Source organism: Agromyces cucurbitae (assembly GCF_058349945.1).
Genome location: NZ_JBYRES010000001.1, coordinates 109,223 through 320,063 on the forward strand (window position 1 = coordinate 109,223; position 210,841 = coordinate 320,063).

A 210,841-nucleotide genomic window follows, 5' to 3' on the forward strand; every position below is an offset into this window, starting at 1 on the left:
TAGGTTCCCCATCTTCGGCGGCGACCCCGCGCGCCGCATCGCCGAGGCCGACTCGGTCGCCGTGATCGGGCTCGGCCGGTTCGGCAGCGCCCTCGCCCTCGAGCTCATGGCGGGCGGCACCGAGGTGCTCGGCATCGACGTCGACGAAGACCTCGTGCAGGCCCACAACGGCGAGCTCACGCAGGTCGTGCGCGCCGACTCGACCAAGGCCGAGGCGCTGCGGCAGCTCGCGATCGACGAGTTCGATCGCGTCGTCGTCGCGATCGGCGGAGACGTGTCGGCGTCGATCCTGACGTGCTCGGTGCTGCTCAGCATGCAGATCCCGGTGATCTGGGCCAAGGCGGTCGACGACCAGCACGGCCTCATCCTCGAGCAGCTCGGCATCCACCACGTCATCTACCCCGAGAAGGACATGGGCCGCCGGGTGGCGCACCTCGTGCGCGGCGCCGCGCTCGACTACATCGAGGTCGCACCCGGGTACGCGCTCGTGAAGACCGCCGCCCCGTCGATGCTCCACGGCAAGCGACTCGGCGACACCGGCGTGCGCGCGAGCCACGGCATCACGATCGCCGCCTTCCAGCACGGCGACGAGGCCTGGCGCAACGCCGACAACGCGACGACCCTGCACGCCGGCGACACGATCCTCGTCGTCGGGCCCACAGCCAACGCGGAGGCCTTCGCCCAGCTGCGCTGAGGCGCGGAGCGCGACGTTCCGGGGGTGCTCTTCCGTCAGCCGGACGGCGTGTCGGACGCCGCACAGTCGGGAATGCACCCCCGCAACGGACGGGCGCGGCCGGTGAGGCCGGCGTCGCTATGCCGAGGGCGCGCTCGAGGGGGTCGGCTCCGGCGTCTCGACCGGCTCGTCGGTCTCCGCATCCGGCTGCTCGAGCGCGGCGATCGCCTCACTGAACGCGGCGATCGTCGCGGCGTCCACGGCACCGGTCGCCGCGACCCCCAGATCGGTCTGCAGCGCCTTCACGGCGTCGGTCAGCGCGTCGGTCCACACGCCGTCGACGGGGCCGTCCCAGTAGCCGGCGAGCTTCAGCGTCTGCTGCACCGCCGCGGTCGAGGCGATCGAGCCCTCGGCCGCCGCCTCGCCCTTCGCCGTGAGCTCGGCCTCCAGCGCCGCTGCGGTCGCCCGGTCGACCGTGCCCGTGACCGGCAGGTCGTTCGCCCGCTGAAGGTCCTCGACGGCCTGCACGGTCAGCGGGCCGACGATGCCGTCGACGGTGCCGGTGTAGTAGCCGGCGGCCGCGAGGTCCTGTTGCAGTGCCAGCACGTACGCACTCACCGCGGCCTGTGCCTCGACCTGCTGGTCGTCGGTGAGACACCCGGCGTCGGCGAACAGGGCGAGCCACGCCCACTCGAGCGCGACCACCGCGGCGTTGAACTGCTCGGATGCCTCGGCGAGCGGCGTCTCGTCGGTGAGGGAGGCCTGTGCGTCGGCGAAGTCGGCCTCGGCCTGCTCGACCCGGTCGACGGCCTCGGTCGCCACGGCGGGTGTGCTGGTCGGCACCGGCGTCGCCGCCGCACTCGGGCTGCCGGTCGAACCGGCCTCGACCGTCGCGAGCACGGCCTGGGCGTCGGCGAGGTCCTGCTGCGCATCGGCGAGCGCCCGCTGGGCCTCGACCGCAGCCTCTGCGCCGGCGAACGCGTCGTCGCGCGGCTCGGCCACGTCGGCGCCCGCCGACCGCACGTCGCCCACGGTCGGGGCGGTCGACCGCAGCACGTCGCCGTACTGGTCGAGCGCCGCGATGTAGCTCTTGCTCGCCTCGCAGAACGCTGCCGACGCGTCACCGAAGTCGGCCTCGGCCTGCGTCAGCGCCTTCTCCTTGGCGGCGACCTGCGCCTGCGCCCGGTCGAGATCGCTCAATTCGCCCGAACAGGCGGTGAGGCCCGCCGCGGCGACCCCGATCCACGCCACGGCGGCCAGGAGACGCACCCGCGTCGTCGTGCGATCGGTCTTCATGCGCGGCTCCCTGCTCGGTCGTGACGGGTTCGGCCCAGCCTCGCACCGCTGCGTTCGCCGCCGCCTCATGCCATGCACGTGAAATCCGCTCGCGGCACCGCCCGCCCGCCCGGGCCGCCGCGACCACGGCACACCGTTCCGGGGTGCATTCCCGACGAAACCGCCGGCGACACGCCGCGAGCTCGTCGGGAATGCACCCCCGCAGCGGGCCGCGCGGCACGCACCCGCGGCCGCACGTCCCTGCGCGGCATCCCACCCCTCGAAAAGAAATCACGGAAAAGTTGGTATTCGGTGTTGCTAAGTACCGGTACTCAGTGTTACTCTCTAGCGGTACCTAGCAAGACTGATTACCAGCAACACTGAATAGCAAGAAGGGGGTGGCCCGATGGGCAAGCAGATGACCGAGATGCTGAAGGGCACGCTCGAGGGCATCGTGCTCGCGATCCTCGCCACGGCACCGGCCTACGGCTACGAGATCACGGCGCGACTGCGCGAGCACGGCTTCACCGACATCGCCGAGGGCACCATCTACGCCCTCCTCGTGCGGGTCGAGCAGCGCGGGCTCGTCGACGTCGAGAAGGTGCCCTCCGAGAAGGGCCCGCCGCGCAAGGTGTTCACGCTCAACGAGCGTGGCCGCGGCGAACTCGACGAGTTCTGGGGAACGTGGAGCTTCCTGGCCGAACGCATCGAACAGCTCCGCACCGACATCGAGATCGACAAGGAGAACTGACCATGGCTGCCAAGTGGATCGAGGCCCTCACGGGCTCGCTCGAGCAGAAGAAGCAGTACAAGCAGGCGAAGGCGCGCATCGACGGCCTCCCCGCACCCTACGCCGCGGCGGCCGGAGCCGTGCAGCGGTACCTCCTGTACTCGGGCGACGTCACCGACGGCGACACCATGGTGCAGATGATCGTCGACCTCGCCGACCTGTTCGAGCGGGCCGCGATCGACGGCACCCCCGTCGCCGACGTGGTCGGCGACGACCCGGTCGAGTTCACCGAGACGTTCGCCCAGTCATACGGCGGCAAGCGGTGGATCGACAAGGAGCGCGCTCGCCTCAACACGGCGATCGACGACGCGAAGAAGGAGCAGTCATGACCACCGTCACCGAACCCGCCATCCGGGTGCAGGGCGTCGAGAAGTCCTTCAAGGACCTGCACGTCCTCACGGGCGTCGACTTCGACGTCGAGCGCGGCAGCATCTTCGCCCTGCTCGGCTCGAACGGCGCCGGCAAGACCACCCTGGTGCGCATCCTCTCGACCCTCCTGAAGGCCGACGCGGGCGCCGCGACGGTCGGCGGGCGGGATGTCGCGACCGACGCCGCCGGCGTCCGCGAGGCGATCAGCCTGACCGGCCAGTTCGCAGCGGTCGACGAGGTGCTCACGGGCCGCGAGAACCTCGTGCTCGTCGCGAAGCTGCGTCACCAGAAGCAGCCCGGCAAGATCGCCGACGACCTGCTCGAGCGGTTCTCGCTCACCGAGGCCGGCGGCCGCCGGGCGGGCACCTACTCGGGCGGCATGCGCCGCCGGCTCGACATCGCGATGAGCCTGATCGGCGCCCCGTCGATCATCTTCCTCGACGAGCCGACCACCGGGCTCGACCCGCAGGCCCGCATCGAGGTGTGGCAGACCGTCAAGCAGCTCGCCGACGGCGGCACCACGGTGCTGCTCACGACGCAGTACCTCGACGAGGCCGAGCAGCTCGCCGACCGCATCGCGATCCTGCACAAGGGCACCATCATCCAGAACGGCACGCTCGACGAGCTCAAGCGGCTGCTGCCCGCGGCCAAGGTCGAGTACGTCGAGAAGCAGCCCTCGCTCGAAGACGTCTTCCTCGCCCTCGTCGGCGAGACGGGCGACGAGTCGGGCGACGAGAACGAAACCCAGAAGGAGGCAGCACGATGACCACCCACGCCATCAGCGACACCGCCGTGCTCACCGGCCGCTCGCTGCGCCACATCCTCCGCAGCCCCGACACGATCATCACGACCGCGGTCACCCCGATCGCCCTCATGCTGCTGTTCGTGTACGTGCTCGGCGGAGCCATCAACACCGGGTCGAACGAGTCGTACATCGACTACATGCTGCCCGGCATCCTGCTCATCACGATCGCGTCGGGCGTCGCGTACACCTCGTACCGGCTGTTCCTCGACCTGCAGGGCGGCATCTTCGACCGCTTCCAGTCGATGCCGATCGCCCGCTCGAGCGTGCTGTGGGGTCACGTGCTGACCTCGCTCGTCTCGAACCTGGTGTCGGTTGCGATCGTCACGGGCGTCGCGCTCATCATGGGCTTCCGCACGGGGGCCGACCTCTGGGCATGGCTCGCGGTCGTGGGCATCCTCGTGCTGTTCACGCTCGCCCTGACCTGGCTCGCGGTGATCGCGGGGCTCTCGGCGAAGACGGTCGACGGCGCGAGCGCCTTCGCCTACCCGCTGATCTTCCTCCCGTTCATCAGCTCGGCGTTCGTGCCGACCGACTCGATGCCCGGGCCCGTGGCCTGGTTCGCCGAGAACCAGCCGGTCACCTCGATCGTCGACACGACGCGGGCCCTGTTCAGCGGCCAGCCCGTCGGCAGCGACATCTGGGTCGCACTGGCCTGGCTCGTCGGCATCATCGTCATCGGCTACATCGGGGCGCTGGCGGCCTACCGCCGCAAGCTCAGCTGACGACCGGATGCCGCGGCGGTTGCGCCGCGGCATCCCCCGTCTCGCACATCGAGGAGGAACGACATGAACTTCTGGGACACCATCACCGGCAACGACCTGCGCCGGGAGATGAAGGCGTTCGACGCCCGCGCCGAGGCGCTGCCGGCCGACTTCCGCGCGGCATTCGAGGAGATCAAGCTCCAGCTGTGGGGCTACTCCGACTTCACGGGCCGCAACCTGATGCCGATCCTCGACGGCGCCCTCGGGCTCCTCGAGGAGACGGCGTCCGAAGGACAGGGCATCGACGAGGTGCTCGGCGACGACATCCCCGGGTTCTGCCAGGCGCTCGCCGGCGGCGAGGGGGCGAAGGGCTTCCGCGACAAATGGCGCGAACAGCTCAACCGCAACGTCGCGAAGAAGCTCGCACGACTGGGAGGCTGACCATGGGAATCCACGACATCATCGAGGGCAAGCGCGAGTGGCGGGCCCACCTGGCCCGGGTGCGGGCCCTGCCGAAGGACTACCAGGTGGTCTACGGCGAGATCCAGAAGTACTACCTCAAGATCGGGCCCGTCGGACTCGAGGACGGCACGCTGCTCACGGGAATCGTCGACTTCTTCGAAGACGGCGCGGCGCAGGGCAAGGGCGCGATCGAGCTCATCGGCGACGACGTCGCGGCGTTCGCCGACGACCTCGTGAAGGACACGCCCACGTACGCCGACCGCTACCAGGAGTCGATCGCGGCGAAGGCGCGCGACGCCGGCGAGTGAAGGGCACGACGACGGGGACGCACCATTCGGTGCGTCCCCGTCGTCGTGTCGCGACCGCTCACCCCTGGCCGTCCCGACCGTCCTCGGACCCCCGCCCGAGCACGCGTCTCATCCCGCCATCGACTGCAGTCTCGTGCGGATCTCCTCGCTCGTGTGCGTCTCCTGGTCGAGGTTCGCCTGCAGCAGCGCGGCGGCCTCGGAGGCGCCCATCGCCGTGACCGGCGCGAGCAGGGCTTCATACGCGGAGATCTCGTAGTGCTCGTTGCCGAGCGCGCTCGCGAGCGCCGCCCGGTCGCGCAGCTTCGGCGCACTCCGCTCGAGCAGCGACGCCGCCTGCCGGCTGATGCCCTTCGTGCTCGGCGACGGCGCCGTCGACTCGCGCAGCTCGAGCAGGCGGAAGACCTCCTGCAGGTTCGCGAGCTGCTCGCGCGTCTCGTCGGCATGGTGACGGAAGAGCTTCTTGACCTCGGCGCTCTTCGCCGCCGTGGCCAGCTCACCGAGCGCCGCGAGGGAGTCGTTCTCCATCGTGAGCGCCGTGCGCAGCTGGAAGTGCAGCAGGTCGCCAGGGCTCTCGAGGCTCTGCTTGACCATGATGCGACCTCAGTCGCGGTCGGTGAAGACGTCCTTGGCGCGCTCGCCCGCGTCCTTCACCTCGTCGCCGGCCTGCTTCATGTCGGCCTTCGCCTCGTCGACGTGGCCCTCGGCCTCCATCTCCTCGTTGCCGGTCACCTTGCCGACGCCCTGCTTGATCTTGGCGCCCGCCTCTTCGGCCTGGTGCTTGGCCTTGTCTCCGATTCCCATCGTCCTCGCCCTCCTTGTTCGAGTCCCGGATGCCGAACCCGGCACCGCGCCGTTTCGGGTCGGCACGGCTGCCGGGTGCAGCACCTGCCTTCCACGCTCGCACCGGCCCCATGGCCCCTCAAGGGATTGACAGCCCATGCACGATGTGCCGACGCGGGCGCGCGCGAGGCGCGGAAACCGGACACGAGGGGCAGGGCTGCGCTCACGGCTCCGCGGCGAGGTCGGCGCGGCCCGGCCCCTCGAGCCGACGGCCGTCGGCGGCGAACCGCGTGCCGTGCAACGGGCAGTCCCACGTGCACTCCTCGTCGTTCCAGGCGACGATGCCGCCGAGGTGGGTGCACACCGCGGTGACCCGGCGCGTGACCCCGTCGACCGTGCTGACGGCGACGGGCGGCACACCGCGGTCGACCCGCCCGCGCCCCTCGGCGGGCGGCTCCGCCTCGGCACCGACGGCGGCCCGCGCCACGCCGCCGAGCAGCTGCCCCACCGCGGCGGCGTTGCGGGCGACGGCGGCCGCGGCATCCGACACGGTGCCCGGCCGGTCGTAGAGCCGGGCCGCCCAGTCGGGGCGGGCGCCCTTCAGCTCCTGTGCGATCGCGATGCCCGAGGCCGCCCCGGCAGCGAGGCCCCATTTGCCGAAGCCGCTCGCGAACCACGGGCCGTCCGTGCCGAGCCTTCCCGCGTACGGTGCGCCGTCGAGCGAGTCGTAGTCCTGCGCCGCCCATCGATGCACGAGCGTCGCGCCGGGAAACCGCTCGCCCACCCAGCGGTGCAGTTCACCCGCTCGCTCGGCCGTCGAGGACACCCGGCCGACCGCGTCGTCGTTGCCCGCGACGATCAGGTACTCCTCGCCGCCACGACGGGCCGGCCGCAGCGAACGGGTCTCGCCGTCGATCGAGAGGTGCATGCCCTCGATCCGACGGCTCCCGGTGCGGAACGCCGCGACGTGCGACCGCGAGGGCGACGTGCGGGCGAACGTGAGTCCGCGATCGATGATGGGCGCTCCCGTCGCGAGCACGAGCTCCTCCGCATGGAGAGTGCCCTGCTCGGTCTCGACCTCGTGGCCCGCGGCCGCCGAGCGCACCTCGAGCACGCGGCATCCGGCCACGACGGGGATGCCCGCCAGTCGTGCGATGGTCACGAGCCGGCGCACGAGCACCATCGGGTCGAGCATGAACTGCCCGTCGAGCGCGATCGCCTCGCGCGCGCCCACCGGCGACTCGGCCGGCGCCGCCCACCGCACCCCGAGGTCGAGCGCTCGCGCGACGGCGTGCTCGGCCTCGAGCCGCTCGACGCCCGCAGCCGTCGTCGCGAAGCTGTAGGCGGTCGCCTGCTCGTAGCCCTCGTCGTGACCCGAGAGCAGCGCCCTGAGCCAGGAGGCCCCGGTCCGGCAGGCTTCGAGATACGCGGCGGCGACGTCGAGCGAGTTGCGGTCTCGCACGGTCGAGAGCCTCGCGCCCTGCAGCAGGGTCACCTTGCCGGTCGAGCCGCCGGTCGTGAGCGCGCCCGGGTCGCCCGCGTCGATCACCGTCACGCGTCGCCCGGCATGGGCGAGCTGCACGGCGACGGTCAGGCCGACGAGTCCGGCGCCGACGACGAGCACGTCGTGCGACGCATCGGCCGGCAACCGGTCGAGGGCGCCGGCGTCGGTGCCTTGCCGCCAGAGCGATCCCATACCCTCATCGTCGCGACCCGGTCACACCGGTGCGAGGGCTTGACACCCGCCTCGCGCGGAGGATTCCGGCCCCGGGGGCGCGAAGTCAACCCCCTGCCGCACGAGGCCGCGCGTCCCTACCGTGGAACCGTCGCGACCCGACCGGCCGCGACCCGACCGAACGGGGTCCGACCCAGCGGCCCCGGCGCTCCCCGAAGGAGGGATTCCCCGATGAACATCCTCTTGATCGTCATCGTCGCCATCGCCATCATCCTCGCCATCACCGGCGGGCTCGTGCAGTCGCTGAACTTCCTGCTGTGGGTCGGACTCGTGCTGCTCGCGATCGCGGTGATCGCATGGCTGATCCGGGCGATCGCCGGCCGCAACAGCAGCGTCTGACGACGACCGCGGCATCGGCCGACGCTCGACGCGTCGGCCGATGCACGACCGTTCCCGAGGGGCCCGGCCCGAGGCATCCCCCGCCTATTCGGGCTCCTCGAGGAACGGCTCGTGGCGGTACGACCCCGCGTCGAGGATCGCGACCGTCGCCTCGGGCACCTCGACGAAGACGCCCGGCACGTCGGTGAGCGGCTCCGACACGATGACCCGCGCCGTCTTGCCGAACCCTCGCAGCTGCTCCGAGTCGGGGTACATCTGCTGGAGGCTCGTCATGTCGATCGAGTGGAACAGCGTACGGGTGCGGCCGGCGCTCGAGTAGCGGAACGCCCATACGGTCGCCCCGTCGGACACCGCGACGGTGCCCTGCATCGGGAACTCGACGCCGTGCGCGTGCCCGACCTCCTCGACCTTGCGGATCGCCTTCGTCATGCCGGCCACCGGATCGTCGCGCAGGCCCAGCGTGAGGGCGAGGTTGAAGAGCACCTCGCTGTCGGTCGTGCCCTTGATGAGCGGGAAGAACGACTCGTCGACGGCGAGCATGAGGTCGCGGCGCACGCCCTCGAACCCGCCGAGGCCGCCGTTGTGCATGAAGAGCCAGTTCTCGTGCCGGAAGGGGTGGCAGTTCGTCTGCTGGATCGGGGGGCCGGCGGCGGCTCGCACATGCGCGAAGAAGAGCGGGCTCTCGATCGCGCGCGTCAGCTCGCGCAGGTTCTCGTCGTGCCATGCCGGCTCGATGCTGTGGAACAGCCACGGCTCGGTGCCGGACTTCGAGCCGTCGGGATACCACCCGACGCCGAAGCCGTCGCCGTTCACCGTCTCGGCGCCGAGCGGCGAGTTCAGCGACTGGGCGACGAGCGAGTTCTCGGTGTCGAGGATCAGCCGCGCCGGCTGGATCGGCTCCCCCGAGTAGGCCAGCCAACGGCACATGAGCCCACACCTCCCATGACGGTTACGGACGCCACGGAGCCGACGATACGCCCGATCGAGCCGGCGCGACAGGGTCTCAGTCGGCGGCGGGCTGCTCGCGCGGGCAGGCGGCGAGCTTCGTCATCTTCTCGGTCGCCTGGTCGTACGACCACGGCAGCTCGACGAACGGCTGCTCGCGGTCGGCCGTCGCGGTCGCCTTCGACCCGGCCGAGGCGAGCGCGAATGCGGCCTCGCGCACGAATTCACTGCCGGACGTCGAGTTGTTGAGCGCGATCACCACGGTGAGCCCGGTCTCGGGATCGGTGAAGGCCGCCGTGAGCGCACCGGCCGTCTCCCCGGCGGTACCGCGCAGCGGGCCGTACTCCGAGCCGCCGAGCCCGTACGAGTACCAGCCGGGCGCGTCGCCGCCGACCGGATCGGTCGTCCACTGCGTGCGTGCACCGTGCTCGCCGAGCAGCGCCCCCGTCGCGAACGCCTCGCTCAGGCGACGGGTGTCGTCGAGGTCGGACACCGCACCCGCAGCCGCCGCACCCATCGAGCTCGACTGCGACGAGTCGTCGTGCACCGAGTCGCAGACGGCCTTGCCGCCGCTCGTCTCCGAGGCGTACCCGCCCAGCAGGCCGGCGTGCCCTGAGCGCTCGGGCGCCGGCAGCTCGGTGTCGTCGAGGCCGAGCGGCGTGAAGACGTACCGATCGGCGAGCTCCGACCAGGTGTCGCCGGTCGCCTCCTCGAGCGCCCGCGAGAGCAGCAGCACGCCCGTGCGCGAGTACGCGTACTCGTCGCCCGGCTGGCCGGTGCGCTTCGCCGCGAGCCCCGACGCGAGCAGTTCGTTCGGCGACCAGATGCGCTCGGGGTTCTGGATGAACTGGGCCTCGAGGCCCGGGTAGTAGTCGCCGAGGCCCGAGGTGTTGCGGCAGAGCTGCTCGAGGGTGATGCCCTCGAGGCCCGGCACCCGGTCGACGTACTCCGCGACCGGATCGTCGAGCGACACCGTGCCCGTCTCGGCCAATCGCATGAGTACCGTGCAGGTGATCTCGCTCGTCACCGTCGCGAGGCGAAAACCGGTGTCGGCGGTTACGGGTCGCGCCTTCTCGGTGAAGTCGACGTTGCCCGATGCGCCGGTCCACGAACCGGCCCACGGCGCCCACACCCCCGCCACGCCCCCGCTCGAGCCGCTCAGCGCGACCGCCTGGTCGAGCGTGGCCTGCAGCTTCTCGACGAGCGCATCGTCGTACTGCGCGTCGACCGGCTCGAACCGGCTCGACGGGTCGACGCTGCCGCCGGTGCACCCCGAGAGGGTCAGCGCCGCGACGAGCGTCGCGACGGAGGCCGCGACGGCTCTCGCCACTCGCCGCCTGCCCCCGAGTCGGTCAGCCACCGTGCCCCCTCAAGCCGTGTGTCCGCAGAAATTGTAACCCGCCGAGGCGGTGGCACCCGGTTGGACGGGCGCCGTACGAGCGGCGCGTGCACCCCTCGTACTGGTGTATGTCCGGATCGGCCCGAAAGGTTCCCGAACGGCCGCGACTCAGCGAGCGGCCGTGCCGATCTCGCGCGCGGCGCCCGCCATGAACCGCTCGACGTTGCGGTCGACGATGATGTCGCTCGGCCGCAGCGGCCGCTGCAGGTAGAGCCCGTCGAGCGCCGTGAGCCGGCTGAGCGCGACGTAGGTCTGCCCGGGGCTGAACACACGGGGGCCGAGGTCGACGATCGCCGTGTCGTAGCTCGCGCCCTGCGACTTGTGGATCGTGACCGCCCACGCGAGCCGCAGCGGGAACTGCGTGAACTCGGCGACGATCTCCTTCTCGAGCTTCTTGCGCACCGGGTCCCAGCTGTAGCGGTACTTCTCCCAGGTGACGGGCTCGACCTCGTGCTCCTCGCCGTCGATCTCGACGCGCACCTCGCGCTTCAGCGAGGTGATGGTGCCGATCGTGCCGTTCACCCAGCGCTGCCCCTCGGGGCCGACGGCGGTGTCGTTGCGCAGGAACATGACCTGCGCGCCGACCTTGAGCTCGAGCCGCTCGTCGGCCGGGAAGGCGCGCCCGCCGAAGTCGCCGTTCACCTCGGCCTCGTTCGCCTGCGACGTGCCGGGCAGCCGGTGCAGCGCCGTCGCGTTGATGCGGTTCACGGTGCTGTTCGTCGTCGCGAGGGTGATCGCGCCCTGCTCGGGCAGCGGGCGGCGCGCACCGACGCCGTTGAGCACGCCCGCCATCTCGGCGGTCACCCGTCCGTGCCGCACCGCGTTGAGCAGCTGCTTGAACTCGTCGTCGTGCTGCCGATGGATCTCGCCGAGCTCGAAGATCTTGAGGTCGGCCTCGTGCCACACCTTCGCGTCGAAGAACCACATCGAGTCGTAGGTGTCGGCGAAGTAGGCCCGCTCGTCGCCGTCGCCCGGTACGGGCGCGAGCTGGTACGGGTCGCCGAACAGCACGACCTGCGCGCCGCCGAACGGCTCGAGGGGGCGCTGCCGCGCCTGCCGCAGCGAGCGGTCCATCGCGTCCATGAGGTCGGCGTTGACCATCGACACCTCGTCGACGACGAGCGTGTCCATCGCGTTGAGGATCTTGCGCACCGTGTCGTTCTGGTCGATGTCGTGGTCGGCGATGACGCCGATCGGCAGCCGGAACAGCGAGTGGATCGTCTGCCCGCCGACGTTGAGCGCCGCGACCCCGGTCGGTGCGCAGATCACGATCTGCTTCTTCGTGTGCCAGTTGAGGTGGTTCAGCAGCGTCGACTTGCCCGTGCCGGCGCGCCCCGTCACGAAGACGTGCTCGCGGGTGTCCTCGATCGCCTGGAACACCGCGGCCTGTTCGCGGGAGAGGGTCACGTTCTGCACGGCGGGTCTTTCGATGAGGGGCGGATGCCTCGGGGTCGACGCCGCGCGCGGCGGGCGGCGGCGCTCCCACTGTAACCACTGCGGAGATCCTCAGGTTCGCCGCGCGCCCGACCCTAGACTGGGCGCGTGGGGAATGCGGGCGGTGAGCGGACGCGCGTCTCGCCGCGCGCGGTCATCGCCTGGGCGGGTCTCGCCGTGCTGCTCGGCGGCACCTTCCTCGCCGCGCTCGGCGGCCTCAACCAGTCGCTGTACGGCGCATCGAGCTTCGTCGAGCGCTATCTCGAGGCCATCGCCGACGACGACATCGGCACGGCCGCCGCGACCCCCGGCGTCGCGCTCGACGCGGCCGAGCTCGAGGAGCTCGGCCTGCCCGCCGACATCTCGACGGCGATGCTGCGGTCGGGCGTGGTCGAGTCGGGCCCCGAAGACGTCTCGATCGTGAGCGACATCGCCAACCCCGACGGCACCCACTCGGTGACCGCGAGCTACCGGCTCGATACCGAGATCGCCGAGTCGACCTTCGAAGTGCGCCCGATCGACCCGCTCTACGGCCTGCTCAACCGCTGGGAGTTCGCCGACAGCCCGCTCGCGGTCATCGAGGTGACCGCGGCCCACAACCCGCTGTTCACGGTCGGCACGCTCACGCTCGACGCCCGCGCGACCAAGCCGCCCGAGGAGCTCGCGAGCTTCACCCAGGTCACGCCGTACCTCGCGATCGCGCCGGCGGTGTACCAGTTCCACTACGAGTCGACCCTGCTCGCGGCAGCGCCCGTCGTCGTGCCGGTCGACGCGGGCGAGCAGGTGAGCGTCGAGGTCGACGCCCAGCCGACCGCCGCGTTCGTCGAGCGCGTGCAGACGAAGGTCGACGAGTACCTCGCCGCCTGCGCCGCGCAGCACGTGCTGCAGCCGGCCGACTGCCCGTTCGGCATCGAGATCGACGACCGCGTCACGAGCGAGCCGCAGTGGAGCATCGTGTCGACGCCGCAGGTCACCCTCACCGCGGGCGAGACGTCGTTCGACATGCCGCCCACCGAGGGCGTGGCGCACATCTCGGTCGAGGTGCAGGACCTGTTCGACGGGCACTACTACACCCTCGAAGAGGACCGCCCGTTCAACCTCGCGCTCTCGGCGACGATCCGCCCCGACGGGTCGATCGCGATCCAGCTCAAGTAGTCCCCAGGCCGGTTGAGTAGCGCCGACGCGGAGCGGCGACGCGTATCGGAACCACCCCCGCGGTCGTGGTCTCGATACGCTCCTCCGTCGCTACTCGACCGACGAACTCTTGTCGTGCTCGGCGATGGCCGCGAGCCGCGCGTTGTAGGCCTCGAGCTCGGCGTCGCCCGTGCGGTCGGCGTGCCGGTCGCGGCGCTTCGACTCCTTCTCGTCGCTGCGCGACCACTGGAACGCGACCGTGATCGCGAGCGCGACGGTGGGGATCTCGCCGATCGACCAGGCGATGCCGCCGCCGAGCTGCTGGTCGGCGAGCGCGTCGGTGCCCCAGCCCATCGCCCCGTACCAGTCGGCGAGCATGAGCCCCGTGCCCGTCATGATCGCGAGACCGAAGAACGCGTGGAACGCCATCGTGCCGAGCAGCAGCAGCAGCCGGAACGGGTAGGGCAGGCGGTACGGCACCGGATCGATGCCGATGAGCGACTGCACGAACAGGTACCCGGTGATGAGGAAGTGCGCGACCATCCACTCGTGCCCGATGTGGTCGAGCATCGTCCAGCGGAACAGCGGCGAGTAGTAGAACACCCAGAGCGACCCCGCGAAGAGCACGGCCGCGACGATCGGGTTCGCGATGATCGACGCGAACCTCGAGTGCACGGCGAGCAGGATCCACTCGCGCCCGCCGCGCGAGCCGTCCTTGCGCGGACGGATCGCCCGGGCGGCGAGCGTCACGGGCGCGCCCGGCACGAGCAGCACGGGAACGGCCATCGTCAGGGCCATGTGGCCGAGCATATGCGCCGAGAACAGGTACTGCTCGTAGACGTTGATGCCGCCGTTCGTGACGTAGGCGAGCAGCAGCAGGCCCGAGACCCAGAGCACGGCACGGTAGACGGGCCACTTGTCGCCGCGCCTGCGCAGCCGGAAGACCCCGGCCAGGTAGAAGAAGATGCCGAACCCGCACGCGAGCAGCCAGATGAGGTCGGGGTTCCACTCGGTGACGTAGCGGAACGTCTCGGGCCACGGCGGCAGCGGCGTGCCGGTGAGGATCTCGGCGGGGGTGCGGGCGAGTTCGCCGGCCTCCTCCGACACCGGCGTCGCGGTGCGCGCGAGGGCCGCCGCCACGCCCGACGCGATGCCCATGAACGCGAGCTCCGCGACGACGAGCCACCAGAAGTTCCTCGCGCCCCCCGCTGGTCGAGGAGCGCCCGGCGAAGGAGGACGCGTCTCGAGACCGCCCCGCGACATCCTCCGGATCAGGAACCGGCGGTACATCGCACCGAAGCATCCGAGTGCGATGAGCACGGCGACCTTCGCGATGACGAGCACGCCGTACTGCGTCGCGAGCTGGTCCCAGGTGCCGATGCGCAGCGCCGCGCTCGCGTAGCCCGAGATCGCGACGACGATGAAGCAGATGAGCGCGACCGTCGAGTACCGGGCCAGCACGACGGGCAGTCGCTTCGGTCCGAGCTCGCGCCTGAGCAGCACGAGCGTCACGAGGCCGCCGAGCCACATCGCGACGAACACGAGGTGCAGTCCGAGGCTCGTGACGGCGGCCGCGTGGCCGGCCGCGCCGGCCGCGTGCCCCTGCTGCGCCATGGGCACGAGCGAGGCGACCGCGAGCACGGTCACGAAGACGAGCGCGGTGTGGTTGCGCACCGCGAAGCACAGCACCGTGACGGTCGCGGCGACGAGGGTCGTGATGAGCCACGACTGGCCGAGCTCGATCGTCGTCACGAACTGGCCGAGCTTCTGGCCGAAGGCGTCGCTGAGGTCGAACGGCACCGCCGTGACGAGTACGAACGTGAAGAGCCCGGTGGCCGCGCTCGCGACGGTCATCACGGCGGCCGACGCGGCGGCGACGTCGAGTGCGAGGTCGAACTCGCGACGCTTCGGGCTGAGCGCCCACACCGCCAGCACGAGCGCGCCGATCATGCCCGCGGCGCCGAGGTTCACGAAGAGCTTCGCGACGGGCACGCCGTAGCGGGCGACGGGCCCCGGATCCTGGATCAGTTGTTCGTCGGCGCCGCCGCCGTACGCGAGGGCGACGAACGTCGCGACGAGGGCGACGGCGGTGAGCACGGCAGGGCCGAGCACGCGGACGGAGCGGGGCACCGAACCAGCCTAGACGGCGATGACTGGATGCCCCGTGGGTGCGCCCGCCCCGATGCATCCGCCCGCCCACGACGACGGAGGGGCGCACGGCTTCTCGCCGTGCGCCCCTCCGTGAAGCAGCTGGTTACTTGGCAGCAGCCTTGAGCTTCGAACCGGCCGAGACCTTGACCGAGTAGCCGGCCGGGATCTCGATGGTCGCGCCCGTCTGCGGGTTGCGGCCGGTGCGCGCAGCGCGGTGCGTGCGCTCGACGGCGAGCCAGCCCGGGATGGAGACCTTGGTGCCCGAGCCCACGGAGTCGGCGAGCGCGTCGAACAGACCGCCGAGCACGGCGTCGACGGTGGCCTGGCTCTGGCCGGTCGACGCAGCGATCTTCGCGACGAGCTCGGTCTTGTTCAGCGACTTGTCAGCCATTGAATGTCCTCCTCGGACGTTCGCTGTATGCAACAGCATTGAGTTGAAATACTCGGGAACGATCGTTCAACCGCCCCCGTGGCCAACCGGCCGCCTCGAATGTAACAGAAAACCCCGGAAACACGCGGATTTCCGGGGTTTTCGGAGCCATCGGGCCCGGCGTGTCATGCGCCGGGCCCATCGGCTACTTCAGGAACTTGAACTTCGCCGTGTGCGTCGTGCCGTCGTCGAGCTGCAGCGCGAACGTGCCGCACTTGCCGGCCCACGCCTTGTCCGTCTTCCAGACGTACACGTACTGCCCGGCCACGGGGTCGTAGCTCAGGCTGCTCGCGCCCGCCGTGACAGTCGTCTCGATCACGTCGGTCTCGACGCCCGTCGCGCAGGCGGTGAACAGGAGCTTCGGGGAGCCGGCCGCGATGATGTCGAGCCCCTGGTCGCCGCCGAGGCTGAACTTCATCGGCACCGCGCTTCCCGCCTTCACGGAATTGACCACGCCGTCCATGTCGACCGGCCGGAAGAAGCCGTCGAAGTCGTAGATCACCGAGTAGTCGCACGAGACCTCGACCGAACGGTTGCCGGCATTGTCGACGGCCGTGCCCTCGGCGGCGACGGCGGTCTTCGCGCCGACGCTCGTGGTGTCGAGCGCGATCGACCCGCTCTCGGAGCCCGCGGCGACACCCGAGCCGCCCACCTCATCGGTCGCCGTCCACGTCGCCTCCGCGACGGACCCGAGGATGACGGGGCCGACCGGGCACACGAGCGTCACCACCGGCGGCGTCACGTCGACGACCGTGTAGGTGCAGGAGGCCTCGGCCGACGGGTTGCCCGCGTTGTCGAGCGCCGTGCCCTCCGGGGCGACGGCGACGAGGTCGACGCCGAGCGCGGACGTGTCGAGCAGGATCTGCCCGCTCTCGTACCCGGCGGCCACGCCGGAGCCGCCGTCCTCGTCGGTCGCGGTCCAGGTCGCGTACGCCTCCTCGCCCTGCGGGATCGGGTCGGTCGGGCACACGACGGTCACAACGGGCCCCGTCGTGTCGGCGGGGGTCTCGACGTCGCAGTCCACGACGGTCCAGCTGAGCGACACGGTCGCGTCGCGGTTCTTCGTGTCCCCGGTGAGCACCTTGCCGGTCGCCCGGTAGCTCACCGTGCCGCTGCCGGGGCCATCGGTACTGCCGGCCGTGACCGTGATGGTAGAGCTGGTCTGTGCGCTGTCGACGGTCGAGTTCTTGTCGAGGTCGGCCCAGCCGTCGGGCAGGGTGATGGTCGTCGGCGAGGGCTGCGTCGCTGAGACGTTCGACTGGGCGATTCGCGAGAAGCCCACGTCGGAGCCGCTCTGGAAGATCGTGGCGTCGCCGTTGCCGCCGCGATCGAGGTTCAGTTCGACGACGACGTCCTCGGTCGTGTTGCACTCGAGCTCTCCGAGGTCGATCTCGGGCGTCGAGACGACCAGGTCGTCGCTCGTGGTCCACTCGATGTCGTCGGCATAGGCGATCGCGCCCCCTCCGAGCACGAGCGCGGCGACCGCGGCCACCCCGGCGATCGATCTGCTCCAACCACTCCAGCGCTTCATCGAGCCACCCCTCCACTTTCGGCGGACGCATGCGCACGCATGCTCCTGCAAGTCCGTCAACGGTAGGGGTGAACCGGGCCGGCCGGGCAGGCCCCCGTGGTGGTGGCACCCGCACGGGGAATCCCCCGTTCCACCTCGTCGATGTACCCCGGTGCGAGCTTCAGAGACGCGAAGAGGGGCGCCCCGGAGAATCCGGAGCGCCCCTCTTCGTGAAGCGTGAAGCGTGAAGCGTGGAGCTACAGCTGCTTACCAGCTCGACTTGGTGATGCCGGGCAGCTCGCCACGGTGCGCCATGTCGCGGAAGCGGACACGCGAGATGCCGAACTTCGAGAGGTTGCCGCGGGGGCGACCGTCGATGGCGTCGCGCGAACGCACGCGCACCGGCGAGGCGTTGCGGGGAAGCTTCTGCAGGCCGACGCGGGCGGCCTCGCGGCTCTCGTCGGTGCCGTTCGGGTCGATGAGCGCCTTCTTCAGCTCGAGGCGCTTCGCCGCGTAGCGGTCGACGATCACCTTGCGCTGCTCGTTGCGCGCGATCTTGCTCTTCTTGGCCATGTCTTAGCGCTCCTCTCGGAAGTCGACGTGCTTGCGCACCACGGGGTCGTACTTCTTGAGCACGAGGCGGTCGGGGTTGTTGCGACGGTTCTTGCGGGTCACGTAGGTGTACCCGGTGCCGGCCGTCGAACGGAGCTTGATGATGGGACGGATGTCCTGCTGCTTCGCCATTAGAACTTCACCCCACGAGCCTGCATGTCACGAACGACGGCCTCGATGCCACGGGCGTCGATGACCTTGATGCCCTTGGCGGACACGTTGATCGTGATGTTCCGACGAAGCGACGGCACGTAGTACGTCTTCTTCTGCACGTTCGGGTCGAAGCGGCGCTTCGTCCGGCGGTGCGAGTGCGAGATGTTGTGTCCGAAGCCGGGAACGGCTCCGGTCACCTGGCACACTGCTGCCATTGGTCTTTCCTCCAATACCGAGGGGCGGATGCCCCTCCCAAGGTCTCTTGTCTGCTGACGCTCACACGCCGAACCGCGCGATTTCTCGCGATGATCGGGGTGGGATTGTCGCGGTCTGGGCAGTGGAAGTACCCAGCCAACGAGCCAGCTTACCAGACGGCCCGGTCGCGGCCGAAATCCGGCGGCCGGATGCCTCCGCGCCGGCGCCGCGTCGGACGTCGGCGTGGCGGCATCCCGAGCCGGATCAGGAGCCCGCGGCCGACGCCCGCTCCTCGCGGAGCACCGTGCGCCGCGACAGCACCGCCGCGACGAAGAAGCAGAGCGCGCCGATGACGGTGCCGAGGTTGGTCCAGAACAGGCTCACGAGGTCGCCGGTCGTCGGGACGACGTATGCGGCGACCGCCGAGACGCCGAAAGCGATCGAGCCGAGCATGTTGAGGCCGGTGCCGTGCCAGGTGCGGGCGTCGCGGTCCCACAGCTGCCCGCGGTCCCTCGTGGCGACGACGGCGAGGCCGCTCGACACGAGGAACGCGATCGAGCCGAGCATGTCGGGCCGCCAGCCGACGCCGACCGCGTCGGGCTGCTGCACGGCCGCGACGAGCGCCTGCCCCGTGCTCACGTTGAAGAAGAGCGTGCCGACGAACTGGATGGCCGCGGCGAACCAGTCGGCGCGGTCGGCGGCGTTCATGCCCCTTCGGGGCGGGCGACGGCCGCTGAGGCTCAGCTGGATGAACCCCGCCGTCGTGAACAGCAGCGAGCCGATGAAGAAGGTGACCGCGACGCCGACATCGCCCGCCCACTCGGCGTAGGCGGGCCAGGGACCGACGAAGAAGCAGATCGAGCCGAGCGCGAACCCCCATGCCTCGCGACGCAGGCGGCGGTCGGAGGGCGGCGCGTGCCGCTCCGGCGATGGCGTGTCGCGTGGCATGCCCTCATCTTGGCGCATGCGCGCCCCCGCCGGGGCGGCCGGGCCGCTACTTCGCATCGCCGGGCGACGCGGTCTCGACCACGAGGCCGAGGTCGCGCATCTCGCGCACCGACTTGCCCGCGAGCTTGCGGCCGAGCAGCGGTCGCCCGTTGCTGTGCTGGTAGACGCCCGCGGGCTCCTTCGCGAGCGGCTCCTCCCAGCCGCGGTAGAGGGCGATCACCCGCACGGTGAAGCCGATGACGAACGCGATGCCGGTGCTCACCCAGACGTTCAGGCCGAAGGCGTCGCAGACGATCCAGACGAGGCCGGTGAGCACCGCGATGCCGACGAACCACTCCCCGCGGATGAACTGCTTCGGCGGCACGCCGCTCGTGACGTCGATGAAGTAGCGGCCCGCCGTCGGGCCGACCACGGCGAGCGCGAGCGCCCCGAGGACGGGCAGCCCGGCCTCGACCGCCTTCTGCGCGCCCACGATCGCGTACCAGGGCAGCGAGAAGGAGGTCATGAACTGGAACAGCCCCTCGCGGAAGAGCTGCCCGCCCTTGAAGGCGATCGCGTAGCCGAGGAGCCCCGCGGCGAGGCAGAGCAGGATGTAGGCCGGGTTGGTGAGCGCCGACGGGACGTCGCCGAGGAGGACGTCGCGCGCGACGCCGCCGCCGATGCCGCCGACGAGCGCCATGAGCAGGATGCCGACGATGGTGTAGTTGCGATAGTGGTCGGGCCGGCGGGCGAGCAGCGCGCCGTTGAGGGCATTGGTGGTCGCCGCGATGAGGTCGATCGTCGTGAAGCTCCCCGTCCAGGTGAAGTCGCCGAACGTGATGGGAGTGGCGCTCAACTCGATGAGCATGACGGCCCTTTCTGTTGCTGCATGGAGTTCGTGATGGGTGGTGCCGGACGGCCCACGGGAAGCACCCGTGGGCCGTCCGTCGGGAGGCGCTCAGCCGGTCGTCGCCGGATCGCCCGGCGGGGCCGGCGACGCGGCCGGTGCAGCCGGTGCCGCCTCGTCCTCCTCGTGGGTGCCGCGCATCGCCTTCTCCGCGTCGGACCGCAGGTCCCAACTGGGGCGCCGGAACGCGTAGAAGAGCAGCGGCGGGAGGCCGAGCAGCAGGATGACGCCGAGCACCACGAGGGCGTACATGCCGGCCGACATCGAGTCGAAGCCGTCGGGCGGGATGAACGCGAGGCAGAACGCGGCGAGGCATCCGAGGAAGCCGACGCCGGCGATGAAGCCCATCGCGGGCACTCGGTACGTGCGCTTGACGTTCGGCTCCTTGCGGCGCAGCCGGATGGCGGCCGCGAACATCATCATGTACATGACGAGGTAGAGCGCCGCCGCCATGTCGACGAGGGCGATGAACGCCGAGTTCACGTTCGGGATGAAGATGAACATCGCCGCGAGCAGCGTGACGATCGTGCCCTGCAGCATGAGGATGCCCGACTGCACGCCCTCCTTGTTGCGCTTCTGGAGTCCGCGCGGCAGCAGGCCCGACTCGGCCGCGGCCAAGAGGCCCTTCGAGGGGCCGGCGATCCAGGTGAGCACCGAGGCGAGCGCGCCCGCCGCGATGAGCGCCGAGATGATCGGCGTCGCCCACGACATGCCGAACGTGTCGAAGTACTGCTGGAAGGCGAGCATGATGCCGTTCGTGAGCCCGAGGTCCTTGTTCGGCACGGCGATCGCGATCGCGATGGTCGGCAGGATGAACACCGCGAGGATGAGCACCGAGGCGAGCAGGATCGACTTGGGGTAGCCGCTGCCCGGGTTCTTCATCTGGTTCACGTGCACGGCGTTCACCTCCATGCCCGCGTAGGCGAGGATGTTCGAGACGATCAGCACGATCGACGCGATGCCCGTGAACGGCGGGATCATGTTCGCCGCGCCGAGCGGCACCTCGCTCGGTTCGCCCGTGCCCAGCCAGATGAAGCCGAAGACGATGAGCAGCCCCGCCGGGAAGAGCGTGCCGAGGATGCCGCCCCACGATCCGAGCTTCGCGAACAGGTTGCCGCCGCGCAGCGCGATGAGCGTCGAGCCCCAGTAGAGCACGAGGATGATGATCGCCGTGTAGAGGCCCGAGTTCGCGAGCGACGGGTCCATGAACACGAACGCGATCGCCGCCGCGATGAAGGCGATCTGCGTCGGGTACCAGACGACGTTCTGGATCCACTGCAGCCAGACGGCGGTGAAGCCCCAGCGGTTGCCGAAGGCCTCGCGCACCCAGACGTACACGCCGCCCTTCCACCCCGTCGCGAGCTCGGCCGCGACGAGCGCGGTCGGGATGAGGAAGAAGATCGCCGGAATGATGTAGAGCGTCACGCTGCCGAGCCCGTAGACCGCCATCGCCGGCAGCGAGCGCAGGCTCGCGACGACGACGACGGTGAGCAGGGCGAGCTGGCCGGCCCCGAGGTAGGCGGTGTGCGCCGTCTTCGGCGCCAGCGGGTGGTTCTTCCCGAGCCGTGGCGACTCGGTCGCCTGCTTCGTCATCTCACTCGCCTCCTAGTGGTGGAACGCGGGACGGTTGCCCTCGACGGGCATCGGCGACTCGAGCTGGTCGAGGTAGGCGGTCTCGGCCTGGATGTCGCGGAGCAGGTCCGCCGCGAGGTCCATGCTGAGCCCGTTGCGCACGACGATGCGCTGCACCGTGCGGTCGGCCATGTTGTCGGGCAGCGGGTACGCGGGCACGAGCCACCCCTTCTGCCGCAGGCGGTCCTGCAGGTGGTACAGGTTCCAGTTGTCGGTGTGCCCCGGCTTCAACCGCCAGGCGAAGACCGGGATGTCGGTGCCGTCGCTGATCAGCTCGAAGGCGCCGATCTCGGCGATGCCCTTGGAGAGGTACACCGCGACGTCCTGCGAGGCCTGCTGCACCGCGGCGTAGCCCTTCACGCCGAGCCGGAGGAACAGGAAGTACTGCAGCAGCACCTGCGCACCCGGGCGTGAGAAGTTGAGCGCGAGCGTCGGCATCGATCCGCCGAGGTAGCTCACCCGGAAGATGAGGTCGTCGGGCAGCACGTCGGCGGTGCGCCAGACGACCCAGCCGAGACCCGGGTAGACGAGCCCGTACTTGTGACCCGAGGTGTTGATCGAGTGCACGCGCGGCAGCCGGAAGTCCCATTCGAGGTCGGGCTGGATGAACGGCGCGATCATCGCACCCGAGGCGCCGTCGACGTGGATCGGGATGTCGAGTCCGGTCTTCTCCTGCAGCGCGTCGAGCGCCTCGGAGATCTGCTTGACCGGCTCGTACGCACCCGTGTACGTGACGCCCATGATCACGACGACGCCGATGGTGTTCTCGTCGATGTACTCCTCGAGCTGTGCACCGTCGAGCATCGGGTACTCGTCGCTCACCGGCACGTAGCGCGGCTCGACGTCGAAGTAGTTGCAGAACTTCTCCCAGCAGACCTGCACGGCGCTCGACATGACGAAGTTCGGCTTCGAGGCGTCCTTGCCGGCGGCCCGGCGGGCCTGCTGCCAGCGGCGCTTCATCGCGAGGCCGCCGAGCATGGCGGCCTCGGAGGAGCCGATCGTCGAGGTGCCGATCGTGCCGTCGGGGTCGGGCGAGTGCCACAGGTCGGCGAGCATGCGCCAGCACTTCTCCTCGATCGCCGCCGTCTGCGGGTACTCGTCCTTGTCGATCATGTTCTTGTCGAAGGCCTCGGTGTAGAGCGCCTTGGCCTCGTCGTCCATCCACGTCGTCACGAAGGTCGCCAGATTGAGCCTCGCGTTGCCGTCGAGCATGACCTCGTCGCGGATGATCTGGTACGCGGTCTGCGGCAGCGACTCGTTCTCGGGGATGCGGTGCCCCGTGGTGACCGTCGCCTCCCCCGGTCGCGCGAACCTCGGCGTGTATTCGTTGTCGAGCTGCTCGGTCATCGTCATCCCTCCGTGCGTTGCCGGGCGCGATGTCGGCGCGACATCGCGGAGCGCGATCGGGAGGAGCCGTTCCCCCGAACGTCGCATCCGCTCGCGATGCTATTCCTCGACGGGTGGCGACCGTGTCACGCAGATCGCATGAACCGCGCGCCGTGCATGACCCTCGTTCGGGGGGTGCCCGTCCCCCGAACGGCGAGCTCGCCGCCCTCGGGCGAGCATGGGGAGTGCTGCCCATTCAGTCGATTCGGCCGAACGGTTAGCCTCGTTGAAGTCCCCCGATCGGGGCTGACGAAGGTTTCTACGGATGGGGTTGATGATGGCTGATTTCAAGGCGTCGTACGGTGAGATGGAGTCGATGGCGGGCCGTCTCGACACGGGTCGTGAGGAGATCGGCGACGTGCTGCGTCGCCTGAAGGACGACGTCGACCGTCTGCTCGGTGACGACTTCAAGACGCAGCACGCGTCGGGCAAGTTCGGTGAGGGGTACACCGAGCTGACCACGGGTCTGGAGAAGGCGATCGAGGGCATCAGCGACATGGGCGAGTCCCTGCGCAAGATGATGCAGGCCATCAAGGACACCGACCAGGCCCTCGCCGGCAACTAGTCCCCACGCAGCCGAAGGCCGCGCCGCCCACCGATCCCGGTTCCGGCGGCGCGGCCTCGATCTTCGACCAGCTGACGATCTTCCACCAGGGGGTGCGGAATGCCCGACGTGTATCTGAACATGCAGGAGCTCGACGCGGTGCTCTCGGGGCTCAAGACCTCGATCACCGAGTTCGACGAGGCCGGCGACGTGTCGAACGGCATCCAGGACGCGATCGGTCGTCCCGACGGGCGCGGCTCGCTGCGCTCGCGCGTCGACGACTTCGAGTCGGACTGGAACCACACGCGCGACGAGCTGAAGTCGAGCCTGGACGAGATCCGCCAGCACCTGCAGGACATCATCGACGGCTGGAAGGACTGGGACGAGGAGGCGGCCGCCGCGCTGCAGTCCAACGGTCCCGACAACGACCCGGCCGCCCACCAGCCGCGATAGGAGCCGACGATGACGCTCATCTCCCCCCAGCACCACGTGCTCCGCCGTCTCGAGGGCCGCCCCGACGACATCGAGCAGTACGGACGCGACCTCGAATCGGCGGCGGCGGTCATGACGACGACGGCGAACCAGCTCAAGAAGATCAGCGAGGGCACCCGCGACATCGCGATCGCCGTGTCGGTCGACAAGATCCGCGAGAAGGCGGGCGACACCTACCCCGACCTCGAGAAGGCGTCGACCAGGTACCACGACACCGGCGCCGTCCTCATCAGGTACGGCGGCGCGCTCCGCACCGCGCAGAACACGATCCACCCGCTCATCGACGACATCCAGACCGCGCACGGCGACGTCGACGACGCCCGCGAGACCGAGCGCGACGCCCGCCGCAAGGTGCGCGACAACGGGATCACGATGCCGTGGGAGGACGAGGTCAGCGACCAGCAGAAGCACGCCGACCAGGCGACGCTCGACGGCGCCGAGGGTGCGACCGGTCGGGCGGAGGCCCATCTCGAGCAGCTCTGGGGCCAGTTCGACCGCGCCTTCTCGACGTGGTCCGATGCCTACGACGACGCGGTCGACGGCATCGAGGACGCCTTCGACGCGGCCGACAACAACGACGCCTGGGGTGAGGACCTGCTGCCGATCCTCGGCTGGATCGCCGTCGGGCTCGCCGTCGTCGCGCTGTTCGTGACCGGGCCGATCGCGCTCGCGATCGCCGCCATCGGCGCCGTCGTCGCGGCGGTGATGCTCACGATCAACCTCCTCAAGTTCGCGAAGGGCCGAGGCAACTGGCTCGATCTCACGATGTCGATCGTCGGGCTCATCCCGTTCGCGCGACCCCTGATCCAGGGCGCCCGCGCCGGGCTCGCCGGACTCCGCGGAACCACGGCGCTGTTCAGCGCCGGTCGCGGCATCCTGCGCACCTCGATCCGCGCCGGCCTGCCGCGCTGGGGCATCACGCCGCTCTCGGGCGGCCCCTTCCGCATGCTCGCCCAGGGCACCGGCAACCTCTTCAAGGGCGTCGGCAACGGGGTCATGAACCTCGGTGCGAGGCTTCGGTACGGTGGACTGATGACCGAGTTCCGCCTGAAGGACCTGTTCGTCACACGTCCCGTGATGAACCTGCTCCGCGGCGGACACAACTCGGTGACGAGCTTCTCGAACTTCCTGCTCTCGGGCGGTGGTCGCGGCACGGCGGCGGCGCAGGCCTGGGCGGCGTCCCGCGAGGTCAGCTCGGCGGCACCGTCGGCATTCTCCGCCATCGCCAACAAGTTCGAGTCGGCCGGCACCTGGCTCGCGAACTCCGACTTCATGGGCTCGGCGGTCAACTCCGACTACGCCGACCTGCGCGGGATCTTCGCGCAGTGAAGCGTCGCTCCGGATCCCCGTTCGACTACGACGTCGGCGACAAGGCCGATCAACGTCGTGAAGGCCGGGTGACCCGTGCGGTCCTTCCGACGACGCTGGGGCTCGTCGGCTACGGGGTGGTCATCGCCGTCACGGTGCTCAACCTGCTGGTCTCGGGCATCCCGAACCTCGCCACCGGCACCACGGCGTGGGACTCGGACCAGCCCTTCCCACTCATCATGGTGCCGTCATGGCTCATCCTCGCGCTGTCGTGCCTCCCGCTGCTGACGACCGCGCTCATCTGGCGCAACGTCGACGAGCGGCACGGTCCGCTGCTGTCGAACCTGCTCACCTTCTTCTGCACGGCCTACTTGCTGCTCCCGCTGCTCCTCGCCGGCACCTATGCGGAGCCGAGCCCCTTCGCGAACGGCGACCGTACATACGGCTGGCACTGGATCGGCACAGTGCTCGTGCTCGCCGCGATCGTCGCGATGATCGTGCGACGGGTCACCCTGCGCAAGACGGCCGTGCCCCAACGCGAGTTCGATTCGTTCGAGGAGGAGGAGATCGCCCTCCGACGCAAGGCGCGGACGAACCGCAAGATCCGCGAGACGCTCGACGAGCGTCTCGCCGAGCTCCATGCGCGCGAGGCGGCGGCGAAGGCGGCCGCCGAGGGCGTTATCGGGCCGACCCCGTCGGGCACGACCGATCGGAGCACCGATGGCTGACGCCGCGACCGCACCCCGCGGCATCGGGTTCTCGATGCTGTTCCCCCCGGGCTGGCGCGAGTTCCGCGCCGACGCCGCCGGCGAGGCCGAGCTCACCGAGCTCGCGACCGCGGCCGCCCGCGAGGCGGGTCGAGCCGACGTCGTGCTCGCCATCCGCCAGTACGTGCACCGCATGTTCGACGGGCTCCGGCGGCGCAGGGCGATCGGCGTGCACCTGCCCGTCGAGACCCTCGCGGGCGGCGCGCTTCCGGTGTCGCTGACCGTCGTACCGGTGCGCGTCGCGGCGGGTTCGACGCTCGCGCGGACGGTCGGCACGATCTCGGGCGGCAACCCGGTCGAGGAGCTGCCGGTCGACGACACGACCTGGTTCCGCTGGGAGGAGCGCAGCGACGAGCTCGACGGCGACCGCGACGCGATCTCGACGTCGCTGCACTACGTGCTCCCGCGTCCCGGCGGCGACGGCGAGGCCGGCCTGCAGCTCATCTACGCGCTCGTGGCCCTCGCCGAGGACCGCGGCAGCGACGAGACCCGCGCGCTCGAGTCCCTCGGGCACGGCATCATCGGCACCTTCCAGTGGGGGCGTGCGCAGTGATCGACTACGTGATCGAGCTCGACGACGACCTCTGGATCGGCATCCCGCCCGGATTCCCCTATGGGCAGTGGGACGACGCGGCCTCGTGGGCCGCCGACCTCGCCGCCGCGGCGGTTCCCGACGACGCCGAACGGCGCGAGCGGTTCGAGACGGCCGCCCTCGGCGTGGCGGGCGTCCACCCGCCGGGCGTCGACCACGTGCTGTGGTTCGCCCCGGCCGACGGCAGCACGATGGGCATCGCGTTCCTCACGGTCGCCGACGCCGCGGGCGAGACGGTCGACCTCGAGGCGCTCGCGCGGCACGAGCTCGACTCGCAGACGCCGCCGCAGCTGACGCGGCATCCCTCGCAGGTGTTCGGCACGGTCGTGCAGTCGGCGACGACGATCCGGCTCGCCGACGTCGCCGACGGCGTCGCGGACGGCGATGCCGGCCATGCCGATCCCGAGGCCGGACGCGTGTCCGGCGTCGCCGGCAGCATCCGCACCGTCGCCGCGGCCCGCGACGCGGTCTTCATGCTCAACGCCGTCGACGAGGACCTGGCGACGCTCGGCCTCATGCAGCCCGAGATGGTCGACCTCTTCGAGCGGATCCGCCTGCTCGACGGACCCGACGAGATCGCGGGCGCGGTGCGACGCCTCAGGGGCGACGCCTGAGCGCACGGTTCCGCACGCAGGCGCATCGACGGCGGGTGACGGAAGGCCGCGAGCCGTCCGTCACCCGCCGTGGTCAGGTCAGCAGCGGTGGACGCACCTAGTCGGTGAGCCCGTCGACGTAGTCGCGGTTGTCGTCGATCCACTGCTCGACGACGGGGCCGTAGTCGTCGGAGTCGGACTCGTTGAACATCGCGTTCTCGAGTGAGAACAGCAGCTCGCTGTCCATCTCGAAGTCCTCGAGCCAGCCGCGGAGCGTCGGGAACGACTCCGCGAAGCTCTTGCCGCCGAACGCGTGGATGCCCTCGGCGTCACCGAGTGCGCCCTCGGGGTCGTCGAGGTCCTTGATCGGGAACGCGTCGTACGCCCAGTGCGGGCGCCAGAGCGTGACGGCGATGTTCTCCCCCGCCTTCGTCGCGGCCGTGAGCTCGGCGAGCATCGCGGGTGTCGAGCTCGTGAGGTACTCCATCTTCTCGAGGCCGTACGCCGGGATCACCTCGTCTTCGGTCACCCGGTTGAGTCCCGAGCCGGGCTCGATGCCCACGAGGCGGTTGCCGAACAGGTCGGCCTTCGCGGCGAGCTCGTCGAGCGAGTCGACCGGGGCGTCCTCGTTGACCGCGATCGTGAGCTTCGCGTCCTCGTTCCAGGCGCCCAGGTCGACGAGGTCGTCGCCGTACTGCTCGATGTAGTCGGCGTGGGTGATCGGCAGCCAGGTGTCGAGGGTCACGTCGTAGTCGTCGGTCGTGAGGCCCGAGTAGACGGGCGCGGGGTCGGCGTACTCGAGGGTCACGTCGTACCCCTGCTCGGTGAGCACGGCCTTCCACAGCTCGCTCGCGGCGATGCCCTCGTCCCAGCCGTTGAACACGGCGATCGTGACGTCCTTGCGGTCGCCGTTGTCGAGCGTCTCCGCCGCGGCGCCGCCGGCGCAGCCGCTGAGTGCGAGCGCGGAGACCGCGCCGAGTGCGAGTGCTCCGGTGAGCATGCGCTTCTTCATGTGATTCCTTTCCTCCCGCGCGCAGGGTCGCGGGCGTTGGGGTGAGGTCCGTGGTCGGCACGGTCGGTCGAGTAGCGCCCGACGGAGGAGGGCGCGTATCGAGGCCACCGCGCCGGTGCTTCAGGCGGTCGGGGCGGATGCCTCGGGGCGGTCGCCGGCCGCGACGGGCTCGGGTCGCGCGTCGTCGGCACCGGCTTCGCCGGTTGCGGTGGACGCCGCCGCCGAGGCATCCCCCCGCGACCGGCGACGAGGCCGCGGCGCACCGAGCGCACCCGTGATGCGGTCGAGGATGATCGCGAGGATCACGACCGAGACGCCCGCCTCGAAACCGAGGCCCACGTCGATGCGGGTGAGCGACTGCACGACGTCGCCGCCGAGGCCGCCCGCGCCGACCATGCCCGCGATGACGACCATCGACAGCGAGAGCATGATGACCTGGTTGACACCGGCCATGATGCTCGGCATCGCGAGCGGCAGCTGGATCTGGCGCAGGATGCGCCACGGCGACGACCCGAACGCCTGGCCCGCCTCGACGACCTCGCGGTCGACCCCGCGGATGCCGAGCTCGGTGAGGCGCACGCCCGGGGCCATGGCGAAGATGATCGTCGCCACGATGCCCGGCACGACGCCGACGCGGAAGAGGATGAGCGCCGGGATCAGGTAGACCATCGCCGGCATCGTCTGCATGAAGTCGAGGATCGGACGGATGACGCGGGATGCGGCGTCGGAACGGGCCGCGAGCACGCCCACCGGCACGGCCACGACGACCGCGATGGCACTCGCGACGAGCACGAGCGCGAGCGTCGCCATGGCGTTGTCCCACTGGTCGACCCCGACGATCACGAGGAGGCCGATCGCCGAGCCGACGGCGAGCCTCCAGCCCCGCGCGTACCAGGCGAGCGCGACGATCGCGGCGATGACGACCCAGAACGGCGGCGCCTGCAGCACGAGCTCGACGAGGTCGTAGAACCCCGCGAAGACGTCGCGGACGACGCGGAAGAACCCGCCGAACACGTCGGTCACGAAGCCGATGAACGCGGCGACCCATTCGCCGAGCGGAAGGCGGAACTCGTTCATGCCGGGCTCCTCTCCCCCGTCGCCGCGACGGGCACGGCATCGGCCACCGCCGCATCGACGCCGGCGGTGCGGTGCAGCGTCTCGGTGATCACGTCGATCGGGATCGTCACCGGGGTCTCGATGATGGCCTGCTCGGCGGTGTCGGTGCTCACGTTGCCGAGCGCCGCGAGCAGGGTCACGCGCGGCACCGCGCCGAGCAGGCGCCCCTCGCCGTCGACGACCGCGAGCGGCAGCTGGCTCTCGACCGCGCTGCCGAGCAGCTCTGCGAGATGCTCGTCGACGCCGACGACGGGATGGTCGTCGCTGATGGCGACGCTGAGGTCGCGTTCGCCGCGCTGCACGAGTCGCAGCACGTCGCGGTCGTGCGCGACGCCGAGCAGGCGCCGGCCGTTGCCGACGACGAAGACCATCGACGTCTGCAGGTCGCGCATGGTGCGCAGGGCCGCACGCGGCCCCGCGGAGGCGGTCGCGACGGCGCGCGGCGCCTCCATGACGTTGCCCGCCGTGAGCACCCGGGCGCGGTCGACGTCCTGCACGAACTGCGCGACGTAGTCGTCGGCCGGGTCGGTGAGGATCTCCTCGGCGGTGCCGATCTGCACGACGCGCCCGTCGCGCATCATCGCGATGCGGTCACCGAGGAACATCGCCTCGTTGAGGTCGTGCGTGATGAAGACGATGGTCTTGCCGAGCTCCTGCTGCAGCTCGACGAGCTGCTCCTGCATCTCGCGCCGGATGAGCGGGTCGAGCGCCGAGAAGGCCTCGTCCATGAGCAGGATGTCGGTGTCGGCGGCGAGGGCGCGAGCGAGGCCGACGCGCTGCTGCATGCCGCCCGAGAGCTCGGCGGGCAGCTTCTCGCCCCAACCGCCGAGTCCGACGCGCTCGAGGATGCGCTCGGCGCGGGCGCGCCGCTCGGGCGCCGGGACCCCCTGGATCTCGAGCCCGTACGCGGCGTTCTCGAGCACCGTGCGGTGCGGCAGGAGGGCGAAGTGCTGGAAGACCATCGAGACGCGACGGCGGCGCACCGCGCGCAGTCGCTTCGGCGCGACGCCGGTGATCTCCTCCCCCATCACCGTGACCGAGCCGCCGGTCGGCTCGACGAGCCCGTTGAGCATGCGGATGAGCGTGGACTTGCCGGAGCCCGAGAGCCCCATGACGACGAAGATCTCGCCGCGGCGCACCTCGAAGTCCGCGTCGATGACGGCGGCGGTGCCGAGCTCGGCCAGCTCGTCGCGGCCGGCCCCCTGCTGCAGTCGTTGCAGGGCCTCGCGCGGCTTCCGGCCGAAGAACTTGGTCAGGTGGCGCACTTCGAGTGCGGATGTGTCGGACATGCAGGGCTCCCCGAGGGCGCGCCGAACACCGCGAACGCGGGGCGTCTCGCGGTCGGATCCGGGCGCGCCGGACTCTTGGGTTGCGGCCGGGTTGACGGTGAGTCGGATGCCCCGTGCTCAAGCCCGGCGCGTGGTGCGTTCGTCGGGCGAATCAGGGCCGTCCAGCATCCGGCCATCGGGGCCGGATGCCTCACCGCGCAACCATACGCTCCGACGATTCCCGTTGAGGAATATCTGAGCGCGGACTGGGCGGATCGGTCGTGCAGGACCGTTCTCCACCGTAACGAGGTTCCAGCCGGAACCCAAACTCAGTTCGGCTTTAGTGCGCTTGACCTGCGGTTTCGCCGATGTCGCGGTGCAGGTCGCACTGGGCTACGCGCCGTCGGCAGCCAGCTCGGTGCAGTTCGCGCAGAGGCCGAAGACGTCGACGACGTGCGCCGCCTGCGTGAACCCGTGCTCGGCCGCGATGCCCTTCGCCCAGGCCTCGACCTCGGTGGCTTCGATCTCGACGGTCAGTCCGCAGTTGCGGCAGATCAGGTGATGATGGTGGCCCGTCGTCGAGCAGGCGCGGTACAGCGCCTCGCCTTCGGGCGACTGCAGCGAGTCGGCCTCGCCGCTCGATGCGAGGTCGCCGAGTGCGCGATAGACGGTCGCGAGTCCGATCGGCGAACCGCTCGCGTGCAGCGCCGAGTGCAGCGCCTGGGCACTGATGAATCCCTCGGTCGTGTCGAGCGCCTCGCGCACGGCCTCGCGCTGCCAGGTGTTGCGTTTCATCATGCGATCCGTGCGCCTTCCGCGGTCTCGACGGGGATGTCGGCCCGCTTCCACGGTAGCGCGCGCAGCTTGGAGATCCCCAGTGCGAGCAGGAAGAAGGCGGTCGCGGAGAGGGCGATCGCCGGACCCGCGGCGACCGCGAACGCCCGCGAGACGAGGACGCCGATGACGCCCGATGCGGCGCCGATGACGGGCGCGGTGAACAGCACCCCGCGGAAGGTGCCCACGACGAGCCGCGCCGCCGCGGCCGGCGCCGCGATGAGCGCGATCGCGAGGATGGCCCCGACCGCCGGGAGCGAGCTCACGACCGATGCGGCCGTGAGCGCGAGCACGACGAGCTCGATCGGCCATTCGCGGTACCCGGCAGCGCGGAACCCCGCCGGATCGAACGTCGAGAACGCGATCTCCTTGCCGATCACCGCGACGACGGCGATCGCGACGACGGCGACGCATGCCGCAAGAAGAATGTCTCCGTCGCTGACCGTCAGAATCGACCCGACGAGCAGGCTCTCGGCGCGCACCGGAAGCCCGGGGATGAGCGCCTGCAGCAGCGCGCCCGCCGCGAAACCACCGGTGAGCACGATGCCCGCGGCCACCTGGGCGCCCTGGCGGCGCACCCGCGCGATGCCCGCCATCACCAGGACGAGAACGACCGACGCGGCGGCCGCGCCCGCCGGCACGCTCACGCCCAGCGCCGCCGCGGCGACCGCGCCGGGATAGGTGCCGTGCGTGAGCGCCTGCGCGAAGAAGGTTCGCTTGCGGAGCACGACGAGGGCGCCCACGAAGCCGGCGCCGACGCCGATCACGATGGCCGCGAGGAGCGCCCGCTCGAAGTAGCCCATCAGCGGCCCTCCCCGGCTGCGGCGCCCGCCGCACGTTGCGTCGATCGAGGAGCGCCCGACGAGCCTCCCACCCGTCGAGGAGCGCCCGACGAGCCCCCCGCCGGTTGAGGAGCGCCCGACGAGCGAGGACGCGTCTCGAAACCCGCCGCACCCGCTCCCCTCCCCCGCACCCGCTTCGCAAGACCGAACACCCCGAGCACGAGCGCGTACCCGAGCACGAACACCGCGACGATGGTCGATCCGGCCGGCACGTCGACGCCGGCTCCGACCGATACCGCGAAGCCGGTCGCGAGGCCCAGCCAGGCGCCGAGCGCCGCGAAGCCCGCCGCCACCGGGAACAGCCACCAGAGACGCCGCGTCACGAGCCTGGCCACGGCGCCGGGCACGATCAGCAGCGCGAGCACGAGCAGCGTGCCCACGGTGCTCGCCGCCGCGACGACGACGAGCGCGATCGACGCGTTGAGCACGAGGTCGAGCACGAGGGCCGAGTCTCCCGCGGCACGACTCCCCCGCGCGTCGAACGCACGGAACAGCTGCTGCTTGAGCGTGACGACGACCGCGAGGAGGGCGATCCCGCTCACCACCACGAGCGGAATCACCTGGTCGGGCGGGATCGTGAGCACCCGGCCGAACAGCAGCGCCTCGAGTTCGCCCGCGTAGTCGTCGCTCTTCGAGACCACGATGACGCCGACGCTGAACGCCGCGGTCAGCACGATCGCGATCGCGGCGTCGGAGGTGATGCCGGCCCGGTCGAGCCAGGTGAGTGCGACGGCGCCCACCAGCGCGGCCACGGCCGCACCCGGGATGAGGCCGCTCGCGCCGCCGATCGCGAGCCCGATGGCGAGCCCGGGAAAGACCGCGTGCGTGAGCCCGTCGCTGATGAACTCGAGGCCGCGCAGGTTGACGAGCACGCCGACGACGCCCGCGACGACCGCGAGGACGAGCATGACCACGAGCGCTCGCGCCATGAAGGGGAGGGTGAACGCCGAGAACAGTGCGTCGACGGCCGTCATCGAGCGCCGTCCGCCGCGACGCGGGGGATGTATGCCGAGCGCTGCATCAGTGTCCCTCGTGGCCCGGCACGACGAGCGTGTGCTCGTCGATCTCGACCTCGACGCCCTCGAAGCACTCCTGCACGTTGCCGAGCGTGAGCACGTCGTCGACGGCTCCGTACGCGAGCTGCCGGCCGTTGACGAGCAGCACCGAGTCGCAGACGAGGCGTGCGAGCTCGAGGTCGTGCGTCGAGACGAGCACCGCGACGCCGTCGCGCTTGAGCTGCCTGAGCGTCTCGACGAGCGCGTCGCGGTTCGCCTGGTCGAGCCCGTTGAACGGTTCGTCGAGCAGCAGCAGCGCGGGCTCGGATGCGAGGGCGCGCGCGAGCAGGCCGCGCTGCCGCTGCCCGCCCGACAGCTCGCCGAACGGCCGCTTCGCGAGCTGCTCGAGGCCGACCCGCTCGAGCGCGTGCGCGACGGCCGCACGGTCGCGGCGGCCCGGCCAGCGCAGGAGTCCGAGAGCGCGGTATCTGCCCTGCATGACGACCTGCTCGACGGTGATCGGGAAGTCGGGATCGAGGTCGGCCGACTGCGGCAGGAACGCAACCATGCCGTTGCGGGAATGCGATGGGCGCCCCGGCGCCGCGACGCCGCCCAGCTCGAGCACCCCGGCGGTGCGCGGAACGAGCCCGAGGATGCCCTTCAGCAGGGTGGACTTGCCGGCGCCGTTCGGCCCGATGAGCGCGAGCGCCTCGCCGCGGGCGATCTCGAGGTCGAGCCCGGCGACGCCGGCGCCGCCGGGATGCGTGAAGGCCGCGTCGGTGAGCCGCAGCACGGGGGAGTCGGTCATGCCCGCCATGCCGTCATCCTGCCAGCACCGACGGAAGCGGGGAAGGCTCGACGCCCCACGACTCGAGGATCAGGCTGGCGTTGTGCACCTGGCTGCCGATGTACGTCTCGCCCTCGGTGCCGACCGCCCCGAGGGAGTCGCCGTAGAGCGCGTCGGGCCCCGAGTAGACCTTCGCGCCGGACTCCTCGCCGATGGTCTCGGCGGCCTTCGGCGAGATCGACGCCTCCGAGAACACGGCCTTCACGCCCGTGCTGTGGATCTTCGCGACGAGGTCGTCGATCTCGGCGGCACTCGGCTCGGCGTTGTCGTCGAAGCTCGGGATGATGCTGCCGACGAACGTGATGTCGTACGCGTCGACGAAGTAGGTGAAGGCGTCGTGGTTCGTCACGAGCAGCCGGTCTCCGGCCGGCACGCGGTCGACGTTCTCGCCGATCCACTCGTCGAGCGCCTCGAGCTCGGCGAGGTAGACGGCCTCGTTCGCCTCGAGCGCATCGGCGTCGACGCCCTCGACGGTCGCGAGGCCAGTCGCGATGTTCTCGACCATGTGCTCGGCGAGGTCGGGGTCGGTCCAGATGTGCGGGTTGCCACCGTCGTGACCGTGGTCGTCGTGCCCCGCGTCAGCCTCGCCCTCGCCCTCGTGCTCATCCTCATGATCGTGGTCGTCGGTACCGTACAGCTCGATGCCCGTGCTCGCGTCGATGAGCACCCCGTCGAAGCCCGACGCGCTGATCGCGTCGTCGAGCCAGCTCTCGAGCCCCGCGCCGTTGACGACGAGCGCATCGGCGTCGCTCAGGGCGAGCAGCTGCGCGGCGGAGGGGTCGAAGCCGTGCGCGCTCTGGCCGGGGGCGAGGAGCTGGGTGACGGCCGTGCCGTCGCCGACGAGCTCGCGCGTGAAGTCGCCGACCTGGGTCGTGGTCGCCACGATCTGCGGGCCGTCGTCGGCCGCACCGGATGCCCCGGGCCCCGCGCAGCCCGCGAGCACGAGCGCCGCCGTGGTGGCGAGCGCGGCGGCTCCCGCGAGGGCGAAGGGACGACCGGATCGGGGGAGCGAGCGCATGCGACGACTCTACGCGTTATTGATAATGATTGTCAAAACCATCTGGAACCGTCACATGTGGACAACCCGTGGCGCCCGTCGGCGGGTCGTGCGAGAGTGAAGTACGTGCACCCGACGACGACGCCCTCGATCACCCTGCTTCCGTTCACCGTCGCCGACGCCGAGCGAGTGCTCGCCGGTGCGGTCGATCCGCACGACGGGTGGGAGGGCGGGTACGCCTTCACCGACGAGCCCGAGCTCCTCGCGGAGTACGTGGGGGCGGCTCGCGAGAGCGGCGACCCTGCACCGTTCGGTCCGTATCTCGTGCACCGCGGCGAAGACGGCCCGGCCATCGGGGGAGTGAACCTCTTCGGGCCGCCCGACGCCGACGGGGCGGTCGAGTTCGTGTTCGGCCTCGTGCCCGCCGTGCGCGGTCAGGGCCTGGCGCTGCACACCGTCGAGGCGGCGGTCGAGCTCGCGAGGTCGGTCGGCGCCCGCATCGTTCGCGCCGGGGCCGAGATCTCGAACCTGCCCGCCCGCCGCACCCTCGAGCGCGCGGGCTTCGCCGAGGCCGCTCGCGAGGCCGACGCGATCACCTACGAGATCCGCCTGTAGTCCTGCTGCGCGCACAGCGAATGTTCCGAGGGTGCTTCGCGCAGCTCCGGCGGAGGTTCGGGCCGAATCCTGCGAAATTGCACCCTCGCAACGCGCCCGACGCGCGGCGGCACCGGCGCTACTCGAGCAGCAGCGCCGGCTCCTCGATGATCGATGCGACGTCGGCGACGAAGCGCGAGATGACGTCGCCGTCGACGACCCGGTGGTCGAATGAGCCGCCGATCGTCGTGACGTAGCGCGGGCGCACCTCGCCGTCGACGACCCACGGCTTCTGCTTGATCGTGCCGAGCGCGACGATGCCGACCTCGCCGGGGTTCAGGATGGGCGTGCCGGTGTCCATGCCGAACACGCCGATGTTCGTGATCGTGATCGTGCCGCCCTGCATCTCGGCCGGCGACGTCTTGCCCTCGCGCGCCGTGAGGGTGAGCTGCTCGAGCGCGGTGGCGAGCTCGACCATCGACATCGCCTGCGCCTCCTTCACGTTCGGCACGATGAGCCCGCGGGGCGTCGCGGCCGCGATGCCGAGGTTCACGAAGTGCTTCACGATGATCTCGTCGTCGGTCCACTGCGCGTTGACCGTGGGGTTGCGGCGCACCGCCCAGATGATGGCCTTCGCCATGATGAGCAGCGGCGAGATCTTGATGCCCGCGTAGTCGGGAGAGGCCTTCAGTCGCTTGAGGTACTCCATCGTGCGGGTCGCGTCGACGTCGACGAACACCGAGACGTGCGGCGCCGAGAACGCGCTCTGCACCATCGCGCCCGCGATCGCCTTGCGCACGCCCTTCACGGGAATGCGGGTCTCGCGGTCGGCCGGCGCCTCGGGCGTCTGGATGTTGCGGAAGACGCTCGCCTGGCTCGCCTCACGGATGACGTCGTCGCGGGTGATGTCGCCGATCGGCCCCGTGGGCGCGACGCGGGAGAGGTCGACGCCCAGGTCTTTCGCGAGCTTGCGGATCGGCGGCTTCGCGATGACGGGCACGTGCGCCTCGGGCTTCGCCTCGGCACGGGCGGCGGGGGCGGGATGCGCCGCGGTCGGCGCCGCAGCGGGAGCGGGCGCCGGTGCGACCGGGGGCGCCGGTGCCGCCGCGGCCGGGGCGGGGTGCGCCGCGAGGTTCACGTGGGCGCCGTTCGGTGCGGGGTGGCGACGACGTCGAGTGGCCGTCGGCCCCGACGAGCCGTGCCCGACGAGCACGGCTCCGCTGCCCTCGTCGGCCGTCGCGGCGGGCGCCGCCGGTGCGGCCGCGGGGGCGTCGGCGACGGAGGGAGCGCCGGCCTCGGGCGCGGCGGCGGCCGGCCCCGAGGCATCCGTCTGGATCACGAGGATGGGCGTGCCGACGTCGACGGTCGTGCCCTCGTCGACGAGCAGCTCGGAGACGACGCCCTCGAACGCGCTCGGCAGCTCGACGAGCGACTTCGCGGTCTCGATCTCGACGAAGACCTGGTCGAGCGCGATCCGGTCGCCGGGCGCGACGCGCCACTGCACGATCTCGGCCTCGGTGAGGCCCTCGCCGACATCGGGAAGTGGGAATCGGATCTCGCTCATCTGTCTTACCCTCGCAGTCGAGTCATGCCGTCGGCGTCATACGTTCCGCGGGTCAGTACGCCAGGGCGCGATCCACGGCTTCGAGCACCCGGTCGGGGCTCGGCAGGTATTCGGTCTCGAGCGCGGCCGGCGGGAACGGCGCGTCGAAGCCCGAGACCCGCAGCACCGGAGCCTCGAGCGAGTAGAACGCTCGCTCGGCGACGGTCGCGGCGATCTCGGAGCCGACCGACACGTTGCCGTACGCCTCCTGGGCGACGACGAGGCGCCCGGTGCGATGCACCGAGTCGAGCAGGGGCCCGTAGTCGATGGGGGAGAGGCTGCGCAGGTCGACGACCTCGAGACTCGTGCCCTCTTCTGCGGCGATGTCGGCCGCCTGCAGCAGGGTCGAGACCATGGCGCCGTGGCCGACGACGGTGACGTCGGTGCCCTGGCGCACCACGCGGCTCGCGTGCAGCGGCAGGCCCGAGTGGTCGAGGTCGACGGGGCCCTTCGGCCAGTACCGGCTCTTCGGCTCGAAGAACAGCACGGGGTCGCTCGACTCGATCGCCTCGCGGATCATCCAGTACGCGTCGTGCGGGCTCGACGGGCTCACCACGCGCAGGCCGGGGGTGTGCGCGAAGTAGGCCTCGGGGCTCTCCTGATGGTGTTCGATCGAGCCGATGTGGCCGCCGTAGGGCACGCGGATCACGACGGGCATCGACACGCGGCCCTCGTGGCGCAGGGTCTGCCGGGCGAGCTGCGTCGTGATCTGGTCGAACGCGGGGAAGATGAAGCCGTCGAACTGGATCTCGCAGACCGGACGGTAGCCGCGCATCGCGAGGCCGATCGCCGTGCCGACGATTCCCGACTCGGCGAGCGGCGTGTCGAGCACGCGCTTCTCGCCGAACTCGGCCGAGAGACCCTCGGTGACGCGGAACACGCCGCCGAGCGGGCCGATGTCCTCGCCCATGAGCAGCACCTTCTCGTCGGCGCGCATGGCGTCGGCGAGGCCGGCGTTGATGGCCTTCGCCATCGACATGGTGTGCACGCCGCGCACGGCCTCCGCACCGGGTCGAGCAGGCGCAGGCGTCTCGAACCCGGTGGGGGATGCCTCGGCCGTCGTGTCGCTCACGCGAACCTCCTCGTCGATGCCGGTCATGCCTCGCCCCCCTCGAACGACGTCTCGAAGTCGTCGAGCCAGGCGAGCTGCTCGGCCATGAGCGGGTGCGGCTCGCTGTAGACGTGGCTGAAGATCGTCTCGCGCGTCGGCGCCTCGAGCTCGAGCGTGCGGCGACGCACGTCGGCGGAGAGATCGGCGGCCTCCAGGTCGACCTCGTCGAAGAACGCGGCAGAGGCGCCGCGGCTCTCGAGCCACGTGCGATAGCGAACGATCGGATCGCGCTCGGCCCAGTAGGCGACCTCGTCGTCGGTGCGGTACTTCGTGGGGTCGTCGGCGGTCGTGTGCGCGCCCATGCGGTACGTGAGCGCCTCGATGAAGCTCGGCCCCTGGCCCGCGCGCGCCTCCTCGAGCGACTGCCGCGTGACGGCGTAGCTGACGAGCACGTCGTTGCCGTCGATGCGCACGCTCGGCATGCCGAAGCCGGCGCCGCGCAGCGACAGCGGGCTGCGCGACTGCCGCGAGACCGGCACCGAGATCGCCCACTGGTTGTTCTGCACGAAGAAGACCTGCGGGGTCTGGTAGCTCGCGGCGAAGACGAGCGCCTCGCTCGCGTCGCCCTGCGAGGTCGACCCGTCGCCGTAGTAGACGAGCACGGCGGCATCGGTCGCGGGGTCGCCCGTCGCCGTCGCGCCGTCGAACTGCAGGCCCATCGCGTAGCCCGTCGCGTGCAGCGTCTGCGACGCGAGCACGAGCGTGTAGAGGTGGAAGTTGCCGCTCTCCTCGGGATTCCAGCCGCCCTGGGTCACGCCGCGCAGCAGCGACAGGATGCCGACGGGGTCGAGCCCGCGGATCATGCCGACGATGTGCTCGCGATACGAGGGGAACAGGTGGTCCTGCGGGCGGGCGGCGTGCGCCGACCCGACCTGCGCCGCCTCCTGGCCGTGGCTCGGCACCCACAGCGCGAGCTGGCCCTGCCGCTGCAGGTTCGCGCCCGTGAGGTCGAGGCGGCGGGAGACCGCCATGTCGCGGTAGAAGCGTTGCAGCGTCGCATCGTCGAGCGCCTCGACGAGGGGCAGGTACGGCTCGGCCTCGGGGGTCGGCTGCAGCCGACCCTCTGGGGTCAGGAGCTGGACCGTCGGCGCGGTGAAATCTCTCTCGCGGGCTGCCACCGTTCCACGCTACCCGCTATGCGGGACGCCCTTCTTGTGACGTCGGTACAAGCTCACTGAGAATCGTGAGGAGGGTTTCGACAGACTCCTCTTCGCCGATCGAGACCCTGATGCCGTCGCCGACGAACGCGCGCGTCACGAGTCCGGCGTCGAACAGGCGGTCGGCGACCTCGGTCGTGGCGTCGCCGGTCGGCAGCCAGACGAAGTTGCCCTGCGCCTGCGGGATCGGCCAGCCCTGCGCGATGAGGGCGGCGCGCACGCCGTCGCGGCGAGCGGCGATCACTGCGACGCGGTCGAGCAGCTCGGCCTCGGCGGCCGGCTCGAGCGACGCGATCGCGGCCTCGGACGAGGCGGCGGTCACGCTGAGGGGGATGACCGTCGCACGCGCCGCGTCGAGGATCGGCACCGGTCCGATCGCGTAGCCGACCCGGAGGCCCGCGAGGCCGTAGGCCTTCGAGAAGGTACGGAGGATCACGAGGTTCGGGTAGCGCCCCAGCAGGGTTCGGCCGTCGACGGCTTCGCCGACCGAGGCGGATGCCTCGTCGGGGTCGCCGCCGCGGTCGACGAACTCGATGTACGCCTCGTCGAGCAGCACGAGCAGGTCGGCGGGCACCTTCGCCATGAACGCCTCGAACTCGGCCGCCGTCACGATGACGCCGGTCGGGTTGTTCGGCGAGCACACGATCGCGACTCGCGTGCGGTCGTTGATCGCGGCGGCCATGGCGTCGAGGTCGTGGCCGTGGTCGGGCCGGTTGGGCACCGGGACGCTCGTGGCGCCCGAGACGGTGACGAGGCCGGGATACGCCTCGAACGAGCGCCACGAGTACACGACCTCGTCGCCCGGGGCGGCGGCGGCCTGGATGAACGCGGCGAGCAGGGCGACCGACCCGGCGCCGACGAGCACCTCGTCGGCGGTCACGCCGAACCGTTCGGCGAGGCGTTCGCGCAGCCTCAGCGCCGTGGCGTCGGGGTAGCGGTTGACCGTCGCACCCGTGGCGGCGACCGCCGCGGCGACCGACGGCAGCGGATCGAACGGGTTCTCGTTGCTCGACAGCTTGAAGCCGTCGGCGGGGGCCGGACGGCCCTGACGGTACGGGGGGAGGGCTGCGATCTCGGGGCGCAGGCGAACGCCTGCGCGCGAAAGCTCCGGTGCGGTCACGCGTTCCACCGTACCCCTTCGCCCGCGCCGGCCCCTTCGCCGGTCAAGCCCTTCGCCCGCTGCGTCGGTTCTGACAGAGTGGAGGCATGCGCTTCATCGTCAAGGTCATCGTCATCGCCTTCGCGCTCTGGCTGACGACGCTCATCGTGTCGGGCGTGAACGTCGTGCCGTACGACGACACCGACCTCGCGAACGTGCTCACCTACCTGCTCGTCGCGCTCATCTTCGGCCTGGTCAATGCGATCGTGGGCACCTTCATCAGGGTCGTCGCCTTTCCGATCTACGTGATCACGCTGGGGCTCATCTCGTTCATCGTGAACGGCCTGCTGCTGCTCATCGTCGACTGGATCAGCGACCTCATGGGCTTCGGGCTCGTGGTCGACAGCTTCTGGTGGGGCGTACTCGGCGCCCTCGTGCTCGGCCTCATCAGCTGGCTGATCGGGCTCGTCGTGCGGCCGTCGCGCGACTGACCCGCCCGTCACCTCCGCCGCGCGATCCACTCGCTCACGGCCCCCTCGCTCCCGCCCGCGACGGCGAGCAGCTGGCGGAACTCGACGAGTCGCGGATCGTCGGACTCGTCCATGAGGGCGGCCGTCTGCCGGTAGCGCTCGAGCGCGTGCGCGGGCAGGGTCTCGTCGCCGTACGACCTCGCGGGCTCGAGCGCGTCGCGCGAGACGACGATGCGATCGGGAGAGGGGTGTCCGGAGCCGCCGAGCGCCGGCACGAGATCTTCGGTGTGCGCGACGACGACGTCGGGCACACCGGGCCTGGTGGGGGCGGAGGCGTTCGGTCCGCCGAGGTCGAGCGCGCCGATCACGCCGAGGCCGGGGTCGCTCGCGAGCTTCGCCGCGATGATGCCGCCGCCCGAGTGGCCCGCGACGAGCACCGGGTCGCCCGGTGCGATGCCGGCCGCCGCCATCGCCGCGCGCACCGCGCGCTCGCCCGCGCCGGAGGCCGCACCGGCTCGTCGCAGCTCGTCGACGGGGGAGTCGTCGGCGATGCCGTGCACGTTGCTCACCATGTCGAACGGCTGCTCGCCGGCGACGACCGCCAGGTCGACCGTGCCGCTCACGTAGACGATCCAGCGTGCGTCGCCCGGGTCGCCGTAGCGTTCGATGCGGATCTGCGGCCCCCCGCCGCCCGGGATGCGTGCTGCGAGGTCGCCGAAGCCGGCGGGCGCCAGAACGGTGCGTTGGGGCCCTTCGGCCGGATGGCCGCCCGGCGGCTGCCCATCGCCCGCGCGGTCGGAGCGGTCGGCGCGCCGCACGCTCACCGCCCGATCGACGAGCGCCGGCGAGCGCAGGAGGGCCGCGAGCGCGAGCGCGACCGAGGCGCTCTCGGGTGCACCGATCCGCGATCCGAGCGCTGCCGCGGGTGCGCCGCTGCCGGGCACCGGCAGCGCACCGAGCGCGAACTCGTCGACCGAGTCGACGGCGGCGCGCACGGCCCGCACGAACAGCGGGTCGGACAGCAGCGCACGATTGGCGGCGAGCCACTCGTTCAACGGGGTCGAGCCGAGCACCTGCTCGGCCGCGGCATTCGCACCGGCGGCGAGGGCCGCGCCCGCGGCGAGCGCGAACCCCGCCGGTGAGAAGGCGAGCCGCCCGAGCGCGAACCCGACGAGCCCGCCGCCGATGCGCCACGCGCCCTCGACGAACTGCTCGGCGAGCCCGTAGCGCTCGGCGCTCGCGACGAGTGCGCCGCGCAGCTCATCGCCCTCGCCCCGGCACCGGGCGAGCGAGCGTTCGACCTGCCGCGTCGCGGATGCGGGTCGCGGTGCCGACCAGAGCGATCCCCGATCGATGCCGAGCGCCTCGAGCTCCGCGGCGAGCGCGGAGGCCTCGCTGGACGCTGCGTCGAGCGCGGTCGCGGCGGCGCCGAGGCGGGCGGCGTCGGCGAACAGCTCGTCGGTCGCGACGGCGGTCGATCCTCCGCCCGAGATCGTGATGGAGTCGCTCACGCCGCCCCCTGCCGCTCGTCGGCGGCGCGCAGCATTCGCTCCTGTTCGGCGAGGGCGACCGCACGGGCCGCCTCCGCGGCGGCGAGTGCCGCGCGCTCCTCCGCCTCGAAGGCCGCGACGGCGTCGCCCAGTCGCCGGATGCTCTCGTCGAGGTCTGCGACGGCCTGGTCGAGCAGGTGCACGCAGCCGAGCGCCTCCGATCGGAGCGCGTGCAGCCGTGCCGCGTAGCGGTCGGCCGCCTGCGAGCGCCACTCGCCCCCGTCGGGCGGCAGCATCGCCGCGGCGTGCCCGATCGCCGTGCGAAGCGGCGCGAACCGTGCGCGGAGCCCGACCGCCCGATCGAGCTCCTCGCGGGTGGTCGCGCCGCCCATGAGCGCCGCGAGCAGTCGTTGGTCTGAGGCATCCATGTCGGCCAGCCTGCCGCGGCGAGGGGGCCCGAGCCGCGGGGCGGACGAAGCGGTGCGCGAACTGCCGCGACCGGTTCCTGTGGAGGACGGGTCGGGCGCCTGCCGTCACTCCGCGAGCACCTGCTCGAGGGCGAACCGGCCGAGCCTCGCGATCGGGCCGTCGCCGCCGGTGCCGTCGCCGTCGACGCGGCCGCCGCCGTTCGCGAGCTCGTCGACGACCGCGGTGCCCCACACGAGCGCCCACCCGCGGGCGCGGGTCCAGATCGCCTCGTCGACGGCTCGTCGCCGTTCGATCTCGGCGCGGAAGCCGGCTCGCCCGGCGGCGTCGAACGTCAGCCATGCGGTCGCGAGATCGGTCGCGGGATCACCGGCGGTGAGGTCGCCGAAGTCGACCACCGCGGCAAGGCGGCCGGCCGCGGCATCCACGCCGTGGCCGGGGCCCGCGCCGCCCTCGGGAGCGAGCACGAGGTTGCCCGCGTGGAGGTCGCCGTGCACCCAGAGCGGCGGCCCCGCCCACGCGGGCGCGGCGAGCGCGTCGCGCCACAGCCCGCGCAGCGCCGCGACGTCGAGACCGCTGCCGCTGCCCGCGCCGCGGTCGGCGAACCGATCGAGCCGACCGCGCACCGCCTCGTCGCGCGCGGCGAGCGGCACGCCGCGGTACGGGTTGCGCGGTGCGCCGGCCGGTGCGGGCAGGGCCAGCGCGTCGACGAAGGCGGCGAGCGCGGCGGCGAACCCGGTACGGGTCGCCGGCGGCGTCTCCGCGGCCATGACGCCGTCGAACCACGGCACGATGCTCCACGGCGCGGCGTAGCCGAGCTCGGGCGCGGGCCGGCCGACGCGCACCGGGGTCGGTACGGGCACGGGCAGCCGCGGTGCGAGCTCGGGCAGCCAGCGCTGCTCGTGCGCGATGAGCGGCACGGCGACCAGGCGACGGGGCAGCCGCACCGCGAGGTCGTCGCCGAGCCGGAAGACCGCGTTGTCCCAGCCGTTCGCGACGAGTTCGACGGGGCCCGCGAGGTCGGGATGCTGGCGCTGCACGAGCCGCGCCGCGAGCGTCTCGTCGACGTCGAAGTCGGGCGCCGGGGCATCCGTCATGTTCTCTTCCGACCCATTCCTGAAAAGGGCATTCTCCTCCACAATGGAACCCATGAGCGCGGAGCCCGCGGGGGAGGCCGCGCAGCCCTTCCGGGTGTCCTTCGTGTGCACCGGCAACATCTGCCGCTCGCCGATGGCCGAGGTGGTGCTGCGTGCGCAGGCCGAGCGCGCCGGGCTCTCGTCGCAGATCGCGATCGAGTCGGCGGCGACCGGCGACTGGCACGTCGGCGAGCCCGCCGACCAGCGCACGATCGATGCGCTCGCGCGTGCCGGCTACGACGGCACCCACCACCGCGCCCGGCAGTTCGACGCGGGCGACTTCCCGCAGCTCGACCTCGTCGTCGCGTTCGACCGCGGGCAGGCGCGCATCCTGCGCAACTGGGCGGCCGGCCCGGTCGAGGAGCACAAGGTGCGGCTGCTGCTCGAGTTCGAGCCCTCTCTCGTCGAGCAGCAGGACGTGCCCGACCCCTATTACTCCGACGATGCGATGTTCGATCGGGTCCTTGAGATGATTGAACGGTCGACCACGGCGCTCTTCCGGCAACTCGCGCCGGCTCTCAGACAAGGAATCCGATGACTTCGCTGCCTCCCCAGCCGCTCAGCCCCCTCGACGGACGCTACCGCTCGGCGGTCGGCGAACTCGGCGAGCACCTCTCCGAGGCGGGCCTCAACCGTGCGCGCGTGCACGTCGAGGTCGAGTGGCTCATCGCCCAGACCGACCGCGGCTTCTTCGGCTCGCAGCCGCTGAGCGACCACCAGAAGGCGGCGCTGCGCCAGGTCGTCGCCGACTTCGGCCAGCCCGACATCGACGAGCTCGCGGGGCTCGAGGCGACGACCCGCCACGACGTGAAGGCCGTCGAGTACTACGTGCGCCGCCGTCTCTCGGACCTCGGCCTCGACGCGATCGCCGAGCTCACCCACTTCGCGTGCACGTCGGAGGACATCAACAACCTCTCGTACGCGATCACCGTGCGCGACGCCGTGCAGCAGGTCTGGCTGCCGAAGTACCGCGCGGTCATCGAGACCTTGCGGGCGCTCGCGATCGAGCACCGGGATGCCTCGATGCTGAGTCGCACGCACGGCCAGCCCGCGACCCCCTCGACGATGGGCAAGGAGCTCGCGGTCTTCGTGCACCGCCTCTCGCGCATCGCCGCCCAGGTCGAGGCGACGGAGTACCTCGGCAAGTTCTCGGGGGCGACGGGCACGTTCTCGGCGCACGTCGTCGCCGCGCCCGACGTCGCGTGGCCGACCGTCTCGCAGGAGTTCGTCGAGTCGCTCGGGCTCACCTGGAACCCGCTCACGACGCAGATCGAGTCGCACGACTGGCAGGCCGAGCTCTACGGCAAGGTGTCGCACGCCAACCGCGTGCTGCACAACCTCGCGACCGACATCTGGACCTACATCTCGCTCGGCTACTTCCGGCAGATCCCCGCAGCCGGTGCGACGGGCTCGTCGACGATGCCCCACAAGGTCAACCCGATCCGCTTCGAGAACGCCGAGGCGAACCTCGAGCTCAGCTCGGCCGTGCTCGACTCGCTCGCGGCGACCCTCGTGACCTCGCGCCTGCAGCGCGACCTGACCGACTCGTCGGCCCAGCGCAACATCGGGGTCGGCTTCGGGCACTCGATGCTCGCGCTCGACAACATCCAGCGCGGCCTCGGCGAGATCGACCTCGACCGCGAGCTGCTGCTCGCCGACCTCGACGGCAACTGGGAGGTGCTCGGCGAGGCGATCCAGACCGTCATCCGTGCCGAGGTCGTCGCGGGCCGCTCGACGATCAGCGACCCGTACGCCCTGCTCAAGGAGCTCACCCGCGGCAAGCGCGTCGGCGCGGCCGACCTCGCCGCGTTCGTCGACGGGCTCGAGATCGGCGACGAGGCGAAGCAGCGCCTGATGGCGCTGACGCCCGCGTCGTACGTCGGCATCGCCGACGAGCTGGTCGACCGGCTGCCGTAGGGGGCGCTCCCGCCGGATTTCGGCCCGAGGCGCTGCAAGATCGCGAAACTCGCGACCCTCGCCAACGGAAGCCGCGAACGACCCGATCGGGCTCGTCGGGCTCTGGCGGGTCTCGGGCGCCCTGGGCGAGGGCGTCGACACATGGCTGCGGCTCGGTGGCGGACAGTTATCGCTCTGGCGCGAGTGCGGCATGCTCGGCGGAGGGTGGCGAGCGGGTGGTCACGCCTTCGTTGCGAAGGTCTTCGAAGCGAGCCAGGGCTGCGCGAGCGACTCATTCGACAAGGTCGCGTGGCTCGACGCGACGACGTCGTACCGCCCCACCGACGACGGCTGGGAACTCGTCGACGCCGATGGCGACACGACCGCCTCGCTCTCGATCGACGGGGCACCCGAGCCGATCGAGACCGCCGATGAGTCGTTCGCGCAACCGCCGGTCGTCGATGACGCGATTCGTGCCGCGGTCGCTCCACCCATTCCCCTGCCGGGCTCGCTCGCTCCGGCAACCGCCGACGAGCTCGTGGGGCGGTGGGTGCCCGCCGAAGGCTCGTTCCAGTCCGACCCGCATGCGCTCTTCGCGGCGTCCGGTACCTGGTCGGGCAGCGACGGGTGCAACGGCAACGGCGGCCGCTGGCTGCTCGACGGAGACGGCGTGCTGCTCACAACCTCGGGCCCCTCGACGCTCATCGGCTGCGACGGCGCACCGGTGCCACTCTGGGTCGGCGGGGCGAGCCTCGCCGGGTTCGACGACACGCAGCTCGTGCTGCTCGACCACGACGGCGAGGAGCTCGGGCGCCTCGAGCGCGCCGGGGGCTGAGCGAGCGCGCGGGAACGCGCTTAGTGCGCGGGCCCCTTCGGCCCGTCGCCGGCGGAGTCGTCGCCCTCGCCGAGCTCGGCCTGCTCCTCGGCGTTCGGTTTGATCGCCATCTGCAGGAGCGCGAGCACGACGAGCACGACGATGAACACGCCGCCGGTGCCGACGAGTGCGATGGTCCAGTCGCGGGTCGTGAACAGCGCGATGAGGCCGACGAAGATCGCGGCGATCGCCGCACCCCCGACGTACTCGACGGGGCGCAGGCGGTCGCTCCGGCTCGGCTTGAACTCTCCGGACGGGTGGGTCACGACTGCTGCTCCGATCCTGTCGAGGGTGCGCCCTCGGTGGTCTGGTTCGCGGCCCACTTCAGCGAGAGGCCGCCGATGACGAGGAAGACGCCGACGATCACGAGGTACCCGCCGAGCAGGCCGACCGCGGTGACGTCGTCGGGCGGCAGCAGCAGGAACACGATCGCGAGCACCGCGGTGAACCCGCCGACGGCGATCCAGTCGCGGGCGACGGGTGAACGGCCGCGCGTGCGCAGGCCCGCGTAGAGCTCGACGAAGCCGGTGACGGCCGCCCAGACGCTCACGAGGTACAGCAGGAAGGGCAGGCCGCCCGGCACGGTCAGGGCGAGCAGGCCGGCGACGACGGTGACGACGGCGTTGATCGCGAAGAGCGAGCGGATGCCTCGGCCATCGAGCAGCCGCAGGCTGAGCGCCCCGACGACGAGGCCGGAGACGACCGCCCAGGTGCCGAACACGACGAGGCCGAAGTCGGCCGAGTGGTTCTGCGAGAAGGTGATGACGGCGGCGGGGACGATCGCGAGAAGTCCGCGCACGACCGGGACGACCCAGTAGTGGGGGCGCTCCGGGGCTGCATCGCGGGCGGTGGCCACGGCGACCTCTTTCACATCGGAGGGGAGTACCGATCTATCCTACGTGGGCGCGGCTGAGCGCGTGCCCGGGGCGATCGCAGACGCGGCCGCCCCACTAGGCTTGACGCATGAGCCGGGTCCTCTTCATGTGCGGCCCGGCGGGCTCCGGCAAGTCCACGATCGCCCGGCGGTTCGAGTCCGAAGGCATGGTCCGACTCTCGTTCGACGTCGAGGCATGGCGACGGGGCATCCGCAGCATGCCGCTCGCGCCCGACGTGCACGCCGAGATCGAGTCCGAACTGCAGTCCCGACTTCAGCGCGCGATCGAGCAGGGACGTGACGTCGTGCTCGACTTCTCGTTCTGGTCGCGTCAGGACCGCGATCGGTACCGGGCGCTCGTGCGAAGCGAGGGAATCGAGCCGGAGACCGTGTACGTGGCGGCACCTCGCGACGTCGTCGTGCGACGCGTGCTGGCGCGCGGTGCAGAGCACGCCGACGATTTCCCGCTCGACGAGGCGCTGGCCGGCGCGTATTTCGACGCTTTCGAGCCGCCGACCGCCGATGAGGGACCGCTCACGGTCGTCAGCCCGGACGACGACCGGCGGTGAACCCGGCCTGAGACGACGGATGCCCCGCGCCGACGTGCGGCACGGGGCATCCGTTCGTTCACGGCTACAGCGCCCGCAGGATGTCCTCCACGCGCTGCTTCGCGTCGCCGAACAGCATCTGCGCGTTGTCGCGGTAGAACAGCGGGTTGGCGACGCCGGCGTAGCCGGCCGACATCGAGCGCTTGAAGACGACGACGTTCTTCGCCTCCCACACCCGCAGCACCGGCATGCCCGCGATCGGGCTGCCCGGGTCCTCCGCTGCGGCCGGGTTGACGGTGTCGTTGGCGCCGATGACGAGCACGACGTCGGTCGCGGCGATGTCGTCGTTGATCTCGTCCATCTCCTCGACGATGTCGTACGGCACCTTCGCCTCGGCGAGCAGCACGTTCATGTGCCCGGGCAGTCGGCCGGCGACCGGGTGGATGCCGAAGCGCACCTCGACGCCGCGCTCGCGCAGCCGGCTCGTCAGCTCCGCGACCGGGTACTGCGCCTGGGCGACGGCCATGCCGTAGCCGGGGGTGATGATCACGGTCTGCGCATCGGTCAGGAGTGCCGCGACGGCCTCGGCGTCGACCTCGCGGGTCTCGCCCTCGACCTCGCCGCTCGACGACGGCGCCGCGATGCCGAAGCCGCCCGCGATGACCGAGATGAACGAGCGGTTCATCGCCTTGCACATGATGTACGACAGGTACGCACCCGACGAGCCGACGAGCGCACCGGTGACGATGAGCAGGTCGTTGTTGAGCAGGAAGCCCGCGGCCGCGGCCGCCCAACCCGAGTAGCTGTTGAGCATCGAGATGACGACGGGCATGTCGCCGCCGCCGATCGAGGCGACGAGGTGCCAGCCGAGCGCGAGGGCGAGCACGGTCACGACGACGAGCAGCCACAGCTCGGGCGTGATGACGTACCAGACCGTGAGCACGACGAACGCGACGAGCGCGCCGAGGTTGAGCGCGTTCTTGCCGGGCAGCATGAGCGGCGCCGACTTCATGCGGGCCGACAGCTTGAGGAACGCGACGATCGACCCGGTGAAGGTCACGGCGCCGATGAAGACGCCGATGAAGACCTCGGCGTGGTGGATGTCGAGCAGGGCGCCGGTCATGCCGGTCTCGTCGAGCGCGCCGTTCCAGCCGACGAGCACCGCGGCGAGGCCGACGAAGCTGTGCAGGAGGGCGATGAGCTCGGGCATGCCGGTCATCGCGACGCGGCGCGCCCGCCAGAGGCCGATCGCGGCGCCGACGATCACGGCGACGACGAGCAGGATCAGCCCGGTCGTCACGGCGGGCGTGCCCCACGCGCCGGCGAAGGTCACCCACACGGTCGCGACGAGCGCGATCGCCATGCCGGCGATGCCGTAGCCGACACCGGCCTTCGAGGTCTCGTGCTTGCTGAGCCCCGCGAGGCTCATGATGAACAGCAGGGCCGCGACGATGTAGGCGGCTCCGGCGATCGACGCCGGGGTCAGCAGGGTCGTGGTCTCAGGCACGGTCGGCTCCAGTCTTCACCGCGGGGGCGACGGTCGCGGCGGCTGCGGCGGCGCCCGCGGCGGGCGCAGCGGGCGCCGCGCCCTTCGCGAACATCGCGAGCATGCGTCGGGTCACGGCGAAGCCGCCGAAGATGTTGATGCTGGCGAGCAGCACGGCGATACCGGCCAGGATCTGCACGACCGGCTGGTCGCTCGTGATCTGGACCATGGCGCCGACGATGATGATGCCCGAGATCGCGTTCGTCACGCTCATGAGCGGCGTGTGCAGCGCGTGCGCCACCTTGCCGATGACGTAGAACCCGATGACCACCGCGAGCACGAGCACCGTGAAGTGCTGCGGCAGGGGCGCGGGCGCGACGGCGTTCACGAGGAAGAGCGCGGCGATGCCGACGGCGATGAGCGCGACCTTCCTTCCCGCCGACATGGGCTGCTTCTTGGTCGTGGATGCCTCGGCCGAGGCATCCGGCTTCGGTGATGCCGCGGCGGGCGCGGCGGAGACCTGCACGGGCGGCGGCGGCCAGGTGACCGCGCCGTCCTTCGCGACCGTGACCGACCGCTGCACGATGTCGTCGAAGTCGAGCGCGGGCTCGCCGTCCTTGCCGGGGGTGATGAGCTTCAGCAGGTTGACGACGTTCGTGCCGTAGAGCTGCGACGCCTGCGTGGGCAGGCGCGACGCGAGGTCGGTGTAGCCGAGGATGATGACGCCGTTCGGCGTGACGACGCGCTCGCCCGCGACGGAGCCCTCGACGTTGCCGCCCATGCCCGCCGCCATGTCGACGATGACGCTGCCCGACTTCATGCTCGCGACGTCGGCCGCGGTGATGAGCCGCGGCGCCGCCCGCCCCGGGATGAGTGCGGTCGTGATGATGATGTCGACGTCGGCGGCCTGCTCGGAGTAGATCTCGGCGGCGCGGCGGTCGTACGCCTCGCTCGTCGCCTTCGCGTAGCCGTCGGTCGACTGCTCGACGGCGACCTCGACCTTGAGGTACTCGCCGCCGATCGACTTCACCTGGTCGGCGACCTCGGGGCGCGGGTCGGTCGCGCGCACGATGGCACCGAGGCTGGATGCCGCGCCGATCGCCGCGAGACCGGCGACGCCGGCGCCCGCGACGAGGACCTTCGCCGGCGGGACCTTGCCCGCGGCGGTGACCTGGCCCGTGAAGAACCGGCCGAACTCGTGCGCGGCTTCGACGACGGCGCGGTAGCCCGCGATGTTCGCCATCGAGCTCAGCACGTCCATCGACTGCGCGCGCGAGATGCGCGGCACCGCGTCCATCGCGAGCGCGGTGACGCCCCGCTCGGCGAGCGCCTCGAGCAGCTCGGGCTTGAACGCCGGGGCGAGCAGCCCCACGATCGTGGTCCCGGGCTGCAGGGCCGCGATCTCGGCGTCGGTCGGCGCGTTGACCTTGAGCACGACGCCGCTCGCGAGCACCTCCTCGGCGGCGGCGATCCTGGCCCCCGCCCCGATGTAGGCCTCGTCGGGGAACGCGGAGGCGGCGCCCGCGCCGGCCTCGACGACCACCTCGTAGCCGAGCGAGATCAGCTGCTTCACGGTCGCCGGCGTCGCGGCGACCCTGGTCTCGGGCGGTTGCTCGGTGACGACCCCGATGCGCGTCATGCGGTGCTCCTTCTCGTCTTCCTCGTCGAGGCGCCCGCCGGGTGCGGGCGTCTCAGCGCGCGTCACCTTCGACGCTGGACGGGCGAACCCGCTGCGGCGACGGTGCTGCATGCCGAGCACCCACTGTAGGGCACACGACTTCCTTAATGCGAAAGTTACGTTCCGTTATGCGGAAGTGCGCGTGTCTGTGACCCGTACGGTGGGGCTCGGCATCAGCGTAGACGCGCATCAGGTCGTCGACGAAGACTTTTCCGCCGGAATCCGCCGAAGGATCTGCGGATCTTTCGCCGGGCGGAAATCCGAGCAGGTGGCGCGCGCTACTCGATCGCGTCGTCGGCGCGCTCGCGCACGACCGTGCCGTCGCGCTCGGGGATGAGCTTGAAGTCCGTCAGCAGCTCGCCCACCTGGGTGCCGTCGAGCCGCGTGAACAGCCGCTCGCGCAGGAACTTCGGGCCCGGCAGCCCGACCTCCGCGCCGTCGCGCAGCCGGCTCGTCGCCTTGAGCAGGTGCCGCACGTCGTAGGTCGAGCCGAACACCTCGGGGACGCCGCGGTCGATGCCGAGCAGCCGGTAGGCGGCCTCCATGCCCGTGCGCACCGAGTACTCGGTCGTGAAGATGCAGTCGCGGGTGGTCTCGGCGAACTGGCCGATGAACGCGAAGTTCTGCGCCCCGGCGGGCACCACGTCGGGGCGGTCGCCCGCCTTGCGCGGCATGAAGAAGCTCGTGACGTAGGGCATCATCACGGGCACGGCCGTCGCCGCGTTCGCGGCCAACTCATCGATCTGGTCCACGGGCACGCCGAGGTGGTAGAGCCACTCGCGGGTGATCTCCTCGCCCGTCGACTCCTGCAGGGTCTTGCCCGTGTAGTCGCCCGGCACGTCGACGAAGAGCCCGTACACCCACACGACGATCTGGTCGGCGGGCTGCTGTGTGAAGTGCGGCTGGCGGTTCACCGTCCAGCTCATGAGCCAGGCCGAGTCGCGGGCGGTGACGATGCCGCCCGTGACCACCCTGCCGCTGAACGGGTCGCGCTGCGCGATCTTCTCGATGTACGCGGGGATGCGGGCATCGAGCGTCGTGACGGTGGCCGACTCCCACTTCGTCTTCTGGATGTCGCCGCAGAAGACCTCGGGCCGCCCGAACGAGGGATGCTTCGCCGCGATGTTCTGCCAGAGCGCCCACCCCGCCGCGGGCGACTCGTCGAGCTTCGCGGGCGTGTGCTGGTCGCCCTCGTCGGAGTTCTCGGTGAGGCCGCCGATGGTCGCGAGCACGAGGTCATCGGGTCCGAGGTCGACGCCGCCCTCGACGCCGCCCTGCACCCAGTGGATGCGCGTCGCCCGCTTCGTGGCATCCGATCCCTGCCCGTCGCCCCCCTCGAACGCGAAGTCGATGTCGGTCACCTGGGTGTCGAAGTGGAACGTGACGCCCTGGTCGAGGAGCCACTTGTACATCGGCAGTACGAGCGACTCGTACTGGTTGTACTTCGTGAACTTCAGCGCCGACAGGTCGGGCAGGCCCCCGATGTGGTGCACGAATCGGTGGATGTAGAGCTTCATCTCGAGGGCGGAGTGCCACTCCTCGAAGGCGAACATCGTGCGCCAGTACAGCCAGAAGTTGCTCTCGAGGAAGTCCTTCGAGAACACCTCGTCGATGCGCTTGTCCTCCATCTCCTCCCGCGTCGCCATGAACACCTTCACGATGTCCTTCTGCGCGGCGTCGTTGAGGCCGAAGAGCTTGTTCGTGTGCGCGTCCTGCCCCTGCTGCTCGGTGACGCGGCAGAGCGAGAAGTTCGGGTCGTCCTTGTTGAGCCAGTAGAACTCGTCGAGCACGCTCGCGCCCTCGATCTCGAGCGAGGGCACGGTGCGGAACGCGTCCCACAGGCACTCCATGTGGTCCTCCATCTCGCGGCCGCCGCGGATGACGAAGCCCTTCTCGGGGCGCTTGATGCCGTCGAGGGCACCGCCCGGCAGCGGCAGTCGCTCGAGGATCGTGATGCGATCGCCCGACATCTGCCCGTCGCGGATCATGAAGAGCGCCGACGACATCGACGCGAGCCCCGCGCCGACGAACCACGCCGACTTGCCGTCGACCCCCTCGGGCTTGCGCGGACGCGCGAACGCCTCGTAGTTGCCGCTGCTGTAGTACATGCTTCCCCCTTCGTCGCGCCGCGACGATGCGCAGCGCACCGCTTCCGACGCTACCGCCCGACCTCTCCGCTGCACCCGCACGAATGTGCAGATCCGGATGCGGGGAGGTGAACGCCGGCCGAACATGGGGAGGTTCTCCCGATGTTCCGCGACCCCCTCGAATCCGACCATTGACTCGTCCGGCGACCGCCGGGCGCACTCAGAAGGAACGGAATCATGAAGACATTCATCATCGAACGCGAGGTCCCCGGTGCGTCGCTCCTCAGCCACGCGGAGCTGAAGCAGATCTCGGAGGTGTCGAACGCCGCCGTCGCGTCGCTCGGCGTCGAGTACGAGTGGGTCACCACCTACGTCGCCGGCGACAAGATGTACTGCGTCCACCGCACCGACGACGCCGAGACGGTGCGCGAGCACGCCCGGCGCGGCGGGTTCCCCGCGAACCTCGTCGCGGAGGTCGTCGCCGAGTTCGGCCCGCAGACGGCCGCCGAGGCGGCGTGATCGCCATGGACGCCGCAACGAGCCCTGTCTCGGTCTTCGCATCGGGCGCCGCCGCGGCCGAGCACGTCGACGCGCTGCGCAACCGCCTGCTCGCCCGGCTCGCCGCGACCGCCGGCGCGATGGTCGCGTTCGCCCGCCAACGGCGACGACGTGAGCCGCTCACGCACGAGTCGGTCGGGCTCGACCTCGAGAACCGGCGCATCGCGCGCGAGCTGCACGCGCAGTCGCAGGGCGGTGCCGCCGCAGCCCGGGTCGTCTGACCCGATCGCGGCGCATGCTCGAAACCGCCCGCCCGCAACAGCCCCATGGCACGTACGCTGCTGTCATGGGGCTGTTCGAGCGCGAGCCCGAGCTCGCGACGCTCCGCGCCGAGCTGCGACGCATCGACGAGGCCGGCCGTGTCGTCACGGTGACCGGCGATGCCGGCGCGGGCAAGACGAGCCTGATCCGCGCAGCGACCGACGACGTGCCCACGGCCTCCGGGCCGCGCCTGCTGCGCGGACTGTGCGACCCGCTGAGCACCCCGCGCCCGCTCGGCCCCATCGCCGACGCGCTCGGCGAGCTCGATGCCGCCCGGGTGCGCGGCGGCTCGCCCGTCGCCGGGCTCCCCGGCGGAGCATCCCCGGTCGACGGCGAAGCCGACTTCGTCGCGGCCGTCGCCGACCGCCCGACCGTGCTCGTGATCGAGGACGCGCAGTGGATCGACGCCGCCTCGGTCGAGATGCTGCGCTATCTCGTGCGCCGCATCGACGCGCTCCCGGTGCTCCTCGTCGTCAGCTATCGCGACACCGTCGTCGGCGTCGGGCACCCGCTGCTGCCGCTGCTCGGCGACATCGCGAGGCTCGACACCTCGGCCACGATCGCCGTGCGGCCCCTCTCGCCCGCTTCGGTCGCAGCCGTGCTCGACGGCACGGGGGTCGACCCCGTGCACGCTCACGAGCTGACGGGCGGCAACCCCTTCTACCTCGGAGAGATCGCCCGGCATCCCGACCAGCGGCTGCCCTCGACGATCCGCGACGCGGTGCTCGCGTCGACGACCGCGCTCGACTCCGGCGACCTCGAGACGCTGCAGCTCGTCGCGACCGCGCCCGACGCCCTCGACGACCGGCTGCTGCCGGGGCTCGGCATCGACCTGCCCCGGCTGCGACGGCTCGAGGCGACCGGCCTCATCGTGCGGGCGCGACGCGGCATCGCGTTCCGCCACGAGCTCGCCCGGCTCGCGGTGCTCGACTCGGCGGGCCCGGGCGGTGCGAGCCTGCTGCACCGGCGACTGCTCGAGGCGCTCGAGGCGCTCGGCTCGAACGACTACGCCGTGCTCACCCACCACGCCGAAGCCGCGGGCGACGACGCCCGCACCCGCCGGTACGCCGCCCTCGCCGCCGACGTCGCGACCCGCACGGGCTCGCACACCGAGGCGGTCGCGTTCCTCGAGCTCGCGCTCGCGCACCTGGGCGGCGCCGACGACGATCTGCGCGAGCGCGCCGAGATGCTCGAGCTGCTCAGCACCGAGCAGTACATGGTGTCGCGCCTGCCCGAGTCGATCGCGTCGATCGACCAGGCGCTGCGGCTGCGCGAACGGCTCGGCGACCGCGACGGCGCCGCGGCCGCCCACGACCGCCGAGCGGTCGTCGAGTACTACTCGGCGCGCCGCCGTGCGGCCGAGCATCACGCCGAACTCGCGGTGGCCGAGGCCGACGGCTCGATGAACGGTGCCTCCGCCCGAGCCACCCTGGCCTACCTCGCCTACCGCCGCCACGACCTCGCGGCGGCGCGGGCGATCCTGCTCGATGCCGAGCACGTGGTCGAGGCCGGGCAGGATCCCCACGAGCGAGGCATGGACGGCGTTCCGCACGACGATCCCGCCGCCATCCGCTTCGCGATCACCGAGGCGGCCGCCGACCTCGTCGAGGGCGAGCCGTCGGGCCGTCCGCGGCTGCTGCTGCGCGCCGCGCAGGCACTCGACCGCTCGCTCGACGAGGTCGGCACGACCGCCTTCTCGAACCTCGCCGCGATCGACATCGAGCACCGCCGCTTCCGCGAGGCCGAGGACGTGCTGGCCCGGTCGATCCCGCTGACCATCGAGCGCGACATCCCCATCTGCTACCAGTGGCAGACGGGCATGCGCGCCCGCCTCCACCTGCTGCGCGGGCACTGGGCCGCGTCCGCCGAAGATGCCGCGACCATCCTCGACGCCGGCAGCGCGCCGCTCGCGTCGGTGTGGCCGAACCTCGTGCTCGCGCTCGTCGCGCTGCGCACGGGCGGCGACGATCCGACGGTCGCCGAGCACCTCGACGCCGCGTGGGCGCTCGCCCTCGAGCTCGGCGAGTCGCTCATGATCCTCGGCACGCTCGCGGCGATCGCCGAACGCAGCTGGACGAGCGGCGTCGACGACCACCGGCTCGCCGAGTCGGCTGCCCGGCTCGACGACGCCGCCGCACTGCCCGGCATGGAGTGGGCGATCGGCGAGCTCGCGGTCTGGCTCGCCCGGATCGGCCGCGCCGTCGACCCCCGAGCGCTCGGCCGCATCGCCGAACCCCACCGCCTCGAGCTCGCCGGGCGGCACGACGCCGCCGCCGCCGCCTGGCTCGCGCTCGGCTCGCCCTTCGAGGCATCCCTGTCGCACCTGCACGGCGACGACGACGGCTCGGCGATCGCGGCGCTCGTGCGGCTCGAGGAGATGGGGCTGGATGCCTCGGCCGCCCGCGCCCGCGGCCTGCTCGCCGATCGGGGCGTACGCGGGCTGCCGCCCGCCCGGCGTGCGAGCACACGGTCGAACCCGTCGGGGCTCACGAACCGGCAGCTCGACGTCGCCCGCCTCGTCGCGAAGGGGCTCACGAACGCGGAGCTCGCGACGAGCCTGTACATCTCACCGAAGACCGCCGACCACCACGTCTCCGCGATCCTCGCGAAGCTCGGCCTGTCGAGCCGGCGCGAGATCGGTCGTCGGGCGGCCGAGTTCGGCATCGACTGACCGCGGCCGCCCTCATCGTAATCAGCCCTGAGGTTTCGTCTCGCGCGGGGCCGACCGCTTCGCGCGCCGCCGGGCCGCCATTCGCCGCAGCGAGATGTCCTCGGCCCTCCGCATCATCTCGGGCTCGAGCCGCACGTATCCGGCGCTGTGCACGCCGATGGCGACCGCGCCGCTCACGACGATGACGACCCCCGCGATCCAGCTGATCTGCCAGAACGCCGCCACCGTGCCGATGCACGCCGCGCCCATCGCGACCGCGCGTGCGACGCCGACGCCGGCGGAGCGGCTCGCACGGTGGCGATACGCCTCCTGGCTGGCGAGCAGCATGAGCATCGCGAGCAGGGGGATCGCCACGGCGAACGCGACGACGGCGATCAGTCCCGCGAGAGGGGGATCGCCTGCGGCGAGGTACGGCTGCACGAGCACGACGCCGAGGCCGATCAGGCCGCCGTAGATGAGGGTGTTCTGCCTGATCCACTCGTCGGCGAGTCCGGGCTCCTTGAGGAGCTCCCCGGTGATCTCCTCGTCTTCGCTGAGGCCCTGCGCGCTTCGCGCGAGCGCGGGCTCGGGCGCGGGCTCACCGACGGGCCCGGCCTCGGTCTCGGCCTCCATCGAGGGTTCGGGCTCGCCCGAAGGCTCGTGTGCGGTCATCGCCGTCAGTCTCGCACCGATGCCCTCGATCACGCCATCGTCCGATGATCGATCAGTGCGTTCTAGTATCGGACGCATGGCGCCAGACACGACGGCGAACCAGGCGGGTTCGCAGACCCTCAGCCGAGGCATCCGGATCCTCGAGATCCTCGCCGACGCCGATCGCACGCTCTCGATCGACGAGGTCGCCGCCGAACTCGGCGTGCACCGCTCGGTCGCGTACCGCCTGCTGCGCACGCTCGAGCACCACGGGCTCGCGACGCGCGATGCCGCGGGGCGCATCGGCCTCGGCGCAGGTCTCGCCGCCCTGGCCGCGGGCGTCCAGCGCGACCTGCAGCAGCTCGCCCTGCCCGAGCTCGCCGAGGTCGCCGAGGAGCTCGGCATGACGTGCCTGCTCGCCGTGCTGCTCGACGGCGACGAGGCGGTGACCCTCGTGAGCGCGTCGCCCAGGCGCACGGCCGCCGTGTCGTACCGGCCTGGTCATCGGCACCCGATCACGCGCGGCGGTCCGGGCAAGGCGATCCTCATGGGACTGCCCGAGTCGCGCTGGCCCGCCGACGTGCCCGAGCCCTTGCGGGCCGAGATCGCCGAGAGCCGCGACCGTGGATACACCGTGAGCCACGACGAGGTCGTGCCGTCGCTGCGCTCCGTCGCGGTGCCGCTCACCCTGCCGGGTCAGCCGCCCGCCGCGATCGCGGTGATCCACGTGTCGTTCCCGAGACCCGAGGCCGAGCTCGCCGAGCGGCTGCTCGTCGCCGCGGCGAACCTGCGCCGCGCATCGGGCGCCTGACGCGCGAGCAGCGGGATCCCCCTCACCGAGCGTGCACTCGTCGCCCATTGCAGGGCGAGGACTGCACTTTCGTCACCGGCTCGTCGAATCTGATCCTCTGCGCGAACGCCGAGAGTGCACTTCTCGCCCGACATCAGGGCGAGAAGTGCACTCTCGATGGGAATGGCTCAGCGCTGCGGCAGCATCTGACCCGCGAAGAACTCGCCGAGCTCGGCCGTCGCGGTGAGCGGCAGCACGTGCGCGACGTACCCGTCGGGGCGCACGACGACGACCGCGCCGTCGCGCGAGATGCCGCGCTCCTCGAAGATGTCGGTCGGGCACCAGACGCTCGGGCCGGCGGCGAACACCTTCTCCCAGTCCATGAGCGCGAGCGGCCCGGTCTTCGGCCGGAACACTTCGGGCGCACGCGTGATGTCGAGGTCGACGTGCGACTGCTGGTAGATCACCTTCACGTCGAACACGGCGTCGACGTCGCCGCCGGCGGGCGTGAAGCGCACGAGGGGCGACTCGGGCGACGCCATCCACTCGGCCCAGTCGGCGAGGGCGGATGCCTCGCCCGCGGCCGGCGCGTCGGCGAAGGCGTAGACACGCCAACGGCCGTCGGCCTTGGCGTGGTGCCCGAGGTGCACGACGTTGCCGTCGCACACGAACGAGACCTGCGACGACTTGAAGCGCTTGCCGATCGGGAACCCGCTCGCGAGGTCCTGATGCGACGCGTCACCCGTGATCATCGAGGGCGCGTACTGCGTCATGAACCCCGACGGGAACTCCGCGGTGCCGAGGTAGAACGTCGCGAGCTCCTGCGGGTCGCTGATCTCCTCGGGCTTGCGCGCCATGAGCGACGACCACTCGCGGTCGAAGTCGATGAGCTGCTGCGCGACGGGCTGCCGCTCGGCCGAGTAGGTCGAGAGCAGCGACGCGGGCGCCCGGCCGGTGACGACCGAGCCGAGCTTCCAGCCGAGGTTGAAGCCGTCCTGCATCGAGACGTTCATGCCCTGCCCGGCCTTCGCGCTGTGCGTATGGCAGGCATCGCCCGTGAGGAAGACCCGCGGCGAGGCATCCCCTTCGTCGGCACGGTCGTCGAAGTGGTCGGTCACCCGGTGACCGACCTCGTAGACGCTGAACCAGGCGACCTCGCGCACGTCGAGCGTGTAGGGGTGCAGGATGTCGTTGGCCTTCGCGATGATGGCCTCGATCGGCGTCTTGCGCACCTCGTGGTCGTCGTCCTCGGCCACGGCCCCGAGGTCGATGTACATGCGGCTGAGGTACCCGCCCTCACGCGGGATGTGCAGGATGTTGCCGGCCTCGGAGTTGATCGCGCACTTCGTGCGCCAGTCCGGGAAGTCGGTGTTGACGACCACGTCCATGACGCCCCACGCGTGCGCCGAGATGCCGCCGACGTGCTTGCGGCCGATCGCCTCGCGCACGCCGCTGCGTGCGCCGTCGCAGCCCGCGACGTACTTGGCCCGCACGGTGCGCTCCTCGCCGGCGCGCTCGCCCGCCGTGTAGCGCACGCGCACCTCGACGGGGTAGCCCGACGCCGCGCCCTCGCTGCCGTCTTCGTGCACCGTGAGCCCGACGAACTCGACGCCGTAGTCGGGCACGATGCGACCCGGGCCGTGCGCGGCCGCCTCGGCGAAGTAGTCGAGGACGCGCGCCTGGTTCACGATGAGGTGCGGGAATTCGCTGATCTTGTAGCCGTAGTCCTCGGTGCGCGAGGTGCGGATGATGTTCTGCGGGTCGGCGGGGTCGGGGCCCCAGAAGTTCATCCAGCCGATGTTGTAGGCCTCGGCGATGATGCGCTCGGCGAAGCCGAACGCCTGGAACGTCTCGACACTGCGCGGCTGGATGCCGTCGGCCTGCCCGAGCACGAGCCGTCCGTCGCGGCGCTCGATGATGCGGGTGACCACGTCGGGGTACTGCGAGAGCTGCGCCGAGAGCAGCATGCCGGCGGGGCCGGAGCCGACGATGAGCACGTCCATCTCGTCGGGCAGTTCCTCGGGCCGGTCGAGGCCGACGCCGGCGGCGGGCAGCACCCGGGGGTCTCCGGACACGTAGCCGTGGTGGTGGAACTGCACGGTGGGCTCCTCACATCGTCGTGACGAGGCACCGGTGCTCAGGTGATGGATGCCTCGTGCTGTTCGATAATCGAACGTGCTATTCGTTTATCGCGCGAGGTAATGGTAAATCGTGGCATGGTGCAGCGCAAGCCGCGGCGTCGCGGCTCGTATTCGGCTGTCGTCAGTTGCCGCGCGTGTACCGGCTCGCGCCGATGATCATCGCGAGCGCGGCGCCGATCGCCGAGACGAGCGGCACCGCCGCCACCGCCAGCGCGATCGTGTTCGGGCGGAATCTCAAACCGTCGGCACCGCCGATGTACGCGCCGATCGGCAGGGCGTAGCCGCCGCCTCCGCCGCCGCTGCCCTCGCCCCGCCCGCCCGGGGTCTTCTCCGTCTCCGGCATGTCGCCGGACCCTTCGCCGCCGCCGAAGCCGAAGGCGACGAGCGCGACGGGAACGATCTCGTGTCCGTCGATCGTCGATTTCTCGCCGTACGCCACCTTCGCGCCCCACGCAGGCACCGATTCCGCCAGGTTCTCGATGAGCTTCGCCATGGGCTCGACGCTACGCGCGTCGCCGGTGCCCGGCTAGACCCCGTCGCGACGCCGCGACGGTCGCGCGGCGACGAGCAGCCGCACCGCGATCGCGAGCTGCACGATCACCGCGACCACGGCGATCGTCGGCGCGACCTCCGCCGCGGGGAAGGGCGGCAGCGCCGGCAGCGACGCGTACCGCTGCGTGAGGGTCGCCGCCGGGTCGTCGGGGGCGACGAAGAAGTACAGGGTGAACCACGTGATCGCGGGCAGCACGAGCGTGGCGAGCCATCGATCGGCCTCGCCCCAGCGCGATGAGCGCAGCACGACGACCGCGGCAGCGAGCCAGGCGGCGAGCCCGATGACGGCGAGCACGCACCCGAGCAGGTCGCCCGCGCTCATCGCGACGACACCCGGTGCGGCCGCTGCGCCGACCACCGAGCAGGCGGCGGTGATGATCGGCAGCTGCGCCACGGCCGGAGCCGCCGTCGGGCCGGAGGCCCCACCCGGATGCGGGGCCGCGGGCACGAAGCGGGCGGCGACCCAGCCCGCGGCGAAGAGCACGAGCGGCAGCACCCATCTCGCGAGCGGATCGAGGAGTGCGGCCGGGTCGCGGAGTTCGGGGGGCAGCGACCGGCACGACGCGCCTCGGCAGAGCTCGATCACGGGTACGTCCGCGATCACGTTCCGCACGACGAGCGCGACCGCGAAGCCGATGAGCACGAACACGGCGACGGCGATCGCGCGTTCAGCCGTGCTCCAGCCGTTCGAGGCGATGACGACCGCGAGGCCGGCAGCGAGCACCACCGTGGCGAGCGATGCGGTGACCGGCAGCGCCGCCCAGTCGCCGGCGACGAGCGCCGGCACGACGACCACGAGCAGCGCGAGCGGTACCGCGGCGGTGGCGACCGCAGCGGCGATCGGCCGATCGAGCATCGCGAGGCGTCCACCACGAGGCATCCGCCCCGGATCGGCGCGCGGGACGCGCAGCACGCGGTCGCCGTCGGGACGCCGAAGACGCAGAACCAGGTAGACGGTGACGACGGGTGCCGCGAGAACCGCAACCGACCAGCCGATCGGCATTCCGAGCTGCAGCAGCGGCAGGCCGAAGACGATCACGGCCGGGTTGAAGACCGTCGCGACGATCTTGTCGCCGACGCGCCAGCGCGGGCTCGACCACACGAGCACGACCGCGATGAGCACGAGCACCGGCGAGACGAAGATGCCCGTGAGGTAGCATGCGAGGGTCAGCGCCGCGGCCGGCGTCGAGCCGAGCAAGCGCGTGAACACCGATCGGTCGGACTCGCCCTGCTTGCCGGTCGTGCCTGGTGCGCCCGGCGCCGCGACACCGGCAACGCCGTGCCCGGCGGCCGACTCAGAGCCCGCAACGGATTCGCTCGCCGGCTCGACCGCTGCCGCGATCACCGCAGGGTCACCGAGTTCGCTGATGGCCGCCTCGACGTCGAACGGCTCGCCGCTGCGAGCCGCCTCGGCCGCGGCATCCCGGAGATGCTCGGCGATGTCGGCGGTGACGTCGTCGGCCTGTGCGGGATCGACCGCGGCGACGGTTCGGCGCACCTCGTCGAGGTAGGCCTCGACCCGGGCATCGGTGTGCGGTGCGTTCACTGGCGGTTCCTCTCAGACTGCTCGAAGGACTCGGCGGGCCCGGTCGGCTCGGCCTGCCCGCTCGACGCATCCGCAGGCGGGGCGAGTGCCTCGTCGACCGACGCGGTGAGCGCGATCCAGTCGGCCTCGAACGCGGCGACCGCGTCTCTGCCGGCGGGCGTCAGCCGGTAGTAGCGACGCGGCGGACCCGAGGTCGACTCGCGCCACTGGGTCTCGACGAGCCCCGCCTCGCGCAGCCGCGCGAGCAACGGGTACAGCGAGCCCTCGCTCGCCAGCAGCCCGAGCTCGTGCAACCGCTTCGCCAGGTCCCGTCCGTAGATGTCGCCGTGTCCGATCACGGCGAGCGCGCAGCCCTCGAGCACCCCCTTGCGGAGGTTCGCCTGGGTGCGGGCATCCGGTTGCATGCGTCGCACGGTAGCAGTCGACGCAAGGTACCGGCAAGAGCTGCCCGTCGCGACGCGCGTCAGTTTCGGTCAGCACTCGGCGTGAGATCGGAATCGGGGTCGACCTCGCCCGCCATGATTGCGGCGGGTGCAGGATCCGGCTGCCGGGTCGGGATCGACCCGATCACGACCGCTTGCTCAGCACGACGCCCACGAAGCCGAACATCGAGCCGAACACGACGGCCGCCCCGGCGCGCATCTTACGAGGCACAGCGCGATCGGCGAGCCCACGGTCACCGAAGCCCATCACGAGCACGCCCCACCCGGCCTCGGCGCCTGCGCCGCGAAACATCTACGTCCCGAGCGCGTGTCAGTCGTCGAAGACGTTCCAGCAGATGCCGCTGCGACGAGCCTGGTCCTCGAGCACGAGCTCGCGGATCTCGGCCGGCAACTGCGCCCGCTGCCAGTCTCGCTCGGCGAGCCTGGCCCGCTCCGCGGCATCCGGACCGTCACTGCCGGCCGCCACAGCGGCAGCGGCCGCCGCCGCTGCCGCTCGGATGGCGTAGGCAGCCGCCCCGAGCTCGTGCTCGGCGACGTGCGCGACGACCACAGCTTGGCCGACCGACATCGCCGCGTACTTCACGGGGTCGGGCTGGCCGCGGCCGGCAGCATTGGCGAACCAGGCTGCGCGGTGCGCCTCCCTCATGCGAACCTCGCCGCGCACCCAGCCGCGGGCGACCTCGAGCACCTCGCGGGGCCGGGGATCGTCGGGCTCGGCCGCTTCGAACAGGGGCAGCACGTGCTCGGAGCAGGCGATCGCCCACACCGCGAGCAGGCGGTGGTGGTCGTCGGTCAGCGTTCCGCCGCGACGGATCGTGATCAGCCGCGGATCGCGCTCTTTCGGAAGGATCGGCACCCTGCCATTCCTACCATCGCGGCGACCGCGCCCGGGCTCAGGCGCCGTGCAGCTCGCCGAGCAGCTTCTCGACGCGACGGGCGCGGGTGTCTGCGCCCTTGGCCTGGTCGATCACGCGCGCGTGCTGCCGACGCTGACTCGGGGTGAGGGCGTCGAACGCGCCGCGAGCCGCCGGGTCGGCCTCGAGCGCGGCCGTGAGCTCGGCCGGCTCATAGACGGTGATCGGCTGGTCGTCGAGCGCGAGGTCGATCGTGACCTCGTCGCCGACCTCGGCTCCAGTGGCGGCGCGGTTCGCGTCGCTGAAGCCGATCAGGTTGCGCCCGAGCATGATCGCGATGCGCGTGCGCCAGGTGTGCCCGTTGATCGTGACCACGACCCTCGGCCGCTTGCCGCCGCCGAGCGCCTCGACGACCTCGGGCGGCACCTCGAGGCCGCGCATCTTCTCGTGCGGTTCGACGGTCGACGTGAAACGGATGGCCATGCGGCCATCCTGCCGCAGGCGGGTCGCGCTTCGCGGTCGTTTCAGGCGCTCACCGGCATTCGGTGAGCTTCGCGACCCCGCTGCTCAGCACCCCGGTTCCGCCGAGCAGGGTGAGTCGAGCGATCTGTCGGTATCGGAGACCTTCGATCGTCCAACCGTTGATGCATCGGGCATCGCTGAGGTAGAGCGGCGCGTTCTCCTTCGCGGCCAGCGGACCCCCGGCGAGCGCATCCGCGAATCCGCCTGCCGTCGCGAGGTATCCGGTGTCGGTCTCGTCGAAGATCGCGTCGTTGACTGCGTTGGCGGTGGAGATTCGGTCCCACCCGGCGAGTCGCGTCACGTGCGCGTCGCCCAGCAGGGCGTTCAGGCCCGACTCGAGGGACGCACCGACGGCGCCGGTGCCGCCCGCGATGTAGACGTCCGTGATGCCGAGCGCGCCGATCGTCGCTTTCGTCGCACTCTGGAGTCCGCGCTGGCCGTCGACGAGAAGGACTGGTGCGTCGAGATGACCGGCCGCGGGTCCCGCGGCGAGCGCATCCGGGTACGTCCTGCCGGTCGCGACGATCGCGTAGCGGCTGCCCTCCTCCGCGAAGGCGCCGCGCACGATCAGGTCGGCGGTCTCGTATCGACTCGCACCTCCGAGTCGTCGGAGAGCGGCGTCGGACGGCACCAGCTTCGCGACCGCGCTCCGCACCGCATCCGAGACCACCGCACGCCCGCCGGCGAAGACCACGCGGCGAGGACGGATGCGTCGCAGCTCTGCCGCGATCTCAGCGGGCACCGATGCCTGTGAGACCGGCAGGATGACTCCGCCGGCGCGCATCGCGGCCGGGCCGGCCGCAAGCGCATCCGGGAAGTCGAACGCGTTCGTGACGTAGACGACCGGAGCCCGCTGCCCGTCGGGGATGACTCGCTTCGAAATCGCGACCGCCGTCGCGAACCTGTCGTCGCCGGCGATCCGCCCGACCGTGAATGACGGCGAAGGCAGCACGATCGTGCCCAGGTTCCGCCGCTCACCGAATCCGAGCGTGACCTCGGTGGCATCGTCGAAGAAGCGCGCTCCGCGGTAGTACGTAGCGCCGCTATACGGAGAGTCGTCGTCCCAGAACTTGAAGACATAGGTACCCGGCGAAAGCCAGCCGTAGAACTCGCCGTCGTCGGTGGTCTCGAGCCGATCCAAGACCGGCAGCGGCGTGAAGTCGCCTGTCGGCGTCTTCCGCCAGACAGCAACTTGTCCGTCGACGAGCGGGAAGACCCTTCCGTCCGACGCCCTCACTCCGAGCACGCCCGAGTACTTTGCCGGATCGTCCACGACGATTTCGATGCCCGACCGGGACTCATCCTTGGCCAGCTCGATCACACGTGCGGATTCGAGGTCACCCCCGCCCCAGAAGGTCTCCACCCCGGAATACCCGACCGCGAGCTTGTACCGGCCGGCGCCGAGGCAGTCGATGAAGAAGACCTCGCCGTTGCTGCCGCACCATCCAGTGGGCTCGATCCAGTCCGCCGCGGTCGCAGACCATTTGTAGAGGCGCAAGAAGTCCGGGGTCATCGGAGCGACACCGGAGGCCGTTCGCAATGAGACCGTCCCCGCGATCGAGGCACGAGCTGCCGTGAGGACGACGTCCCTGGTGGCCCCCTGGGGTGGCACGACGACATCCGGAACCGTGAGCGGACGATGCGCGCCCGTCGTGTCGGTGAATGTGAGGTCGTACGTGCCGGGAAGCAGCCGCAGGGAGTACGGGCCGGTCACGTCGTACGTGCTGGGAACGGTCGTCGTGTCGACCCGGTCGTGCATCCACGCGTCGAGCTCCGCATCACCGCTGGTGGCGCTCACACGGATGTCCGCGCGCGAGGAGTACGGCACGTCGCGGCCCGTGATGGCACCACTCAGCGCGACCGTGGCCGAGAGTCGCACGCCCAGATCGACCGTTCCGCCTTCGGTGACCTCGATGAAGGCCCGTTCGGCAGCCCGCCGGGTGTCTCCCCACCACTCCCCGACATGTCCCCAGTCGTGCACGTCGAACTTGACCGAGTACCGCCCGGCCGGAACCCCGGTGATCTCGAACGCTCCGTAACCGGCTGGGTCGAGATCCTTCGTGAGGGCGGGGGTCTTGAGCTCGGTGCCGCGGTAGAGCGAGACGGTGATGTTCGTCTCATCACGGATGAGAAGCCCGCCGGCCGGGTCGCTGATCGTGCCGCGAACGGTGCCCGTGGACTCCGCGGCAGCGGCTGGCACGGCGATGCCGAGCACGAGCGGAAGCGCGCAGATCGCGGCAAGCAGGGAACGGCTGATGGAACGCGACATCGGGCTCGCTTCGGGGGACGGGACCTGGAGAGTGACGCAACCCTATCAGCGCCCTGACCTGGTGCAGGGCTGCGTCTGTCGACGGGATGCCTGTGCGGCATCCCGATCGTCGCGCCTAGGCTCAAGAGAGTGAGCGATGAAGTGCGCAACCTCAGGGCGGCCCTCGCCGCCGTGCCCGAGCCGTGGCAGCCGCACCGGCTGACGAGCGTGAACGACTACGACGTGAAGGTCGTGAAACTGCTCGGGGAGTTCGTCTGGCACAGCCACCCCGAGACCGACGAACTGTTCCTGGTGCTCAGCGGCGAGCTCACCATCCAACTGCGCGATCGCGATGTCGTGCTCGGCCCCGACGACGTGTTCGTCGTGCCGAAGGGCGTGGAGCACTGCCCGCGCGCCGACACCGAGGTGCATGCCGTGCTCTTCGAGCCGCGTGGCACCGTCAACACGGGCGATGCGGGCGGAGAGCGGACCTCGCCGCTGCGCGAGCTCGACTGACGGGCGTCGGGCAGTCCGGCCGTGGTGGCGTAATGGAATGCGGCCGGTCCGGGTACTCAATCCGGACCGGCCGCACCGATCAGTTCAGCCGCCCCGCTCGGGTCAGCGGGTCTCAGTGGTGAGGCATCCGCGGCGAAGAGGTGGCATCGAAGGGAGTCGGCGCCACCGCCGTGCGTCATGCCTCTGCGGCCCCGACACCGGTGTCGCGGCGTCGCTCCCGGGCTGGCGCCCAACCGGCCCGGACGGCGGATTCAACATACCTCATGATTCCGTTGAGCGGAATAGGGATTCCGAATCTCAGTTTCGGCGCCGCGTGAGATGGATCGTGACCGAGTCGCCGTCGGACTTGCCGATGCGCTTGCGGATCGCTGCGGACACCGGCAGCTTGTGCGTGCCGTCGCCGAGCGCCATGAATGCGCCCTCGAACGGTTCGCCGTCGATCGTGCCCGCGACCTTCACGAGGCCTCGCGTGCCGAAGATCGTCGCCGAGTCGGGCAATTGGGCGCACGTCCAGGTGTCGCCCTCGCGCACCTTGCCGAGGGTCGAGATGAAGGTGATGTCGAGCGGTCCGCTCGTGTCGGTCATTTCGGTGCTCCGATCAGATGAAGGCGCCGACGAGGGTACCGATGATGACGAGCTTCAGCAGCCAGTCGGTGAAGTGGACGAGGGCCACGGGGATCGGGGTGTTCTCGTGGACCACCGAGCCGAGCAGCAGCACGGCCGGGAGGGAGGCGAGCGCCAGCCCGAGCAGTGCGCCGGCCGCGGTGCCGTGCCAGCCGCCGGCGGCCATCAGCCCGAGCACCAACAAGGACACGACGAGGCTGCGGAAGACGACGAGCAGCATCTGGATGACGACCGGGACGCCCGGCCGCGCGGTGCTGTGGGCGGCGATGAGGCGCGAGACGGGCGGAAGTGCGTAGAGCACGGCGCTCGCGACGAACGAGATGATCGTCGCGAGCGCGACGCCGACGATGGCCATGGACTCCCGCCTTTCAGTACCGGTGAGTACTGATTACGGTACGCCCGATCTTTTAGTCCTGTCAAGTACTAAACTGCGCTCATGTCGGCTCCCACTCCTGCCCGCGGTCGACCGCCCGGACTGACCGGCACCGCGCTCCTCGCCGAGGCGCGCGCGGTGTTCCTGCAGCGCGGCTACGCCGCCACGACGATGAGCGAGGTCGCCGCGCGGGCGCGCATCTCGAAGAGTTCGCTCTACCGGGATCACCCGTCGAAGTCCGCGCTCTATCGCGCCGTCGTCACCGACTGGGCGGCGGCCGGCCGCGACGCGATGCGGCCCGCCCTCGACCGGCTCGCGCGGTCTCGCAACCTGGAGCAGGGCCTCGTCGAACTCGGCGACGCGCTCCTCCGCGGCGTGCTCTCGCCGCCCGTCGTCGCGATGCGTCGCCTCGTCATCAACGAGGCGGCAGAACAACCCGAGGTCGCGGCGAGGTATCTCGAAGAGAGCTGGCAGCGCAACATCACCGCCCTCGCGGAGACGTTCGACGAGCTGCGCCGAGCCGGCGAGCTCACCGTCGACGACCCGACCGCGGCGGCCGAGGAGTTCACCTGGCTCATCGTCGGCGCCCCGCTGAACGCCGCGCTGCTCGGCGTCGATGCCGCACCTGCGGCCGATGCCTCGTCGAGGGCCGTGGCGCTGTTCCTCGCACGGTACGGCGGTCGAAGCTGAGTACGGGTTGCACCCGGTCCGGCGAGCCGATCAGGATTCGAGAAGCGCCGCCGTGCTCGATTCCGTAGCGTGAAGGCAGATCGAGAACAGACATTGCGAATCGAGAAGGAGCACTCCCGTGGCTACGAAGACCGAAGGCCTGTCCGCCGACGAACGCGCCGCCGTCAAGCAGCGCGCCGCAGAACTGCGGGCCGAGGCGAAGGCCGGCAAGACCCGCGAGGCCGGCGAGACCCGCGAGGCCGGCGAGAAGGCCATCCGCGAGGCGATCGACGCACTGCCCGACGACGACCGGGCCATCGCCGAGGGCATCGACCGCATCGTGAAGGAGGTCGCTCCGCACCTGGTGCCGAAGACCTGGTACGGCTTCCCGTCGTACGCCGACGCGAACGGCAAGATCGTCGTCTTCTTCAAGCCCGCGTCGAAGTTCGAATCGCGATACGCGACGCTCGGCTTCGAGGAGGCCGCCCAGCTCGACGACGGCGACATCTGGGTGACGTCGTTCGCACTGCTCGCCCTCACGCCCGAGACCGAGAAGCGCGTCGCCGAGCACATCCGCAAGGCCGCCGGCTGAGCGGTCGCCCCGTCAACACGACGGGGCACGCGCGCGAGCTACACCTGCACCATGTCGGCGAAGCGCGAGAAGTGCCCGTGGAACGCGACCGTGATCGTTCGGGTCGGACCGTTGCGGTGCTTGGCCACGATCAGGTCGGCCTCGCCGGCACGGGGGCTGTCGCGCTCGTACGCGGCCTCGCGGTGCAGCAGGATGACCATGTCGGCGTCCTGCTCGATCGAGCCCGACTCGCGCAGGTCGCTGATGGCGGGCATCTTGTCGGCGCGCTGCTCGGGGCCACGGTTCAGCTGCGACAGTGCGATGACCGGTACCTGCAGCTCTTTCGCGAGCAGCTTCAGCGCACGCGAGAACTCCGACACCTCTTGCTGGCGGCTCTCGACGCGCTTGCCGCTCGTCATGAGCTGCAGGTAGTCGATGACCACCATCTTGAGGCCGACGCGCTGCTTGAGCCGGCGGCACTTCGCGCGGATCTCGACGAGCGTCATGTTGGGGGAGTCGTCGATGTAGAGCGGCGCGTCGTTGATGCGCCCGCGGGTCGAGGCGATGGTCGTCCAGTCGCGCGAGTCGACGGTGCCCTTGCGCATGTTCTGCAGCGGCACGGATGCCTCGGCCGAGAGCAGGCGCATCGCGATCTCGCTCTTGCCCATCTCGAGGGAGAAGAACACGGCGGGCAGGTCGTTCGTGATCGCGGCCGCGCGCGCGAAGTCGAGGGCGAGCGTCGACTTGCCCATCGCGGGACGCGCGGCGACGATGATCATCTGCCCGGGGTGGAAGCCGTTGGTCAGGTCGTCGAGGTCGGCGAACCCGGTCGGAACACCGACCATCTTGCCGTCGGTGTGCTTCGCGGCCTCGATCTCGTCGATGGCGACGCCGATCGCGTCGGACAGGGGCACGTAGTCTTCGGTCTCGACCGAGCCCGTCACCGAGTAGATCTCGGCCTGGGCGTTGTTGACGAGGTCGACGACCTCGCCCTCGCCCTGGTACCCCATCTGCACGATGCGCGTGCCGGCCTCGACGAGGCGGCGCAGCAGTGCCCGCTCGGCGACGATCGATGCGTAGAAGCCGGCGTTCGCCGCGGTCGGCACGAGGCTCGTGAGCGTGTGCAGGTACTCGACGCCGCCGGCGCGCTGCAGGTCGCCGGTCTTCGTGAGCTCGTCGGTGACGGCGATGACGTCGGTCGGCTCGCCGTGCGAGTACAGGGTCAGCAGGGCGTTGAAGATGACCTCGTGCTTCGGCACGTAGAAGTCGACGCCGCGAATGGTCTCGATGACGTCGGCGACCGCGTCTTTCGAGAGCATCATTCCGCCGAGCGCGCTCTGCTCGGCGAGCAGGTCGTGCGGCGGAACGCGTTCGCCGCGGGGAGCACCTTCGTCGACCGGTTCGGCGAGTCCGATGTGCGCGATCGACAACTCCATGACCTCCGATTCAGACCCCTGTGGCGGGCGTGCGACCCGCGCCCGTGATTCAGTCTCGCCGGAGCCGCCGACATGCCTGCCGGCGGTGCTCTCGGACCTCGGGGGGACTCACTGATCGAGGGACGCTGCTTCACGATATGGAAGCCTCGTCCACAGCACAAGCCAGCCTGTGGATAACTCTGGGGACAATCTGGGCGAAACGCCGATCAACATGTGCACTCCACCTGTGGACAACTGTGGAAATCTTGTGAATTACACGAGTTGAATTCTGGATTCATCAGGGATTCTCGGATTCCACACCTGTGGGGGAAAACTTCTTGGAAAGATCTCCACACCCCGTTCTCCACCTGTGCACAACCATCACAGGAAACCCGCAAGTGGGGTTGCGGGCGACGGCCCCGCGGGTGTAGAAAACGCGGCTTCGCGGAGCGCCGGGGGACCGCTCCCACGGGGGACGGATCCGTACCCCGATCGGGCACCTGCGACCGGGGTACGGCGCGGGTGGCGGCATCCCGAACATGACGAAGCGGCGGCCGGGAGCCGAAGCCCCCGACCGCCGCTCGCGATCGTGTGCGAAGTTACTTCGCGGCGACCACCTGGAGGGTGATCGTGGCGGTGAGCTCGTCGTGCAGACGAACCGTCGCCTCGTGGTCGCCGACCGACTTGATCGGCGACGGGATCTGGATCTTGCGCTTGTCGACCGAGCCGAGGCCGGCGGCCTCGACCGCAGCCGCGACATCCGAGGTCTTGACCGAGCCGAACAGGCGGCCGCCGAGGCCGGCCTTGACGGCCAGCTTGACCTTGCCCTCTTCGAGCTTGGCCTTGAGGGCCTGCGCGTCCTCGAGCGAGTGCAGCTCGCGAGCGGCACGGGCCGCCTTGATCTGCTCGACCTGCTTCTCGCCACCGCGGGTCCACGGCGTGGCGAAGCCCTGGGGAACCAGGTAGTTGCGCGCGTAGCCGTTCTTGACCTCGACGACGTCGCCGGCCGTACCGAGGCCGGAGACCTCGTGCGTGAGAATAACCTTTGCCATTGTCGTGCTCCTTAGCGGCCGGAGCCCGAGTAGGGCAGGAGGGCCATCTCGCGCGCGTTCTTCACGGCGCGGGCGATGAGGCGCTGCTCCTGCACGGAGACACCGGTGATGCGACGGGCACGGATCTTGCCGCGCTCCGAGATGAACTTGCGAAGGGTGGCGACATCCTTGTAGTCGATGACGCCGACCTTGATGGACTTCGCGGGGGCGGCGTTCTTCGCGCCCTTGCCGCCGCGAGGCTTGCGGCGGTCGCCGCTGCTCTTTCCAGCCATTTCTGATCCTGTCTAGGTGTTGCGGGTGTCGGTGCGCGGCCCGGCCGCGACACTCACCCGCGTGAGTATTAGAAGGGCGTCTCGTCGCCGTAGTTGGTGCCGGGGGTGTTCCACACGTCGCCGCCGCCCTGCTGGGCGGGCGCCGAGGGAGCCCACGCGTCGTCGGACTGGCCGCCCCCGAAGGAGCCGCCGCCGACCGCACCGCGGTTCGACTGCGCACGAGTGACCTGGGCGGTCGCGTACCGGAGCGAGGGGCCGATCTCGTCGACCTCCAGCTCGATGGTGGTGCGCTTCTCGCCTTCCTTCGTCTCGTAGGAACGCTGCTTGAGACGCCCGGAAGCGATGACCCGCGAACCCTTGGTGAGCGATCCGGCGACGTGCTCGGCGAATTCACGCCAGCAGCTCGCGCGCAGGAACAGCGCTTCACCGTCCTTCCACTCGTTCGCCTGACGGTCGAACGTACGGGGAGTGGAGGCGATGGTGAAGTTGGCAACCGCCAGCCCGTTCTGCGTGTAGCGCAGCTCGGGATCTGCAGTGAGGTTGCCCACCACGGTGATGATGGTCTCGCCGGCCATGGGGACTAGGCGTCCTTCTTCGCAGCGGCGGCGGCCTTCTTGGCGGCCTTCGCCTCCTGCGCCTTGGCGTGCGCGGCGACCTGGGCGATCGCCTCTTCGGCGCGGAGCACCTTCGTGCGCATGACGGCCTCGCTGAGGTTCAGCTGGCGGTCGAGCTCGTTGGTGGTCGCCGACTCGGCGGTGAAGTCGACGACGGCGTAGATGCCCTCGGACTTCTTGTTGATCTCGTAAGCCAGGCGACGACGTCCCCAGATGTCGACCTTGTCGACGGTGCCGCCATCGTTACGGATGACGTTGAGGAACTTGTCAAGGCTGGGAGCAACGGTGCGCTCGTCGATCTCGGGATCGAGGATGACCATCAGCTCGTACTGGTGCATGACTAACCCACCTCCTTCGGACTCAGCGGCTACAGGATCTCTGCAGCAGGAGGGTTGTGCATACGTCGCACCGAGGAGGCCTCGCAATCGAGGCGCACGGGCAACCTGTCCATGGTAACGGATGCCTCGCGCCCGCGCCATTCGGCCGCCGGCGCCGCGCTCCCGCTCCCGCTCCCGCTCCCGCTCCCGCTCCCGCGAGTGTTTCCGCTCCCGCTCCCGCTCCCGCGAGTGTTTCCGTTTCGACCGAGTGCCGTCGCGAGCTCGATACATCTCGGTCGAAACGGAAACACTCGCCGCATACGGGTTGGTGCTCATCTCCGACCGCGAACAGGGCGCAACCCCGCGCGGCGGAGCTCGGCGTCGAGCAGCGGGGGCCGTAATGCCGCAACCCAGTCCCAGCGGGCTCCGAGGGGACGGTGGTGACGCACGCGGTTCTCCCGCTCCTTCTCGAGCAGCACGGCCTCGGCCGTCGTACGCCCGTTCAGGTACTCGGGCCGAAGGTACTTGCCGAGTCCGTCGAACTCCCCGAACACCCCGAACTCCGGCCAGTCGAAATCGACGATGTCGCGGCCGCGGCCATCGCGTGGGAACGCGACCTGCAACTCAGGTGCGGGGTACCCGAGCAGGTGCATGTTCGCGCGGCTGATCGATTCGCCCGGCGATCCCGACCGGCCGTCGCCGAACTCCACGACGGCGCGCGCCGATCGGACCCCGCGCCTCCCCGAAAGCGCTTCGACGGCCCCGAACAGCTCCTCGCGCGAGACGCCGACGAGCGACCGATGCTGGGGATGCCGTGACCCCGCATCGAGCGCGACGTCGACGACTGCGACCGCCGCGGCGAACGGCAGCGACCGCACGAGGTCGATGACGGTTCGTCGGAAGCTCGTCACCCGGAACCCGCTGTGCTCGACGATCTCGTCATCGGCGACGGGTTCGTGGTGCCAGACGACGCCGTTCTTGGTGCGAACACCCGAGCGCGCCGGTGCGACGAGATGAACGGAGTCGCGATGGGGTCCGATGATCGGGAGGCCCCACACCACTCCGGCCGACACGTTGCAGAGCACCGCGTCGATTCGCCGTGTCTCGAGCACCGCCCTGAGCCTCAGCAGGTGACGCTCGTCATGGCCCGCCGAAGCCCACGCCTCCGAGCTCACGAAGACCCCGCGGCGAAGGCGAGTGAGTTCTCGGGAGCTTGCCCGCGGGTCGCGCCCTTCGAGCGCCAGCGCCCGCGTCGTGATGAGGTCGGTCGCGCGCCTGCCCGTCGAGTCCACGCGGCAACGCTGGCACGCAGCGCGCCCGTTTCCCGCGGTGGGTCAGATCCCGTGGATCATCCCGCCGAGACATCCCCTGTGGAGGACGAGTGGGACGTCTGCTCGCCCGCCCCCGGCTGTTGCCGTTCCGGCCGAGCGTTGCCGATCGCTCGGCCACGCTCGGTCGAAACGGTCACAGTCGTCGCGCAGGGCGCTGGGCGCGCCGGCGCGAGCAGGGCGCAGGGCGCCGGGCGCCGGGCGCGCGCCGGGCGCACTAGGCGCCGCGCGCCGCCCACCAGGCGAGCAGGCGCTCGCGCGCGGCATCCTCGCCGATCGGTCCCTCGTCGAGGCGCACGTCGAGCAGGTACTTGTAGGCCTCGCCGACGACGGGGCCAGGCCTGATGCCGAGCGCGGCCATGATCTGCTGCCCGTCGAGCTCGGGGCGCACGGCGGCGAGCTCCTCTTCCTCGGCGAGCCTCGCGATGCGCTCCTCGAGGTCGTCGTAGGCGAACGCGAGCTGGTCGGCCTTGCGGCGGTTGCGCGTCGTCACGTCGGCGCGCGAGAGGATGTGCAGCCGTTCGAGCTGGTCGGCGGTGCCGGCGTCGCGCACGTAGCGGCGCACGGCCGAGTCCGACCACGAGGCATCCGCATAGCCGAAGAATCGCAGGTGCAGCTCGACGAGCCGGGCGACGGCGGCCACGGTGTCGTTGTCGTACCGCAGGGCCCGCAGCCGCTTCTTCACGAGCTTCGCGCCGACCACGTCGTGGTGGTGGAAGCTCACCGCTCCGCCCGACTCGTAACGCCGGGTCGCGGGCTTGCCGACGTCGTGCAGCAGCGCGGCGAGCCGCACCACGAGGTCGGGGGAGTCGAGCACGCCGCGCTCGATCTCGTAGTCGATCGCCTGATCGAGCACGGTCAGGCTGTGCTCGTAGACGTCCTTGTGGCGGTGGTGCTCGTCGCGCTCGAGGCGCAGGGCGGGCACCTCGGGCAGGACCCGTTCGGCGATGCCGGTGTCGACGAGCAGGCGGATGCCTCGGGCCGGCGACCTCGTCGAAAGCAGCTTCGACAGCTCGTCGCGGACGCGTTCGGCCGAGATGCGGTCGATCTCGGGCGCGAGCGCCGACATCGCGGCGAGCGTGCCGGCCTCGACCTCGAACTCGAGCTGGGCGGCGAAGCGAGCGGCCCGCATCATGCGCAGCGGGTCGTCGCCGAACGACTGCTCGGGCGGCGACGGCGTGCGCAGCACCCCGGCGAGCAGGTCCTCGATGCCGCCCGACGGGTCGACGAGCTCGAGCTGCGGCAGCCGAAGCGCCATGGAGTTGACCGTGAAGTCGCGCCGGGTGAGGTCGCCCTCGAGCGAGTCCCCGAAGACCACCTCGGGCTTGCGCGACGCCCCGTCGTACGAGTCGGCGCGGTAGGTGGTGATCTCGACGGTCTCGCCCGCGATGCGCGCGCCGATGGTGCCGAACTGGCGGCCGATGTCCCAGTGCGCGTCGGCGATGGGCTTCACGATTGCGAGGATCTCGTCGGGATTCGCGTCGGTCGTGAAGTCGAGGTCGTTCGTCGACCGGCCGAGGAACGCGTCGCGCACGGGACCGCCGACGAGGGCGAGTTCGCGCCCGGCCGCCGCGAAGGCCTCGGCGAGGGGAGCGACGGTCGGCGAAGCCGCCTGCTCGGCCAGACGGTCGAGGGCTGCCGCGACACTCTGCATGCCCCCTATGTTAAGCGGGCGCGGCGAACCGCCCCGGCGACCCCCGATTCCGAGCGGACGCCCGGCGCCCGACCCGTAGAATCGCCTGCATGGCAGCCGACTCGACCCCTGCGCGCGCGCGCGGCGATCGGCATTCCCGCGAATCGGCGGGGGCTGCGATGCCCGAGAGCGGCAACCCCATCTCGAAGCGGCGCGGCGCGGCGATCTGCATCGCGGCCGCGGCCATCGCGGCCGTCGCGGCGCCGTTCGGTGCCCTCGCCGCCTCAGGCGCAGCCTCCTCGGCGACCGGGTCCTCGGTCGCGGGGCAGGCCGAGACCAGCTCGGCGGGCGCGGGCGTCGCCGCACAGGTCGCCTCGGCCGACGAAGCAGGCGTCCGGCTGCACATCGCGCCAGCGACGTCGACGACGATCGATCCGCGCGCACCCCTGACCGTGCAGGTCGAGATCGACAACGCGACCGCCGAGGAGCTGGCGCGCGGCACGGTCGTGCTGACCCGCGCCGAGGCGCCGATCGACGACGCCGACGAGCTCGACGCCTGGCTCGGCACGGGCGAGGCTCAGGCCGGCTCGGTGCAGCTCGGCTCGACCGAGTCGCGCGCGACGGCGGCCGGCGCGTCGTCGATGGTCTCGTTCACGGTGCCCTCGAGCGCGCTCGGCGACCTCGGCGCACCGGTCATCGGGCTGGGTGTCTCGCTCGTCGTCGACGGCTCGACGGTCGCGACGGGTTCCGACGCCTTCGCGACTCCCGCCGGCACCGCCGGGCCGAAGACGACCGTCTCGTTCATCTATCCGCTCACGGTGCCCGAGCAGACCACTGGCATGATCGACGCCGCGACGCTCGAGGAGTGGACGGCGCCGCTCGGCCTCCTCGACCGCCAGCTCGACGCGGTCGCCGACAAGCCGGTCGCGATCGGCATCGACCCCCGCATCATCGCCTCGATCCGTGCGCTCGGCAGTTCAGCACCCGAGTCGGCGACGGCCTGGCTGGAGCGGCTCGGCGCCGTCACCAACGAGATATTCCCGCTCGCGTATGCCGACGCCGACGTCGCGCTGCAGGCGCAGCTGGGTCTGACGACGATGCTGGAGCCGACCAGCTTCAGCGATGTGCTCGACCCGGCCGACTTCGCGACACCGGTCGCGCCGGAACCCGGCGGCGACGGCAGCGAGGGCGACGGCAGCGGCGGCGGCAGCGACGGCGGCGACGGCCAGGCGCCGGTCGACGAGCCGACCCCGTCGACCGACGCCACGGTGCCCGCCACGGTCGCACCGACGCCCGGTGCGACCGAGACGCCCGCCGAGTCGCCCAGCCCCACGCCCGCCGAGTCGCCCAGCCCCACGCCCACCGAGACCGCCCCGGCCCCCGGTGAGCTCCCGACGACCGAGGCACTGCTCGCCTGGCCGTACACCCGCAACGACCTCGCCTGGCCGGCTGACGACACCGTCGCAGCCGGCGACCTCGAGCACCTCGACGCCGCAGGACTCACGACGGCCATCCTCGCCCCGGGCAACGTCGCACCGGCAGCGACCCGGGTCTCGGCGACCGCCTCGATCGACGGTTCGACCGCCCTCGTCGCCGATGGGCGGCTCAACGCCCCGCTGCGCGAGGCGTCGGAGGCCGAGAGCGAGACCGAGTGGCGCTCGGCGACGGGCAACCTGCTCGCGGAGTTCGCCATCGCACCGTCGACCGGTCAGCCGGCGCTGCTCGCGACGTTCGATCGCGACGCGGGCGAGCACTCGGTCCGCATCGCGGCGACGCTCGACCAGCTCACCAGGGACCCCGCCGTGCAGCCGACGGGCCTGGCGGGTGCGATCGGCGCACCGCCGGTCGCGCGCGTGCTCGTCGACGAGCCCGAGGATGCGCAGCGCGTGGCGACGACCCAGCGCATGCTCGATCTCGAGGCCGAGACCGGCGAGTTCGCAACCGTGCTCGACGACCCGCGCCTGCTCACCGGCCCCGTGCGTCGCGACCTGCTGGCCCTGCTCGACGTCGCGTGGCTGGCCGATCCCACGGCGTGGGACGCCGCCGCCGCGCAATGGCTCGCCGACCGTCGGGCGACGCTCGCGGGCGTCTCGGTGGTGCCCTCGTCGAGCGTCAACATCTTCGCGCGCGAGACGCCGCTGCCGATCACGGTGCTGAACGCCCTGCCGTATCCGGTCACCGTCGTCGTGTCGGCCGATCCCTCGAACGGCCGCCTGGTCGTCGAGGAGAGCGTCACCGAGACGATCCCCGCCGAGTCGCGCAGCACGGTCAACGTGCCGATCGCGGCCGGCGTCGGCCGCGGCGAGGTGACGATCGCGATCTCGCTCGCCTCGCCCACCGGCGTCGCGATCGGACGCACGGTCTTCATCAGCGGCAACGTGCAGGCCGACTGGGAGGGTCTCGGCGCCGTCATCCTCGCCACCGCGGTCGTGCTCTTCTTCGGCTTCGGCATCTGGCGCAACATCCGGCGTCGCCGCAAGCAGCGGGCCGCGGAGGCGGCTGACGCGGCAGTGGCGCCGACACCGGTCGAGCCGGTTATCGACGACGCGCCGGTGGCCGGCGACGGCACGGATGCCCCGGCCGATACCGCCACGAACGACGACGAGCCCGACCCGTCGGAGCATGCCGACCCCGACCCCACCCCCGACCAGGAGGACCCGAAGCGTGACTGACGACCGAATCGGCCGCGCGAGTCTCTTCCTCGCCTCGGGAACGCTCGTCTCGCGCATCCTCGGATTCGTCAAGGCGATCGTGCTCGCGGGCACGATCGGCGTCGTCGGCTCCGTCAGCGCCGACGCGTTCGCCGTCGCCAACGGACTGCCGAACACCGTCTACGTGATCGTCGCGGGCGGTGTGCTGAGTGCGGTGCTCGTGCCGCAGATCGTCCGGGCCTCGGCGCACGCCGACGGGGGCAGCGGCTACATCAACAAGCTCCTCACCCTGGCCATGGTGATCCTGCTCGGCGCCACGATCGTCGCGACGGCACTCGCCCCGCTGCTCACCACGCTCTACGCCGGCACCAACGAGACGATGCTGCCCCTCGCGATCGCCTTCGCCTGGTGGTGCATGCCGCAGATCTTCTTCTACGGCCTCTACACGCTGCTGGGCGAGGTGCTGAACGCACGGCGCAGCTTCGGCCCGTTCACCTGGGTCCCGGTGCTGAACAACATCGTCGCCATCGCCGGCCTCCTCGTCTTCGGGCTCGTGTTCGGCTTCGACCCCGACGGACAGCGCGAGGTCGCCGACTGGACCGGCGGCATGGTCGCCCTCCTGGCCGGGTCGGCGACCCTCGGCATCGCCGTGCAGGCGCTCGTGCTGTTCTGGTTCTGGCGTCGGGTCGGCCTGCGCTTCCGCCCCGACTTCGCCTGGCGCGGCGCGGGCCTCCGCACCGCGGGCAAGCTCGCCGGCTGGACCTTCGGCATGCTCCTGCTCACGACGTTCGCCGGCATCGTGCAGTCCCGGGTGCTCTCCATCGCGTCGGGCTACGGCGCCTCGGTCGCGGCCGTCGACACCGCGTGGCTCGTGTTCATGCTGCCGCACTCGGTCATCACGGTCTCGATCGCGACCGCCTACTTCACGCGCATGAGCGAGCACGCCGCGCGCGACGACCTCGGCGAGGTGCGCTCCGACCTCTCGAGCGCGATCCGCGGCGTCCTGGTCATCCTCATGCTCGCGGCGGCGGGGCTCATGGTCGTCGCCTACCCGTTCGGCGCGGTGTTCCAGACCGGCCTCGCCGCGGCATCCGCGATCGGCAACATCCTCATCGCCTTCGCCCTCGGGCTCGTGCCCTTCAGCCTGCTGTTCGTCGTGCAGCGCACGTTCTACGCGCTCAACGACACCAAGACCCCCTTCTTCTTCACGCTGTTCCAGGTGGTCGTGTTCACGATCGCCGCGTTCGCCTGCCTCGCCCTGCCGCTCGCCTGGATCGGCGTCGGCGTCGCGCTCGCGACCACGGTGGCGGTCATCGCGCAGTTCACCCTGGCGACGCTGCTGCTGCGCCGTCGGCTGTCGCGCCTCGACGGCCGGCGCATCGGCGTGGCGCTCCTGCGCTCGCTGCTCGCACTCGTCCTCCCGGTCATCGCGGGCCTCGCGCTGCTCGTCGCACTCGGCGGAACCACCGAAGGCGGTTTCGCCGTCTCCGGACGGCTCGGTGCGATCGTCTCGATGGTCGTCATCGGCGTCGTGATGTCCGCACTCTACTTCGGCGGCCTCTGGCTCCTGCGCTCGCCCGAGTTCCGCGGGTTCGCGGAGCCGGCCCTCGCCCGCCTCCGCCGCCGCTGAGCGGCCCCCGCTTCCGCGACGCCGAGCGACGCTCCGCGGCATCCCGTCATGAAGGCGGTGCGAACAGGCCGGCGGAATACCCGCCGCCTAGACTGTGTTGACCATGGCGTGACATCCGGATGCCTCGGATGCCACTTGCACGAGAGGGAGCACCCGTTGCGCGACATCATCATCATCGGTTCGGGCCCGGCCGGGTTCACCGCCGCGATCTACGCGGCCCGCGCGCAGCTGAAACCCCTGCTCATCGCGAGCTCCGTCGAGATCGGCGGCGAGCTCATGAACACGACCGAGGTCGAGAACTACCCGGGCTTCCCCGAGGGCATCATGGGCCCCGACCTGATGACGGCGTTCCAGCAGCAGGCCGAGCGCTTCGGCACCGAGGTCGTGTACGACGACGTCGTCGAGCTCGAGCTCGAAGGGCCCGTCAAGCGCGTCAAGCTCGGCAACGGCGGCGTCGAAGAGGCGCGCACGATCATCTACGCCACGGGCTCGGCGTACCGCAAGCTCGGCCTGCCCGAAGAAGACGTGCTCTCCGGCCACGGCCTGTCGTGGTGCGCGACGTGCGACGGCTTCTTCTTCCGCCAGAAGACGATCGCGGTCGTCGGCGGCGGCGACTCGGCCATGGAGGAGGCGACGTTCCTCACCCGCTTCGCCGACAAGGTCTACGTGATCCACCGCCGCGATTCGCTCAAGGCGTCGAAGATCATGCAGCAGCGCGCCTTCGACAACGAGAAGATCGAGTTCGTCTGGAACGCCGAGGTCGCCCGCCTGCTCGGTGAAACCGCCGTGACCGGTGTGACCCTGCGCGACACCGAGACCGGCGCGGAGCGCGACCTTCCGCTCGACGGCCTGTTCGTCGCGATCGGCAACGACCCCCGCACGCACCTCGTGCACGGCAAGCTCGACCTGACCCCCGAGGGCACCGTCGCGGTCGCCGGACGCAGCTCCAAGACCAGCATCGAGGGCGTGTTCGCCGCCGGCGACGTCATCGACCCGCACTACCGCCAGGCGATCACCGCCGCCGGTTCGGGTGCGGCCGCCGCGCTCGACGCCGAGCACTACCTCGCCTCGATCGGCAACGAGAACGCGGCCGAGGCCGTGCTCGAGAGCGAGTTCGCCGTCGTCGACTGACACGAGGCATTCCAGCGACACCGGATCATCCGGTTTCACGACGTTTCAACCAAGGAGAACGCAATGAGCGCACGCGCTGTGACCGAGGACACCTTCGAGCAGGAGGTCCTCAAGAACGACAAGCCGGTGATCGTCGACTTCTGGGCCGAGTGGTGCGGACCGTGCCGCGCGGTGAGCCCGATCCTCGACCAGATCGCCACCGAGCACGCCGACAAGATCGACATCGTCAAGCTCAACGTCGACGAGCACCCGAGCCTCGCCATGAAGTACCAGATCACCGCGATCCCCGCGTTCAAGGTGTTCAAGGGCGGAGAGGTCGTGCAGAGCTTCGTGGGCGCCAAGCCCAAGCCCGCCCTCGAGGCCGACCTCGCCGCCTACATCTCGTAGTCGGCGGTCGCCTCGTTCGCAAGACCCGTCCGGCTCCCAGCCGGGCGGGTTTTTCGTCGCCTCGGGGATGTCTCGTGGCGCGCGCCCGCCCGGCCGCGTCACACTTCCGGCCCCCGTCATGACGCCGGTTCACCGGCAACTAGCATTGAACTCCCGAGCAGAACGGATATCGCAGTGACCTCTGACGGCGTCCCCCAGCGGACCGGCAACAATCTCGACCCCTGGTACGCGAACTACGCCGAGCGAGCCGCCGGGTTCGCCGCCTCAGAAGTCCGAGCCCTCTTCGCCGTCGCCTCCCGGCCCGAGGTCGTGTCGCTCGCCGGCGGCATGCCGTTCGTCTCGGCCCTGCCGCAAGACCTCATCACCACGTCGATGGAGAAGGTCATGCGCGAGCAGGGCCCCGTCGCCCTGCAGTACGGCGGGGGCGCAGGCATCCCCGCGCTCCGCGAGCAGATCCTCGACGTCATGGCGCTCGAGGGCATCGGGGCAACCGTCGACGACGTGGTCACCTCGACCGGCTCGCAGCAGGCGCTCGACTTCGTCGCGAAGCTGTTCCTCGACCCCGGCGACGTCGTGCTCGCCGAGGCCCCGTCGTACGTCGGGGCGATGGGCGTGTTCCGCTCGTACCAGGCGTCGGTCGTGCACGTCGCGATGGATGAGCACGGCCTCATCCCCGAGGCGCTGCGCCAGACGATCGCGCACCTGCGCGGGCAGGGCCGGCGCATCAAGTTCCTGTACACGATCCCGAACTTCCACAACCCCGCCGGCGTCACGCTCTCTGCGTCGCGCCGTCCCGAGATCCTCGAGATCTGCCGCGCGAACGAGATCCTCATCCTCGAGGACAACCCCTACGGGCTGCTCCACTTCGACGAGCCGGCACCGAACGCGCTGCGATCGCTCGATCCCGACGGCGTCATCTACCTGGGTTCGTTCTCCAAGACGCTCGCGCCGGGCTTCCGCGTCGGCTGGGCACTCGCTCCGCACGCGATCCGCGAGAAGCTCATCCTCGCCGCCGAGTCGGCAGTGCTCTCGCCGTCGTCGTTCAGCCAGCTCGTCGTCTCCGAGTACCTGGCCACGGCCGACTGGCGCGCGCAGATCGACACGTTCCGCGGCGTCTACCGCGAACGCAAAGACGCGATGATCGAGGCGCTGGGGGAGTACCTTCCGCAACTGTCGTGGACGAACCCGAACGGCGGGTTCTACGTCTGGGTCACGATGCCCGACATGCTCGACTCGAAGCAGATGCTGCCGCGCGCCGTGAAGGAACTGGTCGCGTATACGCCCGGAACGGCATTCTTCGCCGACGGCCGAGGCCGGCACGCGATGCGGCTCTCGTTCTGCTACCCGACCCCCGACGCGATCCGCCTCGGCATCCGCCGTCTCGCGACCGTCGTCAACGGCGAGCTCGACCTGCTCGACACGTTCGCCGGCACCGGCACCCTGCAGCTGCCGCCGACCCCCGGCGTCGAGCAGGCGCCGCCCTCCGACCTCAAGTAGTTCAGCAAGCATCCACCGCCTGTCGGCTCGAGCACTGGAGAAATACCCGATCATGAGCGAATTCGCCGGTCTGAACGTCGTCGTCCTCGCGGGCGGCATCTCGCACGAGCGCGACGTCTCGCTGCGCTCGGGTCGCCGAGTCGCCGACGCGCTCACGGCGGCAGGCCACCGTGTGGTGCTGCGCGACCCCGACGCCGGGCTGCTTCCCCACCTCGCCGCCGAGCGACCCGATGTCGTATTCCCGGCTCTGCATGGGTCGAGCGGCGAAGACGGTTCGCTGCTCGAGTTGCTCGCCGCGATCGGGGTTCCGACCGTCGGCTCGAGCGGCGCGGCGGCACGTCGCGCCTGGTCGAAGCCGATCGCGAGTTCCCTCGTCGCCGACGCCGGCCTCGCGGTACCCGAGTCGATCGTGCTCTCGCACGAGGCGTTCCGCGAGCTCGGGGCGGCCAGCGTGCTGAAGGTCGTGCGCGAGAAGCTCGAGGGAGATCTCGTCGTGAAGCCCGCGTCCGGTGGATCGGCCCAGGGCGTCTCGATCGTGGACCATGCCGACGGACTCGCCCGGGCGATGGTCGAGGCGTTCACGTACGACGATGTCGCCGTCGTCGAACGTCGCATCATCGGCACCGAGATCGCGGTCACCGTCGTCGACGCCGGCGACGGCCCGAGCACGCTTCCCGCCGTCGAGATCGAGCCGACCGCGGGCGTCTACGGATTCGACGCTCGCTACAACGCGGGGGAGACCACGTTCTACGCACCGTCGCGGTTGGGTGACGCAGAACTCGCGACCGCAGCCGCCGCGGCGATCACCGCGCACTCGACGCTCGGCCTGCGCGATCTCTCGAGGGTCGACTTCATCGTGGATGCCTCGGGCACGCCGTGGTTCCTCGAGGCGAACGTGCTGCCCGGGCTGACCGAGACGTCGCTCGTGCCGCTCGCGATCGAGGCGTCGGGTTCGACGGCGTCCGAGCTGTACAGCCGACTCGTGCTGGCTGCCCACGCTCGGTAGACCGACGACCGAGGGCCCGCGTCGAACGAGCGGGCCCTCGAAATCGGGTGATTTCAGTTCGTCAGGAGCGATTCTCCCGACGATTCGCGATCAGACGCCTTCGAGTTCCTCGCCGAGCTCCGTGAGGATGCGCCGAAGGTCTTGAACGGTGGCGAAATCAATGCTGATCTGGCCTTTTCGCGCCCCGAGGGCGATCTTGACGCGCGTGTTCAGGCGATCTCCCATTCGCGTCGCCAGGTCGTCGAGGAAGTCCTGCCGCTTGCCGGCCGACGGCTTGGTGCGAGCAGCCGACTTCGGCTCCTTCGAGGCGATCGACTCGGCCGCGCGCACCGAGAGCTCCTCGTTGACGATCTTGTCGGCGAATCGCTGCATCTCCTCGCTGTCACCGACCGAGAGGATCGCGCGCGCGTGACCCGCGCTCAGCACGCCCGCGGCGACGCGAACCTGCACCGGCTCGGGCAGCTTGAGCAGACGGAGGGTGTTCGAGATCTGGGGTCGCGATCGTCCGATTCGGTTCGCGAGCTCCTCCTGCGTGATGCCGAAGTCGGCGAGCAGCTGCTGGTAGGCGGATGCCTCTTCGAGCGGGTTGAGCTGCGACCGGTGCAGGTTCTCGAGCAGCGCATCGCGCAGCATGTCCTCGTTCGCCGTGTCCTTGATGACGGCGGGAATGGTGTCGAGCCCGGCGGCCTTCGTCGCCCGCAGTCGACGCTCACCCATGACGAGTTCGTACTTGCCGTCCTGGTCGGGGTGGGGGCGTACGACGATCGGCTGCAGCACACCGAACTCGCGCACGCTGTGCACCAGCTCGGCGAGGTCCTCGGGGTCGAAGACGCTGCGGGGCTGCACCGCGTTGGGCACGATGTCGTTCGGGTCGAGTCGGGCGAGTCGGGCGCCCGGCACCGCGATGAGGTCTTCGGCGGCCGCGGCCTGCTCGACCGCCGCGACCGCGGTTGCCGGCGTCGAGTCCGCGTCGGGGAAGAAGACGTCGACGGGTCGATTCGCTCGCGAGGAGTCGTCGACCGTGGGGATGAGTGCGCCGATTCCTCGGCCGAGTCCGGTTCGCTTGCTTGCCATCAGTTCGACTCCTCGGCTTTCGCAGCGCCGCGTCGGGCGATCTCGGCCGCTGCCTCTCGATACGACAGCGATCCGCTCGACCCGTAGTCGTAGCTGATCACGCTCTGTCCATAGCTGGGTGCCTCAGAGACACGCACGGATCGCGGAATGATCGTGTCGAGCGTCTGGGCGGGGAAGTGCTCGCGAACCTCCTGCGCCACCTGCTGCGCGAGGTTCGTGCGGGAGTCGTACATCGTGAGCAGGATCGTCGAGAGTCGCAGCTCGGGGTTCAAGTGCTTCTCGATGAGCTCGATGTTGCTGAGCAGCTGCGAGAGGCCCTCGAGGGCGTAGTACTCGCACTGGATCGGGATGAGCACCTCGCGGGCGGCGACGAACGCATTGATCGTGAGGAGGCCGAGTGACGGCGGGCAGTCGATGAAGACGTAGTGGTACGGCTCGTCCATCGAGGCAAGGTGCGCGTCGAGCGCCCGCCGCAGCCGCTGCTCGCGCGCGACGAGCGAGACGAGTTCGATCTCGGCGCCCGCCAGGTGGATGGTCGCCGGCACGCAGTCGAGAGCCTCGTGCTCGGTCGACGGTTGGATGACCTCCGCGAGCGCGAGGTCGGAGACGAGCACCTCGTACACGCTCTTCTGCTCGGAGCGATGGTCGACCCCGAGCGCCGTCGACGCGTTGCCCTGGGGATCGAGGTCGATGACGAGCACCCGAGCACCGGAGCGGGCGAGCGCGGCGGCGAGGTTGACCGCAGTGGTGGTCTTGCCGACGCCGCCTTTCTGGTTCGAGATCGTCAGCACGCGAGTCTTCGCCGGCTTGGGCAGCACGGCCTCCTCGAGCGCGATGCGCCGGCGTGTTTCGTCGGCAAGTTCGTAAGCCAGGGGAGTTCCTCCGTGATCGAGCGACGTTTCACGTGAAACATCGGGGGTGGTGTTCGTCTGCGAGGCGGGCTCGGCCACGCCCGATACGGATGCTCGGGCGGTGTCGGTTGCCTCGGTCGATGGCCGCGGTGACGAGGGCGCAGGCCCATCGTATTCAGCAGTCGACGGCTCGTGAGGCAGCGACGCCTCGGGTGCGTGAACCGCCTCGGGTGCATGCGGGGGCTGCGGTACGGCCGGCTGAGCAGCGGCGCTCGGAGGAATCGCACCGGAATCCGAGGGCATGCCTTCGGATGTCGCCGAGGCGTCGAGCGCACCGCTCACATCGGCTTCGGGCGCCGCGGACGCGGGGAGATCCACTGCCGCAGGGAGAGTGGCCGGCTCGAACTCGGTCGAGGTCGGGATCGCTTCCGGTGCTGCGATCGTCGGTGCGGCCTGGTCGACGGAGGCGACCGGTGACGCCTCCGAATCGCGTTCCGCGGCCGGGGCGGGCGCGGGCGGGGCGGGCGCGGACGGGGCGGGCGCGGCCGGGGCCGGGGCCGGGGCCGGGGCCGAGGCCGAGGCCGAGGCCGAGGCCGGGGCCGAGGCCGATCGATCATCGATCTTCACCGCCGGTTGCAGTGCGGTCGCCGTGTCGACCGCAGCATCGCCGACGATCTCGCGGATCAGGTCTTCGAGCAGGCGATCGGGACCGTGGTCGACCTCGAGCGGGTGCGGGACAGGGGCGACGACGCGTTCGGCCTCGTCGGTGAGCGCGGCTGCGGTTGCGGCATCCCAGTCGAATGCTCCCGTCGCGGCGGCACCGGCCGACGATGGCGTGGCGGCGAGCCCAGCGGCGTTCGCTTCGATCGGCGGATCGGTGACCGGCGGCGCAGGCACGCCGATCGGTGCGTCGCCGGCCGCAGTCTGCGTCGGCTTCGGATCGGAACTGACGGGCGCGGTCGCCACCTCGGGCTGCTGCTCAACCGGCGCCTCGACCGGCGCCTCGACCTGTGGTTCGCTCTGCTGGGAGCGTCGACGATGGAACCATCCTCGTCCCCCACCAGGCGTCATACCGTCGTCTCCCAACCACTGCCATCCGTCGGGTGACAATGCACCACGACCCGAGAGACAAGCTTAACCGTCGGCGCCGACGAGCGCCCGCTTGAATCGGGTTCTCGGACCGGTTCGATCGTGCGGCTGCCATGTTTCACGTGAAACACGAACGTCAACAGCTGCCGGCACGCGGGCTGCGGGATGGGGAGCCGCCTCGTCGCCGGCGAGCTCGGCGGTCCGCTCCGACGTGTTTCACGTGAAACGAAACGATGGCGACCTTCAGGACATCCTTTCCCAGGTGTTCGGCCAAGCGCGCTTTCCGCTTCCGACGTTGCCGCATTCGAGCCTGGTTGCTCGGGTCACTCGCCCTTCCGGTGGAATGTGCGTCGTGGACCGCTTCGCACGTCGGGCACTCGAGTCGCAGGGGTGTGGCGACGTGGTGGCAGCGGGGCTGTCAGCTTGGGCGAGTCTGATCGGCACTCGACGGCGTACGGAGGGTTTCACGTGAAACATCCGTCGCGGTCGACCAGCTCGCCGCAACTGGAGATGGCGAGCGTGCCCCGACCTGGCCCCGCACGACGAGGGCCGGTGGCATCTCGCTACGCCGCCCTTGGCGTTTCACGTGAAACGCCAACGGCCCGATCTTCGGGAGTGACGGAGGTGCGTTTGTCGCGTGGTTCCGCGGGGGACTGCGCGGGGCGTCTGCGTGACAGACTCGGTCGCGCCGCTGCCAGAGCGAGCCGATCCCCTCAGGCAGCTGTGTCCGGTAACGCGGGCCGCGTGATCGCAGATCGGCCGGCCGCGTTCTGTTCCTCACTCCCCGCTTCTGCCCGTCAACGGTGCACCTGGCGATCGGATCGACAGCGTGGATCCAGCGTTCGCAGTACACGGGCCGTGGCCGGTACCGTCGCGTCGGCACGTCGATGACGTGTGTCGGGTGGTCGCCCGGAGCGCCAGCTCGCACGGTGATCACTCGAACCGCTACACGGACCACACACACCCGATGCCCGTCGCACGCAGGAAGTGACCAACGCTCGAGCTGCATCCGCACGCGGCGGCGCGCGCGCGCACAAAATCCGAGCGACGCCTGTTCGAGTCGAGGCCGATGAGTCGGGGCCCGAACCGGCCGCCCGGCGCTCGAAGTCACCGCGGAAACGCCGGCGATGAGCTCCCTGCGCGTAGTCAAGCCACGGTCGCCCGCGAGGAACGTGCACCGCGCCACCCTTCGCCCCCTCCACCAGGCGCAGTGCAGGCCCCATGGCGCGATCGCCGTTCCACGCTCCGCGGCCCGGCACACAACGCGATCGTCCGCCCAACGGGGGATGGCTGGCAGCTCATCCGGTGTGGCTGTCGACTTCTGATAGCCGGCCACACGTCATCGTCGATCCGACGGGATGTCCGGGTGCCGTCTCGTATCGACGCGCTGCACGTCGCACGCAGGGCGACTACGGCCCCACGCGCACTCCGAGCTCTACCCGCGCGGATCCAACGGACGGCTGCGTCAACTCCACGGTCATCTCGCACCCACGCGCGGCGGCCCGAACCCTCGACCCTGCCGGCTCCGCTCGGCTCTCAGCGATCCCGGGGTGGTCGACGTGTTTCACGTGAAACACGTGCGCGAGGGCTGGTCACCTGGATGCACCTGGATGACGGCGACTTCCGCCGAGGGGCAGGTCGATCACCCCGTCGGTCATCTCGAACGTTCCACGGCTCGCTCGCAAGCAGCGCCCGGGTCGTGCGGTCCCACGCCGGCCCGTCTGTCTCATGACGCCCGTATCCAGCAGCTCGTCGGCGGGACGGTGACCGATCGCTGGACTCGTGCAGCGCGTCTTGTTCGCGCCACGGCGCAGATGCTGCCCGAATCACACGAGTTCGCATCGACGTGAAGTCTGCCGGCACATCCACGCTACCGATCGCCGACGCACGTGGGAGCATCGCGTCTGGCTGACAGCGCTCCGCACCAGAAGAACACACTGCCCCGACCGCCGAGTCGGCCCCTCGGATGATCACCGAGCGTTCGCGGCAGCGCGGATTCCCGGAAGGAGGTGCCGCACAAGCATGTGGGGAAGCGTCCTCGAGACCGATCCGGTCCGGGTCGCCCGGCGCGGAGACCGGCGACAGCCGTCGACGCGACGTGCGCCATGCAGAACGTGCAAGCCGCTGATGGGAACAAGGACCGTACCTGACCGGCGATCGGAGGCTGCAGTGCAACAGGCCACCGCCGAGAACGACGGGTACTTTCGTCCCGCCGGCGCGAGGCGCAACTCATCCGACACCGTGCACCGCTTCCGTTCATCCAGCCATCCATGACGAACACCCCGCCCGTCGACGGGTGTCTCCTGACGCCGCGGCCTGCCGGCCCAGCCGGCCGACGCGATGATGGCCCGTGGCGGGGGAGTGCACCACCTCTCCAGATCGACCATGCGACCGGCCTCGACGTCCGCACCGAACCGACGGCATCATCACCGAGTTCAGCAACCGCGCCGACGCCCACACCGCCGCCGCACCACGTCGACCAGGGCTGACCTCGAGCCGAGCGACGTGCCTGCGGCGGCCCACCCGCCGGCCACGGCCGACCCAGCAGGGCGCGACCGAGAGCCCTCGGCCCCGCAGGCGACTGCCGCGGGCTCCTTCCGAAACAGCACGGTCGATCACGCGTCACCGTCGCCGACGCAGAACAACACTCCCGCCAGCGGTCGCCGACCTCTCCGAGACACGACGCGGTCGCCGGTCCCTCAGCCGGTGTCCTCCGAGCGCGGCCGTTTCACGTGAAACATTGCTCGGCGCAACGGCGCAACTGCAGGCGCGGAACTCATGCGTCTGCAACGCATCTCGCACCATCGGTCCGATCGGCCGGGTCGACCGACGAGACCATCCGCGACCCTGATCGACAATCGGGCGACATCACCCCGCGTACGGAGTGACCGAGATTCGACGGGTCAGTCGACCGTCGCGCGGAACACGCGGGTCAGTTCCGACTCGGGCACGATGCCCTCGCCGAGCACGAGCACCTCGACGTCACTCAGGCCGAACTTGCGGATCACCTTCTCGGCCTTGCCGATCTCGGCCTCGACGCTCGCACCCTTCATGAGCACGAGCTCACCACCGGGCCGCACCAGGGGAGCGGTCACGGGGATGAGGGTGCGCAGCGCGCTCACGGCGCGGGCGGTGACCTGATCCAGTGATTCGAAGAGCTTCGACTCCTCGGCGCGCGCGCGAACCACGCTGACGTTCGAGAGCTCGAGTTCAGAAGCCTGGCGCTCGAGCCAGGCGACGCGTCGTTCCATCGGCTCGATGAGCACGAAGTCCACGTCGGGCCGGATGATCGCAAGCACGAGGCCCGGCAGGCCGGCACCCGAGCCCACGTCGCCCGCCCTGCCGGGCCGCAGCAGCGGAGCCACCAGTGCACTGTTCAGGATGTGTCGCGTCCACAGGCGGGGGAGTTCGAGCGGGCCGATCAGACCCAGCTCTTCGCCGTGCTCGGCAAGAGCAGTCGTGAAGGCGCGGCCCTTCTCCAGGTGCGCGCCGAAGAGCTGAGCTGCGCCGGCCGGTTCGGGTTCGAGTCCGTCGATCGTCATCGTTTCACGTGAAACGTCGGTCAGCGTCGTGTCAGCCGACGCGGGTGATGACGGTGTGCCGGTCGGCGCCTTCGCCGCGCGACTCCGAGTGGAAGCCCTGCTCGGCGACGAGGTCGTGCACGAGCTTGCGCTCGTACGACGACATCGGGGGGAGCGCCGCCTCCGCGGCCCCGCCCTCGATGCGTTCGACCGCGCGCGACACGAGGGTCGCGAGCTCATCGCGACGCGCGTCGCGCGAGCCGCCGATGTCGAGGATGAGGCGCGAGAACGCACCGGTCTTCGTCTGCACGGCGAGGCGGGTCAGCTCCTGCAGGGCGCTCACGGTCTCGGGCTTCGAGAGCAGGCTCAGGTTCGCACCCTCACCGGCGTTCACCGAGATGTACGCGCGGCCATTGCGCGCGTCGATGTCGATGTCGCCATCGAGGTCGGTGATGTCGAGCAGCTCCTCGATGTAGTCGGCTGCGATGTCGCCCTCTTCTTCGAGCTGGGCGGTCGAGCGCTGGTCGGCCTCGTGCTGCACGTCGGTCATCGTTCTACTTTCCCTGCTTCTTCGCGCGCGACTTGCTCATCGGCTGCTGGCGCTGCGTCTTCTTCTCTTCGACGACGATCGTCGTCGCGTCGCCCTGGTCTTCGACCACGAGCTTGCCCTTCTTGGCGAGGCGCGCCTCGCGGGCCTTCGCCGCCTCGCTGCCGGGCGTCGGCATGTTGCGGATGACCACGAACTGCTGGCCCATGGTCCAGAAGTTCGAGACGAGCCAGTAGAACATGACGCCGAGCGGGAAGGCGACACCCGAGAACGCGAACACGAGGGGGAGCAGGTAGAGGAGGATGCGCTGCTGACGGAACATGGGGCTCGCCTTGGTCTCGGGCGACATGTTCTTCGAGACGATCTGCAGCTGCGTGATGAACTGCGAGGCGGTCATGAGCACGATCATCGCGAGGGCGATGATCATCGTGTTGACGCTGAACGGCTCACCCGCGATCATCAGGTTCCACTGCTGGATGAACGTCGAGTTCAGGGGCGCACCGAGGAACTCGGAGTTGGCGAACGAGTTCGCGAGCTCCTGCGTGAGCAGGCCGACGCCGGCCTTGTCGTGCTGCGCGTCGTTGAGCACCGAGAACAGGGCGAAGAAGATCGGCATCTGCAGCAGCAGCGGCAGGCACGACGAGAGCGGGTTGGTGCCCGTCTTCTTGTAGAGCTCCATGGTCTCGCGCGACATCGCCTCGCGCGAGAGCTGGTCCTTCTTGCCCTTGTACTTGTCCTGGATCTTCTTGAGCTGCGGCGCCACCTCGAGCATGCGGCGCTGGCTCTTGATCTGGCGCACGAAGATCGGGATGAGCGCGGCACGGACGACGAGCACGAGGCCGACGATCGAGAGCACCCAGGTGACGCCCGCGTTCGGGTCCATCCCGAGGAAGTCCCAGAAGGAGTGGAAGGCGACGAGGATCAGCTCGACGGCCCACTTGATGGGCCAGAGAACCAGGCTGATGAGATCCATGGGCGGCGGTCAGTCCTTTCGGGACGGGCTGGGGGAGGAGATCATGACGGCTGCGGCGGGCGGCACCCGCTGCGCCGTGAATTCGAAGGATGCCTCGTGGCCGGCGTGCGACCCGTCATGGACGTGAGGGGCGGGTGCCGAGGCATCCGTGCTGACGTACGCGGCCGGGAGCACCCAGCCGAAGCGGGTCACGCGGTACCGGTCGTGGCGGGCCGCTCGCACGTCGTCGATGCCGCCGGGCGACCAGGGGTTGCAGCGCAGGATGCGCCACGCGGTGAGCAGCGAGCCGATGAGGAGCCCGCGCTGCTGCACGGACCCGAGGCCGTAGGCCGAGCATGAGGGGTAGTAGCGGCAGACGTCGCCGTAGAGCGGCGAGATCACTGCGCGGTACCCGCGGATGAGCAGCACCCCGAGGTTGCGCGGGATGAGTACGACGAAAAGGGCGAGGTCACGCATGCGACCCGCCCTGTTGCTGTTTCGTCGACGCCGTACGCGCCCTGCGCTTCTCGACGGCCCGGACCACGTCCGCCCTGAGCGCCGCCCAATCGGCGTCGGCCGCAGAGGGAAGCGCTCGGACCACGACGTCGGTGCCCGCGAAGCCGTCGCCGAGCACCTCGTAACACGCGGCCTTGAGGCGACGGCGCACGAGGTTGCGGCGCACGGCGCCGCCGACCTTCTTCGAGACGATGAAGCCGAAGCGCGCGTCGGTGCCCGACTCCCGTGAGCGCATGTAGCTCACGGTGTGGGCACCGGCGACCTTCGCACCGCGGCGCACGATGACTCGGTAGTCGTCGGCGCTCGTGATGCGATTGGCTTTGGCGAGCACCGAGGAATTACGCGGACAGCTCGGTGCGACCCTTGGCGCGGCGTGCCGACAGGATGGCACGACCCGCGCGGGTGCGCATGCGAAGGCGGAAGCCGTGCTTCTTGGCGCGACGACGGTTGTTCGGCTGGAACGTACGCTTGCTCATTCTTCTTCTCCGGCTGTCGGATCTCCTCGCCGGGAAGTGGCTGCGACACGTGCTGCAGCGCGGCGGCGGGAAAACTGGGTGCCCGAAAGGGCTGGGGTCAACTGATTAAAACTACGGCCTCGACGGCCCGCGGTCAAACCGAGGGCCGCGAACCAGGGCGCAATTCGAACCCCACAGTATCGCCCGAACCTCGATACCTCCTGTGGAACGACACGCCCGCGTTGTCGAATCCTCCTTCCGGCATTTGTCGGGGGCGGCTTCCTCGGATAGCGTTTGACACCAGTTATCCCCAGCTTCGTGCGCGGAATCCCGGGCGAGTTCCCGAATCTCCCCACAGGCGGTGGAGAACGTTGTGAACACTCGCCTCGCGCCGCTCGGCTCGTCGATGGGGGATCGATGAGCGGCACACGAGAGCTACCGAACTTGATTGCGGGGAACGATGACCGAACAGCCCATCTCAGAGACGTGGGCGACGATCCTCGATCGACTGTCTGACGACGACGCGATCACCCCGATGCTGCAGGGCTTCCTGAACCTGGTCGAACCCAAGGGCATCGCAGCCGGCACCTTCTACCTCGAGGTGCCGAACGACTTCACCGCGAGCATGCTCAACCAGCGCATGCGGGTCTCCCTCCTGTCGGCGATGAGCGCCGTCGAGGCGCCGTCGCCCGTGACCTCCTTCTACGTCGTCGTGAACCCCGAGCTCGAAGAGGTCCGCGCGGCCGCCGAGCAGCAGGTCGGCTACGCGACCGAGCCCGACCCCGTCGAACTGCCGGCGTCGCCGCAGTCGGTCTTCGAGAACACGAGCCCGGTCTCGCCGCGCGACACCCGGCTCAACCCGAAGTACTCGTTCGACAGCTTCGTCATCGGCCAGTCGAACCGGTTCGCCCACGCCGCCGCGGTCGCCGTGGCCGAGGCGCCGGCAAAGGCCTACAACCCCCTCTTCATCTACGGCGACTCGGGCCTCGGCAAGACGCACCTCCTGCACGCCATCGGCCACTACGCGATGAGCCTCTACCCGGGTATCCGGGTGCGGTACGTCTCGTCCGAGGAGTTCACCAACGACTTCATCAACTCGATCGCGAACAACCGCGGCTCGCTCTTCCAGCAGCGGTACCGCAACATCGACATCCTGCTGATCGACGACATCCAGTTCCTGCAGGGCAAGGCGGAGACGCAGGAGGCGTTCTTCCACACCTTCAACCAGCTGCACGACCACAACAAGCAGGTCGTGATCACGAGCGACGTGCCGCCGAAGCACCTGACGGGCTTCGAGGACCGCATGCGCAGCCGGTTCGAGTGGGGCCTCATCACCGACGTGCAGGCGCCCGACCTCGAGACCCGCATCGCGATCCTCCGCAAGAAGGCGCAGTCCGACCGGCTCCAGGTTCCCGACGACATCCTCGAGTACATGGCGTCGAAGGTCTCGTCGAACATCCGCGAGCTCGAGGGCACGCTCATCCGCGTAACCGCGTTCGCGAGCCTCAACCGCACGCCGGTCGACATGCCGCTCGTGCAGACGGTGCTGAAAGACCTCATCACGGATGACTCGGACAACGTCGTGGCTCCGGTCGACATCATCACGGCGACGGCGGAGTACTTCAAGCTCACGGTCGACGACCTCTACGGCTCGAGCCGCTCGCAGGCCGTCGCGACGGCTCGGCAGATCGCGATGTACCTCTGCCGCGAGCTGACGAACCTGTCGCTGCCGAAGATCGGGCAGCTGTTCGGCAACCGCGACCACACCACCGTGATGTACGCGAACAAGAAGATCTCGGAGCTCATGAAGGAGCGCCGCTCGATCTACAACCAGGTCACCGAGCTGACCGCACGCATCAAGCAGACGACGCGCTACCGCTGAGTCGCCTGCGCGGGTTGAGGAGGGAGCGCAGCGACCGTCTCGAAAACCGCGTTCCAGCCATCCGGGTTTCGAGACGCTCCTCCGTCGTTCCTCAACCCGCTCGAGTGAGCTCTGCACACCCGCTGCAGACCCATCTCCGAACGGTTCCCACAGTTGTGGAGAACCTGTGGATTGTTAACGAGCAACCGCGACGCGACTGTTGACACCGTTCTGCGCCCTGTGCAGAACACCGTTCGGCGATCGACGCCGGCTCGAGGCATCCGCCGACGATTCCACACGGTGTGCACAGACGAGAACCGCCTCGATCGGCATGGTTCCGCGGGTCTCCGAACACCATCCACAGTTTCCACAACGGTTAACACCGTTAAGAGAGAGTTGATTAAGGGTCGATTCCCACAACCTCGACGTCGGCGAGCGTCGAACGAGCGGCCGAGCGCGTCGATTCGAAACGCTGCACGGGGTCGCCCGTTCGCGTCAGCACGCTCGATTCACCGTCGCCGCGAACGGCTCTGCGGATAGCATGGGAGCCACCAAGCGACATCCACGACGGGAGAACCGTGAAGTTCCAGGTCAATCGCGACGTCTTCAGTGAGGCCGTTTCCTTCGCCGTCAAGCTGCTGCCGCAGCGGACCACGCTGCCGATCCTCTCGGGCGTGCTGATCCAGGCGAACGCCGACGGCCTCGTGCTCTCCTCCTTCGACTACGAGGTGTCCTCGCAGACCGAGATCCAGGCCGACGTCGAAGAGCCCGGCACCGTGCTCGTCTCCGGCCGGCTCCTCGCCGAGATCGCCGGCCGCCTGCCGAACGCGCCCGTGCGCGTCGCGACCGAAGAGAGCCGCATCTCGGTGAGCTGCGGCTCCGCGAGCTTCACCCTGCTGTCGATGCCGGTCGAGGAGTACCCGTCGATTCCCGAGATCGGCGAGCAGTCCGGCCTCGTCCCCGCCGAGGAGTTCGCGTCGGCCGTCGCGCAGGTCGCCGTCGCGGCGTCGCGCGACGACGTCACACCCGTCATCACGGGCGTGCAGCTCGAGGTTCGCGAGAACAGCCTCGGGCTCGTCGCCACCGACCGGTACCGCGTCGCCGTGCGCGAGATCGACTGGGACGGCGGTACCGTCGTCAGCGGCGACGGCGAGCCCGTCACCGCCCTGGTCCCCGCGCGCACCCTGCAGGAGGTCGGCAAGACGTTCGGCCACTCGGGCAACATCTCCGTCGCGATCACGAGTCGCGACGATCGAGAGCTCATCGCCTTCAGCGCCGACAAGAAGACCGTCACGTCGCTGCTCATCAAGGGCAACTTCCCGCCCGTGCGTCGGCTCTTCCCCGACACGGTCGACAACTACGCCGTCATGAACACGGCCGACCTCATCGAGGCGACCCGTCGTGTCGCCCTCGTGCTCGAGCGCGAGGCCGCGCTGCGGTACAGCTTCTCGGCCGACGGGCTCACGCTCGAGGCGATCGGCTCCGAGCAGGCGCAGGCATCCGAGTCGATCGACGCGATCCTCACGGGCGACGACACGGTCGTGTCGCTCAAGCCCCAGTTCCTGCTCGACGGCCTCGGGGCCGTGCACTCCGAGTTCGTGCGCATCTCGTTCACGAAGACCGAGAACCCCAATAAGCCGGGCCCCGTGCTCATCACGAGCCAGACGTCGCGCGAGCAGGCCGGCTCCGACAGCTACCGCTACCTGCTGCAGCCCAACCTGCTGCTGCGCTGAGCCGGCGCCAGCCCGCTGGTCGAGGAGCGCCCGACGGCGGAGGACGCGTCTCGAAACCTGGTGATCCCGGTCTCCGAACGTCGCTCGCCGGGTTTCGAGGCGCGTCGCCGCTCCGCGTCGCCGCTCGTCAACCAGCGGGTGGTCGTGTCGGCGGCCGCGGGTAGCGTTGTCGTGGTCGATCGAGAGGAGTGGTGCCCGTGCACGTCGCACGCCTCTCACTGACCGACTACCGCAACTACGCCAGAGCCGAGCTCGAGCTCGGTCCCGGCGCGACGGTGCTCGTCGGTCGCAACGGCCAGGGCAAGACCAACCTCGTCGAGTCGATCGGCTACCTCGCGACCCTCGGTTCGCACCGGGTCTCGAGCGACCAGGCGCTCATCCGGGCCGGCGCCGACGCGGCGATCGTGCGAGCGCAGCTCGCCCACGGCGACCGGCGCGTGCTCGTCGAGCTGCAGCTCAACCGTCAGGGCGCCAACCGGGCGCAGCTCAACCGGTCGCCGGTCAAGACCCGCGAACTGCCGCGCTACGCGCACAGCGTGCTGTTCGCGCCAGAAGACCTCGCGATCGTCCGCGGCGAGCCGGGGGTGCGCCGCCGCATGCTCGACGAACTGCTCGTGCAGCGATCGCCGCGCCTCGCCGGTGTCATGGCCGACTACGACCGCGTGCTCAAGCAGCGCAACTCCCTGCTCAAGAGCGCTCGCGCCCGCGGACTCGCGGCCGACAAGCTCACGACCCTCGACATCTGGGACGAACGGCTCGTCGCGCTCGGCACCGAGCTCATCGACCAGCGGCTCGAGCTCGTCGACGAGCTGGGCGAACCCGTCGCCGCGGCCTACCGATCGATCGTCGACGCCGACCACCGCCCCGAGCTGCGTGCGGTGCTGTCGATCGACGGCGCCGATGTCGACGGCGACGGGGCGGGCGGGGGTTCCGAACCGGCGACGACGCCCGCTCGGCCCGCTGAAGTGAGCACCACCGCCGAACGTTTCGCCGGCGCGCTGCGGGCGCTGCGCGGCAAAGAGCTCGAGCGCGGCATCACGCTCGTCGGCCCGCACCGCGACGACGTGCTGCTGCTGCTCAACGGCCTGCCGGCGAAGGGGTACGCGAGCCACGGCGAGTCGTGGTCGTTCGCCCTCGCGATCAGGCTCGCCTCGGCCGAGCTGCTGCGCCGCGACTCGGCGACGGGTGATCCGGTGCTCGTGCTCGACGACGTGTTCGCCGAGCTCGACCGCCTGCGCCGGGAACGCCTGGCGCAGGCGATCGGCGGTTTCGAGCAGGTGCTCGTCACCGCGGCCGTGCTCGAAGACGTGCCGTCACCGCTCACGGCGCGTATCGTGCACATCGACGCGGGCCGCATCGTCGACAACGACAACGACAACGACGTCGACAACGACGTCCACGACGACCGCGACGACGCGTCGCCCGTCGCGACCGAGCTCGACGAGGAGGAGTCCGACCGATGACCGACGTGTCCGAGTCCGTGCGCGTCTACCGGCACTTCCGCGAGGTCTTCGGCGGCGAGCCGCGAGTGCGGCCCGGCCGGGTCAGGGTGCGCACGCGCGACGAGTCGGGCAGCCAGCCCTTCGCACCCGGCCGCGACCCGAAGCCGCTCGCCGCGACGCTCGACGGGCTGAGCTCGCAGCTCGGCTGGACGGGCCCGCTGTCGCAGCACGACGTGCTCGCGTCGTGGGCCGAGATCGTGGGCGACGAGACCGCGCGGCACGCCGAGGCGATCGCGATCGAGGGCGGCGTGCTGCAGGTCAAGTGCGAGTCGACCGCCTGGGCGACCCAGCTGCGGCTCATGCGCACGCAGCTCGTGACCGAGATCGTCTCGAGGTTCCCCGCGGCGGGCGTCGAGACCATCCGCTTTCAGGGGCCCGACGCCCCCACCTGGAAAAAGGGTCCCAGATCGGTTCCAGGGCGCGGTCCTCGCGATACCTACGGCTGACGAGACGAAAACGGTCGCTCGACCCGAGTTATCCCCTGAGAGGGCCCGTCGGCGGCCGGACGCAAGGGTCCGTTTGATAGGATCGACTGTCGCCAGAACGACGGTTTGGAGCCCGATTCACCCATGACAGCGGAACCGACGAAGGCCCAGAGTGCGCCCGAATACGGCGCAGACGCGATCCAGGTTCTCGAGGGCCTCGAAGCGGTACGCAAGCGGCCCGGCATGTACATCGGATCGACCGGGCCCCGAGGGCTCCACCACCTCGTCTACGAGATCGTCGACAACTCCGTCGACGAGGCGCTCGCGGGGTACGCCTCGCAGATCGACGTCACGATCCTCGCCGACGGTGCGGTGCGCGTCGTCGACAACGGCCGCGGCATCCCCGTCGGCATCCACAAGACCGAGGGCAAGTCGACCGTCGAGGTCGTGCACACCGTGCTGCACGCCGGCGGCAAGTTCGGCGGCGGCGGCTACGCCGTCTCGGGCGGCCTGCACGGCGTCGGCGCCTCGGTCGTGAACGCGCTGTCGACCCGGTTCGAGGTCGAGGTGCGCCGCGAGGGGCACGTGTGGCGGCAGGCGTACGAGATCGGCGTGCCGCTGGCCCCGCTCTCGCAAGACGAGGCGAGCGACGAGACGGGCACGACGACCACCTTCTGGGCGAGCCCCGACATCTTCGAGACCGTCGAGTACGAGTACGAGACACTCCGCACGCGCTTCCAGCAGATGGCGTTCCTCAACAAGGGCCTGCGCATCACGCTGACCGACCTGCGCGCCGGCCACGATGTCGTCGACCCCGACGACACGCCCGAGGTCGAGGCGGATGCCGCGTCGTCGGGTCCCCGCACCGACACGTTCCTCTACGAGCGCGGCCTGAGCGACTACGTCGAGTACCTCAACAAGTCGAAGCGGGCCGAACTCGTCAACGACGAGATCATCTCCTTCGAGGCGGAGGACACCGAGCGCAACATCGCGCTCGAGGTCGCGATGCAGTGGACGACGGCGTACACCGAGTCGGTGCACACGTACGCGAACACGATCAACACGCACGAGGGCGGCACCCACGAAGAGGGCTTCCGCGCGGCACTGACGACGCTCGTGAACCGCTACGCCCGTGAGAAGAGCATCCTCAAGGAGAAGGACGACAACCTCTCCGGCGACGACGTGCGCGAGGGCCTCACGGCGGTCATCTCGGTCAAGCTCTCCGAGCCGCAGTTCGAGGGCCAGACCAAGACGAAGCTCGGCAACACCGAGGCGAAGTCGTTCGTGCAGAAGGTCACGGCCGACCAGCTCGGCGACTGGTTCGAGCGCAACCCCACGCAGGCGCGCGACATCATCCGCAAGGCGATCCAGGCGGCGACCGCCCGCATCGCCGCGCGCAAGGCGCGGGAGGCGACCCGTCGCAAGGGCCTGCTCGAGTCGGGCGGCATGCCCGGCAAGCTCAAGGACTGCTCGTCGAAGGATCCGTCGATCTCCGAGATCTTCATCGTCGAGGGCGACTCGGCCGGCGGCTCCGCCGTGCAGGGTCGCAACCCCGAGACGCAGGCGATCCTGCCGCTGCGCGGCAAGATCCTCAACGTCGAGAAGGCCCGCCTCGACCGTGCCCTCGCGAACAACGAGGTGCAGGCGATGATCACGGCGTTCGGCGCCGGCATCGGCGAGGACTTCAACACCGAGAAGGCCAGGTACCACAAGATCGTGCTCATGGCCGACGCCGACGTCGACGGCCAGCACATCACGACCCTGCTGCTCACGCTGCTGTTCCGCTACATGCGCCCGCTCATCGAGCTCGGCTACGTGTACCTCGCACAGCCGCCGCTGTACCGGCTCAAGTGGTCGAACGCCGAGCACCAGTTCGTCTACTCCGACCGCGAGCGCGACGCGCTGCTCGTCGACGGGCAGGCGAAGGGATGGCGCATCCCGAAGGACAACGGCATCCAGCGGTACAAGGGCCTCGGCGAGATGAGCTACCAGGAGCTCTGGGAGACCACGATGAACCCCGAGACCCGCACGCTGCTGCAGGTCACCATGGACGACGCGGCCGCCGCCGACGAGATCTTCTCGACCCTGATGGGCGAAGACGTCGAGAGCCGCCGCAACTTCATCCAGAAGAACGCGAAGGACGTGCGTTTCCTTGACATCTGATGTGATCGAACCCGGCGCCGACAACGGCGAGGGCCCCGGCATCCACGGCAAGATCGACCAGGTCGACCTGCAGCTCGAGATGCAGCGGTCGTACCTCGACTACGCCATGAGCGTCATCGTCGGCCGTGCGCTGCCCGACGTGCGCGACGGACTGAAGCCCGTGCATCGCCGCGTGATCTACGCGATGTACGACGGCGGCTACCGTCCTGACAAGGCGTTCTCGAAGTGCGCACGTGTCGTCGGCGACGTCATGGGCCAGTTCCACCCGCACGGCGACACCGCGATCTACGACGCACTCGTCCGCCTCGTGCAGCCGTGGAGCCTGCGCTACCCGCTCGCGCTCGGCCAGGGCAACTTCGGCTCGCCCGGCAACGACGGCGCGGCCGCCCCCCGGTACACCGAGACGAAGATGGCTCCGCTCGCGCTCGAGATGGTGCGCGACATCGACAAGGAGACCGTCGACTTCCAGGACAACTACGACGGCCGCACGCAGGAGCCCTCGATCCTGCCGGCCCGGTTCCCGAACCTGCTCGTCAACGGCTCCGTCGGCATCGCCGTCGGCATGGCGACGAACATCCCGCCGCACAACCTCCGCGAGGTGGCCGACGGCGCCCAGTGGTACCTCGAACACCCCGAGGCATCCCGCGAGGAGCTGCAGGAGGCGCTGCTGCAGCGCATCAAGGGACCCGACTTCCCGACGGGCGCCCAGATCCTCGGCGTGAAGGGCATCACCGACGCCTACCGCACGGGTCGCGGCTCGATCACGATGCGTGCGGTCGTCGAGGTGGAGGAGATCCACGGTCGGACGTGTCTCGTCGTCACCGAGCTGCCGTACCAGGTCAACCCCGACAACCTCGCCATCAAGATCGCCGACCTCGTGAAGGACGGCAAGATCTCGGGCATCGCCGACATCCGCGACGAGACCTCGGGCCGCACCGGCCAGCGCCTCGTGATCGTGCTCAAGCGCGACGCGGTGGCGAAGGTCGTGCTCAACAACCTGTACAAGCACACCCAGCTGCAGGAGAACTTCGGCGCGAACATGCTCGCGATCGTCGACGGCGTGCCTCGCACGCTCTCGATCGACGGGTTCGTCGCGCACTGGGTCGACCACCAGATCGAGGTCATCGTCCGCCGCACGCAGTACCTGCTGCGCGAGGCCGAGGCGCGCATGCACATCCTGCGCGGGTACCTCAAGGCGCTCGATGCCCTCGACGAGGTCATCGCCCTCATCCGCGCGTCGGCCACGGTCGACGTCGCGCGCGACGGTCTGAAGGACCTGCTCGACATCGACGACCTGCAGGCCGACGCGATCCTCGCGATGCAGCTGCGCCGGCTCGCCGCCCTCGAGCGCCAGAAGATCATCGACGAGGCGAACGAGCTCGAGGCGAAGATCGCCGACTACAACGACATCCTCGCGACGCCGTCGCGCCAGCGCACGATCGTCTCCGAGGAGCTCGCCGAGATCGTCGAGAAGTACGGCGACGAGCGCCGCACGCACATCGTGCCCGGCTTCGACGGCGACATGTCGGTCGAGGACCTCATCCCCGAAGAGGAGATGGTGGTCACGGTCACCCGCGGCGGCTACGTCAAGCGCACGCGCAGCGACAACTACCGCTCGCAGCACCGCGGCGGCAAGGGCGTGAAGGGCGCGCAGCTGCGCGCCGACGATGTGGTCGACCACTTCTTCGTCACGACGACCCACCACTGGCTGCTGTTCTTCACGAACATGGGCCGGGTCTACCGGGCGAAGGCGTACGAGATCCAGGAGGCCGGCCGCGACGCGAAGGGCCAGCACGTCGCCAACCTGCTCGAGATGCAGCCCGATGAGGAGATCGCCGAGATCCTCGACATCCGCGACTACGAGGCCGCGAAGTATCTCGTGCTCGCGACCCGCGGCGGACTCGTCAAGAAGACCGACCTCACGGCCTACGACACGAACCGCTCGCGCGGCGTCATCGCGATCAACCTGCGCGACGGCGACGAGCTCGTCTCGGCGATGCTCGCCGACGAGCACGACGAGATCCTGCTCGTCTCGAAGAAGGGCATGTCGCTCCGCTTCGAGGCCACCGACGAGGCACTGCGCCCGATGGGCCGCTCCACCTCCGGCGTGAAGGGCATGGCCTTCCGCGAGGGTGACGCGCTGCTCGCCGCGAACGTCGTGCCCGGCTCCGGGGCGGATTCCGGTGAAGAGGCTGAGAATGCGGTGGATGCCGCGGCCGAGGTCGTGGATGCGCAGTACGTGTTCGTCGTCACCGAGGGCGGCTACGCGAAGCGCACGGCGGTCAGCCAGTATCGCCTGCAGAACCGCGGCGGCCTGGGCATCAAGGTCGCCAAGCTGAGCGAAGACCGCGGCGACCTCGCCGGCGCCCTCATCGTCGGGTCCGACGACGAGGTGCTGGTGGTTCTTGCCAGCGGCAAGGTGGTACGCTCCGATGTCGCCGAGGTCCCGGCCAAGGGCAGGGATACGATGGGCGTCGTCTTCGCGAAGTTCGCCGAGGACGACAAGATCATCGCCATCGCGAAGAATTCCGAACGGAATCTCGTGGAGGAGGCCGCCGAATCCGAGGCGGCAGAACCCGCGGGAGAGGAGTAATCGTCTATGAGTAGCGTCGCCGAGAAGCTGGCCCGCAAGTCGAGCAAGCGCCCCCCGGCCAAGCAGGTGCGCCTGCGGCTCGTCTACATCGACTTCTGGTCGGCGGTGAAGCTGTCGTTCCTCGTGGCGGTCTGCCTCGCGGTGGTGTCGATCGTGGCGACGTTCCTCATCTGGACGGTGCTCAACTCGACCGACGTCTTCGACAAGCTCAACGAGCTCGTGAAAGACGTGGCGGGCACGGGCGGCGACCTGTCGTCGGTGCTGTCGCTCGGCAACGTCATGGGCTTCGCGATCGTGGCGTCGCTCCTCAACCTCGTCGTGACGACGGCGCTCGGCGCGATCCTCGCCGTGCTGTACAACCTGAGCGTCAAGATCACGGGCGGAATCCTCGTCGGATTCACGAACAACTAGGTCGTTTCGGCTCGATTCGGACTTTCGCCCGGAGTCGGGTAGTCTGTCCTTCGGCCGAAATTCGGGGATATAGCTCAGGCGGTTAGAGCGCTTCGCTGATAACGAAGAGGTCCGAGGTTCAAGTCCTCGTATCCCCACTCCAAAACTCCACATCGCAGGTGCCCCTCGGGCACCTGCCGAGGGGCCTTAGCTCAGTTGGTAGAGCGCCTGCTTTGCAAGCAGGATGTCAGGAGTTCGATTCTCCTAGGCTCCACCCTCATTTCGTGCGAAGCGCGTGATCTTCTCGCTCGGTCGGACGGGTCCCCGTCCGCTAATCTTGAGCCATACGCACCGGCGATCCTGGCGCGTCTCGATCACAGCGAAAGGCGACCACGATGGACATGTGGACGAACTTCTGGAACATCTTCAGCGGCCTCTTCGGGGTCTTCGTCTTCATCGCGTACCTCGTGGTGCTCTTCACGATCGTGCTCGACCTGTTCCGCGACCCGAAGCTCGCCGGCTGGGCGAAGGCGATCTGGTTGATCTTCCTCGTCTTCGTGCCGTTCCTCACGGCGCTCGTGTACGTCATCGCCCGAGGCAAGGGGCTCGCCGAGCGCGAGCGGGCGAAGCGCCGCATCGAGCAGGAGTACATCGACGACCGCGGCAACGTCTCGCAGGCGAGCGTGACCCCCGAGGTCGCGAAGGCCCAGGCCCTCGGCGGCGACCCGTCGCTGAGCGCGTCGTCGTACGACACCGTGCAGAACGACTCGATGATCCAGAGCTGATCCCGGCTCGACGCCGGAGTGCGCGGGTAGGGTGACGGGATGGATATCCGCATCGCCGCGTACGGCGTGATCATCCGCGACGGCGAGATCCTGCTGTCGCACTGGAACGAGCACGGCCGGTCCGGCTGGACGCTGCCGGGCGGCGGCATCGAGGGCGATGAGCATCCGACGGCGGCCGCGCGTCGCGAGATCGCGGAGGAGACCGGGTACGAGGCATCCGTCGATCGCCTGCTCGGCATCGACACGATGGTCATCCCCGCGGCCAAACGCCACACCGGGGCGGTGCCGCTCTACGCGATGCGCGTGATCTACCGGGCGAGCGTCGTGGGCGGCGAGCTCCGCAGCGAGGTCGGCGGCTCGAGCGACGAGGCACGATGGGTCCCGCTCGGCGAGGTCTCGGGGCTCAAGCGGGTGAGCCTCGTCGACATCGCGCTCCGGCTGAACGATGCCGAACCGGCCGACGGCGTGCCGCCGGCCGGTTCACGGGGCTCGCTCGCCTGATCAGTTCGTCTGCGCGAGCATCCAGCCGTAGATGTCGTCGCCTTCGCTGCCGCTGTACGCCTGGTCCCAGCCGGCGTGGTCGAGTCCTGGGTAGACCGTGAGTTTCGCCCGTTCGGGGTCGACGCCGGCGCACGCCTGCAGCCCGGTCATGGGCTCGACGCTGCCGCGCGGGTCGACGATGTCGTCGACCTCGCCGTGGAACGCCCAGATGCCGACCGCATCGAGCCCGCACGCGGCGGTCGCCCAGGCGGGCCGGCCCTCGCCGGCGACCGGTACGGCCGCCGCGACCTGCTCGTGGCCGTACTTCGCGAGGTACTCCCAGACCCCGAAGCCGCCGCAGGAGAGCCCCGTGACGTACACCCGCGTCGGGTCGACGTGGTAGTTCGCGACGGCGTACGCGATGAAGTCGTGCAGTTCGTCGGGCGTGGTGCACGCGGTCGGTGCGGCGTGGTCCTCGTCGTGCTGCCATTGCATCACGCACGAGCCCGGCCACGGGTCGCTGTCCGAACAGGGAGCCGCCGAGCCGCCATCGATGTGCTGGGTCGCGAGCACCACGAGGGGGCGGTCGGCCGGCCAGCCGCCGACGGCGATGAAGCGCGGGATGCCGGTGCCGTAGAGGTTGCCGAGCTGCTCGGCCGAACCGTCGCCGTTCTCGCCGTAGCCGTTCGCGGCGATGAGCAGCGGACTGCCTGCGCCGTTCGGGCTGTAGTCCGGCGGCAGGTACTCGACGTAGCCCATGCCGGCATCGGTGGTGCCGAGCGGGTGCTCGGTGAGCCGCGTCGCCGAGTCGGTGCCCACGAGCGGGGCGACGATCGCGCACAGGTCCTCGAAGAATCCGGGATGCGGCGCGGCGACGCGCGCATCCAGGAACTCGAAACCGTCGGGCGGCTCGAGGATGTACGAGAACCGGATTCCGCCGCGGTCGCGCGAGACGACCGTGCCGCTCGAGTCGGTGACGACCAGCGGCTGACCGGCCTCCTGCGAGGCGGCGAGGTAGCGTCCGTCGCCGATGCTCTTCGCCGGCAGATTCACGAAGGCCTCGTTCACGGTGAGGTCGAACCATTCGCCATCGGCGTTGGTCCACCGTTCGCTGAGACGCAGCCTCGAGGTCGCGTAGATGAAGTCGGTGCGGCTGTCGAGGCGTTCGACGACGCTGCCGGTGAGCGAGCCCGCGACCTCCATCGGATAGCCGCAGTCCCAGTTCACGTACTCGTAGGAGTCGGCGACGGGATAGCGGTCGGTCGTGCTCCGTGCTTCGGCGGGTGCGCCGACGGCCAGCAGCGCCGCGGCGAGTCCCGCGACGGCGATGCCGGTCAGCGCGCCGCGGGTGATGCGGCGGCCAGAAGGTGGTCGAGACGTCGGTCGCATGGTCGGCTCCGTTCCGCGCGGTCCGCTGGCCGCGGGCCCATGGCACGGAGGCTACGCGCGTCGTACTGGTGCCGTGCCCCCAGTCCGGGAGGGCGCGGGGGTCAGGCGGCGCGGGGCGCCGGCACGACGTCGACGTTCCGACCGAGGTCGAACCGCCGGCGACGTGCCGGCGCCGCGGGAGCCGTGAGCGCTGTCGAGGCATCCCGGGCGGGGGAGTGGGCGAGGGGGGACGGCGCCGCCGCGATGGCGGCGGCGCCGTCGGTGGGGGTGATCATCGTGCTGGACATGCGAGGTGTCCGATCACAGGTGGTGGGCGACGAGGGCGACGCGCTGGACGTCGCCGCCGCGGACCCGGTGCGCGAGGCGGGTGTTCTGCTGACGCAGGAGCACGGCCTCGTGCGAGAGACGCTCGCTCTGGCGGCGGCTCCACGCGATGAGCGCGAGTCCGGCGCGGAGGGCGATGCGCTCGTTGAGTCGTTGCGCCTGGGCGCGAACGTCGGTGGCCTGTCGCTGCGACTGGCCGAGGGCGAGAGAACTGGTGTTCACGGTGTGTCCTTCATTCAAGGGTGGTGTTGGATGGTGCACCGGTCGGTGCGGAGTGCATCGCCACGGTCGCGGCGACGACATCGAGGGGGTGATGCGGCGATGCGGACGTCTGGTCCGGTCGCCGGGTGAGTCGCGGCGGAGCCGCTGGCCGACTGGGCGGAAGCACGGCATCCGATCGTCTGCTCCGACGGAGGGTCGGGTGTGACGGATGCTGCGGCGATGCCGCGGCTTGCACCTCGAAGGTGGCTGGGCGTCAGCGGATCAGAGCGATCGGCGAAGCCCGGGGCGGAGAACTAGCAGGCCGGAGCGGTGAGGAGGATCACCGAGCGGCCGGCGGTGAATGCTGGCGTGAAGATGTACTTCATCATTGGGATCAACTCCTCTCTTCGTCTCCGGCGCGTTTCGCACCGGAATCAGACACTAGCGGGGAACTCACGCCGACCGCAAGGCGATTTCTCAGATTTCTTCGAAATCAGTGCAGGCCCTGAGGGGAGCGGTGTCAGGAGCGGGCTTCGACGGTGCGTTCGGCCGACTGGATGACGGCCTCGACGCCGAGCATGAACAGCTCGCGATCCTCGAGGTCGAGCAGCCGCGTGTTGATCGAGGTGATCAGCGGGTAACGACGCGGATCCGCCAGGAGCGGCCCGTCGAACCAGGGGCTCGGTTCGTCGTCGGTGATGCCGTGTTCGCGCTGCTCGCCGCGGGCGCGCGCGATACCGGCGGCGCTCGAGAGCACGTGCGAGGCGAGCAGGGCGTAGTGGCGCACGAGGTCGTCGCCGCTCAGGCCGGCGATCGTGAAGCAGTCGAGCATGAGCTCGATCGCGTCGAGCTCGCCGGTGCCGTGGGTCGTGAGCACGGTCGCCTCGACGCCGATCGGCGGGTGCTTCGAGTACTGGTCGAGCGTCGCGGCGGCCATCTGGCGAAGGCGCCCGCGCCAGTCGTCACGGTCGGCGGTGACCGACTCGACGCTGCGCCGTGTCAACTCGTCGAGCAGGGCCTGCATCAACTGGTCCTTGTTGCGGAAGTGCCGGTAGATGGCCGTCGGGTCGGCGCCGAGGTGGGCGCCGAGCTCGCGCACCGAGAGCGAGGTCGACGCGGTGGCGGCGAGCTCGAGGCCCGCGGCGATGATCGATTCGCGATCGAGGCGGGTCTTGCCCGTCGAGCCCGAGGGTTCGCGACGTCGTGCGGTGCTCGTCGGCATCGGATCTCCCTTCGGCTGCTGCGCCCCTGTTCATGCTGCCACGCCCGCGACCCCTGTGTCGCGAAGACCTCGCGAGCGTGGCAGCCCCGACAGCATAACAATCAGGTCAAGGGCGCTGTCAACAGTGTTGACAGCGCGAGTTTCACCGGGCTATCGTCACCTCGTCCGACGCATTCGATGAGGAACGAGGGGCGAAGTGCCTGTTGCCGACGTACTGTTCACCGGGGGATCCGTCTTCACCGGCACGGGAGAGCCGCTCCGCGGTCACGCCGTCGCCGTGACCGGCGATCGCGTCACCGCGATCGTCCCCGAGACCGAGGCATCCGCCCTCGTCGGCGACGCGACGCGCATCGTCGAGCTCGACGGCGCACTGCTCAGCCCCGGATTCCAGGACGCGCACATCCACCCCGTCGGCGGCGGCGTCGAGCTGCTCCAGTGCAACCTCACCGAGGCCGAGAGCGCCGACGAGGCGGTCGCGTCCGTCGCCGCCTATGCCGCCGCGAACCCCGGCGAGCCGTGGATCCTCGGCGGCGGCTGGTCGATGGACCACTTCCCGGGCGGTGCCCCCGTGCGCGGCCTGCTCGATGCGATCCTGCCCGACCGCCCCGTACTGCTCATGAGCCGCGACCACCACAGTGCGTGGGCGAACACGAAGGCCATCGAGCTCGCCGGCCTCGAGGCATCCACCCCCGACCCGGCCGACGGCCGGATCGAGCGCGAGGCCGACGGCGCACCAGCCGGCACGTTCCACGAGGGCGCGATGGAGTTCTTCGCCGAGGTGCGGCCGGCACCGAGCGCCGAGCTCGTCTACCGCGGCCTGCTGCGGGCGCAGGAGGAGCTGATCGCGCTCGGCATCACGGGCTGGCAGGACGCGATGGTCGCGGGCGGGGCCGCCGGCGTCCCCGACGGGCTCGCCGCCTACCGGCGGGCGCTCGACGAGGGCGTGCTCGAGGTGCACGTGGTCGGTGCCCAGTGGTGGGAGCGCGACGGCGGCCTCGAGCAGGTCGCCGAGATGGTGCGCCGCCGAGAGGAGATCGACGCCCTCGGCCGGCCCGAGCGGCTCTCGCTCGGCACCACGAAGATCATGGTCGACGGCGTCGCCGAGAACCAGACCGCCGCGATGCTCACGCCCTACCGCGACGGCCACGGCCACGACACGCACAACCACGGCATCTCGTTCGTCGATCCCGCGCTGCTGCGCGAGGCCGTCGCGGCACTGGATGCGCAGGGCCAGCAGGTGCACTTCCACGCCCTCGGAGACCGCGCCGTGCGCGAGGCGCTCGATGCCGTCGCCGCCGCCCGTGCCGCGAACGGGCCGAGCGACGCCCGCCACCACCTCGCGCACCTGCAGGTCGTCGCCGAGGCCGAGACGCCCCGCTTCGCGGAGCTCGACGCCGTCGCGAACCTGCAGATGCTGTGGGCGACGCACGAGGACCAGATCGACGACCTCACCCTGCCGTTCCTGCAGGACGGCCAGGAGGCGCGCCAGTACCCCTTCGGCGACCTCGTGCGCGACGGCGCCCGCCTCGCCGCCGGCAGCGACTGGCCGGTCTCGTCGGCCGATCCCATGGCCGCGATCCACATCGCGGTGACCCGCGTCGCACCCGGCGTCGACGCGCAACCGCTCGGCGGTGCCCACCAGCGCCTCGACCTCGCGACGGCGATGGCCGCCTACACCTCGGGCACCGCCTACGTGAACCACCGCGAACACGACACCGGGTACGTCCGCGAGGGCTACCTCGCGAACCTCGTCGTGCTCGAACCAGATCCCTTCACCGTTCCCGCCGAGGAGCTGCACCGCACGACGGTGGCCTCGACGTGGATCGAGGGCGAGCCGGTCTACACCCGATCGACCGACGCCCTGCCGCGCACCACCTCGTCCACCGAACCGACCCTCACCGCCTGACCTCGAGGAGGCCACCCCGATGTCCCCGAACCCCACCAGAATCGCCCGAACCCCGGCCGGACGGCGCAGCGTCGCGCTCGTCGCGGGCGCGACCGCGGCGCTCATCGCACTGACCGGCTGCACGGCCGACTCGTCCGACGACGGGCCGACCGGATCCGCGAACTGGGAGATCACCGACACCACGCCCGCACCGTCGGGCGACATCGACTCGTTCAGCTGGGCGTCGTACGCCGAGCCGTACTCGCTCGACTACGCGTACGCGTTCGACTACGCCGACAACCAGGTGCTCGCGAACGTGTGCGAGTCGCTGCTGCGCCTCAACCCCGACTACACGCTCTCGCCCGGGCTCGCCGAATCGTACGAGCAGACGAGCGACCTGACGTGGGTCTACGAGATCCGCGAGGGGGTGACCTTCCACGACGGCAGCCCGCTCACCGCGGCCGACGTCGTCGCCTCGATGCAGCGCCACCTCGACCCCGCCGTCGGTTCGTCGTGGTACTCGGTGTACCAGAACGTCGCCTCGATCGAGCAGACCGGCGACATGGAGGTCACCGTCACGACGACGATCCCCGATTCGCAGTTCAACCAGGGGCTCGGCGGCTCGGCCGGCGTCGTCGAGTCGGCGAAGACCCTCGCCGAGAAGGGCGCCGACTACGGCAACTCCACCGGACTCGTGAACTGCACCGGCCCGTTCGAGCTCACCGAGTGGAAGTCGGGGGAGTCGGTCACGCTCACCCGCTACGACGACTACTGGGACGACTCGCTGAAGGCCAAGTCGGGCGAGGTGCAGATCGTCTTCATGAACGACGCGAACGCCCGCACGAACGCCCTCAAGTCGGGCGACGTCGACGGCGGCTTCATGATCCCGGTCGACGCGATCGACCAGCTGCGCGGCTCGGGCGACGGCGACGTGTACTTCGGCCTCACCTCGGCCGTGTCGAGCCTCATCATCTCGAACCTCGACGGCCCGCTCGGCGACCAGCGCGTCCGTCAGGCGCTGCTCATGGCGCTCGACCGGCAGGGCATCCTGGATGCCGCACTGAAGGGCTACGGCGAGGTCACGGACGCACTCACGACCGAGTCCGTGTGGACCGGTGCGACCGATGCCACTCGCGACGAGGCGTTCAGCGGACTCGAGGAGTACCCGAACGACCTCGAGGCGGCGAAGCAGCTCGTCGAGGACGCCGGCGCGACCGGTGAGGAGCTCGTCTTCGCGACCGCGCCGATCGGCAACGACTTCTCCGTGATCTCGCAGGCGACCGTCGCGGCCGCCCAGTCGATCGGTCTCGACGCCAAGATCGAGACCGTCACGCCGAACGCCTACACGGCGCTGTTCAGCGACCCGAGCGCTCGTGAGGGCATCGACATGTTCTACACGGTCTGGTACCTCTCGAGCCCCGACCCGCTGGAGATGTACGGCGTGCTGCGCACGGGCGAGTTCAGCAACTACGGCAACTGGTCCGACCCCGAGTTCGACGAGATCGCGACCCAGGCCGTCGGCACGTTCGACTCCGAGGAGCGCGCGAAGCTCACGAGCCGGCTCCAGCACATCGCCAACGAGCAGCTGCCGTGGCTGCCGCTGTTCACCGGCCCCATGACCATGTACATGAACGACCGCATCACCGGCGCCTCGCCGTCGATCGCGTTCCTCTACTACCCGTGGGCGGCCACCATTGGCGCTCGATAGCTCCACCAAGGCGGTCGCCGCGCAGCGCGCGGCGGCCGCCCGTCCCGGCCGCGGCGGCCACACGGCCGCCGCGGTCCGGCGGATCGCGGGCAAGCTCGGCAGCCTCGCGCTGACCCTCTTCCTCGCGTCCCTGCTCGTCTTCTTCTCCCGGTTCCTCGTGCCGGGCGACCCCGTGAGCTTCCTCCTCCGCGGTCGCAAGCCGAGCGCCGAGGCCGTCGCCCAGGTCACCGAGCAGTACGGACTCGACCTGCCGCCGTGGCAGCAGTACCTCGACTGGCTGTTCGGTGCGCTGCAGGGCGACTGGGGCCGGTCGCTCCAGTACCGCCAGGACGTGTCGACCGTGATCGGCGAGCGCCTCCCCGTCACGCTCATGCTCGTCGTGATGTCGGGCGTCCTCATCGCGATCGTCGGCCTCACCGCCGGCATCGTCGCGTCGCTCAACAAGGGCAAGGTGCTCGACCGGGCGACCCTCATCGGGTTGACCGTGCTGAGCGCCATCCCCTCGTTCGTCGGGTCGATCGTGCTCATCGCCGTCTTCGCGGTGCAGCTCGGCTGGTTCCCCACCTTCGGCTCGGGCGAGGGCTTCGCCGACACGGTCTACCACCTCGTGCTGCCGTCGATCGCCCTGGCGATCGTGTTCGTCGTGCTCGTGGGCAAGGTGACCCGCTCGTCGATGGTCGAGCAGCTCGGTCGCGAGCACGTCGAGGTCGCCACGAGCCGCGGTCTCAAGCGCGGCACCGTCATCCGGCGGCACGTGTTCCGCAACGCGCTCGGCCCGATCCTCACCGTCTCGGGCGTGCTCGTGGCCGGCCTCATCGTCGCCTCGACGATCGTCGAGGCCGCGTTCGGCATCGCCGGCATCGGCTCGCTGCTCGTCGCCTCGGTCGACCGCCTCGACTTCCCCGTCGTCCAGGCGATCGTGATGCTCGTCGTCACCACGTTCGTGGTCGTCAACGCGGTCATCGACATCGCCGAACCTCTCATCGACCCGCGATCCGCCGCAGGAGCAAGTGCACGATGACCGTCTCGAACAACACCCTCGCCGTCGAGGTGATGCGAGCGCCCAGGCTGAGGCCCGCGACCGCGACCTTCGGCATCGCCGTCGGCGTCATCGCCGTGATGACGCTCGCCGCGGTCTTCGCGCCCTTCATCGCGCCGTACCCGCCCGACGCGCTCGACTTCGCCGCGGTCTACGCACCGCCCAGCCCCGAGCACTGGCTCGGCACCGACGGCCTCGGCCGCGACCTGCTCAGCCGGCTCATCTTCGGCGCGCGGACAGCCCTGCTCGGGCCCCTGCTCGTCGTCATCGGCTCGACCATCATCGGCATGCTGCTCGGCCTCATCGCGGGCTGGCGCGGCGGCTGGATCGACGCGGTGCTCGGCCGCATCTTCGACGTGCTGTTCGCCTTCCCCTCGCTGCTGCTCGCGATCATGGCGGTCGCGCTCTTCGGCAAGGGGCTCGTCGCCCCGGTGATCGCGATGAGCATCGCCTACGCGCCGTTCGTCGCCCGGCTCACCCGCGCCCTCATCAAGGCCGAGCGCACCCGTCCCTACGTCGCCGCCTACCGCGTGCAGGGCTTCAGCGGCCCGTGGATCGCACTGCGCCGGGTGCTGCCGAACGTCACCCCGATCGTCGGCGCGCAGTCGACCCTCAACTTCGGCTACGTGCTCGCCGAGCTCGCGGGCCTGTCGTTCCTCGGCCTCGGCGTCCAGCCGCCGACACCCGACTGGGGCGCGATGATCAACGAGGCCCAGGCGGGCATCGTCGGCGGCCACTTCCTGCCCGCGCTCGAGCCGGCGATCTGCGTCGTGCTCGTCGTCGTGGCGTTCAACATCATCGGAGAAGAGCTCTCCGACCGCATCGGAGGCGAGATCCCCGCATGAGCCTGCTCGACATCTCCGACCTGACGCTCGACCTGCCGAACGGCACCCGGCTGCTCGACGGCATCTCGCTCGCCGTGGAGGCGGGCGAGACCGTGGGACTCGTGGGGGAGTCGGGCTCGGGCAAGTCGCTCACGGCGCGCACCGTGCTCGGCCTCACCCCCGACGCCTCGACCCTCGGCGGTCGCGTCGTCGTCGACGGCCACGACCTGGTCGCCGCCGGCAAGCGCGACGTGCTCGACGTGCGGCGTCACGCCGCCGCGATGATCTTCCAGGATCCCCGCGCGGGCATCAACCCGATGCGCACCATCGGCGACCACATGACCGAGACGCTGCGCCTCTGCGAGGGCAAGTCCGAGTCCGATGCGCGGGCCCGCGCGATCGAACTGCTCGCCGCCGTGCGGCTGCCGCGCCCGGAGGACCACCTCAAGCAGTACCCGCACGAGTTCTCGGGCGGCATGCTGCAGCGCGTCATGATCGCCGGTGCGCTCACGAGCTCGCCCAAGCTGCTCGTCTGCGACGAGCCGACGACCGCGCTCGACGTGACCACTCAGGCCGAGATCATCCGGGTGCTCGTCGAGCAGCGGGCGAGCCGCGGCATGGGCATGCTCTTCATCACCCACGACCTCAACCTCGCGGCCTCGATCTGCGACCGCGTGGTCGTCATGAGCACGGGCCGCGTCGAGGAGACCGGCGACGCCCGCCGCGTGTTCAGCACGCCCACCGCCGACTACACGAAGCGCCTCGTCGCGGCGACCCCCACCGTCGGCGGTCCTGCGGCACCGGCGATCGCGGTCGAGGATGCCTCGCCGGCGGCGCCGTCCTCCGAGGTCATGCTCGACGTGCGGGGCGTCTCGAAGACCTACCACCTGCGCGGCAAGCCGCCGGTGCACGCCGTCGCCCCCACCGACGTGGAGCTCGAGCGGGGCCGGGCGCTCGCGGTCGTCGGCGAGTCGGGTTCGGGCAAGTCGACGCTCGCCCGCATGATCGTCGGCCTCGAGGCGCCCGACACCGGTGAGATCCGCGTGGCCGGTCGCGATCGCACGGTCGCACCGCGCTCGCGTGCGGAGCGCATCGCGCACGCGCGCAGCGTGCAGATGGTCTTCCAGGATCCGTACCTCTCGCTCGACCCGCGCATCACGGCGGGCCGCGCCATCGAGGACGGGCTCCGGCTGCACACCGAGCTGTCGACGACCGACGCCCGCGCGAAGGTTGTCGAGCTGCTCGAACAGGTCGGTCTCGGCGCGCAGCACGCGCAGGCGCGCCCTCGCACCCTCTCGGGCGGTCAGCGTCAGCGCGTCGCGATCGCGCGTGCGCTCGCGATCGAACCCGACGTGCTCGTCATGGACGAGGCCACGAGCGCGCTCGACGTCTCGGTGCAGGCGCAGGTGCTCGACCTCGTCGCCCGCATCCGGGCGGAGCGCGGACTCACGCTGCTGTTCATCAGCCACGACCTCGCGGTCGTGCGCCGGGTCTGCGAGGAGACCGTCGTCATGCGCTACGGCGAGATCGTCGAGCGCGGCGAGACGAGTGAGCTGCTCGCCGCACCGCAGCACCCCTACACCCAGCTGCTCATCGACTCGGTGCCACGACCCGAATGGGCACCCGAGCCGGCCCGCGCCGAGGCATCCGCCTGACGGTGCCGGCCGCCGGTCCTCGGTGAGCCCGCCCGCGGTCGCCTCCACGGCCCGCACGCACGAACGGCCCCCGCGAATGCGGGGGCCGTTCGTCGTCGTTCAGCGTCGGGGATCAGCCCTGGCTCGTGGGGCCGTTCGGCTCGTCGTCGGCGACCCACAGCTCGTCGTCGGCGCGGAAGGTCTGCCAGACGGCGTAGGCCACGCCCGCGGCGGCCACCACGCCGGCGCCGATCGCGAGCCAGGTGCCGACGCCCGGACCCTTCTTCTCCTCGACCACGACCGTCGCCCGCGGCGAGACCCGCTCGAGCGCGTGGCGCACGCGGGTGTCGTTGGCGATGTCGCCGATCGCGAGGATCGAGCCGAGTGCGGTGCCGAGACCGCGCTGCGCCGTGTCGCCGGCCGAGCGCGCGTAGCGCCCGGCGGTCGCAACGCCCGGGCGCACGTAGCTGTCGTACCCGGTGCGAACCCGCGGCACGACCTCTTCACGAGTGAGGTGCCCGAGCTGTCGGCTGGCCTCGCGAGCGACCGCATTGGCGTGCTCGAGCACGTGCTGCTGGTTTCCCCAGAGTTCCTCGGCGCTGCTCCGCAGTCGCTTGAGTTCCTTCCGGCGCTTGCGTGACAGGCTCATGTCGACCTCCATCGTCAGTACAGCGAACTCCTCCCATCTTGCCACCGAACCGGCTGGAAACGGGGTGGGAGTCGCTCCGATTCATGCCGCGAGCCGAATTCGCGCCGAGGCGCCGTGCGAGAATGGTGGGCATGTCGATTCACACCGCTGTCGCGACGATCAACACGAACCACGGTCCCATCAAGGTCGACCTCTACGGCGACCACGCCCCGAAGACCGTCAAGAACTTCGTCGGCCTCGCCACCGGCGAGATCGAGTGGACCCACCCCGCCACCGGCCAGAAGACCACCGACCCGCTCTACGACGGCGTCATCTTCCACCGCATCATCCCCGGCTTCATGATCCAGGGCGGCGACCCCCTGGGCCAGGGCATCGGCGGCCCCGGCTACCAGTTCGACGACGAGATCAACCCCGAGCTCGACTTCACCGAGCCCTACGTGCTCGCCATGGCGAACGCCGGCCGTGACCGCATCACGGGCGGCGGCACCAACGGCTCGCAGTTCTTCATCACCGTCGGCCCGACCACCTGGCTGCAGGGCAAGCACACGATCTTCGGCAAGGTCACCGACCCGGCCAGCCAGGCCGTCGTCGACAAGCTCGCCGCTGTCGCGACCGACGGACGCGACAAGCCGCTCGAGGACGTCGTCATCGAGAGCATCACCGTCGAGCAGGTCTGACCCCGCGGTGAGCGACCCAGCGGCCGACCGGTCGAACTACTGCTATCGGCACCCCGATCGGCAGAGCTTCGTGCTGTGCCAGCGCTGCGGTCGCACCATCTGCCCCGAATGCATGACGCAGGGCGCCGTCGGCGTGATCTGTCCCGAATGCATGCGCGAGCAGCGCGCGAGCGCGCCCGGCACGAAGCCGGCCGTGCTGACGCGCGCCCGCTCGGCGGCCGGCCGCGGGGCGCCGGTCGTGACGTATGCCCTCATCGGCATCACGCTCGCGGTGTACGTGCTGCAGCTGATCCCGGGCCTCGCGATCACCGATCGGCTGCTCTACGCGGGGGTGTACTCGCACCCCGGCAACCTCGAGCCGTGGCGCATGCTGACGTCGGTGTTCGTGCACTCGACGTCGCTGATCTTCCACGTGCTGCTCAACATGTACACGCTGTGGATCTTCGGCCAGCTGCTCGAGGGCCTGCTCGGACGCTGGCGGTTCCTCGCGCTCTACCTGATCGCGGGCCTCGGCGGCTCGGTCGGGGTGCTGTGGCTGTCCGACCCCCGCGTCGGCGTCGTGGGTGCCTCGGGTGCGATCTTCGGACTCATGGGTGCGTTCCTGGTCATCCAGCGGCGCCTCGGCGGGCAGACGACGCAGCTGTTCATCCTGCTCGGCATCAATCTCGTGATCGGGTTCCTGCCGGGGTTCAACGTCGCCTGGCAGGCGCACCTCGGCGGCCTCGTCACGGGTGCGCTCGTCGGCCTCATCTTCGTCGAGACCCGCAAGCGGTCGCAGCAGGCCCTGCAGGTGTGGCTGCTCGTGGCACTCGTCGCCGTGCTGCTCGTGCTCAGCCTGCGCTTCTTCTTCTTCCCGCTCGTCTGACCGGCGAAGTTATCCACAGCGCTCTCCACAGCTGTTGAGAGTTACACGCGTGTAATTGTCGGCACTTCAGCGGACAGGCGGGAGAACGAGATCTCCACACCTGTGGATAACGGTGGGGAAGCTGTGGATGAGGCTGAGGATGACCGGTGGACGGGGTGTGGGAAACACCCCGGCGCCGGCTCCGTCGGGCCGGGCATGCAGAAGGGCGGATGCCGCAGCATCCGCCCTTCGCGGTCGAGATTCGCCGGCGTCAGCGCCAGCGGGTGGTCATGAGGAAGCCGATGAAGGCGATGCCGAAGCCGATGAGGATGTTCCACGAACCGAGGTCGGCGATGGGGTAGCGGCCCTGGCTGACGTAGAACACGATGATCCAGGCGAGCCCGAGCAGCATGAAGCCGAACATGACGGGCTTGAACCAGACGGGGTTCGGCGCCTCCTCGCCGTTCGCCGCGGCTTCTGCGCGCGCCGGCTTCGATGATTTCGTACGTGCCATGGGGGCGATTCTAGCTGAGGGAACCGTGCGCTCGCAGCGAGCTCACGACCGCGCGGAATAGAATCGCCGGTATGTCCGAGTCGCTTCCCGACGGCCGGCGCGCCGCGCGGCGCGCATCGCGCGAGCGCCATCGCGTGAGCGTGGTCGGCGTGCTCGGCGAACTGCTCCTCACCGCGGGCGTGCTCATCCTGCTGTTCCTCGGCTGGCAGCTGTGGTGGAACGACGCGATCATGAACACCCAGCAGTCGCAGGCGGCCGGCCAGCAGAGCGCCGACTGGGCCGAGGCGGCGCGTGCCGAGCGCGGCGACGAACCCGCCCCGGCGCCGACCCCCGACCCCGGCGAACCCGTCGTCGACACCACCGAATACGGCAACGGCGAGTCGTTCGCGGTGATGTACGTGCCGCGCTTCGACACCCCCGGTACGCACGACTCGGTGCGCAACATCGCGCAGGGCTACGGGCTCGACGTGCTCAACAGCTTCGAACAGGGCATCGGGCACTACCCGACGACGCAGATGCCCGGTGAGGTCGGCAACTTCGCGATCGCCTCGCACCGCAGCGCCTACGGCGGCGGCATGCACGAGATCGAGCAGCTCCAGCTCGGCGACGCGATCTACATCCAGACGAAGGACGGCTGGTACACGTACCGGTTCCGCGACTTCGAGTACGTGACCCCGGCGACGAGCGAGGTGCTCGCACCCGTGCCGCACCACCCCGAGATCGCGCCCACCGACCGCATCATCACGCTCACGAGCTGCAACCCGCTCTACTCCACGGCCGAGCGCATCATCGCCTACGGCGTGCTCGAGTCGTGGCAGCCGGGCGCCGACAACCCGCCCGCCGAGATCGCCTCGGTCGTCGCCGAATGGGGGAACTGACCATGTACGCGGCGCTCTGGCGCGTCCTGCCCGGCCCGGTGTGGCTGCGCATCATCCTGCTGCTGATCCTCGCCGCGGCGGTCGTGTTCGCGCTGTTCACGTGGGTCTTCCCCTGGGTCGACTCGATCCTCAATCCGATCAACGTCACGGTGGAGCAATGACCCGCATCCTCGTCATCGACAACTACGACAGCTTCGTGTACACCCTCAACGGGTACCTGCGCGAGCTCGGCGCCGAGACCGAGGTCGTGCGCAACGACGACTTCGCGGCGGCCGACGTGCCGGCGCGCATCGCCGAGTACGACGGCGTGCTCGTCTCTCCCGGCCCGGGCAAGCCCGCCGACGCGGGGGTGTCGATCCCGGTCGTCGAGGCCGCGCTCGCGAGCGGGCAGCCGATCCTCGGCGTGTGCCTCGGCCACCAGGCGATCGCCGAGGCGTTCGGCGGCGTCGTCACGAACGCCGAAGAGCTCATGCACGGCAAGACCTCCCGCATCGAGCACGACGGCAGCTCGTTCTACGAGGGCGTGCCCCAGCCGTTCACCGCGACCCGCTACCACTCGCTCGCGGTCGTCGACGGCACGCTGCCGCCCTCGCTCGTCGTCACGAGCCGCACGCAGGGCGGCGTGATCATGGGCTTGCGCCATGTCGAGGCTCCGATCTTCGGCGTGCAGTTCCACCCCGAGTCGGTGCTCACCGAGGGCGGCTACCGCATGCTCGGCAACTGGCTCGCCGTCGCCGGCCTGCCTGAGGCGCGCGAGCGCGCCGAGCACCTGAGCCCGCTCGTCCGCGCGAGCGCCTGAACACGAGCGCCCGGCCCGCCGGTGCGGCGGCATGGGAGCCCGACGCGCCCGTGCGCGCGAACGCCTGAACCGGCGCTCAGCCCGCGCAGTAGGTCAGCTCGACCTCGGAGCCCTGTTCGACCTCGCCGGGCGCCACCGACTGGTGGGTGATGGGCGAGCCCTCCTTCGTGGGGCACGACGTGTCCTGCACGGTCTGCACCGCGAGCTGGTGGGCATCGTCGGTGAGCAGCCCCATCGCGGCGTCGAGCGACACCCCGGTGACGTCGGGCATCTCGACCTTGCCGTTCGAGAGCGTGAACTCGACGGTCGACCCCTTCTCGACCGACTTGCCGGCCTCGGGGTTCGTCGAGATCACGACGTCGGCGGGCACGGTCGGGGAGTTCGTGCGCGTCTCCTTGCCCGCGACGAGCCCGGCGTCGGTCAGCGCCTTCTGGGCGTCGGCGAGCGACATGTTGACCGTGTCGGGCACCGTGACCGCCTCGCGGCCGGTCGACACGAAGACGGTGATCGCCTGGCCGGGCTCGACGATCTCGCCCTCGGCCGGCTCGGTGCCGATCACCTGGTCGGCCGGTACCGTCTCACTGGTCTGGTCGACCTCGGTCGCGGGCAGGCCGAGCTTCTGCAACTCTTCGACGGCCTGCTCGTAGGTCATGCCGGCGACGGCGGGCACCTTGCGGGCGCTCGACGGGATCTCCTGCGTCGGCTGCAGGTTGAACGCCCAGTACATGACCGCGATGACGATCACGATGACGCCGATGATGCCCGACCAGATCCAGATCGCCGGAGGCCGGCGCTGGGTGCGCGACATCGTCTCGTCCTCGGTGAGCTGGCGGAGCGCGAGCTCGGAGCTCGAGAGCGACGCCGTCGGCGCACCGAAGAGCATCGTGGCCTGGTCGGGTTCGCGGTGCACCGGCACGCGACCGGCTGCGGCCGTGTCGACGTCGGCACGGAACTCCACCGCGGTCTGGTAACGCTGGTCGCGGTTCTTCGCGAGGGCGCGCATGACGACCGTGTCGAGCGCGGGCGACACCTTGGGGTTGATGACGCTCGGCTTGACCGGCCGTTCGCTCACGTGCTGGTACGCGACCGCGACCGGGGTGTCGCCGCGGAACGGCGGCCGGCCGGTGAGCAACTCGAACAGCACGACACCCGTCGAGTACAGGTCGGTGCGTGCGTCGACGGTCTCGCCCTTCGCCTGCTCGGGCGAGAAGTACGAGGCGGTGCCGAGGATCGCGGTCGTCTGCGCGACCGTCGTCGAGGAGTCGGAGACCGCGCGGGCGATGCCGAAGTCCATGACCTTGACCTGGCCGGTCGTCGTGATCATGATGTTGCCCGGCTTGATGTCGCGGTGCACGACGCCCGCGCGGTGCGAGTACTCGAGCGCCGTCAGCACGCCGTCGATGACGCGCACCGCGGCGGCCGGCTCGAGCGGCCCGTCGTGGATGATGTCCTTGAGCAGGCGCCCCTCGACGAACTCCATGACGATGAACGGCAGCTGCACCTCGTGGCCCGAGGCATCCACCACGGTCTCTTCGCCGGCGTCGAAGACGCGCACGATCGTCGGGTGCGCCATGCGCGCGGCCGACTGCGCCTCCTGGCGGAACCGCATGCGGAACGCGGGGTCGGTCGCGAGCTGCGGCTTCAGCAGCTTGACGGCGACCTGCCGGCCGAGCCTCGTGTCGGTGCCGACGTGCACGTCGGACATGCCGCCGCGGCCGATGAGGGCGCCCACGCGGTACCGTCCGGCGAGGACGCGTCCTTCATCGTTCACGGTGTGCGGCTCCCTTCATCGGCTCGGCCGGGTCGTCTGTGCTGGGTCGTGGATGCCTCGGTCGGCGGTCAACCGGCGATGCCGGTGCCTCCGCCGTCGCCGCCGGCTTCGGGTTCTTCGGTGGCCGGCGGTGCCGAGACGGTGCTGGTGCCGGCGGGCGATGCCGGCGAGCTCGTCTGGCCGCAGAAGTACACGTACGAGACGTTGATCGCCGCGCCGTCGGTCGCGTCGCCGTTGACCTTCAGCTTCGCCTCGGTCGTGTTCGAGTCGAACTGCAGCTGCTGGCCGGCCGCGGGGCCGTCGACGGTCAGCGAGTACCCCGAGAGGTTCTGGCCGGCGGGGCACTGCGCCCGGCTCCACGACACCGTGAACTCCTCGTCGGGGGTCACGGTCGCGGGCACCGTCGGCGCCGAGGGCGCGGCCGGCTGCTCGACGGCGGCGTAGTAGGTGATCGTCACCTCGGAGCCGATCGGCACGGGGCCGGTCGGGTTCACGTCGTAGACGGTGCCGACCTGGCCCGGGTCGGTCGCGGCGTTGCCCTCGACGGCGTTCGCGACCATGTCGAGGCTCTCGAGCTTCGCGCGCGCGTCGTCGACGGAGAGGCCGATGTAGTCGGCGGCGGTGATCTGCGCCGTCGTGGGCGCCTCGCTCGTCGGCGGAGCCTCGGTCGGGGTCTGCGACTGGGTGGTCGGCGGCGTCTTCGTGGACGTCGTCTTCGCCGGGTCCTTCTGGCCCGAGTTGAGCGCGAGCGCGATGATCGTGCCGATGAGCACGATCGCGAGCAGGGCGATGAGCGCGATGAGCGGCCACGTCCACGGGCTGCGCTTCTTCTTCTCGCCCTCTTCTTCGCCCTCGCCGTCGCCTTCGGGCGCCGCCGTGGGCAGCACCGTCGTCGCGGCGGTGGCGCCGGCGGCCGGCATGAGCATCGTCGCGGCGGTGAGGCCGGCGGCGCCGAGCACCGCGGGCACGGCCGCTGCGGCACCCTGCACGTCGCCGCGGCGCAGCGCGGTCGCCGCACGGGCGAGGTGCGCCGCCGACTGCGGACGGTCGGCCGGGTTCTTCGCGATGCACGAGTAGACGAGGTTGCGCACCGGCTCGGACACCGTGACCGGGAGGTCGGGCGGCGTCTCGTTGATCTGCGCCATGGCGATCGCGACCTGCGACTCGCCCGTGAACGGGCGACGGCCCGCGAGCGCCTCGTAGGCGACGATGCCGAGCGAGTAGATGTCGGTCGTCGGCGATGCCGGGTGGCCCGAGGCCTGCTCGGGCGAGAGGTACTGCACCGTGCCCATGACCTGGCCGGTCGCGGTCAGCGGCACCTGGTCGGCGATGCGCGCGATGCCGAAGTCGGTGATCTTGACGCGCCCGTCGGGCGTGATGAGCAGGTTGCCGGGCTTGATGTCGCGGTGCACGAGGCCGGCCGCGTGGGCCGCCTGCAGCGCCGCGGCGGTCTGCGCGACGATGTCGAGCACCTTGTCGGTCGAGAGCACGTGCTCGCGCTCGAGGATCGTCGACAGGGCCTCGCCGGGCACGAGCTCCATGACGAGGTAGGCGCTGCCCTCTTCTTCGCCGTAGTCGAAGACGTTCGCGATGCCCTCGTGGTTGACGAGGGCGGCATGGCGGGCCTCGGCGCGGAACCGCTCGAGGAAGCCGGGGTCGCCGAGGTACTCGTCCTTGAGGATCTTGATGGCGACCTGTCGGCCGATCACGAGGTCGGTGGCCTGCCACACCTCGCCCATCCCGCCGATCGCGATGCGGGATTGCAGTTCGTAGCGCCCCCCGAAGGTGAGCCCTGCGCTCGGTCTCATTTGTTCAGCACCGCCTCTAGTACCTGCTTTGCAACGGGTGCGGCAATCAGATTGCCGTACCCCTCCTGGCCCATTCCTCCGCCGTCTTCCACGAGTACCGTGATCGCGTACTGAGGGTTGTCGGCGGGGGCGAATCCGGTGAACCACAAGGTATACGGGTCATCCTCGCCGTTCTCCGCTGTTCCGGTCTTACCGGCCACGCTGACGCCGTCTATTCTTGCATTACTCGCGGCACCGTTCTCGACGCCGTTCACCATCATCTGCACCATGGTGCGGGCCGTCTCCTCGCTGATCGCCCGGCCGTACTCGGTCGCCTGGAACTCCTGCAGCGGACGGAAGTCTGGGGCCGTGATCTGGTCCACGAGGTTGGGGTTCATCACGATGCCGCCGTTGGCGATCGCGGCCGACACCATGGCCATCTGCATGGGGGTCGCCCGCACGTCGCCCTGGCCGAATGCGGTGAGCGCGGTCTGCGCGTCGTCGAGTCCCTGCGGGTAGATGCTCGGCTCGGTGCCCGTCGGGATCTCGAACTCGTGGTCGAAGCCGAACTTCTCGGCCTGGTCGCGGATCGCGTTGTCTCCCAGTTCGATGCCGAGCTCGGCGAACGGGATGTTGCACGAGAGCCGCAGCGCGTCGGCGAGCGTCACGGTCGCGCCGGGACCGCACGTGCCGCCGCCCGAGTTGCGCACGACCGAGGTCGAGCCCGGCAGGGTGAACTCGCCGGGGTTGGGGAAGGTCGACTCGGGGGTGTACTTGCCCGACTCGAGCGCCGCGGCGGTGACGACGAGCTTGAAGACCGACCCGGGCGGGTTCATGTCGCCGCCGGTGGCGCGGTTGTACAGCGGGTTGCTGGGGTCCTCGACGAGGGCGTCGTAGGTCGCCTGCACCTGCTCGCCGTCGTGCACCGCGAGCGCGTTGGGGTCGTACGTCGGCTTCGTGACCATGGCGAGGATGCGGCCCGTCGACGGCTCCGTGAGGATGACGGCGCCCGTGTAGTCGCCGAGGGCGTCCCACGCGGCCTGCTGCGCGACCGGGTCGATCGCGACCTCGACCGAGGCGCCCATCGGGTCCTGGCCGGAGATGAGGCGGTTGAGCTGGTCGAAGAACTGGCTCGACGACTGGCCGCTCAGGTAGTCGTTGAGCGAGCGCTCGAGGCCCGTGGCCTCGCCGTTGACGGGGATGTACCCGGTGACCGGGGCGTAGAGCGGCCCGTTCGAGTACACCCGCTGGAAGCGGTAGAAGTCGTTCGACGGCTCGGAGTAGGCGATGGGGTCGCCCTTGACGAGGATGGGGCCGCGCTCGACCGAGTAGCTCTCGTACAGCGTGCGGGAGTTGCGCGGGTCGGCGGCGAGCGAGTCGGCCGAGACGAACTGGATGAGCGTCGTGGCGACGAGCAGCGTCAGGAACATGGCGAGGGCGAGCACCGAGACCCGCTTGAGTTCGCGGTTCATCCGTCGATCACCAGCCTCGGGTGGTTGCGAACCGTATCGGACAGGCGCAGCAGCAGCGCGACGATCATCCAGTTGGCGACGAGCGACGAACCGCCGGCCGCGAGGAACGGCGTCGTGAGGCCGGTGAGCGGGATGACCCGCGTCACGCCGCCGACGACGATGAACACCTGCAGCGCCACGACGAACGCGAGGCCGACGCCGAGCAGCTTGCCGAAGTCGTCCTGGCCGGCGAAGCCGATGCGGAAGCCGCGGGCGACGAACAGCAGGTACAGCGAGAGGATGGCGAAGACGCCGGCGAGGCCGAGCTCCTCGCCGAGGGACGCCATGATGTAGTCGCTCTGCGCGACGGGCGTGATGTCGGGCCGGCCCTGGCCCCACCCGGTGCCGATGAGGCCGCCGTTCGCGAGTCCGAACAGGCCCTGCACGAGCTGGTAGCTGCCGCCGACCTCGGCGGTGAACCGGTCGTCGGCGAACGGGTCGAGCCAGTTCGCGAAGCGGTTGCCGACGTAGTCGAGGGTCTGGCTCGCGATGATCGCACCGGCGAAGAACAGTGAGAGGCCGAGCACGACCCATGAGATGCGGCTCGTCGCGACGTAGAGCATGACGAGGAAGAGCCCGAAGTAGAGGAGGGCCGTGCCGAGGTCGCGCTGGAAGACGATGACCGCCATCGAGAGCGCCCAGACCACGAGCAGCGGCCCGAGGTCGCGCGCCCGCGGGAACTTCATGCCGAGGAACTTCGTGCCCACCATCGACAGCGAGTCGCGGTTGCGCACGAGGTAGCCGGCGAAGAACACGGCGAGGGCGATCTTCGCGATCTCACCGGGCTGGAAGGTCGCGATGTCGCCGATGCCGATCCACACCCGTGCGCCGTAGACCTCGCGGCCGAGGCCGGGGATGAGCGGCAGGAGCAGCAGCACGATCGCGACGAGCCCCGAGAGGTACATGTACTTGAACAGCACGCGGTGGTTGCGGATCACCATGATCACGACGATCGCGGAGATGATCGCGATCGCGCTCCACACGATCTGGCGCACCGCCGCGCTCTCCCAGCCCGCGTCTCCTTCGGCGATGTCGATGCGGTAGATCATCGCGATGCCGAGGCCGTTGAGCACGGTCGCGATCGGCAGCAGGAACGGGTCGGCGTCGCGGGCGACGAACCGCATCGCGAAGTGCAGGCCGAACACGAGGGCCGAGAGGCCCGCGCCGAGCAGCACGAGCTGCGTGTCGATGCGGCCGAGCGCGCCGAGCTGCACGAGCACGATCGCCGAGGCGTTGATGACGCAGGCCACGGCGAGCAGCCAGAATTCGAGGTTGCGCAGCTTCTGCGGCATCCGGATGCGGCGCACGCCGCTCGGCGGCGTGGCGGGCCTCGAGGGCGTGCCGCCGTCGCCGGCGGTCACGACGCCCTGCGTCGGGAGGTCGGAGCGGTCAGTCAAGGGACGCCTCCAATCGCTCCACGATCTGGGATGCCTCGGCGAGGGATCCTGCGCTGATGGTCTGTTCGACGCGCTGCTGGTCGTAGGTGCGCAGCTCGGACACGTCGATGTCGGTCTCGCGGTGCAGCTCGTGCAGCGAGATCGGCCCGAGGTTCTGCTGGATGCCCTGGTAGATCGCGACGCGGCCGTTCGACTCGCCGACGTAGTAGCGCGTCTGCGTCCACTGGTAGCCGAGCACGACGGCCGCGACGATCGCGGCCACGAAGAGCGCGATCCAGACGCCCCACACGATGCGACGACGACGATGGCGGCGCTCGTCCTCTTCGATGAGCTCGTCGAAGTAGTCGGCCGAGTCGGGCTCGAAGTGGGTCTCCTGCACCGGATGCGGGCGGAACGGCGTGAGGCGGATGCCACGGGGCTTGACGGGCTCGGCGGCGGCGCCGAACGCGAGCGGGGCGGCGGCGGAGCCGACGATGAGCGGCGGCGTCGCGGGGGCGGCGGGCTCGCCGACGTCGACGACGACGACCGTGACGTTGTCGGGGGCGCCTCCGTCGAGGGCGGCCTTCACGAGCCGGTCGGCGATCTGCTTCGCACCCGCGTCGGCCGACATGAGCTCGTGGATGTCGTCGAACGCGACGACGCCCGAGAGCCCGTCGGAGCAGAGCATCCAGCGGTCGCCCTCGCGGGTGTCGAGCACCATCTGGTCGATCTCGGGCGACGCCTCGACGTCGCCGAGCACGCGCATGAGCACCGACCGGCGCGGGTGCACCATCGCCTCCTCGGCGGTGATGCGGCCGGCGTCGACGAGGCGCTGCACGAAGGTGTGGTCGGTCGAGATCTGGCTGAGCTCGCCCGAGCGCAGCAGGTAGATGCGGGAGTCGCCGATGTGCGAGATCACGACGCGGTCGCCGAGGTGCAGCATCGCACTCACGGTCGTGCCCATGCCGGTGAGCTCGGAGTGCTCGGCCACGGTCTCGGCGAGGCGGCGGTTCGCGGCGATCAGCGAGGCCTCGAGCGCCGCGGCGGCCTCGGGCGCGCTCGCGTAGTCGGTGTCGGCGTCGGCGATGTGCCGGGTCGCGATCGCGCTCGCGACGTCGCCGCCCGCGTGTCCGCCCATGCCGTCGGCGACGAGGAACAACCGGCGTCCGGCGTAGCCGGAATCCTGGTTGTTCGAGCGGATGCGCCCGACATGCGAGACCGCTGCGCTCGCCTTGACCGCCGGCATCGCCTACCGCCGCAGCTCGAACGTCGTCGCGCCGACCTTGACGGTGGCTCCGAGCGGGATGGGCGTCGGCACGGTCACTCGGGAGCCGTTGAGGAAGGTGCCGTTGGTCGAGTCGAGGTCCTGGATCATCCACCGGCCGTTCCACAGCATGAGCCGGGCGTGGTGGGTCGACGTGTAGTCGTCGCGGATGATGATCGCCGAGTCGCTCGACCGGCCGATCGTGATCTCGTCGGTGCCGAGCGGGAACTCGGTGCCCGCCTTCGCGCCGTTCGTGATGACGAGGCGCCGGGCGTTGTCGCTCGAGGCGAGCTCGCCGTTGCCGCCGGACTGCGGCGTCGTCACGGCCTCGGTCGGCGCCGAGGGCGCCGAGGGGGCGGCCGCGACGGGGGAGCTCGGGAACGAGCTCGCGGAGGGCTGCGTCGCCGCGGCGGCGTCGGGTTGCAGCTTGCGCACGCGCTGGCCGAACAGGTCGCTGCGCAGCGCGTAGACGATCGCGAAGATGAACACCCACAGGAGCAGCAGGAATCCGAGCTGGAGGACGAGGAGAGTCAGTTCGCTCATTCGGCCGGCCCCCAGAATCCGCCCATGTCGTGCCGGCGGGTGGCCGGTGCCGGCGAACCGCCGCCGGCGGCCTGGGCGAGCACGCGGAAGACGATGCGCGACCGCCCGATGGTGATGACGGAGTCGGGGGGCAGGATGGCCTCCTTCACGGGGGCGCCGTCGAGCTGCGTGCCGTTCGTCGAGCCGAGGTCGCGCACGCGGGCGCGCGAGCCGTCCCATTGCACCTCGGCGTGCCGGCGCGAGGCGCCGGAGTCGTCGAGGGTCACGTCGGCCTCGGAGCCGCGGCCGATGACCGTGCGCCCCTTGATGATCGGATAGCGCTTGCCGTTGACGTCGAGCACCGGGGTCCAGGCGACCTGGCCCTTCACGTTCTGCGAGTCGACCTGCACCATGCCGACGCTGAGCCCCTCGTCGGCCCGCAGCGCGATGGTGATGCCGCCCGCGAACTGGAAGTGCTGGCTCGCCGCGTGCTTCTGCACGAGGTCGACGAGCTCGTCGACGAGGGCAGGGCCGAGCCCGGCCATCTTCTCGTGGTCGGTCGGCGACATGCGCACGGTGAAGTTGTTGGGCACCAGCACGCGGTCGCGGGAGACCACGGCCGCCTTCGTGTCGATCTCGCGCTTGAGCGCCGAGGTGATCTCGACCGGTTGCAGCCCCGAACGGAAGGTCTTCGCGAACGCGCCGTTGACGGCGCGCTCGAGACCTTTCTCGAAGTTGTCCAGTAGGCCCACAGGTCTCCCGATTCCGGTGTCTGACTTCGCGTCATGTTAGCGCGAGCGGCTGGAAACACCCCGGATCAGTCGATCGGGATGACGGTTTCGATGTCGTCCGCGTCGAGTGACAGGGTCGGGATCGATGCCGTGAGCAGGGTACCGTCGGCCCGGCGCGTGCCCGCGACATCCTGCATCGTCGGCGAGCCGTAGAGGCGGGGCCCTTGGCCGTCGAGGGGCACCGACACCGGGGCATCCGCGGTCACGGTCACCGCGGCGCCGCGCACCGAGACGGCGACCGCCGTGCCCGACTCGACCGTGAACGCGATCGCCTCGGGCGTGAGCTCGACGCGCACGCGCGTGCCGAGCAGCGTGAGCCGGAAGACGAGCGACGTCCACCCGTCGGGCAGGCGCGGGTCGAACGTGAACCGGCCGCCGTGGTCGCGGAACCCGCCGAAGCCGGAGACGAGCGCGCTCCACACGCCGCCGGTGGATGCCACGTGCACGCCGTCGGCCGCATTGTGGTGCAGGTCGGCGAGGTCGACGAAGAGCGCCGAGCGGAAGTACCGCATCGCGAGCTCGTGATAGCCGACCTCGGCCGCGATGATCGACTGAACGACCGCCGACAGGGTCGAGTCGCCCGTGGTCAGCGGGTCGTAGTACTCGAAGTTCGCGCGCTTCGCCTCCGACGTGAACCGGTCGCCCTGCAGGTAGAGCGCGAGCACGACGTCGGCCTGCTTGAGCACCTGGAACCGGTAGATGACGAGCGGGTGGTAGTGCAGCAGCAGCGGGCGGCGGTCGTCGGGCGTGTTCTCGAGGTCCCACAGCTCCTTCTGCAGGAACGCGGAGTCCTGCGGGTGGATGCCGAGCTGCTCGTCGTAGGGGATGTGCATGTGCGCGGCCGCCCGGCGCCAGCTCGCGACCTCGGAGGGGGTGACGCCGAGCCGGTCGACGAGGCGGTGGTAGGCGGCGGCGTCGCCCACCTGCAGGTTGTCGACGGCGGATGCCGCGGCCGCGAGGTTCGCCCGCGCCATGACGTTCGTGTACAGGTTGTCGTTGACGACGGTCGTGTACTCGTCGGGGCCCGTCACGCCGTGGATGTGGAACACGTCGTCGGCGTTCGAGCGCCAGAAGCCGAGGTCCTCCCACATGCGCGCCGTCTCGACGAGGACGTCGATCGCACCCCGGCCGAGGAAGTCGTCGTCGCCCGTCGCCGCCACGTACTGGCAGAGGGCGTAGGCGATGTCGGCGTCGATGTGGTACTGCGCGGTGCCGGCCGCGTAGTACGCGCTCGACTCGAGGCCGTTGATCGTGCGCCACGGGAAGAGGGCGCCGCGCTGGTTGAGCTCGAGGGCGCGGGCCCGCGCGGCGTCGAGCATGCGCTGGCGGAAGCGCAGCACGTTGCGCGCGACGATCGGCGCCGTGTAGGTGAGGAAGGGGAGGACGTAGATCTCCGAGTCCCAGAAGTAGTGGCCGCCGTAGCCGGAGCCCGAGACGCCCTTCGCGGCGACGCCGCCGCCGTCGGTGCGGGCCGTCGCCTGGGCCAGCTGGAAGAGGTTCCAGCGCGTCGCCTGCTGCAGCATCGGCTGCTCGGCGATCTCGACGTCGGAGCGCGCCCAGAAGTCGTCGAGCCACGAGCGCTGCTGCGCGAAGAGCTCGCCCGTGCCGATCTCGGCGGCCCGGTCGAGCGTGCGGTCGCAGCGGTCGGCGAGCTCGCGCGCCGGCACCTTGCGGGCCGTGTGGTAGCTGATCGTCTTCGTGATGCGGATCGGCATGCCGCGCTTCGCCTGCACCCGGTAGACGTGCTTGGCGAGGTCGTCGCTGATGGTGCCGGCCTCGGTGAACGGGTTGTCGGTCGTGATCGCGTGCTCGGCGCCGACGGCGAGCGTCATGCCCGAGTTCGTGCACTGGTAGCCGAGCATGTAACGGCCGGCCTCGGCGCGCTTCACGCGGGGCTGCAGCACGCGGTCGGTGAACTGCTCGGCCTTGCGCGGGTCGAAGGCGCCGGGCGTCTGCGCCTCCTGCTGCACGCCCGAGCGGTACTCGTCGCGGCCGTCCTGGCGGTTGAGGATCTGGCTCGAGATCGTCACCGCGGCGTCGGCGTCGAGCAACTCGACCTCGTAGTCGACGACGGCGAGGTGGCGGTCGGTGAAGCTCGTCATGCGCCGGCTCGTGATGAGCACGCGCTTGCCCGCCGGGGTGCGCCACTCGATCGAGCGGCTCAGTGCGCCGAGCCGGAAGTCGAGCCGCCGCTCGTAGCTCAGCAGCTCGGCCTCGGTGAGCACGAGCGGCTCGTCGTCGACGTAGAGGCGGATGATCTTCGCGTCGGGCGCGTTGACGATCGTCTGCCCGACGCGGGCGAAGCCGAACGCCTCTTCGGCGTGGCGGATCGGCCACGTCTCGTGGAACCCGTTCACGAACGTGCCGTGCATGTGGCCGTCGCGGCCCTCCTCGACGTTGCCGCGAAGGCCCAGGTAGCCGTTGCCGACGGCGAACAGCGTCTCGGTGCGCCCCATGTCGGCATCGCCGAACTCGGTCTCGACGAGCGCCCACTCGTCGATGGGGAACCGGCTGCGGTTCAGGGGGTCGTCGTCGGCGAACCTCATTCGGCGTCCTTCCTGTTCTGGAGATCGGGGATCAGTTCGTCGAGCTCGTCGACCACGACGTCGGCGCCGAGGCGGAGGAGCGAGTCGCGGCCCACGCCGCGGTCGACGCCGACGACGAGCCCGAACCCGCCCGCGGCGCCCGACGTGACGCCCGACTCGGCGTCTTCGACGACCGCGCACTCGGCGACCGGCAGGGCGAGCAACTCGGCCGCCCGCTCGTAGGTGTCGGGGGCGGGCTTGCCGGGAAGCCCCTCACGGGCGGCGACCGCGCCGTCGACGACGACCTCGAACCGGTCGGCGATGCCGGCGGCCTCGAGCACGGACGGTGCGTTCTTCGAGCTCGAGACGACGGCCACGAGGCATCCGGCCCCCTGCACCGCGTCGAGGAAGGCGACGCTCGCCGGATACGGGGCGACGCCCTCGTCGGCCAGGGTCTCGTTGAACGCGGCGTTCTTGCGGTTGCCGAGCCCGCAGACCGTGTCGGCGTCGGGGGAGTCGGTCGGATCGCCCTCGGGCAGGCGGATGCCGCGGCTGGCGAGCAGGCTCCGCACGCCGTCGTAGCGCGGCTTGCCGTCGATGTACGCGAAGTAGTCGGCATCGGTGTACGGCGCGACGCCGTGCGCCTCGAGGTAGGGCGTGAAGAGCCGCGACCACGCGTGCATGTGCACGATCGCCGTCGGGGTGAGCACGCCGTCGAGGTCGAAGAGCCAGCCGCGGATGCCGCGGACGGCAGCGGCGACGGCGGAGGAGTCGTCGGGGCGGGAGGTCTGGGTCACTGGGCGCTCCTTTCGTCACATCGGTCGGTGGGCGCCGGTACCCGGGATTCCGATGCTATTCCCGGCCGGGCGGCGGGCGCGAGACCGGTTCGCGACTCGGAGGGGATGCCAAGGGTTCGGGGGTCGGGGCCGGGTGGGTCCCCCCGGCGTCCGGCGTCGCTCCGGGCTGGGATCGGCGGAGACACGCCCGGTCGGGGGCCGATTCGTCGGCGTGTCCGACCGGATCCCAGCCCGGAGCGACGAGCGGTGGCATCCGGCAGCGCACCCCGAATGGAGTTGTGGGCCGCGAGATGTTAGGCTCTCGTGGTTGGACGCACTACGGTGCGACCACACATGCGCGAGTGGCGGAATTGGCAGACGCGCTGGCTTCAGGTGCCAGTACTCGCAAGGGTGTGGGGGTTCAAGTCCCCCCTCGCGCACAACACGAAGAGCCCCCGCGGTCGCGGGGGCTCTTCGTCGTTTCGGGGAGCAGCCCCGACGGTCTGGCCTACTTCGCGAGGAAGGCGAGCAGCGCCTCGGTGACCTCGTCGCCGTGCGTCCAGAGCAGGCCGTGCGGCGCGCCCTCGATCTCGACGTAGTCGGCCGACGGGAGTCGCTTGACGAACTCGCGGGCGGTCGCGTCGATCGGCAGGATGCGGTCGGCCGTGCCGTGCAGGATCAGGCTCGGCACCTCGACCTTCGCGATGTCGTCGCGGAAGTCGGTGAGCCACGACTGCACCACCGCCGAGGAGGCGAACCACGAGGCGCTCGCCGCCGTGTTCCAGCTCGCACGCACGGCGGCCTCGCTGATGCGGCTGCCGAGCGTCTCGTCGAGGTTGTAGAAGTTCTGGAAGAAGTCGTCGAACCAGGCGTAGCGGTCGGCCTTCGCCGCCTGCTCGATGCCCGCGAAGACCTCGGCCGGAACACCCGTCGGGTTGTCGTCGGCCTGCAGCAGGTACGGCTCGAGCGAGGCGAGGAAGGCGGCCTTCGCGATGCGCTCGCCGCCGTACGCGCCGAGGTAGCGGCCGAGCTCGCCCGTGCCCATCGAGAAGCCGACGAGCACGACGTCGCGCAGCTCGAGGGTCTCGAGCACGACCTTCAGGTCGTGGGCGAACGTGTCGTAGTCGTAGCCGGTGGTGGGCCGGCTCGACTTGCCGAAGCCGCGGCGGTCGTAGGTGATCACGCGGTAGCCGGCCTCGAGGAGGGCGGCCGACTGCTTCTCCCACGACGCGCCGCTGAGCGGGTAGCCGTGGATCAGCACGACCGGCTGGCCCGAGCCGTGGTCCTCGTAGTAGAGGTCGATGTTCTGGGAGTTCTCGGTTCCGACGGTGATGTACGACATGGCGCCCTCCTGGCTGACTCGCTACTAACTGGACTGTTCTGTTGATCCGGTTAGATCTGACGGATGCAACGCTATAACCCCATCGCTATTCCATGCAAGTTAGAATCAGGGGAACAGCGGATGAACCACGAGGAGTCGTCATGACCGAGCCCACCCCGGCCGAAGGGCTGCTGCTCGACCTCGTCAACTCGCGACTCGTCTACGCCGATCGGGTCGACGACGAGCTCGACGACGAGCGCGGGCCGGCCTGGCTGCGCGCGCACGGCGCCCCCGCCGAGGCATCCGACCTCGACGACGCCCGGGAGGTGCGCACCGCCCTCGTCGCGGTGCTGCGGGGCACCCGCTCGCCGGACGCGCTCGAACCGTGGCTGGCGGCGATGAGCCGGCGACCCGAGCTCGCCGACGAGGGCGGACTCGTCTGGCGCGATCGCGACGCCGACGGCCGCCGCGTCGGCGGCGCAGCCATCCGCGAGTGGGCCGCGCTGCAGTCGCCGTCGGGCTCGCGCATCCGCCCCTGCGCGGCGCCCGACTGCCAGCACTTCTTCATCGACACGAGCCGTGCGAACGCGCGTCGCTGGCATTCGATGGAGACCTGCGGCAACCGCGAGAAGGCTCGTCGGCATTACGCGAAGGCGGCGGTCTGAGGCCGAGCCTCCCGAGCCCGGGGAACGGGGCAGACCTGCCCGTTGCGCGGGTCGCGCCGGGCGGCCATTCTTGAGCGCGGGCCTCGTCGCCCGACCCGAACCCGCCCGAGAGGACACCTGTGCTCGAGTTCTTCGCCGCTGCCCCGATCATCGGCATCATCACCCTGGTCATCGTCGTCGTCATCGTCCTGTGGATCTGGGCGAAGGTGCTGTACCGCAACGTCTCGCCCGACGAGGCGATCGTCGTCACCGGCAAGCGCTCGCGCCGCCGGGTCGTCGACGGCGCCGAGAAGGAGGAGTCGGGCCAGCGCGTCGTGCACGGCCAGGGCGTGTGGATCATGCCCTTCTTCCAGAAGGCCCACAAGCTCTCGCTGCGGTCGCGCGCGATCGAGATCCGCGCCGAGGCGCAGACGAACAACGGCATCACCGTGCACGTCGACGCCGTCGCGATCGTGAAGGTCGGCGACTCGGCCGACGCCATCCGCGCCGCCGCCCAGCGCTTCCTCGGGCAGGACAAGAACATCGACATCTTCGCGCAGGAGGTGCTGTCGGGCTCGCTGCGCGCCTCGATCGGTGCGACCGACGTGCTCACGATCATCAACCGCCGCGACGAGCTCTCGGCCGCGGTGCTCGGCGTCGCCCGCGAGTCGCTGCTCAGCCAGGGCCTCGACGTCGACTCGTTCGAGATCAAGGGCATCTCCGACAACAACGGCTACATCGACGACCTCGGCCGCGCCGAGCAGGCGAAGGTGCGCAAGCAGGCCGAGATCGCCGAGGCCGAGGCGCAGCGCGCCGCCCGCGAGGCCGTGATCGCCGCCGAGCAGACCGTCGCCGAGCGCGAGGCCGAGCTCGCCCAGCGCAAGGCCGCGCTGCAGCGCGAGACCGACAAGGCGACCGCCGAGGCGGCCGCGGCCCGCCCGCTCGCCGAGGCGCTCGCCCAGCAGGAGGTCGTCGCCCAGCAGGAGATCACCGCCCAGAAGAAGGCGGCGCTGCGCGCAGCCGAGCTCGACTCCGAGGTCAAGGCCGTCGCCGACGCGCAGGCCTACAAGGTCAAGGTCGAGGCGGATGCCGCGGCCGAGGCCGTTCGCATCGCCGCCGAGGCCGACCGGGTCGCGCGCACCGCGGCCGCGGAGGCGCTCAAGGCCGAGGGTCTCGCCGAGGCCGACGCGATCAAGGCGAAGGGTGCCGCAGAGGCGGCCGCGACGAAGGCCGCCGCCGAGGCGGTCGCCCAGCAGTCGGAGGCGCTGCTGCAGATGCGCGTGATCGACGCACTGCCGCTCATCGCCCGCGAGCTCGCCGCGCCCATGTCGAACATCGACCAGCTCACGGTCGTCTCGACCGACGGCGCCTCGCAGCTCACGAAGAACGCCGTTTCGGGCATCACCGAGGTCGACGCGATGCTGAGCTCGACCATGGGCGTCGGCCTGCGCGAGCTGCTCGGCTCGATCATCGGCGGCGCAGCCGCCGGCGGCGCCGCGGCCCGGGCCGCCGACCACGACGGTGCGGCCGTCGGTGCCGCCGTCGCCTCGGCCGGTGCGCAGCTGGCCGCCGCCGTGGGCCCGGTCGCCGACCGCCTCGACTCGCTCGAGCCGTTCATCGACGAGGCGGCCGACGACGAGCGGGGCGCCGACGCGACGCGCTGACGCGACGCGTCGATTCGGGCCGGGTGATCCAGATGGATCCTCGGCCCCGGTCGCGTCAGCCGGGCAGGTCGCACCACATCGTCGCGACCCGCCCGCCGCCGATCGGCGCCGGGAAGCCGCCGACCACGCGGAAGCCCGCCCGCTCGTAGCGGGGGTTGTTGAGCGGGTTCGTCGACTCGAGGTAGGCCGGAAGACCCTGCCCGGCGAACTCGCGCAGGTTCTCGGCGAGCATCTGCTGCGCGAGGCCCGCGCCGCGCCGCGACGGATGGGTCGCGAGCAGGCTGAGGTACATGTGCGGCGGCTCGGCCGGGTGGTGGTGCTCGAACGCCTCCCAGATCTCGGTGAACGCGCGACGCTGCTCGTCGTCGAGGCGCTCGTCGACGAACGCCTGCACCTCGGCGAGCTGGGCCTCGGTCATCTCGTCGCCGCCCGGCGGCAGCCACACCGCGACCGATGCGCCGTCGTCGACGACCCACACGGTCTCGTGGCGCAGGGCGCCGTGCACGAACGGCGCCCAGAAGCGCTGCAGGTCGGCGGGGTCGCCGTCGCGCAGGCGCAGGATCGGACCCCACGCGGGATCGTCGGCGAACGCGAGGGCGAGGGTCTCGGCGATGGCGGGGACGTCGGCGTCGGTGGCGAGTCTGAGGTGCACGAACAACATGCTGGCACGGATGCTCCTCCCCGGGTATTTGGTATACCATCAGACGTACGCGCGGAGGATGGCGCGGACGCGGCCGCCGAGGGGATTCGGAGGGCGCCGCGGTTCGGAGACGCCAGGTCCCGGGTCGCGGCAGAGCCGGGTGATCGCGCATCCTCCGCGCGATCGCTACGCTCGCGAGCACACGGCCGCCGCGAGCACGGCACCGAGCAGAGGAGACGAACGGATGACGCGACGAGACCCCCGGCCGCCGACGGCGGCAGACCTCGACCACCTGCGGCGCTGCGTCGACCTCGCACGCGAGGCGCTCGACGCCGGCGACGAGCCGTTCGGCTCACTCATCGTCGACGCCGAGGGCCGCGTGCTGTTCGAGGACCGCAACCGCGTCGCGGGCGGCGACCAGACGAGGCATCCCGAATTCGAGATCGCACGCTGGGCCGCCGAGCACCTCACACCCGAGCGACGTGCGGCGAGCACGGTCTACACGTCGGGGGAGCACTGCCCGATGTGCTCGGCCGCGCACGCGTGGGTCGGCCTCGGCCGCATCGTCTACGCGGGCAGCACCGAGCAGCTCGTCGAGTGGCGCCGGTCGTGGGGGCTGCCCGACGGTCCCGTCGCCGCGCTGCCGATCGGCGCGATCGCGCCCGGCATCGACGTCGCCGGACCGGCGCCCGAGCTCGCCGACGAACTGCGCGCCCTGCACGCCCGCTTCGCGGGAGCCGGCGATCGCGACTGACGCCGCAGCGCGCGCCGGTGGTGCCGCGGCTCGGCGTACGGCGAATGGAACAATGGTGCGCATGAGTACGACCGAGGTGTTCGAGCCCGAGTCGGTGCGGGTCACCCGTCGGATCCGCGACGAGATCCTCGACGGCGTTCGCCTGCCCGGTTCGAAGCTCGTCGAACGCGACCTCGCCGAGGAGCTCGGGGTGAGCCGCGTGCCCGTGCGCGAGGCGCTCAAGACGCTCGTCGCCGAGGGCCTCGTGACCCCGCGGCCGCGCACGTGGGCCGTCGTGCGCGAGTTCACGCCGGCCGACGTGGCCGACCTCAACGAGGTGCGGTCGGCGCTCGAGGTGCTGACGTTCCGCCTCGCCGCGAACCGGCGCACGCGCGAGGGGCTCGAGCGTTTGCGCGCGGTGCTCGATCGCGAGCTCGAGGCCGCCCGGGCGGGCGACGCCGCGCGGGCGCGCCGGGCGGCGGCCGACTTCCACGAGACCGTGACGTCGATCGCGGGCAACGACCTGCTCTTCGAGATCGACGGGCTGCTGCGCAGCCGCATCAGGTGGCTGCTCGTGCAGCACGAGGACCTCGACCGGGTCGCGAGCGAGCACGGGGCGCTCTACGAGGCGATCGCGCAGCGCGACGTCGCCCGGGTGAGCACGCTGATCCTCGCGCACATGGGCAACATCAGGTACCTCGACGACCCCACCTGGCGCGAGGACGACCCGCTGCTGGGCGCCGCGCCGGTCGAGTAGGCCACCCTCCGCTGGTTGAGGAGCGCCGACGCGGAGCGGCGACGCGTCTCGAAACCACGGTGAGCCGGTTTCAGAGACCGGGTCACCAGGTTTCGAGACGCGTGCGACTCCGTCGCGCGCTCCTCAACCAGCGGAATCGGCGGCTCAGGCGAAGACGATGCCCTCGTCGAGCGACGGCACGATCTCGGTGCCGATCTTGCGCGCGAGCAGGTCGTCGAGCCGGTCGAGCGGGCCGATGAGTGCCCGGCCGCCGGCGCGGGCGACGCGGATCGCGGCATCCACCTTCGGCTTCATCGACCCCTCGGCGAACGCGAGCTCGGCGATCGCGTCGGCCGACGCGGTGAGGATGTCGCGCTGCTCGGGCGTGCCCCAGTTCTCGCTGACGTAGTCGCCGTCGGTGAGCATGATGAGCGTGTCGGCGTGCAGCTCGGCCGCGAGGGCCGCGCTCGCGAGGTCCTTGTCGACGACCGCCTGCATGCCGGTCTGGCGGCCCTTGCCGTCGACCTTCACGGGCACGCCGCCGCCGCCGACGCACACGACGAGCCGGCCGCTCTCGAGCAGCTGCTGCACGAGCGGCGACTGCACGATGCTGATGGGGTCGGGCGAGGGCACGACCCGGCGGAACGCGTGGCCGTCCTTGGCGATCGTCCAGCGGTACTCGGCGGCGGCCTCGGCCGCGTCCTGCGCCGAATAGGTCGGGCCGATGAGCTTCGTGGGCCGCTCGAAGGCGGGGTCGTGCTCGTCGACCACGGTCGTCGTGACGACGGCGGCGACCTCGCGCTCGCCGGCGAGGGCGTTCGAGAGCTCCTGCTGCACGACGTAGCCGATCATGCCCTGGGTCTCGGCGCCGAGGATGTCGAGCGGGTAGGCGGCGACGTCCTGGTATGCCAGATTCTGCAGCGCGAGCAGGCCCACCTGCGGGCCGTTGCCGTGCGTGATGACGAGCTCGTGCTCGCGGGCCAGGCCGGCGAGTGCCTGGCACGTGGCCCGGACATTCGCGCGCAGACGGTCGGCGGTCATGGGCTCGCCGCGGCGGGCGAGGGCGTTTCCGCCGAGCGCAACCACGATGCGCATGTGCTTCCTCCTCGAATTGGGTCTCTTGGACATCAGGTGATGGTATACCATTCTGTTGGGAACGCCGGCCGATGCCCCGACAGGGCGATGCGCGGCGAAGACAGGAGGCCACGTGCTGATCGCGCCAACGGTCGCCGCATCGACGGCGATCTCCGCCGACGCCGCCCTCATGGCGTGGAGCGCCGAGCGTCCCCGCACGGGCCGGGTGCACTCGGTGTTCCGCCGGGTGATCAACGTGTCGGTCGACGGCGACGGGCTCGTGGCCCTCGCGCACCGCTCGATCGACGACGCCCCGTGGACCGTGCGCATCGACCGCTTCGGCGAGCTCGTCGGCCGTGCGCGCGTCGGCGACCCGGTCGAGTTCTCGACCGCGGGCGTGCGGCTCAGCTGCGCGGTCGGCGCCCTCGAGCTCGCCTTCGACCGCACGAGCGCCTGGCAGGCCGCTCCCGCGCCGCTCGACGGCGCCGACGCCGCCGCGCTCGCCCGCGCGGCCGCGGGCCTCGAGCGACTGGTCCGCGAGGCGGGCCGGCCCAGCGGGCTCTCGGCGGGCGACGGCGGGGATGCCGCGGGCGACGCCGTCCTCGACCTCGAAGCGCTGACGCCCTTCGAGGCTGCGGCCGCCGCGGCCCTCGCCGCCGGCTCCGAACGACTCGTGTCGGAGATCCGCGACGGCGACGACGCGGGCATGCGCACTGCACTCGCCGCCCTCATCGGGCTCGGCCCGGGACTCACCCCCGCGGGCGACGACTTCGTGGCGGGCCTGGCGTACGTCGCCGCCGCGTCGACGACGGGCCTCGGCGCGTTCCCCGCGGTCGTGCTCGACCGCCTCGCCGCAGCCCCCGACGCGACCACCCCGCTCGCGCGGGTCACCGTGCGCGAAGCCGCTCGCGGCCGCGTACGCGAGCACATCGCCGCAGCCGTTCGGCTCGTGCTCGAGGCATCCGCCCTCGACCACGTCGACCCCGTCGCCGACCCCGCCGTGCGCACGGCGGTGCTGCGCGTCATCCGTATCGGTCACACCTCGGGGACCGATCTCCTGTCCGGCGCGGCCGCCGGGCTCCGACTGGAAAGCGAACTGAGAGGTTCCCATTGAGTGTCACGTCTGTGATCAAGAAGAACACCTACTTCGATTCCGTCTCGCTGATGTCGATCTCGACGAAGGCGAACGGCATCGACGGGGTGAATCAGGCCTTCGTCGCCATGGGCACGGAGATGAACAAGGGCGTGCTGTCGAACCTCGGCCTGCTCACGCCCGAGCTCGAGGGCGCCGGCAACGGCGACCTCATGATCGTCGTCGACGGCCATGACGGCGCCGACCACGACGCGATCGTCGTCGAGATCGAGGAACTGCTCACGCGCAGGGCGCCGACGGGCGGCGCGGCCGACATCCGCCACCGCACCATCGGCGCGGCCGTCGACGCCGACCCCGACACGAACCTCGCCGTCATCGCCGTCAACGGCGCCTACGCCGCCCGCGAGGCGCGCAAGGCGCTCGAGAACGGCCTGCACGTCATGCTCTTCAGCGACAACGTGCCCGTCGAGGCCGAGATCGCGCTCAAGACGCTCGCCCACGAGAAGGGCCTGCTCATGATGGGCCCCGACTGCGGCACGGCGATCATCAACAACGTCGGCCTCTGCTTCGCCAACGCCGTGCGCCCGGGGTCGATCGGCGTCGTCGCGGCGTCGGGCACCGGCAGCCAGGAGGTCAGCGTGCGCATCCACGCCCTCGGCGGCGGCATCTCGCAGCTCATCGGCACCGGTGGTCGCGACCTCAGCGCCGAAGTCGGCGGCATCATGATGATCGACGGCATCCGCGCGCTCGCGGCCGATCCCGCGACCGAGGCGATCGTGCTCGTCTCGAAGCCCCCGCACCCTTCGGTCGAGCAGCAGGTGCTCGCCGAGATCGCCGGCGCCGGCAAGCCGGTCGTCGTCTACTTCATCGGCGGCTCCGAGCAGGCGGTCGCCGCCGCGGGCGGCCACTTCGCCGCGTCGAGCCAGGATGCCGCGCTGCAGGCCGTGCGCCTCGCCGGGCGGCCCGACGCAACGGTCGAAGCGCTCGACCCGGCCCGCGTCGCCGCGGTGCGCGCGCAACTCGACGACGGCCAGCGCCACGTGCGCGGCCTCTTCGCGGGCGGCACGCTGTGCGACGAGTCGATGTACGCCCTGCTCAACGCCGGCGAGGAGGTCTGGAGCAACATCCAGAAGGACCCCGCGTTCGTGCTCGCCGCCGGCGAGCCGAGCCGCGGCCACACCTTCCTCGACTTCGGCGACGACGACTTCACGAACGGGCGCCCGCACCCGATGATCGACCCGTCGCTGCGCCTCGCACGCCTCGTCGAGGAGGCGGCCGACCCCACCGTCGCCGCGATCGTCATGGACTTCGTGCTCGGCTTCGGCGCCCACGAGGACCCGGCCGGCGTCACCGTTCCCGCGATCGAGGAGGCCAAGGCGATCGCCGCGGCCGACGGTCGCCACCTCGAGATCGTCGGCTACGTGCTCGGCACCGACCTCGACACGCCGGGCCTCGCCGCCCAGGTCGCGGCGCTCGAGGCCGCGGGCGTCACCGTGACCCGATCGAGCACCGAGACCGGACAGTACGCGCGCGCGATCGCGCGGGGCACCGAGGTGCTCGCGTCGGCCGCGCCCGCGGCCGCGCCCGCCGCCGAGACCGCCCTGGAAGGAACCCGCGCATGACCACCCCCATCGCCAGCCTCTTCGACCAGAAGCTCGACGTCGTCAACGTCGGCCTCCAGATGTTCGAGGACGACATCGCCGCCCAGGGCGCCGCGGTGACGACCCTCGACTGGACGCCGCCGGGCGGCGGCCGCCCCGAGATCATCGCCGCGCTCGACACCCTCGAGCCCGCCGCGATCGCCGAGCGCATCGAGGCCGCGAACGCCGAGGCCGTGCAGCGCATCAAGGACGCCAAGCCCATGCTCGTCGGCTACGGCCGCGCCCTCGACGTCGTGCCTGGCATGACGCCGACGACGATCCTGCACGCGGGCCCGCCCATCACCTGGGAGCGCATGTCGGGCCCGATGAAGGGCGCCGTGACGGGCGCACTCGTCTTCGAGGGCCTCGCGAACGACCTCGACGAGGCCGCCGAGGTCGCGGCATCCGGCCGTATCACCTTCTCGCCGTGCCACGAGCACCAGTCGGTCGGCTCGATGGCGGGCGTCACGTCGGCGTCGATGTACGTGCACATCGTGCACAACGAGACGCACGGCAACTACGCCTACACGAACCTCTCCGAGCAGATGGCGAAGATCCTGCGCATGGGGGCGAACGACCAGTCGGTCATCGACCGCCTCGTCTGGATGCGCGACGTGCTCGGCCCCATGCTGAAGGAGGCCATGGAGATCGGCGGTCCGATCGACCTGCGCCTCATGCTCGCGCAGGCACTGCACATGGGCGACGAGGCGCACAACCGCAACAACGCGGGCACCGTGCTGCTGTTCCAGGCGCTCGCGCCGGCCCTCCTGCAGACGAGCTTCACGGTGGAGCAGAAGAAGGAGGTCTTCGACTTCATCGCGAGCTCGGACTACTTCTCGGGCCCGACCTGGATGGCGACCGCGAAGGCCGCGCTCGACGCCGCGATCGGCGTCGAGTACTCGACCGTCGTCGTGACCATGGCGCGCAACGGCGTCGAGCACGGCATCCGCGTGGCGGGTCTGCCCGGCGAGTGGTTCACGGGTCCGGCGCAGCAGGTCGTCGGCCCCATGTTCGCGGGCTACAAGCCCGAGGACTCGGGCCTCGACATCGGCGACAGCGCGATCACCGAGACCTTCGGCTTCGGCGGATTCGCCATGGCCGCGGCGCCCGCGATCGTCGCGCTCGTCGGCGGCACGGTCGAGGAGGCGGTGGCCTACACCCGAGAGATGGGCGAGATCACCACCACGCAGAACCCGAACCTCACGATCCCGTCGCTCGGCTTCCAGGGCCTGCCGACGGGCATCGACGTGCGCAAGGTCGCGGCCACCGGCATCCTGCCCGTGATCAACACCGCGATCGCGCACAAGGAGCCCGGCATCGGCATGATCGGCGCCGGCATCACCCACCCGCCGGTCGAGGCCTTCGACCAGGCGATCACCGCGCTCGCCGCCCGTTACGGCGAGCACTGACCGGAAGCGTCGACGATGACCACACCTGGCACCACCGGCACCACCGAAGAGCAGCACACCGGCATCGAGCTCGAGTCGGAGTTCGAGCACACGCCCGTGCCGCAGTCGCACCGCAAGTCGTTGCTGACGGTCTCGGCCGTCTGGTTCGGCTTCCCGATGATCCTCACGAACGCGATTCCCGGCGGCCTCGTCGTCGCCCTGCTCGGGTTCTGGCAGGGCGTCGCGGCGATCCTCGTGGCGAACCTCATCATGTTCGTCTACGTGAGCCTCTTGAGCTACCGCGCCGGCCAGACCGGCAAGAGCTTCGCGCTGCAGGCCACCGAGACGTTCGGCACCGCCGGGTACGCCATCGCCTCGGGGTTCCTCGCGACGGTCGTCGTCGGCTGGTTCGCGTTCAACACGGGCGCGACGGGGGCGAGCCTCAACCAGGCGTTCGGCTGGAACGAGACCCTCGTCGCCGCGATCGCGGGCGCCGCGTTCATCGCCGTGACCTACCTCGGCATCAAGGCGCTCTCATGGCTCGGCGCGATCGCCGCGCCGCTGTTCATCATCGCCGTGGTCATCGCGATCGCGATCGCCTCGCAGACGACCGACTTCTCGCAGATCACGAGCTTCTCGGGCGTCGGCGGGGGAGCGATGACCTTCGGCGTCGCGGTCACCGCGATCATGGCGACGTTCGCCGACTCGGGCACGATGACGGCCGACTTCACCCGCTGGTCGAAGAACGGCAAGGAGGCGGTGCTCGCCACGGTCACCGCGTTCCCGGTCGCGAGCCTCATCGCGCAGCTGAGCGGCGGCATCCTCGTCGCGGCGGGCGCGATCGCCTCGGCCGAGGTCGTCGGCGGCGACTTCACGCCCATCCTCACGGGAGCGAACAGCCCGCTGCTCAACGCGCTCGTCGTCGTGTTCGTCGTGATCAACCTCGGTTCGGTCTGCACGCACTGCCTCTACAACGGTGCCCTCGGCTGGTCGCACCTGACCCGCTCGAAGATGCGGGTGCTGACGCTCATCCTCGGCGTGATCGGCGTCGTCGTGGCGCTGCTCGGCGCGTGGCACTACTTCGTGAACTGGCTCGCGTTCCTCGGCGTGCTGGTGCCGCCGCTCGGCGGCGTGCTCATCGCCGACCAGATCATCCTCGGCAAGCGGCTCGCCGGCCGCCTGGAGACGAAGGTGCGCGGCACCGCGTTCGTCGCATGGGGCATCGGCGCGGCCGCCGCGGTCGCGTCGCACTTCTGGGCCCCGTACCTGTCGGACGCGGTCGTCGGCCTCGTCGTCGGCGTCGCGGCATACCTCGTCATCGAGATGTCGCGTGCGCGGCAGGCGGTGCCGACGGCCTGACGGTCGATTCGAGCCGGATGCCTCGGGCCCGGGCGCCTCGTGAACGCGAGGAACTCGGGCCTTCGGCGTTGACGCTCGGTCGACCTGGAACGCATGGACAAGGCCTCGGATGGTTGGGGTTGACCCGGACGGCACGACCGGTGAACCGTTCGGGCTGGCCGGTCAGCCGGGCGCTACTCGACCAGCGGGGGAGTGCCGCCCTTCAGCGGGTCGATGAGCGTGGGGTCGCCCGGGTCGATCGCGCGGTGGTTGTTGACGCGCGGGTCGACCTCGTACTCGGTGATCGTCGGCGCGACCCGGTCGGACGCCTCGATGAGGAAGTCGACCATCGCCTGCATGCCGCCCGCGTCGAGCTTGGCCGGGTCGAGGTAGCGCTCGATCTCGTCGAGCGGGAGGTACACGGGCATGCGGTCGTGGATCTCCCCCGAGGCATCCCTCGCCTCTCTCGTGATGATCGAGGTCGAGACCTGCCATTCGCCGTCGGGCAGCTTGCGGGCGGTCGAGATGCCGGCGGCCGCGAGCACGTCGCCCTCACCGTGCAGGTAGTGCGCGCGCTTCTTGCCCGGCTCGCCCGTCCACTCGAAGTAGCCGCGCATCGGAACGATGCAGCGACCCTGGGCGAACGCGCCCTTCCACAGTCCGTTGGTGGCGACCGTCTCGATGCGGGTGTTGAACTGCGGACGCTTGGCGTCTTTCATGAACGACGGGTGGAAGTTCCACACGGCGGGCTCGAGCCGGCGCACGAACTCGCCGGTCTCGCGGTCGGCGCGCTCGCGCACGATCGGCACCGTGTCGGTCGGGGCGAGGCTGAAGCTCGGCTGCCAGTCGTCGAAGTCGTTCTCGGCGTCGAACACCGCCGTGAGGTCGTCGACCTTCTGCGAGACCACGAATCTGCCGCACATGGATGCCTCCTGGTCGTTGCCGGTGTGCTCGGACACCGCCCCGGTTCTCGACCAGACTGCCACCGACCGCCGACATCCGACAGGGCTCGCGGCCCCCGCTCTGGGGTGGTCATCAGGGCCGGGGTTCCGCGGAGGCGTTGCTGACGATCGCTCACGATGCGCGTAGGCTTCACGTGCTCCACCCAGACGCGCGCGGGGAAGGGGACGGCGGTGTCCACTCGGGTCCTTCGACCGGTCGTGTTCATGCCGCTCGCCGCCGTCGCACTGCTCGGCTGCCTGTCGGTCAGCGGATGCACGGTCGCTCCGGTCGCTTCGGCACCGCCGGAGGCGTCGGGCGACGGTGCCGCGTTCGCGCAGGCCGCGTCCACTCCGACGATGCCTCCCGAAACGTGCGAGCCTCACGAATTCCCCAGGGCGTCGCTCACCGAGGCGCCACTTCCCGCGGCGAGCGAGCAGCTGGCACTGGTACCGGACCCGTGTCTGACGGTGAAGAGCCTGCTCGGCTCGTACATGTGGCTCGAGGACCAGGGCATCGATGCCGACCTGATCCAGGGCTTTCAGGGCGTCGCCGGCATCGAGCCGTGGATCGCGCCCCTCGCCGACGGCAGTGGCGAGTGCGTCCTCATCCGCGCAGGCGACGACAACGGCTGGAATGAGGTCGCGTGCGATTCGCCGGGCGAACCCGCCGCAGTGGAGCGCACCGTGGGCGATTTCGCGCTGCAGCTCGGGATCGAGAACGGCGCGGTCGTCGTGCATCGCACATCGCCGTGACCGTTGCGCCCCCGCGGGCCGTCACTCGCTGAACGTGTCGGGGTAGTCGTCGAGCCAGGCCCAGTGCTCGATCGGCCAACTGACGACGATGGCACGGCCGACGACGTCCTCGAGTGGGACGAAGCCCTTGAGGGGCGTACCCGAGTGGTAGCGCGAGTCCTCGGAGTTGTTGCGGTTGTCGCCCATCACCCAGAGCGCTCCCTCGGGAACCGTGACCGAGAAGTCGGTCGCGGATGCGCGGCGGTCGCCGGGCGGCAGGGTGATGTAGGGCTCGTCGAGCGGCACGCCGTTGACGATCAGCCGACCGAGGGCGTTGCAGCAGGCGACGTGGTCGCCCGGCAGGCCGATGACGCGTTTGACGAGATGCTCGTTCGAGTCCGGGGCCGTGAGTCCGACGACGGCGAGGAACGACTCCACCGCGGATGCGAGCGGTGGCCGGGGGTCGGCGGGGCGGGGGGTGAGCCACCCGCCCGGGTCCTCGAAGACCACGACGTCGCCGCGGGAGAGAGGAACGACGTCGGGCACGAGCTGATTCACGATGATGCGGTCGTCGACCGCGAGCGTGTCGGCCATCGAGGGTGACGGAATGAAGAAGGAGCGGAGCAGGAACGTCTTGATGAGGAAGGAGACCAGCACCGCGACGACGAGGATCACCAGGAGGTCGCGGAGGAACAGCAGCACCTGGCGCGGCCGCCTCCGATCACTCGCATTCGCTTCGTCGGTCGCATCGGTCGGCGACTGCACCGCTGACGCGTTCACTCGTCCCCCTACTTCATCGGTGTCGCTCCGGAGGTCGTTCAGGATGAGACGAAGCATGGCACGTGTGCGCCGATGTCCGCACGGGCTTGCGTCCGAAGAGTTTTGTTGCAAAACTATCGCCACGCTCCCGACGAGACCGCACCCCCTGCGACCGAGGCGCGCCATGACAAGGAGGCCATGTTGAAGATCGTCATCGCCGGAGCCGGCATCGGCGGGCTCGCCGCAGCCCTGAGCCTGCATCGCGCGGGCTTCCGCGACATCACCGTCTACGAGCGCGTGCGCGAGCTCAAGCCCCTCGGCGTCGGCATCAACCTGCTGCCGCACGCCGTGCGCGAGCTCACCGAACTCGGCCTCGCCGACGAGGTCGCCGCGATCGGTGTTCCGCCGAGCCGCCTCTCGTACTACAACCGCTTCGGACAGCCGATCTGGTCGGAGCCGCGCGGCCTCGACGCGGGCTACCGCTGGCCGCAGCTCTCGGTGCATCGCGGCGAGTTCCAGCTGCTGCTCGCGAGGGAGGTGGAGCGTCGGCTCGGGCCCGACACGATCCGGCTCGGCTGCAAGCTCGTCGGCGTCGAGCACCTCGACCCCGACTCGGCGGAGGCCCGCGCCGCGGGGCACGCCGAGTTCGCGCGCTTCGTGCGCACGGGCACCGGCGACGGCGACGGCGCCGGCGAGGCCTTCGAGGTCGCCGCCGACGTCGTCATCGGCGCCGACGGCATCCACTCGGCCATGCGCGCCCAGGCCTACCCCGACGAGGGCGGTCCGGTGTGGAACGGCCTCACCCTCTGGCGCGGCACCGCGAGCGTGCCCACCTACCTCGACGGACGCACCATGATCATGGCGGGCGACGGCGAGCAGAAGTTCGTCTCCTACCCGCTCGTCGCCCCCGGTGCCGAGGCGGGCGCGACCCGCCTCAACTTCATCGCCGAGCGCCGCGCGCCCGAGGGCGTCGACGAGACCGTCGACTGGAACCACGCCGTCGACTCGGGCCCCATCGAGCAGCTCTTCGCCGACTGGAGCTTCGACTGGCTCGACGTACCCGCCGTCATCGCCGCGGCCGACGAGATCCTCGAGTACCCGATGGTCGACCGCGACGCCCTGCCGCAGTGGAGCTTCGGCGGCTCGACGCTCATCGGCGACGCCGCGCACGCGATGTACCCGAACGGGTCGAACGGCGCCTCGCAGGCGATCATCGACGGGCGAACGCTCGCGTTCCACCTGGCGAACGAGGCGGCCGGTGCGGATGCCGCGGGCGAGGCATCCGCCCCCGCTGACGTCGCCCGTGCCGCGGCTGTGCGCCGCGCGCTCGCGGCGTACGAGGCCGACCGGCGCCCCGCGACCGCACGCCTGCTCGAGCTGACGCGTCAACTCGGCCCCGAGAAGGTCATGCAGCTCGCCTACGATCGCGCGCCCGAGGGCTTCGCCGACATCCACGACGTCATCCCGGCCGACGAACTGCAGGAGATCGCCGACGGCTACAAGCGCACCGCCGGGTTCCACCCCGCGGCCCTCAACGAGCACGCGTCGCTCACGCCCGAGTCGGCGCCGCCGATGGGAGACTGACCGCATGACCGACCGAGCGCCCGCCCACGAGCTCGCGCGGCTGGGCTCGATCGTCTCGCCGTTGCGGCGCGGCCTGTTGAAGGCCGCGCGGTCGGCCGAGCACCTGCCCGACCTGCCCGACGCGCAGATCGAGGTGCTGCGCGCGCTGCCGCGCGGCGTCGTGCGCGCGCCGGGCGAGCTCGCGACCGAGCTGGGGCTCAGCCGCCCGACGGTCAGCAACCTGCTGAAGGCGATGGAGGCGGCGGGGCTCGTCACGCGCTCGGCCGCGGCCGACGACCGGCGCCGGGTCGAGGTGAGCGCCTCGACCCGCGCGCTCTCGCTGTTCGACCGTTTCGACCGGGCGAGCGAGGCGATCCTCGTCGACGCGCTCGCCGCGCTCGACGATGCCGACCGTGCCGCGCTCGCCGCGGCGCTGCCGGCGCTCGGGCGGTTGCGCGACGTCGTTCAGGATGTCGCGCACGGGGGTCGCTCGTGAACGCGACGGGCGCCGAGTCGTCCCGACTGATGGAGCCCGAGCTCGAGTTCGTCTTCGAGCTGCGCGTCGCGGTCGGCGACGAGCAGCACATCGGCCGAGGTCCCGGCGAAGAGCTCGGCTTCACCCCGATCACCGGCGGCACGGTCTCGGGCCCCGCGCTCGAGGGCGAGGTGCTGCCCGGCGGCGGCGACTGGTGGGTGTGCCGCGGGGCCACGACCCAGCTCGACGCCCGCTACCTGCTGCGCACCGGTGACGGGGCGGTCGTCGACGTCGTGAACCGGGGCTACCATCGCGCCGACGACGGCCTCGTCGCACGGCTCGATGCCGGCGAGCACGTGAGCGAGCAGGAGCTCTACTACCGCACCGCCCCGGTGTTCCAGACCGATGCGCCGGCGTACCGATGGCTCGCCGAACACCAGTTCGTCGGGCTCGCCCGGCCCGAGCCGGGCCACGTGTGCATTCGCGTGTTCGTCGTGCGCTGAGCGATGCCCGCGCGGCCGCGGCTCGGAAGCGTTCAGACCGTGCCGAACGGGTTGTCGATGACGTATCGCCAGCCGTGCCGCTCGTCGTGACGGGCGACGTCGGCGGTGACGCCCCAGAGCGAGACCTCCGAGCCGTCGGGGCCCACGCCCGCGATCGACCACTCCGCCATCACGAGGCCGGTGCCGCCCGTGACGAACGCGTGCTTCGTGCGCATCGTGATCGGGAGGCGCAGTGCGAGGAACTGCTCGAGCGCTGGGCGCACCGCGTCGCCCTCGACCGGCTGGCCGGGGGCGGGCACGAACACCGCGCCGGGTGCGTTGAGGTCGAGCAGGCCGTCGAGGTCCTGCGCGTTGAAGCGCTCGGCGAAGGCGAGGGGCAGCGCGTCGAGGGCGGCGACGGGAATAGACATGGGGACTCCGTTCTTCGAGTAGGTGACCCTGGGAGACGGGTCATCGAGAAAGACGTCGACGAGCGAGAGATGTGACAGATGCCCTCATCCGCCCCGCAGGCGAGCACGCTGCTGGAGCTCATCGCCGATGAGCCCGAGCGGCTCCGCCGTCGCGCGATCAGCCTCGGCGTGCGCCCCGACGACGCCGACGACCTCGCCCAGACCGTGCTGCTGCGCGCCTGGAAGGCGATCGACGGCGTGCGCGACCCGGGTGCGGGCACGGTGTGCGCGTGGGTCGACGCGATCGCGCGCAACACCGCCGTCGACCACCTTCGTGGGCGGCGGCCCGACGACCGGCTCGCCGACGAGGCGCAGGCGATCGCGCCCTCGGCCGACGACCGCATCGAAGCGCGGATCGACCTGCGGGTCACCCTCCGCGCGATCGGCGAGCTGCCCGAGGCGCTTCGGACGCCGCTCGTGCTCTCGGCGCTGGAGGACCGCTCGGGCAGCGAGATCGCCGAACTGCTCGGCATCAGCCCGGCGCTCGTGCGCCAGCGGATCAGGCGGGCGCGTCAGCGCCTCGCCGCCGCGCTCTCGGAGGACCCGGCGGCCGCGTCGGCATGATCGGCACCGCCCGCCAGGTACTCGTCGATCAGCTCCCGCAGCCGCGTCCCGTCGAACGACTCGCCGTGGCCCGGGTGCACGACGCGCACGGCGTTCAGGGTAGCCGGGCGGCCGGCCGGCGCGCCCGGCCGTCAGTCCTCGTCGGCGCGGGCGTCGTAGCGGTCGCGATTCGAGATGATCTCGTCCTGATGCGTCGACGCCCATTCGGCGATCGCCAGCACAGGACCGGCGAGGCTCTTGCCGAGCGGCGTCGAACGGTACTCGACGCGCGGCGGGATCTCGGGGAACATCTCGCGCTCGACGAGTCCGTCGCGCTCGAGCTGCCGGAGCGTGTGCGTGAGCATGCGCGCCGAGATGCCCGGCGTCATCTGCTTGAGCTGACCGAACCGCAGCGGGCCCTCGTGCAGCATGCCGACGAGCATCACGCTCCACTTGTCGCCGATGCGCGACAGCACTGAGCGGAAGATCTCGGACTCCGCGGGGTCGTGCCCGCACATCTCATGCATGTGCGGCTCGTGGATCGTCGCCATCCTGTCTTCGATCGCCATCGAGCGCCCCCTTCCCGCGGTCGCTGCCGCTCGCTCTGAGGTTACCAATGGTTACTTGGATGTGCGTCGGTAACTTCGTGTTTCCCGCGACCTGCTCGGAATACTTACTCATGGTACCTCAGTTACAAGAGGTAACTTAGGAAGGTATTGCAACTATGGTCATCCTCTCGATCGTCACATGGATCCTGTCCGGTCTCCTCGCCGCCGTCATGCTCATGGCCGGCACGATGAAGATCGTCAAGCCGCACGGCGGCAGCCGGCCGATGCCCGTGCTCGACGACTACACCGACGCGCAGGTGCGCTGGATCGGCGTCGCGGAGGTGCTCGGCGCGATCGGCCTCATCGTGCCGCCCCTCGTCGGGATCGCCACGTTCCTCACCCCGATCGCGGCGGTCGGCATCGCGATCATCCAGTTCCTCGCCAGCGTCGCCCACCGCAAGCACGGCGAGAAGTCCGTGGGCAACCTCGTGATGATGGTCGTCGCCCTGGCGATCGCCGCCCTGCGGCTGGTGGGAGCGTGAGCGCCGTGAGCACGACCGCCAGCGCCACTGACTCGGCGAGCACCGGCGGCACCCGAGGTACGGGCGTCATCTGGCTGCTGCTCGGGGCGGCGTTCGTGACGATGCTCAACGAGACGGTGATGGGGGTCGCGATCCCGCACCTCGTCACCGATCTCGGCATCACGCTGCAGACTGCGCAGTGGACGACCACCGCGTTCATGCTGACGATGGCCATCGTCATCCCGACCACGGGGTGGCTGCTGCAGCGCTTCTCGACGCGGCAGGTCTTCGGGGCGGCGATGACCGCCTTCACGATCGGCACCCTGATCGGCGCCCTCGCGCCGACGTTCGGGCTGCTGCTCGTCGCGCGCGTCGTGCAGGCCGTCGGCACCGCGATGATGATGCCGCTCCTGATGACGACCATCATGAACGTGGTGCCCGCGCACGAGCGCGGCCGCTTCATGGGCCGCATCACGATCGTCATGGCCGTCGCCCCAGCGCTCGGGCCCGCCCTGTCGGGGTTCATCCTCGAGTCGCTGAACTGGCACTTCCTGTTCTGGACGATCCTGCCCGTCGCGGTCGGCGTGTTCGCGATCGGCCTCGCGCTGCTGCGCAACGTCGGCGAACGGACCCGCACCCCGCTCGACGCGCTGTCGCTGCCGCTCACCGCGATCGGGTTCGGCGGGCTCGTGTACGGCATCAGCACGATCGGAGGCGACCCCGACGGACCCGTCACGGCCGGAGTGCTCGCCCTGATCGCGGGCGTCGTGTTCCTCGGGCTGTTCGTGTGGCGCCAGCTCGTGCTGCAGCGCACCGACCGGGCCCTGCTCGACCTGCGCACCTTCCGGTCGCGATCGTTCTCGCTCGCGACCGGGCTCATCGTGATCATGATGGCCGCGATGTTCGGCGCGATCATGCTGCTGCCGATCTACCTGCAGAACGTGCTCCACGTCGAAGCCGCCACGACCGGCCTGCTGCTGCTGCCGGGCGGACTCGTCATGGGACTCGTCGCACCGCTCGTCGGGCGCCTGTTCGACCGGTACGGGCCGCGACCGCTCGTCATCCCGGGCGCGATCCTCGCGTCCGCGACGCTCTGGGCGATGACCCTGCTCACCGAGCACACGCCGCCGATCGCCGCAGCCCTGGGGCTCGTCGGGATCGCGCTCGGGGTCTCGTTCATGATGACGCCGCTCATGACCAGCGCGCTCGGGTCGCTGAGCCCGCGCCTGTACTCGCACGGGTCGGCGATCGTGGGCACCGTGCAGCAGGTCGCCGGCGCGATCGGCACGGCGCTGTTCGTGACGATGCTCGCGATCGGCACCGCCCGGGCGGCTTCGGGAGGCGCGGTTCCGGCCGCCGCCGAGGCGCACGGCGTGTCGTTCGCGTTCACGATCGGTGCGGCGATCTCACTGCTCGCCGTGCTCGGGAGCCTCTTCGTCCGCACGCCCGCGCCGGCACGCGTCGACGACCGCGCGCCCGCCGACGACCACGCGTCCGACGTCGCCCTCGGCGCGAAGCAGTGAGCACTCCCGAACCCCTCATCCCCACCAGCACCACTACCGAAGGAGCCCTTCACATGTCCGATATCCGCATCGCCGTCATCGTCGGCAGCACCCGTCCCGGTCGCAAGAGCAAGGACGTCGCCGACTGGGTGATCGCCCAGGCGCGAGGGCGCGACGGCGCCGCCTACGAGCTCGTCGACCTCGCCGACTATCCGCTGCCGCACCTCGACGAGCCGATGCCGGCCGCGTTCGGCCAGTACGCCGGCGAGCACACCAAGGCGTGGGCGGCGAAGATCGCCTCGTACGACGGATTCGTGTTCGTCACTCCCGAGTACAACCACTCAACCTCGGGCGTGCTCAAGAACGCGCTCGACTTCCTCTACGCCGAATGGAACAACAAGGCCGCGGCCTTCGTCGGATACGGGGCCGTCGGTGCGGCCCGCGCGGTCGAGCACCTGCGCGGCATCGCCTCCGAGCTGCAGCTCGCGCACGTCCGCCAGTCGCTCGCGTTCTCGGGCTTCACCGACTTCGAGAACTACACGACGTTCAAGCCCGCCGAGATCCACGAGCAGTTCGCGGCCACCATGTTCGACCAGCTCGAGGCCTGGACCGTCGCGATGCGGTCGGTGCGCCAGTCCGAGGTCGTCGCCGAGGCGGCCTGACCGCCGCCTCGCTCACCCGGCCGGTGCGAGCGCGATCGGCAGCACGACGGCGCCTGGAAGTCCGGCCAGGTAGGCACCCGAGACGAGGAGCTTCGCGTCTCGGGTGCCGCCGCCGACGATGAGCCGTTCGTGCGTCGCGACCGACTCGTCGACGAGAATCGGCCAGCCGCCCGGCAGGCCGACGGGCGTGATGCCGCCGACCTGCATGCCGGTCAGCTCGACCGCGAGGTCCATCGGCGCGAACGACAGCTTGCGGGCGTCGAGGTGCCGGCGCACCGCGCCGTTCACGTCGAGCCGGTCGGCGCCGCGCACGAGGCACGCGGCGTACCAGGTGCGGTCGCCACGGCGGGCCTGCACGACGACGCAGTTGGCGCCGTCGGCCGGCGAGATCTCGTAGTGCTCGCAGAACGCCGCGGTGTCGGCGAGCGTCGCGTCGATCGCGGCGACGAGCACGTCGCGGTCGGGCGCGGCGGCCAGCGCCGCCGCCGTCGGCGGGGCGAGCAGCTCGGGCGAGTCGACGGCGGGTGAGAAGTCGAGGGTTCCGAAGCGCATGGTGGCAAGCGTAGGGGGGGAATGGGTTTCGAGACGCGTCCTCCTTCGTCGGGCGCTCCTCAACCCGCCGACCTTGCGTCTGAGTCGGCGGTTTCGAGACGCGTCCTCCTTCGTCGGGCGCTCCTCAACCCGCCGACCTTGCGTCTGAGTCGGCGGTTTCGAGACGCGTCCTCCTTCGTCGGGCGCTCCTCAACCCGCGGTGGGAGTCGCGACTCGAACTTCCGGTCGATGCCGGGCCCGAGGCATCCGCGTAGCCTCGTACGGGAGGAAACATGGATCTCGAGCCGATGCTGCTGAAGCTCGACCGCATCGCCGGCGGCCGGGCCGCGGGTGTGAAGGTCGCCGACGAGCTCGTCGGGCACCCGCGCACCCGTCGTGCGTTCACGTGGATCACCTGGCTGCTCGCCGTCGAGGTGCTGATCGGCGGTGCGGCGTTCGTCGTCGCGGTCGTGCTGCTCGCCAACGGCACGGTGCTCGCCTTCCCGGTGTGGATGCGCATCCTCGTCGTGCTCGGCATGACGGTGACGCTCTTCTACTTCGCCTGGCGGGCGCAGAAGGGCTATCGCTGGGCGTACTCGCGGCTGCGGCTGTTCAGCAAGATCTTCCCGGTCGTGACGCTCGTCATGGCGGCGATCCCCGGGCTCTTCCCGTTCTGGATGGTGACCGAGCAGATCGTGTTCAGCCTCATCCTCATCGGCATCGCCGACTTCCTCGACAGCGACCACATGCGGCAGGTCTTCCGGAAACCGGACGAGCCGGTCGCACCGGACGCGCCCGCGTCCGCGTAGCGGTCCGGACCGGTCGCACCGGACGCGCCCGCGTCCGCGTAGCGGTCCGGACCGGTCGCGTGCCTCAGAACGGGCGGGCGAGCAGGCGGGATGCCTCGTGCGTGAACTCCGCGATCACGTCGGCGACCGGGCGCGACGAGCGCAGCAGCCCGACGCCCTGACCCGCATCGAACGGCACGAGGTCGTGCTCGCCGGCGGCATTCGCGCGCGAGAACTCGCGCTTGAACGCGGCGAGGCCGGCGCTGCCGCCCAGACCGTCGGTCTCGCGGAGCTCGCGCACGCGGTGCTCCCACTCGTCGACGAAGCCGTTGCGGATCACCCGCTCGGGGAAGCGGTCGGGCCACGGCAGCCCGAGTGCGGCGTCGGCCGCGGTCGTGTTCACGGTGTCGTCGCCCGTCGCGGCGAAGATCACCGGCTTCGCCGACTCGGGCGTGAGCGACTCGGGGCTCGCGATGAACGCGGTGCCGATCCAGGCGGCGTCGGCACCGGCGGCGAGCACGGCCGCAAGGCTGCGACCCGAGCCGATGCCGCCGGCGGCGAGCACCGCGGGTGCGCCTGGGCGACCGACTGCCCCGAGCGCGTCGGCCGCGTCGTCGCCGCCTCGCCGGTCGTCGAGCGCATCGAGCACCGCGTCGAGCAGGGCGAGCGTGCCGAGGCGCGGATCGCCGTGCCCGCCGCCCTCCGAGCCGCGGGCGACGATCACGTCGATCCCGGCGTCGGCCGCGACGAGCGCCTCGGCCGCCGTGTACACCTGCGTCGCGGCGAGCGATCCGGCGTCGTGCACCCGGTCGACCCAGTCGAAGCGGGTCGCGAAGCCGATCGAGACGAGCGCCGGCCGGGCCGCGAGTGCGATGTCGAGCATCGCCGGGTCGCGCTCGAGACCCCAGTGCACCATGCCGATGCCGAAGGGGCGCGCAGCGCCCGCGTCGTCGAACGCGGCGAGCTGCGCCTCGAGCTTGGCCGCCGAGCCCGCGCTGCCCATGCCGATCGTGCCGAGCGCGCCCGCTCGCGAGACCGCGTCGGCGAAGCGCCCGCCCGCGACGCCGCCCATCGGGGCGCTGACGATCGGGGTCGTGAGGCCGAGCGAACGCGACCAGGGGGTCGAGAGCACGGGCGGGGTCTCGAGACGAGCCTTCGTCGCTCGCCCATCGGCGTCGGTCACGGCTGCACCTCCTGTTCGGCGGCCCAGCTCAGGAACGCCGGGTCGGCCGACACGATGCGCGACACCTCTTCGCCGCCGTCGCAGCGGCAGAGGCTCACGATCGCGCCGTCATCGGTGAGCTCGCGGAGCGCCCACGTGCCGCCGAAGCTCTCCCACCGCTCGAGCTCTTCGAGCGGGGTGCCGGCGACCCGGGACGTCGCGCGCGGCGCCGGCTCCGCGGCATCCGGTTCTGAGACATCGGGCAGCGAGGTCGCCGTCGGCGACGTGCGCGTCCAGCCGACGTGCTCGCCGCGGTCGAAGAAGTGGCGGAAGCTGTAGATGAGGGGGTGCCACGCGTGCGGGTCGATGTGCTGCGTTCCCGGCACGTTGAGCTCGGGCAGCGCGTGCACCCGCACGACCTCGACCTCGACCATGAAGTAGCCCGGGTCGACCCCGGGGGTCATGCGGCGCACCTCGCCCTCGAACTGCAGCGGCGCCTCGTGCACGCGCGGCGGTGAGACCAGGTCGGAGGGTTGCGCACTGAACCCCGCGAGCTCGAACTTGCGCGGCTCGAACCGGTACCGGTCGGCCTTGGCGTCGGGCACGGGGTCGCGGCCGGTGACGGCCGAGAGCCGCTCGACGTTGCGCCACTGCGCCGCCGCCGGGAAGTTGACGGTCAGCTGCGGCCGTTCGAGCAGGTTCTGCGCCGACTGCCCGTCGGCCTCGAGCCCGAGCACGAGCATGCGCCCGAGCGCCCAGTGGCTCGACGCCGGCGCGAGATTCGCCGTGCCGTCGGCGTTCTCGGTGACGACGAGGTACACGGGCGTGCCGACGTAGAGCACGGTCGGCTCGATCACGAGGTGGGTGTCGGGCCCGGGCGCATCGGCTCGCGTCATCAGTCGCCTCCCGGCGGTCGGTTCGCGGATGCCTCCACGCTACGCCCGCTCGGGGGCGAGGCGCCCTGTGTGACGCCGACGGCTCAGGCGGCGCCCGCCGCCGCCTCCTCGCGCTTGACGGCCGAGAGCTCGAACTCGAGGGTGATCTTCTCCGAGACGAGCCACCCGCCGGTGTCGAGCGCCACGTTCCATTCGAGGCCGTACTCGCGGCGGTCGATGCGCCGCGTGCCCTCGAACCCGGCCCGCAGCGCCCCGGCGGCGTCGACGTGCGCGCCGGTGAACTCGATCGGGATGGTGATCGGCTTCGTGATGTCGCGGATCGTCAGGTCGCCCGAGACGACGAGCGCGTTGTCGGCCACCTCTTCGATGCGGGTGCTCGTGAAGACGATCTCGGGCCACCGCTCGGCGTCGAAGAAGTCGGCGCTGCGCAGGTGCTCGTCGCGCTGCGCGTTGCGGGTGTCGATGCTGGCGGTCTTGAGCACGATCTCGGCGGTCGAGGCATCGGGGTCGTCGAAGTCGACGTGCAGGCTGCCGGTGACGTCGTTGAAGGCGCCGCGAACGGTCGCCACCATGGCGTGCTTGGCGGAGAAGCCGATGCGGCTGTGGTCCGGGTCGATGTCCCAGTCGCCGCTGAGATCGGGTCCGTTGACGGTCATGATTTTCCCCTGGATCTGTTGCACGAACTCCCACAGTGTCTCATCCGCGGGCTGGGAGACCACCGTCGCGCCCGGGCTCGGCCATCCCGTCGGGGGTCGCAGGGTCACCGCACTGAGTGCTCCGGCGGTGCGGCCGGCACGGTGCCGAGCCCGCTGCGGAACCCGTTGCGCCAGCTCGCGTACCGCGGCTGCCACCCGAGCGCGGCCTTCGCCTTCGCGTTCGACGAGCCGCGCGACGTCGTCATCCACGAGACGCCGAACTCGCCGAGCACGGCGCGCGCGACCCAGGCGGGCACGTGCATCGGCGGCTTCGCGCCGATCGCCCGGGCGAGCTCGGGCAGCCACTCGGCGACCTCGGCGGGCTCGTCGTCGACCACGTTGTAGATGCCGGCGTCGCCGCTGGTGACCGCCGCGACCGTCGCCGCAGCGGCGTCGTCGATGTGGCAGAACGACCAGACCCCCGCCCCGTCGCCGACGACCGGCACCTGGCGCCTGCGCACGGACTCGAGCATCTGGCCGCCCTCGCCGAGCGACTGCCCCGGACCGTAGAAGTTGCCGAAGCGCAGCGCCAGCCCGCCCGCGGCGACCGTCGCCCGCTCGGCATGGGCGATCGCGGCGAGGGTGTTGCGCGCCGCAGGAACCGGGTTCGGGTCGATCGGGTCGGCCTCGGTCTTGACCCGCGAGCCTGCGTGCTCGTTCGTCCAGCCCGTGTAGCTCTGCACGATGATCCGGCTCGTTCCGGCCTCCTGCGCGGCGGCGATGAGCGCGTCGGTGCCGCGCGTGCGCAGCTCGTTCGTGACGGCGAAGGTCTCGTCGAACCGCTTGAAGTCGAACTTGCCGCCGAGCGATGTCAGCTGGTGCACGAGCACGTCGGGCGCGGCGTCGAGCACCGCGCGGCGAACGGACGCCTCGTCGGTGCCGTCCATGATCGCGCCGCTGCCCCCGGCCGCCCGGATGCGCGCGAGCCCGGCCTCGGAGTGCGCAGTGCCCGTGACCTCGTGACCGGCCGTGACGAGCAGGGGCACCAGCCTCGAACCGACGGCTCCCGAACCACCTGCGATGAAGATCCTCATGATGTCGTCCTTTCGCTCTTCACCCCCTCCGACGGGCGACCCCGCCCGGATGTGACAGGTTTCGCGAGAACGCCGTGTGACAGGCTGGGGCGATGGTCGATCTCGTCGTCGAGGCCCCGCGGCTCCGCCCGCTCATGTTCTCGATCGCATACCGCATGCTCGGCAGCGTGACCGAGGCTGAGGACGTCGTGCAGGCCGGCCTCCTGCGCATCCACGAGCGGGTCACGAGCGGCGAGGAGATCGAGCGCCCCGACGCCTTCGCGTCGACCGTCACGACCCGGCTGTCGATCGACGTGCTGCGCTCGGCGCGACGCACGCGCGAGGTCTACGTCGGCCCGTGGCTGCCAGAGCCGCTGCTCGCCGACGACGCCGACCCCGCGCACCGCATCGAGCACGACGAGACGCTCTCGATCGGCGTGCTCACGATGCTCGAGCGGCTCGGACCCGTCGAGCGCGCCGTGTTCGTGCTGCACGAGGCGCTCGGCTATGACTACTCCGAGATCGGCGACATCGTCGGCCGCGACCCGGCGGCGTGCCGGCAGATCATGCATCGCGCCCGGCGGCGTCTGGCCGCCGACGGTGCGCGATTCGAGGTGGATGCCTCGGATGCGGCCCGCCTCGCGGGCGAGTTCCTCGCGGCGTTGCGAGCGGGCGACGTCGACGGCGTCGTCAGGCTGCTCGCACCCGACGTGGTGATGACCGCCGACGGAGGCGGCAAGGCGCCCGCGATCCAGCACCCGATGACGGGCGACGTCGCGGTCGCGAGGTTCCTCGTCGGGCTCATGCGCCGCGGCGACGCGCTCGGGGTGGGCGTCGACGAGACCGTCGCGAACGGGGAGCGCACGTTCGTCTTCCGCGGCCGCGACGGCGCCGTGCTCTCGGTGCTCACGCTGCACGTCGACGGCGGCGAGATCCGTTCGCTCGCGAACCAGCTCAACCCCGACAAGCTCGGGCACCTCGGGCCCGTCGGCGACCTCTTCGTGCTGCTGCGCGACGGTGCTGCTGGGGCCTGACAGGCGGTTCAGCGCATCGAGTCGAGGATGCCCACGAGCTGCTCGAACGTCGTCATCGGGTTGATGATCGCGAAGCGCGTGTTGGGGCGGCCCGCGTGCGAGCTCGGCGTGACGAACGCGCGCTGCTCGTCGAGCAGCTTCGCCGACCACTGCTCGTAGTCGTTCATCGTCCAGCCCTCGCGCTCGAACACGACGATCGAGAGCTGCGGGTCGCGCACGAGCCTCAACTCGGGGCGGTCGCGGATCTCGTCGGCGATGCGCTGCGCGAGCTCGAGCGAGTTCGTGATCGCCGCACGGTAGGCCGCGGCCCCGTAGGTCGCGAGCGAGAACCAGAACGGCAGGCCGCGCGGGCGCCGGGTGAGCTGCACCGCGAAGTCCGACGGGCTCCACTCGGGCTTGCCCGTGAGCGTGTCGAGGTACTCGGCGTGCTGGGTGTGGGCGCGGCGGCCGATCTCGGGGTCGCGGTAGATGAGCGCGCACGCGTCGAACGGGGCGAACAGCCACTTGTGCGGGTCGACGATGACCGAGTCGGCGCGCTCGACGCCGGCGTACCGGGCGCGGGCGACCGGCGAGAGCATGCCGGTCAGGCCGTAGGCGCCGTCGATGTGCAGCCAGAAGTCGAACTCGTCCTTGAGCGCGGCGATCGAGGCGACGTCGTCGACGATGCCGAAGTTCGTCGAACCCGTCGTCGCGATCACGGCGAAGACGTCGTCGCCGTGCTCCTCGAGCGCCGCGCGCACGGCGTCGCCGCGCAGCATCCCGTCGTCGCCGGCGGGAACGAGCACGACGTCGACGTCCATGACCTTCGCCGCCGACTTGTTCGACGAGTGGGCCTCGCTCGAGCAGACGAGCTTCCAGCGGGCGGGCATCGGCTGCCCGGCGGCCGTGCGCTTCTCGCGGGCGAGCTCGCGCGCGGCGACGAGCGCCGAGAGGTTGCCGATCGTGCCGCCCTGCACGAAGACGCCGCCCGCGCTCGCGGGCAGGCCGAACTCGTTCGCGAGCCAGGCGAGCACCTCGTTCTCGGCGTGCACCGCGCCCGAGCCCTCCATCCAGCTGCCGCCGTAGAGGCTCGACGCCGACACGACGAGGTCGAACGCCATCGCGGCCTTCGTGGGGGCGGCGGGAATGAACGAGAGGTACTGCGGGTGGTCGATCGTGATGCACGCGGGCGCGAGCACGTGCTCGAAGATCGAGAGCGCACGGCTCGCGCCGATGCCGCGCTCGTCGATCGTGCGGCCGGCGAGGCGCTTGAGCTCGGACTCGGTCTCGGGCTTGTCGAGCGGGGTGTCGGTCGAGAGCAGGCGACGGCGCGAGTAGTCGAGCACGAGGTCGACGATCGATTCGGTCTCGCCGGTGACGGCGTGCATGCGGGTCGCGTCGGGCGCCGGGGATGCCGCGGGGACGCCCCGACCGGGTGCGGTGGCGGTGGCGTCGGCGGGGAATTCGGATGCGGTGCCCATGTCTGTCCTCTCGAATGGCAGAGCAAGTCTCACCCCTGATGGGGGTTCACGCAACTTCTTCGCACGGATTACGATCAAGGCGCAATGAATGATTGTCCTGTGTGATTCTGTGCAAACTCCGTGCGTCCATGTGGAAGCGGTGGACGACGATTCCCAGCGGGCGCGTCGGCGGCATGGCGCACACTGGAGAGGTGACCGCAGACGCCGTGCTCGACTGGCGCGCGCCGCACCCGACCGACCTGCACCAGACCGTCGGTGCGCTGCGCCGCGGCCCCGGCGACCCGAGCTTCGTCGTGACGCCCGACCGCGCCGTCTGGCGCACGACCCGGATGCCCGCGGGCGTCGCCACGATGCGGCTCTCGCAGCGCGGACCCGACGAGTTCCGGTGCGAGGCCTGGGGACCCGGAGCGGCCGAGGCCGCGGCATCCGCACCCGACCTGCTCGGCGCACGCGACGAGACGACGACCTTCGAGCCGCTGCTGCCGCGCCTCGCCGACGCGCACCGTCGAAACCCCGGCATGCGCGTGGCGCGCAGCGGGCGCGTGTTCGAGACCCTCGTGCCCGCCGTGCTCGAGCAGAAGGTCATCACGTTGCAGGCGCACGACTCGTGGCGTGCCCTGCTGTGGCGCTTCGGCGAGCCTGCGCCGGGGCCCGTGCCGCGCACGATGCGGGTCGCGCCGTCGGCCGAGGGGTGGCGGCGCATCCCGAGCTGGGAGTGGCATCGTTCCGGCGTCGACCCGAAGCGCTCGCGCACGATCGTGTCGCTCGCGCCGTACGCGGCGCGCATCGACGAGGCCGCGACCATGTCGGCCGCCGACGCGTTCGCGCGGCTCACCCACTTCACCGGCGTCGGCGCATGGACGGCCGCCGAGGTCGCCCAGCGCGCGCTCGGCGATGCCGACGCCGTGTCGGTGGGCGACTACCACCTCGCGAACTTCGTCGGCCACGCGCTTGAGGGCCGCGACATGACCGACGACGAGATGCTCGTGGCGCTCGAGCCCTGGGCCGGGCAGCGCTACCGGGTCATCCGGTTGCTCGGGGCCTCGGGTGCCCGCGGCAAGCCGCGCCGGGGGCCGCGCATGGAGTTCGTCGACCACCGCGGGCGCTGAGGCGGCGGTCGGCCGCCTCGCGCGCGCCGCTCGGCCGTACCGGGCTCGCCTCTCGCGCGCTGATCTCGTTCCGGGGGTGCTTTTGCGACATCCGCGCGGCGTGTCGGCGGCCCAGGTGTCGGAGAAGCACCCCCGTAACGGCAGGCCGCGCGGGCCCGGCGGCACGGGCGGCGCGACTAGGCGCCGAGCACTGGGTCGAGGGCGGGGTGCAGGTGGCGGGTCGTGAGCACGGATGCCGCGTGGCGGGCGCCCGCCGCGAGCGCCTCGGGCAGCTCGGCTCCGTCGAGGGTCGCGTCGAGCACGCCCGACATGAACGCGTCGCCCGCGCCGTTCGTGTCGAGCACCTCGACGGGCACCGCTTCGACGCGGTGCTCGCGCCCGGTCGCATCGAGGCCGACCGCGCCGTCGGCGCCGAGCGTGCACACGGCGATCGAGGCGCCGCCGTCGATGAGCGACCGCAGGAACGGCAGCGGGTCGCCGATGCCGTCGGCGTTCATGAACACGGCGTCGGCGGCGTCGATGAACGGGCGGTGGAACTCGGCCCGGCCGTCGTAGTCGTGGATGTCGGTCCAGATCGGGCGCCCGGTCGCCCGGGCCGCGGGGATGAGCCGGCCGGCCTCGGGCGCGAGGTCGAGCACGATGGCCGCGGCATCCGCCATCGCCCGGGCCACGGAGGCCTCGGTCGCACGCTGCGACTCCGCCGACGCCTCGCCGGGGGAGGAGAGGTAGAGCGACACGCGCTCGCCGGCGGGCGTCATGAGGTTGAGGTGGCGCTCGGTCGCTTCGGTGGCCCCGACGATGAGGTCGACTCCGGCGGCGCGCAGCGCATCGGCCACGCGAGTGCCGTCGGCGTCGTCGCCGATGAGCGTGTAGAACGCGGGCCGGCGGCCGAGGCCGGCGAGTCCGAGCGCCTTGCCGGCCGAGGTGCCGCCGACGGTCTCGTGCTCGGCGAGGGCGAACTGCATGTGCGGCACCGGTTCGGGCAGGCGGTCGAGCAGCACGATGCGATTCCACGACGCGGGGCCGGCGATGAAAACGTTTGCAGTCATCCGCCCATCCTGTCGGACGGGGCGCCCGTGGCGCGAGCCGATCGCCGGAGCTCACCGTTCCGGGGGTGCTTCTCCGACACTTCGGCGCCGGACACGCCGTTCGGATGTCGGGAATGCACCCCCGAAACGGGATGCGGCGCGGGTCAGGCCAGGAGGTCGCCTTCGGCGGGTTCGGCGGGTTCGGCGGGTTCGGCGGGCCGCGCGCCGGCGTCGGCCCGCTGCCACTCGACGAGGGGCTGCAGCAGCTCCATGAGCTGGAGCGCCCGCGTGCTCGGCGTGTACTGGATGGTGACGGGCGTGGTCGGGCGCACGTGCCGCTCGACCAGCCCGTCGGCCTCGAGCTCGCGCAGCCGGGCGGCGAGCACCCGGTCGGAGATGCCGTGCACGGTGTCGCGGTACTCGCTGAAGCGTCGGGCGCCGCGCACGCCGGCGAGCAGGATCGCGGCGTTCCACTTGCGGCCCGCGAACTCGATCGCGCCCGTGAACCGCCGGCACGCCTCGTCGTCGATGTGGCCGAGCTCGCGCAGGCGTGCCGAGCGGCGTGCGCCGATCTCGTCGGCGGCCTCGGGCCGGTCGGGTACCGAGCGGGAATACTCCATGCCCGCGCCTCCTTCACTAACTTCGAGTAAGTAGCTTACCCGCGGAATGCGCGGGCCGCGGCATCCGGGAAGGATGAACACATGCACTACGGACGCGAACTGCAGTTCGGCACCTTCGTCACGCCCGTCAACGACCCGCCCCAGCAGGCCGTGCGGCTCGCCGAGCTGAGCGAGACGCTCGGCTACGACCTCGTGACCTTCCAGGACCACCCCTACCAGCCGGCGTTCCACGACACGTGGACGCTCATGAGCTGGGTCGCGGCGCGCACGAGCCGCATCAGGGTCGCGGGCAACGTGCTCAACGTACCGCTGCAGCGCGAGCCCGCCGTGCTCGCCCGCGCGTCGGCGAGCCTCGACCTGCTGAGCGGCGGTCGCTTCGAGCTCGCGCTCGGGGCCGGCGGATTCTGGGACGCGATCGCGGCGATCGGCGGCCGCCGCCTCACGCCCGGCCAGGCGGTCGACGCGCTCGACGAGGCGATCCGCATCATCCGCGGCACGTGGGACGCGGGCAACCGCGAGCGGTTCAGCGTGCCGGGCGAGTACTACCACGTCGACGGTGCGAAGCGCGGGCCGGCGCCGGCGCACGACATCCCGATCTGGATCGGCGCGCTGAAGCCGCGCATGCTGCGCCTCATCGGCCGCGCGGGCGACGGCTGGCTGCCCTCGCTCGCCTACCTGCAGCCGGGCGACTACGCCGAGGGCGCGGCCCGCATCGACGAGGCGGCGCTGAAGGCCGGACGCAATCCGGCCGAGATCCGCCGGCTCATCAACGTGGCCGGCCGGTTCACGAACGGCACCGGGGGAGACGTCAGGAGCCGCGGCGGCGCGATCGAGGGCACGCCGGCCGACTGGGTCGAGCAGCTGCTGCCCTTCGTCGTCGAGGACGGGGCCGACACGTTCATCCTCGCGGGCGACGACCCGACGGGCATGCAGCGCTTCATCGAGGAGGTCGCGCCAGCCCTGCGGGAGGCGGTCGAGCAGGAACTCGGGCCGGATGCCTCGGCCGGGGTGATCCGCTCGACCGCGTCGCTCGCGAAGCGCCGGAAGGGCATCGACTACGACGCCGTGCCCGCCTCGCTCGCGGCATCCGCGATCGAACCGGGCGACGCGAAGTTCGCCCGCGTGCGCTCGACGTACCTGCGCGGCGGCGACCCGGGCCTCGTGCTGCAGCCGACCTCGACCGCCGAGGTCGTCGACGCCGTCGCGTTCGCGCGCGCGAACCGCGACGTGCCGCTCGGCATCCGCAGCGCCGGGCACGGCATCAGCGGCCGGTCGACGAACGACGGCGGCATCGTCATCGACCTCTCGCGTATGCGCGCGATCGACGTGCTCGACGAGGCATCCAGGCTCGTGCGCATCGAACCGGGCGCCCGCTGGAAGGACGTCGCGGCCGCGCTCGAGCCGCACGGCTGGGCGCTGAGCTCGGGCGACTACGGCGGCGTCGGCGTCGGCGGGCTCGCGACCGCGGGCGGCATCGGCTGGCTCGTGCGCGAGCACGGCCTCACGATCGACCACCTGCGCGCGGTCGAGCTCGTGCTCGCCGACGGCAGCGTCGTGCGGGCGAGCGCCGACGAGCGGCCCGACCTGTTCTGGGCGGTGCGCGGCGCGGGGGCGAACGTCGGCATCGCGACGGCGTTCGAGTTCGAGGCCGACGAGGTCGGCACGGTCGCGTTCGCGCAGCTCACGTTCGACGCGAGTGACGTCGAGTCGTTCCTCGTCGCGTGGAGCGACTGGGTCGTCGACGCGCCGCGCGACCTCACGAGCTTCCTGCTCGTGCAGCCCGGCTCGTCGAACGGCGCCGGCGGGGCTCGCCCGCCGATCGCGCACGTCATGGCGGTCGTCGACTCCGACGACGCCGACACGGTGCTCGCGCGACTGCAGCCGATCGCCGACGCCGCCCCGCTCGTCGGGCAGGACGTGCGCCTCACGAGCTACCGCGCGATCATCTCGAACGCGAGCGACGGCAGCCACAGCGCCGAGGGCGAGCCGCTCTCGCGCACGGGGCTCACCGGGCGCTTCACGCCCGAGTTCGCCCGCGATGTCGCGCGCTTCCTCGAGACCGGCGCGAGCTACTTCTTCCAGGTGCGGGCCGCGGGCGGTGCGGTGCACGACGTGCCGGCGGATGCCACGGCCTACGCCCACCGCGACGCGGAGTTCTCGGTGGTCGCGATGGGGACCCGCGCTCGCCGCACGTCGGAGACGTGGGACGCGCTGCTCGCCCCGCACATGACGGGCGCCTACCTGAGCTTCGAGACCGAGGTCGGCCCCGCCCAGGTCGCCGCCGCGTTCCCGCCCGCGACGCTCGAACGGCTGCGCCGCATCAAGGTCGAGGTCGACCCGGGCAACCTGTTCCGCGACAACGCGAGCGTCGCGGTCGAGGTCGGGGTGTAGCGCTACTCGTCCTTGCTGCCGAACCTCGGCGGGTTGTCGACGGCCGGCCGCTCGGCCACGACCGGGAACGCACCCGTGTGCCCCTCGCGCTCGAGCGCCGCCTCGGCGATGCGCTTGCGGAACGCGAACCACCCGATGATGAGCAGCGGGATGAGCGCGAGGCTGCAGACGAGCACCCATCGCCCGGTCGGCGAGAACGCCATCGTGACGAGCACGAACGCGAGGAACGCGAGCGTGAGGTAGCCCGTCCACGGTGCGCCCCACAGACGGAACGACGGTCGCTCGATGCGCCCCTGCTTCGCCCACGAGGCGAGCTTCATCTGGCAGAGGATGATCGTCGCCCAACCGCCGATGATGCCGATCGCGGCGACCTCGAGCACGATCTCGAACGCCTCCGACGGCACGACCGCGTTGAGTCCGACGCCGAACAGGGTGATGACCGCGGTGAGCAGGATGCCGCCGTACGGCACGCCGCTCTTGCTCATGCGCTCGGTGAAGCGGGGCGCCGATCCGTTGACGGCCATCGACCGCAGGATGCGGCCCGTCGAGTAGAGGCCGGCGTTGAGCGACGAGAGCGCCGCGGTCAGCACGACGAAGTTCATCACCGACGCCGAGATCGCGCCCGCCTCGGGCGACCCGATGTGCGAGAAGAACGTCACGAACGGCGACTCGTCGGCCTCGTAGACGAAGTAGGGCAGCAGCAGCGACAGCAGCAGGATCGAACCGAGGTAGAACACCGCGATGCGCATGACGACGGTGTTGACGGCCTTCGGCATCACCTTGCGCGGCTCGGCGGTCTCGCCGGCGGCCGTGCCGACGAGCTCGATCGCCGCGTACGCGAAGACGACGCCCGAGATCGCGAGGATGGGCGCGATCGCGCCGTTCGGGAACCAGCCGCCGTTGTCGGAGATCACGCTGAACCCCGTCGGGCCGACGTCGGTCTGCCCGATGAACACGATGAAGACGACGCCGATGATGAGGAACGCGATGAGCGCTGCGACCTTGATGAGCGCGAACCAGAACTCCATCTCGCCGAACATCTTCACCGAGACGAGGTTCAGCGACAGCACCACGACGAGCGCGACGAGGGCGATCACCCACTGCGGGATCGCCTCGAGCGCCGGGAAGTACTGGCCCCAGAACTTCACGTACAGCGCCGCCGCCGTGACATCCACGATCGAGGTGAACGCCCAGTTCAGGAAGTAGAGCCAGCCCGCCGTGTAGGCCATCTTCTCACCGTAGAACTCGCGCGCATACGAGACGAACGAGCCCGACGAGGGCCGGTGCAGCACCAGCTCGCCGAGCGCGCGCAGGATCAGGAACGCGAAGAACCCGCACACCGCGTACACGATCAACAGCGACGGTCCCGAGCTGTTGAGCCGCCCGCCGGCGCCCATGAAGAGGCCTGTGCCGATCGCGCCGCCGATCGCGATCATCTGGATCTGTCTGGGCTTGAGGCTCTTGTGGTAGCCGTGCTCCTCGTTCGAGAAGTCCTGCACGGCGAGCATCTCGTCGCCGATGCGCTCCCGGTAGTTCTCGAAGTCGTCGGCCGGGTCGTGGTCGGGAATGTGATCCGGTGTCTGCTGGGTCGTCATCGCGGTTCCCCCTCCGTCGAGACGGTCGCGATCGATGCCGGGACGGCATCGTCACGGTCGGCTGGCTCACACGATACGCGCGGGGCGGGCGGGTGCGCGAGGGTTTCGCGGGGCGCGGCGCTGCGCAAGGCGCGCTTCTCGGGGGCGGATGCCGCGGGGCCGGCGTCAGCCGCGTTCGAGCCGAGCGCCTCAGGCCGCGTGGCGTGCGCGCGACGTCGGCGCCGGCACGAACGTGAACCGTGCACGAGGCTGCGCGTGCCGACGGGCTCGAACGCGCTGCGAACGCGGCGGCAGGGCGGCCGTCGCCGCGACGAGCTCGCCGTCGAACTCGTCGGCGATGCGCGACTCGGAGTTCGGACGCAGGTGGTTGCCGCCGCGCGGGCAGGCGCACGCCAGGCGGGTCTCCTCGCCGAGCGGTCCGAACACGAACTCGAGGTGGTGGGCCATGGCGCTTCCCCTTCCTGACGGCAGAACTGGTGGCTCTACCCGAAGAGATGCACCGCGGCGCCGATCATGACGCGGGTTCGCGGACACGATCGCTCGGCGACTGGGCGCGTCGCGCCCGTGTTGACGACGGACGTGCGCAGGGGTAGACATGCCGCAGACGCTGCTGATCGTCGGCTTCGGCCGGGAGGAGGGCGGAGGGATGACCGACGAGGACGAACGCCCGCCGATGCGGGAGATGCGGTCGTCGGAGTGCTGGGAGCGCATCGAACAGGCGCCCTACGGCCGGGTCGGCACCTACGCCGGGGGTGAGATGGACCTGTTCCCCGTGAACCACGGCGTCGATCGGCACAGCATCGTGTTCCGCACCGCGCCCGGCACCAAGCTGCTCGCGCTGACGGTCGAGCGCGACGTCCTGTTCGAGGTCGACGGCGTCGAGGGCGGTGAAGCGTTCAGCGTGGTCGTGAAGGGGCGCGCCGGCCGTCTGGAGCAGCCGCGCGAGATCGAGGCCGCCGAACGTCTCGGCATCACGACGTGGGCGCCGGGGCGGAAGGACCGCTGGGTGCGGATCAGCCCCCGTGACATCCAGGGGCGGGCCTTCGTGCTGCCGCCCGAGGCCGCGCCCGAGAGTCGCTGAACCTCGCCGGCCGGGCGGTGCGCCTCAGCCCTCCGCACCCCTGACCTCGAGACTGATCTGCTCCGCGTCGAGGCCCTCGAGCGCGGCACCGAGGGCCGCGGCGCTGAACCGCCCCTCGTCGCGCGCGTCGAGCAGGGCGTCGCGCTCGGCGTTGATCATGCGCAGGCGCAGGCGGCGCACCTGCTCGGGGTCGATGCGACGGGCGGATGCCTCGTGCGAGTCGCCGACCTCCGCGGCATCCTGTTCGGTGACAGCCGTCGACTCGGTCGCCGAGTCGCCGTCGCCCGCGGCATCCGCCCCGCCCGCGTCGTCGGACCGGCCCGAACCCTCGTCGACCGAGAGCTGCCAGGCCGACCGCATCTTCTCGGCGACCGCGGCGAGGGCGGGGTCGCCCGACTGCGCGAGCTCGGTCATCGCCGCCTCGCGGAGCACGCCGGCGAGCTCGCGCCGCTCGGCCGCGTCGGCCCCGGTGTCGCGGGCCGGCACGAGCCATCGCACGAGCCAGGGCAGCGTGCCGCCCTGCACGAGCAGCGAACCGACGGCGACGGCGAACGCGATGAGCACGAGCAGCGACCGGCTCGGGGTCTCGTGCGGCAGGGTCTGGGCGGCCGCGACGGTCACGACGCCACGCATGCCGGCCCAGACGACGATCGCGCCCTCGCGCCAGCCGAGCCGTTCATCGAGGTAGTAGTCGATGTCGGCGACCCGTCGACGGAAGATCGCGCGGAACCGCGCGGCCTGCGCGGGCGTCGGTTCGGGTCCGCGGCGGCGGCGCGCCTCGAGCTCGGCGCGGTGCCGTTCGATCTCGGGCAGCGTGGCCGTGCCGCCGTGCGCGCGGTCTTCGAGCACCGACTTGATCGTCGCAGCCCGTTTCGCCCGCCGCGCGAGTCCGCCGAACAGCGAGGCGACGTAGACGGCCCTGATCAGCACGGTCGCCACGAGCGCGATCGCCGCGATCCCGACGGCGTGCCAGGCGCCTGCGTGCGAGGTCTCGACGTCGTCGACGATCGCGGTCAGCTCGAGCCCCATCACGAGGAAGACGGCACCCTCGAGCACGAGCTCGACGGTGCGCCAGTTCTGCGTGTCCGAGAGCCGGTGCTGCGGGCTCAGGAACCGCGCCGCGCCGCGCCCCGTCACGATGCCGGCGACCACGGCCGCGACGAGTCCGGAGGCGCCGAGCTGCTCGGCCGGGATCGATGCGATGAACGGCATCGTGAACGAGATGACCGTGTTCACGGTGGGGTTCGAGACCCGCGACCGCAGCCGCAGGTTGACCCAGCCCACGGCGGCGCCGATGATCACGGCGACGACGACGGCGTAGACGAACGATCCGAAGACCGACCAGAGCGACACCGACGCGGCGATGCCCGCGATCGCGGCGCGCAGCAGCACGAGCGCCGAGGCGTCGTTGAGCAGGCTCTCGCCTTCGAGCAGTGCGGTGACGCGCGGCGAGACGCCGAGGCGCTTCACGATCGAGGTCGCGACGGCGTCGGTCGGGCTCACGATCGCGCCGAGGGCGATGCCGGCCGCGATGCCGAGACCGGGGATCAGCCAGGCGAAGAGCAGGCCGAGCAGCACCGACGTGATGACGACGAGCACGACCGACAGGCCGCCGATCGTGGAGAAGTCGCGGCGGAACTCCATGGTCGGCATCGACACCGCCGCCGAATAGAGCAGCGGCGGCAGCACGCCCGCGAGGATCCACTCTGGGTCGATCTCGAACGCCGGCACGACGGGCAGCAGCCCGACGGCGAGGCCCAGCAGGGTGAGCAGCAGCGGGGCGGCGACGCCGAGCTTCGGCCCGAAGGCGGTGGCGGCGGCGATGGCGAGCAGGGCGAGCACTCCGGCCAGCAGCAGGTCCATTCGCCCATTCTGGCCCGTTCGCGGGTTGAGGAGGAGCGGAGCGGCGTCTCGGAACCCGGCGATGTCGCCAGCATGTGGTGTGCTGTCGGCATGGGTTTCGACGCGACGTTCCTGGGGGTGCCGGCGCCGATGCCGCGGGTCGCGGGGGCTGCTGCAGCCGGGTGCGTCGAGCTCGACTACGTGCACTTCGCCGTCGTGCTCGACTCGGTGCGGCGCCTCGCACGAGTCACCGGCGTCAACGTCGACGGTGCGGCGCTCATCGACCTCGATCGCGGTGGCGACGAGTGGCGATTCGACGACCGGGTGCCGCTCGACTGGCAGGCCGGTCCCGCGATCTACGCCGACAACGACTTCGACCGCGGGCACCTCGTGCGACGGCGCGACCCGGTCTGGGGCGAACGTGCCGTCGCCGCGCGGGCGAACGCCGACACCTTCCACTACACGAACGCGGCGCCGCAGGCGGCGGGGTTCAACCAGTCGAAAGAGCTGTGGCTCGGCCTCGAAGACCACGTGCTCGCCTACGCCGCGGCGACGGCGCAGCGGCTGAGCGTATTCACGGCGCCCGTGCTCGCACCGGGCGACCCCGAGTACCGGGGCATCCGGGTGCCGCTGCGGTTCTGGAAGGTCGTCGCGTGGAACACCGGTGGCGGGCTCGCCTCGACCGCGTTCGTCGTCGACCAGGCGCCGCTCGTCGACACGACCGAGGCGCGCCCTGTGGTCGGCGGCGCGCCGCCGCTCGGTCCGTTCCGCACCTTCCAGGTCCCGGTTGCGGATGTCGCGGCGCTGACCGGTCTCGAGATGCCCGAGCTCGTCGCGGCCGACGTGCTGCCCGCGACGGCGATCGCCGCCGGCTGGCGCCGCATCGAGGCGCTCGACGAGGTGCTGCTCGGAGCGGGTTGAGGCGGAGCGCAGCGACGTCTCGAAACCTACGCTCACGCGAGGCCGGGCTTCGAGACGGTCGCCGGCGTTCCCTCCTCGACCCGCGGAGGCTCGTGCCACGATGGAGTCATGGATGCGGCGAGCGGCTCCATCACGACCGACGTGCTCATCGTCGGCGCGGGCCCGAGCGGGCTCATGCTCGCCGTGTGCCTCGCGAGGCTCGGCGTCGACGCCGTGATCATCGACGGCAAGGACGGCCCCACCCGCGAGTCGCGCGCCCTCGGCGTGCAGGCGCGTTCGATGGAGCTCTACGACCAGCTCGGCCTCGTCGACCGCGTGCTCGCCGAGCGGGCGCCGGCCGCGGCGATCGCGCCGGGCGCAGGGCGTCGGTCGTTCGGCACGATCGAGTTCCGCGGTTTGGGCGACGGCATCACGCCGTACCCCGACATCACCGTGTTCGAGCAGAGTCGCAACGAGCGTCTGCTCGTCGACGCGCTCACGGAGGCGGGCCGCGAGGTGCTCTGGGGTCATCGGCTCGAACGGCTCGAGGTCGAGCGCGGCGCCGGCGCCGCGGCATCCACCGTGGTCGCCGAACTGGCCGCGCCGGGCGGTGACGGCCGCACCGTGCGTGCCCGGTACTGCGTGGGCGCCGACGGCTCGCACTCGCGCGTGCGCGAGACGCTCGGCATCGCCTTCGAGGGCGTCACGAACGCCTACACGTACTACATCGCCGACGCGGCCGACGTGACCGGGCTCGTCGGCGACGCGATCAACCTGCGGTTCACGACCGAGCACTTCGTGCTCGCGTTCCCGATGGGCGGCGGCCGCATGCGACTGCTGGGCATCGTGCGCGACGCCGACCTCGACGCCGACGGCACCCTGCACGAGGAGCGCGTGCGAGAGCTCGTCGGGCGAGAATTCGGCGTCGCCTACTCGGAGAGCTCGTGGTTCACGACGTACCGCGTGCATCATCGGCTCGCCGCGCGCTTCCGCGAGGGTCCGTGCTTCGTCGTCGGCGACGCGGCGCACATCCACTCGCCGGTCGGCGCGCAGGGCATGAACACCGGTCTGCAAGAGGCGCACAACCTCGCGTGCGCGCTCGCCGACGTCATCGTCGGCGGCATGCCCGACGCTCGTCTCGACCGTTACGAGGCCGAACGGCGACCGGTCGGGCGCACGCTCGTCGCGACCACCGACCGGCTCTTCGGCGAGATCACCTCGGAGTCGGGGTTCGCGCGGTTCCTGCGCGGCCGCGCGCTGCCGGTGCTCGGCCCGGTCGGGGTGCGGCTCATGCCGCTCGTGGTCGGCCCGCGCGTGTTCGGCTACCTCTCGCAGACGCGCATCAGGTATCCGGTGGCGGATGCCTCGGGCGTGCGCCGATCGCGGCACGAGCGCCGCCACGGAACCGTCGTCGGCGTGCGCCTCCCGTGGACGGGCGACAATCACGAGGTGCTGCGATCGATGCAGTGGCAGGTGCACGGCTACGGTGTGCCCGAGCGGGTCGTGCTGCGCATCGCCCGCGAGCTCGGCATCGCGGAGGCGCACGTGTTTCCGAGCGATCGCGGTGCGCGGGGCCGGCCGCGGCTGCGGCACGACCGGGTCTACCTCGTGCGCCGCGACGGCTTCGTGATGGCCGAGGTGCGCGCGCCGGGCGTCGGGGCCGACCTCGATGCGGCGCGGGCGGTCCTCGCCGGTTGACGGCGCGAGTGTGCGGAAACGCACACCCCGTGTGCGGGATCGGGGCTTGCTGCCCGCATCGATGCACGGTGAGAATCGCCTGCATCGCGACCCCCGATCGCGGGCCACACTACAAGGAGGTAGTCCATATGGCTGTCGACGCTTCGACGCCCAGCACGTCCCCGAATCCCCCCGGCTCGCCCGTGCGTACCGGTCTGCGCAAGGTCGTCGCCGCCTCGATGGCCGGCACGATCGTCGAGTGGTACGAGTTCTTCCTCTACGCCACCGCGGCGACGCTCGTCTTCAACGTCATCTTCTTCCCGCCGAGCGACAACCCGCTCGACAACATCATCAAGGCCTTCCTGACGTACGCCGTCGGCTTCATCGCCCGCCCGCTCGGCGGCATCGTGTTCGGCCACTTCGGCGACAAGTACGGTCGCAAGAAGCTGCTGCAGCTCGCGATCATCCTGGTCGGCGTCACGACGTTCCTGATGGGCTGCCTGCCGACGTTCGACCAGATCGGCTACGCGGCCCCGATCCTGCTCATCGTGCTGCGCTTCTTCCAGGGCTTCGCCGTCGGCGGCGAATGGGGCGGCGCCGTGCTGCTCGTGGCCGAGCACTCGCCCGACAAGCAGCGCGGCTTCTGGGCGAGCTGGCCGCAGGCCGCGGTGCCCGCGGGCAACCTGCTCGCGACGATCGTGCTGCTCGTGCTCTCGCGCACCCTCACCGAGGAGCAGTTCCTCAGCTGGGGCTGGCGCGTGGGCTTCTGGCTGTCGGTCGTGATCGTCGCGGTCGGGTACTACATCCGCACCAAGGTCACGGATGCCCCGATCTTCGTCGAGGCGCAGGCCGAGGCCGAGGCGGCGAAGAAGTCGGGCTACGGCGTCGTCGAGGTGCTGAAGCGCTACCCCCGCGGCGTCTTCACGGCGATGGGCCTGCGGTTCGGCGAGAACATCATGTACTACCTCGTCGTGACGTTCTCGATCACGTACATGTCGGCGCACCTGCAGATGGACACGTCGACGATCCTCACGCTCATCCTGTTCGCGCACGTCGTGCACTTCTGCGTGATCCCCGTCGTCGGCCGCTTCAGCGACAAGCTCGGCCGCAAGCCGGTCTACGCCGCCGGTGCGGCACTCGGTGCGGTGTGGGGCTTCGTCGCCTTCCCGATGTTCGACACGAAGAACGACTGGCTGATCGTCGGCATCCTCATCATCGGCCTCGTGATCCACGCACTCATGTACGCGAGCCAGCCGGCCATCATGGCCGAGATGTTCCCGACGCGCATGCGCTACTCGGGCGTCTCGCTCGGCTACCAGGTCACCTCGATCATCGCGGGCTCGCTCGCCCCCATCATCGCGACGATGCTGCTCTCGAGCTTCGGGTCGTGGGTGCCGGTCGCGATCTACCTCGCGCTCGCCGCGGGCGTGACGCTCATCGCGGTCGCCGCGATGCGCGAGACGAACGGCATCTCACTGCGGTCGATCGACGAGGCCGACCGCGAGCGCGTCGCGGCCGAGACGGGCGCGGTGAAGGCCTCGGCGTAGGCCGGGCGCGGACGCACCGGCTGCATTCGCCGGTGGCTGCCCGACCCGCGACCGGTGTTCCGCTCTGAGCTATGCCAGTTCCGCCTCATCGATGAGGCGGAACTGGCATTGGTGCGACGGACCTCCGCCATCCGACGGGACGGGTTCAATCCCGCCAGGGCACGAGCCACGAGTCGACCACGACCGTACCCGCTCCGAACTCGTCGTCGAACGCCGCCTGGATCGTTCCGTCTCGATCGAGCGGGACGAGCACCTCGACGACCTCGCCGTTCGGGCCGACCGAGAGCAGGTCCGACCGGCCCTGCGTCGCGATGGTCTCGGCGATGGCGGCGAGCTCCGACGCGTTCGCGGGTTCTGAGGCGATCGTCTCGTCGGGCTGCGCGGTCGGCGTCACCGGCGGCATCGGATCACGGGTGAGCACGAGCGCGCCGCCGTCGAACGTGCCCACCAGGCGCGCCCACCCCCAAGTCACCCCGCTCGCGGTCTCGAACCGTGCGGGGTCGAGTGCGGCGGTGTCGAGACCGCGGACGGGAACCGACCCACTGCACTGCGGCGGGTAGCTCTGCAACTCGATCGAGCAGACGTTCACCTCCCCGTCGTCGATGTGGAGCAACCCCGTGACCTCGTACTCGGCGGGATCACCGGCGGCCGGTGCGCTCGTCGTGGCGGGTCGAGCGGCCGGGGCGCCCGAGGCGCACGAGGTGGTGGCGAGTACCACCGCGAGGAGCGCGAGCGCCCCGCCGGGGCGAAGGGAATTCATGGACGGTACCTCCATCGTCCGAGATCGGTTGCTTCGTGCTGCCTTCGGTCGAGTCGATTCGTCATGCCGGCGCACCCCATTCCGGCCGATGCTCGACGAGCGCACGGAACGACGCCGCCACCGCGGGGTTGCGCAGGCTCTCCTCGCGGGTGACCGCCCAGTACGCGATGGGGTGGTCGTACTGCTCGGCGAGCACCCGGCGAAGGCTCGGTTCGCGGGCCGCGAGGAAGTCGGGCATGAGGCCGATGCCGGCGCCGGCGACCGTCGCGGCGAGGTGGGCGAACACGCCCGTCGAGCGCATGCTCGGCGGCGTCGGCGGCAGCTCGTCGACGGCGAGGTCGAGCTCGTCGATCTGCAGCGCCGACTCGATGTAGTAGTTGAGCCGGTGCCCGGCCATCTCGGCGATCGTGCGCGGCTCGCCGTGCTCGGCGAGGTACGCCTCGCTCGCGAAGAGCGCGAGCGAGTACTCGAGCACGGGAGTCGCGAGCGCCTTGCGCACGTCGGGACGCCCGACCGCGACCTCGATGTCGACCCCCGACCGGTTCTGCCGCACGCGCTGGGTCGCGCTCAGCAGCTCGAACGACATCCCGGGGTTCGCGACCTGCAGGGGTGCGAGCGCGGGCACGGCGTAGAGCGCGGTGAACGCGTCGGGGGCGGCGATGCGCACGAGTCCCGAGAGGCCCGGCTGGTCGACCTCGACGAGCGAGCGCATCTCGAGCTCGATGCGCTCGGCGACGGCCATCGCGCGCTCGCCGAGCGGGGTCGTCGCCCAGCCGCCGGCTGCGCGGATCAGCACCCGCCCGCCCATCGCGCTCTCGAGCGCGGCGATGCGTCGCGACACCGTCGAGTGGTTGACGCCCAGCACCTGCGCCGCCGCGGTGTACCGGCCGAGGCGAGCGACCGCGAGGAAGGTCATGAGCCATTCGGGGTTCGGGTCGTGGGTCGGCGTCGTCATCCGACCATCGTGCATGAATGCACAGCGATGGTGCAAGATTCGCGGTCGAATCGCGTTGAATGTGCGTTCATCGCGACTCTATGGTGATTCAGCGCGGCGCCTTGGGGGAGGCGCCGCCACACACGTCGAAGTCAAGGAGGACACGATGGCGACGATCGCATGGATCGGTCTGGGCAACATGGGCGGTCCGATGACCGGCCGGCTCATCGAGGCGGGGCACGAGGTCGTGGGGTACGACCTCGACGAAGGGGCGAGCCGCGCGGCCGCCGAGCGCGGCGTGCGCCTCGCGGCATCCGCCGCCGAAGCGGTCGCGGGCGCCGACGCGGTCTTCACGATGCTGCCGAAGGGCGACCACGTGCGCGCCGTCTACGAGGGCGAGGGCGGCGTCTGGGCGAACGCCCCGCAGACGGCCCTGCTGCTCGACAGCTCGACCGTCGACATCGAGACCTCGCGCTGGTGCCACGAGGGCTCCGCCGAGCGCGGGTTCCGCTTCGTCGACGCCCCCGTCTCGGGCGGCATCTCGGGTGCCGCGGCCGGCACGCTCACGTTCATGCTCGGCGGGGCCGAGGCGGATGTCGCTGACGCCGCCGAGTTCGTGCGGCCGATGGCCGGCAACGTGTTCGCCGTCGGCGGGCCCACGCAGGGCATCGCCGCGAAGCTCGCGAACAACATGATGCTGTTCATCTCGCTCGTCGCCGCGGCCGAGGGCTCGCAGCTCGCCTCGAGCCTCGGCATCGACCCGCAGGTGTTCTGGGACATCGCTCGCGTCTCGTCGGCCGACTCGTGGGCGCTGCGCACCTGGTACCCGGTACCCGGCATCGTCGACTCGGCCGCCGCGAACCGCAACTTCGACGCGACCTTCGCGACGACCCTCGCCCTCAAGGACGTCTCGCTCGCGCTCGGCGCGGGGGATGCCGCGGGGCTGAAGCTGCCCGCCGCCGCGCTCGCGCGCGACCAGTTCGAGGAGCTCATCGCCGAGGGCCTCGGCGGCAAGGACTGCAGCCTCATCGCCAAGCTCGTGCGCGCCGACGGCGCGGTCGCCGGCTACACCGCCACTCAGGTGGGTTGAGGAGCGACGGAGGAACGTCTCGAAACCCGCGCCTCCGGGCTTCGGTTTCGAGACGGTCGCTTCGCTCCCTCCTCAACCCGCAGATTCTTCGAAAGGAACCACCCATGACCGACACCCTCACCGCCGTGCAGACCGTCCCGCACGTCATCGCGGGCGACCGCATCGACGACGACGCGCGGCGCAGCCCCGTCTTCAATCCCGCCACCGGCGAGCAGACCGCCGAGGTCGTGCTGGCCGACGAGCTCCGCGTCGCCGAGGCGGTGGCCGCGGCATCCGAAGCCCAGAAGGCCTGGCGCGCCACCGGCCTCGCCAAGCGCTCGCACGTCATGTTCAAGCTGCGCGAGATCATCGAGTCGCGCAGCGCCGAGCTCGCGCGCATCATCACCGCCGAGCACGGCAAGACCGTCGACGACGCCCTCGGCGAGGTCGCCCGCGGGCTCGAGAACGTCGAGTTCTGCGCCGGGCTCATGCACCACCTCAAGGGCGACTACGCCGAGCAGGTCGCCCGCGGCATCGACGTGCACCAGGTGCGCCAGCCGCTCGGGGTGGTCGCGTGCATCACGCCGTTCAACTTCCCGGCGATGGTGCCGCTCTGGATGGTCACGACCGCGATCGCCGCGGGCAACGCCGTCATCCTGAAGCCGAGCGAGCGCGACCCCTCCGCGGCGGTCTGGATCGCCGAGGCGTTCCGCGAGGCGGGGCTGCCCGACGGCGTGCTCAACGTCGTGCACGGCGACAAGGTCGCCGTCGACGCGCTGCTCGACCACCCCGACGTGAAGGCGATCTCGTTCGTCGGCTCGACCCCGATCGCGAAGTACATCTACACGCGCGCGGCCGAGAACGGCAAGCGGGTGCAGGCTCTCGGCGGGGCGAAGAACCACATGGTCGTCATGCCCGACGCCGACCTCGATGCGGCGGCCGACGCCGCGATCTCGGCCGCGTACGGCTCGGCCGGCGAGCGGTGCATGGCCGTCTCGGTGCTCGTCGCCGTCGGGCAGGTCGCCGACCCGCTCATCGAGAAGATCACCGAGCGGATGTCGCGGCTCGTCGTCGGCGACGGCACCGACCCCGCCTCCGAGATGGGGCCCCTGATCACGCGCGAGGCGCGCGACCGGGTCGCCGGCTTCGTCGACGGCGCCGCGAGCGACGGGGCGACCGTCGTGGTCGACGGCCGCGAGCTGCGTTTCGACGGCGAGGGCTTCTTCATCGGCCCCTCGCTCGTCGACCGCGTCGAGCCCGGCATGCGGGTCTACGACGAGGAGATCTTCGGCCCGGTGCTCTCGGTCGTGCGCGTCGACGGCTACGACGAGGCGGTCGCCCTCATCAACGCGAACCGCTTCGCGAACGGCGTCGCCGTGTTCACCCGCGACGGCAAGACGGCGCGCAGCTTCGAGTTCGACATCGAGGTCGGCATGGTCGGCGTCAACGTGCCGATCCCCGTGCCGGTCGGAGCGTTCTCGTTCGGCGGTTGGAAGGACTCGCTCTTCGGCGACACCCACATGTACGGGCCCGAGAGCTTCAACTTCTACACGCGCCGCAAGGTCGTGACCTCGCGGTGGCCCGAGCCGAGCGAGTCGCAGATCGACCTCGGCTTCCCGACCCACTGACGGCGGCCGCGAACGATGTCTCTCCGCATTCGCGGCGCCGTGCTCGAGGAGCTCGGGCGGTCACGGCCCTTCGCCGAGTCGCGTCCGATCACGGTCGGCGAGCTCGAGCTCGAGGGCCCCGGCCCCGACGAGCTGCTCGTGCGCATCGAGGCCGCCGGCATCTGCCACTCCGACCTCTCGGTCGTCGACGGCAACCGCCCGCGCCCGATGCCGATGCTGCTCGGCCACGAGGCCGCCGGCATCGTCGAGGAGGTCGGAGCCGCGGCATCCGCCGACGGCTTCTCGGTGGGCGACCGGGTCGTGATGGCGTTCCTGCCCCGGTGCGACGCGTGCGAGGGTTGCCGCGCCGGCGGCGCCCTCCCGTGCGTGCCGGGCACCGCGGCGAACACGGCCGGCACGCTCTTCGACGGCGGTGTGCGCCTGCGTCGGGACGGCGAGCCCGTGCGGCACCACCTGGGGGTCTCGGGGTTCGCGACGCACGCGGTCGTCGACCGGCGCTCGGCGGTCGTGGTCGGGCCCGACGTGCCGCCCGAGGTCGCGGCCGTGCTCGGGTGCGCCGTGCTCACCGGTGGCGGCGCCGTGCTCAACGCGGGTGCGGCGCGCGAGGGCGACGACATCGTCGTGGTCGGGCTCGGCGGCGTGGGCATGGCGGCGCTCATCACGGCGGCCTCGCTCGGGTACGGACGGGTGATCGGCGTCGACGGCGTCGCCGAGAAGCTCGACCGGGCGCGGGAGCTCGGCGCCGACGCGGCGTACACGCCCGATGAGGCGGTCGGGGCCGGGCTGCGGGCGTCGCTCGTGGTCGAGGCGGCGGGGCACCCGCGGGCGTTCGAGACGGCCTTCGCGCTCACGGCCCCCGGGGGTCGAACGGTCACCGTCGGGCTGCCGCCCGCGTCGGCCGTCTCGCAGCTCTCGCCGCTCACGGTCACCGCCGAGGCGCGCACGATCGTCGGCTCGTACCTCGGGTCGGCGATCCCGTCGCGCGACATTCCGCGCTACGCCGAGCTGTGGCGGCAGGGCCGGCTGCCGGTCGAGGCGCTCATCTCCTCGACCGTGGCGCTCGACGACGTCAACGAGGCCATGGACACGCTCGCGGAGGGGCGGGCGATCCGCCAGGTGATCCGGTTCTGAGTCCGTCTCGCGGGTTGAGGAGCGGAGCGACGTCTCGAAACCCACGGCGTATCGTGGGCAGCGAGAGCACTTCACGTCGACGAGGTCGGGAGGGCGGGCGCATGGCGAACATCGCGTGGATCGGGCTGGGACACATGGGCGGCCCCATGTCGGCGAACCTCGTGGCGGCCGGCCACGCGGTGCGGGGCGTCGATCCGATGACCGAGGCGCGGGAGGCTGCGGCCGAGCACGGCGTGCGGGTCGCCGACTCGATCGCCGAGGCGGTCGCGGGCGCCGACGCCGTCTTCACGAGCCTGCCGCGCAGCGAGCACGTGCGCGAGGTCTACGCGGGTGACGGCGGCGTCTGGGCGACCGCGCCCGCGGGCGCGCTGCTGCTCGACACCTCGACCGTCGACGTCGAGACCTCGCGGTGGTGTCACGAGGAGTCGTCGGCGCGCGGCTTCCGGTTCGTCGACTCGCCCGTCTCGGGCGGCATCGCGGGCGCGGCGGCCGGCAGCCTCACATTCATGCTCGGCGGCGATGCGGATGCCACGGCCGACGCCCGCGAACTGGTCGAGCCCATGGCGGGCCACGTCTTCGAACTCGGCGGACCGACCCTCGGCATCGCGGCGAAGCTCGCCAACAACCTCATGCTGTTCGTGTCGCTGCTCGGCGTCTCGGAGGGAGCCGCGCTCGCCGACTCGCTGGGGCTCGACCCGAAGAAGTTCTTCGACGTGGCGGCGGTGTCGTCGGGGGAGTCGTGGCCGTTGCGGCTCTGGTATCCGGCACCCGGCGTCGTCGAGACCAGCCCGGCGAACCGCAACTACGACGCGACGTTCACGACCGCGCTCGCCGAGAAGGACCTCTCGTTCGCCGTCGACGCCGGCGACTCGGCCGGGTTGCCGATGGCGGCGTCGCGCATCGCGCTCGAGCAGTTCGAGCGGCTCATCGACGAGGGCTACGGCGGCAAGGACTGCAGCCTCATCGCGAAGTTCGCGACCGCCGACGGCACCGTGGCGGGGTTCGAGCCGACGGCGTGACCGAGCCGGGGGTCAGCCGCCGCGCTGCACCGCCGCGATGACGTCGCTGAGCTGGTCGCGCAGCGCGCCGAGCTCGGCGAGGCTCATGCCGAGCCGCTCGACGACCTGGGGCGGGATCGACAGCGCCTGCTCGCGCAGCGCCCGCCCGGTCTCGGTGAGCGCGACGTCGAGCGCGCGCTCGTCGTGCGGGTTGCGCGTGCGCGTGAGGTAACCCTGCGCCTCGAGCCGCTTGAGCAGCGGCGAGAGGGTCGCCGGTTCGAGCTGCAGCGCCTCGCCGAGATCGCGAACGGTGCGCGGACTGCGCTGCCAGAGGGCGAGCATGACGAGGTACTGCGGGTGGGTGAGGCCGAGCGGCTCGAGGATCGGGCGGTACACCCCGATCACGCCGCGGGCGGCGACCGCGAGGGCGAAGCACACCTGGTTCTCGAGGGCGAGCAGGTCGATCGGGCCGTCGGCATCGGCGGGTGCGGATGCCTCGGAGCGGTCGATCTCGACGGTGGCGGCGTTCTCGGTCATGCCTCCATTATGACTTGTACGCAAATTGTTAGTACACTAATGATTGTGACGCGAAAGAAGAAGGCGGTCGATCCGGGAGCCCAGCGGGGTTATGCGGGCTTCATCGACCGGCTCAACGCCAAGCTGCTGCCGTACATCGGCCCGCCCCCGCTCGGTCCCTACGACGAGGAGCCGAGGCCGGCCGCCGCGCCGACCTGCCCGCTGTGCGGCGCCCCGATGGCCGACCACGAGATCGACCGCTCGGGCGAGCGCACCCAGCTGCACTGCCCGGTGCCCGCGGTGGCGGGGGAGTAGCTCACTCGAGGCGAGGCCGTGCGAGGTGCCGGCTCACCCACCGGTCGTACTGCACCCACGGATCGTCGACGCCGGTCGCGAGCTCGGCGATGTGCGCGAGCAGGGCGTCGTGCACGTCGAACCACTCGGTGCCGGCGCCCCGGTGCTCCGCGAACTGCTCGTGCCGTCGGCGCTCGAGCCGCCGCCCGCCGCGCTCGAATGCGAGCACCTCGTCGTGGGGCAGGCTCGCGACGCGCTGCCGCGGGTTCGCCGAGGTGCCGATCTTGACCTGGTCGCGATAGCGCAGGTAGTAGACGACCTCGACGGGGTCGTCGTCGACGGCGCGGTCGGGCAGTTCGCCGTAGCGCCACTCGCAGTCGGCGCAGATCCACCCGGATGGATAGTGCACTCCGATGCGCGCACCGCATGCGGGGCAGGGCCCCGGCAGCAGGTCGAGCTCGCCGACCTCGCGCGCGACCCAGTCGTACGCGACGAGCAGGTGACCCGCGCACAGCGCGAGCGGCGCCCCCGCCGCGACCGGTCGGGTGCACGCGATGCCGTCGGCCTCGACGATCGAGCAGCGCGCGGCCGAGGCATCCTCGTCGGTCAGGCGCTCGGAAACCATGCCGCAACCGTACGTTCGGCCGCCGACACGACCGCTCGACACCGGCCCGCGATAGGCTCGTTCTCCGACGTCGTGTGGCGTCGGACATCGGTGTTCGAGGGGCGTGAGTCATGGCGTTCTGGCGCAAGAGGCGGGCGAAGCGGTTCAAGCCGTTCGACCGCAGCGCGCTGCCCGAGGTCGTCCCTCCCACGTTCGACGAGATGCTCGCCGAAGGCCTCCTCGTCGCCGAGGCGGCCGGGCGCATGGCCCTCCGCAACCGCTTCGTGATGCACGCGCTGCGCGGTGACGAGCCGTTCGACAACGACCGCGCCGCGGCCGCCGCGCGCGAGGTGCTCTACGAGCTCGTGCAGGAGGCCGACGAGGTCGCCGAGCGCACGGCCGACGATCGCACCGTGGCCGCGAAGCGCGAGGGCCGCGCGTCGAACGAGCACGACTACCGCCGGGCCGACGCCGCCAACCTGCGCCGGCGCGAGCAGGTCTACGCCGCGATCGCGAAAGAGCTGTGGACGCGTCGCGGCGACCCCGAGTACCTCGCCGCCTTCGCCGAACGGGCCCGCAACGAGGCCTGGGACGACGTCGCCGGTGCGATCGACGCCCGCCTCGCGCGCGAGTGGGGCAGCGGCTGGCCCGAGATCGAGGTCGACGAGACCTACGAGGCCGAGCGCGACGACCGCCTCGCCGACCTGCTCGGCGACCTCGAGCGCGACCTGCGCGCGGCCGACGCCGAGCGCGAGCGGCGCAGCGAGGCGGCCGATCCGTTCCGGGGCTACGTGGGCTGAGCCTCGCGCGCGCGGTGCCACCGCCCGAGTGCTGCGGCTAGCGTGGTCGCATGCAGGCGCACGAGGTGGACTGGACCGAGGGTCGCTGGACGAGAGAGCCGTCGGCGATCCGCCGCGAGGGCGACGATCTCGTCGCCGGAGCCGTCGAGGGCAGCGACTACTGGCGCACGACGCACTACGGGTTCGTGCACGACGACGGTCACGGGCTGCTGGCCGCCTGGCCCGCCGATGCCGCTGTCGAGGTGACCTTCGACAGCTCGACGCTCACGGGCCTCTACGACCAGGCGGGTCTGCTGCTCTTCGCGGACGACACGCACTGGGTCAAGGCGGGCATCGAGATCAACGACGGCGTGCCGCATCTCGGCGCGGTCGTGACGAACGGCGTCTCGGACTGGTCGCTCGCGCCGGTGCCCGACTGGGCGGGCCGTGTCGTGACGGTGCGCGCGAGCCGCGGCGGTGAGGCCGGTGACGCCGTGACGCTTCGGGCGAGGGCCGACGACGGGCCGTGGCGCACCCTGCGGGTGGCGCCGTTCGCGCCCGTCGTCGCGGAGGCCGGGCCGATGCTGTGCGCCCCGCTGCGCGCAGGACTCGAGGTGCGGTTCACGCGGTGGGCGCTCGTGGCCGCGGACGTCGAGCTGCACGAGGATCCGCCGATCGGGTGATCCCGGGTTTCGAGACGCTCGCTGCGCTCGCTGCTCGACCTGCTGGCCGAGATCGTCGACGCCGAGTTCGGCTGTTCTGTTGTGTATATGTCAGAACTTAGTAGTCTTGACCGCGGAGACAGCGCAGGTGCGTCTCCGCGGTTGAGAGGAATCCCGGTTGATCCGAACAGCGAACGCCCCCGTCAGCTACGGCGTCTTCGAACTGTCCATCCCCGGTCTCGTTCCGCTGCCCGACGGCGAGCAGCTCGCCGCATGGGTCGCCGAGGCCGGCTACGAGGGCATCGACCTCGGCCCAGTGGGCCTGTTCGGCGACCGCGACACCCTGCCCGCGCTGCTCGGCCGCCACGGGCTCGCGCTCGCGGGCGGGTGGGTCGACCTGCCCTTCTCCGCCGATGACGCCGAGTTCGAGGCATCCTTCGCGAATCTCGCCCCCGTGCTCGACCTGTTCGCCGCCGCGGCGGCCGCGGCGCCCGCCGGGGCGCTCGCGCCCAAGCCGACGATCGCCGACTCGGGCGCCGCCGAGCGCAAGGCCCGCCCGGGCGGCGCTCCCGAGCTCGAGCTCGACGACGAGCGCTGGGCCCGTTTCGCCGCCCGCGTGCAGCGCGTCGCCGACGCGACCCGCGCCGCCGGCCTCGAGCCGACCTTCCACCACCACGCGTGCACCTATGTCGAGACGCCGCGCGAGATCGAGCGGCTGCTCGCCGACACCGACATCGACCTGACCTTCGACACCGGCCACCTGCTCATCGGCGGCGGCGACCCCGTCGCCGATTTCGCACGCTGGGCCGACCGCATCAACCACGTGCACCTGAAGGACGCCGACCGCTCGGTGCTCGCCGCGGCCTCCGGGTCCGACGACCCGATGCGCGACGTCTGGCAGCGCCGCGTGTTCGTCGCCCTCGGCGACGGCGACCTCGAGGTCGACCGCATCGTCGACCAGATCGTCGACTCGGGCTACGACGGCTGGCTCGTCGTCGAGCAGGACGTCATCCTGCAGGACGCGGCCGACGTCGATCGCGCCCGCACCGACCAGGTCGCCAACCGCGAGCGCCTGCGGCGGTGGTTCGCATGACCGGCTTCGACGCGCCCGACCGCACGGGCGAGCTCGCGGATGCGGCGGCCCACGAGCGCGTGAACCTCGCGGTCATCGGCCTGGGCGCGATCAGCCAGAGCGTGCACCTGCCGCTCATCCGCCGCAACGCCGACCGCATCGCACTGACGGCCGTCGTCGACCTCTCGCCGTCGCGCGCGCGGGGCTTCGCCGAGGCCGCGGGCACCGGTGTCGCCGCGTTCGACTCGATCGACGCGCTCCTCGCCGCGGCGGCCGCGGGCGAGGTCGTCGTCGACGGCGCCGTCCTCGCGACGAGCGGCTCGCACGCCCCCGACGTCGCGAAGCTCGTCGCCGCGGGCATCCGAGTGCTCGCCGAGAAGCCGCTCGCGTTCTCGCTCGCCGAGGTCGAGGCGCTGCGCGCCGTGGCCGACGAGCGAGGCGTCGACCTCGCCGACTGGGTGCGGGTCGGCTACATGAAGGAGCACGATCCGGCCTCGGTCGAGGTGAAGGCACTGCTGCAGCGCGTCGAGCTGCGCGCGGTCACGGTCGAGGTGCTGCACCCCGCCGACGGCGCCCAGCTCGCGTTCGCGAACCTCCAGGCACCGCCGACCGACGTGCCCGCCGACCTCCTCGCGACGCTCACCGCGGCGACGGATGCCTCGGTGTCGGCGGCGATCGGCGACGCCGACGGCGACCTGCCCAAGCTCTACACGAACGTCGTGCTCGGCTCGATCGTGCACGACATCGGCCTGCTCCGGCACCTCGTGGGCGGCATCGGCACGGTCGACCGCGCCCGTCGCACGGGCGGGTTCCCCGGCTCGCTGAGCCTGGGCGGCACCCTCGCCGAGCACGCCGACGTGCCGTGGTCGGTCGACTGGCACTTCATCCCGCGCTATCCCGAGTACCGCGAGACCGTCACCTTCCACCACGAGGAGGGCAGCATCTCGCTCGTCTTCGCGGTGCCCTACGTGCTCAACGTGCCCACCCTGCTCACCGTCGTCGAGAACGCCGACCGCCTCGGCGCCCGGCGAAGCGAGACGCGGTGGATGCAGGAGGAGGCGTTCGAGCACGAGCTCCGCGCCTTCGCGGCGCTCGTCGCCGGGCGGCCCGCACCCGGGCCCTCGGTCGCCGAGGGCGCCGCCGACATCGTCGTGGGCCAGCGCATGCTGCGCGCCCTCGCCGAATCCGCCGGCACGCCGATCGGCGCCGGCACCGAGGCATCCGCCTCAGCCCCCTGAGCCCTCGCGCTCGGGAGGTGCAGTGCCCGAACCGCAGCACCACCCGCCCGCCGGTCACCCTGCCGGCGGGGAATCAGAGAGAGGTCGAAGATGATCCATCACAGCAGGCGCAAGACCGTCGCGGCGATCGCACTCGCCGCCGCAGGCGCTCTCGTGTTCACCGGATGCTCCGGTGACTCGAGCGACGACGAGAACGGTCCCGTCACCCTCACCATCACGGCGAACGCCATCACGGGCGGCAAGAACGCGGCCGAGGCCGACTGGGTCACCGACTGGGTGATCCCGCAGTTCGAGGCCGCGATGGAGGACGAGGGCAAGGACGTCACCGTCGAGTTCGAGCCGCAGGGCGTCGACGACGAGAACTACAAGACGAAGATCGCGCTCGACCTGCAGTCGGGCGAGGGCGCCGACATCATCGGCATGGACGGCATCTGGGTCGGCGAGTTCGCCGAGGCCGGGTACATCAAGCCGCTCAGCGACGTCGGCGGCGACGCCGTCGACGGATGGGAGGGCTGGGACCAGATTCCCGAGGCCGTGCAGAACGCCGTCTCGTTCGACGGCGACCGCTACGGCGTGCCGCAGGGCGCCGACGGCCGCGTGCTCTACTACAACAAGGACCTGTTCGAGCAGGCCGGCCTGCCCGCCGACTGGCAGCCCGAGAGCTGGGACGACGTCATCGAGGCCGGCAAGGCGCTCAAGAAGCTCGACGGCGTGACGCCGATCCAGCTCAACGCGGGCACCGCGATGGGCGAGGCGACGACGATGCAGGGCATGCTGCCCGCGCTCGTCGGCACGGGCGAGCAGGTCTACGAGGACGGCAAGTGGGTCGGCGACACCGACGGCATGCGCGACGTGCTCGACCTCTACAAGACGATCTACGTCGACGAGAAGCTCGGCGACGCCGTGCTCCAGCAGGAGGCGGCCGGCCGCGACACCTCGTTCCAGATGTTCGCCGCGAACCAGATCGGCATCCTGCTCGAGGGCGACTACTTCTGGCGCAGCGTCATCAACCCCGAAGAGGGCGTCGGCACCGCGCCGATGGCGAACCGCGACGAGGTCGTCGGCTACACGAAGATCCCCGCGATGGAGCCGGGCGAGGGCATCGACGACCAGGACTTCGTCTCGATGTCGGGCGGCACGGGTCGCGTGCTCAACCCGAACAGCGACCACCCCGAGCTCGCCTGGGAGCTGCTCGCCTTCATGAACTCGAAGGAGGCCTACGAGGCCCGCAACGAGGGCACGATCTCGATCACCCCGCGCACCGACGTCAACGACGAGATCCTCTCGTCCGACCCGATGCTGACCTACGTGAGCGAAGAGGTGCTGCCGATCACCGCCTACCGTCCGCCGCTCGCGGCGTACCCGCAGGTGTCGACCGCGATGCAGCAAGCGAGCCTCGACGTCGTGTCGGGCACGAGCGTCGACGACGCCCTCGCGACCTACGTCGACTCGCTCAAGGACATCGTCGGCGACGACGCGGTCTCGGGTGACTGATGACGGCTAGCACCACCACCCCGGCGGGGAGCGCGATCGCTCCCCGCCGGCGGCGGGCCGACGACGTCGCGGGGCTCGGCACGGCCCGTGCCGGCATCTTCGTCGCCCCCGCCCTGATCCTCATCGGGCTGTTCCTGCTGTTCCCGGCGGTCTGGACGATCTGGCTCGGCATGACCGACTACCGGCTGACGGGCCTGCAGGCCGCGTCGCCCGAGTTCGTCGGCCTCGACAACTACGTCGAGGCGCTCACCGACCCGTCGTTCTGGAACTCGCTCTGGCTGACCCTCGTGTTCGTGGTCGCCTCGGGCATCATCGGCCAGACCCTCATCGGCTTCGCCCTCGCCTGGTCGGTCCGCGACATCCACGGCTGGGTGAAGGCGCTCATCGAGGGCCTCGTGCTCGCCGCCTGGGTGATCCCGGCCTCGGTCGCGTCGTTCCTCTGGCTCGTGCTCATGGACCGGCGCTCGGGAACGCTCAACGGCCTCCTCGGCACCGACGGGTACGCATGGCTGATCGAGCACCCGATGGAGGCGATCATCCTCTTCAACATCTGGGTGGGCACCGCCTTCTCGATGCAGCTGTTCTCGTCGGCCCTCAGCGCCGTGCCGCCATCGCAGATCGAGAGCGCGAAGATGGTCGGCGCCTCGGAGTGGCAGCAGTTGCGGGACGTGATCATCCCGAACATCAAGGGCCACATCCTCACGAACACGCTGCTCATCACGCTGTGGACGTTCAACACGTTCACGCCGTACCTCGTCACCGCGGGCGGGCCGAACGGCAAGACCGAGATCCTGTCGGTGTACATCTACGAGACGGCGATCCCCGGCGGCCAGCTCGGCCTCGGCGCGGCGATCTCGCTCATCATGCTGCTCATCAACCTCGTCATCGCGCTCGCCTACATCCGCGTGTCGCGAGGAAGGAAGAAGGCATGACCGGAACGCCCGCAACCGTGCGCAAGGTCGCGTCGAACACGACCGTGCGGCACTACCTCGCCCGCGTCGCCTTCGGCCTCGTGCTGACGATCGTCGGCCTGCTGTTCGCGCTGCCGCTCGTGTGGCTCGTGCTCGCGCCGTTCGACGCGACGCCGACGCTCTCGCTCGAGTGGCCCGACTGGACGCTCGACAACTTCGCGCGCCTCTTCCAGAACCCCTACGCCATGCGCTCGATCGGCAACTCCCTGCTGCTCGGCGTGGGCACGATGATCATCGTCGTCGTGCTCGGCGCGCTCGCCGCGTACGCGATGAGCCGCATCCGCATCCCCGGCCGCGACGGCATCCTCTACGGACTGCTGCTGCTCTCGTCGATCGTCACCGGCACGGCCGCGATGGTGCCGACCTTCCAGATCATCACGTCGCTCGGGCTCATCAACACCTACACGGGTGTGCTGCTCGTGCTGGCCGGCGGCATCCTGCCGACCGTGATCTTCATCCTCAAGGACTTCATGGACTCGATCCCGAAGTCGTACGAGGAGTCGGCACGGCTGTACGGCGCGGGCCCGTTCCGCATCCTGCGCGACGTGGTCGTGCCGATCGCGCGGCCGGGCCTCGCGTTCATCGCGATCTGGACGATCGTGCAGGTGTGGGGCAACTTCCTCGTGCCGTTCATCCTGCTGCGCAGCCCCGACCTGCAGCCGGCGGCCGTGCTCATGTACACCTTCTACACCGAGAGCGGACAGGCCGACCTGCGGCTCATCTCGGCCTTCGCCCTGCTGTTCTCCGCTCCCGTCCTCATCATCTACTTCGTCGTGAACCGTCGCTACGGGTTCCGCTTCCATGGAGGTATCAAGTCCTGATGGCCGGTATCAACGCCACCCGACTCGTCAAGGAGTACCCCGGCGGGGTGCGCGGCGTCGACGAGGTCGACGTCGAGATCGACGACGGCGAGTTCTTCGCGCTGCTGGGCCCCTCGGGCTGCGGCAAGACCACCCTGCTGCGCTCGATCGCGGGCCTCGAGGCGATCTCGTCGGGGCAGCTCGTCATCGGCGACCGCGACGTGACCGACGCCGAGCCGGGCGCCCGCGGCGTCGCGATGGTCTTCCAGGACTACGCGCTGTTCCCGCACATGGACGTCGCCGACAACATCGCGTACCCCCTGCGCATCAAGCGCGTGAAGCGCGACGAGCGGCGCTCGACGGCCGAGAAGGTCGCCGACGGGCTGAGCCTGCAGGGCCTCATCGAACGCCGCCCGGGCCAGCTGTCGGGCGGCCAGCAGCAGCGGGTCGCCCTCGCCCGCGCCGTCGCCACCCGGCCCGACGTGCTGCTGCTCGACGAGCCGCTGTCGAACCTCGACGCCCGGCTTCGGCTCGAGGCGCGCACCTTCCTGAAGGAGCTGCAGCGCGACCTCGGCGTCACGACGGTGTTCGTCACGCACGACCAGGCCGAGGCACTCGCGCTCGCCGACCGCATCGCGGTCATGAAGGCGGGAAAGCTCCAGCAGATCGGCTCGCCGCGCGAGGTGTTCCAGCGGCCGAACAACACGTTCGTCGCGGGCTTCATCGGGTCGAACCCCATGAACCTCGTCCCGGCGACGGTGTCGGCCGGCGCGATCGCGATCGGGGACGAGGTCTCGACCGCGCTGCCCCCGGGAACCGCGGACCACGTGCGCGAGGGCCAATCGGTGGTGTGGGGCGTGCGGCCCGAGTACCTGCGCTGGACGACGACCGAGGAGCCGGGCGCGATCGCCGCCGAGGTCGGCGTCGTCGAGAACCTCGGTGCGAGTGTGCTCATCGCGGTCCACGTCGACGGCCACAAGCTGCAGGTCGTCGTGCCCGAGGACCACGAGCCGGCACCGGGCGACCGCGGCTACCTCGTGCCGACGGTCTCGAAGACGCTGCTCTTCGACGCCGAGTCGACCGAGCGCATCGGCTGACGCGATGACCACGATCCGACGCACCGTGCCCGTCACGGTCGACCTGCAGAACGCCGATCGGTACCTGAACGTGCCGTTCGAGGTGCCCGCCGGCACCGACTCGCTCGAGGTCGTCATCCGCTTCGACCCGTCCGAGGCCGGCATCGACCTCGGCTGCGCCGGCGCGGGCGGGTGGCGGGGCTGGTCGGGCGGCGCCCGCACCGAGTACGTCATCACGGCGACGGATGCCACGCCCGGATACCTGCCCGGCGAGCTCGAGCCGGGGGAGTGGAACGTCGTGCTCGGCCTGCACCGCGTGCCGCTCCAGGGCGTCGACGTCGAGGTCGAGATCACGATGCCCGCCTCGCGGCCGGTGCCGCCCGTGCCCGAATCGGCGCCCGTCGCGCGCAGCGTGCGGGGCAGCGATCGCGGGCTGCCGGCCGAGCCCGGGCTGACCTGGTTCGCGGGCGACTTCCACGGGCACACGCTCCACTCCGACGGGCGCCTGCCCATCGGCGGCCTCGCGGCACTCGGCGTGGCATCCGGCCTCGACTTCATGGCGGTGACCGACCACAACACGGTGAGCCACCATGCCCACCTGCCGGGCGAGGGCGCACGGCACGGCATCACGCTGCTGCCCGGCCAGGAGGTCACGACCCACCGCGGCCACGCCAACGCGTTCGGCGACATCGGCTGGATCGACTTCCGCGAACCGGCGCAGCACTGGGTCGACGAGGTCGACCGCCGCGGCGGCATCCTCAGCATCAATCACCCCATCTCGGGCGACTGCTCGTGGCTGCACCGGCTCGAGCGGCGGCCCGCGGCCGTCGAGCTGTGGCACGCGACCTGGTTCCTCGAGCTCATCTCGACGGCGCCGTTCGCGTGGTTCCGCACGTGGCCGGCGGGCGCCACGCTGCTCGGCGGCAGCGACGTGCACCTGCTCGAGGAGCCGCAACGGCCGGGCACCCCGACCACGTGGGTCGCCGCCGAGGATGCCTCGGCGGAGGCCATCCTCGAGGGCGTGCGCGCCGGTCGCACCGCGATCACGGGCAGCGGCCACTTCGACGGCACCGTGCTCATGCCCGAGCTCATGCGCGCCCCCGCGCTCGTGCGCCTCGGCGACGAGGTCGTCGCGGTCGACGCCGAGGGGCTCGTGCTCGTCGACGGCTTCGGCCGTCGGCGCACCGTGCGCTCGGCGCGCGAGGCGTTCGCCGCCGACCCGGCCGACGGCCCCCACTCCCTCGTGCTCGCCGACCGCCGCATCATGGCGCTCTGCGCCTGAGCACCTGCTTCCCTCCCGCCTCTCTGCCCTCTGGAGCCCACCTCATGGAGACCCCCGACGAGCTCGTGCTCGTGCCGCACACGCACTGGGACCGCGAGTGGTACGAGCCGCACGACGTCTTCCGCCTGCGCCTCGTGCACATGGTCGACCGACTGCTCGACACCCTCGAGCAGAACCCCGGCTACCGGTTCACCCTCGACGGGCAGGCCGCCGCGGTCGACGACTACCTCGAGATGCGGCCCGAGCAGCGCGAGCGGGTCGCGGCGGCGGTCGAGCGGGGCCAGCTCGCGGTCGGGCCGTTCCTCATCCTGCTCGACGAGTTCCTCTGCGACGGCGAGACGATCGTGCGCAACCTCGAGCTGGGCCTGCGGTCGAGCCGGCGGCTCGGACCCGAGATGCGGCTCGGCTACCTGCCCGACATGTTCGGGCACTCGGCGCAGATGCCGCAACTGCTGCGCGGCTTCGGTATTCGCGACGCGATGATGTGGCGCGGCGTGCCCGCCCGCGTCGCCTCGCACGCCTTCGCGTGGGTCGCCCCCGACGGCTCGACCGTGCGCGCCGAATACCTCATGGACGGCTACGGCAACGCGCTCGACCTGTTCGCCCTGCCCGGGCAGCTCGACGGCCTCGTGCGCGAGTACCGCGACCAGGTCGCGAGCCGCTACAGCGCCGACCCCGTGCTCGGCATGCTCGGCACCGACCACAGCGCACCGCCCGCCGACCTCATGCAGGTCGTCGACGCGGCGAACGCGGCCGGCGCGGGCGCCGAAGCGGGCGACCCGGCGGCGGGAGCCGACGCCGCGGCACGCGTACGGCTCACGGTCGACACCGCCGAGGGGTACGTGCGCCGGGTCGCACCCGAGTGGGCCGCCGGCGACGACGGCGCGATCGCCGGGCTGCCCGTCGTCGAGGGCGAACTGCGCTCGCACGCCCGCGGCAACCTGCTGCCCGGGGTCTTCTCCATCCGCACGAACCTCAAGCAGGCGATGGCCGACGCCGAGCGCCGGCTCAGCGTGGCCGAGCGGCTCGACGCCGCATTCGGCTCCGACGACCACCGTGCGTTCTTCGACACCGCCTGGTACCGGCTCGTCGAGTCGACCGCGCACGACTCCGTGACGGGCTGCGGCGTCGACGCGACCGCGAACGAGGTCGAGGGCCGGCTCGCGACCGCCGCCCACGTCGCCCGCGGCGTCGTGCTGCGCACCATGGAGCGCATCGCCGCCTCGGCCGCGCCCGACCGGCACGTCGTCGCGAACCCGACGGGCTTCGCACGCCGCGCCCACGTCGAGATCCGCCTGCACGACCCCGAGCGGCTCGAGCTCGGCACCGGTGTGCAGCTGCTCGATCCGCTGCCCGAGGTGCTCGGCGACGAGACCATGCCGACCCGAGAGCTGCGCAAGCTCCTCGCCCGCATCCACGGCCGTGAGCTCTTCGGCCAGCTCATCAACGACTGGACCTTCACCGACGACGGGGTGCGCTTCCAGGTCGCCGAGGCCCCTGTCGGCGACTTCGACCTCGCCGCGTTCACCGAGGAGCTCGAGCGGCGCATCGCCGCCGACCCGACGGGCGAGCGCACCTGGCGCGTCGAGATCATCGCCGACCCGCGCCGCGTCGCGCTCGTGGGCGTCGACGTCGGCGGCGTCGCGCTCGCCGAGCTCGACCCGACCACGGCGACCGCGACCGACGACCCCGTGACCGTCGGCGATCGTTCGCTCGCCAACCGGCAGCTCACGGCAACGGTCGGCGATCGGGGCGAGGTCACGATCGAGGGCGCCGACGGCACCGTGCTGCGCGACGCGCTGCGGCTCGTCGACGAGGGCGACCGCGGGGACTCGTACAACTACGGGCCCGTGGCTGCGGCGACCGCCGTCACCGACCCCGACGGCGTCGAGGTGTCGGTGCTCGAGAGCGGTCCGCTGCGCGGCCGCCTGCGCGTGCGGCGCCGTTACACCGTGCCCGCACGGCTCGACGCCCGCGATCCCGACGCCCGCTCCGAGGCATCCGTGCCGCTCGTCGTCGACACCGTGCTCGAGCTGCGCGAGGGCGAGCCCGTACTGCGCGTCGAGGTCGACTTCGTGAACCCCGCGGCCGACCACCGCCTGCGCGTGCTCGTGCCCACCGCCGAGCGGGCGCTGCCCGGCTCGTCGGCCGCCGGGCAGTACGTCGTGACCGAGCGCGGTCGCGAGGGTGAGGGCGGCTGGGGCGAGTTCCCGCTGCCGACCTACCCGGTCGCGCGATTCGTGCACGCCGGCCGCACGAGCCTGCTCGTGACGAAGCACTCGGAGTACGAGGTCGTCGTCGACGAACGCTCGGGCGACGACGCGATCGCGCTCACGCTCGTGCGCGCCGTCGGCATGATGAGCGTCAACGTGCACCCGCTGCGCGACGAGCCCGCCGGCGCCCAGTTCGAGGTGCCCGGCGCCCAGTACCTCGGCACGCGCGTGCGCACCGCCTTCGCCGTGCTGCCGTCGGCGGCCGGGTGGGCCGAGTCGGGCGCCGCCCGCTGGGCCGAGCTGCTGCGCACCGAACCCGAGGTCGTGCGCGGCACGCGCGGCGGCCCCGCGGTCGTCGGCGGCGTCGCGGGCGCGGGCGGTGCCGCCGGTGCGGCCGAAGACCTGCCCGACGGCGCGGTGCTCGAGGTCGGCGGCGACGTCGTGCTCGAATCGCTGCGCACCGTGACGGATGCCTCGGGCGAGGCCGTGCTCGAGGCGCGATTCGTCAACTACCGGGCCGAGGCGCAGCGGCTCGCCGCACGGGCCGCGGGCGTGTGGGATCGCACCGACCTCACCGGTGCCGTGCTCGAGCGAGGCGTCGACCTCGAGGCGTTCGAGATCGGGGCGTCGCGTATCGAGACGTTCCTGCAGCGGGCGGGTCGCGCCGCGGCATCCCCGTCGACGGGCGCCGCCGTTTCGGCGGATGACGCGACCCCCGGTCGCGGGTGAGAACAGTGGACCGCGCACCGTCTACTGTCAGAACAACCGAACAACTGGAGAAATGATGGCCCAGCTCCCCGAGCAGCGACTTCCCGTCGAACTGTTCCTCGATCTCGACCGCTCGGGGCCCGTGCCGCTGTACTACCAGATCTCGAGCCGGCTCGAGCAGGCGATCCGCGACGAGACCCTGCCGGCCGGGTCGCGCCTCGAGAACGAGGTCGCCCTGGCGGCCCGCCTCGGCCTGTCGCGTCCGACGATCCGTCGCGCCATCCAGGAGCTCGTCGACCAGGGCCTGCTCGTGCGCCGGCGCGGCATCGGCACCCAGGTCGTGCACGGCAAGGTCACCCGCAACGTCGAGCTGACGAGCCTCTACGAGGACCTCGAGCGCTCGGGCCAGAAGCCCGAGACCACGGTGCTCGCGGTCGAGCAGGGCGCCGCCGACGACCGGATCGCCGAAGCGCTCGGCGTCGAGCTCGGCAGCCCCGTGCTGCACATCCGGCGCCTGCGCAGCGCCGACGGGGTGCCGCTCGCGATCCTCGACAACGTGCTGCCCGAGCCGTTCATCGACCTCGACCGCGAGTCGCTCGAGAAGCACGGGCTCTACCAGCTGCTGCGGGCGCGCGGCGTGACGATGCGCGTCGCGAAGCAGCGCATCGGCGCTCGCGCGGCGACGCCGGGCGAGGCCGAGCTGCTCGATCTCTCGCGCGGTGCACCCGTGCTCACGATGTCGCGCACGGCGTTCGACAACTCGGGCGTCGCGGTCGAGTTCGGCCAGCACTGCTACCGGCCCGACCGGTACTCGTTCGAGGTGACGCTGGTCGATCGGTGAGTGCGGGGAAGTTCCGCTGGCCCGTGCGGCCCCGGGGCGATAGCGTTTCAGCACCCCGATGCTCGAAGAGGCTGGAGAGCGGTGCGATGAAGCGCCTGATGTCAGCGGTCGCCATGATCCCGATCGCGTTCGCGCTCACCGGGTGCGCACCGCCCGAGGCGGGCGGCACGCCCGGCTTCCCGATGTATCGGGGCGGCGAGGTGTGCACCCCGCTCGAGTCGGGTGGAAAGCTGTTCATCGGGGACGTGCTGCCATCGCCGGCCGGCGACATCACCGTGCGGGACGTGCAGCTCATCCGCGCCGACGGCCTGACCGTGAGCGAGTCGTACGTGATCACGAACACGGGCGGCATCGGCGCGGCGGAGTATCCGCCGGCGATTCCCGAACTGGAGGATCGCGTGCCCGCGCAGGGCGCACAGGTGAAGGCGGGCGATCCGTTGTCGGTCGCTGTGGTCGTCGAACGCGGAGAGGCACCGGGTCACGCCGAAGGGATCCGCGTCGTGTACGAGGTCGCGGGCGTCGAGTCCGCCGCGATCGGTGGCTTGCAGTACGACCTCGTCGACCGCTGCTCCTGAACCGTCCCCCGTCGCTCGTCGCTCACGTCGTCGGCTTGCCCGCCGCGCTGCTCGCGGCGGGCGCACTCGTGTGGGCGGCCAGTCGACTGCGGGTGTTCACGATCGCCGGTGCGGGCCCGCCCACGACAGTGCCGTCTGCGCCTCCAGCACCATCGTCGGCGCGGATGCCTCGGGGTTGAACACCTCGTCGGAGGTGACCACCGCACCCGCTGCGTGAGCGGGCATGCGGCGGCGACGGTACCGCGTGCGCAGCAGCAAGGGTACCGCCACGAGGCAGAGCACGAACGGCGTCACGAAGATGCTCGCGAGTGCGAGCGCAGCCCAGGTCTCGCCGGTGACGCCCATGGCCGTAGGGTACGCCCGCACGCCGTCGGCGTCGACAGCGCGGGCCACCATGGGCGGTCGGCCTAGTCGGTCGGTTCGTCGGCCGGATCGGGGAGGTATGCCGTGAAGTCGATCGGCACCGTCGGCGGCTGGGTCGATTCGGGCGGCCCGAGTGGGAGCATCGTCGGTTCCTTTCTCACGCCGGGCGCGAAGCTGGTGCGGCGGCCGGTGCAGACGACCGCCGCACTATAGATATGTCCGGCACCGGCCGAAAGGTTCCACGATCTCCGAAATCGACCGCTGCGGTGCAGGTCCCGAAGCCGTCCGCGCGGAGGAATGCGCCGATTCGGGGAGCGCTATAGATTCGCGACATGATGACGACCCGACCCGGCCGCGCTGCCCTCACCGCGCTGCTGATGCTTCCCGCTCTCGCCCTCGTCGGTTGCGCCGCCGCGGCCGCCGAGACGACGGCGCCGAGCCTGCAACCGGTGGATGCCACGCCGACACCGGCTCTCCCGACGCCGAGCGCGCACCCGGCAGCTGCGGTGCCGACGCCGAGCGCACGACCGGCGGATTCCGTGGATGCCACGATCGTGTTCGACGCAGACGTCGACCTCGATGCCGTGGAGTACCCCGACACCCTGCAGGGCGATGAGCTTGCGAACGCGCGCGAGTGGATCTCGACGAATGCCATCACGGCACAGTGCATGAGGGAGAAGGGGTATGACTACACCTTCTTTCCGTACTGGGTGCCGAGCATGGAACCGAGCTGGATCGCGGCGTTGCCCGAGGACGAGAAGGCCGCCGCTGCGGTGGCGCTCGACGGCCCCGGTCAGACCCCCGGCGACTATCGCTGGGAGGACGCCGGGTGCTGGGGCTACGCCGTGCACGTCATGGGCAACGACGACGCCCACTAGAGACGGCGACCCGACCCGGGGCGGGCTGATCGACCGGCTCGTCGACCTCAGCCGAGCAGCGGCCGCTGCGCCTTGCGCGCCTCGTCGTACTCGGCGCGAGCCTCCTGGATGCTCGGCGTCGACGAGACCTCCGACACCGGCACGTCCCACCAGCCGCCGCCGTCGGGTCCGCCGAGCAGCGGGTCGCTCTCGACGTGGATGAGCGTCGTGGTGTCCGAGGCCTTCGCAGTCGCCATCGCGCGGCCGAGGTCGGCGATGGCGTCGGGACCGGGGGCGATCTCGATCACGTCGACGCCGTAGCTGCGCGCGTTCGCGGCGAGGTCGACGGGCAGCACCGCACCGTCCTGGAAGTTCCGCGCCACCTCGTCGTACTGGCGGTAGCGCGTGCCGAAGCGCTGCGAGCCGACCGACTCCGACAGGTTGCCGATCGAGGCGAAGCCCTGGTTCTGCACGAGCACGACGATGAGCTTCTGCCCCTCGGCGACCGCGGTCACGAGCTCGGTGTGCAGCATGAGGTAGGAGCCGTCGCCGACCATGACGATGACGTCGCGGTCGGGCGCCGCGCGCCGCACCCCGAGTCCGCCCGCGATCTCGTAGCCCATGCACGAGAACGCGTACTCCACGTGGTAACCGAGGGGGTCGCGCACGCGCCACATGCGGTGCAGGTCGCCGGGCAGCGAGCCCGCCGCCTGCACGACGACGTCGCGCGGGTCGCTCGCGGCCTGCACCGCGCCGATGATCTCGGCCTGGCTCGGGCGGTCGCGGCGCGACGGCACGAACGCGGCGTCGACCGCGGCATCCCACTCGGCCTTCTCGCGGGCCATGCGCTCGCGCTGGCCGTCGCTGACGCGGTAGCCCTCGAGGGCACGCGCGAGTGCCTCGAGCCCCTCGCGGGCATCGGCGATGAGCGGCAGCTGCGTGCCGTGCTTGTACGCGTCGAAGCTCGCGACGTTGAGGTTCACGAACTGCACCTCGGGGTGCTGGAACGCGGTGCGGCTCGCGGTCGTGAAGTCGCTGTAGCGGGTGCCGACGCCGATCACGAGGTCGGCCTCGGCGGCGAGCCGGTTCGCGGCGGTCGTGCCCGTCGCACCGACGCCGCCGAGGTACTGCGGGTGGTCCCAGGGCAGCGAGCCGCCACCCGCCTGGGTCGTGCCGACCGGGATGCCGGTCGCCTCGACGAACGCGCGGAGCACGTCTTCGGCGCCCGAGTAGAGGACGCCGCCGCCCGCGACGATGAACGGGCGCTTCGCGGCACGGATCGCGGCGACCGCCCGCTCGAGCGGCCCCGCCTCGGGCACGGGCCGGCGCACATGCCATTCGCGGTCGGCGAGGAACGCGAGCGGCACGTCGATCGCCTCGGCCTGCACGTCTTCGGGGAGCGCGATCGTCACGGCGCCGGTCTCGACCGGGTCGGTCAGCACCCGCATCGCGGCGAGGGCGATCGAGAAGAGCTGCTCGGGCCGCTCGACCCGGTCGAAGAAGCGCGACAGGGGGCGGAACGCGTCGGTCACCTGCACGCTCGGGTCGTGCGGCAGCTCGAGCTGCTGCAGCACCGGGTCGGCGACGCGAGTCGCGAACGTGTCGCTCGGCAGCAGCAGCGCGGGCAGCCGGTTGCTCGTCGCGAGGGCGGCACCCGTGAGCATGTTCGCGGCGCCCGGCCCCACCGAGGCGGTGCTCGCGAAGGTCGCGCGACGACGGCGCATGCGCGCGTAGCCGACCGACTGGTGCACCATCGCCTGCTCGTTGCGCGCCTGGTAGTACGGCATGAGGCCGGGGTCGGAGGCGTTCGACTCCATGAGCGCCTGCCCGAAGCCCGCGACGTTGCCGTGCCCGAAGATGCCGATCACGCCCGGGATCGTGCGCTCGCGCACGTCGCCGTCGACGGTCCACTGGTGGGCCAGGAACTCGACGAGTGCCTGGCCGACGGTCATGCGCTTGGTGGTCACTGCGGGGTTCCTTCGGTCGAAGCGGTCGAGTTCGATGAGGTCGGGTGCGACGGGCTCGGGTACGGCAGCCGGGGATCGACGGCCTCGTCGTCCCACGTGTCGCGCACCCAGGCGTGGGCGGGCTCGTCGGTGATGCGCCAGACGCGTTCGCCGGGACCGGCCATGACATTGAGGTAGTAGAGGTCGTAGCCCGGCGCCGCGGCGGCCGGCCCGTGGTAGCCGCCGGGCAGCAGCGCGACGTCGCCCGTCGTGACGCGCTCGTCGATCGCGATCTCGGTCACCGACGAGGATGACGCGGAGAACAGCGCGAACGGCGCGGCGCCGGCGCTCGGCGTCGACCCCGAGGCATCCGCACGCGTCGGCGCCGCCTCGAAGTAGTAGATCTCCTCGAGCTGCGACTCGACGCCCGGCACCTCCTCGTCGTGCTTGTGCGGCGGGTACGACGACCAGTTGCCGGCGGGCGTGATGACCTCGCACACGATGAGCCGCTCGGCGGCCATCACCGCGGGCGTGCCGAGGTCGTGCACCTGGCGGCTCGCCTGCCCGCGACCGCGCAGCTCGACGGGCGCCTCGTCGCGAGCGATGAGCCGAAGCGGATGCCTCGTGGTCGCGGGTGCCTCGGCCACGGCGACGCGACCCGCCCCGTGCACGACGGCATTCGCGCCGACCGGCACGTAGAGGGTGTCGGTCGGACCGTCGAACACCGAGTCCCGGCCGACGAGGTCGAACGCGTGCGCCGAACCGTCGGCGTCGACGATGTCGACGTGCACGCCGCCGCCCGCGAGCGGCACGAGCTGGCGCTCGACGTCGCCGGCGGGGAGCTCGAGGCCGTCACCGTGCTCGCCGAGGTCGGCGACCCGCAGGCCGGTGTGCCGCCAGCCGGGGAGCGTGTCGTCGACGACGATGCTCCAGCCGTCGCGGGCGAGCGAACCGTGCGGGTGGAACCAGCGGGCGTCGTTGCTCATCTCTCGTCTCTCTCGGATGCGTGGGTGCGTCAGGCGCCGTGCACGAGCGCGGCGGCGGTGTCGACTGCGCGCTGCACGTCGTGGTCGGGCGGATAGAGCAGCGTACGTCCGACGACGAGGCCGCGCACGCCGGGCAGCGCGAGCGCGTCGTTCCAGCTCGCGTAGGCGGCGTCGGGATCGGCGGTGCGCTCGCCGCCGAGCAGCAGCGTCGGCAGCGTCGTCGAGGCCATGACCCGCTCCATCTCGGCGACGACGGGCAGCTTCATCCAGGTGCAGGCCGAACTCGAGCCGAGGCCCGACGCGATCGCCACCGAGGTGATCACCGCCTCGGTGCTGAGGTCGTTCACGACGCGGCCGCCAGTGCGCGTGCTCATGAACGGCTCGAGCATGATGGGCAGGCTCGCGGCCGAGGCATCCGTCACGGCCCTGGCCGTCGCCTCGATCGTCGCGGCCGTGGCGGCGTCGTCGAGGTCGATGCGCAGCAGCGTCTTCGCGAAGTCGAGCCGGTCGCGCACGATGCCGGCGACGTCGTAGGCGGTGAACCGGTCGTCGAGCTCGAAGCTCGCACCGCGGAGGCCCCCTCGGTTCATCGAGCCGACGACGAGCTTGTCGTCGAGCAGGCCGAGCAGGGCGAGGTCGTCGATGATGTCGGGAGTGCCGAGCACGCCGTCGACGCCGGGGCGTGAGAGCGTGAGCGCGAGCCGGTCGAGCAGCTCGTAGCGGTCGGCCATCGCCATCGGCTCGTCGCCGACCCCGAGGGCGCCGCGTGCGGGGTGGTCGGCTGCGATGATGAACAGCCGGCCGTCGTCGCCGAGCAGCGGGCGACGCGTGCGCGACGCATGGGCCTCGGCGATCGCCGCCGGCCCGGCGGCGCGCAGCTCGCGCAGGTGCTCGAACCGCTCGGGGTGGAGGTAGCGGTCACTCGGCGACATCGGACGCTCCCTCGGGCAGGCGGGTCGCGGCCTCGCGAGCGGGGCCGGCGGCGCGGCGCGCCTCGACCTCGGCGGTCGTGGGCATCGCCGTCGAGCACTCGCGGCGAGAGGCGACGATGGCTCCGGCGACGTTGGCGAACGCGATCGTGCGGTCGAGGGGCCACCCGGAGAGCAGCCCGTGGCAGAGCGCGCCGCCGAAGCCGTCGCCCGCACCGAGCCCGTTGACGACGTCGACCGGGAAGCTCGGCGCCTCGACCGTCTCGTCGCGGGTCTTCGCGAGCACGCCGTCGGGTCCGCGCTTGACGATCGCGAGCTCGACGCCGCGGGCGAGCAGGGCGTCGGCGGCGCGGTGGGGGTCGCGCTCGCCGACCGCGATGTCGCACTCCTCCTGGTTGCCGACGGCGACGGTGACGTGATCGAGCGCGCGCCCGACCTCGTGGCGCGCGTCGTCGGGCGACGACCAGAACATCGGCCGGTAGTCGAGGTCGAGGATCGTGAGCGGACGCCGCCCGCGCGCGGCCCATGCGGCGTGGTGCGCCGCGCGGCTCGGTTCGGCGCTGAGGCCGGTCACCGTCGCCCAGAACACGCCGGCGTCGCGGATCGCGTCGAGCGGCAGGCTCTCGGCGGTGATCTCGAGGTCGGGCGCCTTCGGGCTGCGGTAGAAGGTCAGCGGAAAGTGGTCGGGCGGAAAGATCTCGCAGAACGTGATCGGCGTCTGCAGCGCATCGACGGTGTCGACGAACGCGGCGTCGACGCCGAACGTGCCGAGCTCGCGACGGATGTAGCGGCCGAATGCGTCGTCGCCCGTGCGCGTGATGACCGCGCTCGAGCGCCCGTGGCGGGCCGCGGCGACCGCGACGTTCGTCGCGCTGCCCCCGACGGACTTCGAGAACGTGTCGACGTCTTCGAGGTGCACTGCGTCTTGCAGCGGGTAGAGGTCGACGCCGACCCGGCCCATCGTGATGATCTCGTATCGGCTCGTCGCGGTGCTGGTCATACTGCGCCGTACAACTTTCTCTCGGGGCCGCGAGCACTTCCCCGGTGCTCGCGGTGCGATCAGTCTACACAGAATGTCCTAACAAAGTCTCGTGCTCGGGTGCGCGCGGTTGCGAGGCGCTGCGCGGGTCGGGAACGCGACGATCCCGTCGCACCGGTGCGACCGATGCGACGGGATCGACTGCGAGCGAGCCGGATGCCTCCGGCCGATGCCTTCGCCGGGCTCAGCCGGCCGGTGTGAAGTTGTGGTTGCGCCGGAACGCGTTGCCGGGGTCGACCTCGGCCTTGATGCGCCGCAGTCGATCGAGCGTCGCCGGCGGGTACATCGATGCCGTGATCTCGTCGCTGCGGCTCGCCTCGAAGCCGCCGTACGAACCCGTCGTGAGCGCGATCACGGCGTCGCTGCCCGCCTTCACCCCGGTGACGAGCTCGGCCGGCGCGTCGGCCGGCAGTACGCCGTTCACGACGACGAGGGCCTCGGCGTCGCGGTGGGCGATCGCCGTCGCGTCCGCGTCGACGCGCGAGAAGGCGCCGCCGAGCCAGCGCAGCAGCGCCATCGTCGGCACGTCGCGCGCGTAGGCGGCGGCGACCGCGTCGAGCAGTTCGTCGGAGACCTCGGGCGCGAAGCCGTTGCCGCCGACGAACTGGAACGGCGGGCGACCGGGGGGCGCGTCTTCGAGCAGGTCGCCGTAGGCGATCGGGCCGAGCTCGACCTGCGTGACCGAGGGCAGCGCGAGCAGCGGCGCCGCGAGGTCGCGCAGCTCGCGCTCGGTGCCGCGGAGTGCGATGCCGACCTGCGGGCCGCCGGGCATCTCGGGCCCCATCGGGGGCATGAGCATGATCGACGAGTTGAGGCCGTCGCCGCCCGACCGCATGACCTCGCGCCACGCGCGCAGCACGGTCGGCACGTCGGAGCGGTCGAAGTGGATCGAGCCGCCCACGAGCCCGTCGACGGGGCTGGCCTGCACCGTGAAGCGCGTGACGACGCCGAAGTTGCCGCCGCCGCCGCGGATCGCCCAGAACAGGTCGGGGTGCGATTCGGCGTTCACGGTCAGCACGTCGCCCGCCGCGGTCACGAGCTCGACCTCGCGGAGCGCGTCGATCGTGAGGCCGTAGGTGCGCACGAGCCAGCCGATGCCGCCGCCGAGCAGCAGCCCGCCGACGCCGACCTGCCGGGTGTCGCCGGAGCTGATGCCGAGGCCGCGAGGCGCGAGCGCCGCCGCGACGTCGCCCCAGTGCGCGGCCGGCCCCAGCGTGACGAGGCCCGCGTCGTCGACCTCGATCGAGTCGAACTCGCCGAGGTCGATGACGAGCCCGTCGTCGACGGGGAGGAGGCCGTGTCCGCCGCTGCGGACGGCGATGGAGAGGCCTGCGGCCGCCGCTGCGGCGACCGCCGTGGCCACCTCGTCGACGGAGTGCGGGCGGACGACGATCTCGGGGTCGCCCGCACCTGCGAAGACGGTGCGACCGGTGTCGTATTCGGATGCGCCGGGACCGAAGGCCCGGCCTGGGAGTTGCTCGCTCAGTTCGGTGAGAAGAGACATTTCGTCAGTCTCGCAGTGGCCGCCGACACGCGGAAGAGTGCTCGCTCAGCGCGGAATCGATGCGCGTGCATGGGGCCTGTGGTCCGATGCTCGCGGGTGTCGGCGCCGCGGCGTAGGGTGCTCGGCATGACGTTCAACGACGGCCTCGTCACCGCCAACATCACCATGTCGCTCGACGGTTTCGTCGCGGGCCCGAACCAGTCGCTCGAGGACCCGCTCGGCGAGGGCGGCGAAGACCTCCACCGGTGGATGTTCGAGCAGCCCGACGAGGCGCAGCCCATCGTCGACCAGATCCTCGCGCCGCGCGCCTACATCATGGGTCGCAACATGTTCGGCCCGATCCGCGGCGACTGGCCCGACGACGCGTGGAAGGGCTGGTGGGGCGACGACCCGCCTTATCACGGCCCGGTCTTCGTGCTCACCCACCACCCGCGCGAAGCCGTCGAGATGGAGGGCGGCACGACCTTCCATTTCGTCACGACGGGCATCCACGACGCGCTCGACCGGGCGAGGACCGCCGTGGGCGGCGAGGGCCGCATCTCGATCGCCGGTGGCGCGAGCACGGTGCAGCAGTACCTGCGGGCCGGGCTCATCGACCGCATCATCGTGAGCGTCGCGCCCATCACGCTCGGCTCTGGTGAACGCCTCTTCGACGACCTCGACCTGCAGCTGACGCCCGTCGACGTGCTGCAGACCGACCTCGTGACGCACATCACCTACGACGTGCCGCGCTGAGGCGGGTTTCGAGACGCGGCCTTCTTCGTCGGGCGCTCCGCGACCAGCGGCAACGGTCACTCGCCCGACGGGTGCGCTCCCGCCGCGTCGATGACCCACGCGTAGGCGAAGGCGCGCTCGCGCCACGACGCGTAGCGTCCCGACACCCCGCCGTGCCCCGCGGCCATCTCGATCTTGAGCAGCGGGTCGGCCCCCGCGTCGCGCAGCTTCGCGACCCACTTCGCCGGCTCGACGTAGAGCACCCGGGTGTCGTTGAGCGAGGTCACCGCGAGGATCCGCGGGTAGTGGTTGACGTGCACGTTCTCGATGGGCGAGTACGACTTCATGTACGAGTAGACCTCGTCGTCGTGCAGCGGGTCGCCCCACTCGTCCCACTCGATGACGGTGAGCGGAAGCGACGGGTCGAGGATCGACGTGAGCGGGTCGACGAACGGCACCTCGGCGAGGAACCCCGAGAAGTACTTCGGCGCCAGGTTCGCGACGGCGCCGATCAGCAGGCCGCCGGCGCTGCCGCCCTGGGCGACGAGCCGGTCGGGCGCCGTGATGTCGTTGTCGACGAGGTGCCGGGCGACGGCGATGAAGTCGGTGAAGGTGTTGCGCTTCTCGAGCTTCTTGCCGTGCTCGTACCAGAGCCGGCCCATCTCGCCGCCCCCGCGCACGTGCGCGACCGCGAACACCATGCCGCGGTCGAGCAGTGACAGCCTCGGGATGCCGAACCCCGGGTCGATCGAGTGCTCGTACGACCCGTAACCGTACAAGAGTGTCGGCGCGGGCTCGCCGAGCGTCACGAGGTCGTGCCGGTAGACGAGCGAGATCGGGATGCGCGTGCCGTCGCTCGCGGTCGCCCACTCGCGACGTTGGGCGTAGCGGGTCGCGTCGTAGTCGCCGAGCACCGCCTGGCGCTTGCGCAGCTTGCGCTCGCCCGTCGCGACGACGAGGTCGAGCACCGTCGAGGGCGTCGTGAAGCTCGTGTACCCGAGGCGCAGCGTCGGCTGCTCCCACGCGGGGTTGCCGGCGAGCCCGACCGAGAAGAGCTCCTCGTCGAACGCGAGCTCGTGCAGCGTGTCGTCGGGCGTGGCATCGGCGGGCAGGCCGTCGGCGGGCACCTTCGCGACGGCGACCCGGGGCAGCCCCTCGCGCCGGTATTCGAGCGCGACGAAGTCGCGGAACGCGTCGACGCTCTCGATGCGCACGTCGGGGTTGTGCGGCAGCAGCATGCGTCGCGGCCCTTGGGGGTCGTCGGCCGCGACCGACACGAGCTCGAAGTTCACGGCGCCGTCGTTGTGGGTGATGAGCAGCCGGTCCCGGCCGCCCGCGACGACATGCTCGACGTCGTACTCGACGCCCTCCTTGCGGGGCCACACCACCTCGAACCAGCCCGTCGGGTCCGCGGCATCCAGCAGCCGAGTCTCGCTCGTCACGTTCGACCCGGCCTCGATCACGAGGAAGCGCCGGCTGCGCGTCAGCCCGACGCCGAGCCAGAAGCGCTCGTCGGGCTCGGTGAAGACCACGACGTCACGGGATGCCTCGGTGCCGACCTCGTGGCGGTGGATCGTGTCGGGCCGCCAGGCGTCGTCGACGGTCGCGTAGAACAGGTAGCGGCCCGCCGGCTCGAACATCGCGCCGGCCGCAGTGCCCGCGATCTCGTCGGCGAACTCGCGCCCCGAGGCATCCAGCGCCCGGAGCCGGATCGTGTACCGCTCGTCGCCCTCGACGTCGACGCCGTAGAGCATGAGCGTGCCGTCGGCCGATACGTCGAAGCTGCCGAGCGCGAAGAACTCGTGTCCTTCGGCCTCGACGTTCTCGTCGAGCAGCACCTGTTCGCCCGGGAGGGCCTCGCCCGAGTCGTCGAGCGTCGGGGGCTCCCAGTCGTCGGGGCCGGATGCGGCCACCCGGCAGTGGATGGCGTACTCGAGCCCCTCGACCGTGCGGCTGTAGTACCACCAGTCGCCCTCGCGCACGGGCACCGAGAGGTCGGTCTCCTTCGTGCGGGTGCGGATCTCCTCGAAGACCTGCTCCTGCAGGATCGCGAGGTGCTCGGTCTTCGCGTTCGTGTACGCGTTCTCCTCGTGCAGGTGCGCGACCACCTCGGGGTCGTCCTTGTCGCGCAGCCATTCGTAGTCGTCGACCACGACGTCGCCGTGGTGCACGCGCTCGATCGGTCGCTTCGGGGTCACGGGCGGAGTCAGCACCCTCCCACGCTACTCCCGGGGTCACTGCGACGGCGGCGTTCCCGTCATCCCGGCGGCGAGCTGGTCGGCGCGGAAGGCGGTCCCCTCCGGAAGCGGCGGACGGCGCCAGGCCGTCGCGCCGGCACCGGCGCGCCGACCCTCAGCCCACCAGGCCTGGTAGAGCCCGATGGCGCGGAACCTCGAGCGATGGAGCCCAGTCAGGCCCGCGACGTCGAGCGCGTCGTGCAGCTCGTCGACCGTCCACGCGGCCGCCTCGCTCGCGACCGCGTCGGCGCGCAGGCGAGGATCGGCACGCGGGTTCAGCCGGTCGAAGAGGGCTGGCATCGTGTCGGCGCGCCTGAGGCGCGCGAAGTCGAAGATCCAGACCGCGCTGCCGTGGAGATCGCGGATCCGCGCGATCTCGCGGAGCGCGGCGAGCAGGAGGTCCCGGTCCGTGAGCTGGTGCAGGGTCCAGTTGCAGCACACGAGATCGGGTGCGCCGACGGCGTCGTCGTCGAGGTCGGTGATGTCGCCGGCCACGAACTCGAGCCGGTCGAGCGAGAGCTCGGCGGCGAGACCGCGACCGGTCTCGAGCATCGGTTCGGAGAGGTCGACGCACGTCACCGTCACGTCGGGCCGGCCTGTCGCCAGATGGGCGGCGAGCCGACCGGACCCGGCGCCGAGGTCGAGTACCTGGCCGCCCTGCGGGAGCAGGCGGCTCATCATCGCGGCATTGAACTCGTACGTCGGCATCTGGACGTCGGCCGCCGAGTCGTGGAAGGCGCGCACGCCGTCGACGTCGTCCATGACCATCGGCTCGGGTGTGCGCACGCGGCCCCGCCGCGCCATCCGGTCGCGTGCGGCGAGCCGCATCATCTGCACGAGCCACGCGATCCTGCGGGAGGAGTCGGACATGACGTCACGCTACGGCGCGGCTCGCCGCCCCGGCATCCGTGCTGCCACGGTCGCACGGGCGGGCGCCGGACCGCCGCGGAAGGGAAGGAAACTGAAGTTTGCTCCGCGGAGTGGTTAGGTTAGCCTTAGCTCAACCCCACATCGTTCCATCCCAGGAGACGCGCGTGCTCGCCAACTACCTGATCGGGCTTCGCGAAGGCCTCGAGGCCGGACTCATCGTCGGCATCCTGCTGGCCTACCTCTCGAAGATCGGACACCGCGAGCTGCGCGGCAGGCTCTGGATCGGCATCGCGATCGCCGTGGCGGTCTCGCTCGGCGTCGGCGCGCTGCTCACCTGGGGGCCGTACGCGATGACGTTCCAGGCGCAGGAGATCCTCGGCGGCGTGCTCTCGCTCGTCGCCGTTGCGATGGTCACCTGGATGATCTTCTGGATGGGCACGCACGGCCGCACCCTGTCGAGCGAACTGCGCGGGCGGGTGGATGCCGCGGTGCAGACCTCGACCTGGGCGCTCGTGCTGCTCGGGGCCCTGTCGGTCGGTCGCGAGGGCATCGAGACCGCCCTCTTCGTCTGGGCGAACGTCTCGGGCGGCAACGACCCCGTGCTCGGCACGCTCGGCGCGCTGGCCGGCATCGCCACCGCGATCGTCATCTCGTGGGGCATCTCGAAGGGGCTCGTGCGATTCAACCTCGGCACGTTCTTCACGTGGACCGGCCTGTTCCTCATCCTCGTCGCCGCCGGCGTGCTGTCGTACGGCATCGGCGACCTGCAGGAGGCCTCGGTCATCCCCGGCTGGGGCACCGCGGCCTACGACCTGACCGCGGTCGTGCCCGCGGGCGGCTGGCTCGACTCGGTGCTCGGCGGCATCTTCAACTTCACGCCGCAGCCGACGTGGGCGCAGGTGATCGGCTGGATGCTCTACGTCGCGGTCACGATGTCGCTCTACCTCGTGATGCTGAAGCGCCGGCACACCCCGAAGCCCACCCCCGCCACCGCACCGGCGGCGGTCGTCGCGGCCCACTGATTCCGCACCCGACTTCCTCCACCACCATCGAACCAGGAGCCATCAATGACCCGTCGTGCCCTCGCGGCCTCCGTCGCCGTGACCGCACTCACCGCCCTCACCCTGACCGGGTGCGTGGCGAAGGCCGACCTCGCGCAGGCGATCGGCGTCGACATCACCGATGACGGGTGCGCGGTCGCGGTCGACACCGCCTCCGCGGGAGCGGTCACGTTCGCGCTCGAGAACAACGGCACCGACGTCAACGAGTTCGAGATCCTCGCCGATGACAAGCTGCGCATCGTCGGCGAGAAGGAGAACGTGACACCCGGCCAGTCGGTCGACTTCACCGCGCAGCTCGAGCCCGGTACGTACTACACCGCGTGCAAGTTCCAGCAGGTCGGTGCACCGGTCGGCCTCGCCGCGTTCACCGTCACAGGCGAGGCATCCACGATGTCGGCCGGAGAGCAGGAGCTCGGCGACCAGGCGGTGACCGAGTACCTCGCCTATGTGCGCTCGCAGTCGGGCGAGCTGCTGCCGCTCGTGCAGGAGTTCGCCGACGCGTACGCCGCCGGCGACGACGAGACCGCGCGCTCGCTCTACGCGGCGGCGCGCGTGCCGTACGAGCGCATCGAGCCGACCGCCGAGGCGTTCGGCGACCTCGACCCGAAGATCGACTTCCGCGAGGTCGACGCCGTCGCCGACGGCCTCGAGTGGACGGGCTTCCACCGCATCGAGAAGGACCTCTGGGCGCCGCAGCCGGGCGACCTCAACTCCGACGGCCAGGACGCGATGAAGGACTGGGCGCCGTCGACGCCCGAAGAGCGCACGGCGTACGCCGAAGGCCTCGTCGCCGACGTCACCGAACTGCACGACCTCGTCACCGACGAGTCGTTCTCGGTCAGCCTCGCCGACATCTCGAACGGTGCGATCGCGCTGCTCGACGAGGTCGCCGCGGGCAAGATCACGGGCGAAGAGGACTGGTGGAGCGGCACCGACCTCTCCGACTTCGCGGCGAACGTGCAGGGCGCGGGTGTCGCGTTCGGCGCGGTGCGCCCGCTCGCGGAGTCGAAGGGCGACGAGGGCACCGAGCTCGCCGCCGAGATCGACGACCGGTTCGCCGCACTCGAGGCCGAGCTCGCGAGGTACGGCTCGCTCGAGGAGGGCTTCGTGGATTACCGCGAACTCACCGACGCCGACAAGAAGGCGCTGAGCGACCAGGTCAACGCGCTCGCCGAGCCGCTCTCGCAGCTCACCGCCACGGTGCTCGGGGCCTGACATGAGTGACGAATCGCGGGTCGAGGAGGGAGCGGAGCGACCGTCTCGAAACCCCGACGCACGCACTGAGGGTTTCGAGACGCGTCCTCCTGCGTCGGGC

General features: G+C 70.9%; 207 protein-coding genes and 3 tRNA genes (2 of these 210 cut by a window edge). 102 read left to right on the top strand and 108 right to left on the bottom strand.

Going from position 1 to position 210,841, the window contains the following annotated elements; all coding sequences use genetic code 11:
* Positions 1 to 3, top strand: the final stretch of a protein-coding gene (locus AC3RJ6_RS00550; protein WP_491424889.1) for a potassium transporter TrkG. The gene continues 279 nt to the left of window position 1, outside the view; the window shows 3 of its 282 coding nt (coding positions 280–282); the start codon falls outside the window, past its left edge; the stop codon is at positions 1 to 3.
* Positions 1 to 694, top strand: the 3' portion of a protein-coding gene (locus AC3RJ6_RS00555; RefSeq protein WP_491424890.1) for a potassium channel family protein. 5 nt of this gene lie to the left of the window's left edge; 694 of the gene's 699 nt are visible here — the last part of the coding sequence; its start codon lies beyond the left edge, outside the window; its stop codon occupies positions 692 to 694. Before AC3RJ6_RS00550 ends, AC3RJ6_RS00555 begins: the two co-directional genes overlap by 8 nt.
* 117 nt (positions 695 to 811) lie before the next feature.
* On the opposite strand, the gene AC3RJ6_RS00560 is transcribed toward AC3RJ6_RS00555, so the two are convergent.
* Entirely contained in the window at positions 812 to 1,969 is a 1,158-nt protein-coding gene (locus AC3RJ6_RS00560; RefSeq protein ID WP_491424891.1) for a peptidoglycan-binding domain-containing protein, read from the bottom strand.
* Between the two features lie 385 nt (positions 1,970 to 2,354).
* Here AC3RJ6_RS00560 and AC3RJ6_RS00565 point away from each other — a divergent pair, with 385 nt between their 5' ends.
* The 6 genes from AC3RJ6_RS00565 to AC3RJ6_RS00590 all read left to right on the top strand — a co-directional run bounded on the left by AC3RJ6_RS00565 (position 2,355) and on the right by AC3RJ6_RS00590 (position 5,383).
* Positions 2,355 to 2,699 carry a PadR family transcriptional regulator gene (locus tag AC3RJ6_RS00565; RefSeq protein WP_491424892.1) on the top strand — a complete coding sequence of 115 codons (345 nt, stop codon included), beginning with the start codon at positions 2,355 to 2,357 and terminating at the stop codon, positions 2,697 to 2,699.
* Positions 2,700 to 2,701: 2 nt separating this feature from the next.
* Positions 2,702 to 3,067 carry a DUF1048 domain-containing protein gene (locus AC3RJ6_RS00570; RefSeq protein ID WP_491424893.1) on the top strand — a complete coding sequence of 122 codons (366 nt, stop codon included), beginning with the start codon at positions 2,702 to 2,704 and terminating at the stop codon, positions 3,065 to 3,067.
* Complete coding sequence (locus AC3RJ6_RS00575; RefSeq protein WP_491424894.1) at positions 3,064 to 3,873, top strand: ABC transporter ATP-binding protein; 810 nt, start codon at positions 3,064 to 3,066, stop codon at positions 3,871 to 3,873. Before AC3RJ6_RS00570 ends, AC3RJ6_RS00575 begins: the two co-directional genes overlap by 4 nt.
* The gene (locus AC3RJ6_RS00580) at positions 3,870 to 4,634 is read left to right on the top strand and encodes an ABC transporter permease (RefSeq protein ID WP_491424895.1); all 765 of its coding nucleotides are present in this window, start codon (positions 3,870 to 3,872) and stop codon (positions 4,632 to 4,634) included. The genes AC3RJ6_RS00575 and AC3RJ6_RS00580 overlap by 4 nt, the downstream gene beginning before the upstream one ends.
* 63 nt (positions 4,635 to 4,697) lie before the next feature.
* On the top strand, positions 4,698 to 5,054 hold the full coding sequence (locus tag AC3RJ6_RS00585; protein WP_491424897.1) for a DUF1048 domain-containing protein: 357 nt from the start codon (positions 4,698 to 4,700) through the stop codon (positions 5,052 to 5,054).
* Positions 5,055 to 5,056: 2 nt separating this feature from the next.
* Positions 5,057 to 5,383: a DUF1048 domain-containing protein gene (locus AC3RJ6_RS00590; RefSeq protein WP_491424898.1), complete on the top strand. Its 327-nt coding sequence runs from the start codon at positions 5,057 to 5,059 to the stop codon at positions 5,381 to 5,383.
* Between the two features lie 108 nt (positions 5,384 to 5,491).
* On the opposite strand, the gene AC3RJ6_RS00595 is transcribed toward AC3RJ6_RS00590, so the two are convergent.
* The 3 genes from AC3RJ6_RS00595 to AC3RJ6_RS00605 all read right to left on the bottom strand — a co-directional run bounded on the left by AC3RJ6_RS00595 (position 5,492) and on the right by AC3RJ6_RS00605 (position 7,859).
* A complete protein-coding gene (locus tag AC3RJ6_RS00595; protein WP_491424899.1) occupies positions 5,492 to 5,974 on the bottom strand; it encodes a YciE/YciF ferroxidase family protein in 483 nt (160 codons plus the stop codon).
* 9 nt (positions 5,975 to 5,983) lie between these two features.
* Entirely contained in the window at positions 5,984 to 6,184 is a 201-nt protein-coding gene (locus AC3RJ6_RS00600; protein ID WP_231429339.1) for a CsbD family protein, read from the bottom strand.
* A gap of 202 nt (positions 6,185 to 6,386) precedes the next feature.
* Positions 6,387 to 7,859 (bottom strand): FAD-dependent oxidoreductase, encoded by a 1,473-nt coding sequence (locus AC3RJ6_RS00605; RefSeq protein WP_491424900.1) that lies wholly within the window; start codon positions 7,857 to 7,859, stop codon positions 6,387 to 6,389.
* A gap of 210 nt (positions 7,860 to 8,069) precedes the next feature.
* On the opposite strand from AC3RJ6_RS00605, the gene AC3RJ6_RS00610 reads away from it, so the two are divergent.
* Positions 8,070 to 8,237, top strand: a complete 168-nt coding sequence (locus AC3RJ6_RS00610) for a hypothetical protein (RefSeq protein ID WP_491424902.1) — start codon at positions 8,070 to 8,072, stop codon at positions 8,235 to 8,237.
* Between the two features lie 84 nt (positions 8,238 to 8,321).
* On the opposite strand, the gene AC3RJ6_RS00615 is transcribed toward AC3RJ6_RS00610, so the two are convergent.
* The 3 genes from AC3RJ6_RS00615 to AC3RJ6_RS00625 all read right to left on the bottom strand — a co-directional run bounded on the left by AC3RJ6_RS00615 (position 8,322) and on the right by AC3RJ6_RS00625 (position 11,997).
* Positions 8,322 to 9,164: a class II glutamine amidotransferase gene (locus AC3RJ6_RS00615; protein ID WP_491424903.1), complete on the bottom strand. Its 843-nt coding sequence runs from the start codon at positions 9,162 to 9,164 to the stop codon at positions 8,322 to 8,324.
* Between the two features lie 76 nt (positions 9,165 to 9,240).
* Entirely contained in the window at positions 9,241 to 10,512 is a 1,272-nt protein-coding gene (locus AC3RJ6_RS00620; RefSeq protein ID WP_491424904.1) for a serine hydrolase domain-containing protein, read from the bottom strand.
* 177 nt (positions 10,513 to 10,689) lie between these two features.
* Positions 10,690 to 11,997 (bottom strand): ATP-dependent DNA helicase, encoded by a 1,308-nt coding sequence (locus AC3RJ6_RS00625; protein WP_491424905.1) that lies wholly within the window; start codon positions 11,995 to 11,997, stop codon positions 10,690 to 10,692.
* A gap of 126 nt (positions 11,998 to 12,123) precedes the next feature.
* Between AC3RJ6_RS00625 and AC3RJ6_RS00630 the strand changes: the two genes are divergently transcribed.
* Positions 12,124 to 13,170, top strand: a complete 1,047-nt coding sequence (locus AC3RJ6_RS00630; protein ID WP_491424906.1) for a hypothetical protein — start codon at positions 12,124 to 12,126, stop codon at positions 13,168 to 13,170.
* Between the two features lie 90 nt (positions 13,171 to 13,260).
* Here the strand turns inward: AC3RJ6_RS00630 and AC3RJ6_RS00635 are convergent, their stop codons facing one another.
* The 10 genes from AC3RJ6_RS00635 to gad form a co-directional block, all read right to left on the bottom strand.
* Complete coding sequence (locus AC3RJ6_RS00635) at positions 13,261 to 15,279, bottom strand: bifunctional copper resistance protein CopD/cytochrome c oxidase assembly protein (protein ID WP_491424907.1); 2,019 nt, start codon at positions 15,277 to 15,279, stop codon at positions 13,261 to 13,263.
* Between the two features lie 124 nt (positions 15,280 to 15,403).
* Entirely contained in the window at positions 15,404 to 15,691 is a 288-nt protein-coding gene (locus tag AC3RJ6_RS00640) for an HU family DNA-binding protein (RefSeq protein WP_231429330.1), read from the bottom strand.
* A gap of 184 nt (positions 15,692 to 15,875) precedes the next feature.
* Positions 15,876 to 17,261 (bottom strand): PxKF domain-containing protein, encoded by a 1,386-nt coding sequence (locus AC3RJ6_RS00645; RefSeq protein WP_491424908.1) that lies wholly within the window; start codon positions 17,259 to 17,261, stop codon positions 15,876 to 15,878.
* Between the two features lie 246 nt (positions 17,262 to 17,507).
* Positions 17,508 to 17,813, bottom strand: a complete 306-nt coding sequence (gene rpsN, locus AC3RJ6_RS00650; RefSeq protein ID WP_244856183.1) for a 30S ribosomal protein S14 — start codon at positions 17,811 to 17,813, stop codon at positions 17,508 to 17,510.
* A gap of 3 nt (positions 17,814 to 17,816) precedes the next feature.
* Positions 17,817 to 17,984 (bottom strand): 50S ribosomal protein L33, encoded by a 168-nt coding sequence (rpmG, locus tag AC3RJ6_RS00655; RefSeq protein ID WP_021760158.1) that lies wholly within the window; start codon positions 17,982 to 17,984, stop codon positions 17,817 to 17,819.
* Positions 17,984 to 18,220, bottom strand: a complete 237-nt coding sequence (gene rpmB, locus AC3RJ6_RS00660) for a 50S ribosomal protein L28 (RefSeq protein ID WP_491424909.1) — start codon at positions 18,218 to 18,220, stop codon at positions 17,984 to 17,986. Before rpmB ends, rpmG begins: the two co-directional genes overlap by 1 nt.
* Positions 18,221 to 18,464: 244 nt before the next feature.
* Positions 18,465 to 19,148: a hypothetical protein gene (locus tag AC3RJ6_RS00665; protein WP_491424910.1), complete on the bottom strand. Its 684-nt coding sequence runs from the start codon at positions 19,146 to 19,148 to the stop codon at positions 18,465 to 18,467.
* Positions 19,149 to 19,194: 46 nt separating this feature from the next.
* Positions 19,195 to 19,983, bottom strand: a complete 789-nt coding sequence (locus AC3RJ6_RS00670; protein WP_491424911.1) for a trimeric intracellular cation channel family protein — start codon at positions 19,981 to 19,983, stop codon at positions 19,195 to 19,197.
* A gap of 102 nt (positions 19,984 to 20,085) precedes the next feature.
* Positions 20,086 to 21,627 carry a glutamate/gamma-aminobutyrate antiporter GadC gene (gadC, locus tag AC3RJ6_RS00675; protein WP_491424912.1) on the bottom strand — a complete coding sequence of 514 codons (1,542 nt, stop codon included), beginning with the start codon at positions 21,625 to 21,627 and terminating at the stop codon, positions 20,086 to 20,088.
* A gap of 12 nt (positions 21,628 to 21,639) precedes the next feature.
* Complete coding sequence (gene gad / locus AC3RJ6_RS00680) at positions 21,640 to 23,013, bottom strand: glutamate decarboxylase (RefSeq protein ID WP_491424913.1); 1,374 nt, start codon at positions 23,011 to 23,013, stop codon at positions 21,640 to 21,642.
* A gap of 313 nt (positions 23,014 to 23,326) precedes the next feature.
* Here gad and AC3RJ6_RS00685 point away from each other — a divergent pair, with 313 nt between their 5' ends.
* The 6 genes from AC3RJ6_RS00685 to AC3RJ6_RS00710 all read left to right on the top strand — a co-directional run bounded on the left by AC3RJ6_RS00685 (position 23,327) and on the right by AC3RJ6_RS00710 (position 27,369).
* A complete protein-coding gene (locus AC3RJ6_RS00685; RefSeq protein ID WP_491424914.1) occupies positions 23,327 to 23,617 on the top strand; it encodes a WXG100 family type VII secretion target in 291 nt (96 codons plus the stop codon).
* A gap of 99 nt (positions 23,618 to 23,716) precedes the next feature.
* On the top strand, positions 23,717 to 24,049 hold the full coding sequence (locus tag AC3RJ6_RS00690; RefSeq protein WP_491424915.1) for a hypothetical protein: 333 nt from the start codon (positions 23,717 to 23,719) through the stop codon (positions 24,047 to 24,049).
* A gap of 9 nt (positions 24,050 to 24,058) precedes the next feature.
* The gene (locus AC3RJ6_RS00695; protein ID WP_491424916.1) at positions 24,059 to 25,417 is read left to right on the top strand and encodes a hypothetical protein; all 1,359 of its coding nucleotides are present in this window, start codon (positions 24,059 to 24,061) and stop codon (positions 25,415 to 25,417) included.
* Entirely contained in the window at positions 25,414 to 26,124 is a 711-nt protein-coding gene (locus AC3RJ6_RS00700) for a hypothetical protein (RefSeq protein ID WP_491424917.1), read from the top strand. The genes AC3RJ6_RS00695 and AC3RJ6_RS00700 overlap by 4 nt, the downstream gene beginning before the upstream one ends.
* Positions 26,117 to 26,716, top strand: coding sequence for a hypothetical protein (locus AC3RJ6_RS00705; protein WP_491424918.1), 600 nt, complete (start codon positions 26,117 to 26,119; stop codon positions 26,714 to 26,716). The genes AC3RJ6_RS00700 and AC3RJ6_RS00705 overlap by 8 nt, the downstream gene beginning before the upstream one ends.
* On the top strand, positions 26,713 to 27,369 hold the full coding sequence (locus AC3RJ6_RS00710) for a hypothetical protein (RefSeq protein ID WP_491424919.1): 657 nt from the start codon (positions 26,713 to 26,715) through the stop codon (positions 27,367 to 27,369). The genes AC3RJ6_RS00705 and AC3RJ6_RS00710 overlap by 4 nt, the downstream gene beginning before the upstream one ends.
* 97 nt (positions 27,370 to 27,466) lie before the next feature.
* On the opposite strand, the gene AC3RJ6_RS00715 is transcribed toward AC3RJ6_RS00710, so the two are convergent.
* The 8 genes from AC3RJ6_RS00715 to AC3RJ6_RS00750 all read right to left on the bottom strand — a co-directional run bounded on the left by AC3RJ6_RS00715 (position 27,467) and on the right by AC3RJ6_RS00750 (position 35,280).
* Positions 27,467 to 28,360, bottom strand: coding sequence for a glycine betaine ABC transporter substrate-binding protein (locus AC3RJ6_RS00715; protein ID WP_491424920.1), 894 nt, complete (start codon positions 28,358 to 28,360; stop codon positions 27,467 to 27,469).
* A 120-nt stretch (positions 28,361 to 28,480) separates the two neighbouring features.
* Positions 28,481 to 29,437: an ABC transporter permease gene (locus AC3RJ6_RS00720; RefSeq protein ID WP_491424921.1), complete on the bottom strand. Its 957-nt coding sequence runs from the start codon at positions 29,435 to 29,437 to the stop codon at positions 28,481 to 28,483.
* A complete protein-coding gene (locus AC3RJ6_RS00725) occupies positions 29,434 to 30,765 on the bottom strand; it encodes a quaternary amine ABC transporter ATP-binding protein (protein ID WP_491424922.1) in 1,332 nt (443 codons plus the stop codon). Before AC3RJ6_RS00725 ends, AC3RJ6_RS00720 begins: the two co-directional genes overlap by 4 nt.
* A gap of 372 nt (positions 30,766 to 31,137) precedes the next feature.
* On the bottom strand, positions 31,138 to 31,542 hold the full coding sequence (locus tag AC3RJ6_RS00730) for a Fur family transcriptional regulator (RefSeq protein ID WP_491424923.1): 405 nt from the start codon (positions 31,540 to 31,542) through the stop codon (positions 31,138 to 31,140).
* Positions 31,539 to 32,381: a metal ABC transporter permease gene (locus AC3RJ6_RS00735; RefSeq protein WP_491424925.1), complete on the bottom strand. Its 843-nt coding sequence runs from the start codon at positions 32,379 to 32,381 to the stop codon at positions 31,539 to 31,541. The genes AC3RJ6_RS00730 and AC3RJ6_RS00735 overlap by 4 nt, the downstream gene beginning before the upstream one ends.
* Entirely contained in the window at positions 32,381 to 33,394 is a 1,014-nt protein-coding gene (locus AC3RJ6_RS00740; RefSeq protein ID WP_491424927.1) for a metal ABC transporter permease, read from the bottom strand. Before AC3RJ6_RS00740 ends, AC3RJ6_RS00735 begins: the two co-directional genes overlap by 1 nt.
* A 46-nt stretch (positions 33,395 to 33,440) precedes the next feature.
* Complete coding sequence (locus AC3RJ6_RS00745) at positions 33,441 to 34,232, bottom strand: metal ABC transporter ATP-binding protein (RefSeq protein ID WP_491424928.1); 792 nt, start codon at positions 34,230 to 34,232, stop codon at positions 33,441 to 33,443.
* Between the two features lie 4 nt (positions 34,233 to 34,236).
* Positions 34,237 to 35,280, bottom strand: a complete 1,044-nt coding sequence (locus tag AC3RJ6_RS00750) for a metal ABC transporter substrate-binding protein (RefSeq protein ID WP_491424930.1) — start codon at positions 35,278 to 35,280, stop codon at positions 34,237 to 34,239.
* 105 nt (positions 35,281 to 35,385) lie between these two features.
* Here AC3RJ6_RS00750 and AC3RJ6_RS00755 point away from each other — a divergent pair, with 105 nt between their 5' ends.
* Entirely contained in the window at positions 35,386 to 35,874 is a 489-nt protein-coding gene (locus AC3RJ6_RS00755) for a GNAT family N-acetyltransferase (protein ID WP_491424932.1), read from the top strand.
* 118 nt (positions 35,875 to 35,992) lie between these two features.
* Here the strand turns inward: AC3RJ6_RS00755 and AC3RJ6_RS00760 are convergent, their stop codons facing one another.
* The 4 genes from AC3RJ6_RS00760 to AC3RJ6_RS00775 all read right to left on the bottom strand — a co-directional run bounded on the left by AC3RJ6_RS00760 (position 35,993) and on the right by AC3RJ6_RS00775 (position 40,844).
* Positions 35,993 to 37,417, bottom strand: coding sequence for a dihydrolipoamide acetyltransferase family protein (locus AC3RJ6_RS00760; protein WP_491424933.1), 1,425 nt, complete (start codon positions 37,415 to 37,417; stop codon positions 35,993 to 35,995).
* A gap of 52 nt (positions 37,418 to 37,469) precedes the next feature.
* On the bottom strand, positions 37,470 to 38,435 hold the full coding sequence (locus AC3RJ6_RS00765) for an alpha-ketoacid dehydrogenase subunit beta (protein WP_491426199.1): 966 nt from the start codon (positions 38,433 to 38,435) through the stop codon (positions 37,470 to 37,472).
* Positions 38,436 to 38,551: 116 nt separating this feature from the next.
* A complete protein-coding gene (locus AC3RJ6_RS00770) occupies positions 38,552 to 39,685 on the bottom strand; it encodes a thiamine pyrophosphate-dependent dehydrogenase E1 component subunit alpha (RefSeq protein ID WP_491424935.1) in 1,134 nt (377 codons plus the stop codon).
* 16 nt (positions 39,686 to 39,701) lie between these two features.
* Entirely contained in the window at positions 39,702 to 40,844 is a 1,143-nt protein-coding gene (locus AC3RJ6_RS00775) for a histidinol-phosphate transaminase (RefSeq protein ID WP_491424936.1), read from the bottom strand.
* An 86-nt stretch (positions 40,845 to 40,930) separates the two neighbouring features.
* Between AC3RJ6_RS00775 and AC3RJ6_RS00780 the strand changes: the two genes are divergently transcribed.
* On the top strand, positions 40,931 to 41,314 hold the full coding sequence (locus AC3RJ6_RS00780) for a phage holin family protein (RefSeq protein WP_491424938.1): 384 nt from the start codon (positions 40,931 to 40,933) through the stop codon (positions 41,312 to 41,314).
* Positions 41,315 to 41,322: 8 nt separating this feature from the next.
* Here AC3RJ6_RS00780 and AC3RJ6_RS00785 read toward each other — a convergent pair whose 3' ends face one another.
* The 3 genes from AC3RJ6_RS00785 to AC3RJ6_RS00795 all read right to left on the bottom strand — a co-directional run bounded on the left by AC3RJ6_RS00785 (position 41,323) and on the right by AC3RJ6_RS00795 (position 44,306).
* Positions 41,323 to 42,804 (bottom strand): hypothetical protein, encoded by a 1,482-nt coding sequence (locus AC3RJ6_RS00785; RefSeq protein ID WP_491424940.1) that lies wholly within the window; start codon positions 42,802 to 42,804, stop codon positions 41,323 to 41,325.
* Positions 42,801 to 43,211, bottom strand: a complete 411-nt coding sequence (locus AC3RJ6_RS00790; protein WP_491424941.1) for a hypothetical protein — start codon at positions 43,209 to 43,211, stop codon at positions 42,801 to 42,803. Before AC3RJ6_RS00790 ends, AC3RJ6_RS00785 begins: the two co-directional genes overlap by 4 nt.
* A 105-nt stretch (positions 43,212 to 43,316) precedes the next feature.
* On the bottom strand, positions 43,317 to 44,306 hold the full coding sequence (locus AC3RJ6_RS00795) for an aminoglycoside phosphotransferase family protein (RefSeq protein WP_491424943.1): 990 nt from the start codon (positions 44,304 to 44,306) through the stop codon (positions 43,317 to 43,319).
* Positions 44,307 to 44,358: 52 nt separating this feature from the next.
* Here AC3RJ6_RS00795 and AC3RJ6_RS00800 point away from each other — a divergent pair, with 52 nt between their 5' ends.
* The 3 genes from AC3RJ6_RS00800 (at position 44,359) to AC3RJ6_RS00810 (ending at position 47,076) form a co-directional block, all read left to right on the top strand.
* On the top strand, positions 44,359 to 44,883 hold the full coding sequence (locus tag AC3RJ6_RS00800; protein WP_491424944.1) for a low molecular weight protein-tyrosine-phosphatase: 525 nt from the start codon (positions 44,359 to 44,361) through the stop codon (positions 44,881 to 44,883).
* Positions 44,880 to 46,262: an adenylosuccinate lyase gene (gene purB / locus AC3RJ6_RS00805; protein ID WP_491424945.1), complete on the top strand. Its 1,383-nt coding sequence runs from the start codon at positions 44,880 to 44,882 to the stop codon at positions 46,260 to 46,262. Before AC3RJ6_RS00800 ends, purB begins: the two co-directional genes overlap by 4 nt.
* Before the next feature lie 190 nt (positions 46,263 to 46,452).
* Positions 46,453 to 47,076, top strand: a complete 624-nt coding sequence (locus AC3RJ6_RS00810) for an META domain-containing protein (RefSeq protein WP_491424947.1) — start codon at positions 46,453 to 46,455, stop codon at positions 47,074 to 47,076.
* 20 nt (positions 47,077 to 47,096) lie between these two features.
* On the opposite strand, the gene AC3RJ6_RS00815 is transcribed toward AC3RJ6_RS00810, so the two are convergent.
* Positions 47,097 to 47,381 carry a hypothetical protein gene (locus AC3RJ6_RS00815; protein WP_491424949.1) on the bottom strand — a complete coding sequence of 95 codons (285 nt, stop codon included), beginning with the start codon at positions 47,379 to 47,381 and terminating at the stop codon, positions 47,097 to 47,099.
* On the bottom strand, positions 47,378 to 47,971 hold the full coding sequence (locus tag AC3RJ6_RS00820) for an HdeD family acid-resistance protein (protein WP_491424951.1): 594 nt from the start codon (positions 47,969 to 47,971) through the stop codon (positions 47,378 to 47,380). The genes AC3RJ6_RS00815 and AC3RJ6_RS00820 overlap by 4 nt, the downstream gene beginning before the upstream one ends.
* Before the next feature lie 107 nt (positions 47,972 to 48,078).
* Between AC3RJ6_RS00820 and AC3RJ6_RS00825 the strand changes: the two genes are divergently transcribed.
* Positions 48,079 to 48,558, top strand: coding sequence for a P-loop nucleotide/nucleoside kinase family protein (locus AC3RJ6_RS00825; protein WP_231429294.1), 480 nt, complete (start codon positions 48,079 to 48,081; stop codon positions 48,556 to 48,558).
* Between the two features lie 64 nt (positions 48,559 to 48,622).
* On the opposite strand, the gene pntB is transcribed toward AC3RJ6_RS00825, so the two are convergent.
* The 3 genes from pntB to AC3RJ6_RS00840 form a co-directional block, all read right to left on the bottom strand.
* Positions 48,623 to 50,044 (bottom strand): Re/Si-specific NAD(P)(+) transhydrogenase subunit beta, encoded by a 1,422-nt coding sequence (gene pntB, locus AC3RJ6_RS00830; protein WP_491424952.1) that lies wholly within the window; start codon positions 50,042 to 50,044, stop codon positions 48,623 to 48,625.
* On the bottom strand, positions 50,037 to 51,662 hold the full coding sequence (locus AC3RJ6_RS00835; RefSeq protein WP_491424954.1) for a Re/Si-specific NAD(P)(+) transhydrogenase subunit alpha: 1,626 nt from the start codon (positions 51,660 to 51,662) through the stop codon (positions 50,037 to 50,039). Before AC3RJ6_RS00835 ends, pntB begins: the two co-directional genes overlap by 8 nt.
* A gap of 317 nt (positions 51,663 to 51,979) precedes the next feature.
* Complete coding sequence (locus AC3RJ6_RS00840; RefSeq protein ID WP_491424955.1) at positions 51,980 to 53,809, bottom strand: oleate hydratase; 1,830 nt, start codon at positions 53,807 to 53,809, stop codon at positions 51,980 to 51,982.
* A 216-nt stretch (positions 53,810 to 54,025) separates the two neighbouring features.
* Between AC3RJ6_RS00840 and AC3RJ6_RS00845 the strand changes: the two genes are divergently transcribed.
* The 3 genes from AC3RJ6_RS00845 (at position 54,026) to AC3RJ6_RS00855 (ending at position 57,278) form a co-directional block, all read left to right on the top strand.
* Positions 54,026 to 54,307, top strand: coding sequence for a DUF4242 domain-containing protein (locus tag AC3RJ6_RS00845; protein ID WP_491424956.1), 282 nt, complete (start codon positions 54,026 to 54,028; stop codon positions 54,305 to 54,307).
* 5 nt (positions 54,308 to 54,312) lie between these two features.
* Entirely contained in the window at positions 54,313 to 54,567 is a 255-nt protein-coding gene (locus tag AC3RJ6_RS00850) for a hypothetical protein (RefSeq protein ID WP_491424957.1), read from the top strand.
* Positions 54,568 to 54,632: 65 nt separating this feature from the next.
* On the top strand, positions 54,633 to 57,278 hold the full coding sequence (locus AC3RJ6_RS00855; protein WP_491424958.1) for an ATP-binding protein: 2,646 nt from the start codon (positions 54,633 to 54,635) through the stop codon (positions 57,276 to 57,278).
* 21 nt (positions 57,279 to 57,299) lie between these two features.
* Here the strand turns inward: AC3RJ6_RS00855 and AC3RJ6_RS00860 are convergent, their stop codons facing one another.
* A complete protein-coding gene (locus AC3RJ6_RS00860) occupies positions 57,300 to 57,929 on the bottom strand; it encodes a hypothetical protein (protein ID WP_491424960.1) in 630 nt (209 codons plus the stop codon).
* A 76-nt stretch (positions 57,930 to 58,005) separates the two neighbouring features.
* Here AC3RJ6_RS00860 and AC3RJ6_RS00865 point away from each other — a divergent pair, with 76 nt between their 5' ends.
* Positions 58,006 to 58,719, top strand: a complete 714-nt coding sequence (locus AC3RJ6_RS00865) for an IclR family transcriptional regulator (protein WP_491424962.1) — start codon at positions 58,006 to 58,008, stop codon at positions 58,717 to 58,719.
* A 167-nt stretch (positions 58,720 to 58,886) separates the two neighbouring features.
* Here AC3RJ6_RS00865 and AC3RJ6_RS00870 read toward each other — a convergent pair whose 3' ends face one another.
* From AC3RJ6_RS00870 to AC3RJ6_RS00905, 8 genes are all read right to left on the bottom strand, one after another.
* Positions 58,887 to 60,797: an FAD-binding monooxygenase gene (locus AC3RJ6_RS00870; RefSeq protein ID WP_491424963.1), complete on the bottom strand. Its 1,911-nt coding sequence runs from the start codon at positions 60,795 to 60,797 to the stop codon at positions 58,887 to 58,889.
* A gap of 163 nt (positions 60,798 to 60,960) precedes the next feature.
* Positions 60,961 to 61,332, bottom strand: coding sequence for a hypothetical protein (locus AC3RJ6_RS00875; protein ID WP_491424964.1), 372 nt, complete (start codon positions 61,330 to 61,332; stop codon positions 60,961 to 60,963).
* Between the two features lie 33 nt (positions 61,333 to 61,365).
* Complete coding sequence (locus tag AC3RJ6_RS00880; RefSeq protein WP_491424965.1) at positions 61,366 to 62,937, bottom strand: HAAS signaling domain-containing protein; 1,572 nt, start codon at positions 62,935 to 62,937, stop codon at positions 61,366 to 61,368.
* Positions 62,934 to 63,341 carry a PadR family transcriptional regulator gene (locus AC3RJ6_RS00885; RefSeq protein WP_491424967.1) on the bottom strand — a complete coding sequence of 136 codons (408 nt, stop codon included), beginning with the start codon at positions 63,339 to 63,341 and terminating at the stop codon, positions 62,934 to 62,936. Before AC3RJ6_RS00885 ends, AC3RJ6_RS00880 begins: the two co-directional genes overlap by 4 nt.
* A 163-nt stretch (positions 63,342 to 63,504) precedes the next feature.
* Positions 63,505 to 63,672 (bottom strand): hypothetical protein, encoded by a 168-nt coding sequence (locus tag AC3RJ6_RS00890; protein ID WP_491424968.1) that lies wholly within the window; start codon positions 63,670 to 63,672, stop codon positions 63,505 to 63,507.
* A gap of 18 nt (positions 63,673 to 63,690) precedes the next feature.
* Entirely contained in the window at positions 63,691 to 64,236 is a 546-nt protein-coding gene (locus AC3RJ6_RS00895) for a putative immunity protein (protein WP_491424970.1), read from the bottom strand.
* A 37-nt stretch (positions 64,237 to 64,273) separates the two neighbouring features.
* Complete coding sequence (locus tag AC3RJ6_RS00900) at positions 64,274 to 64,717, bottom strand: YdeI/OmpD-associated family protein (protein WP_491424971.1); 444 nt, start codon at positions 64,715 to 64,717, stop codon at positions 64,274 to 64,276.
* Positions 64,718 to 64,766: 49 nt separating this feature from the next.
* Positions 64,767 to 66,971, bottom strand: a complete 2,205-nt coding sequence (locus AC3RJ6_RS00905) for a cell wall-binding repeat-containing protein (protein WP_491424972.1) — start codon at positions 66,969 to 66,971, stop codon at positions 64,767 to 64,769.
* A 183-nt stretch (positions 66,972 to 67,154) separates the two neighbouring features.
* Between AC3RJ6_RS00905 and AC3RJ6_RS00910 the strand changes: the two genes are divergently transcribed.
* Complete coding sequence (locus tag AC3RJ6_RS00910) at positions 67,155 to 67,520, top strand: cupin domain-containing protein (RefSeq protein WP_491424974.1); 366 nt, start codon at positions 67,155 to 67,157, stop codon at positions 67,518 to 67,520.
* A 297-nt stretch (positions 67,521 to 67,817) separates the two neighbouring features.
* Here the strand turns inward: AC3RJ6_RS00910 and AC3RJ6_RS00915 are convergent, their stop codons facing one another.
* The gene (locus AC3RJ6_RS00915) at positions 67,818 to 68,105 is read right to left on the bottom strand and encodes a DUF1905 domain-containing protein (protein WP_491424975.1); all 288 of its coding nucleotides are present in this window, start codon (positions 68,103 to 68,105) and stop codon (positions 67,818 to 67,820) included.
* Between the two features lie 13 nt (positions 68,106 to 68,118).
* Positions 68,119 to 68,499: a DUF1761 family protein gene (locus AC3RJ6_RS00920; RefSeq protein ID WP_491424977.1), complete on the bottom strand. Its 381-nt coding sequence runs from the start codon at positions 68,497 to 68,499 to the stop codon at positions 68,119 to 68,121.
* A gap of 81 nt (positions 68,500 to 68,580) precedes the next feature.
* Here AC3RJ6_RS00920 and AC3RJ6_RS00925 point away from each other — a divergent pair, with 81 nt between their 5' ends.
* The gene (locus AC3RJ6_RS00925) at positions 68,581 to 69,207 is read left to right on the top strand and encodes a TetR/AcrR family transcriptional regulator (RefSeq protein ID WP_491424978.1); all 627 of its coding nucleotides are present in this window, start codon (positions 68,581 to 68,583) and stop codon (positions 69,205 to 69,207) included.
* Between the two features lie 118 nt (positions 69,208 to 69,325).
* Entirely contained in the window at positions 69,326 to 69,778 is a 453-nt protein-coding gene (locus AC3RJ6_RS00930) for a hypothetical protein (RefSeq protein ID WP_491424979.1), read from the top strand.
* A gap of 38 nt (positions 69,779 to 69,816) precedes the next feature.
* Here AC3RJ6_RS00930 and dnaB read toward each other — a convergent pair whose 3' ends face one another.
* The 7 genes from dnaB to AC3RJ6_RS00965 form a co-directional block, all read right to left on the bottom strand.
* On the bottom strand, positions 69,817 to 71,187 hold the full coding sequence (gene dnaB / locus AC3RJ6_RS00935) for a replicative DNA helicase (RefSeq protein WP_491426200.1): 1,371 nt from the start codon (positions 71,185 to 71,187) through the stop codon (positions 69,817 to 69,819).
* Positions 71,188 to 71,771: 584 nt separating this feature from the next.
* Positions 71,772 to 72,224: a 50S ribosomal protein L9 gene (gene rplI / locus AC3RJ6_RS00940; protein ID WP_491424980.1), complete on the bottom strand. Its 453-nt coding sequence runs from the start codon at positions 72,222 to 72,224 to the stop codon at positions 71,772 to 71,774.
* 11 nt (positions 72,225 to 72,235) lie between these two features.
* Complete coding sequence (gene rpsR / locus AC3RJ6_RS00945; RefSeq protein ID WP_231429260.1) at positions 72,236 to 72,496, bottom strand: 30S ribosomal protein S18; 261 nt, start codon at positions 72,494 to 72,496, stop codon at positions 72,236 to 72,238.
* 68 nt (positions 72,497 to 72,564) lie between these two features.
* Entirely contained in the window at positions 72,565 to 73,071 is a 507-nt protein-coding gene (locus tag AC3RJ6_RS00950; RefSeq protein ID WP_491424981.1) for a single-stranded DNA-binding protein, read from the bottom strand.
* 5 nt (positions 73,072 to 73,076) lie between these two features.
* Entirely contained in the window at positions 73,077 to 73,448 is a 372-nt protein-coding gene (gene rpsF, locus AC3RJ6_RS00955; protein WP_244856132.1) for a 30S ribosomal protein S6, read from the bottom strand.
* Between the two features lie 311 nt (positions 73,449 to 73,759).
* On the bottom strand, positions 73,760 to 74,539 hold the full coding sequence (locus AC3RJ6_RS00960) for a hypothetical protein (RefSeq protein WP_491424982.1): 780 nt from the start codon (positions 74,537 to 74,539) through the stop codon (positions 73,760 to 73,762).
* A gap of 433 nt (positions 74,540 to 74,972) precedes the next feature.
* Entirely contained in the window at positions 74,973 to 76,409 is a 1,437-nt protein-coding gene (locus tag AC3RJ6_RS00965) for a CCA tRNA nucleotidyltransferase (RefSeq protein WP_491424983.1), read from the bottom strand.
* Positions 76,410 to 76,498: 89 nt separating this feature from the next.
* Between AC3RJ6_RS00965 and AC3RJ6_RS00970 the strand changes: the two genes are divergently transcribed.
* The 6 genes from AC3RJ6_RS00970 (at position 76,499) to AC3RJ6_RS00995 (ending at position 84,690) form a co-directional block, all read left to right on the top strand.
* Entirely contained in the window at positions 76,499 to 79,060 is a 2,562-nt protein-coding gene (locus tag AC3RJ6_RS00970; RefSeq protein ID WP_491424984.1) for a DUF6049 family protein, read from the top strand.
* Positions 79,053 to 80,669 carry a murein biosynthesis integral membrane protein MurJ gene (gene murJ, locus AC3RJ6_RS00975; protein ID WP_491424985.1) on the top strand — a complete coding sequence of 539 codons (1,617 nt, stop codon included), beginning with the start codon at positions 79,053 to 79,055 and terminating at the stop codon, positions 80,667 to 80,669. The genes AC3RJ6_RS00970 and murJ overlap by 8 nt, the downstream gene beginning before the upstream one ends.
* A gap of 156 nt (positions 80,670 to 80,825) precedes the next feature.
* Positions 80,826 to 81,800, top strand: coding sequence for a thioredoxin-disulfide reductase (gene trxB, locus AC3RJ6_RS00980; RefSeq protein WP_491424986.1), 975 nt, complete (start codon positions 80,826 to 80,828; stop codon positions 81,798 to 81,800).
* A 63-nt stretch (positions 81,801 to 81,863) separates the two neighbouring features.
* Positions 81,864 to 82,187, top strand: coding sequence for a thioredoxin (gene trxA / locus AC3RJ6_RS00985; protein WP_491424987.1), 324 nt, complete (start codon positions 81,864 to 81,866; stop codon positions 82,185 to 82,187).
* 174 nt (positions 82,188 to 82,361) lie between these two features.
* Positions 82,362 to 83,684 carry an aminotransferase-like domain-containing protein gene (locus AC3RJ6_RS00990; RefSeq protein ID WP_491424989.1) on the top strand — a complete coding sequence of 441 codons (1,323 nt, stop codon included), beginning with the start codon at positions 82,362 to 82,364 and terminating at the stop codon, positions 83,682 to 83,684.
* Positions 83,685 to 83,736: 52 nt separating this feature from the next.
* Positions 83,737 to 84,690, top strand: a complete 954-nt coding sequence (locus AC3RJ6_RS00995) for a D-alanine--D-alanine ligase family protein (protein WP_491424990.1) — start codon at positions 83,737 to 83,739, stop codon at positions 84,688 to 84,690.
* Positions 84,691 to 84,780: 90 nt separating this feature from the next.
* Here AC3RJ6_RS00995 and AC3RJ6_RS01000 read toward each other — a convergent pair whose 3' ends face one another.
* The 8 genes from AC3RJ6_RS01000 to rpmH form a co-directional block, all read right to left on the bottom strand.
* The gene (locus AC3RJ6_RS01000; RefSeq protein WP_491424991.1) at positions 84,781 to 85,764 is read right to left on the bottom strand and encodes a ParB/RepB/Spo0J family partition protein; all 984 of its coding nucleotides are present in this window, start codon (positions 85,762 to 85,764) and stop codon (positions 84,781 to 84,783) included.
* The gene (locus AC3RJ6_RS01005; protein WP_491426201.1) at positions 85,764 to 86,636 is read right to left on the bottom strand and encodes a ParA family protein; all 873 of its coding nucleotides are present in this window, start codon (positions 86,634 to 86,636) and stop codon (positions 85,764 to 85,766) included. Before AC3RJ6_RS01005 ends, AC3RJ6_RS01000 begins: the two co-directional genes overlap by 1 nt.
* A 3,971-nt stretch (positions 86,637 to 90,607) precedes the next feature.
* Complete coding sequence (gene rsmG, locus AC3RJ6_RS01010) at positions 90,608 to 91,246, bottom strand: 16S rRNA (guanine(527)-N(7))-methyltransferase RsmG (protein WP_491424993.1); 639 nt, start codon at positions 91,244 to 91,246, stop codon at positions 90,608 to 90,610.
* A gap of 31 nt (positions 91,247 to 91,277) precedes the next feature.
* Entirely contained in the window at positions 91,278 to 91,775 is a 498-nt protein-coding gene (locus AC3RJ6_RS01015) for a Jag family protein (RefSeq protein WP_491424995.1), read from the bottom strand.
* A gap of 4 nt (positions 91,776 to 91,779) precedes the next feature.
* Positions 91,780 to 92,745, bottom strand: a complete 966-nt coding sequence (yidC, locus tag AC3RJ6_RS01020) for a membrane protein insertase YidC (protein ID WP_491424996.1) — start codon at positions 92,743 to 92,745, stop codon at positions 91,780 to 91,782.
* A 9-nt stretch (positions 92,746 to 92,754) separates the two neighbouring features.
* Positions 92,755 to 93,201, bottom strand: a complete 447-nt coding sequence (yidD, locus tag AC3RJ6_RS01025; protein ID WP_491424997.1) for a membrane protein insertion efficiency factor YidD — start codon at positions 93,199 to 93,201, stop codon at positions 92,755 to 92,757.
* Positions 93,194 to 93,571 carry a ribonuclease P protein component gene (gene rnpA / locus AC3RJ6_RS01030; protein WP_491424998.1) on the bottom strand — a complete coding sequence of 126 codons (378 nt, stop codon included), beginning with the start codon at positions 93,569 to 93,571 and terminating at the stop codon, positions 93,194 to 93,196. Before rnpA ends, yidD begins: the two co-directional genes overlap by 8 nt.
* A 7-nt stretch (positions 93,572 to 93,578) precedes the next feature.
* Positions 93,579 to 93,716 carry a 50S ribosomal protein L34 gene (gene rpmH, locus AC3RJ6_RS01035; protein WP_022889115.1) on the bottom strand — a complete coding sequence of 46 codons (138 nt, stop codon included), beginning with the start codon at positions 93,714 to 93,716 and terminating at the stop codon, positions 93,579 to 93,581.
* Positions 93,717 to 94,155: 439 nt separating this feature from the next.
* Between rpmH and dnaA the strand changes: the two genes are divergently transcribed.
* The 11 genes from dnaA to AC3RJ6_RS01090 all read left to right on the top strand — a co-directional run bounded on the left by dnaA (position 94,156) and on the right by AC3RJ6_RS01090 (position 105,648).
* On the top strand, positions 94,156 to 95,577 hold the full coding sequence (gene dnaA, locus AC3RJ6_RS01040; protein ID WP_491425000.1) for a chromosomal replication initiator protein DnaA: 1,422 nt from the start codon (positions 94,156 to 94,158) through the stop codon (positions 95,575 to 95,577).
* Positions 95,578 to 96,134: 557 nt separating this feature from the next.
* Positions 96,135 to 97,289: a DNA polymerase III subunit beta gene (dnaN, locus tag AC3RJ6_RS01045; RefSeq protein WP_491425001.1), complete on the top strand. Its 1,155-nt coding sequence runs from the start codon at positions 96,135 to 96,137 to the stop codon at positions 97,287 to 97,289.
* Between the two features lie 197 nt (positions 97,290 to 97,486).
* A complete protein-coding gene (gene recF, locus AC3RJ6_RS01050) occupies positions 97,487 to 98,752 on the top strand; it encodes a DNA replication/repair protein RecF (protein WP_491425002.1) in 1,266 nt (421 codons plus the stop codon).
* Positions 98,749 to 99,237, top strand: a complete 489-nt coding sequence (locus tag AC3RJ6_RS01055; RefSeq protein WP_491425003.1) for a DciA family protein — start codon at positions 98,749 to 98,751, stop codon at positions 99,235 to 99,237. Before recF ends, AC3RJ6_RS01055 begins: the two co-directional genes overlap by 4 nt.
* Before the next feature lie 123 nt (positions 99,238 to 99,360).
* On the top strand, positions 99,361 to 101,379 hold the full coding sequence (gene gyrB, locus AC3RJ6_RS01060; protein WP_491425004.1) for a DNA topoisomerase (ATP-hydrolyzing) subunit B: 2,019 nt from the start codon (positions 99,361 to 99,363) through the stop codon (positions 101,377 to 101,379).
* A 79-nt stretch (positions 101,380 to 101,458) separates the two neighbouring features.
* The gene (gyrA, locus tag AC3RJ6_RS01065) at positions 101,459 to 103,972 is read left to right on the top strand and encodes a DNA gyrase subunit A (protein WP_491426202.1); all 2,514 of its coding nucleotides are present in this window, start codon (positions 101,459 to 101,461) and stop codon (positions 103,970 to 103,972) included.
* A gap of 6 nt (positions 103,973 to 103,978) precedes the next feature.
* Positions 103,979 to 104,383 (top strand): DUF3566 domain-containing protein, encoded by a 405-nt coding sequence (locus AC3RJ6_RS01070; RefSeq protein ID WP_231429237.1) that lies wholly within the window; start codon positions 103,979 to 103,981, stop codon positions 104,381 to 104,383.
* Positions 104,384 to 104,446: 63 nt separating this feature from the next.
* Positions 104,447 to 104,520: transfer RNA gene (locus AC3RJ6_RS01075), tRNA-Ile, on the top strand.
* Positions 104,521 to 104,563: 43 nt separating this feature from the next.
* A tRNA-Ala gene (locus AC3RJ6_RS01080) sits at positions 104,564 to 104,636 on the top strand.
* Between the two features lie 121 nt (positions 104,637 to 104,757).
* On the top strand, positions 104,758 to 105,147 hold the full coding sequence (locus AC3RJ6_RS01085) for a hypothetical protein (RefSeq protein WP_491425005.1): 390 nt from the start codon (positions 104,758 to 104,760) through the stop codon (positions 105,145 to 105,147).
* A 39-nt stretch (positions 105,148 to 105,186) separates the two neighbouring features.
* Entirely contained in the window at positions 105,187 to 105,648 is a 462-nt protein-coding gene (locus tag AC3RJ6_RS01090) for an NUDIX hydrolase (RefSeq protein WP_491425006.1), read from the top strand.
* Here the strand turns inward: AC3RJ6_RS01090 and AC3RJ6_RS01095 are convergent, their stop codons facing one another.
* The 4 genes from AC3RJ6_RS01095 to AC3RJ6_RS01110 all read right to left on the bottom strand — a co-directional run bounded on the left by AC3RJ6_RS01095 (position 105,649) and on the right by AC3RJ6_RS01110 (position 108,763).
* Entirely contained in the window at positions 105,649 to 107,016 is a 1,368-nt protein-coding gene (locus AC3RJ6_RS01095; RefSeq protein ID WP_491425007.1) for a carboxylesterase family protein, read from the bottom strand.
* A 101-nt stretch (positions 107,017 to 107,117) separates the two neighbouring features.
* Positions 107,118 to 107,303 (bottom strand): hypothetical protein, encoded by a 186-nt coding sequence (locus AC3RJ6_RS01100; protein ID WP_491425008.1) that lies wholly within the window; start codon positions 107,301 to 107,303, stop codon positions 107,118 to 107,120.
* 13 nt (positions 107,304 to 107,316) lie between these two features.
* On the bottom strand, positions 107,317 to 107,562 hold the full coding sequence (locus AC3RJ6_RS01105) for a hypothetical protein (protein WP_491425009.1): 246 nt from the start codon (positions 107,560 to 107,562) through the stop codon (positions 107,317 to 107,319).
* A gap of 499 nt (positions 107,563 to 108,061) precedes the next feature.
* The gene (locus AC3RJ6_RS01110; protein WP_491425010.1) at positions 108,062 to 108,763 is read right to left on the bottom strand and encodes a TetR/AcrR family transcriptional regulator; all 702 of its coding nucleotides are present in this window, start codon (positions 108,761 to 108,763) and stop codon (positions 108,062 to 108,064) included.
* Positions 108,764 to 108,959: 196 nt separating this feature from the next.
* Here AC3RJ6_RS01110 and AC3RJ6_RS01115 point away from each other — a divergent pair, with 196 nt between their 5' ends.
* The 5 genes from AC3RJ6_RS01115 to AC3RJ6_RS01135 are packed head-to-tail and all read left to right on the top strand — an operon-like array spanning position 108,960 to position 115,874.
* Positions 108,960 to 110,669 carry an amidohydrolase gene (locus tag AC3RJ6_RS01115; protein ID WP_491425011.1) on the top strand — a complete coding sequence of 570 codons (1,710 nt, stop codon included), beginning with the start codon at positions 108,960 to 108,962 and terminating at the stop codon, positions 110,667 to 110,669.
* 19 nt (positions 110,670 to 110,688) lie between these two features.
* A complete protein-coding gene (locus AC3RJ6_RS01120; RefSeq protein ID WP_491425012.1) occupies positions 110,689 to 112,356 on the top strand; it encodes an ABC transporter substrate-binding protein in 1,668 nt (555 codons plus the stop codon).
* Positions 112,343 to 113,377 (top strand): ABC transporter permease, encoded by a 1,035-nt coding sequence (locus tag AC3RJ6_RS01125; RefSeq protein WP_491425013.1) that lies wholly within the window; start codon positions 112,343 to 112,345, stop codon positions 113,375 to 113,377. Before AC3RJ6_RS01120 ends, AC3RJ6_RS01125 begins: the two co-directional genes overlap by 14 nt.
* Positions 113,374 to 114,240: an ABC transporter permease gene (locus AC3RJ6_RS01130; protein ID WP_491425014.1), complete on the top strand. Its 867-nt coding sequence runs from the start codon at positions 113,374 to 113,376 to the stop codon at positions 114,238 to 114,240. The genes AC3RJ6_RS01125 and AC3RJ6_RS01130 overlap by 4 nt, the downstream gene beginning before the upstream one ends.
* Complete coding sequence (locus AC3RJ6_RS01135) at positions 114,237 to 115,874, top strand: dipeptide ABC transporter ATP-binding protein (protein ID WP_491425015.1); 1,638 nt, start codon at positions 114,237 to 114,239, stop codon at positions 115,872 to 115,874. Before AC3RJ6_RS01130 ends, AC3RJ6_RS01135 begins: the two co-directional genes overlap by 4 nt.
* Positions 115,875 to 115,986: 112 nt before the next feature.
* Here the strand turns inward: AC3RJ6_RS01135 and AC3RJ6_RS01140 are convergent, their stop codons facing one another.
* Entirely contained in the window at positions 115,987 to 116,502 is a 516-nt protein-coding gene (locus tag AC3RJ6_RS01140; RefSeq protein WP_491425016.1) for a hypothetical protein, read from the bottom strand.
* Between the two features lie 131 nt (positions 116,503 to 116,633).
* Between AC3RJ6_RS01140 and AC3RJ6_RS01145 the strand changes: the two genes are divergently transcribed.
* Together AC3RJ6_RS01145 and AC3RJ6_RS01150 are read left to right on the top strand one after the other, a co-directional pair.
* Positions 116,634 to 117,179 carry a peptidylprolyl isomerase gene (locus AC3RJ6_RS01145; RefSeq protein WP_491425017.1) on the top strand — a complete coding sequence of 182 codons (546 nt, stop codon included), beginning with the start codon at positions 116,634 to 116,636 and terminating at the stop codon, positions 117,177 to 117,179.
* Positions 117,180 to 117,186: 7 nt separating this feature from the next.
* Positions 117,187 to 118,044, top strand: a complete 858-nt coding sequence (locus AC3RJ6_RS01150; RefSeq protein ID WP_491425018.1) for a rhomboid family intramembrane serine protease — start codon at positions 117,187 to 117,189, stop codon at positions 118,042 to 118,044.
* A gap of 250 nt (positions 118,045 to 118,294) precedes the next feature.
* On the opposite strand, the gene AC3RJ6_RS01155 is transcribed toward AC3RJ6_RS01150, so the two are convergent.
* Complete coding sequence (locus tag AC3RJ6_RS01155; RefSeq protein WP_491425019.1) at positions 118,295 to 118,537, bottom strand: cell division protein CrgA; 243 nt, start codon at positions 118,535 to 118,537, stop codon at positions 118,295 to 118,297.
* Between the two features lie 71 nt (positions 118,538 to 118,608).
* Between AC3RJ6_RS01155 and AC3RJ6_RS01160 the strand changes: the two genes are divergently transcribed.
* Genes AC3RJ6_RS01160 through AC3RJ6_RS01170 form a run of 3 tightly spaced genes read left to right on the top strand, consistent with a single transcriptional unit; the run spans position 118,609 to position 120,214 of the window.
* Positions 118,609 to 119,415, top strand: coding sequence for a class E sortase (locus AC3RJ6_RS01160; protein WP_491425020.1), 807 nt, complete (start codon positions 118,609 to 118,611; stop codon positions 119,413 to 119,415).
* Positions 119,403 to 119,576 carry a hypothetical protein gene (locus tag AC3RJ6_RS01165; protein ID WP_491426244.1) on the top strand — a complete coding sequence of 58 codons (174 nt, stop codon included), beginning with the start codon at positions 119,403 to 119,405 and terminating at the stop codon, positions 119,574 to 119,576. The genes AC3RJ6_RS01160 and AC3RJ6_RS01165 overlap by 13 nt, the downstream gene beginning before the upstream one ends.
* Positions 119,573 to 120,214: an anthranilate synthase component II gene (locus AC3RJ6_RS01170; protein WP_491425021.1), complete on the top strand. Its 642-nt coding sequence runs from the start codon at positions 119,573 to 119,575 to the stop codon at positions 120,212 to 120,214. Before AC3RJ6_RS01165 ends, AC3RJ6_RS01170 begins: the two co-directional genes overlap by 4 nt.
* Before the next feature lie 76 nt (positions 120,215 to 120,290).
* On the opposite strand, the gene pknB is transcribed toward AC3RJ6_RS01170, so the two are convergent.
* From pknB to AC3RJ6_RS01215, 9 genes are all read right to left on the bottom strand, one after another.
* The gene (pknB, locus tag AC3RJ6_RS01175) at positions 120,291 to 121,985 is read right to left on the bottom strand and encodes a Stk1 family PASTA domain-containing Ser/Thr kinase (RefSeq protein WP_491425022.1); all 1,695 of its coding nucleotides are present in this window, start codon (positions 121,983 to 121,985) and stop codon (positions 120,291 to 120,293) included.
* A 68-nt stretch (positions 121,986 to 122,053) separates the two neighbouring features.
* Positions 122,054 to 123,793, bottom strand: a complete 1,740-nt coding sequence (locus tag AC3RJ6_RS01180; protein WP_491425024.1) for a serine/threonine-protein kinase — start codon at positions 123,791 to 123,793, stop codon at positions 122,054 to 122,056.
* A complete protein-coding gene (locus tag AC3RJ6_RS01185) occupies positions 123,790 to 125,244 on the bottom strand; it encodes a peptidoglycan D,D-transpeptidase FtsI family protein (RefSeq protein ID WP_491425025.1) in 1,455 nt (484 codons plus the stop codon). Before AC3RJ6_RS01185 ends, AC3RJ6_RS01180 begins: the two co-directional genes overlap by 4 nt.
* Complete coding sequence (locus tag AC3RJ6_RS01190) at positions 125,241 to 126,575, bottom strand: FtsW/RodA/SpoVE family cell cycle protein (protein ID WP_491426203.1); 1,335 nt, start codon at positions 126,573 to 126,575, stop codon at positions 125,241 to 125,243. Before AC3RJ6_RS01190 ends, AC3RJ6_RS01185 begins: the two co-directional genes overlap by 4 nt.
* A gap of 97 nt (positions 126,576 to 126,672) precedes the next feature.
* A complete protein-coding gene (locus AC3RJ6_RS01195; RefSeq protein WP_491425026.1) occupies positions 126,673 to 127,905 on the bottom strand; it encodes a PP2C family protein-serine/threonine phosphatase in 1,233 nt (410 codons plus the stop codon).
* Between the two features lie 3 nt (positions 127,906 to 127,908).
* On the bottom strand, positions 127,909 to 128,466 hold the full coding sequence (locus AC3RJ6_RS01200; protein ID WP_491425027.1) for an FHA domain-containing protein FhaB/FipA: 558 nt from the start codon (positions 128,464 to 128,466) through the stop codon (positions 127,909 to 127,911).
* Positions 128,463 to 129,197 carry an FHA domain-containing protein gene (locus AC3RJ6_RS01205; RefSeq protein WP_491425028.1) on the bottom strand — a complete coding sequence of 245 codons (735 nt, stop codon included), beginning with the start codon at positions 129,195 to 129,197 and terminating at the stop codon, positions 128,463 to 128,465. The genes AC3RJ6_RS01200 and AC3RJ6_RS01205 overlap by 4 nt, the downstream gene beginning before the upstream one ends.
* Positions 129,198 to 129,262: 65 nt before the next feature.
* Entirely contained in the window at positions 129,263 to 131,782 is a 2,520-nt protein-coding gene (locus AC3RJ6_RS01210) for a glycoside hydrolase family 65 protein (RefSeq protein WP_491425029.1), read from the bottom strand.
* Positions 131,779 to 132,558, bottom strand: coding sequence for an HAD family hydrolase (locus AC3RJ6_RS01215; RefSeq protein WP_491425030.1), 780 nt, complete (start codon positions 132,556 to 132,558; stop codon positions 131,779 to 131,781). The genes AC3RJ6_RS01210 and AC3RJ6_RS01215 overlap by 4 nt, the downstream gene beginning before the upstream one ends.
* Positions 132,559 to 132,893: 335 nt before the next feature.
* On the opposite strand from AC3RJ6_RS01215, the gene AC3RJ6_RS01220 reads away from it, so the two are divergent.
* A tRNA-Leu gene (locus AC3RJ6_RS01220) sits at positions 132,894 to 132,977 on the top strand.
* Positions 132,978 to 133,045: 68 nt separating this feature from the next.
* Here the strand turns inward: AC3RJ6_RS01220 and AC3RJ6_RS01225 are convergent.
* Positions 133,046 to 133,879: an alpha/beta fold hydrolase gene (locus AC3RJ6_RS01225; RefSeq protein ID WP_491425031.1), complete on the bottom strand. Its 834-nt coding sequence runs from the start codon at positions 133,877 to 133,879 to the stop codon at positions 133,046 to 133,048.
* 140 nt (positions 133,880 to 134,019) lie between these two features.
* Between AC3RJ6_RS01225 and AC3RJ6_RS01230 the strand changes: the two genes are divergently transcribed.
* The gene (locus tag AC3RJ6_RS01230) at positions 134,020 to 134,523 is read left to right on the top strand and encodes a CGNR zinc finger domain-containing protein (protein ID WP_491425032.1); all 504 of its coding nucleotides are present in this window, start codon (positions 134,020 to 134,022) and stop codon (positions 134,521 to 134,523) included.
* A gap of 119 nt (positions 134,524 to 134,642) precedes the next feature.
* Entirely contained in the window at positions 134,643 to 136,166 is a 1,524-nt protein-coding gene (locus AC3RJ6_RS01235) for an SPFH domain-containing protein (RefSeq protein WP_491425033.1), read from the top strand.
* A 55-nt stretch (positions 136,167 to 136,221) separates the two neighbouring features.
* On the opposite strand, the gene AC3RJ6_RS01240 is transcribed toward AC3RJ6_RS01235, so the two are convergent.
* Positions 136,222 to 136,818 (bottom strand): GNAT family N-acetyltransferase, encoded by a 597-nt coding sequence (locus tag AC3RJ6_RS01240; protein WP_491425034.1) that lies wholly within the window; start codon positions 136,816 to 136,818, stop codon positions 136,222 to 136,224.
* A 232-nt stretch (positions 136,819 to 137,050) separates the two neighbouring features.
* On the opposite strand from AC3RJ6_RS01240, the gene AC3RJ6_RS01245 reads away from it, so the two are divergent.
* Together AC3RJ6_RS01245 and AC3RJ6_RS01250 are read left to right on the top strand one after the other, a co-directional pair.
* Entirely contained in the window at positions 137,051 to 137,560 is a 510-nt protein-coding gene (locus AC3RJ6_RS01245; protein WP_491425035.1) for a nucleoside deaminase, read from the top strand.
* Positions 137,561 to 137,621: 61 nt separating this feature from the next.
* The gene (locus AC3RJ6_RS01250; protein ID WP_491425036.1) at positions 137,622 to 138,296 is read left to right on the top strand and encodes a GntR family transcriptional regulator; all 675 of its coding nucleotides are present in this window, start codon (positions 137,622 to 137,624) and stop codon (positions 138,294 to 138,296) included.
* A 144-nt stretch (positions 138,297 to 138,440) separates the two neighbouring features.
* On the opposite strand, the gene arcC is transcribed toward AC3RJ6_RS01250, so the two are convergent.
* Entirely contained in the window at positions 138,441 to 139,370 is a 930-nt protein-coding gene (gene arcC / locus AC3RJ6_RS01255; RefSeq protein WP_491425037.1) for a carbamate kinase, read from the bottom strand.
* Positions 139,371 to 139,482: 112 nt separating this feature from the next.
* Between arcC and AC3RJ6_RS01260 the strand changes: the two genes are divergently transcribed.
* Genes AC3RJ6_RS01260 through AC3RJ6_RS01275 form a run of 4 tightly spaced genes read left to right on the top strand, consistent with a single transcriptional unit; the run spans position 139,483 to position 144,829 of the window.
* On the top strand, positions 139,483 to 140,463 hold the full coding sequence (locus AC3RJ6_RS01260; protein WP_491425038.1) for an oxamate carbamoyltransferase subunit AllH family protein: 981 nt from the start codon (positions 139,483 to 139,485) through the stop codon (positions 140,461 to 140,463).
* Positions 140,464 to 140,474: 11 nt separating this feature from the next.
* Positions 140,475 to 142,064, top strand: a complete 1,590-nt coding sequence (gene fdrA / locus AC3RJ6_RS01265; RefSeq protein ID WP_491425039.1) for an acyl-CoA synthetase FdrA — start codon at positions 140,475 to 140,477, stop codon at positions 142,062 to 142,064.
* A complete protein-coding gene (locus AC3RJ6_RS01270; protein ID WP_491425040.1) occupies positions 142,061 to 143,491 on the top strand; it encodes a YlbE family protein in 1,431 nt (476 codons plus the stop codon). Before fdrA ends, AC3RJ6_RS01270 begins: the two co-directional genes overlap by 4 nt.
* Before the next feature lie 15 nt (positions 143,492 to 143,506).
* Positions 143,507 to 144,829, top strand: coding sequence for a cytosine permease (locus AC3RJ6_RS01275; RefSeq protein WP_491425041.1), 1,323 nt, complete (start codon positions 143,507 to 143,509; stop codon positions 144,827 to 144,829).
* A 173-nt stretch (positions 144,830 to 145,002) separates the two neighbouring features.
* Here the strand turns inward: AC3RJ6_RS01275 and AC3RJ6_RS01280 are convergent, their stop codons facing one another.
* On the bottom strand, positions 145,003 to 145,767 hold the full coding sequence (locus AC3RJ6_RS01280) for an SOS response-associated peptidase (protein ID WP_491425042.1): 765 nt from the start codon (positions 145,765 to 145,767) through the stop codon (positions 145,003 to 145,005).
* Between the two features lie 207 nt (positions 145,768 to 145,974).
* Between AC3RJ6_RS01280 and AC3RJ6_RS01285 the strand changes: the two genes are divergently transcribed.
* Complete coding sequence (locus tag AC3RJ6_RS01285; protein WP_491425043.1) at positions 145,975 to 146,502, top strand: hypothetical protein; 528 nt, start codon at positions 145,975 to 145,977, stop codon at positions 146,500 to 146,502.
* A gap of 21 nt (positions 146,503 to 146,523) precedes the next feature.
* On the opposite strand, the gene lepB is transcribed toward AC3RJ6_RS01285, so the two are convergent.
* The gene (gene lepB, locus AC3RJ6_RS01290; protein WP_491425044.1) at positions 146,524 to 147,261 is read right to left on the bottom strand and encodes a signal peptidase I; all 738 of its coding nucleotides are present in this window, start codon (positions 147,259 to 147,261) and stop codon (positions 146,524 to 146,526) included.
* A gap of 177 nt (positions 147,262 to 147,438) precedes the next feature.
* Here lepB and AC3RJ6_RS01295 point away from each other — a divergent pair, with 177 nt between their 5' ends.
* From AC3RJ6_RS01295 to AC3RJ6_RS01305, 3 genes are read left to right on the top strand one after another with little or no spacing between them, the layout of a single operon-like run.
* On the top strand, positions 147,439 to 148,824 hold the full coding sequence (locus AC3RJ6_RS01295; protein ID WP_491425045.1) for a flavin-dependent oxidoreductase: 1,386 nt from the start codon (positions 147,439 to 147,441) through the stop codon (positions 148,822 to 148,824).
* Positions 148,825 to 148,828: 4 nt separating this feature from the next.
* The gene (locus AC3RJ6_RS01300; RefSeq protein ID WP_491425046.1) at positions 148,829 to 149,299 is read left to right on the top strand and encodes a MarR family winged helix-turn-helix transcriptional regulator; all 471 of its coding nucleotides are present in this window, start codon (positions 148,829 to 148,831) and stop codon (positions 149,297 to 149,299) included.
* Positions 149,296 to 149,781, top strand: coding sequence for a DUF3237 domain-containing protein (locus AC3RJ6_RS01305; protein WP_491425047.1), 486 nt, complete (start codon positions 149,296 to 149,298; stop codon positions 149,779 to 149,781). The genes AC3RJ6_RS01300 and AC3RJ6_RS01305 overlap by 4 nt, the downstream gene beginning before the upstream one ends.
* Before the next feature lie 32 nt (positions 149,782 to 149,813).
* Here AC3RJ6_RS01305 and AC3RJ6_RS01310 read toward each other — a convergent pair whose 3' ends face one another.
* The gene (locus AC3RJ6_RS01310) at positions 149,814 to 150,191 is read right to left on the bottom strand and encodes a YybH family protein (protein ID WP_491425048.1); all 378 of its coding nucleotides are present in this window, start codon (positions 150,189 to 150,191) and stop codon (positions 149,814 to 149,816) included.
* A gap of 78 nt (positions 150,192 to 150,269) precedes the next feature.
* Between AC3RJ6_RS01310 and AC3RJ6_RS01315 the strand changes: the two genes are divergently transcribed.
* Entirely contained in the window at positions 150,270 to 150,794 is a 525-nt protein-coding gene (locus AC3RJ6_RS01315; protein WP_491425049.1) for an RNA polymerase sigma factor, read from the top strand.
* 131 nt (positions 150,795 to 150,925) lie between these two features.
* On the opposite strand, the gene AC3RJ6_RS01320 is transcribed toward AC3RJ6_RS01315, so the two are convergent.
* Positions 150,926 to 151,342, bottom strand: a complete 417-nt coding sequence (locus AC3RJ6_RS01320) for a winged helix-turn-helix transcriptional regulator (RefSeq protein WP_491425050.1) — start codon at positions 151,340 to 151,342, stop codon at positions 150,926 to 150,928.
* 155 nt (positions 151,343 to 151,497) lie between these two features.
* Here AC3RJ6_RS01320 and AC3RJ6_RS01325 point away from each other — a divergent pair, with 155 nt between their 5' ends.
* The 3 genes from AC3RJ6_RS01325 to AC3RJ6_RS01335 are packed head-to-tail and all read left to right on the top strand — an operon-like array spanning position 151,498 to position 154,006.
* A complete protein-coding gene (locus tag AC3RJ6_RS01325; protein WP_491425051.1) occupies positions 151,498 to 151,863 on the top strand; it encodes a DoxX family protein in 366 nt (121 codons plus the stop codon).
* 5 nt (positions 151,864 to 151,868) lie between these two features.
* Positions 151,869 to 153,365, top strand: coding sequence for an MDR family MFS transporter (locus AC3RJ6_RS01330; protein ID WP_491425052.1), 1,497 nt, complete (start codon positions 151,869 to 151,871; stop codon positions 153,363 to 153,365).
* Between the two features lie 53 nt (positions 153,366 to 153,418).
* Positions 153,419 to 154,006, top strand: coding sequence for an NADPH-dependent FMN reductase (locus AC3RJ6_RS01335; RefSeq protein ID WP_491425053.1), 588 nt, complete (start codon positions 153,419 to 153,421; stop codon positions 154,004 to 154,006).
* Between the two features lie 12 nt (positions 154,007 to 154,018).
* On the opposite strand, the gene AC3RJ6_RS01340 is transcribed toward AC3RJ6_RS01335, so the two are convergent.
* Positions 154,019 to 154,558 (bottom strand): YbaK/EbsC family protein, encoded by a 540-nt coding sequence (locus tag AC3RJ6_RS01340; protein ID WP_491425054.1) that lies wholly within the window; start codon positions 154,556 to 154,558, stop codon positions 154,019 to 154,021.
* Positions 154,559 to 154,830: 272 nt separating this feature from the next.
* Between AC3RJ6_RS01340 and AC3RJ6_RS01345 the strand changes: the two genes are divergently transcribed.
* On the top strand, positions 154,831 to 155,346 hold the full coding sequence (locus tag AC3RJ6_RS01345) for a hypothetical protein (RefSeq protein ID WP_491425055.1): 516 nt from the start codon (positions 154,831 to 154,833) through the stop codon (positions 155,344 to 155,346).
* A gap of 64 nt (positions 155,347 to 155,410) precedes the next feature.
* Here AC3RJ6_RS01345 and AC3RJ6_RS01350 read toward each other — a convergent pair whose 3' ends face one another.
* The 4 genes from AC3RJ6_RS01350 to AC3RJ6_RS01365 all read right to left on the bottom strand — a co-directional run bounded on the left by AC3RJ6_RS01350 (position 155,411) and on the right by AC3RJ6_RS01365 (position 159,112).
* On the bottom strand, positions 155,411 to 156,508 hold the full coding sequence (locus AC3RJ6_RS01350; protein ID WP_491425056.1) for an NAD(P)H-dependent flavin oxidoreductase: 1,098 nt from the start codon (positions 156,506 to 156,508) through the stop codon (positions 155,411 to 155,413).
* Entirely contained in the window at positions 156,505 to 157,383 is an 879-nt protein-coding gene (locus AC3RJ6_RS01355) for a flavin reductase family protein (protein WP_491425057.1), read from the bottom strand. The genes AC3RJ6_RS01350 and AC3RJ6_RS01355 overlap by 4 nt, the downstream gene beginning before the upstream one ends.
* A gap of 83 nt (positions 157,384 to 157,466) precedes the next feature.
* Complete coding sequence (locus AC3RJ6_RS01360) at positions 157,467 to 158,039, bottom strand: YceI family protein (RefSeq protein WP_491425058.1); 573 nt, start codon at positions 158,037 to 158,039, stop codon at positions 157,467 to 157,469.
* A gap of 104 nt (positions 158,040 to 158,143) precedes the next feature.
* Complete coding sequence (locus tag AC3RJ6_RS01365; RefSeq protein WP_491425059.1) at positions 158,144 to 159,112, bottom strand: NAD-dependent epimerase/dehydratase family protein; 969 nt, start codon at positions 159,110 to 159,112, stop codon at positions 158,144 to 158,146.
* A gap of 92 nt (positions 159,113 to 159,204) precedes the next feature.
* Here AC3RJ6_RS01365 and sigJ point away from each other — a divergent pair, with 92 nt between their 5' ends.
* Positions 159,205 to 160,125 carry an RNA polymerase sigma factor SigJ gene (gene sigJ, locus AC3RJ6_RS01370; protein ID WP_491425060.1) on the top strand — a complete coding sequence of 307 codons (921 nt, stop codon included), beginning with the start codon at positions 159,205 to 159,207 and terminating at the stop codon, positions 160,123 to 160,125.
* 8 nt (positions 160,126 to 160,133) lie between these two features.
* Here sigJ and AC3RJ6_RS01375 read toward each other — a convergent pair whose 3' ends face one another.
* Positions 160,134 to 161,492, bottom strand: a complete 1,359-nt coding sequence (locus AC3RJ6_RS01375) for a pyridoxal phosphate-dependent decarboxylase family protein (protein ID WP_491426204.1) — start codon at positions 161,490 to 161,492, stop codon at positions 160,134 to 160,136.
* Between the two features lie 284 nt (positions 161,493 to 161,776).
* On the opposite strand from AC3RJ6_RS01375, the gene AC3RJ6_RS01380 reads away from it, so the two are divergent.
* On the top strand, positions 161,777 to 162,694 hold the full coding sequence (locus AC3RJ6_RS01380; protein ID WP_491425061.1) for a DNA-3-methyladenine glycosylase family protein: 918 nt from the start codon (positions 161,777 to 161,779) through the stop codon (positions 162,692 to 162,694).
* A 176-nt stretch (positions 162,695 to 162,870) separates the two neighbouring features.
* On the opposite strand, the gene AC3RJ6_RS01385 is transcribed toward AC3RJ6_RS01380, so the two are convergent.
* Both AC3RJ6_RS01385 and AC3RJ6_RS01390 read right to left on the bottom strand, forming a co-directional pair.
* On the bottom strand, positions 162,871 to 163,743 hold the full coding sequence (locus AC3RJ6_RS01385; protein ID WP_491425062.1) for a carbohydrate kinase family protein: 873 nt from the start codon (positions 163,741 to 163,743) through the stop codon (positions 162,871 to 162,873).
* 143 nt (positions 163,744 to 163,886) lie between these two features.
* Positions 163,887 to 164,342 (bottom strand): winged helix-turn-helix transcriptional regulator, encoded by a 456-nt coding sequence (locus AC3RJ6_RS01390; RefSeq protein ID WP_491425063.1) that lies wholly within the window; start codon positions 164,340 to 164,342, stop codon positions 163,887 to 163,889.
* An 81-nt stretch (positions 164,343 to 164,423) separates the two neighbouring features.
* Here AC3RJ6_RS01390 and AC3RJ6_RS01395 point away from each other — a divergent pair, with 81 nt between their 5' ends.
* Complete coding sequence (locus AC3RJ6_RS01395; protein ID WP_491425064.1) at positions 164,424 to 166,733, top strand: LLM class flavin-dependent oxidoreductase; 2,310 nt, start codon at positions 164,424 to 164,426, stop codon at positions 166,731 to 166,733.
* A 2-nt stretch (positions 166,734 to 166,735) separates the two neighbouring features.
* On the opposite strand, the gene AC3RJ6_RS01400 is transcribed toward AC3RJ6_RS01395, so the two are convergent.
* Positions 166,736 to 168,328, bottom strand: a complete 1,593-nt coding sequence (locus tag AC3RJ6_RS01400; RefSeq protein ID WP_491425065.1) for an amino acid permease — start codon at positions 168,326 to 168,328, stop codon at positions 166,736 to 166,738.
* 189 nt (positions 168,329 to 168,517) lie between these two features.
* Positions 168,518 to 168,775 (bottom strand): hypothetical protein, encoded by a 258-nt coding sequence (locus tag AC3RJ6_RS01405; RefSeq protein ID WP_491425066.1) that lies wholly within the window; start codon positions 168,773 to 168,775, stop codon positions 168,518 to 168,520.
* Between the two features lie 148 nt (positions 168,776 to 168,923).
* Between AC3RJ6_RS01405 and AC3RJ6_RS01410 the strand changes: the two genes are divergently transcribed.
* Positions 168,924 to 169,409: a pyridoxamine 5'-phosphate oxidase family protein gene (locus tag AC3RJ6_RS01410; protein WP_491425068.1), complete on the top strand. Its 486-nt coding sequence runs from the start codon at positions 168,924 to 168,926 to the stop codon at positions 169,407 to 169,409.
* Positions 169,410 to 169,433: 24 nt separating this feature from the next.
* Here the strand turns inward: AC3RJ6_RS01410 and AC3RJ6_RS01415 are convergent, their stop codons facing one another.
* The gene (locus AC3RJ6_RS01415) at positions 169,434 to 171,272 is read right to left on the bottom strand and encodes a cation:proton antiporter (RefSeq protein ID WP_491425069.1); all 1,839 of its coding nucleotides are present in this window, start codon (positions 171,270 to 171,272) and stop codon (positions 169,434 to 169,436) included.
* Positions 171,273 to 171,362: 90 nt separating this feature from the next.
* On the opposite strand from AC3RJ6_RS01415, the gene AC3RJ6_RS01420 reads away from it, so the two are divergent.
* The 3 genes from AC3RJ6_RS01420 (at position 171,363) to AC3RJ6_RS01430 (ending at position 175,375) form a co-directional block, all read left to right on the top strand.
* The gene (locus tag AC3RJ6_RS01420; protein ID WP_491425070.1) at positions 171,363 to 172,172 is read left to right on the top strand and encodes a DNA/RNA non-specific endonuclease; all 810 of its coding nucleotides are present in this window, start codon (positions 171,363 to 171,365) and stop codon (positions 172,170 to 172,172) included.
* Between the two features lie 108 nt (positions 172,173 to 172,280).
* Entirely contained in the window at positions 172,281 to 173,849 is a 1,569-nt protein-coding gene (locus AC3RJ6_RS01425) for an FAD-dependent monooxygenase (RefSeq protein ID WP_491425071.1), read from the top strand.
* Positions 173,850 to 173,977: 128 nt separating this feature from the next.
* Positions 173,978 to 175,375, top strand: a complete 1,398-nt coding sequence (locus AC3RJ6_RS01430) for an MFS transporter (protein ID WP_491425072.1) — start codon at positions 173,978 to 173,980, stop codon at positions 175,373 to 175,375.
* Between the two features lie 145 nt (positions 175,376 to 175,520).
* Here the strand turns inward: AC3RJ6_RS01430 and AC3RJ6_RS01435 are convergent, their stop codons facing one another.
* Positions 175,521 to 176,135 carry a hypothetical protein gene (locus tag AC3RJ6_RS01435; protein ID WP_491425073.1) on the bottom strand — a complete coding sequence of 205 codons (615 nt, stop codon included), beginning with the start codon at positions 176,133 to 176,135 and terminating at the stop codon, positions 175,521 to 175,523.
* Positions 176,136 to 176,196: 61 nt separating this feature from the next.
* A complete protein-coding gene (locus AC3RJ6_RS01440) occupies positions 176,197 to 177,090 on the bottom strand; it encodes a LysR family transcriptional regulator (protein WP_491425074.1) in 894 nt (297 codons plus the stop codon).
* A 145-nt stretch (positions 177,091 to 177,235) separates the two neighbouring features.
* Between AC3RJ6_RS01440 and AC3RJ6_RS01445 the strand changes: the two genes are divergently transcribed.
* The 4 genes from AC3RJ6_RS01445 (at position 177,236) to AC3RJ6_RS01460 (ending at position 181,916) form a co-directional block, all read left to right on the top strand.
* Complete coding sequence (locus tag AC3RJ6_RS01445; protein WP_491425075.1) at positions 177,236 to 178,159, top strand: NAD(P)-dependent oxidoreductase; 924 nt, start codon at positions 177,236 to 177,238, stop codon at positions 178,157 to 178,159.
* A gap of 104 nt (positions 178,160 to 178,263) precedes the next feature.
* Complete coding sequence (locus AC3RJ6_RS01450) at positions 178,264 to 179,766, top strand: CoA-acylating methylmalonate-semialdehyde dehydrogenase (protein WP_491425076.1); 1,503 nt, start codon at positions 178,264 to 178,266, stop codon at positions 179,764 to 179,766.
* 15 nt (positions 179,767 to 179,781) lie between these two features.
* Positions 179,782 to 180,897, top strand: coding sequence for an alcohol dehydrogenase catalytic domain-containing protein (locus tag AC3RJ6_RS01455; RefSeq protein ID WP_491425077.1), 1,116 nt, complete (start codon positions 179,782 to 179,784; stop codon positions 180,895 to 180,897).
* Positions 180,898 to 180,998: 101 nt separating this feature from the next.
* Positions 180,999 to 181,916: an NAD(P)-dependent oxidoreductase gene (locus AC3RJ6_RS01460; protein ID WP_491425078.1), complete on the top strand. Its 918-nt coding sequence runs from the start codon at positions 180,999 to 181,001 to the stop codon at positions 181,914 to 181,916.
* A 12-nt stretch (positions 181,917 to 181,928) separates the two neighbouring features.
* Here the strand turns inward: AC3RJ6_RS01460 and AC3RJ6_RS01465 are convergent, their stop codons facing one another.
* Complete coding sequence (locus AC3RJ6_RS01465) at positions 181,929 to 182,432, bottom strand: MarR family winged helix-turn-helix transcriptional regulator (protein ID WP_491425079.1); 504 nt, start codon at positions 182,430 to 182,432, stop codon at positions 181,929 to 181,931.
* A 45-nt stretch (positions 182,433 to 182,477) separates the two neighbouring features.
* On the opposite strand from AC3RJ6_RS01465, the gene AC3RJ6_RS01470 reads away from it, so the two are divergent.
* Positions 182,478 to 182,726, top strand: coding sequence for a hypothetical protein (locus AC3RJ6_RS01470; RefSeq protein WP_491425080.1), 249 nt, complete (start codon positions 182,478 to 182,480; stop codon positions 182,724 to 182,726).
* A gap of 1 nt (position 182,727) precedes the next feature.
* Here the strand turns inward: AC3RJ6_RS01470 and AC3RJ6_RS01475 are convergent, their stop codons facing one another.
* Positions 182,728 to 183,330: a GIY-YIG nuclease family protein gene (locus AC3RJ6_RS01475; protein ID WP_491425081.1), complete on the bottom strand. Its 603-nt coding sequence runs from the start codon at positions 183,328 to 183,330 to the stop codon at positions 182,728 to 182,730.
* Between the two features lie 110 nt (positions 183,331 to 183,440).
* On the opposite strand from AC3RJ6_RS01475, the gene AC3RJ6_RS01480 reads away from it, so the two are divergent.
* The 12 genes from AC3RJ6_RS01480 (at position 183,441) to AC3RJ6_RS01535 (ending at position 197,020) form a co-directional block, all read left to right on the top strand.
* Positions 183,441 to 184,109, top strand: coding sequence for a hypothetical protein (locus AC3RJ6_RS01480; RefSeq protein WP_491425082.1), 669 nt, complete (start codon positions 183,441 to 183,443; stop codon positions 184,107 to 184,109).
* 50 nt (positions 184,110 to 184,159) lie between these two features.
* The gene (locus AC3RJ6_RS01485) at positions 184,160 to 184,771 is read left to right on the top strand and encodes a DUF1349 domain-containing protein (protein ID WP_491425083.1); all 612 of its coding nucleotides are present in this window, start codon (positions 184,160 to 184,162) and stop codon (positions 184,769 to 184,771) included.
* Between the two features lie 157 nt (positions 184,772 to 184,928).
* On the top strand, positions 184,929 to 185,843 hold the full coding sequence (locus tag AC3RJ6_RS01490) for a TIM barrel protein (RefSeq protein WP_491425084.1): 915 nt from the start codon (positions 184,929 to 184,931) through the stop codon (positions 185,841 to 185,843).
* Positions 185,840 to 187,060: a Gfo/Idh/MocA family protein gene (locus AC3RJ6_RS01495; RefSeq protein ID WP_491425085.1), complete on the top strand. Its 1,221-nt coding sequence runs from the start codon at positions 185,840 to 185,842 to the stop codon at positions 187,058 to 187,060. Before AC3RJ6_RS01490 ends, AC3RJ6_RS01495 begins: the two co-directional genes overlap by 4 nt.
* Positions 187,061 to 187,150: 90 nt before the next feature.
* Positions 187,151 to 188,554, top strand: a complete 1,404-nt coding sequence (locus AC3RJ6_RS01500) for an extracellular solute-binding protein (protein WP_491425086.1) — start codon at positions 187,151 to 187,153, stop codon at positions 188,552 to 188,554.
* Positions 188,554 to 189,486: a carbohydrate ABC transporter permease gene (locus AC3RJ6_RS01505; RefSeq protein WP_491425087.1), complete on the top strand. Its 933-nt coding sequence runs from the start codon at positions 188,554 to 188,556 to the stop codon at positions 189,484 to 189,486. The genes AC3RJ6_RS01500 and AC3RJ6_RS01505 overlap by 1 nt, the downstream gene beginning before the upstream one ends.
* The gene (locus AC3RJ6_RS01510; protein WP_491425088.1) at positions 189,483 to 190,346 is read left to right on the top strand and encodes a carbohydrate ABC transporter permease; all 864 of its coding nucleotides are present in this window, start codon (positions 189,483 to 189,485) and stop codon (positions 190,344 to 190,346) included. Before AC3RJ6_RS01505 ends, AC3RJ6_RS01510 begins: the two co-directional genes overlap by 4 nt.
* Positions 190,346 to 191,422 carry an ABC transporter ATP-binding protein gene (locus tag AC3RJ6_RS01515; RefSeq protein WP_491425090.1) on the top strand — a complete coding sequence of 359 codons (1,077 nt, stop codon included), beginning with the start codon at positions 190,346 to 190,348 and terminating at the stop codon, positions 191,420 to 191,422. Before AC3RJ6_RS01510 ends, AC3RJ6_RS01515 begins: the two co-directional genes overlap by 1 nt.
* Positions 191,423 to 191,426: 4 nt before the next feature.
* Entirely contained in the window at positions 191,427 to 192,683 is a 1,257-nt protein-coding gene (locus tag AC3RJ6_RS01520) for a CehA/McbA family metallohydrolase (protein WP_491425091.1), read from the top strand.
* Positions 192,684 to 192,727: 44 nt separating this feature from the next.
* On the top strand, positions 192,728 to 195,625 hold the full coding sequence (locus tag AC3RJ6_RS01525) for a glycoside hydrolase family 38 N-terminal domain-containing protein (protein ID WP_491425092.1): 2,898 nt from the start codon (positions 192,728 to 192,730) through the stop codon (positions 195,623 to 195,625).
* 52 nt (positions 195,626 to 195,677) lie between these two features.
* Positions 195,678 to 196,445 (top strand): GntR family transcriptional regulator, encoded by a 768-nt coding sequence (locus AC3RJ6_RS01530; protein WP_491425093.1) that lies wholly within the window; start codon positions 195,678 to 195,680, stop codon positions 196,443 to 196,445.
* Between the two features lie 98 nt (positions 196,446 to 196,543).
* On the top strand, positions 196,544 to 197,020 hold the full coding sequence (locus AC3RJ6_RS01535) for a hypothetical protein (RefSeq protein WP_491425094.1): 477 nt from the start codon (positions 196,544 to 196,546) through the stop codon (positions 197,018 to 197,020).
* 96 nt (positions 197,021 to 197,116) lie between these two features.
* On the opposite strand, the gene AC3RJ6_RS01540 is transcribed toward AC3RJ6_RS01535, so the two are convergent.
* Positions 197,117 to 197,416 (bottom strand): hypothetical protein, encoded by a 300-nt coding sequence (locus AC3RJ6_RS01540; protein WP_491425095.1) that lies wholly within the window; start codon positions 197,414 to 197,416, stop codon positions 197,117 to 197,119.
* A gap of 299 nt (positions 197,417 to 197,715) precedes the next feature.
* Between AC3RJ6_RS01540 and AC3RJ6_RS01545 the strand changes: the two genes are divergently transcribed.
* Positions 197,716 to 198,261, top strand: a complete 546-nt coding sequence (locus AC3RJ6_RS01545; protein ID WP_491425096.1) for a hypothetical protein — start codon at positions 197,716 to 197,718, stop codon at positions 198,259 to 198,261.
* Between the two features lie 47 nt (positions 198,262 to 198,308).
* On the opposite strand, the gene iolD is transcribed toward AC3RJ6_RS01545, so the two are convergent.
* The 5 genes from iolD to AC3RJ6_RS01570 form a co-directional block, all read right to left on the bottom strand.
* Positions 198,309 to 200,192, bottom strand: coding sequence for a 3D-(3,5/4)-trihydroxycyclohexane-1,2-dione acylhydrolase (decyclizing) (gene iolD / locus AC3RJ6_RS01550; protein ID WP_491426206.1), 1,884 nt, complete (start codon positions 200,190 to 200,192; stop codon positions 198,309 to 198,311).
* Between the two features lie 11 nt (positions 200,193 to 200,203).
* Positions 200,204 to 201,172, bottom strand: coding sequence for a 5-deoxy-glucuronate isomerase (gene iolB / locus AC3RJ6_RS01555; RefSeq protein ID WP_491425097.1), 969 nt, complete (start codon positions 201,170 to 201,172; stop codon positions 200,204 to 200,206).
* 29 nt (positions 201,173 to 201,201) lie between these two features.
* A complete protein-coding gene (locus tag AC3RJ6_RS01560) occupies positions 201,202 to 202,104 on the bottom strand; it encodes a Cgl0159 family (beta/alpha)8-fold protein (RefSeq protein WP_491425098.1) in 903 nt (300 codons plus the stop codon).
* Positions 202,091 to 203,101 (bottom strand): 5-dehydro-2-deoxygluconokinase, encoded by a 1,011-nt coding sequence (iolC, locus tag AC3RJ6_RS01565; RefSeq protein ID WP_491425099.1) that lies wholly within the window; start codon positions 203,099 to 203,101, stop codon positions 202,091 to 202,093. The genes AC3RJ6_RS01560 and iolC overlap by 14 nt, the downstream gene beginning before the upstream one ends.
* A gap of 223 nt (positions 203,102 to 203,324) precedes the next feature.
* Positions 203,325 to 204,644 (bottom strand): FAD-binding oxidoreductase, encoded by a 1,320-nt coding sequence (locus AC3RJ6_RS01570; protein WP_491425100.1) that lies wholly within the window; start codon positions 204,642 to 204,644, stop codon positions 203,325 to 203,327.
* Between the two features lie 126 nt (positions 204,645 to 204,770).
* Between AC3RJ6_RS01570 and AC3RJ6_RS01575 the strand changes: the two genes are divergently transcribed.
* A complete protein-coding gene (locus AC3RJ6_RS01575) occupies positions 204,771 to 205,379 on the top strand; it encodes a dihydrofolate reductase family protein (RefSeq protein WP_491425101.1) in 609 nt (202 codons plus the stop codon).
* Positions 205,380 to 205,435: 56 nt separating this feature from the next.
* On the opposite strand, the gene AC3RJ6_RS01580 is transcribed toward AC3RJ6_RS01575, so the two are convergent.
* A complete protein-coding gene (locus tag AC3RJ6_RS01580; RefSeq protein ID WP_491425102.1) occupies positions 205,436 to 207,571 on the bottom strand; it encodes a S9 family peptidase in 2,136 nt (711 codons plus the stop codon).
* A gap of 21 nt (positions 207,572 to 207,592) precedes the next feature.
* On the bottom strand, positions 207,593 to 208,465 hold the full coding sequence (locus AC3RJ6_RS01585; protein WP_491425103.1) for a class I SAM-dependent methyltransferase: 873 nt from the start codon (positions 208,463 to 208,465) through the stop codon (positions 207,593 to 207,595).
* 164 nt (positions 208,466 to 208,629) lie between these two features.
* Between AC3RJ6_RS01585 and efeU the strand changes: the two genes are divergently transcribed.
* Together efeU and efeO are read left to right on the top strand one after the other, a co-directional pair.
* Positions 208,630 to 209,487 carry an iron uptake transporter permease EfeU gene (gene efeU, locus AC3RJ6_RS01590; RefSeq protein WP_491425104.1) on the top strand — a complete coding sequence of 286 codons (858 nt, stop codon included), beginning with the start codon at positions 208,630 to 208,632 and terminating at the stop codon, positions 209,485 to 209,487.
* A 45-nt stretch (positions 209,488 to 209,532) separates the two neighbouring features.
* Positions 209,533 to 210,741, top strand: coding sequence for an iron uptake system protein EfeO (gene efeO, locus AC3RJ6_RS01595; RefSeq protein WP_491425105.1), 1,209 nt, complete (start codon positions 209,533 to 209,535; stop codon positions 210,739 to 210,741).
* Positions 210,742 to 210,841 lie beyond the last annotated feature (100 nt).

Excerpts from the sequence above, each read along its gene's own strand:
- AC3RJ6_RS01180 (WP_491425024.1), bottom strand. The coding sequence starts at position 123,793 with ATGAGACCGAGCGCAGGGCTCACCTTCGGGGGGCGCTACGAACTGCAA.
- AC3RJ6_RS01460 (WP_491425078.1), top strand. The coding sequence starts at position 180,999 with ATGGCGAACATCGCGTGGATCGGGCTGGGACACATGGGCGGCCCCATG.
- rpmB (WP_491424909.1), bottom strand. The coding sequence starts at position 18,220 with ATGGCAGCAGTGTGCCAGGTGACCGGAGCCGTTCCCGGCTTCGGACAC.
- AC3RJ6_RS00665 (WP_491424910.1), bottom strand. The coding sequence starts at position 19,148 with ATGCCACGCGACACGCCATCGCCGGAGCGGCACGCGCCGCCCTCCGAC.
- AC3RJ6_RS00875 (WP_491424964.1), bottom strand. The coding sequence starts at position 61,332 with ATGGCGAAGCTCATCGAGAACCTGGCGGAATCGGTGCCTGCGTGGGGC.
- AC3RJ6_RS00845 (WP_491424956.1), top strand. The coding sequence starts at position 54,026 with ATGAAGACATTCATCATCGAACGCGAGGTCCCCGGTGCGTCGCTCCTC.
- AC3RJ6_RS01310 (WP_491425048.1), bottom strand. The coding sequence starts at position 150,191 with ATGTCTATTCCCGTCGCCGCCCTCGACGCGCTGCCCCTCGCCTTCGCC.
- gyrB (WP_491425004.1), top strand. The coding sequence starts at position 99,361 with ATGACAGCGGAACCGACGAAGGCCCAGAGTGCGCCCGAATACGGCGCA.
- AC3RJ6_RS01435 (WP_491425073.1), bottom strand. The coding sequence starts at position 176,135 with ATGAATTCCCTTCGCCCCGGCGGGGCGCTCGCGCTCCTCGCGGTGGTA.
- AC3RJ6_RS01245 (WP_491425035.1), top strand. The coding sequence starts at position 137,051 with ATGACGCGACGAGACCCCCGGCCGCCGACGGCGGCAGACCTCGACCAC.
- AC3RJ6_RS00750 (WP_491424930.1), bottom strand. The coding sequence starts at position 35,280 with ATGCGCTCGCTCCCCCGATCCGGTCGTCCCTTCGCCCTCGCGGGAGCC.
- AC3RJ6_RS01415 (WP_491425069.1), bottom strand. The coding sequence starts at position 171,272 with ATGGACCTGCTGCTGGCCGGAGTGCTCGCCCTGCTCGCCATCGCCGCC.
- AC3RJ6_RS01525 (WP_491425092.1), top strand. The coding sequence starts at position 192,728 with ATGGAGACCCCCGACGAGCTCGTGCTCGTGCCGCACACGCACTGGGAC.
- AC3RJ6_RS00605 (WP_491424900.1), bottom strand. The coding sequence starts at position 7,859 with ATGGGATCGCTCTGGCGGCAAGGCACCGACGCCGGCGCCCTCGACCGG.
- AC3RJ6_RS00970 (WP_491424984.1), top strand. The coding sequence starts at position 76,499 with ATGGCAGCCGACTCGACCCCTGCGCGCGCGCGCGGCGATCGGCATTCC.
- AC3RJ6_RS01445 (WP_491425075.1), top strand. The coding sequence starts at position 177,236 with ATGGCGACGATCGCATGGATCGGTCTGGGCAACATGGGCGGTCCGATG.
- AC3RJ6_RS01390 (WP_491425063.1), bottom strand. The coding sequence starts at position 164,342 with ATGGAGTATTCCCGCTCGGTACCCGACCGGCCCGAGGCCGCCGACGAG.
- AC3RJ6_RS01155 (WP_491425019.1), bottom strand. The coding sequence starts at position 118,537 with ATGGCACGTACGAAATCATCGAAGCCGGCGCGCGCAGAAGCCGCGGCG.
- AC3RJ6_RS00570 (WP_491424893.1), top strand. The coding sequence starts at position 2,702 with ATGGCTGCCAAGTGGATCGAGGCCCTCACGGGCTCGCTCGAGCAGAAG.
- AC3RJ6_RS01405 (WP_491425066.1), bottom strand. The coding sequence starts at position 168,775 with ATGGCCCACCACCTCGAGTTCGTGTTCGGACCGCTCGGCGAGGAGACC.
- AC3RJ6_RS01145 (WP_491425017.1), top strand. The coding sequence starts at position 116,634 with ATGTCGATTCACACCGCTGTCGCGACGATCAACACGAACCACGGTCCC.
- AC3RJ6_RS00885 (WP_491424967.1), bottom strand. The coding sequence starts at position 63,341 with ATGCAACCGGATGCCCGCACCCAGGCGAACCTCCGCAAGGGGGTGCTC.
- AC3RJ6_RS00560 (WP_491424891.1), bottom strand. The coding sequence starts at position 1,969 with ATGAAGACCGATCGCACGACGACGCGGGTGCGTCTCCTGGCCGCCGTG.
- AC3RJ6_RS00860 (WP_491424960.1), bottom strand. The coding sequence starts at position 57,929 with ATGACCGCACACGAGCCTTCGGGCGAGCCCGAACCCTCGATGGAGGCC.
- AC3RJ6_RS01510 (WP_491425088.1), top strand. The coding sequence starts at position 189,483 with ATGACCGGAACGCCCGCAACCGTGCGCAAGGTCGCGTCGAACACGACC.
- AC3RJ6_RS01270 (WP_491425040.1), top strand. The coding sequence starts at position 142,061 with ATGACCACCCCCATCGCCAGCCTCTTCGACCAGAAGCTCGACGTCGTC.
- AC3RJ6_RS01315 (WP_491425049.1), top strand. The coding sequence starts at position 150,270 with ATGCCCTCATCCGCCCCGCAGGCGAGCACGCTGCTGGAGCTCATCGCC.
- AC3RJ6_RS01090 (WP_491425006.1), top strand. The coding sequence starts at position 105,187 with ATGGATATCCGCATCGCCGCGTACGGCGTGATCATCCGCGACGGCGAG.
- AC3RJ6_RS01140 (WP_491425016.1), bottom strand. The coding sequence starts at position 116,502 with ATGAGCCTGTCACGCAAGCGCCGGAAGGAACTCAAGCGACTGCGGAGC.
- trxA (WP_491424987.1), top strand. The coding sequence starts at position 81,864 with ATGAGCGCACGCGCTGTGACCGAGGACACCTTCGAGCAGGAGGTCCTC.
- AC3RJ6_RS01400 (WP_491425065.1), bottom strand. The coding sequence starts at position 168,328 with ATGACGACCCAGCAGACACCGGATCACATTCCCGACCACGACCCGGCC.
- gad (WP_491424913.1), bottom strand. The coding sequence starts at position 23,013 with ATGACCGAGCAGCTCGACAACGAATACACGCCGAGGTTCGCGCGACCG.
- AC3RJ6_RS00780 (WP_491424938.1), top strand. The coding sequence starts at position 40,931 with ATGCGCTTCATCGTCAAGGTCATCGTCATCGCCTTCGCGCTCTGGCTG.
- AC3RJ6_RS01500 (WP_491425086.1), top strand. The coding sequence starts at position 187,151 with ATGATCCATCACAGCAGGCGCAAGACCGTCGCGGCGATCGCACTCGCC.
- iolC (WP_491425099.1), bottom strand. The coding sequence starts at position 203,101 with ATGACCAGCACCGCGACGAGCCGATACGAGATCATCACGATGGGCCGG.
- AC3RJ6_RS01000 (WP_491424991.1), bottom strand. The coding sequence starts at position 85,764 with ATGGCAAGCAAGCGAACCGGACTCGGCCGAGGAATCGGCGCACTCATC.
- AC3RJ6_RS00790 (WP_491424941.1), bottom strand. The coding sequence starts at position 43,211 with ATGGATGCCTCAGACCAACGACTGCTCGCGGCGCTCATGGGCGGCGCG.
- AC3RJ6_RS01365 (WP_491425059.1), bottom strand. The coding sequence starts at position 159,112 with ATGAGGATCTTCATCGCAGGTGGTTCGGGAGCCGTCGGTTCGAGGCTG.
- AC3RJ6_RS00800 (WP_491424944.1), top strand. The coding sequence starts at position 44,359 with ATGAGCGCGGAGCCCGCGGGGGAGGCCGCGCAGCCCTTCCGGGTGTCC.
- AC3RJ6_RS01375 (WP_491426204.1), bottom strand. The coding sequence starts at position 161,492 with ATGCACGCCGTCACCGGCGAGACCGAATCGATCGTCGACCTCGTGCTC.
- AC3RJ6_RS01560 (WP_491425098.1), bottom strand. The coding sequence starts at position 202,104 with ATGTCGCCGAGTGACCGCTACCTCCACCCCGAGCGGTTCGAGCACCTG.
- rpsF (WP_244856132.1), bottom strand. The coding sequence starts at position 73,448 with ATGCACCAGTACGAGCTGATGGTCATCCTCGATCCCGAGATCGACGAG.
- AC3RJ6_RS00965 (WP_491424983.1), bottom strand. The coding sequence starts at position 76,409 with ATGCAGAGTGTCGCGGCAGCCCTCGACCGTCTGGCCGAGCAGGCGGCT.
- AC3RJ6_RS01585 (WP_491425103.1), bottom strand. The coding sequence starts at position 208,465 with ATGTCCGACTCCTCCCGCAGGATCGCGTGGCTCGTGCAGATGATGCGG.
- AC3RJ6_RS00685 (WP_491424914.1), top strand. The coding sequence starts at position 23,327 with ATGATGGCTGATTTCAAGGCGTCGTACGGTGAGATGGAGTCGATGGCG.
- AC3RJ6_RS01300 (WP_491425046.1), top strand. The coding sequence starts at position 148,829 with ATGACCGACCGAGCGCCCGCCCACGAGCTCGCGCGGCTGGGCTCGATC.
- AC3RJ6_RS01410 (WP_491425068.1), top strand. The coding sequence starts at position 168,924 with ATGCCGCAGACGCTGCTGATCGTCGGCTTCGGCCGGGAGGAGGGCGGA.
- AC3RJ6_RS01465 (WP_491425079.1), bottom strand. The coding sequence starts at position 182,432 with ATGACCGAGAACGCCGCCACCGTCGAGATCGACCGCTCCGAGGCATCC.
- rplI (WP_491424980.1), bottom strand. The coding sequence starts at position 72,224 with ATGGCAAAGGTTATTCTCACGCACGAGGTCTCCGGCCTCGGTACGGCC.
- AC3RJ6_RS01320 (WP_491425050.1), bottom strand. The coding sequence starts at position 151,342 with ATGGCGATCGAAGACAGGATGGCGACGATCCACGAGCCGCACATGCAT.
- sigJ (WP_491425060.1), top strand. The coding sequence starts at position 159,205 with ATGGTCGATCTCGTCGTCGAGGCCCCGCGGCTCCGCCCGCTCATGTTC.
- AC3RJ6_RS01575 (WP_491425101.1), top strand. The coding sequence starts at position 204,771 with ATGACGTTCAACGACGGCCTCGTCACCGCCAACATCACCATGTCGCTC.
- AC3RJ6_RS00595 (WP_491424899.1), bottom strand. The coding sequence starts at position 5,974 with ATGGTCAAGCAGAGCCTCGAGAGCCCTGGCGACCTGCTGCACTTCCAG.
- AC3RJ6_RS00850 (WP_491424957.1), top strand. The coding sequence starts at position 54,313 with ATGGACGCCGCAACGAGCCCTGTCTCGGTCTTCGCATCGGGCGCCGCC.
- AC3RJ6_RS01230 (WP_491425032.1), top strand. The coding sequence starts at position 134,020 with ATGACCGAGCCCACCCCGGCCGAAGGGCTGCTGCTCGACCTCGTCAAC.
- AC3RJ6_RS01250 (WP_491425036.1), top strand. The coding sequence starts at position 137,622 with ATGAGTACGACCGAGGTGTTCGAGCCCGAGTCGGTGCGGGTCACCCGT.
- AC3RJ6_RS01095 (WP_491425007.1), bottom strand. The coding sequence starts at position 107,016 with ATGCGACCGACGTCTCGACCACCTTCTGGCCGCCGCATCACCCGCGGC.
- AC3RJ6_RS01015 (WP_491424995.1), bottom strand. The coding sequence starts at position 91,775 with ATGACCGACGTGCAGCACGAGGCCGACCAGCGCTCGACCGCCCAGCTC.
- AC3RJ6_RS01385 (WP_491425062.1), bottom strand. The coding sequence starts at position 163,743 with ATGACTGCAAACGTTTTCATCGCCGGCCCCGCGTCGTGGAATCGCATC.
- AC3RJ6_RS01110 (WP_491425010.1), bottom strand. The coding sequence starts at position 108,763 with ATGCCGACGAGCACCGCACGACGTCGCGAACCCTCGGGCTCGACGGGC.
- AC3RJ6_RS01570 (WP_491425100.1), bottom strand. The coding sequence starts at position 204,644 with ATGTCTCTTCTCACCGAACTGAGCGAGCAACTCCCAGGCCGGGCCTTC.
- AC3RJ6_RS01440 (WP_491425074.1), bottom strand. The coding sequence starts at position 177,090 with ATGACGACGCCGACCCACGACCCGAACCCCGAATGGCTCATGACCTTC.
- AC3RJ6_RS00840 (WP_491424955.1), bottom strand. The coding sequence starts at position 53,809 with ATGTACTACAGCAGCGGCAACTACGAGGCGTTCGCGCGTCCGCGCAAG.
- AC3RJ6_RS01325 (WP_491425051.1), top strand. The coding sequence starts at position 151,498 with ATGGTCATCCTCTCGATCGTCACATGGATCCTGTCCGGTCTCCTCGCC.
- AC3RJ6_RS00925 (WP_491424978.1), top strand. The coding sequence starts at position 68,581 with ATGTCGGCTCCCACTCCTGCCCGCGGTCGACCGCCCGGACTGACCGGC.
- AC3RJ6_RS01295 (WP_491425045.1), top strand. The coding sequence starts at position 147,439 with ATGTTGAAGATCGTCATCGCCGGAGCCGGCATCGGCGGGCTCGCCGCA.
- AC3RJ6_RS01200 (WP_491425027.1), bottom strand. The coding sequence starts at position 128,466 with ATGAGCGAACTGACTCTCCTCGTCCTCCAGCTCGGATTCCTGCTGCTC.
- AC3RJ6_RS01190 (WP_491426203.1), bottom strand. The coding sequence starts at position 126,575 with ATGCCGCAGAAGCTGCGCAACCTCGAATTCTGGCTGCTCGCCGTGGCC.
- rsmG (WP_491424993.1), bottom strand. The coding sequence starts at position 91,246 with ATGACGATCGACGGACTCGAACCCGAACCGGCCGGCGCAGCTCAGCTC.
- rpsN (WP_244856183.1), bottom strand. The coding sequence starts at position 17,813 with ATGGCCAAGAAGAGCAAGATCGCGCGCAACGAGCAGCGCAAGGTGATC.
- AC3RJ6_RS00705 (WP_491424918.1), top strand. The coding sequence starts at position 26,117 with ATGGCTGACGCCGCGACCGCACCCCGCGGCATCGGGTTCTCGATGCTG.
- AC3RJ6_RS00915 (WP_491424975.1), bottom strand. The coding sequence starts at position 68,105 with ATGACCGACACGAGCGGACCGCTCGACATCACCTTCATCTCGACCCTC.
- arcC (WP_491425037.1), bottom strand. The coding sequence starts at position 139,370 with ATGCGCATCGTGGTTGCGCTCGGCGGAAACGCCCTCGCCCGCCGCGGC.
- iolD (WP_491426206.1), bottom strand. The coding sequence starts at position 200,192 with ATGACCGTCGGCCAGGCACTCGTCGAGTTCCTGGCCCACCAGTGGACC.
- AC3RJ6_RS00590 (WP_491424898.1), top strand. The coding sequence starts at position 5,057 with ATGGGAATCCACGACATCATCGAGGGCAAGCGCGAGTGGCGGGCCCAC.
- AC3RJ6_RS01540 (WP_491425095.1), bottom strand. The coding sequence starts at position 197,416 with ATGGTGGCCCGCGCTGTCGACGCCGACGGCGTGCGGGCGTACCCTACG.
- dnaA (WP_491425000.1), top strand. The coding sequence starts at position 94,156 with ATGACCGAACAGCCCATCTCAGAGACGTGGGCGACGATCCTCGATCGA.
- AC3RJ6_RS01520 (WP_491425091.1), top strand. The coding sequence starts at position 191,427 with ATGACCACGATCCGACGCACCGTGCCCGTCACGGTCGACCTGCAGAAC.
- AC3RJ6_RS01425 (WP_491425071.1), top strand. The coding sequence starts at position 172,281 with ATGGATGCGGCGAGCGGCTCCATCACGACCGACGTGCTCATCGTCGGC.
- AC3RJ6_RS01430 (WP_491425072.1), top strand. The coding sequence starts at position 173,978 with ATGGCTGTCGACGCTTCGACGCCCAGCACGTCCCCGAATCCCCCCGGC.
- rpmH (WP_022889115.1), bottom strand. The coding sequence starts at position 93,716 with ATGAGCAAGCGTACGTTCCAGCCGAACAACCGTCGTCGCGCCAAGAAG.
- AC3RJ6_RS00615 (WP_491424903.1), bottom strand. The coding sequence starts at position 9,164 with ATGTGCCGTTGGCTGGCCTACTCGGGGGAGCCGATCCAGCCGGCGCGG.
- AC3RJ6_RS00585 (WP_491424897.1), top strand. The coding sequence starts at position 4,698 with ATGAACTTCTGGGACACCATCACCGGCAACGACCTGCGCCGGGAGATG.
- gyrA (WP_491426202.1), top strand. The coding sequence starts at position 101,459 with ATGCAGCGGTCGTACCTCGACTACGCCATGAGCGTCATCGTCGGCCGT.
- AC3RJ6_RS00795 (WP_491424943.1), bottom strand. The coding sequence starts at position 44,306 with ATGACGGATGCCCCGGCGCCCGACTTCGACGTCGACGAGACGCTCGCG.
- AC3RJ6_RS01165 (WP_491426244.1), top strand. The coding sequence starts at position 119,403 with ATGGGGGAACTGACCATGTACGCGGCGCTCTGGCGCGTCCTGCCCGGC.
- AC3RJ6_RS01335 (WP_491425053.1), top strand. The coding sequence starts at position 153,419 with ATGTCCGATATCCGCATCGCCGTCATCGTCGGCAGCACCCGTCCCGGT.
- AC3RJ6_RS00730 (WP_491424923.1), bottom strand. The coding sequence starts at position 31,542 with ATGATGAAACGCAACACCTGGCAGCGCGAGGCCGTGCGCGAGGCGCTC.
- AC3RJ6_RS00890 (WP_491424968.1), bottom strand. The coding sequence starts at position 63,672 with ATGTTTCGCGGCGCAGGCGCCGAGGCCGGGTGGGGCGTGCTCGTGATG.
- AC3RJ6_RS00810 (WP_491424947.1), top strand. The coding sequence starts at position 46,453 with ATGCTCGGCGGAGGGTGGCGAGCGGGTGGTCACGCCTTCGTTGCGAAG.
- AC3RJ6_RS01210 (WP_491425029.1), bottom strand. The coding sequence starts at position 131,782 with ATGAGGTTCGCCGACGACGACCCCCTGAACCGCAGCCGGTTCCCCATC.
- AC3RJ6_RS01395 (WP_491425064.1), top strand. The coding sequence starts at position 164,424 with ATGCACTACGGACGCGAACTGCAGTTCGGCACCTTCGTCACGCCCGTC.
- AC3RJ6_RS01170 (WP_491425021.1), top strand. The coding sequence starts at position 119,573 with ATGACCCGCATCCTCGTCATCGACAACTACGACAGCTTCGTGTACACC.
- AC3RJ6_RS01195 (WP_491425026.1), bottom strand. The coding sequence starts at position 127,905 with ATGCCGGCGGTCAAGGCGAGCGCAGCGGTCTCGCATGTCGGGCGCATC.
- rpsR (WP_231429260.1), bottom strand. The coding sequence starts at position 72,496 with ATGGCTGGAAAGAGCAGCGGCGACCGCCGCAAGCCTCGCGGCGGCAAG.
- AC3RJ6_RS00855 (WP_491424958.1), top strand. The coding sequence starts at position 54,633 with ATGGGGCTGTTCGAGCGCGAGCCCGAGCTCGCGACGCTCCGCGCCGAG.
- AC3RJ6_RS01345 (WP_491425055.1), top strand. The coding sequence starts at position 154,831 with ATGGATCTCGAGCCGATGCTGCTGAAGCTCGACCGCATCGCCGGCGGC.
- AC3RJ6_RS00920 (WP_491424977.1), bottom strand. The coding sequence starts at position 68,499 with ATGGCCATCGTCGGCGTCGCGCTCGCGACGATCATCTCGTTCGTCGCG.
- AC3RJ6_RS01225 (WP_491425031.1), bottom strand. The coding sequence starts at position 133,879 with ATGTCGTACATCACCGTCGGAACCGAGAACTCCCAGAACATCGACCTC.
- AC3RJ6_RS01450 (WP_491425076.1), top strand. The coding sequence starts at position 178,264 with ATGACCGACACCCTCACCGCCGTGCAGACCGTCCCGCACGTCATCGCG.
- AC3RJ6_RS01515 (WP_491425090.1), top strand. The coding sequence starts at position 190,346 with ATGGCCGGTATCAACGCCACCCGACTCGTCAAGGAGTACCCCGGCGGG.
- AC3RJ6_RS01475 (WP_491425081.1), bottom strand. The coding sequence starts at position 183,330 with ATGGTTTCCGAGCGCCTGACCGACGAGGATGCCTCGGCCGCGCGCTGC.
- AC3RJ6_RS00720 (WP_491424921.1), bottom strand. The coding sequence starts at position 29,437 with ATGAACGAGTTCCGCCTTCCGCTCGGCGAATGGGTCGCCGCGTTCATC.
- AC3RJ6_RS01160 (WP_491425020.1), top strand. The coding sequence starts at position 118,609 with ATGTCCGAGTCGCTTCCCGACGGCCGGCGCGCCGCGCGGCGCGCATCG.
- AC3RJ6_RS01480 (WP_491425082.1), top strand. The coding sequence starts at position 183,441 with ATGGCGTTCTGGCGCAAGAGGCGGGCGAAGCGGTTCAAGCCGTTCGAC.
- AC3RJ6_RS01085 (WP_491425005.1), top strand. The coding sequence starts at position 104,758 with ATGGACATGTGGACGAACTTCTGGAACATCTTCAGCGGCCTCTTCGGG.
- AC3RJ6_RS00580 (WP_491424895.1), top strand. The coding sequence starts at position 3,870 with ATGACCACCCACGCCATCAGCGACACCGCCGTGCTCACCGGCCGCTCG.
- AC3RJ6_RS00760 (WP_491424933.1), bottom strand. The coding sequence starts at position 37,417 with ATGAGCGAGATCCGATTCCCACTTCCCGATGTCGGCGAGGGCCTCACC.
- purB (WP_491424945.1), top strand. The coding sequence starts at position 44,880 with ATGACTTCGCTGCCTCCCCAGCCGCTCAGCCCCCTCGACGGACGCTAC.
- efeO (WP_491425105.1), top strand. The coding sequence starts at position 209,533 with ATGACCCGTCGTGCCCTCGCGGCCTCCGTCGCCGTGACCGCACTCACC.
- AC3RJ6_RS01535 (WP_491425094.1), top strand. The coding sequence starts at position 196,544 with ATGTCAGCGGTCGCCATGATCCCGATCGCGTTCGCGCTCACCGGGTGC.
- AC3RJ6_RS01455 (WP_491425077.1), top strand. The coding sequence starts at position 179,782 with ATGTCTCTCCGCATTCGCGGCGCCGTGCTCGAGGAGCTCGGGCGGTCA.
- AC3RJ6_RS01070 (WP_231429237.1), top strand. The coding sequence starts at position 103,979 with ATGAGTAGCGTCGCCGAGAAGCTGGCCCGCAAGTCGAGCAAGCGCCCC.
- rpmG (WP_021760158.1), bottom strand. The coding sequence starts at position 17,984 with ATGGCGAAGCAGCAGGACATCCGTCCCATCATCAAGCTCCGTTCGACG.
- AC3RJ6_RS01420 (WP_491425070.1), top strand. The coding sequence starts at position 171,363 with ATGGGTTTCGACGCGACGTTCCTGGGGGTGCCGGCGCCGATGCCGCGG.
- yidD (WP_491424997.1), bottom strand. The coding sequence starts at position 93,201 with ATGCGTGACCTCGCCCTTTTCGTCGTACTCATCCCGCGCAACCTCGGG.
- AC3RJ6_RS01055 (WP_491425003.1), top strand. The coding sequence starts at position 98,749 with ATGACCGACGTGTCCGAGTCCGTGCGCGTCTACCGGCACTTCCGCGAG.
- iolB (WP_491425097.1), bottom strand. The coding sequence starts at position 201,172 with ATGAGCAACGACGCCCGCTGGTTCCACCCGCACGGTTCGCTCGCCCGC.
- AC3RJ6_RS00865 (WP_491424962.1), top strand. The coding sequence starts at position 58,006 with ATGGCGCCAGACACGACGGCGAACCAGGCGGGTTCGCAGACCCTCAGC.
- yidC (WP_491424996.1), bottom strand. The coding sequence starts at position 92,745 with ATGGATCTCATCAGCCTGGTTCTCTGGCCCATCAAGTGGGCCGTCGAG.
- AC3RJ6_RS01120 (WP_491425012.1), top strand. The coding sequence starts at position 110,689 with ATGTCCCCGAACCCCACCAGAATCGCCCGAACCCCGGCCGGACGGCGC.
- AC3RJ6_RS01505 (WP_491425087.1), top strand. The coding sequence starts at position 188,554 with ATGACGGCTAGCACCACCACCCCGGCGGGGAGCGCGATCGCTCCCCGC.
- AC3RJ6_RS01130 (WP_491425014.1), top strand. The coding sequence starts at position 113,374 with ATGACCGTCTCGAACAACACCCTCGCCGTCGAGGTGATGCGAGCGCCC.
- AC3RJ6_RS00725 (WP_491424922.1), bottom strand. The coding sequence starts at position 30,765 with ATGTCCGACACATCCGCACTCGAAGTGCGCCACCTGACCAAGTTCTTC.
- AC3RJ6_RS00575 (WP_491424894.1), top strand. The coding sequence starts at position 3,064 with ATGACCACCGTCACCGAACCCGCCATCCGGGTGCAGGGCGTCGAGAAG.
- AC3RJ6_RS00835 (WP_491424954.1), bottom strand. The coding sequence starts at position 51,662 with ATGACGCGCATCGGGGTCGTCACCGAGCAACCGCCCGAGACCAGGGTC.
- AC3RJ6_RS00695 (WP_491424916.1), top strand. The coding sequence starts at position 24,059 with ATGACGCTCATCTCCCCCCAGCACCACGTGCTCCGCCGTCTCGAGGGC.
- AC3RJ6_RS01340 (WP_491425054.1), bottom strand. The coding sequence starts at position 154,558 with ATGCGCTTCGGAACCCTCGACTTCTCACCCGCCGTCGACTCGCCCGAG.
- AC3RJ6_RS00735 (WP_491424925.1), bottom strand. The coding sequence starts at position 32,381 with ATGGGCTACTTCGAGCGGGCGCTCCTCGCGGCCATCGTGATCGGCGTC.
- AC3RJ6_RS01495 (WP_491425085.1), top strand. The coding sequence starts at position 185,840 with ATGACCGGCTTCGACGCGCCCGACCGCACGGGCGAGCTCGCGGATGCG.
- AC3RJ6_RS00565 (WP_491424892.1), top strand. The coding sequence starts at position 2,355 with ATGGGCAAGCAGATGACCGAGATGCTGAAGGGCACGCTCGAGGGCATC.
- AC3RJ6_RS00900 (WP_491424971.1), bottom strand. The coding sequence starts at position 64,717 with ATGGCCATCCGTTTCACGTCGACCGTCGAACCGCACGAGAAGATGCGC.
- AC3RJ6_RS00610 (WP_491424902.1), top strand. The coding sequence starts at position 8,070 with ATGAACATCCTCTTGATCGTCATCGTCGCCATCGCCATCATCCTCGCC.
- AC3RJ6_RS00715 (WP_491424920.1), bottom strand. The coding sequence starts at position 28,360 with ATGAAGAAGCGCATGCTCACCGGAGCACTCGCACTCGGCGCGGTCTCC.
- AC3RJ6_RS00995 (WP_491424990.1), top strand. The coding sequence starts at position 83,737 with ATGAGCGAATTCGCCGGTCTGAACGTCGTCGTCCTCGCGGGCGGCATC.
- AC3RJ6_RS00640 (WP_231429330.1), bottom strand. The coding sequence starts at position 15,691 with ATGGCTGACAAGTCGCTGAACAAGACCGAGCTCGTCGCGAAGATCGCT.
- AC3RJ6_RS01135 (WP_491425015.1), top strand. The coding sequence starts at position 114,237 with ATGAGCCTGCTCGACATCTCCGACCTGACGCTCGACCTGCCGAACGGC.
- AC3RJ6_RS00690 (WP_491424915.1), top strand. The coding sequence starts at position 23,717 with ATGCCCGACGTGTATCTGAACATGCAGGAGCTCGACGCGGTGCTCTCG.
- AC3RJ6_RS00765 (WP_491426199.1), bottom strand. The coding sequence starts at position 38,435 with ATGTCGATGGCGAAGGCCATCAACGCCGGCCTCGCCGACGCCATGCGC.
- AC3RJ6_RS00740 (WP_491424927.1), bottom strand. The coding sequence starts at position 33,394 with ATGACGGCCGTCGACGCACTGTTCTCGGCGTTCACCCTCCCCTTCATG.
- AC3RJ6_RS00825 (WP_231429294.1), top strand. The coding sequence starts at position 48,079 with ATGAGCCGGGTCCTCTTCATGTGCGGCCCGGCGGGCTCCGGCAAGTCC.
- AC3RJ6_RS00645 (WP_491424908.1), bottom strand. The coding sequence starts at position 17,261 with ATGAAGCGCTGGAGTGGTTGGAGCAGATCGATCGCCGGGGTGGCCGCG.
- AC3RJ6_RS01100 (WP_491425008.1), bottom strand. The coding sequence starts at position 107,303 with ATGTCCAGCACGATGATCACCCCCACCGACGGCGCCGCCGCCATCGCG.
- AC3RJ6_RS01530 (WP_491425093.1), top strand. The coding sequence starts at position 195,678 with ATGATGGCCCAGCTCCCCGAGCAGCGACTTCCCGTCGAACTGTTCCTC.
- AC3RJ6_RS01285 (WP_491425043.1), top strand. The coding sequence starts at position 145,975 with ATGCCGCTCGCCGCCGTCGCACTGCTCGGCTGCCTGTCGGTCAGCGGA.
- AC3RJ6_RS00950 (WP_491424981.1), bottom strand. The coding sequence starts at position 73,071 with ATGGCCGGCGAGACCATCATCACCGTGGTGGGCAACCTCACTGCAGAT.
- AC3RJ6_RS01360 (WP_491425058.1), bottom strand. The coding sequence starts at position 158,039 with ATGACCGTCAACGGACCCGATCTCAGCGGCGACTGGGACATCGACCCG.
- AC3RJ6_RS01355 (WP_491425057.1), bottom strand. The coding sequence starts at position 157,383 with ATGACGCGAGCCGATGCGCCCGGGCCCGACACCCACCTCGTGATCGAG.
- AC3RJ6_RS00745 (WP_491424928.1), bottom strand. The coding sequence starts at position 34,232 with ATGGCGGGCATGACCGACTCCCCCGTGCTGCGGCTCACCGACGCGGCC.
- gadC (WP_491424912.1), bottom strand. The coding sequence starts at position 21,627 with ATGACGAAGCAGGCGACCGAGTCGCCACGGCTCGGGAAGAACCACCCG.
- AC3RJ6_RS01275 (WP_491425041.1), top strand. The coding sequence starts at position 143,507 with ATGACCACACCTGGCACCACCGGCACCACCGAAGAGCAGCACACCGGC.
- AC3RJ6_RS01485 (WP_491425083.1), top strand. The coding sequence starts at position 184,160 with ATGCAGGCGCACGAGGTGGACTGGACCGAGGGTCGCTGGACGAGAGAG.
- AC3RJ6_RS00600 (WP_231429339.1), bottom strand. The coding sequence starts at position 6,184 with ATGGGAATCGGAGACAAGGCCAAGCACCAGGCCGAAGAGGCGGGCGCC.
- AC3RJ6_RS01545 (WP_491425096.1), top strand. The coding sequence starts at position 197,716 with ATGATGACGACCCGACCCGGCCGCGCTGCCCTCACCGCGCTGCTGATG.
- AC3RJ6_RS01185 (WP_491425025.1), bottom strand. The coding sequence starts at position 125,244 with ATGAACCGCGAACTCAAGCGGGTCTCGGTGCTCGCCCTCGCCATGTTC.